A 225,531-nucleotide genomic window follows, 5' to 3' on the forward strand; every position below is an offset into this window, starting at 1 on the left:
GTCGCCGTGACCAGGGTGACCGGTGGCAGCACCAGCTACGTCATCGAGGACGGCGGCGGCGATCGGCGTTGTTTCCAGGTCGCGGCATTCGGTTACAACGGCGAACGCGGCAGCTCCGCCAAGGTGTGTGCCAACAGGAATTAGTGCTGTGGCCACCCAACTTCGCCGCGTCTTTCGGCCGTTCCGAGGGCGCGTTGTTGCGGGCGCACGAACTGGCGTACGGTCCCACGGTGCAAAGCGCTCGTTATGCCGGCCCACCGATGTTCGCTCGTGGAAGTAAGCGCCGCACACTCGTGGCGTGGGCAGCCGTCCCGCTCGTCATCGGTGTCGGGATCGGGATGCTGATCGGCGGCAACCTCCGGCCGCCGGCCGACGACGACACCCGTTTCGGTGCATCCCCCACACCCGTCGAGCCCACTCGGCTCGACTACACGGACATGCCGTGCGACCCGGGTTCGTCCGTCGTCGTCCTGCACTCGCTGGAGGGCGCGATGCCGGCGTCGGACGTCAAAGTGTTGCTGGACTACGAAACGTTGTGGGTGCGGTACCGCGAGGGCGCGAATTCCGCGCTGCGCGGCCAGACCGCGCAGCTGAGCAGGCGGGACGACGTCTGCGACGCCATCGTCCCCAACGACCCGAAGTTCACGCAGTTCGTGTGGCTCGGCCCGTTCCCGTCGGACGTGGCTCCCGCGCTGTGTGAGGCGTTGCTCAAGGTCACCGGCAAGAACTGCATCCCCGCGCAGGTTGTCCGGTAACTCTCGCCGCCGCACGAACCGCGTCCCCGCACAGGCCCGTCCGGCAACCCTCACCGCCGCGGGAACCGCTTCCCGCACGACTCGTACCGGCAACCCTCGCCACCGCACGAACCGCATCCGGAGCGCAGGTCGTCCGGTGATCCTCACCGCCGGAACAACGGCCGCGGGTCGATCGCCCACACCACCTTGCGCCACCAGGAAGCCTTGCGCCGCACCGCTTTCTTCACCTGCCGCGCCAGCCGCCAGCTGTTCTCCTGGACCGCCGGCGTGGGCGCGAACGCGGCCTGGTCCACCATGACCGCCAGCCGTGCGCCCGCCTCTCCCCACTCGCGCCCGATGTCGGGCACGGTCCGGCTCGGCACCGGCCGCACACCCGCTAGCTGCAACGAGTCCAGCACCTCGGTCCACGCGCCTACCGGCCCGGCCGCCCTCAGCCGCACGCGCCGCGAAGTGCGCGCCACGTAGAGGACCACGAGCAACAGCACCGGGCTGAGCACCCAGAACGGGAACCCCGCCGACGCCGGCGGCGCGGCGACCGCGTCCTCCTGCACCGCGGTCGGCTGCACCAACGGCGGCACGGACTGCAACGACGTCGGCGTCGGTTTCGCCGTGGTCGATGCGAGCCGGTTCAGCACCTCGCGCTTCGAGGCCGCGCTCGGCCCGCTTCCGTTGCCGGACACGGGATCGAACGCCACCCAGCCATACCCGCTGAAGTACACCTCCGGCCAGGCCGTGGCGTCCGCGGCCCGGACGATCCGCTCACCGTCGCGCTCCGGCACCGGCTGGAACCCGACCACCACCCGCGTCGGCAACCCCACCGACCGCGCCAGCACCGCGTAGGCCGACGCGAACTGCTCCGCCGTCCCCGCCCCGGCACCGGCCTCGCCCGGTGCCCCGAACAGGAACGTCTCCAGTCGCGCGTAGGACGACCCGACCGGCGCCTCGGCGTCGGGCCGCCGGTTGAGCCGCACGACCTGTTCCAGCGCAACGGCCTTCTCGTACGGCGTGCGCGCGTTCGCCGTCGCCTGCCTCGCGTACTCCGACAACGTGAACGGCAACCGCGGCAACGCCGTGTACCTCGTCGCGTCGGCGGGCACCTGTGCCTCGGCGAGATCGGTGTCGGCAGGCGTCTCCACCACACCGCGAACCGTGTAGCTCAGCCCGGTCTTGAGGCCTTCGGCCACCACCAGCGACCCGGTGTCCGGGTCCACCATCGCGTTGCTCAGCGACACCGACTGCGGCTTCCCGACGCCCGGCAGCCACTCCCCCTGCAACCCGGTGATCCGCAGGTCGGCGCTGGCGTCCTGGAACTTGATGCCCGTGGGCAGATCCGGCGCGTCGACCACACCGAGCGGCCCGTACGTCGACGCCGCCTCCCACGACGCCCCCGAGTACCGGCTGAGCGTCACCAGCCGCACCGGCACCTCGGGCCCGCGCATGCGGAACAGCTCCGCTTCCCCCTGCGCCGCCCAGGCCGCGAGCTGCGGCAGCGGGTTCGAGATGGCGATGGCCGTGATCGGCGGCGTGACGAGCTTGCGCGGCTCGAACCCGTTGGCAGGTAACACGAAAGTCAGCAACGTCAACGCGGCCAACGCCGTGGCGAGCACCGCCGGCGGCAGGACCGGCCCGCGCCGGTCGATGATCAGCCAGCCCAGCGCCAGCAGCACGACCAGCGTGAGCGCGACCAGGCCGTAACGGTCCGCGCGGCCCGTGGTCAGCAACGCGGCCGATACGTACAGAGAGGCCGCGGCGAGCGCGGGCACGAACAGCGCCGTGCCGCGCCTGGTCACCGACAGCACCGTCACCGTGGAGAGACCGATGATCAGCAGCAGCCCCGGCACCAGGAGCTCGGGGGTCGCGGGAGCGGGACGGGCCGCCGTGAGCAGCCTCGGCACGGTGTCGAGCAGCACCCACGTGGGATCGCGGTCGGGCGACGCGCCGCGCGCCGCGAAGAACCCGCCCGCCAGCGCCAGCACCATGACCGCCAGGGCGGCGAGCCCCGCGGGCACGAGCCGTTTCAGCGGCACGGCGAGAAACCCGGCGAACGCGGCGAGTCCGAAGTAGACGGCCGCGCCGTCCCAGGCCTGAGCCAGCTGCAGCGAGCCGACGAGGAGGACGGCGGCCACCCAGCCGTACCTCAGCAGGGTGCCGTTCACCGCACCACCACCGCCTCCCGCGAGCCGGCACTGTCAGCCGCACCACCGCGTCGCACCCGCGCGGCCACGACGACCGGCCCGAGACCGCGCGCGGCAGCACCGTCTTCCGCCGCCCAGGCTGAAGCCACCGGCCCGCGCACCACCCCGGCAACCACACGCCGCGCGCGAACCAGGCCACCGGCACGACGTTCCGCCGGCACCGCAGACCCCAACCCGCACCTCACCGCGCCACCACCGCGTTCCACGAGTCGACCAGGTCCTCGGCCCTGGCACCGCTGATCACCAGCACCGACCCCGCCGCGCCCACCGGCCGCTGCTCGTCCACCACGAGCACGGTGCCGAACGCGGCCCGGCCTGCCTCCAGCACCAGCGCCGGAACGGTCGTGCCGCTGATCACCGCGACCACGTCCAGGTCGCGCACCGGCACGGTCGGGCGGCCGTCGGCGTCGCGCAGCTCGAGGTCGGCCAGGGCCGACAGGATCGGCGCCGGGTCCTGCGTCTCCTCGATGTCGGTGCCGCCGGACGACGTCAGCAGGCGCACCGGGTGGCCCTGTTCCAGCGCCGAGGTGACCAGCGACGCCGCCACCTCGACGGCCTCCTCGAAGCGCTGCTCCTCGGCGTAGGAGGTGACGTTGTCGTCCAGCAGCACGGCCAGGTGCGGCCGGGCCGGGTCGGCGTCCTCGCGGATCATCAGCGTGCCGGTGCGCGCCGAGGTCGCCCAGTGCAGGCGCCTCAGGTCGTCGCCCGGCACGTACTCGCGCAGGCCCACCAGGTCCGTGCCGCCACGTTCGACGCGTTCGTCGGCGCCGACCTGACCCCGGCGCGCGCCGGACGGGAGGCCGCGGACCGGGAGCACGCGCGGGACGACCCGCACCTGCACGACCTCGCCGAGCACGGTCCGTGCCTGGGCCAGGCCGGCCAAGCCCTTGCGCCGCAACGTCAGCGGGCCGACGTCGAACACGCCCCGCCGCTCGGTCGGAATCGCGTAGGCGACGGCCTCGGCCGCGCCGGGCCGCAGCAGCGGCACGTCGACGGCCATCGGAGCACCCGCGACCATGTCGACGGCGTCCAGCGCGACCGGCCACCGGCCGACCGCGGACAGCTCCAGCCGGCCGTTGCAGCGCGCGAGGCGCGGCACGGTGCGCGGGCGGACGGTGCGGGAGACCGTCAACGGCGAGGCGATCAGCACCGACACCACCGACGCGACCACCAGCGCGGTCAGGGCGATGCCGAACGCCGCCATGCCCGCGTACCGCCACCACAGCCCGACACCGAGCATCAGCAGGCCCAGCACCGCGGTTCCGGTGCCGCGCACGGTGAGTCTCATTGCGCCGCGGGCTTGGGCACCGCCACGCGCGAGAGCACGTCGGCCAGCACCTCGGACGTCGTCACGCCCGCCAGCACGCTCTCCCGCGTCAGCACCAGGCGGTGGGCCAGCACCGGGTCCGCGATGTCCTGGACGTCCTGCGGCACCACGAAATGCCGGCCCTTCGACGCCGCGTACACCTGCGCGCACCGGACCAGCGTCCGCAGACCGCGGGTCGAGGTGCCGAGCCGCAGCCGTTCGTCGGTCCTCGTGCCCGTGCCCAGGGCGGAGATGTACTGCAGGATCGGGTCGGCCACGTGCAGCAGCGCCAACCGCCCGCTGAACGCGCTCACCTCGCGCGGCGACGTCACCGTGTGCACGTCGGCGATCCGGCCGGCACCGCTGCCGGGGCGCAGCACGTCCAGCTCGTCCTCCACCGACGGGTAGCCGATCGAGGTGCGCAGCATGAAGCGGTCCAGCTGCGCCTCGGGCAGCCGGTACGTGCCGTCGAGGTCGATCGGGTTCTGCGTCGCCACCACGAGGAACGGGTCCGGCACCGCGTGCCCGACGCCGTCGATCGTGACCGTCCGCTCCTCCATGACCTCGAGCAGCGCCGACTGCGTCTTGGCCGCCGCGCGGTTGATCTCGTCCGCCAGCACGATGTTCGCGAACACCGGACCCGGCCGGAACCGGATCTGCCCCGTCTGCGGGTCGTAGATCGACGTGCCCGTGACGTCGGACGGCAACAGGTCCGGCGTGAACTGCACGCGCCGCGAAATACCGCCCAGGGCACCCGCCACGGCGCGCGCCAGCGTCGTCTTGCCGGTACCGGGCACGTCCTCGAGCAGCACGTGGCCGCCCGCGAACATCGCCACCAGCACCAGGTCGACCACGTCGCGCTTGCCGCGCACCGCGCTCTCGACCGCGTCACCGAGGCGGCCGTGCAGGTCGCGGAAGGCGGAAACCTCACCGGTGTCGATCACTTTTCCTCATCTCTGCGAACACCGATGCGCAGCAGGAACGCGCACGCCAGCAGACCCAGGCCGCCCGCGCCCATCGGCGCGGTCCCCGCTCCGGCCGGCTCCATCCTCGGGATGCAGCCGGGCTTGCCCATGCACTCGTCGTAGGTGAAGAGCACGTTCCTCGACGCCGAGTCGACCTGGCCCGCGCCGGACGCCGCGAAGGCGCGCACGACGATCGCGTTGCTGCCCTCGTCCACGTCGATCGACGCCGTCGTCGCGTTGCACGGGATGCCCACCGAGAACCCGTACGTCTTGTTCACGACCTCGCAGCGCCCGTTGTGGCTCGCCCAGTCGGCGGGTGGTGCCAGGTTCACGCGGCGCGTCGGGTTGGTGCGCGTACCGGTGATCGAGGAGATCACCACGGCACCCGCGGTCGGCAACGACGGCGGCGGTGGAGGAGGAGGCGTCGTGGTCGTCGTGGTCGGCGGAGGCGTGTTCGGGGGCGGGGTGTTCGGCGGGGGCGTGTTGGGCGGCGGGGTGTTCGGGGGCGGCGTGTTCGGCGCCGTCACCGTGAACGCCGCCATGCCCGCGGCACCTGCCTGCGTCGCCGTCGACGCGCGCACCGTCACGTCCAGCCTGCCGCTCGTGCAGAACGTGGAACCCGTGCATGGCACCGACAGATCCGCCGACGTGCCGGCCACCTGGGCGGACACCGAGCCACCGCTGAACGAACCGGAGCCCGCCACGGTGTAGCCGACGATCGGGTCGGCCGACGTGGCCGCGGTCCAGCTCACCGTCACGACGACCGCCGAGGCGGAGCGCGACTTCTCCCGCACCGCCACCCCGGTGGGCGCGGCCGGAGCCGTTCCTCCCGCCGTGGGCGGTGTGGAGGACGGCGTCGTCGGCGGAGGCGACACCTCCGTGGTCGGGCCGTTGTTGCCACCGGTGTTGCGCGGCGGCCTCGTCGGCTCGTCCGGGTTCGGCGGCGGGGGCGGCGGCACGGACGGGGGCGGCGGGCGGTCCGGGTCCTTCACCGGGAGCTCGGGACTGCGGATCGTCAGCGACCGGGTGGCACCGTCCGCGTCGACCAGCACGCCCGTCGACGAGCCGGGCACGTTCACGAACAACCGGCCGTCGTCGAACACGAGCTCGGGATCGGACCCGCCGGACGTGCGCACGTCGTCGCCACCGCGGTGGCCGCCGCGGTCGAGGATGATGACCTTGCCGGAACCCTTGCACGGCACGTAGACCTTGTCGCGGAACACCGCGGGCCGCCCCGGCTTCGGGCAGCCCAGCGCGCCCACGTCGACGCGCCGCACCTGACCGTCGACGACGAGCACGACCGCGGACGAGTCCGGCACGGAGGCGGGCACGAGGTCCGTCGGCGCGCTCTGCGCGGCGATCACCTCGGCGTCGGTGCGGTCGGTCGACCTCGACACGTCCTCGCCCGTGCCGTCGCGGACCACGACACCGCCGTCGAGACCGATCAGCGTGACGCCCTGGTCGTGCGGCACCAGAACGGTGCGCGGACCGGCGCCGCTGATCTCGCGGTGCGAGCGCTCCTGGAACCGCTCCTCGTCGTCGGACCAGTCGAGCGACCGCAACGTGCCGCCGTGGTCGACCAGCCACAGCACACCGCGCTCGTCCACCACGGCGTCGGCCAGCGGCTGTCCCGCCTGCCACGTCTGCCCGACGTCGGCCAGCGTCAGCGGATCGGCGGTGTGCACGGTGCCGGCCGCGCGGTCGACGACGAACACCATCCCGTTCGACACCAGCACCTTGCTCGTCGCACCAGGAGGGGCCTGCCTGCGGCCGGAGGCGAGCAACGTCGCCAGGTCGATGACGGTGATCTCGCCGGTCCGCCGGTTCAGGACGATCAGGCGGCCGTCCTCCTGCGCGATCTCCAGCTGGGAGTCGGGCCCGCTGATCTGCAACCGCGTCTGCGGCTTGCCCGACACCGGGTTGATCTGCACGACCTCACCGCGCTGGTCGTCACCCAGCCAGGTGAGCCCGTCCGACACCGCGACCGACGTGCGGGAGATGCCCTGCCCGAGCGCGGCGCCCGCGAGCACCAGCACGCCCAGCAGCGCCGCGGCGAAACTCGCCGATTCCCGCCCTCCACCGGAGATAATGCGTCTGATCCGGTGCCACCAAGCCATAGCGCCCTCCCTCGCCCGCCGGGGATGCTAACCCCCGGCTCTGACAACTTCGGACGGCGCACGGTTCCCGGTTCGTCCGGTCCACCGACTGGCGGACATCAACGAAGGTAATGACGAGGTCTGACAGTTTTGAAAACCGAATGGCGCTACCCCGATCCGATCAACACATAGGGCAGAGTGGACGCATGGAGATCCCCGGCATGGGACTGGCCAGGCAGGCGCTCACCACCGCGCTCGACACGACGGTGGCCGTCGCGGCCGTGCCCGGCCGCGTGCTGGGCCTGATCAGCGAGGTCGAGCAGCTCGTCCGCAAGGTCAACGGCACGATCGACGCCGTCGACGGCATCGTGCGCAAGGCCGACGAGCTGGTCGACCGCACGGCGAACGTCGTGACCGACGCGGAGAAGACGGTCGACGAGGTCCGCGCGATCATGGCGAGCGCCAATGACGTCGCCGAAAGCGCCGCGCAGGTCGTCACGACCGCCGGCCAGACGGCGCACACGGCGAACGAACTGATCGGCGTCTACGAGCCGATCGCGAAGCAGGCCCACCCGCTCGCGAAGCGGTTCGTCGACGAGCTCTCGCCGCACGAGGTCGAGGCCGCGATCAAGCTGATCGACGAGCTGCCGGTGCTGACGGAGCACCTGATCAGCGACATCCTGCCGATCCTCGCGACCCTCGACCGGGTCGGGCCGGAGGTCCACCAGCTGCTCGAGGTCACGAGCGACATGCGCCAGGCGATCCTCGGCATCCCCGGTTTCGGGTTCATGCGCCGCCGCGGCGAGAAAAAAGAGGAAGAAGAAGGTGTGAAGGAGCTCGAGAACGGGTAATCGGGCCGCCATGACGGCCCACGCGCGCGAAGATCAACTCACCTGGTGGCTGCTCAGCGGCGTTTTCGGACTGCTGTCCGCGACGAACGCCGGTCTGGCGATCACGGAAGGCACCTCCTGGCCCTACCCGCTCGCGGCGGTACTGCTCGCCGCGAGCGCGTGGAGCGCCAGACAGGCGGTCAGACCTTCCCCGTCTTCTGGTGCGTCAGGTTCGACGCCTGCCCGAACCGGAACGGCCGCACCCGATAGGTCGCGGTTTTCTCGTCTGGAAGTGTGATCAGCCCGAACGAGGTGACGTCCGGGTCGAGCTGCGCCGCGACCCGCCAGTCGGCGGCTCCCGCGGGCCTCGTCTCGATCAGGTACCCCTCCTCGTCCGCCGCGTGGTCCTCCCACGTGAACAGGATCCCGTTGGCGTGCTTCACCTCCGCCTTCAGGTTGAGCGGCGTGGCCTCCGGTGACGTCACCGGTTTCGTGCCACCGCCCGTCCCGCGCGGCTCCGCCCACTGGTGCCCGTCGGTCTCCGGCACCTCCTCGCCCGGCGGCAGCGTGATGTCCACAGTGGCCGAAGCGGGCCCGGTGAACGGCCGGACGCGGTAGTAGAACTGGGTTTCCGGGATCAGGTCCGGATGCTGGTACGAGTTCTTGGCCGGTGGGCTGAACTCCAGGATCGTGTACTCGCCGTCAGCCGCGTTCGCGTACTCGACGACCTGCCCGGCCGCCCCCGCCTCCGGACGCCAGTGCAGCGTCACGTCGGTCGGCGTGGTCAGCTCGGACGTCAGCACGGGGTCCCGCTGTTCCTGGCCGCAGGCAGCCAGGAACAGCAGTCCCGCGAGAGTCGCTCGCCTGATCACTTGCGCCAGAAGCGGACGTTGCTCCAGACGACCGTGGCAGGTCCCTGGCCGCTGGCCGTCCGGTACGCGCCGAACTTGTCGTAGAACGCCGACCCATCGCTCGCGTACGTGTGCTTGCGGGAGCCGTTGATGTAGGTGCGGTGCTCGGTCGCCGTGTTGTGCACGGTGTTCACGCGCACGGTCGTGCCGACGGTCGCCCCGGTGGCGACGGTCGCCCCACCGTGGACCGCGTACAGACGGCCGCCGCGTTCCACGGCGAGCATGAAGAACGGGCCCGCGCTGGGCGACTCCCGGAACGTCTGCTTGAGACTGACGCGGCTGCCTCCGAGACTCGTGATCCGGAAGCTGCCCTCGAACTGTCGCGTGCCGCCCGAGTAAGTGGCGTAACGGCGTTCGGCACGCTGGTCACCGCTCGCGGTCGAGCAGGTGAGGCGGAACGTGAGGTTGTCGACGGTGCCGCAGCCGCGTTCCTGAACGGTGAACGACGGTGAGTAGCTGGTCCACGGACCGGTTTCAACCTGGGCCTGAGCGGGCGAGCCCGACACGGCCAGACCGGTTGCCAGGGCGATCCCCGCGGCGATGCGGAGTCGTTTGGACATACCGATACCTCCTCAAGACGTGCTGAGGACAGCACGCATTCCAGGGGGCGGTAGCGAGACTGTAACGGATAATGATCCGATGTTCGACCTCCACCGCCTGCGGCTGCTGCGCGAGCTGTCCCGCCGGGGAACGCTCGCCGCCGTCGCGCAGGCGCTGAACTACAGCCCGTCGTCGGTGTCACAGCAGCTCTCCCTGCTGGAGACGGAGGTCGGCGTGCCGCTGCTGGAACCGGTCGGACGGCGGGTGAAGCTGACCCCGCAGGCCGAGATACTGGTGCGGCACACCGAGGAGGTGCTGACGAGGCTGGACCAGGCCGAGTCGGAGGTCGCCGCGTCGCTGCACGAGATCACCGGGACGCTGCGGGTCGCGACGTTCCAGACCGCCGCGCTGGCGCTGATCCCGGCGACGCTCGCGCGCATGAGGGACGAGCACCCGTCGCTGCGGATCGAGTTCCAGGTGCTCGACCCGGCGGAAGCGCTATCCGCGTTGAACGCCAGGGACTTCGACCTCGTCTTCGTGGAGGAGTGGCCGGACCAGCCGGAGGCGCGGTTCACCGGCCTGGAGTACCGGGAACTGACCCGGGACCCGATCCGGCTCGCCGTCCCGCGTGGACTGCCGGTGGACGAGATCGGCTCCTATCCGTGGATCATGGAGACCGAGGGCTTCCCGCAGCGGATCTTCAACGTGAACTGGTGCCGCCACAACGGCTTCGAGCCGGACGTGCGGTTCTCCTCGACCGACGTGCTGGTCAAGCTGCGGTTCGTCGAGCGGGGCCTCGCGGTCGCGTTGCTGCCAGACCTGGTCTGGTACGACCGCGAGATCACCGTCGACCTGCACGAGCTGCCGGCACCGAAGTCCCGGCTGCTGTTCACTGCGGCACGGGCAGGACGAGGTCAGCATCCCGCTGTGCGGGCGTTTCGCGAGACGCTGGCGTTTTCCGTAGCGCCGCTCCAACCCCGGCCGTGATCACCAGCGCGATGCCGCACAACGAGACCACGCCCAGGTGCTGGCCCAGCAGGAGCGCGCCGGCCAGCGCCGCGGCGGCGGGTTCGAGCGCGAGCACGACCCCGAACGTGCTGGGCTGCAACGTCTTGAGCGCCCTGATTTCCAGGGTGTAGGGAATCGCGGACGCGAGCAGCGCCACCAGCGTGCCGAGCAGGAGCATCTTCGGCTCGAACAACGCGCCGCCGGCCGTCGACAGCCCGTACGGCAACGTGAGCGCCGCCGCGATCAGGCTCGCGCCCGCGAGACCACCGGTGCCGAGCCCGGCGGTCGCGATCTTGCGTCCGGCGAGGATGTAGCAGGCCCAGAACACGGCCGCGATCAACGCGAGCGCGACACCGATCAGGTCGAGCGTCGCACCCGTGTACTCGCGCACGCCCAGGACGACGACGCCCACGAGTGCCAGCCCGACCCACACGAAGTCCCTGGCCCTTCTGCTCAGCACCGCCGCGAGCCCGAGCGGCCCGAGGAACTCGATCGTCACCGCCACGCCGAGCGGGATCCGGTCGAGCGCCAGGTAGAACGTGCCGTTCATGCCGGCCATGGTCATCCCGAGCACGAGCGTCTCCGGCCGGAACTTCGGCCGCACGACGACCGCGAGCATCAGCGCCGCGATCCCGAGCCGCAGCGCCGTCGCACCGGGCGCGCCGATCTGCCCGAACAGCTGGCTGGCGAACGCCGCGCCGAACTGCAGTGAGATGACCGAGCCGAGGACCAGGAAGACCGACATGCGTACAGCCTCGTTGACCAGGTCTATTCGGTACAGCGAATGTTTACGAGCGATATCGTTCGGTTCTGTCGAACGTTTAGACTGACCGTGCGATGAGACGCAAACCCTCCTCCCCCCTCCCCCAGCGCAACGGCCTGGACGCGGCCCGGTTGAAGCTGCCCCCCGAAGGTCCGTGGCTGTCCCTGCGCGAACACCTCGTGGACCGCCTGCCCCGCGTGGCCGCCGAACGCATCGACGAGATGCTGACCGAGGAACGGATCTGGGACGTCTCCGGACCGCTGGGCCTCGACACGCCGTTCGTGCCCGACTCCTACATCTGGTTCCACCGCGACCTGCCCGTCGAGGTACCCGTCCCGTTCGAGGTGGGCGTGGTGTACCAGGACGACGACATCGTGGTCGCCGACAAGCCGCACTTCCTCGCGACGATCCCGCGCGGCCAGCACGTGATGCAGACCGCTTTGGTCAAGCTCCGCGACTCGCTGGGCCTGCCCGATCTCTCCCCCGCGCACCGGCTGGACCGCGTCACGGCCGGGCTCGTGCTGTTCGTGGTGCGCCGCGAGCTGCGCGGCAAGTACCAGACGATGTTCCGCGACCGGGTGGTGTCCAAGGAGTACGAGGCGATCGCCGGCTACGACCCGGCGCTGGAACTGCCGCGGGTCGTGCGGTCGCGGATCATCAAGGAACGCGGGATCATCACCGCGTTCGAGGTCGACGGTGAGCCGAACGCCGAGACGCACGTGTCCCTAGTGGAGCATCGCGGTGCGTTGGGCCGCTACCGCCTGAAGCCGTTGACAGGGCGCACCCACCAGCTCCGGCTGCACATGTCCGGTCTCGGTGTGCCTATCGTGAACGACGACTTCTACCCGGTGTTGCGGGATCGTCCGCTGGACGACTTCTCGTCTCCGTTGCAGTTGCTGGCCCGCACATTGTCCTTTGTGGACCCTGTGTCGGGGGTCGAGCGGTCGTTCAGCTCGGGGCTGGAGCTTTCCGCCTGGTCATGACCGGTGCGTGCGCCGGACCGGGATCTCAGCCGCGCCCCAAAGCTCCGTCATCCGGTCGTGCAACCGCCGCGCCAGCCGGCTCACCCGAGGATGCGTCTCGGTGAACCCCGCCACCACCCGCGTCCGGAACAGCAACCGGCCGCGCGCCGTCACGTTGCCCCAGCTCCAGTCGGCACCCAGAACCGTGGTGAGACGGTCCGTCTCGCCACGCTGCGAACGCTGGACCAGCGCGTCGCCCTGCACGAGCCACCGCACGCAGGCGTCCTCCAGGGGAGCGACGAAGCCGCGTTCCGCGAAGTAGGCCTGCTCAGCGGCCACCCGCAGCTCTTCTGGCGTCTCGGTGACGAGCGCGCAGGTCGGGAACCCGATCCTCAGGTACACGAGCTCGGTCAGCCCGTCGCCGAGCGCCGCGCCCTCCAGGTCGACGAACCGCGCGCCCCGGTCCGAATACATGTCGTTGCCGGGACACGGGTCGCCGTGCAGCAGGTCGAACTTACCCGTGTCCTCGAACGCCAGCTCGTCCTCGGCGTCCCCGATCTCGACGTCCAGCGCCCGCACGAACCTCAGGAACGGCGCCGGGTCCGGGACCTGCTGACGCGGCAGCATCCCCGCGTCGGCAGGTCCCGTCGCGGCGTGCAGCCTGGCGAGCGAGCGGGCGTAGTCGACCACCCAGTCCTCCCGCGGAGGGTCGGACCGGAGCCGTTCGAGCACCACCGTCCGCGTGTCCTCGTCGACGTCGAGGACACGCGGCACCATTCCGGTGTGCTCGGCCAGCCGCAGCGCGGTGACCTCGCGGGCGAAGGCGGCCGCATCGCCGATGACCTGCTTGACGATGCGGTCGCCGTCCGCCCAGACGCGGGACCGGTCACCACTGTCGAGGAGTTCCACTCCTCCAGTATCAGGCGAGCGTCAGCGCGTACAGCTCCACCCGCGGATCATCGGGCAGCGTCACCGACCGGACCGTCTTCGACGCGTCCAGCCGCAGCGACTGGCCGAAGAGCCGGACCGGCGGCGCGTCGACGCCCTGACCAGCCTTGATCCGGTGCGGCATCTCCAGCACCACCGGACCGCCGCCCGCCCAGTCCGGCACCGAGGCCGCGACCTCGGCCGAGGTCCCGTCCGTGTACCAGACGGTGAAGGCGGCCGAGACCGGCCCGTTGTGCGACGAACCCACGACGTGCAGCCACGAGAACTGGCCGGTGGGCAGCAGCAGCCCCTGGCCCCTGGCCTCCACGAAGTTCGGCGTGGTCCCGGAGGGGTCCGGCGCCTGGTAGGTGATGCCGCCCCACGTCACGGGCCCGGCGGGCGGCAGCAGAGCGGCGTCGTAGCTCCAGCCACCGCCGTCGAAGTCGCCGGAAGCGGAGTCCGCGACCGTGGCCGTGCCGTCGTGGTTGCGTTCCGGACCGACGTCCACCGAACACGTGGAGAACGCGCACAACGCGGCCGGTTTCACCTCGATCACGGCCTTCAGCGACACGGACTCGACCTTCACCGCGACCTCATAGGAGCCCACCGGGGTGCCGGCGGGTACCGACACCGTCAGCGGCACGGTCTTCTGGGTCGGCAGGTGCCGCGACACGATGACGAACGGCTTGGCACCGCTCACCTTCCACCCCGCGGGCGCCGTCACCTCCGGCCTCACCGCCACCCCCGACGGCGACTGGGCCAGCACGTCGAGCTGCAGCGTCAGCGCCTGCGCGGAGTCCGAGGTCGGCATGACGATCTCGGAGTTCCGCAGCGACGCGGACAGGTCCCGGCGCGAGTCGGCGTTGCCGTCGCTCAGCGAGGGCGGCGCGTCCGAACGCCCGGTGCCCCACGACGACGGCTTCGTCGACACCTCGTGGGCCAGCTTCCCGCCACGCTGCAACGACGACCAGGACAGCCAGGTCTTGCGGACGTCACGGCCACCGAACGACACGTTCTTGACGTACCGCTTGGCATCGGAGACACCGGGAGCCGTCACGGTCAGCGTGCCGCCCTGCGAGCCGTACCTGCCGATCCGGACGGTCGCCGACTCGAACTGCGGCGACGACAGGGCGAGGAAGTCCGCGCCGTTGAACGTCGGGTACAGGCCGAGCGACGAGAAGATGTACCAGGCCGACATCGTGCCGAGGTCGTCGTTGCCGGTCATGCCGTCCGGGCCGGTCGTGAACAACGTCATCGCCGCCCGCACGACCGTCGCGGTCTTCGACGGTGTGCCCGTCCACAGGTACATGTACGGCGCGTGCAGGTCCGGCTCGTTGTTCGGGTTGTAGGTCGGTTTGCCGTAGTAGTCGTACGGCTCGGTGATCCAGTCGTGCCGTGCGGTACCGGCCGGGTCGACGAGCAGCTTGTCGTAGGCGAAGAACGAGTCCAGCCGTTTCTCGGTGTCACGACGACCGCCCATGAGCGACACCAGACCGGCCGGGTCCTGCGGCACGAGCCACTGGTACTGGTACGCGCCGCCCTCGTGGAACTGGTGCGAGGCGTCGACCGGGTTGTACGGCGTCAGCCAGGTGCCGTCGGTGGTCCGCGGCCGGAACTGGCCGATCGAGGAGTCCCACAGGTTGCGGTACCACTGGCCGCGATCGGCGAACATGCGCGCGTCGGACCGGTGGCCCAGCCCCTTGGCCATCAACGCCAGCGACGCGTCGGCCGCCGAGTACTCCAGGGTGGCCGAGGCCGGGTGCACGCAGTCGTTGTCGCCGCCCTTGTGCGCGCAGTCCGTTCCCAGTTTCAGGCCGGACGGGATGTAGCCACGGTCCGTGTAGTAGGTGACACCGGACCGTCCGTTGTAGGGCGAATCGGCGGGAGGCAACGACGTCGCGTTGGCGCGCAACAGCTTGTACGTCTCCTCCTCGTGCCCGCGCAACAGGCCCTTGGCCCAGGCCTCGACGAGGAACGGGGTGACCGGGTCGCCGGTCATGATGTTGGTCTCGGACGACGCCAGCGCCCAGCGCGGCAGCCATCCGCCCTCCCGGCCGCTGGCCACGACGGACAGGACGACGTCACGGGCGACCTGGGGCTCCAGGATCTGCAACAGCTGGTTCTGTGGTCTGTAGGTGTCCCACAACGAGAAGTTCTGGTACGGCGTGTGGTCCGTCGCCGTGCGCACCTGACCGTCGAAGCCCATGTACCTGCCGTCGACGTCGCCGGCGAGGTTCGGGTGCAGCACCGAGTGGTACAGCGCGGTGTAGAACGCGACCTGCCGGTCACGCGGCCCTCCGGACACCCGCACGGCGTCCAGCTGCTTGCGCCACACGTCCTTGGCGCTCGCCACGACACCGTCGAAGTCGTAGGAAGGAGCCTCCGCCGCGAGGTTCTTCCGCGCGCCCTCGATCCCGGTGTAGGACAGGCCGAGCTTTAGCACGACGTCCCGGTCGCTCGAGGCGTCGAACGTGACCCAGGCGCCGTTCCCGCCGGTGCCGGCGGCCTCGCGCGCACCCGGCGTGGGAACGCTCCCCCGCCACGCGCCGAACGTCGCGAACGGCCGGTCGAACGACGCCGTGAAGTACACGGTGTGCTCGTCCTTGCCCGCGCAGAACCGGCCGTTGCGCACCCGGCCCTCGATGGTCCGGTCACCGACGACGCGGATCTCCGAGTCGAGCACCGTCTGGTTGGAGCGCCCGGTGTTGAACAGGACGTTGGCCGCACCCGTCGACGGGAACGTGTAGCGCTGCCAGCCGGTCCGCTGGGTGGCCGTGAGCTCGGCGTTCACCCCGTAGCGGGACAGCCCGACGCGGTAGTACCCAGGCTGCGCTGCTTCGTCCGAATGGCTGAACTCGGACTTGTAAGCGTTGATGTCAACGTTGTCAACGGACCCGACTGTCGGCATGACCGGCAGCTCGCCCATGACGCCGCAGCCCACGCCCGACAGGTGTGTCTGCGAGAACCCGTAGATGGAGGTGGCCTCGTAGTCGTACCCGCCCTGACCTCCCGTATCAGGGCTGATCTGCACCATTCCGAACGGCATCGAGGCGCCGGGGAAGGTGTTGCCGAAGTTCTGCGTACCCACGAAGGGGTTCACCAGGGACGAGGGGTCCTCGTCCGCCTGAGCCGCTTGCGCAGGGACTGTCAACCCAAGTAACAGCCCGACTACAACCAGTGTCCGCATAGGGGGCAGTATTGCCTGATCGTCGCCGCGCCGACACCCCTGCGTACCAACGGCGCGACGGTGAACACCGGCACCTGGCCGGTGTTCACCGATCCCGGCTAGGGGTCTAGCAGCGCTTGCTGGAGTAGCTGATGTACGTGTCGTACTTGTAGACGTAGACCATCCCGTAGGCGGCAGTGCAGACGTTCAGCGTGTTGGCGGGCTTGCCCCAGAGCTCGACCAGGCCCCACTGCGTCGAGTTGCCGCCCTTGTAGTCGTTCGGCGTCGTGTCGCTCGCGCTGCTGTAGATCGCGATCGCGGTCTGGATGTTCCAGTCCTTGCCCGAGTTGCGGAAGCTCTCCCACACGTACACGTAGGAATAGTTCGAACCGCAGCCGGCGAACTGCTTCACCGACGCGATGTTGTTGCCCTGGAACTTGATGTACCCGGTCGACCCGATCTGCGCGGCACTGGCACAGCCGGGCGGCGTCTCCGCGTTCGCCACCCCCGGAAAGACGAAACCGAGCAGCACGAACACGATGGCGATGATTCCCCTCTTCATGCGGGTGATCATCGCCGTTGGCACTGACAAGTCGCTGACACGCGAGTAGGCAGGACTCATGCCAGTACAGCTCAACCACACCATCGTCCACTCGTCCGACCAGGACCGCTCCGCCCGCTACCTCACCGCGCTGCTCGGCCTGCCCGACCCGGTGCGCTTCGGCCCGTTCCTCGTCGTGGAGGTCGCGAACGGCGTCTCCCTCGACTACATGACCGCGTCCGGCCCGATCGCCGAACAGCACTACGCCTTCCTCGTCACCGAGGACGAGTTCGACGAGATCTTCGGCCGCATCCGGGATCAGCGCATCGAGTACTGGGCCGACCCGTTCCACAGCAGGCCCGGCGAGATCAACCACAACGACGGCGGGCGCGGCGTCTACTGGAGCGATCCCGACGGCCACAACCTCGAGATCATCACCCGGCCGTACGGCTCCGGTGCCTGACGACCGGTTCATGCATCTAAAGGTATAGACCACCTCTTGTGCTCGGAGTCCTTGCCTGCCACCGTGAGAGCGGTAACACACGGTGGGCGCGCAAATTCTCTGAGGAGTTGGTCCCCATGTTCGGAACACGCGCCGCCGCCCTGATCGCCGCGCTGATCGGCGTCTTCACGCTCGTTCAGCCGGCGACGGCGGCGCCGTTCATCGTCACGGAAGCTCAGTTCAACCGGATGTTCCCGTCCCGCAACGGCTTCTACACCTACAGCGGCATGAAGAACGCGATGAACTCGTTCGGTTCCTTCGCGAACCAGGGCAGCGAAACGGTGAAGAAGCAGGAGCTCGCGGCGTTCCTCGCGAACGTCTCCCACGAGACCGGCGGGCTCGTGCACATCCGCGAGATCAACCAGAGCGGCGACTACTGCGACGAGAGCAAACCCTACGGTTGCCCCGCAGGGACGCGGGCCTACTACGGCCGCGGACCGATCCAGCTGTCGTGGAACTACAACTACAAGGCCGCGGGCGACTACCTGCGTCTCAACCTGCTGAACAACCCGGACCAGGTGGCGACGAACGCCACCACGTCGTGGAAAACCGCGATCTGGTACTGGATGACGCAGAACGGCCCTGGCACCACGACCCCGCACAACGCGATGGTCAACTCGCGCGGCTTCGGCCAGACCATCCGCAGCATCAACGGATCTGTGGAGTGCGACGGCCGCAACCCCGGCGCGGTGCAGAGCCGCGTCTCGAAGTACCAGCAGTTCACCGGGATCATCGGTGTCGCACAAGGATCCAGCCTCTACTGCTAACGAGACAAGAATAGGTCTAGACCCTTGACTGGTCTGGACCACTGATGCCACTCTCAGCACTGTTCACATCCTTGATTCCTCGGACGCAAAAGATTCCCAGGAGTGGGTGACCTTGCTGAAAAAACGCATCTTGGCATCGCTCGCGGCGGGTGTGATGGCGGCTGCTCTGGCCGTCATCACACCGACCGCGTCCTCACAGGCGGAAGTGTCCGCGCAGGCCTGCACATTCACTGACTGGGTTCAGGGTCAGTGGTACACCGCCGGCTCGATCGTGAGATTCGAAGGCGCTTACTACATCGCGGAACACGACAACCCGGGCTACAGCCCCACGGTGTCCACCTGGTACTGGGAACCGACGGGCTGTGACGGTGGCGGAGGTGGCGGCGGCGGCACCTGCACGTTCACCGACTGGGTGCAGGGCCAGTGGTACACCGCTGGTTCTGTCGTGAGGTTCGAAGGCAACTACTACATCGCCGAGCACGACAACCCCGGTTACAGCCCAACGGTTTCCACTTGGTACTGGGAGCCGCACAACTGCAACGGCGGTGGTGGCGGTGGTGGCGGCGGCGGCTTCGTCGTCAGCGAAGCCCAGTTCAACCAGATGTTCCCCAACCGCAACAGCTTCTACTCCTACAGCGGGCTCGTGGACGCGATGAACTCGTTCCCCGCGTTCGCCAAGACGGGCAGTGACACCGTCAAGAAGCAGGAAGCCGCGGCGTTCCTCGCGAACGCGTCGCACGAGACCGGTGGCCTGGTCTACATCCGTGAGATCAACCAGGGCAACGACCTCTGCGACGAGACCAAGCCCTACGGCTGCCCGGCCGGTACCTACGCCTACTACGGCCGCGGTCCGCTCCAGCTGTCGTGGAACTTCAACTACAAGGCCGCGGGCGACCACCTGGGCCTCAACCTGTTGAACAACCCGGACCAGGTGGCGACCAACTCCGCGACCGCGTGGAAGACGGCGCTCTGGTACTGGACCACTCAGAACGGCCCCGGCACGATGACCGCGCACAGCGCGATGGTCAACTCGCGGGGCTTCGGCGAAACGATCCGCAGCATCAACGGCAGGTTGGAGTGCAACGGCGCCAACCCCGGCCAGGTACAGAGCCGCGTGTCGAAGTACCAGCAGTTCACGGGAACCCTCGGCGTGACGCCCGGCGGGAACCTCTACTGCTAGTGGTCGGCCTCACTAGGACTCGAGCGGTCCTAGTTCGGTCATAGCTTCACTGCATGACCATGGAGCTCAACGATCTGCTGCACGAGCTGAACGATCAGCGCAGGACCTTCCGCGTCACGATGCGGGGTCTGACCGCCGCCGACGCGGTGAAGCGCACGACCGTCAGCGAGCTCACGCTGGGTGGGTTGCTCAAGCACCTCACCTGGTGTGAGCGCGGCTGGACCCACATCCTCACCGAGCAGCCCCTCCCCCCGCCCGGCATGCTGGACGTCGGCCAGTACACCTGGACGGGGAACGACTTCGAGGAGTTGCTCGCGTCGTACGACGAGGCGGTGCGCGGGACCGACAAGGCCCTGCGCACCGCCTCTCTCGACAGGCTCGTACCGCTGCCGTCCGCGCCGTGGGACCCGGACCCGCAGCCCATGTCGATCCGGCGGATCGTGCTGCACCTCATCCGGGAGACCGCGCAGCACGCCGGCCACGCGGACATCCTCCGGGAGACGCTGGACGGCCAGTCGACGACCGCGTCCCTGTACGAGTTCTAGCCTGGCCCTATGCGGCCAGCTGCGCCTTCACCTGCGCCAGCGACGGGTTCGTGAGCGCCTTGCCGTTCGGGAAGTGGACCGTCGGCACCGTGCGGTTGCCGCCGTTCACGCTCATCACGAAGTCGGCCGCGCCGGGCGTCTCCTCGATGTTGATCTCGACGTACTCGATGCCTTCGCGGTCGAGCGAGCTCTTCAGGATGCGGCAGTAGCCGCACCACGAGGTCGAGTAGACGGTCAGCTGGTCGGGAGCCATCAGGCGCACTCCTCGTCGGGGTTGGACTGTGTCACCGGTGTCAACGCCCGGCGAGGGGTGCTTCTTCCCGGCCCGCCGGCCAGATCGACACACAATCGTCAGGTCAATTCCCCGCACCGTGGGTGAGCATGGTTCCCGCGCGCCCGAGAACTTCGGACGTGCAATTCGTCGTGCATTTTCCTGCGCGTGACCCAACAATGTGGTCACCCATTCGGCGGCCCGTCACCACGCAGGGTTTCCGATATCGTCTGAATTCCGCCGCCGCTACCGCACTCATGGAAAGAAAGGCTGACCATGTTGAAAACGGTGGCGGCTGCTGCCCTCGCGCTGTCCGCGGTCCTGACCGCGCCTACCGCGAACGCAGCTTCCGATGTACCTGATTTCGTGACGATCGACGTCGTCACCGTCAACGGTTCCGGTTGTCCCGCCGGCACCGCGGCGGTCGCGGCCGCGGACGACCGCACGGCGTTCACGGTCACATACAGCCAGTACCTCGCGCAGGCCGGACAGGGCTCCGCGCCCACCGACTTCCGCAAGAACTGCCAGCTCAACATCAAGGTGAGCTATCCGCAGGGCTTCACCTTCGGCATCGCCCAGGCCGACTACCGCGGGTTCGCCCACCTGCAGCAGGGGGCCACGGGGACGGAAAGAGGAAACTACTACTTCCAGGGCATGTCCCAGGGCACGACCCGTACCCACACGTTCAACGGCCCGAAGAGCGACAACTGGCAGGCCACCGACCGTGCGCAGGTGGCGGAAATCATCTACGCGCCCTGCGGAGAAGTCCGGCACCTGAACATCAACACCGAACTGCGCGTGAACGCGGGAACCGCGTCGAAGGCCAACAGCTTCATGACGATGGATTCCACGGACAACAGCGTGAGCACTAAGTACCAGTTCTCCTGGAAGCGCTGCTGACCGAGGCACCGACTGCCGCCGCCGTTCATCTAGTTGAACTTCAGACGGAAAGGTGCCCCATGCTCAACACACTGGCCGCGGCCGCGCTCGCGATGTCGACGATCATCTTCCCGCCCGGAGGCGCCCCCGGCGACACGCCTCCGCCGGACCACATCACCATCGACGTCGTGACGGTCAACGGGTCGGGCTGCCGGGCGGGAACGGCCGCCGTCGCCGTGAGCCCGGACAACAAGGCGTTCACCGTGACCTACAGCGAGTTCATGGCGCAGGTCGGCCCGCAGGCCCTGCCGACCGACTTCCGCAAGAACTGCCAGCTGAACCTGCGCGTCAACGTGCCGTCGGGCTTCACCTACGGCATCGCGTCCACCGACTACCGCGGCTTCGCGCACCTCGAACGCGGCGCCACGGCCCTGGAGAAGGCGAACTACTACTTCCAGGGCATGTCGCAGACGGAGTACAAGCAGCACAACTACCGCGGCCCGTTCAGCGACGACTGGCAGGCGACGGACACGACCGACGTGGCCGCGATCGTCTACCACCCGTGCGGCGAGAAGCGGAACTTCAACATCAACACGGAGCTGCGGGTCATGGCCGGCACGTCCGACAAGACGCTCACCAGCTTCATCTCGATGGACTCGACGGACGGGTCGATCGAGACGACCTACCACTTCGCGTGGAAGCAGTGCCCACCTAAACCGTAGTCACCGACCAGGTGCCGGGCATTCCGCGAACGGGGTGCCCGGCACGCCACTTAGATCAGGAACCGGTACGCCGTCGACCCCGGCTCGACGTGCTGGATCTTGAGCGGGGACTCCTTCATCCGCCCCCACAGCAGGTCGTAGTCCTCGCGCCGGCCCAGCTCGATGCACACCAGCGCGGCACCGGTCTCCCGGTTGTCGCGCTTCATGTACTCGAACTGCACGATGTCGTCGTCCTTGCCCAGCACGTCGTCGAGGAACCGCCGCAGCGCGCCCGGCTCCTGCGGGAACTCCACCAGGAACCAGTGCTTGAGCCCGCGGTGGATCATCGACCGCTCGACGATCTCGGCATAGCGCGAAACGTCGTTGTTGCCGCCGGACAGCAGGCACACGACCGTCGAGTCCGGTGCGACGGAGATCTCCTCCAGCAACGCCGCCGAGGCCAGTGCGCCCGCGGGTTCCGCGATGATGCCGTCGATCTGGTACAGCTCCAGCATCTCCGTGCAGACCGCGCCCTCGGCCACCGTGAGGAGCTCGGCGCCGCTGTCGCGCACCATCGGGAACGTCACGTCACCGGCGCGGCGGACCGCGGCGCCGTCGACGAACGAGTCGACCTCGGGCAGCGTCACGGGGTGGCCCGCCTCGACGGCGGCGATCATGCTGGCCGCGCCCGCCGGCTCGACGCCGATGATGCGGGTGCGCGGGAAGCGTTCCTTGAACCAGGTGCCGACGCCGGAGAGCAGGCCACCGCCACCGATGGGCACGACGACCACGTCGGGCGCGCCGCCGAGCTGCTGCACGATCTCGAGGCCGACGGTGCCCTGGCCGGCGACCGTGCGGGGGTCGTCGAAGGCCGGGACCAGGGTCGCGCCCGTGGTCTGCGCGTACTCCTTGGCCAGTGCCGCCGCGTCGTCGTAGGTGTCGCCGTCCACGATCAGCTGCACCATGCCCTGGCCGAGGGCGGAGATGCGGTCGCGCTTCTGGCGCGGGGTGGTGCGCGGCACGTGCACGCGGCCCTCGATGCCCAGGCGGCGGCACGCGTAGGCCATGCCCTGGCCGTGGTTGCCGGCCGAGGCGCAGACCGCGCCACCGAACGCGAACTCGGTCTGGCACAGCAGGTTGAACGCGCCGCGCAGCTTGTAGGAGCGGCCGACCTGGAGGTCCTCGCGCTTGAACCACACCCGCGCGCCGGTCCTCTCGGACAGCCGCTGGTTCACCTCGAGCGGTGTCGTCCGTGCGACTCCACCGAGCCGGGCTGCGGCGGCGGACACCTCATCAGCGAAGGACATGTCAATACATCTTCCGTGAACGACTTGGGTCTGGCACGCGTAACCCTAGAAGGACAGGGGAGGTGCCCGTGTTTCGCCTTTTGGGCGTGCTATCGCTGCTCATGATGCTCTCCGCGGTTCCCGCGCACGCCCACGGCGCGCCGACCGACCCCGCGAGCAGGGCTTATCTGTGCTCGCCAGGTCTGTCCACAGCATCATCCCCGCCGTGCCGCAGTGCCATTCAGGCGGGGTTGCCGTCCACGGAGTGGGACAACATCCGGCTGGCGAACGTGCGGGGCCTCGACACCCGGCGCGTTCCGGACGGCAAGCTGTGCAGCGCGGGCCTGCCGCGCTACGCCGGGCTCGACCTGCCCAGCGCGCAGTGGCCGGTGACGAAGCTCAGGAGCACCGGCTTCACCTACCGCGCGACGATCCCGCACCAGGGCTCGTTCCGGTTCTACGTGACGCGCGAGGGGTACACGCCGGCCCGGCCGCTGCGGTGGGCCGACCTGGACCAGTTCCTGTCCGTGCCCTCTCCCCCGCTGGTCGGCGGCTCCTACCAGTTCCAGGTGCACCTGCCGAAGGACCGGACCGGGCGCCACCTGATCTACACCGTCTGGCAGAACAGCGACACGCCCGACACCTACTACTCGTGCACCGACGTGGAGATCGCCCGGCCGGCCGCGACAACGACGACCAGGCCGTCCGGCCCGAAGCCCAGCACGCCGCAACCCGTTCCCGTGGCGTCGAGCACTGGGCAACCTCCTTCCAGCGCAACGCGTCTCGGCCTGTCCACCGTGGTCGCCGCACTGGGCGGTCTCGTCGTGATCGGCGGGATCATGGTGTGGCGCAAAAGAATTCTGTGAACGTCCCGGCACCCACCAGGTCCGCGCCCTCGCTACGGTGATCTTCGGGCGCGCAACCGGCAACGAGAAGGTGTGTGCCCGCATGGCTCGAAAACTGTTGGCGTTACTGGCAATGCTCGCCGCGACGCTCGTCCCGGTCGCCGTCCCGGCAACCGGCGCGGCCCCGGCACCGTTCAAGGTGCTGGCCTTCTACAACGGCACCTGGGACGCGGCCCACATCGCGTTCGTCACCGAGGCGAACCCGTGGCTGACCCGCGCCGGTCAGGAGAACGGCTTCACCTACGAGGCGACGAGGGACTGGAACCGCCTCAGCACCCTCACCCCCGCACAGGCACAGGTCGTGGTCTTCCTCGACGACGCGCCCACCGGCGCCGCCGCGCGTGCGGGCTTCCAGCGGTACGTCGAGGCCGGCGGCGGCTTCTTCGGATTCCACGTGAGCGCGTTCACGCAGAACGCGAACGAGTGGTCCTGGTACCACAACACGTTCCTGGGCAAGGGCAACTTCGTCAGCAACACCTGGGGCCCGACCACCGCCGTGCTCAAGGTCGAGACCCGCACCCACCCGTCGACCCTGCGCCTGCCGGAGAGGTTCACCTCCTCGGTCAGCGAGTGGTACAGCTGGTCGCGCGACCTGCGCACGAATCCCGACATCCAGGTCCTGGCGAGCGTCGACCCGTCGAGCTTCCCGCTCGGCACCGACCCGGACCAGCAGTGGCGCAGCGGGTACTACCCGATCATGTGGACGAACAGGAACCACAAGATGATCTACGCCAACTTCGGCCACGACGCGATGGACTACGCGACCAACCGGCCGCTGTCGTCGACCTTCGCGAGCCAGACCCAGAACGCCTTCCTCATCGACAGCCTGCTGTGGCTGGGCGGTGGCGGGACCCCGCCGCGGGACGAGTGGAAGACGCTCGTCAACCGCGGCAACGGCAAGTGCGTCGACGCCCGGTCCGCGGGCCTCGACAACGGCACCGTCATCCAGCAGTACGCCTGCAACGGCACGGCCGCGCAGAACTTCCGCCTCACGGCCACGACGGACGGCTACTCGCGCGTCGACTACCGCAACAACCCGGCCAAGGTGCTGGACGTGAGCGACGTGTCCACCGCGGACAACGCCGGTATCCACCTGTGGGACTACGTCGGCGGCACCAACCAGCAGTGGCGGGTCACGACCGGCGCCGACGGCTACTCGACGCTGACGGCACGCCACTCGGGCAAGTGCCTGTCGGCGCCGGCGAGCGGCGCCGACGGCGGTCAGCTCGTCCAGGCGACCTGCACCGGGTCGGCGGCGCAGAGCTTCAGGATCGGCTAGCCGGATCGTGAGTGGTTCCGGTCGCCGGTGCGGCCGAAACCACTCACGACCACCCGCTCCTCCGGCATCGGGCCGTCCTCGGCCGGCTCCAGGAACCCGTACATGTCGTTGAGCTGGTGTAACGCCTGCATCGCGTCCCGCCACACCGGGCAGGGCCACGCACGGTGCCGCCCGTACCAGGACCGGCACGACCTGCACCGGTTCCGCTCGTTCGGCTCGTGCATCCGCAGCAGCCCGCGCCACCACGGCAGGGCGGCGCGGAGCTGCTCGCGCAGTTCGAAGACGGCGTTCGGCGACTCCGTCTGCGCGAGCTGGTTCATGGTCTTGTAGACGACGTCGATCACGGTTCGGTGAAACGACCCCTGCCGCTCAGCAAGCGCCATGGCCCGGATCCTTCGCGAAGTGGTGAGCGCGTGGACTGACGTGACCGTCCCGGACCGGGCGAGCACCCTCCGCAGTTGAGACAGGCACGGACGAGAGTCTATGTTGACTATCGGAGGCTTTCAACTGGTGAAAATCCGGTAATCCGGAGTGCCGTTTCCGTGGGTGGAGACGCTCACCGCGCGAACGAGGGGGAGCAGGCGATGGCGGGGGACCGGTCCCTGGCTGACAAGCTCAACCACCTCTTCGCCCGGCACACCGCGCGTTCCGGCCAGGAGTACAGCAACGAGCAGGTCGCGGCGGCGATCGCCGACACCGGCGTGACCATCTCCCAGAGCTACATCTGGCAGCTGCGCAAGGGCAAGAAGGACAACCCGACGTTCAAGCACCTACAGGCGCTGGCGGGTTTCTTCGGCGTACCGGTGAGCTACTTCTTCGACGACGAGGTCACCGACCGCGTCGACGAGCAGCTCAAGTCACTTCAGGACGAACAGACGCGCCTCAACGAGATCACCTCGGGCAGCGACGCGCAGCTCATGGCGATGCGAGCGGGTGAGCTGTCGCCGGACCGGCGGCGCCTCGTCATGGAACTGCTCGACGTCGTCTACCGACAGGAACAGGCCGAACGCGGCGAAGGATGAACTCGTGGCCGAACGCGATCTGCGCAAGCGGTGCCGCCGCCTGCTGAACGAGCTGGACATCCAGCCGCCACTCGACGTCGAGGAGCTCTGCCGGCGCGTCGGTGGCCAGCGGGGCAGACCGATCCGGCTGATCGCGCACCCGATTCCGGTGCCCGGCCCGTACGGCGTGTGGATCGCCACCGCCAAGGCCGACTACATCCTGTACCAGCGGGAGACGTCGAAGGCGCACCAGAACCACATCATCCTGCACGAGCTCGGGCACCTGCTCGCCGGTCACACCAGCGACGAACATGACGACGACCTGCTCACGGGCCTCTACCCCGACCTCGAACCGGACGCGGTGCGGCGGGCGTTGCGGCGCACCTCCTACGACAGCGCGCACGAGCGTGAGGCCGAGACGGTCGCGACGATCATCCTGGAGTGGGCGTCGGTGCTGGACAAGGTCGCGCCGCGCGCGTCCGAGGGCCCCGCACGCCGCATGTCGTCCTCGCTCGCCGACCGGCTGGGGTGGCTCTGACGTGGAGTACCTGAAGGAGACCCAGGGCATCGTCGCGTTCTCGGCGCTGGCGGTGGTGCTGTACCTGCTGGTGCGGCGGCCGCACGACCCGCGCCTGCGGTCGGTGACGGGCCTGGTGGCGGGCTGGGCGATCGGGTACCCGTTCGGCCGGGCCGCGGCCAGTGGCAGGTGGTTCCTCGGGCTCGACCCGATGGTCTGCCAGCTGGTCCAGCACGCGATGCTGCAGGTCGGCGTGTACGGCCTGATCTGCTTCTTCATCTTCTCCGCGCTGGACGACTCCCGTGCGAAACGGCAGGCGTTGCTCCAGCTCGTGCCGCTCGCGCTGTGCATCTCGGTCATGACGTGGGCCGTGCTCGCGATCCCGGACGACCTGAGGGTGGCGGCGGCCCGCGTGCCGAACTCGCTCGGCGGCGGGCCCACGGGCGTCCTCGCCATCACGGTGTTCTACGCGCTCGGCAACGGCTACCTGCTCTACGGCTTCGCGGCGATGTTCGTGTGGGCCCGCCGCTACGCCCGCGGCGCCGAACCGAGGCTGCGCCGGGGTCTGCTGATCACCTCGACGGGCCTCGCGCTGCTGGTGCCCGCCGACGCGATCTTCGTGTCCTCGAACGTCTCGCGCTACTTCGGCGAGCCGCTCCCCCGCTGGCTGCTGACCACGGCCGTGTGGTTCCTGCTGCCGGGCGTGCTGCTGTGCGTCGTCGGAGTCGTCTACCCGATCGCGGCGATGCGGTTCGCGGCGATCCGGTTGTGGCTGCGGCACCTGCGCGTCTACCACCGGCTGGCTCCGCTGTGGACGCTGCTGCACCAGTCGTTCCCCGAGGACGCCCTGCACCGCGTGCCGTCGCGGCGCGACGCGCTCTCGTTGCGGGGCGTGCACCGGCGCTACTACCGGCGCGTGATCGAGTGCCGCGACGGGCTGGTGCGGATCAGCCCGTACGTCGCCGAGGCGCCGGATGCGCTGCCGTTGTCCGAACGGCTGCGGGCCGGGCTGGAGGCACGCAGGTCGGGTGCGGTGACGATGCGGCTGCCGATCGCGCTGGCCGTTCCCGAGGACGACGGGATGGACGCGGACGTGCGCGAACTCGAAAAGCTCGCGGTGGCTCTCCGCTGAGCTTATGGTCCCCGTGTGGACCTGCCCGTGATGCCGCCGGTGAAGCCGATGCTCGCGAAGTCCGTGCCCGCGTTGCCGCGTGGGGACGGACTGGCCTACGAGCCGAAGTGGGACGGCTTCCGCTGCATCGTGTTCCGCGACGGCGACGAGGTCGAGCTCGGCTCGCGCAACGACAAGCCGCTCACCCGGTACTTCCCCGAGGTGGTCGAGCTGCTCAAGCAGGCGCTGCCGCCGCGGTGCGTGGTGGACGGCGAGATCGTGCTGGTCACGCCGGACGGGCTGAGCTTCGACACGCTGCAGCTGCGGCTGCACCCGGCGGCGTCGCGCGTGCGCAAGCTCTCCGTCGAGACCCCCGCGAGCTTCGTGGCGTTCGACCTGCTGGCGTGCGGCGACGACGACGTCACCGGGCTGGCGCTGGGCGAGCGCCGGAAAGTGCTGGAGCAGGTCGTCACCGAGGTCCCCGGCTGCTACCTGACACCGTCCACAGCGGACCCCGACGTCGCGCAGGACTGGTTCACCCGGTTCGAGGGCGCGGGCTTCGACGGCGTGATGGTCAAGGCGCTGGACGGTGTCTACGAGCCGGACAAGCGCGTGATGTTCAAGGTGAAGCACGAGCGAACGGCCGACTGCGTCGTCGCGGGCTATCGGCTGCACAAGGACGGCGAGAGCGTCGGATCGCTCGTGCTCGGTCTCTACCAGGACGGCGAGCTGCACAACGTCGGTGTGGCGAGCAGTTTCACCGCGGCGCGGCGGCGGGAGCTGGTCGACGAGCTCAAGCCGCTGCTCAACCCCGCTGAGCACCCGTGGAGCGCGTGGGCGACGTACGAGGGACCCGGCATGAACAGCCGGTGGAACCCCGAGAAGCAGCTTCAGGTCGTGCTGCTCGAACCGACCCGCGTGGCCGAGGTGCGGTACGAGCACGTGCAGGGCGGCCGTTTCCGGCACACGGCACGTCTGGTGCGGTTCCGTCCCGACAAGATGCCTGCGGAGTGCACCTACGAGCAGTTGGAAGAGGTACCGCCCGCCGAGTTGGACGCGCTGTTCGGTGAGGCGGAGCGCAGGCGGACAATCGAGCGGTGAAGGTGATCAGGCGCAACGGCACGCACGAGATCGAGATCCAGCGGTCGCGGTTCCTGTGCCACGTCGCCCGCGTCTCCTCCGACCAGGAAGCCTCCGAGTTCTTCGCGCGCGTGCGCAAGGAGCACTGGCAGGCCTCGCACAACTGCACGGCGTTCCGGACCCGCGACACGCAACGCTCGTCCGACGACGGCGAACCCGCCGGTACCGCCGGTGTGCCCATGCTCGAAGTGCTGACACGACGCGATCTGGTCGACACGGCCGTTGTCGTCACCCGCTACTACGGCGGCATCAAGCTCGGTGCCGGTGGACTGGTCCGGGCGTACGGACGGGCCGTGTCGGAGGCCATCGACGCGCTCGGCACCCTGACCCGTGAACGGCACGACTCCCTTCTCCTGGCGGCGGACCACGACCAGGCGGGAAAGCTGGAGAACGCGCTGCGTGCGGCCGGGTACCACGTCGCCGGCACCGAATACGGTCACGACGTCACCTTCACCGTGCTGACGAAGGACCCGGAGGCGTTCGAGGTGTGGCTCGCCGCTCAGACCGGCGGTTCCGTCACCGCGATCAGGGGCGAGCCCGTGGACCTCGACAGCTAGAACCACCCTGTTCAGGCCACTGAAAGCCCGGCGGCGCGCTTCGGCCGGAACCTGAAGCGCGCCGCGGAACCCGCTATCCGTTACGTGCAGGGTTGTTAGGTGCAGGGCAGGGCGTCCGGATCAGCGCCCGCCTTGGGCACCCACCGGACGTTCGCGAACGACGCCTGGAACGCGCCGTCGGTGTAGACCAGGAACGGCGTGTTGATGTTCTCCAGGTCCAGCCCCTTGTCGGAGAAGCAGGAGACCGGGATCTTGACGGTCGCCTTCTGTCCGACGGGCAGGTCGCGGAACGCCTGCGTGGCATCGATCTCAGCCATGCACGGGTACACGCAGTGCGCGCTGATGACCGTGCGGTTGGCCGGGGCCTGGTGCACGATCACGTCGAACTGGATGGCCGCGTTGGCGTTGCCGTAGCCGCGCAGGTCGCTGACGGCCGGGCTCTGCAGGTACACCTGCGCGGGACCGGTACCCGTCCACGTCGTCTTGAGCGCGTCCTGCTGGACGTTGACGTCGGACTGCACGACGTTGATCTCGGCGTGTGAGGCCTGGCCGTCGGGACCGATCTCGGTGCCGCTCCAGTTCTCCGCGGAGCCGATCATGCTCTTGTACGGCGCGATGTCCGTGCGGTTGAAGACCTCCAGGTCCTCGGTCGCCGTGCCACCGCCACCACCGGTGCACAGCGCGCCGGGGCTGGTCTCGTCGAGCTTGCCGACGTTGCCGGTCTGCCAGTCGCGCAGGCCGTAGCCGAGCTTGAACAGCGGGGTCTTGGCCGGTTCACCGGGCAGCGCCGGGCAGGCCTCGGCCGGCCACGAGTAGGACAGCTTGCCGCTGAACCCGTTGTGGCGTCCCCGGATCAGCAGGTCCGCGATGCCCTGGCCCTCGGTGCCCGGCAGCCAGGCGGCCACGAACGCGTCGGAGCGGTTGATCTCCTTGTTCATGTACAGCGCGCGGCCACCGACGTAGACGGTGACGACGGGCGCGCCCTTGCCGGACACCTTGTCCAGCACGGCGAGATCCTGCGGCTGCAGCCGCGCGGCCTCGAACGAGCGCTTGCCGAGGTCGCCCACGCCCTCCGCGTACGGCGTCTCACCGATGACGGCGATGACGGCGTCGAACTGCGCCGGGTCGACGCCCTCCGCGGTCTCGGCGAACGTGACGTTCGCGGCGCCCAGGGTGTCCTGGATGCCCTTGAGGATGCTGGTGGCGTTGGGGAAGTCGGCGTTGGTGTTGCCGGTGCCCTGCCAGGACAGCGTCCAGCCACCCGTCTGGTTGCTGATGCTGTCCGCGCTCTTGCCGACGACGAGGACCTTGCTGCGCTTGGAGATCGGCAGCACGCGCTTGTCGTTCTTCAGCAGCACGGCGGACTCGCGCACGGCCTCGCGGGCGAGTTCCTTGTGCAACAACGCCTTCTGCTCGCCGGCGTGCTCGCGCTGCGACGGCTTGGGCGCGTCGAACGTGCCGGCGCGCAGCTTGACGCGCAGGATGCGGGTGACGGCGTCGTCGATGCGCGCCATCGAGATCTCACCGGCCTCCACCTGGGCGATCGTGTTGGCGATGAACGCCTTCCAGTCGTGCGGCACCATGATGATGTCCATGCCGGCGTTGATCGCCTGCGCACAGCTGGCGTTCGTGCAGCCCGTGACCTGCCCGATGCCGTTCCAGTCGGAGACGAGCAGGCCGTCGAAGCCCATCTTCTCCTTGAGGATGCCGGTCTGCACGTACTTGCTGCCGTGCACCTTGCCCTCGTTGATGACGTCGTTCGTCCAGCTGTTGAACGAGATCATCACCGTCTGCGCACCCGCGGCCAGAGCACCGTAGTAACCCTGCCCGTGCACGTTGATCATCTTCTGCTCGGTGGACGGGTTGACACCCTGGTCCTTGCCACCGGTCGTGCCGCCGTCACCGAGGAAGTGCTTGGCGGTGGCGATCACGCCATCCTCGCCGATGCGCTTCTTCGCGTTGTCCTGCAAGCCCTTGACGGCCTCGTAGCCGTAGGCGCGGGTGATCCGCGGGTCCTCGGAGAAGCCCTCGTAGGTACGACCCCACCGGTCGTCCTCGACGACGGCGAGCGTGGGCGCGAACGCCCAGTCCTGCCCGGTCGCCCGGATCTGCTCCGCGGTCGCCTCGCTGATGTCGCGGACGAGGCACGGGTCGTGCGCGGCACCGAGGTTGATGTTGTGCGGGAACACCGTCGAGCCGAAGACGTTGTTGTTGCCGTGCACCGCGTCGATGCCCCAGATGACGGGGATCTTGGTACGCGTCTGCTTCGACGCCTCCCAGTAGGCGTCGGCCAGCGCCAGCCAGTCCTGCGGCGTCGCGCGCTTGTTGCCACCGGGGAAGCTGCCGCCACCGTTGAGGACCGAGCCGAACCCGTAGGTCTTGACGTCCTCGGCCGTGATCGCGGCGATCTCCGGCTGCGTCATCTGGCCGACCTTCTCGGCCAGCGTCATGTCCTTGAGGATCGCCCTGATGCGGGCCTCGTCCCTGCGGTCGCCGTCGAGCTGGCTGTCGACCTTGGGCCAGTCCTTGAGCGTGGGCAAGGACTTCTCGATGCGGGCGCACCCGTGCTGAGTCCTGGGCTGCCCGATGACCGTCTGCTTCGGTCCGTGCTGCGCTTCCGGCGCCGCCGCCACCGCCGATGTCGCGCTGGCGGCGAGCGTCAACCCCAGCACTGCGGCGAGAGTGCTTCTCCAATGCATGCCGCAGATCCTCAACGGCGTGTTACGTCCGCGTCAATGGGAACGCTCTCACGACTTTGTTCCGGAAACTTTCAGGAGGAAGTTCCCATACCGGACCTGTGCGTTTGTGTGGGGTTTTGGGGACGGGTGGGCTGGTGGCGTGGGCTGGCTGGGCGCGCCGGTTGGGTGGGCTGGGGTGCTGCGGTTGGTGGTTTGGGTGCGGCGGTTGGGTGGCCGCCCAAGTTGATTGGACTGGTTGCTGTTCCAAGCGGAGAGGGCGCGTGGCGTGCGTGATGTCGCCTTGCGTGCGTGGCTGCGTGTGCCGTGACGAGCCGGGTCGATTCATCGCCGCTTCGCGACGATTGCGATTGGGCTTGACTTCGGGGCCCTTGCGAGATTCTGGTTCGGCCTGAAAAGGCCGGGCATAAGGAGCCCGGCCGATCTCTTCAACGGTAGCATCTCGCACCCGAAGTCAAGCCCAAATCGCGCGGTGGTTGCGTTATCACCGCTGGTCAGCGGGGCTTGCTTGGTTGTCTCGGCTTCGCCGTCATCGTTGTTGAAAGGGCTGCTCGGCTTCGCCATTTCCTATTCCGGGCGGTAGGCGCCTCGGCTTCTCCATTGGCCGATCCGTGCGATAGGGCGCTCGCGTTTGCGCCTTTGTGTGGGATGCACGCGTCGTTCTGGCGTGCGCGGACGGCGGAAAGCGCCCGGTTCCCGTAGGGCCAGAGGCCGCGGGAGGGCCGTCAGCCCTCAATGGCGCTCCCGGCGCAGCACCTCGTCCTTACCCAGGGTCCGGGCCACCGCGTGCGGGTCCGGGCTACTGCGTTTGCGTGGGGTTTGGGGCCGGTTGCTGGTGTCGGCGGGCCAACTCGCGGTGGGGCGGCTCCCGCGGAGGGGTCACCTGCCGTGCGTTCGCGTCACCCTGGGTAGGTGCTTGCATCGCCGGTGCTACAGCATTCGGCTGTCGAATCCCGCGCCGATCAGGCGGTCGTACGCGGCAAGGACGTCGACCGGTACGTCCTGCTCCACCGCGAAGCCCCGCCGCGGGTAGTCGACGACCCGTTGGAGGTCGCCAACGAGCATGTCGATCACGAGCTTTCCGTCACCGATGGACCGGACGTAGTCGTCGAACTTGAGCGGCTCGGAGGCGCAGACGACCTCGACCTCTGGCCACACCTTCCGGCACGTGGCGTATGCGCGGCGTTCCATGTAGGGCTTCGAGATCAACAGTACCGAACGAGGCTCGCGACCAGTCGCCGCCAGAAGCTCACGCGACAGCACGACGTTCTGGCCGGTGTTGCCTGCCTGTGGCTCCACCAGGATGGCGCTGTCCGGCACGCCGAGCGTCAAAGCGTGCTCGCGGTAATGCACCGCCTCACCGCGTGGAAAGCGGGCGGCCGTGGTCAGGCTGTTGCCCCCGCTGAACACGAGCAGCGGGAACAGCCCGGCGTGGTACAGCTCGGCGGCAAACGTCGCCACCCCAAGGTCGTGGCTTCCCAAACCGATGGCCACGTCGACTGGTCGAGGCGCGTGCCCCATCTGGTGGTAGTCCCAGATGCTTTCCGCGTCACGCCACTGGTCGTCGCTGATGCCCTCGATCACAGTGATGCGCTCCTAGTTCAGCCGCTCGAAGGGACTGCGAATGGCCTCGATACTGGAGAGTTGGTGGGACATGCCGAACGTACGCGACGTGCCGGCCGCCTCGTCCAGCAGCCGCAGGCCGCTCTCCGAGGTCACGCGATCAGACAGCAGGATGTGGGCGTGCGCTGTCTGCAGCCTGACACGTTGCATCGGGGAATCCGAGCGGTTCGCCAGCGCCACGTCGATGTAGCGCGAGGCGGCGCCGAGCGCACCTGCGCCACGATGCGCGAGAGCCATCTTCTGGTGAGCGACCGACCAGTCATCGGGCTCGTCGAGCTGCTCGAAACGGCGGATCGCTTCAGCCATGACCGTCACCGTGTGGTCGTTGGACCCCTTCTTGCTGAGCGCTGTTCCCACCCATAGCAGCGCACGCGTGCGATCACGCGGGCTGAGCCGCTGGTCGCCGGCCAGCGCCTCGTACCTACGAGCAGCAAGTTCGAGTCGCCCGCTCATCTCCTCCACGACCGCTAGTGACAACTCGACCTGTGCCGCGCGCCGGGGCACGCCCAGCTCCTGGAAGAGCTGGTGCGCGCAGCGGTAGGTGTGCGGCGCCGCCAGCGCTCCCTGGATGTCGCCCTGGTCTCGTTGAAGGTCACCGAGCAGCACGAGGGATCTGGCGTGCAGGTGCAACCCGTGCCCGTCGAGCTCCTGCGGTGTGAAGCGCCTCAGCCAACGGTCGATGAGGCTGCCCGCGAACTTGAAGTCCTGCTGAGCGAGACATGCCGCCGCGCGGCCCCAGGTCGTCTGTCCACGTCTCGTAGTCCCATTCCCTCGGACCACTTCGGTAATAGTCGCGAACGGGCGCCTCGCCGTCCTGCCGCAGCAGCAGCTCGAACCTCTGTCTGGACTCCACGTCACCAGTGGACAATGCAGTGTCCAGAATGGACTGCATGAACGGCCGCGGGGTGGTCCGGGCGCCAAGCGATTCCCACTTCGTGACGGTTCGGACGCCAACGCCGAGACGTTCCGCGAAGGCGCGCACGCTCAGGCGCAACGCGCGGCGCAGCGCCCGCGCCTCACGACCCGTCCACTGAGCCGGCGACCCCATGTCCGCGACCTCCTCCGCGAGACTCATGCAACCACGGCGGCACCGATACCTGCACCGCAAGTACCACGGAAGTGCCACATCGGTTCCTTCCCCGCGAAACGGGCTGTGACCAGGCTGTTCAGCAGGAGACAACACTTCTCGGAGATCAGGAGATGACAAAATGTCAGCTTTCGCGTGCATTTCGCCGGCCATCTCGACCGAGGTCCGGCACCGACTGCGTCAGCAGATCGCCGCCGAACATTCGATCACGATCATCGAGGCGGATCGGATCATCACCGACACCATCAGCTTTCTCACGGTGTGCGCGACGAACCCGCACAAGCAGTTCCGGCCGAGTAAGCAGGTGGACATCGGCTGGCACCAATTCATCCTCAACACGCACGACTACGCCGACTTCTGTGATCGGACCGCCGGACGGTTCATCCACCACGTGCCGGAAGAGTTCGTGGCGCCGGTGCGCCGCGCGACAGCGGACGTCCTCGCCCCTACCGTGGAGGCGATCAAAGCCGCCGGGCTGCCCTTCCACCCCGGGTTGTGGTCGACCGGCGAAGGACGTTGTTCGCAGTGCCACGCGGGCTGTACCAACTGCGGGCAGGGTGGCGGCGAAGACCCGAACTGAGGAAGACGGATGAACGGTCGCCTGGAGTGGCAGGACCTGCCTGCTGGTGTGCGTGCGGCCGTGCAGGCGCACACCGGTCCGGTCATCAAAGCCGAGAACTCGTCCGCCGGACGCAACTCCGCATTCTCGTCCTCGCTGACCACCGCCGGCGGCCGGGTGTTCTGCAAGGGCGGCAGGACCGAAGGCGCTCAAGCGATCATGCATCGCAACGAAGCGGCTGTGAACCCGTTCCTTCCGGAGAACCTCGCCCCGCGACTGTTGTGGCACGTGGAGCAGGACGGCTGGCTGCTGCTCGGGTTCGAGCACGTTTCCGGGCAGCACGCCGATCTCTCCCCCGGCTCGCCCGATCTGCCGCTTGTGGTGGACGCCGTGCGCACGATCAGCACGATCACGCCTCCGGATACCCCGCGCCGGATGATCGCCGACCACTGGAGAACCGCTCTGGCCGGCGGCACCACGGGTGAATGGGCGGCACGAGCGCCGCTGCACATGCGCGGTGAGACGGTGGTCCATTCCGACCTTAACCCGCTGAACATCCTCGTCGGCGACACGGCACGCGTGGTCGACTGGGCCTGGTGGCGGGTTGGTGCGGCCTGGATCGACCCCGCGTTCGTCGTCGTCCGGCTCGTCGCGGAAGGTCACACTCCCACGCAGGCGGAACAGTGGGCGGCCCAGTGCGACGGCTTCCGGCGAGCGCCTGCCGAGGCGATCACCGCGTTCGCGGCCTCGCTGGTGTGCTTGTGGGGACGGAGGTTCGCGGGCACGGCTGCTACCGAGGCGGCCCAGAAGTGGGCGGAGCACCGGATGGCGGAAGGCCCCCGGTTCCCGTAGGAACCAGGGGCCGCCGGAAGGGCTGTCAGCCCGCGAGGGCGCGCACCCGCCGCAGCACCTCGTCCTTGCCCAGGGTGCGGGCCACCGCGTGCAGGTCCGGGCTGCGGGTGGAGCCGGTCAGCGACACGCGGATCAGCTGCGCCGCCTCCTTGATCGAGCCGGGGTAGGCGTCCGGGTTCTTCTTGAACTCCCTGGGGTTCGGCGCGAAGCCGTGCTTGGTCGCGAGCTCACGGATCTGGCCGAACCACTCCTGGCCGTCCTCGAGGTCGGCGTAGCCGTCGGCGAAGTCGGCGGCGAACGCGGAGATCAGGTCCGGGGACAGGCCGCCGAGGCGCTCGTCGGTGCGGTCGGACACGAGCGGGAACAGCGACGGGAAGAAGAAGCCGTAGGCCGTGCGGAAGTCCGACCACTTGCGGAGGTCCTTGCGCGGGTTCGCGACCTCCGGACCGCGCTCGACCTGCAGGGCCGCGAGGGCGGCGTCGTGCTCCGCGGACAGGACGTCCACCAGTTCCGGGTCGTACTCGGAGGCCCACTCGGACACGCGCGAGATGATCTCCGGTCCCGACAGCGTGGCCACGTAGTCGGCGGCGATGTCCTCGAGCTTCACGAGGTCGACCAGCGGGCCGGCGACGCCGCACTCGGCCAGGTTGATCGGCGCCGCGAGGGCCTCGGACAGCGGGAGGTCGGCCAGGCGGGCGTTCACCAGGCCACGCAGGTAGTACTTCACGGCCTCGGCCGGGAAGCCCGCCTCGATGAAGAACTCGACGGAGGCCTCGGGGTCCTTGCGCTTCGAGAGCTTGCGCCGGGAGCCGCCCTGCTGCTTCATCAGCGGCGCGATGTGGGCGTACTCGACGCGCTCGAAGCCCAGGGCGTCGAACAGCTGCAGGTGGGTCGGGACGGAGGAGATCCACTCCTCGCCGCGGATCACCAGGTTCACGCGCATCAGGTGGTCGTCGACGGCGTGCGCGAAGTGGTACGTGGGCAGGCGCGGCGACTGGTCGGACGCCTTCAGGATGACGACGTCGTTGCGGTTGGCCTCATGCTCCAGCTCGCCGCGGATCGCGTCCACGAACTTCGTCCGCTCCCCCGCCTTGCCCGGCGAGCGGAAGCGCACGACGTACGGGCGGCCCTCGTCCAGAGCGGCCTGAACGTCCTCGGCGGTCTGGTCGCGCCAGATCGCCCAGCGGCCGTAGTAGCCGGTGGGGAGCTTGGTGGCCTGCTGGCGCGCGGTGATGTCCGCGAGCTCTTCCTTGGTCGCGAAGCACAGGTACGCGGCGCCGGAACGCAGCAGCTCGCGCACGTACGTCAGGTAGATCTGCTCGCGCTGCGACTGGTGGTACGGGCCGTACGCGCCGGCCGTGCCGGCCTCGTCGGGCTCGATGCCGAAGTAGGTGAACGCCTTGGTGAACTGCTCGACGGCGCCGGCCACCTCACGGGCCTGGTCGGTGTCCTCGACGCGCACGATGTACGAGCCGCCGGACTGGGACGCGAGGTCGCGGTCGATCATGCCGACGTACAGGCCGCCGATGTGCAGGAACCCGGTCGGCGACGGGCCGAGGCGGGTGACCTTCGCGTCGCCGCCCAGACCGCGAGGCGGGTACTGCTCCTCCCAGTGGGACGGCTCGGGCAGGTCCGAGGGGAACAGGGCGTCGACGACGGCACGGTCGAGCATCGCTGAGGGTCTCCAAAACCGGGGAAAGAAAGTAGTCCCAGGTTATCAATGCCGACGGCCGGGGAAAGCCAGTGGGCATGAAGGCAGTCACTTGGCACGGCAAACGCGATGTCCGGGTCGACAGCGTGCCCGACCCGATCCTCAAGGAGCCCGAGGACGTCATCGTGAAGATCACGTCCAGCGGCCTCTGCGGGTCGGATCTGCATCTCTACGAGGTGCTCGGGCCGTTCCTCACCGAGGGTGACATCCTCGGGCACGAGCCGATGGGCATCGTCGAGGAGGTCGGCGCGCAGGTCACCGACCTCAAACCCGGCGATCGGGTGGTGATCCCGTTCAACGTCTCCTGCAACACGTGCGCGATGTGCACGGACGGTCTGCAGAGCCAGTGTGAAACCACTCAGGTTCGCGAACACGGCTCCGGCGCCGCGCTTTTCGGGTACACCAAGCTCTACGGCCAGGTCCCCGGCGGGCAGGCGGAGTACCTGCGGGTGCCGTTCGGCAACACGCTGCCGATCAAGGTGCCGGAGGGTCCGCCGGACGACAGGTTCGTCTACCTCAGCGACGTGCTGCCCACCGCGTGGCAGGCCGTCGAGTACGCGGGCGTCAAGCCGGGCGGCACAGTCGCCGTCCTCGGCCTCGGCCCGGTCGGCGACATGGCCTGCCGGGTCGCGCGGCACCGCGACGTGCGGGTCATCGGCATCGACCTCGTCCCGGAACGCCTGGCCCGCGCCAAGGCCCGCGGCGTCGAGACCATCGACCTCCGTGGTGCCGGCAAGCGCCTCGCCGAGGTCGTCAGGGACCTCACGAACGGCCGGGGCCCGGACGCGGTGATCGACGCGGTCGGCATGGAGGCCCACGGCGCGCCCGCCGCCAAGATCGCGCAGCAGCTCACCGGGATGTTGCCGGACGTGGTGGCACAGCGGTTCATGAAGGAAGCCGGCATCGACCGCCTGAAGGCCCTCTACAGCGCGATCGACATGGTCCGCCGCGGCGGCACGATCTCGATCGTCGGCGTCTACGGCGGCATGGCGGACCCGATGCCGATGCTGACCATGTTCGACAAGCAGATCCAGCTCAGGATGGGTCAGGCGAACGTCTGGCGCTGGGTTCCGGAGATCCTGCCGCTGCTCACCGACGACGATCCGCTGGGCGTCGACGGCTTCGCGACGCACCGCCTGCCGCTCGACGACGCGCCCAAGGCGTACGAGACGTTCCAGAAGAAGAACGACGGCATGGTCAAAGTGCTGCTCAAACCTTGATCGGCATATCCTGCCCCGCATGGCCAAGTACCTGGACGTCCACCCGGTCAACCCGCAGAAGCGCGCCATCGACCAGGCCGTGCGGATCCTGCAGGAGGACGGCCTGATCGCGTACCCGACGGACTCCTGCTACGCGCTCGGCTGCCGCCTGGGCAACAAGGACGGCATCGACCGCATCCGCGAGATCCGCAAGCTCGACGACAAGCACCACTTCACGCTGATGTGCGAGAACTTCGCGCAGCTCGGCCAGTTCGTGCTGGTCGACAACGCGGTGTTCCGCGCGGTCAAGGCAGCCACGCCGGGCAACTACACGTTCATCCTGCCCGCGACGAAGGAGGTGCCGCGCCGCATGATGCACCCGAAGAAGAAGACGGTGGGCGCGCGCATCCCCGACCACGTCGTGACGCAGGCGCTGCTCGACGCGATGGGCGAGCCGCTGCTCACGTCCACGCTGCTGCTGCCCGACGAGGCCGAGCCGCTGGTGCAGGGCTGGGAGATCAAGGAACGCCTCGACCACGTGGTGGACGCGGTGATCGACTCCGGGGAGTGCGGCACCACGCCCACCACGGTGGTGGACTTCTCGAGCGGCGAGGCCGAGATCATCCGCTACGGCGCGGGCGACCCGGCCCGTTTCGAGTAGGGAACGCGGGGGCCCCGCGTTTCCTCCACGGGAACGCGGGGCCCCCGCGTTTCCTCCAGGGAGGACACGCGGGGTCCTCTCGTGCGCTCGGAAGTGCGCGAAAGCTTTCCGCGTGCGCTTTACGAGACGACGAGGGCGTAGTCGGCGTCGGTGGCGGCGGTTTCGACGTGACCGTCGACGTTGACCGCGGTCGCGATCACCTCGACGGTCCAGGTGCCCGCGGTGGGTGCCTGGACCAGGACGTTCTCCACGGTGTCGACGGTGTTCGCGACGCCGCCCGCCGTGGACCAGTTGCCGGCCAGCAGGCCGTTGTTGCCCCAGTAGACGGTGCCGTTGGGGGCGGTGACCTTCAGCGTCAGGTCGTTGACGGTCGCCTTGGCCGCGGTCGGCGAGCCGGCCGGGTCGGTGTAGGCGAGCGTCGCGCGCAGCGGCGTCTGGCCGTTCGACGTCACCGTGTACTTGCGCGACTGGCCGGTCGTGACCAGGTCGGTCTCGTTCACCAGCACCGGCAGCTTCCAGCCGCCCGCCTTCGCGCGGTCGTACAGGTTGCGGACGGACGCCGTGCCCCAGCCCTGGTGCGTGCGGGTCTGGTCGTGCGTGGTGCCGGAGAACGCGTGCTGGTCGGCGGTGTTGATCAGCAGCGCCTTCGCGGTGGCGGCGTGCGGGCGGGACGCGAAGACGTCGCGCTTCTTGCCGGGCGCGCCGTCGAACACGCCGTCGGCCCACATCTGGAACAGCAGACCGGCGTTGCCGCAGGTGATCGGCGTGGCGCCGGACGTGCCGCCGAACGACGTCGTGTAGGCGGTGTCGTTGGTGGACGTCGTGGTGTCGATGCGGTCGTAGAAGTTCGACAGCTCAGGCTTGATCCGGCCGTCGGCGGCCGGGCCGATCGACGCCCCGCCGTTCCACTTGTCGTCGGTGCGCGAGGCGGTGTTGTAGTGGTAGTGCCCGCCGACCGACAGCACGTTCTTCGCCCACGCCTGCGGACGCGAGCTGCGGGTGCCCGCGTTGCTCTGCGACTGGCAGATCAGGATGTCGTGGTCGAACACGATCCGGTCCATCTCCTGCGAGATCGAGTTGTACGCGGTCGTGAGCGAGCTGCCCCAGCTGTTGCTCTGGAACACGGCCCGGTACTGGCCCGCCGGGTCGACGAGCTGCTTGGTGTGCGCGTACCGGTCACCGGAGTTGTAGACGGCGAAGATGCCCTGCGCCTCGGGCAGCAGGCCGCGGTGCGCGGACGAGACGCCGGACGCGAAGATCTGCCCGTACGTGGACGTGCCGTGCGAGGTGCTCGACGAGTTGCCGGTGTGCATCACCGGCGGGCGGGCGCGGAACTCCTGGTGCGTGGTGCGCAGGCCGCCGTCCATCACCTCGCCCCGTACGCCCTGGCCGCGGTAGCCGCCGGCGCTCTCGACGTGGTTGGCACCGGACGACTCGCGGGAGATCGCCATGTCGGTCTCCGGCGCCGACACCGGGTCGATCGCGATCACCGCGGGCAGCTTCGCGAGCTCCGCCGCCTGGCCCGCGTCCAGCGTGGCCATGATGTGCTCGCGGCTCGCGGAGATGACGTTCACCTTGCCGCCCAAGGACTTCACCTTGTCGGCGACGACCTGCTGGTCGCGCGCGTCCTGCTCGACCAGCGTGACCAGGTAGTCCGACGCCCCGCCCAGCGCCATGATCCGCGGTTCCGCCTGGAACGGGCGCACCTCGCGCACGTAGTCCAGCCGCGAGACGCGCGAGGTGCTCGTCATGCGGGCGAGGTAGGTGCTGTTCTCGACGAACGCTCCGAGCCGCACGCCCATGCCCTCGAGCTGGTCGCGCTGGGCGTCGGACAGGGTGGTGCGGAACTGCAACAGGTAAGCGCTCTCTGCGGGCGCCGCGACGGCGGGAACGCCGCTGATCAGCGCGAACGCTGACACGGCTGACAATATTGTGCGCAGCACGAACAAAACCTCCATCGGCAGGGGTGGCGGCGACCGGAGGGAGTCACTGCCCGTGACCAGCACGTTACCGGTAAAGACCTGGTCAGGACATCAGTCGTTCGGCGGTGATCATCTCAACTGGCGGTGTAGAACAATCGCCTCGATCGCCCATGGTCACGTTCACCCGGATGATGCATCCGGAGTAACGTCCGATCAGGCCGGCCCGACATGCCCGGCAAAGCATTTCCGCGCGCGGAGGACGGATGTCTGTCTCACCTGAGCAGCTCATGGAAGAACTGCGCACGTTGTGCCGGGGCCGCGGTGTGCAGACTCCCGGTATCGACCTGCACGTAGGACCGGCACTGCGCCAGGTGTGCGTCATCGTCGAGACGGACGGCGCGGAAGCCGTGCGGACGAAACTGCGGGACTGGGTGACGAACGCGGCGCGCGCTTTTCCGGCGGAAGTTCGCAACGCCGTTCTGGCACCGCTCGGACTGCACGACGAAGCACAGTTCCGGTTCCTCAACGAACGCATCGAGTGGCTTGCGCGGCAACAGGACCGCGGCGCGCGCACGGTGCGCAGGAGGATGGATGCCGGGCTGCAGCGCCTGGTGGAGGTGGCGCTGCAGCCGGCCCCGTCGACGACGCACGTGGCGCCGTCGGAACTCTGGCACGTCAAGGAGTTCGACGCGCTGCTGAAGCTGGACGGTCCGACGCCCGCGTGCACGGAACGCCGGACCGTCGTGGCCGATACCGACGGTGTCAACGAGATCGCGTGGTCGATCACGATCCCCTCCCCCACGCCCGACGGTGCTCCCGGTGACCTGGACGTGGAGGTGTTGCACGGGGTGGAGCTCATCGGCCACGAGCGTCCGTCCCCGCGGCGCTTCCTGATGAAGCTGCGGTTGCCCCGACCCCTCAACGCAGGGCAAACGCACCAGTTCGCACTCGAGGTGCGGGTGCCGCGGGGTCAGTCGATGCGTCCGACCTATGTGTTCTGGCCGGAGCGGATGTGCGAGTTGTTCCGGTTGCGGGTGCGCTTCGGCCAGGACGAACTGCCGAAGTCGGTGTGGCGCGTCGAAGAGGCTCTGGCACGCGACACCGACGACCTGACGCCGTGGCCGCAGACGCTGCCGTTGGACGAGATCGGTGAGATCGACGTGTCGTTCCCACATCCCCGGCAGGGCCGCGGCTACGGCGTGCAGTGGACGCCACGCGTTTAGGGCCTGTATCGAAGTCCCGTTCGATGAGAGTCGCGCCTGAGGTGGTTTCTGGTGGTGCGGCCGGACGGGCCGCATACCGGTGTTGTATGTGGGTCGTCCGGCCGTGCCGCCAGGGGCCGCCTCAGGCCCGGCTATCGCGAACATGGACTTCGATACAGGCCCTAGCCGGACGCGCTCAGATCATGTCGATGCAGAAGTGCGGTTCCACGGCTGACACCTCCCTTTGATGGCCAGGGAGAACCGCAGTCCGAAATGAAGTCAGATCACCGTCGCAATGAATACGCTACCGGTCATGAAACCCACCAGAAGGCAGATCGCGGCAACTTTCACGACGGTGGCGAGTGAGCAGATCATTCTCATCGAGAAATTCACCTTCTCATTCTGACTGGCTCTCGGGCTGATGTTCTCGCCGATGCACCAAGAGTGGCTTTCTGCCAGTCGGATGAGAATGGGTTTCCTGTTTCATCTGCGATGAGGAAACCCTGGTGGCGTCATTTCTGGGTCGTGCGGCGCAACGCCATCACGAGCAGGGCGTGCGAGCTGCCGGCGTGCGGGAGCATGCCCTGGCGGACGAGGTCGAGCGCGTGGCAGAACGGCATGGTCCGCACGCGCAGGTCGGCCTCACCGGGCTCCAGGGCCGCCTCGCCCTGCGTGAGGTCGGTGGCCAGGAAGATGTGGTCGACGTGGTTGCTCAGGCTGTCGGCGCCGTGGATCTGGCCGAGCCGCTCCCACTGCGCCGCGCGCAGCCCGGTCTCCTCCGCGAGCTCACGACGTGCGGCAGCCAGCGGATCCGCGTCCGTGTCGTCGACCGCGCCACCGGGTAACCGCCACTCGGTGCCGCCGTGCGTGTAGATCCACTGTCTGGTCAGCACGACGTGGTCGTCGTCCTGCATGGCGAGGACCGTCACCGACCCCGGCGCCACCACGTGCGTGTAGGTGCTGTGCCCGCCGTCCGGTCTGACGACGTCGTCGGCACGTACCTCGAACCACGGCGACCGGTGAATCACGTTGGTCGCCAAGCGCTGCCAGACCATCACCACACCAGCCGCCTCGTCGGACCGCGTCATCACCATGACTCACATGGAACCATCGCCAACCGCTTCAGTTAGCCCCAGTTGATCGTCAATCAACGGCCAATAAGTGGACATTCCTCATTCGGGTGGTTGCCGGCGTACACACTTCCCGGGGGAGGGTGGTGAAGCCGTTGTCGCCCACGTTCGCCCAGGAGGTTCGCCGCCTGCGCAACGAGCGCGGACTCTCACTAAGCCAGATGACCGGTCTCGTACCGTACAGCAAGGGACACCTCAGCAAGATCGAGAACGGCCAGGTTCACCCGAACCCCGAAATGGCCAGGCTCTTCGACGACGTCCTTTCCGCTGACGGCCACCTGATCGAACTGGCCGACGCCCCGGCGCGTCCCATTCCCAGCGACCACACCACGCTGCTCACGTTCGACTCGATGTTCGACCACCACCGGGCCCTGGGCCACCGGCTGAGCCCCGAGGTCGTCCTGGCGAGCCTGCGCCCCCAGGTGGACGCCCTCAGCTCCATGGCCCGCTCGGCGGACGACCCCGGCCTCGGCCGGGGCCTGTGGCTGCTGGCCGCGCGCTACGCCGAGTACGCGGGCTGGATGGAACAGGAGCGCGGCGACGACGCCTCCGCCGCCGAGCTCACCAGACGCGCGGTCCTCTACGCCGCCAAGGGTGGCGACCAGGATCTGGAGGCCTACGCCTACGTCCGGGCGGCCGAGTTCGCCCTCTACCGGGGCGACGCCCACGCCACCGTCCGCTTCGCCCGCCGCGCCGGCAAGTCCCGTTCCACCGCCGTCAAAGCCGTTGCCGCCCAACGGGAAGCCCAGGGCTACGCCCTCGCCGGAGTCGCGGACCGCTGCCAGGACGCCCTGGAGCGCGCGGCGGAGCTGCAACGGACCGTGAGCGAAACCCGTTACGGCACAACAAGTCTCGTCGACCAGGTGGCGATGGCCCGAGCCTGGTCCTTCCACGACCTGGGCCGCCACGCGGAAGCCGCCGCCATCCTCGACGCGCAGATGCCCCTCATCGCCCCCACCGCCCTGCGCGCCCGCACCCGCTTCGGCCTGCGCAGAGCCCTGGCGCACGCCGAGGCAGGCGAGCTCGACCACGCCTGCGAACTGGTCGTCGACCTGCTGGACGACATCCGCCAGGTGCAGTCCGCGACCGTCCACATAGATCTGACCGCGTTCAGCAAACTGTTGTCCCGCCTGCGGCCGGCGGCAGGCCGCGAGGTGGCCGGTGAGATCGGCGAGATCCTCTTCGCCTGACCGGCCGAGGCTAGACGGCGGTTCGCCGCCCCTCCCGTTCCAACGCCTCGGCCATCTCCGCCCAGGCCTCGGCACATCCGCGAGCCATCTCCGCCACCAGTTCCCGGCAGTGCGCGGGCACCCCGGCCACCACGGCGCCCCACTCCCCCGAACCCGAATCTGCCGCCGAAGACACCGCGTGCGTCTCCAGCCACCGCAGCACCCACCGCCCGTGTTCGTTGAAGCGCAACGAAGGATCACGCCGCAGGATCGGCAAAGTGGCGTCGGGGTCCCGAATCCCGGTCCGCTCGGCGGGCGGCACCGCCGCGGCCCGCTCGGCGGCCCGGATCCGCTCGGGCACGGGGTCCAGCCCGGCGCTCAACCGCCGCCGGACGTCCCGGACGGTCCCCGGCGACACCCCGGCCAGCCGGGCGATGTCCCGCAACGACGCTTCGGGCCGTTCCGCCACCAACTGTCCGGCCAGCCGGCGCCCGGCGGCGGAGTTCACCGGCCGGGCCTTCCCGTCCCTCCCGACCCGGACCGCGGCCTGCCCGCCCACGGCACGCCGCAACACGCCGACGGACTTGGCGGCCAGACCGGTGGCCGCCGCGATGGCCCGATCCGACCACTGCGGATGCGACCGCAGCAACCGTCGCGCCGCGGCCTCGCGGTCAGCGGTCGACAACGTTGACAAGTTCAGCGACACGGACAGGCCGAAGACGTCCTCGGCGGGTCCGTCGACGTACTCGACCTCGACGGACCGGCAGCCGCGCAGCACCGCGGCCTTCAGGCGATGGGCGCCGTCGACGACCTTCATCGTCGGGCGGTGCACCACGATCGGCGGCAACTGGGCGCCGGACGACGCCAGTGACCGGATGAAGTCCTCGCTGCAGCCGCGCACCCGCGGTGAATCCGCGGGTCGCAGCGCCGTGACGTCTACGAGCATGCCTAACCGAGCCCCCCAGGCTGATTTGTCCCCGGAACCCCCAGGTGCCCGAGGACGACATGCGCAGATTAGCCAGGGCCGGTACCGAAGTCCATGTTCGCGATAGCCGGGCCTCGCGCCGAGCGGGGCGTCGATACCGGCCCTAGTCGTTCAACGGGAGCGCCACTCGATCGCGGGACAGACGTCCATCGCCATGCGCAGCCCCGCCGCGCGTGCGCGTTCGTACGCCTCGTCGTCGACCACGCCGAGCTGGAACCACACCGCCTTCGCACCGATGGCGACGGCCTCGTCCACGAACTGGCCCGCCTCCTCCGAGCGGCGGAACACGTCCACCACGTCGACCGGGAACGGGATGTCAGTCAGAGACGCGTAGCCCTGCTCGCCGTGCACCGGCTCGGCCGACGGGTGCACCGGCACGATCTTCTTGCCGCGTTGCTGCAGGAACCGGGCGACGCCGTGGGCCGCGCGGGACGGGTTGTCCGAGAGCCCCACGACGGCCCAGACCTGGCAGTTCTCGAGGATCCAGTCGACGTCTTCGCGCATGCGCCCAACACTAACCCTGTGACGCCGGTCACAATCTGGTCAAGCCGGTCGAAAGGCGGTGGTCCCCGATCGACGCGTGAGTAGAAACGCACCGGACACACCAGACAGAGGAGATCGAAATGCGGTTCATGGTCATCGTCAAGGCGAACGAGGACACCGAGAACTTCGTCATGCCCACCGCCGAGGAACTGGCCGCGATGGGCAACTACAACGAGGAGCTCGTCAAGGCCGGGGTCATGCTCGCGGGTGACGGTCTCTACCCGAGCGCGAAGGGTGCGCGGGTCGCGTTCGACGGCTCGGGCGCGACGGCGGTGACCGACGGCCCGTTCGCCGAGACCAAGGAGCTGATCGCGGGCTTCTGGATCTGGGAGCTGCCGTCGCTGCAGGACGCCGTGGAGTGGCTGAAGAAGGCGCCGTTCCGCAGCGGTGAGGTCGAGATCCGGCAGATCCACGGCCCCGAGGCGTTCGAGGGCATCGCCACGCCCGAGATCCAGGCGCAGGAGGACCGTCTGCGCGAGCAGATCACCGCGCAGAACTCCCAGTGAGGCCGAGAGGTCCACTTCGGACGGACTGAGTCAGCGCCCGCGGCGGGTTCTCGCGCGCTTGGCCGGTGGCTTCTGCTGCTGCCGGGGCGCGGAACTCCGCCGCTGCGGCTGCTTGCGGGCCGGCTCCTGCTGCGGTCCGCGGGTGCTGTTGACCGTGCGGCCGCGGACGATGCCGATCAGGTGCTCGACCAGCTCCGGGTTCTCGTCGCGGATCGGGAACGACAGCGCCACGCGGGACTGCGGCCCGTCCGCGAGCGGTGTGTACGCCAGGTCCTTGCGGTGGTGCAGCCTCGCCAGCGACTGCGGCACCACCAGCAGTCCCACGCCGGCCGCGACGAGCTCGACGGCGGCCGCGGTGGTCTCCGGCCGCTCGATCGGCGGCCGGCCGGGCAGCGACTCCCACTCGAGCGTGTCGTCGAGCGGCTGCCACACGACGTGCTCACGGAGGTCGTCGAGGAACAGCTCGTCGGCGAACTCCTGGTCCTTCGGGTGCACGACGACCGTGGTCTCGGTGTAGAGCGGGATGGCGTGCAGGTCCTCGCGGTCGCCGGGCAACCGGAGCAGGGCCGCGTCGGCCTCGCCGGACCGCACCTTCGGCCCGGCTTCGGCGGTGGTCACCTGTACGAGGGTCAGCTGGGTCTCCGGCAGGCGGTCCTGCCAGACCCGCGCCCACTTGCCCGGCGTCACGCCTGGGACGTACGCGAGCGTGAACGATCCGGTCACGTGCTGAGGCTACCGGACGAGCCGGTTACTCTTTTCGTCATGAAGTCGCAGCAGACCATGAAGCCCGCCACCGCAGCGAAGAAGCTGGGCGTCTACCTCGAGGCCACCCCCGAGGAGTTCCAGGCGGGCGTCGTGTCGCGCGACGAGCTGCACGAGTTGCAGGCCAACCCGCCGGAGTGGCTGCGCGACCTGCGCCGCAACGGCCCGCACCCCAAGCAGCTGATCGCGCAGAAGCTGGGCATCTCGACGTCGGGTCTCGTGCGCGCCGGCCTCACCGAGGCGCTCACCACCGAGCAGATCAACGCGATCAAGGCCGAGAACCCGGACTGGCTGGTGCGCGAGCGCGCGACCTACCAGGAGTTCAAGGCCGAGGAGGCGCGCCTCGCGGAGAAGGCGCGCCTCGAGGCCGAAGAGGCTTAGGGCCTGTATCGAAGTCCATGTCCGCGATAGCCGGGCGACTCTCATCGAACGGGACTTCGATACAGGCCCTAACCCAGCACGTACGGGATCTCCAGATCCCCCAGCTCGGCGCGCTCCGACTCGCTCGGGGCGCGCCGTCCCGTTCCCACGAGCAGCACGTCCGTGTCGGACCACCCGGTGGGGAACGCTCCGGCGATCTGTTCGAGGATCTCCCGGCACCGCGCCAGCGCCCGCTCGGGCGGTCCCGGCAGGTGGGGCAGGTGCGTGACCAGGTCGAGGTGGTGCACCGTCCACTCCCACACGTACGCGCCCAGGTAGCCGGACGTACACAGCACCATGTCCTGGGTGCTGACCTTGAGCGTCGGGTCGGCGAGCTCCGCCGCGCGCAACGCCGCCCACCCCACGTCGTCCACGTGGTGCTTGAGCATCCACGGCTCGCCGTACGCGGCGGCGAGCCTCACCGTCAGCGCGGCGAGCGGGTCCTCAGAGCGTTCGTGCGCGACCTTCCAGTAGGTGACGGCGTCGTGCGTGACGGGGTTCGCGGTGGGCGTGACCAGCGTGATCAGCACGTCCTGCGCGTCGATCACGAAGTGGCACACCAGGTCTCTCACCAGCCAGCCCTCGCACCCGGACGGCCGGGTGAGGTCGTCGTCGGTGAGCTCGCCGACCGCGTTCAGCAGCGCCCCCAGCGCAAGCGAAAACAAGTCCACAGTCGCAAACTACAAGGATCGACGGCGGACGACCGGTTAGGTTGGTGGGCATGGGCAAGTCCCCGGCTGTGGAGCTCGAGGTGGAGGACCGCGTCGTGCGGATCTCCAACCCCGACCGCGTCTACTTTCCCGCACGCGGCGAGACGAAACTGGACCTCGCGAACTACTACCTGTCCGTCGGCGACGGCATCGTCCGCGCGCTGCGGGAACGACCGTGCATGCTGCACCGCTTCCCCGAAGGCGTCACGGGCGAGAAGGTGCATCAGAAGAGGCTTCCGAACGGCGCCCCGCCGTGGGTGCGGACCGTGCGCGTGCATTTTCCGCGCTACAACCGGCACGCGGACGAACTGTGCGTCACCCACGTCGCGGACGTGATCTGGGCCGTGCAGATGTCCACTGTGGAGTTCCACCCGTGGAACTCGCGGGCGGCCGACACCGAGAAGCCCGACGAGTGGCGCATCGACCTCGACCCCGGCCCGACGTGCTCGTTCGACCGCGTGCGGCGGGTGGCGCTGGTGGTGCAGGAGGTCCTGGCCGAACTGGGCGCGGTCGGGTTCCCGAAGACGTCCGGATCGAAGGGGCTGCACGTCTACGTGCGGATCAAGCCGTCGTTCGGGTTCCAGGACGTGCGGAAGGCGGCGCTGGCGTTCGCGCACGAGGTCGAACGCCGGGCGCCGGACGACGTCGAGACCACGTGGTGGCGCAAGGACCGCGACCCGTCGCTGGTCTTCGTCGACTACAACCAGAACACGCGGGACCGCACGATCGCCTCGGCCTACTCGGTGCGCGGCTACCCGGAGGCGACGGTGTCGACGCCGATCCGGTGGGACGAGATCCCCGACGCCGACCCGCACGACTTCACGATCGCGACAGTGCCGAAGCGCTATGCCGAACTGGGCGACCTGCACGCCGGGATCGACGACGCGGTCTGGTCGATCGAACCGCTGCTGGAGTGGGCCGCCCGCGACGAACTCGAGGTCCCCGATGAGCAGTAGCGAGATCAAGTTCTCCTCGCTCGACCAGCCGTTGTTCGGCGGGGTGGTCAAGGGCGACCTGGTGGAGTACCTGGACTTCGTCGCCGACCGGTTCGTGCCGGTGCTCGCCGGGCGGCCGTTGTCGGTGTGGCGGATCCTGCGCGGGCAGGACCCGTTCATGCAGAAGAACGTCCCCAAGTACACGCCCGCCTACGTCAAGACCGTCGAGGTCTGGGCCGAGGCGTCGCACCGGCAGATCAAGTACGCGTTGTGCGACGACAAGCAGACGTTGATGTGGTTCGCGAACCAGCGGGCCGTCGAGTACCACGTGCCGTTGTTCCTCGGCGACCACCAGACCCACATGGTGCTGGACATCGACCCGCCCGAGGGCGCGGACTTCGCCGTCGTGGTCCAGGCCGCGTTCCTGATCCGCGAGGCGCTGGCGCAGGCCGGTCTGGCCGGCGCGGTGAAGACCAGCGGCGCCAAGGGCGTGCACATCTTCGTGCCGCTGGAGCGACACGATCCCGACGACGTGGCCGCGGCCACGCGCGCGTTGGCGGCACGGGCGGAGAAGCTCGACCCGTCGCTGGCCACCACCGCCTACATCCGGGCCGAACGGGGCGGAAAGGTCTTCCTCGACTCGACGCGTGCCTGGGGAGCCACGGTCGTAGCCGCCTACAGCCCGCGACTGCGGGAAGGGCTACCGATCTCGTTCCCGGTGCCCTGGGAGTCGCTGGCCGATGTTTCTCCTGCCGACTTCACCGTCCGAACACGTTTCGACGGCGACCCGTGGACTTCACTCATGCCCGCCGAACAGCGGCTGCCCGCTGACCTGATCGCCGAAGGGCACGACATCCCGGTCGCGCGGGTGGTCGCGATGCACGAAGGGAAGCGGCGGAAGAATCAGCGGGAACGCGAGAAGTAGGCGACAAGTGCTGCTGCCAGCGGCAAGGTCACGTGCGCGACGCTCGTGAACGCCGGTTCGGCGGCGGACACGTAGTCGTTGGCACGGAACAACAACCCGGCCGCGACGGTGGTGTACGCGGCGAACCTGGCCGTGCCGCTGGTCAGGGTGGCGATCAGCGGGACGACGACCAGGCCCGCCAGGCCCGCGTGGGTGACATACAGCGGGACTTCCTGGGTTACGACCAGAACCGCGTCCAGGAGCAACAACGCCGGTGCGATGGTGCTGAGCCACGCCTGCTCCCGCCAGACGCGGTAGGCCGCGAGGCAGATGAGCGCCACCGCGACGGCGATCACCGTCAGGTCCTCCCCGTCGCCGTTGATCGGCACCAGGTCGTGGGCCGACACCACGACCACGTGGACACCCACCGCGCCGAGCCCGCCACCGGCGACCGCGAGCCACCACGGGCGAGCGGTGCAGGCAACGGCGAGGACGGTGGCCGCCAGGGCGAGCGTCATCCATACGAGAGCCTCACCGCCGCCGAGCAGACCGCTCGTGCCGCCGAGCAGGCCACTCGTGCCGGCCAGCAGGCCGAGGGCGGCGCCTGGCGCCCACGGGTGGTCGCGGCAGGTGACGGTGAACAAGGCCGCGACCAGCGCCCACGGCCACACCACGCCGAACACGTAGGTGGTGGAGCCGGGTTCGCCGAGTTGGTGGACTCCTCCGCCCGGGATGGTCATGTAGGCGAAGACCAGCAGGGTCAGCGCCAGGCCTGCGGCGAGGCGGGGCAGTGCGGTGGCGAGGCCGGGCAGTGCGGTGGCGAGGCCGGGCAGCGCGGTGGCGAGTGGCCCGGACTCCTCGTCCCGAATCGATTCCGCCTGGCCCCCTCCGGGGGAGGCCGAGGCCCCCACTCCCAGCGTCTCACGCGGGGCGGACGGTTCCGGGCCGCGGAGATCGACATCGGCCGGTCTGTCCACAGCCGCCGGTTTGTCCACAGATTTCGTCGCGCTACTTGACGTCGCCGCCATCCGCGAGGTTGGGGCCGATACCTTCGGTTTCGGCGGCGGCTCCCCCAGCGCCTCCCGGGCAGCCGACGCCACCATCCGGCTGTCATCCTCGGACAACCGCCGCAACGCAAGCCGGGCGGCCAGCGCACGTCCCTCATGCGCCACCGACAGCAGCCGCTGCAACTCCGGGACCGCGCCTGCCCGCACGCCCGGCAGCGAGTGGTCGAGGGCGTCCTGCAGTTCGGCCGGCAGGGGCGCCGGCACCGAGACCGGGCGGGCGCGGCGGGCGATGCGCAGGTCGCCGCGTACGTCGAGCATCCACTTGCCCGGGGTCTGGTGCGGGGTCACGCGGCGGACGCGGTCGTAGACGTACTCGTAGAGTTCGTCGAGGCCCACGTGGCCGTCGTTGTCGCGGTCGGCGTCGCCGGATTCCAGGCCTTCGACGAGGGCCGCGGTGAAGACGGACGGTTCGCCCTCCGAGGTGTCGGCGACCGTGGCGCCCTCGAAGGCGTACTCCATCGCGGACGAGGCGGTGATGACGGCGCGGCCCCTGCCGCCGAAGGCCTCCTCCAGGCCCATCGTTCCGCCGGCGCGGGCGACCATGCCGCGGCCGAAGGCGCCGGAGTAGCAGCAGTCCAGCAGCAGCACGATGCGGCGCGAGCGGGAGCGGTTCATGCGGCGGGCCACGAACTCCGCGGCGACGGCGGTGCCGGCCAGGCGGGAGAGCTTGGTGCCGCTGGTGGCGAAGTGCAGCTCGCCCGCCTCGTCCTTCACGCCGTGGCCGGAGAAGTGCAGGACCAGGAGGTCGTCCGGCTGGCGGTCGGCGAAGAAGTCGTCGACGGCCTCGTTCACCTCGGCGGCGGAGGAGTTGATCAGGGTGCGGACGGCGAAGCCGCCGATGCGCGGGTCGGCCAGCACCTCGCCCAGGCGGGCGGCGTCGTGCGCGGGGGCGCGCAGGGCCGCCAGGCCGGGATCGGAGAACTCGTAGCTCGCGATGATCAACGCATAGCGGTGGAGGTGGCGGCCGAGCCACGCGGAGCGCTGTGCCAGCTCCTCCGCGGACGGGTCGCCGGTCAGCTCCAGGGTGTCGCCGTCGGCCTCGACGGTCACCGAACGCTCGCGGCGCTGACCGAGCCACGACGACACGGCGTTGATCAGGGCGGCCAGGACGGTGGACTGCGAGATCGTGGCCAGGACGGTGCCGATCTCGGCCAGGTCGACGGCTTTGGCGCCCTCGGCCGCCTCGCCGGACACCCCGGACACAGCGACCAGTTCCCGCAGCTCCGACCGCAGGAACGCGGTGAGCTGCTCGATCCGCTCGTCGTCGGCCCCGTCCTCGTGGACGCGCAGTGTCACGTCGGTCATAGCGGCCTCCCACGAGATGAGGTCGCTCACCGAACGGCAAGCATTACGACGGGTCGGAACCCCGGAACGCGCCCCACCACAGGCCCAGCACGGCGGCGATCACCGTGGCCGTGATCCAGCCCGTGAACCCGCTGTCGTCGAGGTAGGCCCAGAACATGCCGACGAACGGCGCGGGCACCATGAACACCGCGTCGACCCGCAGCTGGGCGAGCAGGCCGCGGGGCGCCCGCGTCTCGGGATCGGGCTGTGCTGGGTTGTCCAGACGGCGGCCGCGGGGGTGCTTCGTCACGACCTTGCCGGACGGGTAGAGCGTCACTCCGTCCACCACGGCGACGCGCCCGCCGCGCAGCTCGGCCGGCACCGGCGACGGCAGCGTCACGAGCACCGGGTCGTAGTACACGGGCAGCCAGCGCTCGGTGGGACCCTCGATCTCCAGCCACGACCGCACCATCAGCCCGGACTGCAGCCGGATCCGCCGCACCGGCACCGTGACGGCGGAGGACTTCGCCAGACGGACGGCCAGCAGGACCCGCACCGCGCCGGCGAGCACCACCAGCAGGGCCACCGCGGCGGAGAACGTCACGCCGCCCAGCGCCCGGTCGGTCTCCAGGAACAGGTCCGAGCCGGGAATCACGGCACGCGAGGGATCCGCGGGGTCGAACGCCACCTGCGTCTGCCGCCCCACGAGCCGCGCGCCGCCCTCGTACGGAACGCGTGCCGTCCCCGACGGCCACCGCACCTCGACCGCACCGTCGGCGAACGAGGCGACCGAACCGACATCTCGAGACGTCATGGACGACAGCGCGTTCCGGCCGTCCGAATAGGACAGCCAGGAGAACAGCGCGACCACGAAGCAGACGACCAGCACGATCGCCGTGGCGAGAACACCATGACGCAGCGCGCGAACCCGGGAACGCAACACGAGAAGCTCCAAACAGAATGAAACGGCCCGGCGGAAAGACCCGCCGGGCCGTTCGACAGCTAACTACATATCACTCGGTGAAGCCCATGTGGATGTAGTCGTACGGACGGTTCGCGTACGCGACGGCGCCGAAGTTGGCGACGTTGCTCTTCACCGCGACCGCGCCGGGCAGCTGGTAGAGCGGCAGCTGGTGGCCCAGCTCCCAGATCTTCTTGTCGGCCTCGTTGGCGATCTCGAGACGCTTGGCGTCGTCGAGCTCACTGACCGCCTGCTCGAGCAGCTTGTTGACCTCTTCGGAGCCGATCCGGCCGTAGTTCTGGTTGGTGCTGGCCGGGTCCAGGGAGTAGATGCCCTTGCTGTCCGAGATCGGCAGGGCCGAGGCCAGCCAGCGGAAGCCGGTCATGTCGAAGTTGCCGACGTTGACGTACTGCTTGAAGAAGTCCGTCGATGGCACCGCCTGGATGTCGAGCTTGGCGCCGATCTCCTTCAGCTGCGACTGCACGAGCTTCGCGATCTGGTCGGAGATCGGGTTCGGCGTCGGGATGACGTACCGGACGACGAGCTCCTTGCCGTCCTTCTTGCGGGTCTCGCCCTCGAGCTTCCAGCCCAGCTCGTCGAGCTGCTTCTTCGCGGCTTCCTTGTCGAACGCGGCGACGGCCGAGTTGTCCTTGTAGCCCGCGGAACCCAGCAGGAAGAAGTGGTTACCCGTGACCTGCGCGTCACCCTTCAGCATCTGGCCGAGCAGCGCCTTGCTGATGACCTTGGTGTCGATGCCCTTCATCAGCGCGACGCGGAGCTTCGGGTCCTTGAGGATCGAGGATTCCGCACCGTTGAAGGTGATGTGCGAGTAGTCCGGCGTGATCGCCTGGCGGATCGTCACACCCTGCATCGACTGGGCGCGCGTGTAGTTGTCGACGCTCGAGCCGATGTCGAAGAAGTCGATCTGGCCGTTGGCGAGCGCGTCCGCGAGCGCGGGACGGTCGACCTGGCGGAACGTGATCTTCTCCAGCTTCGGCTTCTCACCCCACCAGGCCGGGTCCTGCACGACCGTCACGAGCTTGGCGGTGCGGTCGATCGTGCCGATCTTGAACGGACCGGCGGTGATCTTCGGGGCGTCGGCCCAGCCCTTGTTGAACTCCTCGACCACCGAGGACATCGCCTTCGGGTAGAGGGGCGAGAACATGCCCTTCCACTCGGCGAACTTCTTCTTGAAGGTGATCTTGACGTCCTGGTCGGTCGCGCCCTTCTCGACCTTCTCGATGTCCTCGTAGCCGGTGGTGCTGGCGACCTCGAAGGTCTTGTCGGTGCCGTTGAGGGACTTCCACATCGCCTCGAAGTCCTGCCACGACAGCGCGGTGCCGTCCGACCACTTGGCCTTCGGGTTGATCTTGAACTCGAGGACCTGCGGGTCGGTGGAGGCGATCTTCGCCTCGTCGAGGTAGTCCTTGTTGACCTCGATCGTCGCGTCGGGCTTCTGCCGGTACAGGTTCGGCATCAACGTGTCGATCATGCGCCGGCCGTCGGCGTTGGTGCCGTCGAGCTGGTTGTAGTTCCAGTTGTCCGGCAACTGGTCGACCGGCCAGCGGAACTCGCCGCCGTCCTTGACCTTGGACGCGTCCTGCGGGTTGATGTCCGCCTGGCCGATCGTGTTGTCCGCGCCCTTGAGCCCGGAGTTGGAGTTGCTGTTGCTGGGCCCCCCACACGCGGTAAGCGTGAGGACGACCGCGGCCAGCGCGGACACTCCCACCGTGGTACGTCGACTCACTGTCGTGAACCTCCCTCGTGCCCGGACACCAGTTGCCGGGGACACTGTTCCTTCGTAGGTCTTCTGAGGCGACGGATGCATCAGAGGACCTGACGGATCTGGGCGAAGTGGCAGGCGGCCTCGTGATCGGGTGCCTGGACCTCGCGCGGTGGCTCCACCTCGATGCACGTGCGCTGCTTCTCGGGCGGCAGCGACGCGTGCAGGAAGCACCGGGTGCGGAACCGGCAGCCGGACGGCGGGTTCGCCGGGCTCGGCAGGTCGCCGGTCAGCAGGATCCTCTCCCGCTGGCGCTCCTTGATCGGGTCGGGGATCGGGATCGCCGAGAGCAGCGCCTGCGTGTACGGGTGGCGCGGCGCGTCGAACACCGAGTCCACCTCGCCGATCTCGATGATCTTGCCGAGGTACATCACGGCCACCCGGTCCGCGATGTGGCGCACCACCGACAGGTCGTGTGCCACGAACAGGTACGCCAGGCCCAGCTTGGACTTGAGCTCCTCCAGCAGGTTGATGACACCCGCCTGGATGGAGACGTCGAGCGCCGACACCGGCTCGTCCAGCACGACGAGCTTCGGTTCGAGCGCGAGCGCCCTGGCGATGCCGATGCGCTGGCGCTGACCGCCGGAGAACTCGCCGGGGTAGCGCGAGAGCTGCTCGGGACGCAGGCCCACGAGCCGCATGAGCTCCGGCACGCGGCGGTTGATCTCGTCCTTGGAATACCCGTGCACCTGCATCGGCTCGGCGATGCAGTCGTTGATCGTCAGCCGCGGGTCGAGCGAGGCCATCGGGTCCTGGAAGACCACGGACATGTCGCGGCGGATCGCGAAGCGGCGCTTGCTGTCCACTTCGGACGACTTCGTGCCGAGCACGGAGATCTCGCCACCCATGGGCTTCTGGAGGTTAAGGATCTCCATCAGCGTCGTGGTCTTGCCGCAGCCCGACTCGCCCACCAGGCCGAGGGTCTCGCCCTCGCGGATGTCGAACGAGATGCCCGCCACCGCGTGCACGGTGCCGACGCGGCGCTTGAACACCACGCCCTTGTTGACCGGGTACTCCTTGACGAGGTGGTCGAGCTCCAGCACGATCTCGCGCTGCTCACGCGGGATCTTCGCGACCTCGGGGTCGTCGGCCACCTCGGCACCGAAGATCTCCACCGCGGCCTCGGCGCCCTCGGCGTCGGTCGCGGCGATCTCGTTGGTGCGGATGCACGCGGCGCGGTGCTCGTCCGAGCCGTCCACGTCGAACAGCGGTGGCTCGGCGGTGTGGCAGGCGTCGACGACCATCGGGCAGCGCGGCGCGAACGGGCAGCCGGGAGGCAGGTCCGTGAGCGACGGCGGCTGGCCCTTGATCGGCACCAGCGCCTGCTTCTCGCTGACGTCGAGTCGCGGGATCGAGCCGAGCAGGCCGAGCGTGTACGGCATGCGCGGCTGCTGGTAGATGTCGTCGACCTGACCGGTCTCGACGGCCCGGCCCGCGTACATGACCATCAGCCGGTCGGCGAACCCGGCGACGACGCCGAGGTCGTGGGTGATGATCACGATGCCCGCGCCGGTGACCTCCTGCGCGGTCTCGAGCAGCTGCAGCACCTGCGCCTGCACCGTCACGTCGAGCGCGGTGGTCGGCTCGTCGGCGATGATCAGGTCGGGGTCGTTGGCGATCGCCATCGCGATCACCGCGCGCTGCCGCATGCCGCCGGAGAACTCGTGCGGGAACGCCTTGGCGCGCTCGACGGCGTTCGGGATGCCGACGAGGTCGAGCAGCTCGACCGCGCGCTTCGCGGCCGCCTGCTTGGACACCTTGCGGTGCACCAGGACCGCCTCGGCGATCTGGTCGCCGACGGTGTAGACCGGCGTCAGCGCGGACAGCGGGTCCTGGAACACCATCGAGATGCGCCGGCCGCGGATCTTCGACAGCTCGCTGTCGTTCTGGCCGATGAGCTCACGGCCCTGGAACTTGATGGAACCGGTGATGCGCGCCGAGGACGGCAGCAGGCCCATGACCGCGAGCGACGACACGGACTTGCCGGAGCCCGACTCGCCCACGATGCCGAGGACCTCGCCGGGCGAGACCTGGTAGCTCAGGCCGCGCACGGCCCGCACGCGACCCGCCTCGCTGGGGAAGGACACGTGAAGGTCCTCGACCTGCAGCACCGGTCCCTCGACGACCGGGTCGGCCGGCGAGTCGAACAGGATCTCCGAGGTGGTCATCAGGCGGCCTTCTCCTTGGTGTCCTTCTTCTCCTTGCGGCGCACGCGCGTGGAGGTGGGGTCGAGCGCGTCGCGAAGCCCGTCGCCGACCCAGTTCACCGCCAGCACGAACACGACGAGGAAGCCCGCCGGGAACAGGAACAGCCACGGGAAGGTCGTCGCGGACTCGGCGTTGAGTCCGATCAGGGTGCCGAGCGAGACGTCGGGCGACTGGACGCCGAACCCGAAGTAGCTCAGGCCCGTCTCGGCGAGCACGGCGGAACCGACGTTGATGGTCGCGTCGATGATGAGCAGCGACGCCATGTTCGGCACGATGTGCTTGGCGATGATCTTGCGCGCCGGCTGGCCCATGAACTTGGCCGCCTTCACGAACTCGCGTTCCTTCAGCGTCAGCGTCATGCCGCGCACGATGCGCGCGGTGATCATCCATTGGAACGCCGCGAGCATCAGCACCAGCAGGAACCACGACTTGCCGCGGAACCACGGGCTGAGGATCGCGATGATCAGGAACGACGGCAGCACCAGCAGCAGGTCGACGACCCACATGAGCGCCTTGTCGGCGACACCGAGGAAGTAGCCGGCGGCCGCGCCGACGATCGCGGCCACAGTGGTCGAGATCAGCGCCACGAGCAAGCCGATGATCAACGACTTCTGCAGTCCGCGCATCGTCAGCGCGAACATGTCGGTACCGATCTTGTCGGTGCCGAAGATGTGCTCGGAGTAGGGCGGCTCGAGGAACGCCGAGTAGTCCTGCTCGTCGTAGCTCCACTGCGACAGCAGCGGGCCCACGAACGCCATCAGGTACATCCCGATGATGACCACCAAGCCGACCAGCGCCAGCTTGTTGCGCATGAAGCGGATGAGCACGAGCCTGCCGCGCGTCATCGCCTTGCCCGGTTCGGGCGCCGCGTCGACGGGGCTACCGGAGGCGGCGCCGGTGGTTCCCGCGGAGTCGCCCTCGTTGAGGATCACGGTCACGTCGTCGTCACCTTGCCTAGTTCACGCGGATTCGGGGGTCGAGCGCGGCGTACAGCACGTCGGCGAGCCAGCCGGAGAACAGCACGCACACCGCGACGAAGAGCGTCACCGTGGCGGTGATGTTCGTGTCCTGCGCCGAGATGCCGGTGACGAGCCAGTCACCCATGCCGAACCAGCCGAAGATCCGCTCGGTGAACGTGCCACCGACGACGAGCAGGCCGAAACCGAACGCGAACAGGGTCGCCATCGGGATCAGCGCGGTGCGCAGGCCGTGCTTGAACAGCGCCTTGCGGCGGGTGAGGCCCTTGGCCTGGGCGGTGCGCAGGAAGTCGCTGCCCAGCACGTCGAGCATCGACGAGCGCTGGTAGCGGCTGTAGTAGGCGATCTGGCCCAGCGCGATCGTGAGCGTCGGGACGATCAGGTGCTGCAGCCGGTCGCCGAGGTGCTCGAACCAGTTGCCCTGGAACCCCGGTGTGGTCTCACCGACGAAGATCAGCACGTTCGAGCCGATCGAGTCGTTGATGCCCTGGGCACCCATCTTCAGCAGCGTGCCCAGCACGAACACCGGTGTGGACAGCAGTATGAAGCTGAACAGGGTCGCGAAGTAGTCGCTGAACTTGTACTGCCTGATCGCGCTCACCACGCCGAGCAGCACGCCGAACAGGATGCCGATCGTGATGCCGAGCAGGAACAGCCTCAGACTCACGCCGATGCGCCGGCCGAGCTCGTCGGTGATCGGGCGGTCGGCGATGGTGCGACCGAAGTCGCCCTGCACCACCCCGCCCATCCAGGTGACGAACCGCTGCGGGATCGGCTGGTCGAGGTGGAGGTCTCGTTTCTTCGCCTCGATCGATGCCGCCGGCGGCGGTGGGTTGCGTTGCTGCAACACCCCGATCGGGTCAAAGGTGGCGGAGGCCAACGTGAACGCGAGGAACGTCGCCACTAGGGCGAGCACCACGTAGTTGACCAACCGCCGCAACAGAAATCCGGCCACCCGTGTTCAGTCCTCTCCCCGGTGGTTGCGACGTCGGCGCACTGGATTGCAGTGGACGAGTTGCCAGAGATTAACCGCCGTTCCGGCGGACCGCTGCCCACCCCCACCATTGCGCGGGGCCCACTGACCGGGCCATAGTCGCCCATGCGTGGTGAAAAGGTCGGCGGAACAGCCACATCAACAGTTGACTCCGGCGAATTGTGTGTCCAAGCGTGACCATTGTGCGTCCGGATCGCTGTATTCACCGTGAAGTTCTGTCCCGCCAGGGATCGACATGCCGCATCCGGGTGAATGCAATGACCGGAAGTCGTGGGACAAGCAGCGCAATGTGATCCTAAACCGGGCATCACGCAGAGGAACAGTTCGAATCTGCACGGTTACTGCATCGATGCGGAGCAGGCCGGACGCCCGAGCGGCTCAGCGACGACTGGACCGAACGGCGTGAGCCACGTCACAGCAAACGGGTCCGGTTGGCTTGGGCGGTCCTAACCGAGGCGCCACAACCGGCCGCCCGCGATCACGAAGACCTGATCGCCCGCCTTCTCCACCGCCGTCACCTCGCCGGACGGGCCGTCGGCGGGGCGTTCGTCCTTTCCGGACACCAGCTGCACGCCGCCGTGATCCACCAGCACCGTGGGCGTGCCGTCGATCGGAACCGGTGCGGCCAGGGCCTGGTTGTCGCCGACCGGGACGTCCGGCGTGGCGAGCTTCTTCCAGTCCGGTCCCGACCACCAGGCGAGCTTGCCCCCGGCGCGGCCCACGACGTGGCACGTGCCGTCCCAGCAGCGGGCGGCCAGCGCGGCGTCACCGTCCGGGAGGGTCGCGGTGGTCCAGGTCGAGCCGTCGAACCGCCAGACGGCCGCGCTCACCTCGCCCTTCGCGATCTGCCAGCCGACGACGAGCGCGCCGTCGCCGTCCGGCGTGACGGCGAGCGGAAAGCGCAGCAGCTCCTGCGAGCTCTCGAGGACGGTGCCGGCGGACGGCTGACGGGTCCAGGTGCCGGAGTCGTAGGTCCAGGCGGCGATGTCGAGGCCCGCCTTGGCGCTCTGCCAGGTGCCGATGACCACCGGGCCGCGCGCGGTGCGCACCGGTCCGATCAGCTCGCCCGCGCCGTAGCCGCCGAACGTGCTGAAGGCCTGCGGTTCCTCGGTGACCGCGCGGGCGTCACCGGTCCAGGTGCTCCACCGGACGTTGCCGTGCGCGCCGCCGCGCTCGCCGCCGACACCGGTGATCGTCGTGCCGTCGGAGGTGATGCCGTACCAGTGCGCTTCCTTGCCGTACGGCGTCGCCGGGCTCAGCCTGGCGTTGGTCAGCACGCCGTCCTTGGTGCGCGTGAGGAGCTCCGGGTGGTCGGGCGCGCGGGTGCCGATCACCAGCGTGTCGCCGTGCGCGGCCAACGCTTCCGGGGTGGCCGCGAGGTCCACGGCGGTGAAGCCGACGGCGTTGTCGGCGCCGCCTGAGGAGCAACCGGTGAGGACCAGCAAAACCGCGAGCGTCAGCCTCCGCATGCGGGCCAGTATCGACCACATGCGCCCCGAACCCGGTCAGGTCATGCACTTCTCCGAGGATCCGTCGATCACCCGGTTCGTCCCGCACCTCGCGGCGACGGCGCGGCAGCCCGGTGAGTACGTGTGGGCGGTGGACGCACACCGTTCGCCCGACTACTGGTTCCCCCGGCAGTGCCCGCGGGTGCTGGTGATCTCCGGAACGGCCAGGGTGCACGCGGTCGAGTACGGGTGGCTGGAGCGGATGCGGACCGTCGAGCTGTACGCGTACCGGTTCGACGCGGCGCCGTTCCGGCCGTTCGGCGAGGAGGGCGAAGGCGGCGGCCACTCGCACGTCGCCACCCAACCGGTGACACCGCTGGGGCCCGCCGAACGCGTCGGCGACCTGCTCGCGTCGCACGAACAGGCAGGCATCGAACTGCGTCTGCTGCCCAACCTGTGGCCGTTCTGGGACGAGATCGTGGCCGGTCCGCTCACGTTCAGCGGGATCCGGCTGCGCAACGCCCTGCCGCGGTCGGTGGAATGATCGGCGCCCATGCGGGTGCTGCTGGTGGAGGACGACGAGCCGATCGCGGAATCGCTGACGCGTGGGCTGTCCCGCTACGGGTTCGAGGTCCGGTGGGTGCGCACGGGCGCCGAGGCGCTGACGGCGGGCGACTTCGCCCTGGTGCTCGTCGACCTCGGGCTGCCCGACATGGACGGCCTGGACGTCTGCCGGGAGCTGCGGGCGCGCGGGGACGTGCCGATCATCGTGATCAGCGCGCGGTCCGACGAGGTCGACCGGGTGGTGGGGCTGGAGATCGGCGCCGACGACTACGTCACCAAACCGTTCGGGGTGCGCGAGGTCGTCGCACGGATGCGAGCGGTCCTCAGACGCACACAGCCCGGCCCGCGCGAACCGGAGGCGCAGGGACGGCTGCGCATCGACCGGCGCGGCCGGCGGGTGCGCCTCGACGGTGCCGAGGTGGAGCTGACGCCGAAGGAGTTCGACCTGCTGGCGTTCCTCGCCGAGGAGCCCGGCGCGGTGTTCACCCGCGAGCAGATCATGGAGGCGGTGTGGGACGAGAACTGGTTCGGCCCCACCAAGACGCTGGACGTGCACGTGGGGGTGCTGCGCCGCAAGCTCGGTGACGCGGCCTCGCTGGAGACCGTGCGCGGTGTGGGATTCCGGTTGGTGCTCCTGTGATCCGCCGGCTCGTCTGGAGCTACGTGTTGCTGGTCGCCGTGGCGATCGCGGCGTTCACGGTGCCGGTGGCGTTCACGCTCAACCAACAGCTCTACGGCGACGCGGAGAACACCGCGCGCCGCGAGGCCGAGACCGCGGCGCTGCTGCTCGCGTCGGGCGACTCACGGTCGTTGAGCGCGCTCGTCGACGCCTACGAACGGCAGACGCTGGGCCAGATCGACGTCCTCGGCCCGGAGCCGGAGGGCAAGGTCTGGGACTCCGAGGGCCTGAAGCTCACCGTCGCCGCCAAGCGCCCCGACGGCACCGTGGCCGGTGCGATCCGGCTGTCCTACCCGGACGGTCCCATCACCGAGCGGCTGTGGCAGATCTGGGGTTTCCGGGCCGCGCTCGCCGTCGGGGTGCTCGTCGCGGCGGCGTTGCTGGGGCTGTGGCTGGCGCGGCGGCTCACCCGGCCGTTGCGGGAGCTGAACGCGATGGCGGGACGGCTGCGCGACGGCGACCTGACCGCGCGGGCCGCGGAGACCGGGCCACCCGAGACCCGCACGCTCGCACGGACGTTGAACACGGCCACCGAGACGATCGGCACGCTGGTCGGCTCGCAGCGGGCGTTCATCGGCGACGCCTCGCACCAGCTGCGCACCCCGCTGACCGCGTTGCGGCTGTCGCTCGACAACGTGGCCGACGGCGTCGACGACCCGCTGGTCCGCGAGGACGTCGAGATGGCGGCGGCCGAGGTCGTGCGGATGTCGCGGCTGGTCAACGGGTTGCTGGCGCTGGCCCGCGCCGAGGCCGACGTCGCCCACCCCGAACCCGTGCAGGTGCTCGACGTCGTCGCCGAACGGTTCACCGCGTGGCGGGCCGCCGCCGACGAACGCTCCATCTCGCTCGTCAGCGAGGGGTTCGACATCCGGGTGCTCGCGACGCCGGGACACCTCGAACAGGTGCTGGACAACGTGCTGTCCAACGCGCTGGAGGTGTCCCCCGACGGCGCCACTATCCTCGTCCGCACCACGCGGCCCGGTCTGGTGGAGGTCATCGACTCCGGTCCCGGCCTGCCGGAAGCCGACCGCCTGCGGGCGTTCGACCGGTTCTGGCGCGGTCAGGGCCTGACCGGCAAGGGCGGGTCGGGCCTCGGCCTCGCGATCGTCAAGCAGCTCGTCACCGACGACGGCGGCACGGTGTCGCTGGAGGCCGCATCCACCGGCGGGCTGTGCGTGCGGATCAGGCTTGCTCCGGCATCGCCGACGAGTGGTGGTTCACGATGAGCCACCTCCCGTCGAGCTTCTCGTAGACGAACGTGTAGCGGGCGTCCACGGTCGCCGGCCTGCCGTCCCTGGTGAGCGCGAACCGGTAGGTGCCCGCGTCGATCGCGTCGTCGGCGTCGAGGACGGCGACGTGCGAGTCCAGGATCTCCCCGCTCGGCTTGCCCTGCAGGAAGTGCACGAAGTAGTCGACGATCTCGGCGCGGGTGGACCGCACCTGGTTCGACATCGTGGGCAGCAGGACCGCGTTCGGAGCGTAGTGGTCGGCCACCTTCTGGGCGTCCCCCGTTGCGAGGGAGGCGTTCCAGTCGGCGAACAGCGCCTTGATCTGGTCCGCTGCCGGAGCGACCTCCGAACTCGTGGCCGTTTGCGCTGGGGCACTGGAACAACCAACGAGGAGGGCGGTGACTCCCGCCAGTCCGGCGGCTCCGGTGAGGTACTTGCGCATCGTGTCGTTCTCCCCGATCGAGTGGCTGTTGAGGTCCACTTTCGGGGTAGGCAGGGAAGCGTTCGGACAGGAGAGGCACAACACCGGGACAAGGTCGCGGAAAGCCTGGTAAACGTGGACCCATGGGACTTCTCAGCGGGATGATGGGGAACGCGTCGAAGCTCGACCCGCGGGACGCCGCGAAGGAGTTCGGGCGGCTGCTGTCGCACGGGGAGCAGATCCACGCGGCGTACCAGCTGGTGCGCGACTCGTTCCTGTTCACCGACCGGCGGCTGATCCTGGTCGACAAGCAGGGCATGACGGGCAAGAAGGTCGAGTACCACTCGGTGCCGTACAAGGCGATCACGCAGTTCTCAGTCGAGACGGCCGGCCATTTCGACCTCGACGCCGAGCTGAAGATCTGGGTCTCCAGCAGTGACGTGCCGATCTCCAAGCAGTTCGGCAAGGGTGTCGACGTCTACGAGGTGCAGGCGCTGCTGGCGGCTTACGTCCGGTAGAAGGGCCACGGCGACCTCGGTCAGCGCCAGGACGATCGCGGTGACGACGTGGCTCGTGTCCAGCAGGAGGTCCAGCACCGTCAGGAGAGCGGGCGCGATCCGGCTGCGGACCAGCACTCGCAGGACGGCGGTGGCGCAGCGGGTGGTGGACATTTCCGTTCCCTTCCAAGGATTTCGCTCTCACAGATACGTCGAACCAGCACCGCCGGTTTCGACAGATCACGACGAAAAACCTTGTCGCACAACGAAAAATCCCCCGCGGGCAAGGTGCCTGCGGGGGATTTCGCTTGCGCGGTCTAGCGAGCCTGCAACATCGGGCGGAACTTGTCGCGGTACGCCCACGCGAGGCCGATCTCGGCGGCGACCACGGCGATCGCCATGCCCATGCCGGCCGGCTCCAGGAAGAGGTGGATCAGGAAGATGTTCACGACCATCGGCGCGAGGATCGCCAGCGCCAGCGGCACGAACCGGCCGGCGAGCAGCAGGACACCGGCGACGACCTGGACACCCGAGGCGAGCTGGAGCATGTAGCCGGTGGCGTAGAGCGCGGTGGTGAACGCGACTCCGGCGGGCGCCATCGTGCTCGGATCCGGTGCGGGCATGAAGTTCAGGAACCCGTTCAGGCCGGTCACGGTGAACAGCAGGCCGGTCAGCACGCGGGTCACGAGCGTCGCGTGGCGGGCGGCGGCGGACTTGCGGGCGGTGGCGGCGGGGGTGGCGATCGTGGCGGTCATCTCGGGTTCCTCCTGGGCTGTCGTGTCCTTCCACTGATGCGTCGAACGGGCACCGGTGCGGATCGACACGACGACCCAGAAAATCTTCGAAAACTTTGTTCGCGCAGGTCAGACCCTTGCGGCGCGCACGTGCTCGGCGACCGGGCTGAGCTTCAGCCACTCCGGCAGGCCGCGCACGACCCAGCGCTGGCCGGTCAGCTCGATCGTGCCCGCGCGCACCGCGTCGAGCAGCTCGACCTCGCCCTCCCACATCCGGTAGAGGGTGGCGATGTCGGACGCCAGCACGGCGTCGACCTCCAGGCCGGGGTCGGTGTAGCAGATCGAGGCGTCACCGGGTTCGACGACGAGCCAGAACGTGCGGCGGCGGTCGTTGACCCGGACCTCGATGGTCGCGCGGCGGCTCAGCGAGCCGGTGTCGATGCGGCCGTGCATCCACCACATCAGCACCTCGGGGTCGAGCTCGTCGGCGCGCGGGTCGCCGAACGCGTACCGGGCGCCCCAGTCGGCGAGGCCGAACACCAGTGGCCGCAGGTCGTGCCCCGCCTCGGTCAGCGCGTAGCCGTCACCGGTGCGCCGCACCAGACCGGCGTTCACCAGCTGCCGCAGGCGCCGGGACAGCAGGGCGCGCGAGAGTCCCGGCAGGCCGCGGGAGATCTCGTTGAAGCGCGTGGCACCGATGAGCATGTCCCGCACGATCAGCAACGTCCACCGGTCGCCCAGCACCTCGACGGCGCGGACGATCGGGCAGTACTGCGCGTAGGTCCTCACAGGGGAAGTCTCCGTCGCGGCGGACGTTTCGTTACCACCGTCCGGTTCACTTTCAGAACTACCCGCGGGGCTCGCCCGTTCTTACGTTCGTCGCATGACAACACTTGAGACACCCCGGGTGACCGGCACGTTCCCGACGGTCACCAGAGACGACGACGCCAAGTTCGTGGAGATGGCGGCCCGCATCGGCGCCATCGCGGCGAAACACGCGTCCGAGCATGACCGCGACGCGACGTTCGTGAGCGAGGCGTACGAGGCGATGCGCGAGGAGGGCTACCTGGCGTTGGCCGTACCCGAGGAACTGGGCGGGCTCGGCGCCACGATGCGCCAGGTCTGCTACGCGCAGGCTGAACTCGCGCGGCACGACGGCGCCACCGCGCTGGCCGTCACCATGCACCTGTACCTGACGCTGATGCAGGGCTACCGCAGACGCAAGGGCGCGCCGGACGCGGAGGGCGTGCTGCGGCGGGTGGCCGCGGAAGGCCTGGTCATCGCGACCAGCGGCGGGTCGGACTGGCTGTGGCCCACGACCACGGCGACGCCCGTGGACGGCGGGTTCCTGGTGTCCGGGCGCAAGACGTTCTGCAGTCAGTCGCCGCGCGCGAACGTCGTCGCCACCTCGGCCGTGCTCGGCGAGGAGGTGCTGCACTTCAGCGCGCCGCTGGACGCCGAAGGCGTGCGCATCGAGGAAACCTGGGACACGCTCGGCATGCGTGGCACGGCCAGCCACGACGTGGTGCTGGAGGACGTGTTCGTCGCCGCCGGGAAGATCGCGGCGCGCCGGCCGTACGGGGAGTTCGGCGTGCCACTGTTCGCCGCCGTCGTGCATTTCGGCCCGGTGTGCGGGGCCACGTACTTCGGCATCGCCGCCGGTGCGCGGGACGTGGCCGTGCGGTCGACGTCGAAGAACGCCGTGCGGCAGATCGGGTTGATGGACTACAAGCTGCGCACCGCGTGGTGGTCGCTGATGGGCTCGATCGAGGAGCTCGGCGACGACTACACGGCCGGCGCCGAGTCGCTCACCACGGTGATGCTGGCGAAGCGCCAGGCCGTCGTGGAGGCGGTGGAGGTCGTGAACATCGCGATGGAGGTCCTGGGAGGACGGTCGTTCTTCAAGCGCTCACCGCTGGAGCGCGCCTACCGCGACGTGCGCGCGGGAACGTTCCACCCGCTCACCCCGGAAGCCACACTCCTGTACGCGGGCAAGGTCGCGCAGGGTGACCCCGGAGTCACGGAGTAAGTTCAAGTTGTAGGCCTGGCAAGGGTTTGCGAGGATTCGGGCCCGACTTCTCGCGAAGGAGCGATTCCGGTGGCCACACGCCTCAACCCGTACATCAGCTTCGACGGCCAGGCCCGCCAGGCGATGGAGTTCTACCACTCGATCTTCGGCGGCGAGCTGAAGATGAACACCTTCGGCGAGTACGGCATGCAGGACACGCCGCAGGCCGACCAGATCATGCACGCGCAGCTGGAGACCGAGCTCGGCTACACGATCATGGCCGCCGACACGCCTCCCGGCATGGAGTATCGGCCGGGCTCCAGCATCACGGTGTCGCTGTCCGGCGACGAGGAGGTGCTGCGCGAGTACTTCGGCAAGCTCGCCGAGGGCGGCAAGGTCGGGACGCCGCTGGAGAAGCAGATGTGGGGCGACGAGTACGGCGACCTCGTCGACAGGTTCGGCGTCAACTGGATGGTCAACCTGGGCGGTCTGGGCTGACACGTGCGGCGGGAGTAGCCCTGCCCGCCGCGCTGACGCATCATGTGGACCATGAGCGAGCGTCTGCGGGGTGTGGTCGGGCAACTCGCGGTCCGGCCCGGCGATCGCGTGCTGGAGATCGGCTGCGGCCAGGGCGTGGCCGCCGCCATGGTGTGCCGGCTGCTGTCCACCGGCACGCTCACCGCCATCGACCGCTCCACGAAGATGGTCGAGGCCGCGACCCGCCGCAACGCCGAGTACGTGGCGTCGGGCAAGGCCGAGTTCCTGATCGCGTCGCTGGAGGACATGAACCTCGGCGACCGGCGGTTCGACCTGGTCTTCGCGGTGCGGGTCGGGTTGTTCCACCGCGATCCCGAGCGGGCGCACTCGTTGGTGCGGCCGTGGCTCGCTCCCGGTGCGCGCGTGCTCTCGTTCTTCGACGTGCCGGTCTGAGCACCTCGCCGGCACCGCAGGGCAAGGTGCTCAGACCCGGCCGAACAGGTCGTTGATCAGCTTCTTCGACGGCTCGACGCCCGCGGGCGACACGACCTCGATCTGCGTCTTGCCCTTCCGCGCGGCGATCGTGTGCTGGGCCGTCTCCGCACCGCCTGCCGTGGCCTCGTAGGCCTCGTCGTGGAAGCCCTCGATGGCCTTGGCCTTCTCGGGCCGGCCCTGGGCGAACGTCGCCGCGGTCGCGTTCGTGGTGAACCGCACCTCGACCGGCATGCCCGCGCCCACGTACGTGCAGGTCGTGACAGCCTTCTCGACGCTCTCCCGCTGGCCCTGCAGCCGCAGCCCGAGCGCCTTGCCGACGACGGAGGAGTTGGCGTTGGCGCAGTTCGGGCCGTTGCCGGCGGGCTGCTCGACAGTCGTCGGGGCCTGCGGCACCTGGGACGGGGCCGCCTCCGGCGTCGAGGTGCAGGCGGCGAGCAGGAACGCGGCGGCGGCGAGAACGGTGATGCGCACACCCCTACATCGCGACCCCGGCGCCGCCGCGTTACCCCGCTCAGGCGTCGAGCGTCGCCTTCAGGACCTCGTCGACGCGGGCGTCCCAGTCCGCTTCCGCGACCGTGCCGCCCAGGACCGCGACCGCCGCGAGCGTCACCGTGCCTTCGACGTCCGCTGTCAGCGTCCGGACGCTCGCGGTGGTGGTGAAGGCCGTGCCCTGGGGCGCGGTCCGCTGTTCGGCGCCCGTCCAGCCGCGGACCCCGACGAGCGCGGACGGCAGGTCGGTGGCCCAGCCGGTGAGCTCGGCCCTCGTGCCGGGCGGTGCGCCGATCACGCGGTGGATGCGCAGCTCCTGGTCGTCCCAGACGGCTGTGACGCTCTCGACGCGCAGGCCCGGCACCATCGGCTGGTTCGCGTCGAAGACCGGGCGGTGCCACGACGCGGCCCAGTTGTCCCGCGCGCCCAGCGGGTGGATCCTGCGGCGCACGCTGCGCTCGCCCCTGATCACGAGGCTGATGTGGTTGTCGGGGACGTTGTGCTTCGACGTCGGGCCGCTGGAGGTCGAGTAGGCGAAACGGCTGTAGAGCGGGTCGTCCTCGGTCGCGTACTCGCCCTCGAACGGCCGCACGTGGTCGCTGCCGTGGTTGTGCAGCCTGGTCACGCCGTGGTGCCGCTGGATCAGGAAACCCGGCCCTGGCAACGCGAGCGTCCGGTCGAAGTCGTCGCTCTCCTCCGGCGAAGTCCACAGTGGATGGTCTGGTCCAGCGAGCAGGCAGACGAACGCCTTGGACGCCCAGTAGGGCGAGGCAGGTCCGGAGTAGGGCTGCAGGCTCGCCTCGTGCTGGCCGTGCCAGCCGAGGCTGAGCAGGCCGTCCGTGAGTGCGCCGCGGTCCAGGAAGTACTGGAGCGTGGTGCCGATGAGGTGCCGGGAGTGGCCGGGGCGCAACGGTGTCTCGCCGGTGACCGCGCCGAGGGCGATCGCGGCCGACGCGGCGAACCGGTAGGTCAGCGACCGTCCGAAGTAGACCGGGGCGCCGTCCGCCCCGAACAGCAGGGGGAAGCTCTCCAGGTGCTCCCTGAGGTGCGTGGTGATCGGTTCGCCGTTGAGGTGCGCGTCCAGTGCCGGGTAGAGGTGCAGCGCCCAGCCGTTGTAGTGGTCGAACGCGCGGCCGTCGCCGTCGGAGTACCAGCCGTCGCCGCGGTACCAGCCTCGCAGGAGCTCCATGGCCCGGTGTTTGGCTTGGCGGGTCTCGTCGTCACCGCGCCCGGCCGCCTCCAGGAAGGACGCCACGGTGTACGGAAAGAAGTACCAGTTGTTCGCCGCCGGGACGTGCCTCAGCGCCTCGCGCAACCACGCCTCCGCGCGGTCCTGCTGGGGACCGGAGAGCTTGTCCCACAGCCACGGCTTGGTGAGGCGCAGGCCGAGGGCCACGGAGGCCGACTCGACCATGGGCTGGCCGACGTCGAAGATCGCGGGCCACTGGCCGGCCGTGCCCGCGACGAGCCCGGCGGCGTAGCGCTCCAGCCAGTTGTGCGGGTCGTCGCCGTGCGCGGTGCGGAACGCGGCCGCGAGGAACGTCCGCGCGTAGCCCTCCAGGCCGTCCGACCGCACTCCGCTGCGTGACGGCCTGCCGGGCAGGTCGAGGAACGCCTGGTCCGGCGAGGCGTGGCGCCAGGCTGCGCCGAGCAGCCCGTCCGCCGTCTCCACCCACTGTTCGCGGCTGTGGCTCACGCGATGTGCTCCCTTCGTTCGGCCGGCACCGGCGTCTGGAACGGCTCCCCCGCGGCCCACCTGCGGACCTCCGCGAGGGCGTGGCGGCCCAGGCGGCCCCACTCGTTGCCCTGCGACCCCGCGAGGTGGGGCGTGATGAGGACGTTGTCGTTGCGCCACAGCGGGTGGTCCGGCGGCAGCACCTCGGGGTCGGTCACGTCGAGCACCGCCCGGATGCGGCCCGCCTCGGCGGCGAGCGCGTCCTGGTCGACGACGGCACCGCGCGCGGTGTTGATCAGCACGGCGTCGTCCCTGAGCGACTTCAGCAGCGTGCGGCTCACCAGTCCCCTCGTCTCCGGCAGCAACGGCGTGTGCACGCTGACCACGTCGCTGCGCTCGAACAGCTCGGTGAGGCCCACGGACTCGGCACCGTCCACTTCGGTCACGAACGGGTCGTGCACCAGCACCTGGAAATCGTAGGGCCGCAGCAGCTCGACCACCCGCCGGCCGATCAGCGACGCGGACAGGATCCCGACCGTGGCACCGAAGTTGCCGACGGAGCCGGGGATCCCGTACACCGACATCCGCTTGGTCTCACGGTACTCGCGGGCGCGTTCGAGGACGCGTTTGCCGCTCAGCAGGATCATCGCGACGGTGTACTCGGCGACCGGCAGCGCGTTGGCCTGCGCTGCCGACGACACCGCGATGCCGCGCTCCCAGCAGGCGTCGGTGACGAAGCCCTTGACCGACCCGGCGGTGTGCACGATCGCCCTGAGGCGGGGCAGTCTCGCGAGCACCTCCGCCGTGATCGGCGGGCAGCCCCACCCGGTGACGAGCAGGTCGACGTCCGGCACCTCACCGAGGTCCTGGGTGACCCCGGTGAACTCACAGATCGACCTGAGGTCGTCGAGCACGGGCGTGAGGACGGCGGCGGCGGCTTCCGCCGACATCACGCCCGCGGCCCTCACTTGACGGCTCCCGCGGTCATGCCGGCCTTCCAGAACCGTTGCAGCAACATGAACGCGAGGATCAGCGGCAGCACCGCGAAGAGAGATCCCATGATCACCACCGGGTAGTACTCGGGAGACACCGTGGCCGAGCTGTTCCACTGGTAGAGGCCGAGGCTGACCGGGTACAGCTTCTGGTCGGACAGCATCACCATGGGCAGGAAGAAGTTGTTCCAGATCGTCGTGAGCTGGAACAGGAACAACGTGACCATGCCCGGCCCCAGCATCCGCAACGCGACCTTGAAGTAGGTGGCGAGGTCGCCGGCACCGTCGATGCGGGCGGCCTCCAGCACCTCGTCGGGCACGTAACCCTGGGCGAAGATCCGGCCGAGGTACACGCCGAACGGGTTGAACAGCGCCGGGATGAACACCGCCCAGAACGTGTTCACCAAGCCCGCCTCGGACGCCATCAGGTAGAGCGGCAGCGCCAGGACGGTCTGCGGCACCATGACCGCCGCGAGCACCAGGCCGAAGAGCTTCTCCTTGTGGCGGAACGAGTACTTGGCGAACGCGTAGCCCGCGGCGATCGAGACGAACGCGCTGGTCGCGGCGCCGATCACCGCGTACAGCAGGCTGTTGACGTACCAGCGCCCGTACAGGCCCTTGTCCATCGCGAAGAGGTCCTTGACGTTCTCGACGAACGAGAAGTTGCTCAGCGACAGCAGATCGCTCTCGAACAGCGCGTCGACGTTCTTGGTGGCCGCGAGCAGCAGCCACAGCACCGGCAGCAGGGTGTAGAGGACCGACACGCCGACGACGACGTTGACCGTGGTCCGGCCGAGGAGGGTCATCAGGCGGCCTTCCTGTTCGTCCAGCGGGTGACGCCGTAGGACAGCGCGACCGTGAAGACCAGCAGGATCACGGACGCGGCCGCGGCGAGGCCGTAGTTGTTGCGGGTGAAGGCGGCGTCGTAGATGTACATGCTCGGCGAGAACCGGGCGCTGATCATCGGCGTGGACTGGCTGAGCAGCACGGGTTCGGTGAACAGCTGCAGCGCCCAGATGAGCGTGAAGATGCCGACCGTGACGATCGCGCCACGCACCAGCGGCGCCTTGATCCGCAGGGCCTGCTTGACCGGGCCGGCGCCGTCGACCACCGAGGCCTCCAGGACCTCGCGCGGCACGGCCTGCAGTGCGGCGTAGAAGATCACCATGTTGTAGCCGAGGTTGCTCCACAGGGCGATGTTCACGATCGATGGCAGGACGGTGTGGATGCCGAGGAAGTTGATCTCGATGTCGGCCTTGGCGAACAGGTCGATGATCGGGCTCAGCCCCGGCGTGTAGAGGTAGAGCCAGATCAGCGCTGCGATGATGCCCGGCACGGCGTGCGGCAGGTAGAGGCTCATCTGCGCCCAGCTGCGCAGCTTCGCCACGCCGGAGTCCAGCAGCAACGCCAGCGTCAGCGCGCCGGCGACCATCAGCGGGATGTAGAGCAGGCAGTACAGGACCACCGTGCCGAGGCCGTTGAGGAACGTCGGGTCGCTGAGCACGGCGCCGTAGCTGCGCAGGCCGACGAAGACCGTGCGTTCTGGGCCGAAGCCCAGTCCCGGCTGGTCGGCGGCGAAGAAGCTGAGCCAGACCGCGGTGCCGGTCGGCACCAGGAAGACCGTGACGAGCAGGACGAAGAACGGCGCCATCAGCAGGGCGCAGGCGAGCTTGTTCTTCACCGCGCACCCTCCTCTGTGGACAGACCGAGCGCCTTGAGGTCCGGCATGGTGCCTCTCTGGGCCTCGCGCACCGCGTCGATCAACGTGCCCTCACCGGCACCGGCCCTCGCGAACCCGTCCTGCATGACCTTCTGGGTGGCGGTCATCCGCGGTCCCCACACCCAGCCGTCGCGGATCTTGTCCGCCTCCTGCCGGAAGAGCCCGTAGATGTCCTGGCCGCCGTAGTACTCGCCGGGAAATGCCCTGGCACCGGCGTCGACGAGGCCGGGCGCGACCGGGTACTGGCTGCTGGTGCCGCTCTTGAGGCGGGCGGTCAGCGCGTCCGGGTGCGTGCACTGCCACTCGATGAACTCCATGGCCGCTTCGGGCTGCCGGGTGTCCTTGGTGATCGCGAACGTCGAACCGCCGTGCGTGCCGACCACCTGCTCGTCCCAGATCGGCATGGGGGCGATGCGCCACTTGCCCTTCTGCGCGGGCCTCGCCCGCATCTGCGCGCCCGCGTCCCAGGCGCCGCTCAGCCTGGTGAGGACGCGGTCCTGGCCGACCTGGGCGTCGTGCTGCTTGCTGTCGGACGCGTTGCGGAACACGAGGTCCTCGTCGATCAGCTGCTGCCAGTAGGCGGCGACCTTCCGGGTGGGTTCGTCGGCGAGGGACACGCGCCACTTGCCGCCGCTGGTGTCGAACCACTTGGCGCCCGCCTGCCAGGCATAGCAGGCGAACTGCATGGCGCCGTCGGTCGGGAAGATCGTGAGCTTCTGGTCCGGGAGTCTCGTGTGGACGGTGCGGGCGAGCTCGGCGAACTCGTCCCACGTCGTCGGGATCTCGAAGCCGTTGGCCTGGAACAGGTCGGCCCGGTAGTGCAGGACCATCGGCTCGATGTCGAGGGGGACGCTGAACACCCGGTTGTCGAACGTCGTGAGCTTGAGCGCCTGCGGCAGGAGCTTCTGCTTGACGCGGTCGGTCACGAGGTCGGTGATGTCACGGGCGACGCCGTCGATCGCGTACCCCGGGACCTGCGGGTACTCGATCGTGGCGACATCCGGCGCGTTGCCCGCACGAGCCGCGTTGCTGAGCTTGGCGTACCCGCCCTGCCCACCGGAGGGGATCTGCTGGAAGACCACCCGGATGCGGTTCTGCGAGGAGTTGAACGCGTCGACTACCTGCTGGCTACCGCGCAGGGCCGACCAGAACGTGATCTCTACCGGACCTCCGGCACCGCGGCGTTGCGGAGTGGAGCAGGCCGCCAATGGTGCCGTGAGGCCCGCCGCGAGGAGTGTGCGACGACTCAGGCGCATGGATCGTATCCTGATCGACTGATCGCTTTGTCGTCAAGAAACGGTCAAACGATCAGTCGATGAGCGGATCTTCAACTCGGGCAGCAGCTCGACGCGTTCGGTGATGCCGGCGGTGCGGTTCAGCTGCCGGAGCAGCAGCTCCGCGGCCGCCTTCCCCACCTCGGTCTTCGGCGGCGCGACCGCCGTCAGCGGGATGCTGCCGAGCGCCGCGACAACGTCGTCGTACGCCACCACCGAGCACCTTCCGGGCACCTTGATACCGGCGTCCGTCAACTGCTGGACCAGCATCAGCGCGTCGACGTCGCCGTGCAGGACCGCCGCCGTCGCCCGATGCGCGCGCAGGACGCTGACCAGTCCGGTCTCCGGCGAGCTGCGGACCGTGATGGCGTCCTCGAGGTCGGCGGAGATCTCCTTGAACGCCTTCCTGAGCGCCCGGGCCGTGGGACTGTCGTCGCGCGCGGCCAGAACGATCCTGCGGTGACCGAGATCGGTCAGGTGCCGCACGGCCAGTTGCATCCCGTACCAGTGGTCCGAGCACACCGAGTTCATCGCCCGCAACCGCCCGCCCGGCCGCCGCTCCATGAACACGGTCGGCACCCCGGTGTCGGCCAGCCAGCCGTCCGCGGCTTCCTCCTCCTGCGTGCGCCACCGCGGCGCGATGAGCAACCCCTGGACCGACTCGGCGAGCGCCCGTTCGACGATCGGCCGCTCAGCCCCCTTGACCTGCGGCGCGATGTGCAGCACGACCCGCATGCCCGCCTCTTCGAGGACCTTGCGGGCCCCGTTCATGGTCTCGTACAGGTACGTGTGACGTTCCGGCACGACCAGCGCGACCGCCCCGTTGACCGCCTGCCTCGGCGCCGGCTGCTCGACCGGCGTCAGCGACCGCACCACCCCGTGCCCGCGGCGCAGCTTCCCGAGCCGCCCGAGCTCCTCGACGTCCCGCCGGACGGTCACGATCGACACGTCCAGCTCCTCGGCCAGGTCACTCACCCTCACCATGCCCCGCGACGCGATGACGGCCAGGATCCGCTGGCGCCGCACCTCGCTGGTCTCACGCATGACCGACCGCCTGTTCGTTCTGTTCGTTTGATCGTTTGGTTGGAGCATAACTCGCGGAAGGGTCGCGGCGCCGACCGACGCGGCAGAGGCGCGAGCAGAGGCAGCAGCGGGCAAACAGGCATGGCCGGGCAACGGCACGACCGGACAGCGGCACCGCCGGACAGCGGCACGACCGGACAGCGGCACGACCGGACAGCGGCACGACCGGACAGCGGCACCGCCGGACAGCGGCACCGCCGGACAGCGGCACGACCGGACAGCGGCACCGCCGGACAGCGGCACGACCGGACAGCGTGCTAGCTGAAACCGCTCTCAGCGAACGAGGGCTAGCTTCGGCCACGAGGGGGCGAGATGAAGATCGTGATTCCAGGCGGCACCGGCCAGGTCGGCGGCGTGCTGAGCCGCGCGCTCACGGCGGCGGGCCACGAGGTGGTGGTCGTCAGCCGGAGCGGCGGCGTGCGGTGGGACGGCCGGACGCTCGGCGCGTGGGCCGGGGAGATCGACGGCGCCGACGTGGTCATCAACCTGGCTGGGCGGAGTGTGAGCTGCCGTTACACCGCGGAGAACCTCCAGCAGATGATGCGGTCGCGGGTCGATTCGGCGCGGGTCGTCGGCGAGGCGATCGCCAAGGCCGCGCGGCCGCCTCGGGTGTGGTTGCAGATGAGTACCGCGACGATCTACGCGCATCGGTTCGACGCGGCCAACGACGAGGAGTCCGGGATCATCGGCGGCCGGGAGCCGGACTTGCCGGGGTACTGGGCGTACAGCGTCGAGATCGCCAAGCGGTGGGAGGCGGAGCTGGACGAGGCGGACACTCCGGAGACCCGCAAGGTCGCGCTGCGGGCGGCGATGGTCATGAGCCCGGACCGGGGTGGCGTGTTCGACTACCTGTCGTGGCTCGCGCGGCTCGGGCTGGGCGGGGCAGTGGCGGGCGGGCGGCAGTACGTCTCGTGGATCCACGACGACGACTTCGTGCGGGCGGTCGCGCTGCTGATCAGGGAACCAATTGAGGGCGCGGTGAACCTCGCGTCGCCGAACCCGCTGCCGCAGCGTGACTTCATGCGGGAGCTCCGGAGGGCCTGGCGGGTGCCGGTCGGGCTGCCCGCGACCCGGTGGATGGCCGGGCTCGGCGCGTTCGCGCTCAGGACCGACACCGAGCTGCTGCTCAAGAGCCGGCGGGTCGTGCCGGGCAGGCTCCGCGAGTCCGGATTCGAGTTCCACTTCCCGAACTGGCGGGAGGCAGCGCAGAATCTGGCTGAGCGCAGGAGGTGAGATGCCGAGGATCAACGACGTCGGCGGACTGGACGGGTTCGGGCCGGTCGAGGAAGAGCTGGACGAGCCGCCGTTCCATGCCGACTGGGAGGCGCACGTGCTCGCCATGAACCGGGCGCTGATCGGGCGGGACATTTACAACCTGGACGAGTTCCGGGACGCCGTCGAACGGACGATGTCGCACGAGTCGTCCTACTACGAGAACTGGTTCCGGGCGATCCAGACACTGCTCAAGGAGAAGGGCGTTGTCTGAGCACTACCGGACTGGGCGCTACCAGGCGGGGCGCTACCGGACGGGCGATCGGGTTCGGACGTCCACACTGGACCCCGACCACCACACGAGACTGCCGGGCTACGCGCGCGGACGCGTCGGTACGGTGATCGGCAGCGACGGCGTGCATCCGCTGGCGGACCTCAGCGCGCAGGGAATCCGGCGGCCACAACAGGTGTATCTGGTGCGGTTCGCCGCACGCGAACTGTTCGGGCACGGCGACCACGAAGTGACGCTGTCCCTCTGGGAGGAGTACCTCAGCGATGAGTGACGACCACGACGACTCCCCGATCGCCGCGCGCGTCCGGGAACTGGAGGCGGTCCTCGAGGAGAAGGGGCTGCTGGACGCGCGGGAGCTCGACCAGGTGCTGGAGGCGTTCACGCACCGGGCCTCCCCCGCCAACGGGTTCCGGGTGGTGGCACGGGCCTGGGTCGACGCCGGCTTCAGGGCACGGCTGCTGGACGACGCGAACGCGGCGCTGCCCGAGCTCGGGCTGTCGATGGGCGGCGGGCTGCAGGTGCAACGGCTGCACGTCGTCGAGAACACCGAGGACGTGCACAACGTCATCGTGTGCACGCTCTGCAGCTGCTACCCGCTCTCGCTGCTCGGGCCGTCGCCCACCTGGTACAAGAGCCCGGCCTATCGCTCGAAGGTCGTCAGCCATCCGCGCGAGGTGCTGGAACAGTTCGGGCTCACGCTGCCCGAGGCCACCAAGATCGAGGTGTGGGACGCGAACGCCGAGTCGCGGTACATGGTGCTGCCACGCCGGCCAGAGGGCACCGAGGACCTCACCGAGGCAGAGCTGGCGCAGAGGGTGACGCGCAACGGGTTGATCGGCACCGCGGCCGTGTGACACGACCGCGGTGCCATCGCACTACAGGTTCTTCATGATGGTGTCGATCGCCTTGCCGAGCTGCGCGTACTTCTGCGTGTACAGCACGGGGAACACGCCGGGCGGGTCGGCGGGGCGGTCGGCATCGACGTAGTCGGTGCCCAGATTGCTGAACACGACGACGACGTAGTTGCGGTTGTCCTTGCCGCGCAACGACTTCACGATGCCCGCGTCGGAACCGGTGGTGTCGACCCAGCCGGTCTTGTGCGCGAACGTCACCTCGGCGGCCTTGTTGCACGGACGCACGTCACGGTCGTAGACGGCGTCGCCGACGGTCACCGTGCCGTCCGGCTTGATCCAGCGCGACGGCACCTGCTGCGGGATGCCCTGCACCGGGTAGTCGCGGCCACACCAGTTCGGCGTGGACAGCATCTGGTTGTGGCCCTGATCCGCGAGCGTCGCCCGGAAGAACTTCTGCGACGCGTACGAGAGTTCGCCGCGGGTGACCGGCTTGCCCTTGCCGGTCGTCCACAGCACGCCCGCGCCGCCGTTGACCAGCAGCAGGAGCTTCGCGGTGTCGAGGCCGCTCATGTTCGAGCCGATCCAGCGGGCGCCGTTGCCCGGGTTGGTGCCGGTGACCATCAGCGTGGGCATGCCGAGGTCGGCGAACGTCTGGTTCACCTCGTCCCAGGCGTTCTGGTCGTGGATCAGCTTGATCAGGGCGCAGGTGGACTCGTTCTGCGACTTCGTGATCATCTCGTCGAAGTGCTGACGGATCTTCTTCACCGTCGGCCCGCCGCAGGCCGGGCTGACCGGGTTCGGCGCGTAGTCGTAGTCGGCGTCGAGGTCGATCCTGCCCTGGTCGGCCAGGCGCAGCACACCGAAGCCCACCATCAGCTTCAGCACCGACGCCGGGTACGGCGAGGAGAAGTCGATCGGCGCGTTCTCCCGGCCCGCCAGCACGTCGCGCGTGCCCTTGCCGCCGTTGACGTCCCACTCGGTGTCGTCCCACCAGCGGTAACGCACCTGGTCGGTCGACAGTCCCTGGTGGTCGACCGGCACGACCACGCCGTCGGGGTACTGCGGGCTGAGCAGCACGTTCGCCACGGCCTTCGGCCGGCCGAAGGCGTCGAGCTCGATGATCGCCGCGTCCAGGTTCGGCGTCTGGTGCAACGGCTTGCCCGCCGCCGCCATCCGCACCCGGGCCCGGTTCATCAGCTCGGCCGGTGAGGCGTCGTACTTCTCCCGCTGCCCAGCCGAGAGCGCGCCCGGCTCCGGCGGAGTCAGGTCGATGACGTCCTTGAAGTTCTGCGCGACGATCGCCGCACGCAGACGCTCCGCCAGCGGCTCAGGGGACGAGTCGGCGGAGGCCGCCGGCGTCAGTGCGGCCCCCGTCAGTGTGAGGGTCGTGCACAACACGGTGAACCGCTTGAGCTTCATTCATTTCCTCGGTTGGACTGGATCCGGCAACTCGAAAACCGTATCGGCCACCGATGATCACGGCGACCCAGCTCTCATGATCTTGCACGCGCCCGGAGCCACCTCGGTTGCAAGGATCGGCACGAACGACGGGAGCCGCCCGGCCTGTTCGGCCGAGCGGCTCCCGTTACCGCACCCTCGGGTGCGATGAGGCGATGACCACCGCGGCGGCGACGGTCACCAGGTTCTTCAGGATGTACTGCGCTTCGAACGACGCCTGCAGCGGACCGGACCACATCTCGCCGGGGAACAACACCAGCGGTGTCGACACCAGCACGACGTGGCCGACCAGCAGGACCGCGGTCAACCGCGGTGCGCGGAAGCTCAGCAGAACCAGTGCGATCCCGATTTCGGTGATCGCGGCACTCAGCCGGGCCAAATCCCCGTGGACGATCCCGAACGTCAGCGCGGAGACCGTGCGGTCGACGAGATCCTGGGCAGGGCTGCCACCGGGAAAGAGCTTCAACACGCCGAACCAGAGGTACACGACCCCCAGCCCGATGCGCAGCAGCGGAATTCCGGACTCTCGCGCAAAACGAGTCAGGCGCTCCTGCGTGATTTCACGGCGTGTGGTTCCTGGACGCGACATTGATCTCCCTCTCCTGTCTGACTGCCACCACCCAGCCAGACAGGAGGAGCGAGGAAGATCAGCTGCCGGGCTGCGGGTCGCCCAGCGGGTTCAGCAGGTCGGCCTTGCCCTCGAAGGCGAACAGCAGCAGGTCGACCATGCGGAACGTGCTGGAGTCCGGGCCGAGCGTGGGCCGCCAGTACGGCGAGCGCACGATCGAGATGCGGCTGCCCTCCATCGCGCGGTGGAAGACCTCCGCGGTGATCCGGCCGCCGACCGGGCCCATCAGGCCGCCGCCGACCTCCGCCTCGCGCAGGATGTAGAACCACAACGGGGTCGCCGCGGCGAGCTGCGCCTTCTGTTCCTCGGACAGGCCGTCGACGACCGCGCCGCCGTTGCCCACCAGGATCTGCTCGGCGGTGAGCGGCTCGACGCCGAACAGCTCGGCGATCTGCTGCCCCGTGGCGAGCTCCATCATCGAGGCCCTGGTGAGGTTGCGGAACGCGAGGTTGCGCTCGATCTCCCGGAACTGCGTACCGCGGCCGCCGAACGTGCCGGCCGGCAGCTGCGTCAGCGGGTCGACCAGCAGCGTGTCGATCCGCTTGGTGATGTTGCCGCCACCGAACTCCGCCGGCGGCACCAGGTCCTCGCGCTCCGCCTCGGTGAAGTCGTAGAGCCGCCGGAGGTCCGCGATCCAGTTGCTGGGCAACGTGAAGATCGGGCCCCGGTTGACGTCGTCGAGGTCGGCGGGCGTTGCGGAGCTCGGGTCGAAGTTGCCGCTCACGCCGGTGAAGGTGAACAGCGCGAACAACGTCGCGATCCCACCGGGACCGGTCTGCGGGCCACTGCTGTTGAACACCCGGTTCCACTGGTACGCGCCGCGGATCTGGCTGTGCCCGAAGCGGTACGAGGCGACCGAGAACTCGATCGGCATGGTCGGCGAGTTGTCCCGGCGGTAGTGCCTGCCGGGCACCTCGAAGAACTTCCGGCCGTTGGTGAAGACGTCGTCCACGATCGCCGGGTCGATGATCCGCGGCAGGTGGTCGGTCCTGAGCATCCACTGGTAGTGCCGCACCACGAGCTCCTTGGCGGCGCGGAACAGCCGCTCACCCGTGAGGCCGGTGAGCGCGAGCTCGTCGACCACGCGGTTGTGGAAGCGGATGAACGCGAGGTGCGTCTGCGCCACCACGAGGTTCTCGTCGTTGCGGGCGTCCGGGATCAGCGGGAGCCGCCGATCCGCCGCCGTGCCGGCCGTCCCACCGCGGCGCGGCAGGTCGAAGCCCTCGAACGGGACGTTGGTGCCCTCGTCCGGGAACGGCACCGGCGTCGTGGTGCCCACCTTGAGCTTCACGCCGTCCTCGGCGTAGAAGGCCTGGTCGTCCTTGTCGCGCGGGCCGCGGCCGTAGACCGAGTCGAGGTCCAGCGCCGGCGAGCGGCCCTGCATCAGCTCGTCGAGGTTGACGTCCTGGCCGAGCTGCGACTCGGTGCGGTCCATGGTCAGGTCGTGGTCGACGAACTGGCCGAGGTAGGTGAACCCCGCCGGGACGGCCGGGTCCGCCGAGTCGGGCTGCGGGACGTTCGCGGTGATCGCGGTCGCGAGCGCGACCCTGGTCTCCTCGTCCGTCCGCGGGCCCTTCGGTCCCAGCCGCGAGAACCGGAACCTGCGCAACTCCTCCGCCGTGGAGGGCTGACGCGTGGCGGCCTCGCCTTTGTCGTCGAATTCCAGCACACCTTCGCCCACGACGAAGAAACTGTCGCGCACGTGCCTCTTCATGTAATCCCCCTGTTTCCCCTCTGTCAGGCCACCTGTTCCCCAACAAGCACCTGCCCCTGTCGCCAGTCTCCATACGGTCCAAATTTCCGTCGAAGGTTTTGGCGACAACCAAAATGTCGTCACGCAGCGGATACGCGGCGATCAGGAATATTCCTGGGAATCGGCCGGTTCGGTGATCTTCGCATTCAGATCTTGAATTCACGCGGTGTCGCCGCGCGCCCCGGCCGGGCGACGGCGATGGGGTGGTTTCAGGCGGCGAGGGACCGGGTACGTCTGCGAAATGCTCGAAGTCACGGTGACCGAGTCGTCGCCTGCCTCCACCCTGCTCACCGTCTCCGGTGAACTCGCCGGCTCCGGCTCGGAACGGCTGCTCGCACGGCTCGACCGCCTCCTCGACCAGGGCCACCGCTACGTGGTGCTGGACCTCGCCAGGGTCACCTTCTGCGACTCCAGTGGCGTGAGCGCCCTGGTGCGCGGCCATGCCCGCGCCTCGGCCGCGGCGGGTGGCCTGCGGCTCTGTGCCGCCTCGGACCAGGTGGCGCGGGTGCTCGAACTGTCGGGCCTCGCCAGGATGCTCCGCCTTCAGTCCACAGTGGACATCTGACCCGGGAGCCCGGGAACTCAGGAACAGACTGTCCGCATCGCCTCGGCCAGGGCGTCCTCGTGCAACCGGTCGAGGCGATGCACCAGCACCGCGGACCGTTCCGCGACCGTCGCGTGGACCTCGCACGTCAGCGTCGGGCGGCGGAACCGCTCGGTGTCCTTCAGCTCGGCCAGGATGCCGGTCGTCAGCCGGTCCAGGACCGGCCGGACCTCGGTGCCCAGGTCGGGCCGGTGCTGCGGGACCTCCTCCGGATGCTCGGCCCAGCGCTCGTGCAGGCCGCGCTGCACGAGCTTGTTCGCCTCGATCTGGGCGCGGAAGAACCTCGCGGCGTTCTCGGGGTCGAGGCCGAGCTGCACGGCCTTGGCGCGGACGGTGTCGAGCACCTGCTGTTCCCGCGCGGGATCGTCGATCGGCTGCGTCGTCCCGAACTTGGCCGCCGCCACGAGGTCCGCGACCTGGACGCGCTGCACGGCGAGGCCGGTGAGCTCGCCGAGCGGTCCCACGGGGGTGAGCGACGCGGCCAGGGTGAGAGCCACCGCCAGAATCCTCATGATCTCCGAGAGTGCCATGATGGCGGGGTGGAGTCCACGCGCATCGACCGCTGGCTGTGGGCGGTCCGGCTGACGAAGACCCGCCCGGACGCCGCGCAGGCGTGCCGGGGTGGCCACGTGCGCATCAACGACAGGCCCGCGAAACCGTCCACGGTCGTGGTGCCCGGCGACCAGGTCCGGGCCCGCGTGGGCGACAAGACGCGGATCGTCGAGGTCGTCCGCGTGATCCAGAAACGGGTCGGCGCGGCGGACGCGGCCACCTGCTTCATCGACCGCACTCCCCCGCCACCGACGGAAGTCCCGATCGCACGGCGCGACCGGGGTGCGGGGCGGCCGACGAAGCGGGAACGGCGGGTGCTGGACCAGTTCCGGTCACAGAACTGACGTCGTGGTGTCCACGGTTCGCCGGTGCCGGCGGTCAGGCGACCAGATCGGCCAGCGCCGTGAGCGAGGTGCCGAGCGGCAGGTCGCAGCGCAGCGACGCGTACGGGTCGCCGCGCGTCTCGCCGCGGTTGATGATCACGACGGGGATGCCCGCGGCGGCGGCGCGCCGGACGAACCTCAGCCCGGACATGACCGTCAGCGAGGAGCCCAGGACGAGCAGGGACCGCGCGTTGTCGACGAGCGAGTAGCACTGCTCGACGCGTGGCCGTGGCACGTTCTCGCCGAAGAACACCACGTCCGGCTTGAGGACACCGCCGCACTCCGCACAGGGCACCACCTCGAAGCCCCGCACCTGCTCCTCTGGCAGGAAGACGTCGCCGTCCGGGTTGATCTCATCGGCCGTGGCGGCGAATTCCGGGTTCGCCTCGCGCAGGCGGCGGTCCAGGTCGATACGTGGTGAGAGCAGGCCGCAACCGAGGCAGACCACGCGGTCCAGGCCACCGTGCAGTTCGACGACGTCCGCTGAGCCCGCGGCCTGGTGCAGGCCGTCGACGTTCTGGGTGATGACGCCGCAGAGCTTGCCGGACAGCCTGGTGACGGCGTGGTGGCCCGCGTTGGGGTGCGCGCGGGCGATGGTGCGCCAGCCGACGTGGCTGCGCGCCCAGTAGCGCTGCCGGCCGGCCTCGCTGGTGGTGAACTCCTCGTAGGTCATCGGGGTGTGCTTGCGCAGGGACCCGCCGTCGCCGCGGTAGTCGGGGATGCCGGACTCCGTGGAGAGGCCCGCGCCGCTGAGCACCAGCACCCCGCCCCGTTCGACGACCGGGACGACGTCGGTGAGGGTGGCGGTGCGCGGCAGCGACGGGCCTGGGTTCGACCAGGTCAGGGTGGGCCTTGTTCGCACTTCACCAGCTTACGGAACCGCGGCGGTCACCAGCTCTGGTACCACTGCCGCAGCTCGGCCTCCGCCGCGGCGGTGTCACCGCCGGACTGGGCCGTGACCAGCGCGAACTGCCTTCCCGAGCCGCCGCGGAGCAGCAGTGTGCCGTCCTCGATGGCCGAGGTGGCCGAGCTGATCACCAACGGCGAACGCAGCGACTCCGGCAGGTGCAGCTCGGTCGGCGCGGTGCCGCCGTGGGAGTCCCAGACGAGCACGGCGAACGGCGCCGATCCGACGAGAGCGCGGACGTGGGTGAGCGGGATCTGCTGCCAGGTCTGGTAGGCGCGGTCCTCGTAGGTGAACGCGAGCGTGGTGCCCGCGACGGCCCGCGGGTAGACGCGGTCGACGAGCGCGCGGTCGACGTTGAGCACCGGGTTCCCGGCCGCGTCGAGCCGGACCGCCGAGAAGTGCTCGTCGTTCATGGCGTCGCCGTCGGTCTTGACCTTGTTCGGGTTGTCGTTCATCAGTTCGCGGTGGCGGCCGTAGTTGGTGTCCCAGTGCCACTGGCTGCCCGAGATCACGCTGCCACGCGGCGCGGACCACCAGCGGGAGCCCGGTGCGGTGGAGTCGAGGCCCTGGTAGATCGCCTTGAGCACGGACGGCGTCTTGTCGGAGGTGAACCCCGAGACCGGGTGCCCGAACTCGGAGACGATCGCGGTGGTGCCGAGTGCCCGCGCACGGTCGCGGATCGTCCCGAACGCCTGGGTGTACTGGCCGTCGCCCGCCTTGCCCGGCATCAGCACCCCGGACTGCGCCTTGCCGTCGTAGAAGTGCGCGTTGAACACGAACCGCTCGCCCAGGGCCGGCAGCAGCGTGAGGCCGCCGGGTTCGGCGAAGAACTCCACGTTCTGGTTCCAGAACACCAGCGGTTCCACGAACGCGGGCTTCGCGGACCAGCCCGCCTCGTCCATCTCCGCCCGGAAGCGCTGGTAGAACGGCCACAGCAGATCCCGCTCCCACTGCTGCGAGGTCTGGCCGGCGTCGTACTTGCCGGCGTAGGGCTCGTTGAGCGGGTCGACGCCGACGACGAGCTTGAACTCGTTGGCGGGCAGGGCTTCCTTCACGTGCTTGAGCGCCCCGCCGGCCGCGTTGACGAACGAGTCCTGCACGCCGTCGCGGTTGTGCCAGAAGTCGTAGGTGGCGGCGGTGACGGCGTTGTTGTTCTTCATGTTCTGGCCCCAGTGCACGCAGATTCCGCATGATTCCTTGGGGTAACCGCTCGCCGCCCACGCCGGTGCGCCGTCGCCGGTGTACCAGCTGTCGGGGTTGAAGAGGTGGCGCGAGTACAGGTCCTGGTGGAAGTCGAGGTAGACGCGGATGCCCACGTCGGTGAAGGCACGCAGCTGGTCCGTGACTCCGTCGAGGTAGGTGTGGTCGATGTGGCCGCGCCGCGGTTCGATCCACGCCCAGGTGAGCAGGAACCGCACGGCGTTCGCGCCGGTCAGCTGCTTCATCGCCTGCGCGGACCGGCGGGCGTCGGCGGTGTTCGCGAACGGCAGGCCGCGGTACTCGGCGAGCTTCGCCGTGCCGGAGACGTTGAAGCCGCGCAACACCACCTCGCGGCCGTGCTCGTCGCGGAAGACCCCGCCGGACACCCGCAGCTCGGTGCCGTCGAACTCCGCCCGCGCCGGGGTGACCACCAGGGAGAAGAGGAACAGGACCGTCAGGAGAACCGCTCGCCGCATCGCCGCCGCCCTTGGGAACGTGAACGAGATTCGCATCGCACGGTAGCGGGCGCGGACGCGTCGCGGCTAGTGGTGTGGCTCTCCGACGTTGCCGGGTGAATTCGCGGCCGGACGGGTGCATCGCGGTGTGGCGAGGCGCCCTGCTGAGCGTGAGTCACCCAGCCCACGGTCCGGCTGGGACCACGTGGACCACGGCGGCCGGTCCACGTGGTCCAGCCCGGTCAGCCGAACGCCGCCGCCACGAGCTCGGCCGTCCTGGCCAGCAACGGATCGTCGGCCGGGCCGTCCGGGGTGTCCGCCTTGGTCGACAGCACGGCGATCACGATCGGCGCGCGGCCGGGCGGGAACGCGATGCCGACGTCGTTGGTGGTGCTGTACTTGCCGGTGCCGGTCTTGTCACCCCAGCGCCAGGCCGAGGGCAGTCCGGCGCGCAGCCGGTTGCCGCCGGTCGTGTTGGCGAGCAACCACTTCGTCAGCTGGTCGGCGTCGGCGCGATTGAGGGCGTGGCCGAGCGCCAGCCGCGCGTAGCTCTGGCCGATGGCGCGCGGCGAGGTCGTGTCGGTGATGCGGCCGGGTTCCGCGGAGTTCAGCTCCGGCTCCCAGCGGTCGAGGCGCGTCACCGGGTCGCCGATCGAGCGGCTGAAGCGGCTGATCGCCGTGGGGCCGCCGAGCTCGCGCAGCAGCAGGTTGGCCGCGCAGTTGTCGCTGTAGGTGATGGTCGCCTCGCACAGGGCCGAGACGGTCATGCCGTTCGCGAGGTTCTCGGGCCTGCCGGTGACCGGGCCGTAGCCGGACTTGTCGACGTCGGCCTGCGTGTAGGTGATCACCTTGCGCAGCAGCGTTCCGTCGTGGTCGCGGCGCAGGACCGCCGCGGCCGCGATGGTCTTGAAGATCGAGCACATCGGGAAGAGCTCGTCCGCCCGGTGCAGCACCGTGCGGCCGGTGCCGGTGTCCGTGGCGAACACGCCGAGCCGCGCGTTGTGCCGCCGTTCCAGCTCGCGCAGCCTGCCGGTCACCGGCGATGCCTGCGCCTGGGCGGGCATGGCCACGGCCACCACCGCTCCGGCGCCCAATGCCAGCACCGCACGTCGGTCAACAATCAACGTCCTGCCCCCTTCGTGTGAAACCTCTCCACATCCCAGGACGCGCGGGAGATCAACTGGTTGCCAGGTGATCTCCCGCCGGCACGCGAGGTACCGCTTCGACCAGGCGGCATGCTGTCCGGCATGGAACTTCGCGACAAGTTCGCGGCGCTGGGCGCCGACGATCCCGATGGCTGGGCCGACGCGGAGCTCACCGGGAACGTCCCGCAGCTCGCCCGGTTCCGGTTCCTGCGCGGCATGTGGGCGATCGTCGACGAACACGGCCCGCCGACCGGCCGGACGCACGAAGCCGGCGACGCGGCCCGGAAGCGACTGCTGGCACTGGGCGCCGCACCGGAGGACCTGCGGGCGATCGCGCGTACGGCCGCGTTCGAGGCGCTGTTCGCCGCCCTCCGCTTCCTCGACGACCCCGGCGGCGACCCCGGCGACGGCGAGGTGCCCGACCTGCCCGGCTGGGCACTGATGGAGACGTCCGGCGGTGAGCTGACCGGGCGGCGGGTACAGGGCCTCTACGAGGACCTGGACCCGGAGCGCTGATGTTCGATCCGGTCCAGCACGGCGGTGATCGCGAGGTCCACCGTGTACTCGAACTCGGCGGCACGGTCGAACTCCGCGAGGTGCGGCGCCATCGTCATCACCGCCGGCAGCCCGGAGGACTCCAGCACCTCACGCCGCGCCCCGTCGTCGCCGCCGAAGGCCGGAGCGGCCGACACCTCGCGCAGGAGCGTGCCGACCAGCGTCGCGAGCAGCATCCGCAGCAGGTGCACCGCGTCCTGCGGTGCGGCGCCGGCGTCGAGCAGCACCGCCAGCACCGCGTCCACCGGCGCCAGTCCCCTGAGTGATCCGAGCTGGCGGGTGAGCACGAGCGGCGCGGCCTGCGGGTGCCGCAACGCCTGCTCGCGGAAGGCGTGCGCGATGGCGTGCAGGTCGTGGCGCGGGTCGCCGGTCGGCGCGGGCAGCGCCAGGCCGCCCAACAGCTGTTCGGCGACGGCGTCGAGCAGGCCGTCCTTGCCGTCCACGTGGTTGTAGAGGCTCTTCGCGTCCACCCTGAGTGCTCTCGCCACGGAGCGCATCCCCACGCCCGCCACGCCTTCCGCGCCGATGACCTGCAGCGTCGCCGCGACGATCGACTCGCGGGACAACAACGGCGTGCGCGGACGGCCTCGGCGGGGTTCGGTCATCCGGCCATTGTGCCTTGCGAATGCCCACGCTGTGGGTTTAACCTTCGAATTAACCCACAGTGTGGGTATTGGAGGGGTGATGCGCTTCCCGTGGGGCACGACCGACGCGGCCGACCTGCCGACGATCGGAACCGAGATCGACACGCTGGCCGGCCTGGACGTCGAGGGAGGGCCGGGCGCGCGGCTGCGGGTCGCGCGGGAGCGCGCCGAGGCGTTCCGGCGGGAGTTCGCCACGACCGGGACACCGGGCGGCATCGTCACGCGCGACCTGGTGACGCTGCCGTACCCGACCCGGTTCGGGCTGTTCCGGGCGTCGCGCGCGATCGCGCCGTTCCTGTCGATCACGAACCGGATGCTGGTGATCCGGTGGCGTGAGGACGACCGCGAGCGGGTGCTGCTGTTCGAGCCGAGCGACCACGAGTACGGCCGGTACACACCCTACTTCGAGGATCTGTCGGGACGAACGCCCGACGTCGTCGAACGCCGGATGGTCAAGGTCCACGGCACCGTTCCCGGCCACCTCGAAAGGCTCGGGATCGCGCCGGGGGACGTCGACTACCTGATGTTCGACCACCTGCACACCCAGGACCTGCGGCGCTGGATCGGCACCCCGGGCAACCCGGCGTTGTTCCCCAACGCCAAGGTGATCGTGCAGCGCGACGAGCTGCGGGCCATGGCCGAGCTGCACCCGTTGCAGAAGCCCTGGTACCAGCCGGCGACCTACCGCGACGTGCCGGCGGAGGCGTTCCTGCCGATCGACGGCTCGGTCGTGCTCGGTCCGGGCGTCGCCGTGGTCAAGACGCCGGGACACGTGTTCGGCAACCAGAGCCTCGTGGTCAACACCTCCACCGGCATCTGGGTGAGCAGCGAGAACGTGATCGCCGCCGAGGCACTGACGCCCGAGCACTCGAAGCTGCCGGGTCTCGCGGCGTGGACGCGGCGGTGGGAGCAGGAGGTGGTGCTCAACGCGAACACCGTCGAGACCACCGCCGACCAGTACAACTCGATCATCCTGGAGAAGACGCTCGCCGACCGCAGCCAGGCGGACCCGCGGTTCCTGCAGTTCTTCCCCTCCAGCGAACTCACCGGCGCCTGGACGAACCCCGGCACCAAGCCCACGTTCAGCCACGGCCAGATAGTCCACTGAGGAGCTTTGATGTCATCCCGTTTCGTGCTGCCGTCCGAGGACGTCCTGCGCGCCCGCGAAAAGCTCGTGCTCGACCACTTCCGCGACGAGGTGGCACACGACTGGGACGCCACGCTGTCGACGTTCCCGCACCCGCACTACGAGATCATCGCGCAGATGGTCGTCCACGACGGCGACAGCGCGGTGCGGCAGTACTACACCGACACGCGCGTGGCGTTCCCGGACCAGCACCACGAGCTGATCTCGTTCCGGCACAGCGTGGACGCCGTGATCGTGGAGTTCTGGCTGATCGGCACGCACCTCGGGCCGCTGGGCAAGATCCCGGCCACCGGCGGCAAGCACCGGACCCGGATGAACGCGTACTTCATCTTCGACGAGGACGAGAACCTCGTGACCGAGCGGATCTACTTCGACCAGCTGTCCGTGCTGAAGCAGGTGATCGGCGGGATCGACCGGAAGAAGCCGAGCGGGCTGCGCAAGCTGCTGCAGGTGTTGCGGGGCATGCTCGCGATGTCGGGCAGCCAGCCGGATCCGCGGCTGACGAAGACCACGCCGCCCGCGTTGGACGACTAGTCGGACGAGTAAGTCCTCACTGATCAGTGGTCATCGACCTTGACGTGAAGTGCGGCGAGAAGGGTGTTCAGGCCGGTCGTCACACACTGATCCTGAACACCCTTCGCCCGTCTCCGGACACCGCCCGGACTCAGGACTTACTCGTCTGGACCTCGCCGCGCCACTGCCAACTCTCCCGCCGTGCAACGCCCGGCAGCCCGTTACGCCCGGTGCACCACAACAACGACTCGGCTGGGTCGGCATGTTCCGGCGCATCAGGGAACAGCCGCTCGACCACCGGCGCGCAATGCTCCGGATCCGGCTGCCACGCCACGCCCAGCGCGCGCGTCATGTCGTAGGTGTGCATAGTCAGCTCGGTGACGCCCATCGCGGCGAAGCCCGCCGCGTCGGACGTGCCCCATGGGTGCCACGCCCGCGCGTCCGGTGTGGCGGTGCCGACGGCGCGGGCCAGCAGCGTGGCGGTGGTCGCGACGCCCTCCAGGCAGTGCTCCAGCGGCAGGCCGGGACGCAGCGTGCCGAGCAGGCTGGTCCAGCGGCGCTCGGCGCCGCTGGTGAGCAGAGCCGTGTAGCCGAGCAGGCCCTCGACGACGTGGTCCAGGGTCGTGCGGCAGGACCACCGCAGTCCGTGCGCGCGGCGGGCGAAGTCGTCGTCCGGCACCGTGCCCAGCACGCGCACGCAGTCCCGTGCCGCCGCGTCGAGCAGTGCGGGCCAGGCCGCCTCAGGCCTTCGCACGCAACAGCTCCACGATCCGTGCCCGGCCGTCCGCGCCGTGTCCGGCCTCAACCGCCCGCCGCGCGTAGTCGTGCAGCAACCGCGGGAGCGCCGGGTCGACCTCCCGGACCTCGCTGGCGTGCACGAGGTGGTCCAGGGTCGCGAGGTGCACGTCCAGCGTGGCGTCCGAACCGGGGTAGCTGCCCGCGTCGACCTGCTCGGCGTAGGTGGCGACGAACCCGGCGACCGGGCCGAGCCAGCGGGTGGCCAGCGGCGTGAAGTGCGTGGCGGCCGACCCGTCGGCGGTGACGAGTGCGGTGGCGTGCAGCCAGCCGATGAGCGTGGCCCACATGATGCCCAGCAGCGCGGTGTCGTAGAGCGCGGCACGACCGGGTTCGGCGCCGAGGTTGATCGGCTCGGCGAGCGCGGACAGCAGGTCCGACGCCGCGGCGAACGCGTCCTGGTCGCCGCTGTAGAGGATCATCGAGCGCGGGTCGCCGATGCCGGGTGGTGTCGTCATGATGCCGCCGTCGACGTAACGCACGCCCTCCGAAGCCAGCCGCGTGGCCACTGAGCGGGCCTGCTCGGGTGATCCGGAGGTGAGGTTGACCAGGGTGCGGCCGGACAGCGCGGGGTCGAGGAGCTCGGTCAGCGCCGGGTAGTCGAGCACGCAGGCGACCACCACGGACGCGGAACGCTGGGCTTCCGCGGCGGAAGAGACGGCGACGGCGCCCTGGGCCACCAGCGGCGCGGTCTTGGCGGCCGAGCGGTTCCAGACCGTGACGCGGTGGCCGGCGCGCAGAAACGCCGAGGCGAGCGCCGAGCCCATCTGACCGAGCCCGAGCACGGCAACGTCGGAGTGCATTGTTGTTGTCCCCCAAGGGTTCGTGACTGACAGAACTCACCCTCGCAAGCCACTGGAACAACCGACAGTGGCAGGAATGCCGATATTCGAACGTTTGCTGCCACTAGGGCGTGTCCCGTGAGTCCGTTCGATGAGAGTCACGGTCGAGAGTCCCGGAGGCGGTGCCGCCGCGACGCCCTCATACCGGGCGTATTCGGGCGTTGCGGCGGTGCCGCTCCGGGGCCCTCGGCCGCGACTATCGCGGACGAGACTCACGGGACACGCCCTAGCATCGCGGCATGGGCACGGTGGCGATTCTGGTGACCGACGACGACGCACCCTCCAACTGGGACGTCTACGAGGCCGGCCTGGCCTGCGTGGTGTTCGGCGTCGACCACAGCGACCTCGCCGACCCCTGGTACGAGCTGCGGCTGTGCGGGCTGAACCCCGCCGCGCCGCGGGCTAAGCACGGCTGGACGCTCAACCCTGAACACGGTCTGGAAGGACTGCACGGCGCGGACACGATCCTCGTGCCGTCGGTGCCGCAAGCGGTTCTCGACGGCACGGCATCGCTGGATCCGTTGCTGGTCAAGGAACTTCAGGACGCGTCGGCCAACGGCGTGCGCATCGCCGCGCTGTGCAACGGCGCGTTCGTGCTCGCCGAGGCCGGTCTGCTGGACGGCCGCCGCGCCACCGCGCACTGGTCCTACACCGACCGCCTGGCCCGCCGGTACCCACAGGTCAAGGTCGACGCCGAGGTGCTCTACATCGACGACGGCGACGTCCTCACCAGCGCGGGCGCCGCGGCGGGGCTCGACCTGTGCCTGCACCTGGTGCGCCAGGACTTCGGCGCGCACGTGGCCAACCAGCTCGCCCGCAGGCTGTGCGTGCCCGCACACCGCACCGGCGGTCAGGCCCAGTTCGTCACCCGGCACGTCCCGGACACCGACGACGACAGCGTCGCGCCGGTGCTGGAGTGGGCGGCGCGGCATCTGGACCGCCCGTTGACCGTGGCCGACCTCGCGCGCAGGGCCGGGATGAGCGAGCGCAGCTTCTTCCGCCGCCTGCACGAGGCCACCGGCAGCACGCCGTTGCGGTGGTTGCTCGCCCAGCGCATCGCCCACGCCCAGTCGCTGCTGGAGAAGACCCCGCTGTCGGTGGAACAGGTCGCGCAACGCTGTGGCCTGGGCACCGGCACCAACCTTCGACGCCACTTCACCACGCACGTCGGCGTCACGCCCACCGACTACCGGCGCGCCTATCAGGCTTGAACACCGCGATCACGGGCCGCGCTGACCAACTCGGATCAGCCCGCGCTCCACGGCGGTCGTGGCGGCCGCCGTGCACGGCGATCACCGGCGCTGGTCGGTGGCGCTCCAGCCGGGAGGGATCCGCTCGGTGGCCTCCGGATCGACGCCGTGCCGGGCCACGTGCCGGCCGGGCTCCGGCCGCCTGCCCAGCAGCATCAGCACGACGGCCACGACCAGACCGATGGTGGCAAGGCCGGCGGCGACGGCGCGGGCGGCGGGGTGCTCCAGGATCAGCGTGCTGATCGTCAGGGCGAGGACGAGTGCGGCGATCGGGCCGATGACGGCGATGTCCGTGCGTTCCTCGCGCGGCTCGGCGGTCTCGGCGGGCGGGACCGGCACGACCTGAGCGGCCGGGACCCGCACCTCGATCGTCTCGAAGTTCCCGCGCTCGAAGGGCGGTTGCCGTAAGCCGGGAGGGACCGTCACGCGAGCCATGCTGCCCGAGGAGGGCGCGTCGCCGCAAACATCGCGGTCCGGCCTGCTCCGTGTTCCCATGTAACGCCGGGTGTCGAGGAGGTCCGCCATGTGCCGGTGGCTCGCGTATTCCGGTTCGCCGGTCCGGTTGGAAGAGCTGCTGTACGCGCCGGAGAACTCGCTCGTCATGCAGTCCAAGCACGCCCGGCTGGGCGCTACGGCGGTGAACGGCGACGGGTTCGGCATCGGCTGGTACGGCAGCACGAGCACGCCTGGGCTCTTCCTCAGCACGGAACCGGCGTGGAACGACCGCAACCTGCGGGAACTGTCCGCGCAGATCACGGCCGACCGGGTGTTCGCGCATGTGCGGGCCTCGACGGGCGGGGCGGTGCAGCGGTCGAACTGCCACCCGTTCCGCCACGGCACCTGGCTGTGGATGCACAACGGGCTGATCGCGAAGTTCCCGCTGGTGCGGCGCGAGCTCGTGCTGGCGATCGATCCCGTGCTGTTCCCGCTGGTCGAGGGGTCGACCGACTCCGAGGTCATGTTCTACCTGGCGATCAGCTTCGGGCTGGAGCAGGACCCGCCCGCCGCGGTGGCTCGCATGGTGGGGTTCGTCGAGGACGTCGGCGGGCGCGTGGGCGTCGAGTACCCGGTCCAGATGACCGTCGCCGTCACCGACGGCTCGACGACCTGGGCGTTCCGGTACTCGAGCCGCGGCAGGTCGCGGACGCTGTTCCACAGCACCGACGTGTCGACGTTGCGCCGCCAGTACCCCGACAACCCGGCGCTGCACAACCTCGCCGACGACTCGCGGCTCGTCGTCTCCGAACCGCTGGGCAACCTGGTCGGCGCCTGGCAGGAGGTGCCGGAGTCCACCTGCGTCGTGGTCAGGACCGGGGTCGAGGAGGAACTGCTGCCGTTCAAGCCCTGAGCGGCGGCTGGACGTCACGGTGTCACAAAGCGGCGGCCTGTCCGGTCTGAGCTGACATGAGCCACGAACACACCCACCAACTGGACAACCCCGACCAGAGCGGTCCGCCGCCGAGGATCGAGGTGATCGGCACCGTGCCGGGGGCGCCGCAGATCCCGGACGGCGCCGAGGCCATGACGATCCTCGTGACGCTGCCGCCTGCGAGCCCCGGCGCGCCGCCGCACCGGCATTCCGGTCCCGCGTACGGCTACGTCGTCAGGGGCGCCATCACCTTCGAGCTCGAAGGGGAACCGGAGCGGGTCGTCCGCGCGGGCGAGACGTTCTGGGAGCCGGGTGGCGACGTCATCCACTACCAGGACGGCAACCACCTCGGTGACGAGGAGTCCGCCTTCGTCGTCACGATGTTCTGCGCGCCCGGCCAGCCGATGCTGACCGTCGTGGAGCCGGAGGAGCTGGAGGCACGCCGTCATCTGAGGGCGCCGCGGCCGTGACGGTGTCGTCGAACGCGCTGGTGTGCGAGTACCTGGCGGTGGCGCGCCGGGCCGGCAGCACCGCCACCGTCCATGATGGACAGCTGCCGTGACGGGGCGGGAGCCCGGTGCTCCCGCCCCCGCTCCGGTCACTCGACCAGCTTGCCCGCCGTGTCCACGTCCCTCATGAGCGCCGTGATCTCGTCCGGCACCGCGGGGATCTCCTCGCGGTCGATCCGGCCGGGGCCCGCCCAGACGAGGTTCACCTGCTGGGCGGGGTCCAGGTCCGGGAAGTCCGACCGGTTGTGGCAGCCGCGGGTCTCGCGGCGTTCGAGGGCGCACTCGAGCGTCGCGCGGGCGGAGATCGCCGAGGCCTTGAGGTCGAAGGCGTGCGCGAGGTCCCCGAAGCCGGCGAGGTCCGGGTGCACGCCGACGTCGCGGATGCGCTCCTCCAGCTCGTCCAGTTCCGCGAGTCCCTTGCGCAGGCCCGCCTCGTCGCGGACGACGCCCGCGTGCTCGGTCATCGTGTCGCGCAGCGAACGTTGCAGGGCGCGGACGTTCTCCGGGCCGTCTGCGGTCAGCAGTCCGTCCACTTCGGAGCGTGCCTCGTCCAGCGCGCCCCGCGAACGGCGTTGTGCGCTCAGGGAAGCGGAGTACTCGGCCGCCGCCTCGCCGACGATCCGGCCGTACACCAGCAGCTCGATGAGCGAGTTGCCGCCGAGCCGGTTCGCTCCGTGCAGGCCGCTGGACGCCTCGCCGATCGCGTAGAGGCCGTCGACGCCCGTCGAGTGGTCGGCGGGCGACACCCACACGCCGCCCATCGAGTAGTGCGCGGTGGGCGCGATCTCCACCGCCTCGCGGGTGATGTCCTTCATCTGCAGTTCGAGCAGGGTCTGGTACACCCTGGGCAGCCGCCGCATGATCTGCTCGCGCGGCAGGTGCGACACGTCCAGCCACACACCGCCGTTCGTGGTACCGCGGCCCTCCTTGATCTCGGTGTACGCGGCCAGCGCCACCCTGTCGCGGGTGGACAGTTCCATGCGCTGCGGATCGTAACGGGCCATGAACCGCTCCCCCAGCGCGTTGGTCAGGACGCCGCCCTCGCCGCGCGCCGCCTCCGACACCAGGGTGCCGGCCACGTTCTCCGGTTCGAGCAGGCCCGACGGGTGGAACTGCACCAGCTCGGGGTCACGGATCCGCCCGCCCGCGAGCAACGCGAGGCGGAACGAGTCGCCGGTGTTCTCGTCGCGGCGACTCGACGTCCGGCGCCAGATCCGGGTGTGCCCACCGGCCGCGAGGATCACCACGTCCGCGTGGAACACGTACCGCCTACCGGTGTTGAGATCGAACCCGTACGCGCCGAACACCACGTTGTCCCGCACCAGGATCCGCGTGATGTAGCACGAGTCGTGGATCGGGATGCCGAGCTGAGCGGCCCGGTTCACGAGCGTGCGCTGGATCTCCAGCCCGGTGTAGTCGCCCGCGAACGACGTGCGGCGGAAAGTGTGCGCGCCGAAGAACCGCTGCGAGATGCGGCCGTCGGCCTCCCGCGCGAACGGCATGCCCCAGCGCTCCAGGTCGGCGATGCCGCGCGGCGCCTGCTCCGCCACGACCCGCACGATGTCGGGGTTCGCGAGGAGGTAGCTCTCCTTGATCGTGTCCGCCGCGTGCTGCTGCCACGTGTCGGCGGGGTCCATCGTCGCCAGCGCCGCGTTGATCCCACCGGCGGCGAGGGCGGTGTGCGCGTCGGCCTTCGAGCGCTTGCCGACGACCAGCACGTCGACACCGCGCTCGGCGAGCTCGATGGCGGCGCGCAGGCCCGCGCCACCGCTGCCGATCACCAGTACCGACGTGGCAATTCGATGTTCAGTCATCGCGGCCTCCGTTGCCCGTGTCTCTACTAGTAGGACCAGGCAGCGCCGGGATGTGTGACTGTTAGCTGCGCGACATAGGATCGGCGCTGTGTTCGTGAAGCTCTGCGGTCTGCGCACCGAGTCCGACGTCGCCGTTGCGGTGGAAACCGGGGCGGACGCCGTCGGTTTCGTGCTGACCACCAGCCCCCGCCAGATCGACGCCGGCCTGGCGGGCAGGCTCGTGGCGGAGGTGCCCGCGGATGTCCTCACCGTCGCCGTCGTGCGCGGCATCACGGCCACCGAAGCCGGTGAGTTGGCGCTGAAGACGGGCGTGCGCGCGTTGCAGCTGCACGGCGACTACCCCCGCGAAGCCTTCGACGAGTTGGCCGGCCTGCCGTTCGAGCTGGTCAGGGCCACGGCGCTCGGACCGGGCACCGACGTGCACACCGGAGCCTTCGGCGAGGAACTGCTGCTGATCGACTCCCCCGTCGCCGGGTCCGGCGAGCAGTGGGACATCACCCGGCTCGCCGAGAACCCGCCCACCGGCAAGTGGGTGCTGGCGGGCGGGCTGGCGCCGGAGAACGTGACGGACGCGATCAGCGTCGCGAAGCCGTGGGGCGTCGACGTGTCCAGCGGCATCGAGTCGAGCCGGGGCGTCAAGGACCACGGCCGGATGCGCGAGTTCGTCGCCGCCGCCCGCGGCTAGGTACAGCTGGCGGCGCGCCCCGGAAAGGCTGGGTAGATCACGCTCGGCAGGGCGGCTCGCGGCAACGCTCCGAGCCGCTAGGCCGCCCGGTAGCCGGGGATGTCCTCGACCCGTTCGTAGACCGGCAGTCCGCGCTCGCGGGCGATCCGCACGTCCTCGTCCGCGCCGGTCGACTCCCCCGGCAACCGCAGCACCGCGTCGCAGTGCCGCAGCAGGCGTTCCGCGGTCGGGTACATGATCTGCGACGCGATCGCGTCGGCCGGTGACGTTCCGCCGGCGCCACGCAGCACGGGCAGCGCCACCCATTCGCCGATCATCGGCACGTGGCCGCTGCGGAAGATCGGCCACGCCGCCTCCTCCAGCCGTTCGAGGTTGCGCGCCAGCAGGGCGGGGTCGTCCCCGGTGCCCGAGCGGTAGGGCCCCGCGATCAGAATCAGCATGCGACCGACCATAATGTGCAAGACTCGGCAAAAACAAGGAGAAACGTGCATGCTGGCCGCCCAACGTCGTGACCTGCTGCTCGAACGACTGCGCATCGACGGCCGGATCGTCGCCAAGGACCTCGCCGCCGAGGTCGGCATCTCCGAGGACACGATCCGCCGTGACCTGCGCGATCTCGCGGCGGCGGGCCTCTGCCAACGCGTCTACGGCGGCGCTTTGCCCGTTTCTCCCGCGATCGCCGACTACGCGACGCGTCAGGGCGTGCAAGTCGATGGGAAGCAACGGGTCGCACGGGCGGCGGCCGCGTTGGTCGAGCCGGGCAGCACCGTGATCCTCGACGGCGGTACGACCACCCTCGCCGTGGTGCGCGCGCTACCGCTCGACCTGCACGCCACGGTCGTCACGCACAGTCCGACGATCGCGAGCGCGTTGGAGGAGCACCGGGACGTGGAGGTCTACGTGATCGGCGGGCGGCTGTTCAAGCACTCGATGGTCGCGTGCGGTGCGGCTGCCGCTGAGGCCGCACGGGGCGTGCACGCGGACCTCTTCTTCCTCGGCGTCACGGGCGTGCACCCCGAAGCGGGCCTCACGACCGGTGACGCGGACGAGGCGGCGATGAAACGCGCACTGGCCCACCAGGCCGCGGACACCTACGTGCTGGCCAGCTCCGAGAAGATCGGCACGGCGTCCCGGTTCTCCGTGCTGCCGTTCGCCGAGGTCGCCGGGGTGATCACGGACGCGGACGCTCCGGCCGTCCAGGCGTTGGAGGTGCCGGTCATCCGCGCGTGAGCCGCGGCGTGCGCCTTGACTCGCCTGGGCGCGGTCGGCACGCTGCGAACCGTGACGACTCTGGCTGAGGAGCACGTCAAACCGGCGGTGCGCTGGAGCATCGGCCACGCGCTGCCGCGTGCGGTGCTGCGGCAGGCCGCCCGCCGCGGCGATCTCCAGGGCCGTCTCACCGTCGAGGCCTCCACGGGCGCCGACCTGACCGGTCTGTTCGACGAGATCCGCTCGCGCGGCCCGCTCGCCGCCACGAAGGTCGGCCACACCACCACGCGGCACGAGGTCGTCCGGGCGGTCCTGTCCGACGACGCGTTCGTGACGGCCCGCCCGCGGTTCGGCGCCGGGATCCTCGGCAAGCTCGCCGCGTGGTCCGCCACGGACGTGATGCATCCCGTGCAGCCGCCGTCGCTGCTGGCCGTCGAACCGCCCGCGCACACCCGCTACCGCAAGCTCGTCACGCGCGTGTTCACCGCCCGTGCGGTCGAACAGCTGCGCGCCCGGACCCAGGAGATCGCCGACGAACTGCTCGACGGTCTCGACCCGGCGCATCCGGTGGACCTGATCGAGACCTACTGCGGCCTGCTGCCGGTGACCGTGATCTGCGAGATCCTCGGTGTGCCACCACGGGAACGCGCCACCGTGCTGGCCCTCGGCGCGGCCGCCGCGCCGAGCCTCGACCTGGGTCTGTCGTGGCGCGTGTTCCGCAGTGTCGAGACGACACTCAACTCGTTCGACGCCTGGCTGTCCCGCCACCTCGACGCCCTGCGCGCCGACCCCGGCGACAACCTGCTCAGCCGCCTGATCACCGCCCGCGAGGACGGCGCGGGCCTCTCCGAACGCGAGCTCAAGGCCACCGCGGGCCTGGTGCTGGCCGCCGGGTTCGAGACCACGGTCAACCTGCTGGGCAACGGGATCTCGTTGCTCACCCGGCATCCCGCGCAGCTCGACGCCCTGCGCGCGCGGCCGGAGCTGTGGGGCAACGCCGTCGACGAGGTGCTGCGCTTCGATCCGCCGGTGCTGCTGACCGGACGCCTGTGCGCCCAGGACACGACGGTCGGCGGCATCCAGGTCCGCCGCGGTCAGCTCGTCACGACGGTGCTCGCGGGCGCCAACCGCGACCCGTCGGTCTTCGAGAACCCCGGCGCGTTCGACGTCAGCCGCCCCAACGCCCGTGACCACGTCTCGTTCGGCGCCGGTCGCCACTACTGCCTCGGAGCCCAGCTCGCGCGGATGGAGGGCGAGATCGGCCTGCGCACGATCTTCGACCGCTTCCCCGGCCTGCGCCCGCTGCCCGGCGCGCGCCGGCGGCCGACCCGCGTCCTGCGCGGCTTCGAGAACCTCCCGGCCTCCCTCGGCGGCTGAGCACCGACTCGGCCGGACCCGCGCTGCTCAGCACACCCGGCCACCGATGGCCGGTCCCCTGGCCTGTCCCCCTCCCCCGGCCGGGCGCCATGATCGGCACACTCGATCACCAGAGGGGGACTCCGATGTCGATCCGATTCCACACCGCGCGAAAACGCGGAGCCTGCCTGTTCGCCGTCATCGCCGCGGCGATGGCGCTGTCCAGCCCGGACGCGAAGGCCGCCGACGCCCAGCCGCCGCGGTTCGCTGACGGGTTCGGCCTCACCGTGACCAGCCAGCCGAGGTGGGTCGACGAGAACCGCCGCACGTTCGTCTTCAGCGTCTCCACGAACGAGGTGCCCGCGCCGACCCTGCTGGCAGGCCAGGAACCCGGCCGGCACGCCATCGTCGTCACGCTGCCCGACGACTACGACGAGGCGGCCCGCTATCCGGTGCAGTACTACCTGCACGGCCACCCCGACCGGCCCGACGCCGCGTGGAACCAGCGCGTGGTCGAGAAGGCGACGCAGGGCGTTCCGCTGATCACCGTGCAGCCCAACGGCAGCGGCCGCGGCTGGTACTCGAACTGGGTCAACCCCGGTGCCGCCGGCCCGCAGAACTGGGAGACGTTCCACCTGGAGCAGGTGATCCCGTTCGTGGACGCCAACCTGCGCACGGTCGCGGACAGGTCCGGTCGCGCGATCGCCGGGCACTCGATGGGCGGGTTCGGCGCGCTGCACTACGCCGAGCACCGGCCCGACCTGTTCCGCTACGCCGGCAGCTTCTCCGGTGGGCTCGACCTGCGGAACTCCGAGGTGCGGGCCGCGATCACGGCCACGCTGGTCAACCCGGCGAGCGGCACGCCGACCGTGAACGCCGACGCGGTCTTCGGGCCGCCGGTCTGGCCGTTCGACGGCGTGTGGAACGCGCAGAGCCCGGCGCAGAACGTCGGCACGCTGCGGGGCATGGGCGTCGCGCTGTACACCGGCAACGGCGGCGACCTGACCGTCAACCCGATCCAGGCCGTGCTGGAGCACCGGGCCAGGGAGACGACGCTGGTCACGGCCGCGAACCTCACCGCGGCGGGCATCGGGTTCCACCTCTCCGACTACGGCGACGGCAGCGGGTGGGCGCCGGGCTGCACGGGCAAGCACGCCGAGGAGGCATGCGTGCAGGCCGACATGAACCACTTCGTCGGGTTGCTCATGGGCCACGCCTGACGTGCGACGTTCGTCGTAAGCCGAACGGGGCATTTCCGGATTCCCGCGTCCCGAATGCCCTCCTACCTCCTCTAATTGGCGTGACGGGCCCCTGCACCCGCGTGCCATGCGTGGGCAACGCCCGCTAGGGAGTGTTGGAGGAACAGTGTTCTTGCGTTCACGTTCTCGCCTGCGTACCGCGGCCATCGCCGCGGTCGTGGGCGCCGGTGTCCTGACGGCGGCGACCCCCGCCGCAGCGGCGCCTCTCGCGGGCACCCGCTCGTACCTGGTCATCACGGCGCCGGGAGCCACCGCCGGCGCCGCGTCCGCGATCACGAGCAACAGCGGCACGGTGTGGACCACCTACGACGCGATCGGCGTCATCGTCGCCCACTCGGGCGCGGCCGACTTCGCGACCCGGATGCGCGCCGTCACCGGTGTGCAGAAGGTCGGCGCGACCCGCACGTCGGACGTTCCGGCCGAGGCGGCCAACCCGCCGGTCCCCGCCGCGCCGGGGCAGGCCTCGCCCGCGACCACCGAGCCGCTGCGCACGGACATGACCCAGATCGGCGCCGACAAGGCGTGGGCGGTCAACCAGGGGTCGTCCAGCGTCACGGTCGGTGTGCTCGACACGGGCGTCGACGACCTGCACGACGACCTGAAGTCGAACTTCGACTCCACCAACTCCGCGTCGTGCGCCTACGGCAAGCTCGACACGCGCGCCGGGTCGTGGCGTGACACCGACACCCACGGCACGCACGTCGCCGGCACGATCGCGGCGGCCAAGAACGGGCGTGGCATGGTCGGCGTCGCCCCCGGTGTGAAGATCGCGTCGGTGCGCATCGCCGAGAAGCCGTCCGGGTTGTTCTTCCCGGAGAACACCATCTGCGCCATGGTCTTCTCCGGTGACCGCGGCTTCGAGGTGACCAACAACAGCTACTACACCGACCCGTGGCTGTTCAACTGCCCGGACAACGCCGACCAGGCCGCGATCCTGGAGGGCGTGCAGCGCGCGGTGGCCTACGCCGAGGGCAAGGGCGTGCTGAACGTCGCCGCGGCCGGCAACGAGAACTACAACCTCGCGAACAAGTCCCGTGACGCGACCAGCCCGAACGACTCCACGCCGGTGACGCGCACCATCACCAACTCCTGCCTGAGCGTGCCGGGCGAGGTCTCCGGCGTCGTCAGCGTCTCCTCGATCACCTCGTCGAACGCCAAGTCGTCGTTCTCCAACTACGGCACGGACAAGATCCACATCGCGGCGCCCGGCGACAGCGTCTACTCCACGGTCCCCGGCGGCCGCTACGGCTCCAAGTCGGGCACGTCGATGGCCTCCCCGCACGTCGCGGGCGTGGCGGCGCTGCTCAAGTCGGTCAACCCCACGGCCACCCCGGCCCAGCTCCGCACGCTGCTGGCCACCCAGGCGGACGACCTGAGCTGCACCGACAGCCGGTGCAGCGGCACCACCGCGAAGAACAACTTCTTCGGTGAGGGTCGCGTCGACGCGCAGGCCGCGGTCGGCACCGGCACGCCCGGCGGCGGCTCGTTCGAGAACACGGACGACGTGGCCATCCCGGACGCGGGCGCGGCCGTGACCAGCTCCATCACGGTCTCCGGCGTCACCGGCAACGCACCGGCGACGCTGAAGGTCGACGTCAACATCGTGCACACCTACCGCGGTGACCTGGTCATCGACCTGATCGCCCCGGACGGCACGGCGTACCGGCTCAAGAGCTCCAACAACGACTCCGCCAACGACGTCGTGACGACCTACACGGTCAACGCGTCCGGCGAGGTCGCGAACGGCACGTGGAAACTGCAGGTCCAGGACGTCGCACGGGTGGACACGGGCCACATCAACTCGTGGAAACTGACGTTCTGATCGGCATTCGGCGGAACCTCGGCGACCACGGCTAACTCTGGTCCACACCCGCAGCGATAGCACGGACGTGGAACCGGATCTGTGGTCGATGGCCGCCGAGGCCCTCGCCGAGCACGAGCATGCCCTGGTGATGGCGCGGCTGGCGGGCACCGTCGTGCAGCCGGGCCAGACCGCGCGGCTCGCCAGGGGCGAGCGCGACGTCGTGTTCCTGCTGCCCGACCGGCTCGTGCTCGTGCGGCCCGAGCCGTTCTGGACGGGTTCGTACGAGCGCAAGCAGATCGTGCGCATCATGCTCGCCGCCGGTCACGTGCAGTTCGATGTGACCGGCGGCGACAGCGTCGAGTTCTGGATCGACACCGAGCTCTCCCCCGCGGAGCCGTTCATCGAGCAGGCCGAGACCTGGCTCGCGCCGCGCAGGGGCTCCGCGAGCGGCGCGGTCATCGGGTTCGGTCTCGCGATCGTCATCGCGCTGCTGTTCGTCCTCGGGCCGGTGGACCTGATGCCGGCCGACGACCGGCTCACCGTCCGGTCGAGCTGCAGCGACTTCCTGCGGGCGGGCCTCGACGAGCAGGTCGAGCTGCTCAGGCGGCTGTTCGGGCAGGTGGGCACGCCGGACGAGGCCGAGAAACCGATCACGCTCGACGCGTCCAAGCGCCACTGCGGCGAGCACGGCAACGCGACGCTCGACTCGCTCGTGACCGGGCGTTGAGACATACAGTGCCGGTATGTTCGACACCCGCCAGCTCGAGGTCTTCGCGACGGTCGCCCGCACGGGGTCGTTCAGCGCGGCCGCCCGGCTGCTGCACTGCACCCAGCCGGCCGTCAGCCAGCAGATGCGAGCGCTGGAACGGCAGGTCGGCGGCCCGCTGTTCGTCCGCACCGGCCGCGGGCTGCACCTGACCGAGGCCGGCCGGATCCTGGCGGAGCGCGGCTCGACCCTGCTGGAGCAGCTGGCGACGACCCACCAGCAGGTCAGCGCGATCGCGACGCACGACATCGGCACCATCCGCATCTGCGCGTTCCCCAGCGCCAACGTCTCGCTCGTGCCCGCGGCGGCGGCGATCCTCGCCGAGGAGCGCCCACAGCTGCGGCTCGAACTGGTCGAGGAGGAACCGCCGGACTCGTTCGCCCTGCTCCGGCGCGGTGAGGTCGACCTGGTGCTCAGCTTCAGCTACCTCGACGAACCGCAGGACGAGGCCACCGTCAACGGCATGCTGAGCGTGCCGTTGCTGCGCGAACCGCTCGCGTTGCTCGTGCCCTCGGGTCATCGGCTCGCCGGCCGTGAGCGGGTGTCGTTGTCCGAGGCGGCGGAGGAACGCTGGATCGCCGGTTGTGTGCGGTGCCAGCGCGCGTTGCACCACGCGTGCGCGGCGGCGGGGTTCGTCCCGGACATCACCTGCTCGACCGACGACAACCTGGCCATCCAGAGTCTCGTCACCGCAGGTCTGGGCGTCGCGCTCGTCCCGAGGCTGCTGCTGTCGTTCCTGCAGCACCCCGGACTGACCGCCGTCGGGGTGGAGTCGGCGGCGCAACGGCTCACCTCGCTCTACACCTGGCCCGACCTGATCCGGCTGCCGATCATGCGGGCGACGGTGGACGCGTTGATCTCCGCCACGGCGAAGGCATAAGCGCGCCTTATAGGCCCCCAAGAAATGCCCATCTACTGCGCATAGGCCGCGCTGGCCATCGTTAGCTTCATGGGGACGATCAGGGCCACGCCGCCGCGCACGTCCGACTCGGCGCTGCCGGGACTCGCCGTGGTCGCGGGTGGCGTGACGATCGCGATGGTCGTCTCCTGGCTGCAACCCTCGATCAGCGCACTGACCGTCGCGGTGCTCCTGGGCGCCGTCGTGGCCAACGTCGTGACGCTCCCGCCGTCGGTCGCTCCGGGCATCAAGTTCGCCGGACGCCGCCTGCTGCGTCTCGGCGTCGTGCTGCTCGGGTTGAAGCTGGTCTTCCACGACGTCCTCAAGCTCGGCTACGAGATCCTGGCGCTCGCGGTCGTCGCCGTGGTGGTCACGTTCGTGGTGACGCGCTGGCTCGGCCGGGTGCTCGGGGTGAGCGAGGGGCTGTCGTTGCTGATCGCGACCGGGTTCTCGATCTGCGGTGCCTCGGCGGTGGCCGCGATGAACAGCGTGCGGGAACAGGACGAGCAGGACGTGGCCAGGGCGCTCGGCCTGGTCACGCTCTTCGGCACCGTCGCGATGTTCGCTCTGCCCGCGCTCCACCCGTTCACCGGCCTCACACCCGCGCAGTACGGGGTGTGGGCGGGCGGCAGCGTGCACGAGGTCGCCCAGGTCGTCGCGGCCGCCGGGCCTGTCACCGGCGCTTTGGCCATCGCGGTCGCGGTCAAGCTGACGCGGGTCGTGCTGCTCGCGCCGATGCTCGCCGCCGTGAGCTTCGCCGAACGCCTCAAGTACCCGGCGTCCGGGCAGCGTCCGCCGATCGTGCCGTTGTTCGTGGTCGGCTTCCTCGCCATGGCGGCGGTGCGGGCGACCGGCCTGCTGCCCGACGCCGTGCTGTCGGCGGCCACGTTCGTGGACAACGTGCTGCTGGCGGCGGGCATGTTCGCGCTGGGCACCGCGGTGCGCCTGCGTTCCCTGATCCGCTCCGGCCCGGCCGTGCTGCTGCTGGGCCTGCTCTCCACCGTCCTGATCATCGTTCTCGTGCTGACCGGCACCGTGCTGATCAGCTGATCCCCCAACGTTGCAAGGAGGACCCGCTCATGACGCACAGCCTCCTCTCGCCCACGGCCACAGTCCTCGTGGACGACCTCCGCTCCGCCGTGCTCGCCGGCGGTGACGACGACTCCGTGGCCCAGCGGGTGACCCGCGCGCTCGCCGGTCACCTCACAGACCCGTTCCTGCTCAGCGACGCCCAACGCGAACCGGACCCGAACGCCTACCGCCAGCACGTCCTGCACGTCGAACCGGACGGCAGCTTCTCCGTCGTCGCGCTGGTCTGGTTGCCGGGTCAGGAGACCTGCATCCACGACCACGTCTCGTGGTGCGTCGTCGGCACGTACGTCGGCGTCGAGGAAGAGACCACCTACCGGCTGCGTGGTGATCACCTGGTCCCGTTGCGCGTCAACCGGACCCCGGAGGGCGTGGCGTCCTACCTCGTGCCGCCCGGCGACATCCACAAGGTGCGCAACAACTGCAGCTCGGTGGCGATCTCGATCCACGTGTACGGCGCGGACATCCGTGTGCTGGGCAGCAGCGTCCGGCGGCGTTACGACCTGCCGGTCATGGGGCGATGATGCCGCGTTCGATCGCACCGGCCGCGAACTCGACCAGCTGAGCCGGCTTGACCCGGTTGCTGCGCGCGCCCTGCAGCAGCAGGTCGTCCGCCAGGCCGATCAGCGAGTCCCAGACCCAGTGCGGCAGCGCGGGATCGTCGATCAGCGTCTGACCGGAGGCCGCCGCGGTCTCCCGCAAGGCCTTCGCGAGCGCCTTGAGCGTCTTGCGGTAGTCCTGCGCGGACCCGGCGACCTCCTTGCCCCGCCGGCCACCGGAGAGCACCTTCGCCTCCCACTGCGCGGCGGACCGCCCGAACCGCCGCCACAACTCGGTGACCTGGGGCTCGATCTCCATGAGCACGCCAGCGATCCCGAGGTTCCGGTCGACGGTCGCGAGCGTGCGCTGCAGCTCGTCCAGGCGCCGTTCCAGCAACGCCGCGAAGACGTCCTCCTTGCCGGAGAAGTACTGGTACACGGTGCCGGAACTGACGCCCGCGCCCACCGCGATCGCGCGCATGGTCAGGCCCGCGTAGCCCTGTTCTTCGAGGATCAGCTCGGCGGACGACAGGATGTCTCGCCGCCTGCCCTCCGCGTCGCCCCACGCCGTTTGCTCGGTGCTCACCCATGCAGCCTACTTTGAACAACGTTCAAAAGCATATTGAACGTTGTTCGGAATGCCCGCTACCCTCGGGTGCATGGCGGAGGCGGACGGCGAGTGGGCAGGACGGCCGGCCACGGGCCGGTTGCCGGACAGGGTGCGTCCGGCGATCGGTGGTGTGCCGGCGCCACACTCCTCGCACCGGCCCGATCCGTGGATCTGCCGCCCGGAGCTCGCGGAGGTGCGCGCGTGAACCACCTCGACCAGTTGGAGGCCGACAGCATCGACATCTTCCGGGAGGCCGTCGCGGAGAGCGAGCGCCCGGTCCTGCTGTACTCGATCGGCAAGGACAGCTCGGTGCTGCTCCACCTGGCACGCAAGGCCTTCTACCCGTCGAAGCCGCCGTTCCCGTTGCTGCACGTCGACACCACGTGGAAGTTCCGGGAGATGATCGCGTTCCGGGACGCGACCGCCGCCGGGCTCGGCCTCGAGCTGATCGTGCACCGCAACCCGGACTGCGTGGCCCAGGGCATCAACCCGTTCGACCACGGCTCCGCCCGGCACACCGACCTGTGGAAGACCCAGGGGCTGCGGCAGGCGCTCGACGAGCACCGGTTCGACGTGGCGTTCGGCGGCGCGCGCAGGGACGAGGAAGCCTCGCGCGCCAAGGAAAGGGTGTTCTCGTTCCGCACCGCGCAGCACCGGTGGGATCCGAAGAACCAGCGGCCAGAACTGTGGCGCCTCTACAACACGCGGGTCGCGCCCGGCGAGAGCATCCGGGTGTTCCCGCTGTCGAACTGGACCGAGCTCGACGTGTGGCGCTACGTCGAACGCGAGCGGATTCCCGTGGTGCCGCTGTACTTCGCGGCGCTGCGGCCCGTGGTCGACCGCGACGGCGCGCTGATCATGGTGGACGACGACCGGATGCCGTTGACCGAACAGCCGCGCCACGAGCTGGTCCGGTTCCGGACGCTGGGCTGCTACCCGCTGACCGGCGCGGTGCGCAGCGAGGCGCGCACGGTCGCGGAGATCGTCGAGGAGATGCGGACCGCGACGACGTCCGAGCGGCAGGGCCGGGTGATCGACCACGACCGCGGCGGGTCGATGGAGCGCAAGAAGCAGGAGGGGTACTTCTGATGGAGCTTCTGCGGTTCATCACCTGCGGCAGCGTCGACGACGGCAAGAGCACGCTGATCGGGCGGCTGCTGTACGAGTCGAAGCTGCTGTACGCCGACCATCTCGCGGCGCTGGAAGCCGATTCGAGGAGGATCGGCACGCGTGGTGGCGAGCTGGACTTCGCACTGCTGGTGGACGGGCTGGCAGCCGAGCGCGAGCAGGGCATCACGATCGACGTCGCCTACCGGTTCTTCGCCACCGAGGCGCGGCGGTTCATCGTCGCGGACACGCCGGGACACGAGCAGTACACCCGCAACATGGTCACGGGCGCGTCCACCGCCGACGCCGCCGTGCTCCTGCTCGACGCGCGCAAGGGCGTGCTCAGCCAGACCCGCCGGCACGCGCGCATCGTGTCGTTGCTGGGCATCCGGCACATCGCGCTGGCGGTGAACAAGCTCGATCTCCTGGACTACTCGCGCGAATCGTTCGACGCGGTCGTCTCCTCGTTCGCGGAGTTCGCGGCCGGGCTGGACTTCGACGAGATCACCTGCGTGCCGATGTCGGCGACCGAGGGGGTCAACGTGGTGGGGCGCAGTGAGCTGACGCCCTGGTACGGCGGGCCGACCCTGCTGCAGTGGCTGGAAGCCGTGCGACCTGACCCGAGACGCGACGGTCCCTCTCGTTTCCTCGTGCAGTGGGTCAACCGGCCGGACTCGACGTTCCGGGGGCTGTCCGGGCGCGTGCTGGGCGGGACCTTGCGACGAGACGAGACGGTCCGGCTCGGCAACCGGACCACCACGGTCGCGCGGATCGTCACGATGGACGGCGACCTGGCCGAGGCGCCGACCGGCGCGTCGGTGACCGTGGTGCCGGCCGACGACGTGGACGCGAGCCGTGGCGACGTCCTGGGCGCCGCGGCGGATCCACCGAGCGTCGCCGACTCGTTCCAGGCGAAGCTGGTCTGGCTGCACGAGGACGGCTTGCTGCCCGGCAGGCAGTACCTGGCCAAGATCGGCGCGCGCACGGTCGGGTTCACCGCGACCAAGGCGTTGCGGCTCAACGAGATCGGCGTCGACAACGTCCACTTCGACGCGCCCGTGCCGTTCGAGGGCTATCGCACCAACCGCGATCTCGGCTCGTTCGTGGTGCTCGACCGGCTGTCCAACGCCACCGTCGGTGCCGGGATGATCGACTTCGCGCTGAGCCCGACGCATGTACGGTGGCAGGCGCTCACCGTCGACAAGCAGGCGCGGATCGCCCGCAACGGGCACCGGCCGTGCGTGGTGTGGCTGACCGGGCTGTCCGGCGCGGGCAAGTCCACGATCGCCGACCTGGTCGAGAAGGCGCTGCACGCCGAGGGACGGCACACGTTCCTGCTGGACGGCGACAACGTCCGGCACGGGCTCAACTCCGACCTCGGGTTCACCGACGCCGACCGGGTCGAGAACATCCGGCGCATCGCCGAGGTCGCCGCGCTGATGGTCGACGCGGGCCTGATCGTGCTGGTCTCGTTCATCTCGCCGTTCCGGGCCGAGCGGGCGCTGGCCCGTGACCTCGTCGGCGAGAACGAGTTCTGCGAGGTGTTCGTCGACACGCCACTGGAGGTCGCCGAGCAACGCGACCCGAAAGGCCTCTACCGCAAGGCGAGGCGGGGTGAGCTGGCCAACTTCACCGGCATCGACTCGCCCTACGAACCACCTCGGGAGCCCGAGGTCCGGCTCGACACGACGGCATTGAGCCCCCAGGCGGCGGCCGAGGTCGTGCTGGCCAGGCTGCGCGCGCTCGGCGTCTGTTGAACGTTGTCCAGAATCGTGTAGCTTCAGCTAGAACACGTTCTAGATTTGGGAGGCCTCCCGTGCCGGACCAGGCGTGGTCGCAGTTCTGCCGGGCGTTGGAGAAGGCCGGCGAGGTGGTCCTCTCCGACCCAGCGCCGGACACCCCGCTGGACCGTGCGGAGGGCTACCGGTATCTCGCCCGGCTGACCCGCGAGATGCTCTACTCCTGCCTGGACAACGCCGATCCCGACTTCCCGCGCTTCCACGAGCTCGACCTGGTCAAGATCGGCGCCGACAACCCCGACAACGTCTACCTGTCCGCGACCATCCGCGGCGACAGGACCTACCGGATCACCGGGACCCGCGGCACCATCTCGTACTTCAGCATCGGATCGAAGGCCAACCGGTACGCCAAGGACGGCACGATGGCGTCGACCGGTGAGCTGTCCGACGCCGACCTGACCATCGCGCCGGACGGTACGGTGGAGATCATCGCGAGCGCCGAACCGCAGGGCGGGAACTGGCTTCCGCTCGCTCCCGACTCCACCGGTCTCGTGGTGCGCCAGACCTATCTCGACCGGACGGCCGAGGTGCCCGGCACGTGGCGCGTCGAGCAGGTCGGCGGCCCGGCCGAACCCGCTGCCCTGACACCGGAGTTCCTGGCGAAGGCGCTGCAGCGGGCGGCCTTGTCCGTGCACGGCACGGCGGCCACGTTCGCGCAGTGGACCCGGATGTTCATGCAGCGCCCCAACGAACTGCCCGACTTCGGCCAGGAGATGTTCCAGCGGGCGGGCGGCGATCCGGAGATCTTCTACCTGCACGGCTACTGGACGCTGCGACCCGGTGAGGCGTGGGTGATCGAGACCGACGTGCCGGACTGCCCGTACTGGAACTTCCAGCTGGGCAACTGGTGGATGGAGTCGCTCGACCACCGGCACAGGATCACCGTCAACAAGCACACGGCGTCGTTGACGGACGGCCGGCTGATGATCGTGGTGGCGGCCGAGGATCCCGGTGCGGGCAACTGGATCGACACCTGCGGGCACAGCTCCGGCACGGCGTTGCTGCGCTGGCTCGGCGCCTCCGCCCACCCGATCCCGAAGTGCCGCGTGGTGCCACTGGAGGGGGTTCGATGACGGTCACTACCGCGCTGAACGTGCCGGAACTCCTGGACGCGGCGTGCGCCAAGACCGGGTTGCCGGACTTCGGCGACGACTGGTTCCGCGAGCCGCTGGATGTGCTCGTGCGCAGCCTCAACACCGAGGCCGCGTTGTCACCGCTGGGTTTCGAGCTGACCAGGCACCGGCTGACGGCGTTGCTGGCGGACCGGTTGCGGTTGCGCGCGTTGCAGCGTTCGAACCCGGAGGTGCTCGACGTCGAGGTGCGGGTGGCCGCCGAGATCTGCGGCCTGCCGCGCACCGGTTCGACGTTGCTGCACCGGCTGCTGGCCGCGTCGCCGCAGGTCACGTCCACGCTGTCGTGGGAAGTGGCCTACCCGCTGCCGTTCCCCGGCGAGGGTCCGGAGGCGGAGCTGCGCAAACGCCGCGCCCAGGAACGCATGCGGGTGTTCGCGCAGCTCTCCCCCGACTTCGGCGACCTGCACACCGTGGTGTGGGACGGGCCGGAGGAGGACGTGATCCTGCTCGACCGGACGTTCGTGTCGATGAGCTTCGACTCGTTCTACTGGGTGCCGTCGTACGGCGACTGGCTGCGGTCCGCCGACCAGCGCCCGGCCTACCGTGAGCTGCGCGAGTGGCTGCAGGTGTTGCAGTGGCAGAACCCTGGGCGTGAACTCCCCTGGGTGCTCAAGTCACCACATCACCTCACCGCGGTCGACACGGTGCTGGACGAGTTCTCCTCCTGCAAGATCGTGATGACGCACCGCTCACCGGTCAACGCCGTGCCGTCGTACGCCTCGATGGTACGCGCGATGTCCTCGCAGTACAGCGAGAACGTCGATCCGGTCCGGGTTGGACAGTACTGGTCCGGCCGGTTCGTACGCACGTTGCGGGACTTCGCTTCCTCCCGCGCGCGACGCCCGGACCGGTTCGTGGACGTGCGGTTCGGCGACACCGTCGGCACACCGCTCGACGTCGCCCGCCAGGTCCTCGACGCGCTGGGCCTGCCGCCCGGCCCCGCCGACGACGCGGCCTTCGAGGCCTACCTGGAGCGGAACCGCGCGGAACGGCACGGCTCGCACTCCTACGCGCCACCGGACTTCGGGCTGTCCGAGGACCAGCTGCAGCGCGACTTCGCCTTCTACTCGGAGGTCTACCTGTGATGCTGCAAGACGAGGTCGTGGTGATCACCGGCGTCGGCCCCGGCCTGGGCTCGAAGCTCGCCGTCCGCGCCGCCGCGGAGGGTGCGAGGGTGGTGATGGCCGCCCGTTCCGCCGACGTGATGAAGCAGGTGGAGAAGGACGTTCTCGCCGCGGGTGGCGAGGCCGTCGGCGTGCAGTGCGACGTGCGCCGGCCCGAGGAGGTGGCACGGCTGGTCGCCACCGCCGTCGACCGGTTCGGCACGATCACCGGCCTGGTTAACTCGGCGTTCGGGCACCCCGGCTTCTTCGACCTGCTGGCGACGCCGGAGAAGGCGATGCGCCGGTCGATGGACATCATCCTGTACGGCGCGCTGAACGTGACGCGCGAAGTGGTGCCGCACATGAAGGCCGCCGGGCGCGGGTCGATCGTCAACATCGGCACGATGACGACCCGCAAGCCGATGCGCGGCGAGGCGGGGTACGCGGTGGCGAAGGCCGCGATGGCGACCGCGACCCAGTTCCTCGCGCTGGAGCTCGGCGAGCATGGCATCCGCGCGAACCAGGCCGTCATGGGCTGGCTGGACGGTCCTGGCGTGCGCTTCTACCTCAAGCTCACCGCCGACGCGCGCGGGATCTCCGAGCAGGACGTCTACGACGAGATCGCCGCCCGCAACCCGCTGGGCCGCATCCCGGCCGACGAGGCCTGTGCCGGCGCGGTGCTGTTCCTGTTGTCCCGGCACGCTTCCGAGGTGACCGGCGCGGTCCTGGACGTCAACGGCGGGGAGTACATGCCGGCATGAGCCACGTCATCGAGTCGGTCGCCGTCGAGATCGAGGCGCCCGCCGCGTTCGTGTGGGACGTCCTGCTCGACTACCCGCACTATCCACAGTGGAATCCTTACACGCTCGCGGTGTCCACCACGCTGGCGGTCGGCTCGCCGATCGACCTCACGTTGCCACGCCCGGACGGCGGCGAGGGCACGTTCGTCAGTCGCGAGTTCGTCCGCGTCGTCGAGCCACCCCGGTTGTTGCGCTACGACACCGGAGACACGTTCCCCGGCCTGCTCGGGGTGCGCGACCAGCTGATCACGCCGCTCGGACCGCATCGGTGCGGCTACCGCACGTTCGAGACGTTCACGGGCAAGTACGCGGACGCCGTCTTCGCCGCACAAGGCGCATATGTGAAGCAGGGCTTCGATTCCGTCGCCCACGCGCTGCGCGACCGGGTCGCCTCGCTGCTCAGAGCGTGAGCAACTCGTCGATCGCGGCCGTGCCCGGGCACACCTCCCGGAGCACGACCACGTCCGGGCTCAGGGCCTCCCCGGCACAGAACCCCACCGCGCCGCCGGCCGCGAGATGAGTAGTCATACCGATGCCCACGCCGGCCGCGCCCGGCACCCTCGACGTGTGACCGAAATCGAACGTGGCCGGGCCGCTGCGACAATCGGCTTCGCCGCGACCACCATCCTGCTCGTGCTCACCGTCGTCGCCTTCCGCAACGACGCGCTGGAGTCGTTCGGCTGGCAGGGCGGCGAGTACGCCTACTCGTTCGTCTGGATCGCGCTCGGCTCCGCCGTCGCCGGTGCTGTGGTGAAGATGGCCGCGCCGGCCCCCTGGCGGTCGGCCGGATCGGGACTGCTGCTGGCAGGCGTGATCGGCGTGGGCGTCGTCATCGCGCTGATCGTGGTGTTCGTGTGGGCGCTGTCGAACCTGCAACTCGGCTAGAGCACCTGCGAGAGGCCGCGCAGCGCGGCGGCGATCTGCTCCCGGTGCCCTTCCATGGTCCCCGTGGTGACACCGCCCGCCGCGGCCCTGGCGACGTCGTCGGTGGCCACCTTCAGCACGGCACTCATGGCGGCGGCCTGCACCCGGACGTCGATCCCCTCCGGCGAGCGGCCCAGGCGTTCCGCCAGCACCTCCGCCAGCGCGTCCTCCGCCCGTTCGCGCAGCATCAGGTAGGCGGCGCGCAACGCGCGTTCGCCGTGCGTCAGCCGCACGACGGCGAGGATCGCCTCGATGTCCTCGTCGGTGGCCGACTCGAGCAGCGGGGTGTAGGCCTCGCGCAGGTGGTCGATCAGCTCGAGGTCGGCCGGCCAGGTGTGCAGCACCGTGCAGAAGGCGTCGACCATCATGGTGAGCAGCGGCTCGACGCAACTCTCCTTGTGCGGGAAGTAGCGCCAGAACGTCCGTTCGGAGACACCGGCGGCCTGGGCGATCTGCTCGCCCGACGTGCCGGCCACGCCCTGGTCGGCGAACAGGCGCACCGCGTGCCGCGAGATGTCCAGGCGCTGACGCTGACGTTGTTCGTCGCTCACCGGCGGCCGGCCCCGGCGCGGTTTTTCTGTCGCAACGTCCGTCATCGGCCGATCTAAGCATGTCACTCATCCGATCCACTTAGTGGCAGAGAGTGCCAATAAACGCTACGGTCGAAGTCATGAGCACTGCCACCGAACGCCTTCGACTGCCGTTCGCCAGGCCGAACATCCTCGACCTCGCCCCGCTCTACGAGGTGCTCCGCCGGGAAGCACCGATCGCGCCGGTCACCACACCGGCCGGTGATCCCGCCTGGCTCGTCACCCGGCACGAGGAGGTCCGCCTCCTGCTGGGCGACAAGCGGTTCGGGCGCTCCCACCCGGACCCGGACCGCGCGTCCCGCATCTCGACCGCCGCCGTGCAGGACGGCCCGACCGGCGACTACGCGACCGAGGAGGCCGACCACGCCCGGATGCGCCGCCTGCTGACACCGGCGTTCTCCGCCAAGCGGATGCGGATGCTGGGCGAGAACATGGAGGAGCTGGTCGACGGCTACCTCGACCGGCTGGTCGCCGAGCACGAGAGCACCGGCGAGGTGGACCTGCACCGCGGGCTCGCCTTCCCGTTGCCGGTGGCCATGATCTGCCGCCTGCTCGGCGTGCCGGAGGAGGACAACGAGAAGTTCGCGTCGCTGTCCGAACGCATGGCCGGCACCGAGATCGGCGAGGAGGCGCACAAGGCACGCGAGGAGTTCTTCCGCTACATGGTCGGACTCGTCGAGAACAAGCGCGGCGCGCTCGGCGAGGACGTGATCTCCGACCTCGTCCGCGCGCAGAGCGAGGACCCGTCGTTCGACTACGCGGAGATGGTCCGGCTGTGCGTCGGCCTGCTCTTCGCGGGTCACGAGACCACCGTCAACCGCATCGGCCTGGGCGTGCTCTTCCTGCTCACCGACCGGTCGCGCTGGGACGAGCTCGTCGCCGACCCGGACGGCCGCGTCGACGCCGTGGTCGAGGAAATCATGCGCCTGGGCGCACCCGGCGACCTCGGCCTGCTGCGCTACGCCCGCGAGGACGTCGACATCGCCGGGGTGACGATCCTCGCCGGCGACGCGGTGGTGCTCTCGATCAACGCCGCCAACCGCGACGCGGACGTCTACGGCGACGCCGAGAAGTTCGACCCTGACCGCCCGGAAAGGACACATCTCGGGTTCGGCCACGGCGCGCACTTCTGCATCGGCGCCTCGCTCGCCCGCACCGAGCTGCGCGTGGTGTTCGCCGCGCTGGCGCGCCGCCTGCCGGACATGCGGCTCGCCAAGGAGCTCGACCAGCTGCACGTCCGGGCCACCCTCACCGGTGGCGTGTCGGAGCTGCCCGTCACCTGGAGGTCGGTGTGAAGGTCGTGGTGGACCAGGGGAAGTGCGTCGGTGCCGGCCAGTGCGTGCTGGCCGCCGACGACGTGTTCGACCAGCGCGACGACGACGGCCTGGTGGACCTGCTGAACGCCACCCCGCCCGCCGAGCGCCTGGCCGACGTCCGGCACGCGGCGGCGGTGTGCCCGGCTTCGGCGATCACGGTCGAGGACTGACCCCCGCGGTGCCGGACCGGAACTTCCCGGTCCGGCACCGTCCGGTCAGACGAAGTACGAGTCGTGCTTGTCGCGGAACGCCTCGAGGTCGGCCTTCGCGACCTGGCCCAGCTTCTCGAAGTACTCCTCCCGCGGCGCGCCCGGCGTGAAGAGCAGCAACATCTCGGCCGGTGCGTCGGAGTCGTTGCGGAACGCGTGCAGCCCGCCCTGCGGAACGTGCAGGAAGTCGCCCTGCTCCGCGTCGATCCACTTGTCGCCGTTGTAGAGGCGCACAGTGCCGTTGAGGATGAAGAACGACTCGGAGATCGTCCGGTGGAAGTGCGTGCTGGGTCCGCCCGCCTTGGGCTTCATCATCACCCGGTACAGCCCGAACTCGCCCCGCGTGACGTCGGTGGTCGCGAGGTAGTGGATGCCGTCGCCTTCGCGGCCGGTGTCCGGCGGGGTGCTCGCCGGGCGGAAGCTGGCGTTGACCTCGCCGCCTTCTCCGAAGTAGACCTTCTCGGGGTAGGACATGTGTTCATCATCCTTCACTCGTCGATTCCTCGACGAGTAGACCGGAATGCCCACGCGGATGTGACAGCTTCTCCTTCATCAGCGGCCCGTTCAGATGCGTTGCAACGCCTTCGGGTACAGCCAGCTGCCGGGCGTGTCCTCGGCCGGGTTCGTGTAGTAGTCCCGCACGGCCGCGACGTACTCCTGCACGCTGATGGCGCCGTCGCCGTCGGTGTCGAGGTGCGTGAACGCCGTCCCGCAGTCCTCCTGCGACAGCCCGCGCGCCTTCAGCAGGACCCCGAACTCGGCCGCGTCGACGCGTCCGTCGCCGTTGGTGTCCATGAGGTCCAGCAGCGACTGCACGATCTCGAGGAAGTCCATGTTGATCGGCCCGCCCTCGACGAACGCCTCGATCATGGCGTCACGGTATTCCCTGGGTCCGATCCGGCCGTCACGGTCGCCGTCGCAGTGCTCGACGAGCATCTCCCAGAACCGGTCGTAGGCCTCGACGAGGTCCCGGCCGCGTTCCGAGGAGGCGGGTTCGCCGAACGCCTGCAGCAGCCGGTTGGCCAGCGCGTAGATGTCCGCGAGCTCGATGACGCCGTTGCGGTTGACGTCGTAGTGGGCGAAGGTCGAGTCGATCCTGTGCTGCAGCACCTGCTTCATGACCAGGCACTGTGGTGACGCGGCCTCCCGAGCGCAACGCCCGTCCCCCTCCTGGGTGGTGTTGTTCAGCCGTCTCCGCGAAGGCGGTATAGTTATACCGCCACCCGCTGATGGAGGAACAACGTTGATCGAGCTGAAGTCGCCCGCCGAGATCGCCCGCATGCACGTCACCGGCCAGTTCATCGGAGAGGTGCTCGACGAGCTCTCCTCCAGGGCCGCGGTGGGCGTGAACCTGCTCGACCTGGAACACCACGCGCGCCAGATGCTCAAGGAGCGCGGCGCCGAGTCCTGCTACTGGGACTACTCGCCGTCGTTCGGCCGCGGCCCGTTCCGCAACGTCACCTGCCTGGCGGTCAACGACGCGGTGCTGCACGGCCTGCCGAAGAGCTACGACCTGCAGGACGGCGACGTGCTGACCATGGACATCGCCGTCATCATCGACGGCTGGGCGGCCGACTCGGCGATGACGATCGTCGTCGGCACGCCGCGTGAGGAGGACCTGCACCTCATCCGCACCACCGAGGTGGCGCTGGCGGCCGCGATCGAGGCGGCGCAGGTGGGCAACCGCATCGGCGACATCTCCGCGGCGATCGGCGAGGTCTGCGCCGAGCGCGGTTACACGCCGAACCTGGAGTTCGGCGGCCACGGCATCGGCCGCACCATGCACGAGTCGCCGCACATCTCGAACAACGGCCGCCGCCGGCACGGCATGAAGCTCAAGCCCGGCCTGACCGTCGCGATCGAGCCGTGGCTCGCCGCCACGACCGACAGGATCATCTACGACGAGGACGGCTGGACGCTGCGGTCGGCCGACGGCTCGCGCACGGCCCACTCCGAGCACACCGTCGCGATCACCGAGGACGGGCCGCTGGTGCTCACCCGCCGCAGGAGCGAGAGGCCTCAGGCCGGGCCTGAGACCTCCGAGTCCGCTCAGCCGCGGCTGCCGTAGTCCACGAGCTCCACCAGCAGCCCCGTCGACGGCCCGAGGTGGGCGAACGCCACCCGCAGCCCGGGCCGTCCACCCTGGCAGGGCTCCTCGTCGACGAGGATCGCGCCCCGGTCCTGCAACGCCCGCAGGTCGGCGTCGATGTCGTCGACCTCGAACGCCACGTGGTTCAGCCCGGGACCCAGGCGCTGGAGGTGCCCGTGCACGGCGGCGTCGGGACGCACCGGCGCGACCAGCTCGATCGAGGTCGTGTCGCCGGGGCACTGCCAGAACGAGGTCGCCACGCCGTACACGTCGACGTCGTCGGCGTACGTGCGCTTCAGGTCCAGCAGACCCAGGCCGGCCGCGGCCGCCTCCATGTCGTTCGTGACCACGCCTACGTGGTCGATGCGCAGGATCATCCCGACTTCTCCTGTGCTGTCGACACGGCGGCGACGAGGCCGCCGACGTCCTTGATGGCGAAGTACTCCTGCAGGTCGAGGCGCACCGCGAACTTCTGCTCGATGCCGGTGAGCAGGCGCAGCGCGTCGTAGCTCGTCCAGTTGCCGAGCGTGTCGAACCGCGCGTCGGCCGAGATGTCCTCGGCCGGCAGGTCCGTCACCTGACCCACCAGATCCACGACCTCGACGAAAACCTCAGACATCGGCCGGCTCCCTTTCCACGACGAGGGTGGTCCACTCAGGACCGATCTGCGGCCGCGGCTGCAGCGGCAGGGTGAAGCGGGTTTCGGAGAGCTGCTCGAAGCCTGCGTCCGGGTAGAACGCGGCGGCCGCCTTGTTGCGGTCGGTGGCGGCGAAGTCGGCTTCGAGGCGGAGAGCGCCCGCGGCCGCCGCGCGGTCCGCGATGTGCTGGACGACGGTGTGCTCGACGCCGCGGGTGAAGACGCGGCAGCTCATGACGAAGTTCTCGACGAGCCAGTGGTCGTCGTGCTTCGACACCCAGACGCCGCCGACGATCCCCTCCGCGCCGAACCGGTCCGCCACCTCGAAGACCAGCACGACGTGGTCGCCGGACGCGGCCATCTCCCTGGTGCGTGCCTCGGGGTGGGAGGTGCCGATCATGTTGAACTGGTTGGTGCGCTGACCGAGCTGGACGAGCCGGGGCAGGCTGAACTCGTCGGCTTCGCGCACCGACACGGTGATCTCCAGGCTGCGCAGGTAGTCCTGCACCGAGCTGAACGAGCCGGCGAACTCGGTGCGTTCCGCGCGGGCCTTGTAGAGCTGGGTGCGCTCGCGATCGGTCGCGGTCGTCGTCAGCACGTCGAAGGAGCCGCCGCGCTGCAACGCCGTCACGTGGTCGGCCGGGTCGCCGTCGAGGTGCACGACGGTGACCTCGGGGATCGAGCCGCGGACGAGCTGGGTCTCGAACGTGCTGTCGTCGGCGAAGACGAAGCTGTCCAGGCCGAGGTTGAGCTGCGCCGCGAGCCCGCGGATGTTGTGGTCCTTGGGCTGCCAGTCGACGGCACGGGCGGCGATGTCGGCCGGCCGGATCACCAGGTCCGGGTGGCCGTTCAGGACCTCGTCGACGATCGTGGCCTCGTTCTTGCTGGCCAGCGCCAGTACCACGCCCTGCTTGCGCAGCTGGACCGCGCGGCGCTGCATCTCGCGGAACGCGTTGCCGGGGTACAGCGGGCCGATCTGGATGCCGCTCGGGCCGTCGTCGCCGACCACGCCACCCCACAGCGTGTTGTCCAGGTCCAGCACGAGGACCTTCTTGGCCAGGCCCAGGAACGCGCGGCAGAAGTTCGCGGCCTCGATGGCGTAGACCCGTTCGACCTCGGGCGTCCAGGCCGCGCTGGCGAACCGGTAGAGCCGCTCGTCGCGCAGCCGGGCCGGCGCGTCGACCAGGTAGGCCTCCAGGTCCAGCGCGTGCACGTGATCGCGGCGCAGGGCCATGCCGAGCAGGTCGCTGTTCAGGTCACGCCACGCGCGGCCCAGCGCGGCCCTGCCGTCGAACGCGACGACACCGCGCAGCTCGACCGGCGACAACGGCACGGTGTGCACGAGAACCGCGCTGCCGGACCGTTCGGTGAACCCGCCGACCAGGTTGTCGAACATCGACCAGCGGCCGCGCACGGCGTTGTCGAAGGCCTCCACGTCGTCCCACTCATCCGGGACGAACCAGTCGTCGTGCAGCAGGCAGAGCGTCACCTGCGGCGCGAACTCGGCCAGCGGTGACTCCGGGCTGCTCAGGTCGGCGGCCAGCTGGTCGAAGCCGGACACGTGGATCTGTGGTGCGATCCCCTTGCCCAGCAACGCGACCCGCAGCAGCGGCGCCACGCCGGACGCGGTGAACGTGCCCGTGATCGCGATCTTGAGCGGCTTGAGCTTCCCGAGCAGCTCCGCCGGTACCCTGGCCAGCAGTCGTCCGGCTTCGAGCATCGCCGGGATGTCCTCCAGCTGCCGCAGGTCGTCCAGCAGTGCCGGGTCGGCGGCGGCGCCGGGCTTGGTCAACCGGCGGATCCGCGCCAGAACCTCTTTCGTCTCCACGTTCTCCCCCCTCAGATCGCCAGCAGCGTGCACAGCCAGTGCATGCCGCTGGCCGTGCTGGTCAGTGCCACGACGTCGCCCTCGGCGAGCTCCTCCGTCGTGAGGTAGTGCTCGAGCGACATCAGCTGGTCGGCGCATCCGACGTGGCCGTAGTCCTGGGCCACCTCGGTGTTCGTCCACTCAGGACCGTGGCCGAGGTCCTTGGCGAGCAACGTCATCGCCGGCGTGCTGTCGTGCAGGTGCAGGAGCTTGCGCAGGTCGCCGGGCGTGATGCCGGCGCGCTCGCAGGCGCGGCGCACGACCTCGTGGTTGTTGGTGCGGATGGTCGAGACGAACTCGAACATCTTGCGGATGTCGCCCGCGAAGAACTCCTCCAGCCGCTTCTGCGGGCTCTTCACGCCCACGTCCTGCTGCCCGGTGAACGGGCGGGCGGCGGCGCCGACGTCCATCATCATGAAGTCGGCGTACCGGCCGTCGCTGATGATCTCGGTGTTGAGCCACCTGGCGCGGGGATGGTCGCGCTTGACCACGGCCGCCGCCGCGCCGTCGGAGAAGATGCTGGTGTTGATCTCCATCCGGTTCCAGTACGGTTCGCAGACCCGGTTGGCGCCGATGATCAGCGCCGTCGAGTAGTCCGGGTGCGTGGCGAACTTGCCGGCGACGAGGTCGAACGCCGCCACTCCCCCGCCGCACGCCTGGGTCAGCAGCACGTTCTCCGAGCTGTGCGCGCCGATCTTGGCCTGGGTGGCGCCGGCCGCGTCCCAGTACAGGTGCTCGGACAGGTCGGACATGGCCAGCACGACCAGGTCGACCTCGTGCGGCTGCACGCCCGCGTTGCTCAGCGCCTTGGCCCCGGCCTCGGCGGCGAGGTCGGTCAGGCCGACCCCGTCCTTGGCGCGGTGGAACGTCTTGTAGCCCCAGCCCAGCACGCGGTCGACGTCGCTGGTGTAGCCGGCCGCGGCCGACGCCACGTCCACCGGGTCGCCGAGCACGTGCCCGAGCGACACGATTCCGAAGTGGACGGTCATGGGATCTCCTCGATGGTTACTCCGGCGTCCGCGAGGAAGCCGGCGGTGATCTGGTTGTGCGCGGTGCGGCGGTGCCGGAAGACGACGTCTCCCTGCTCGGCCAGCAGCCGCGCGAGCACGATGTCCTCGACGCCCTTGCCGAGCACGACGCAGGACAGCGAGAACACGTCCACCACCCGCTTGGCGCCTTCGCGCCGGACACCGACCGCTCCGGCGACGCCGTAGGCGCCGAACTTGTCGCGCACCCGGACCGCGAACACCTCACGGTCCTCGGACAGGTCGAGCACCTCGGTGCCCAGGGTGAAGTCCTTGGCCCTGGACACGACCTCGACGACCTTGGCCGCCGTGTCGGGGCCGACCGGTGCGATGTCGACCTCGACGTTGAGCCCGGCCACGAAGTCGGCGAGCGACACCGTCTTCTGTTCGACGCGCTGACCCCGTCGCGGGGCGGCCTCCGGGGGCGGCAGGCGGTCGAGCAGCCCGGACCGGAGGAGCTCGTCCGGCCAGGCACCGGGCTTGGCGCCCAGTCGCAACAACACCGCGGCCTCGGCCGGCACACCCGCCCGTGCCGCCAGCTCGGAGACCTGCTCCTGTCCGTCCCGCAGCACCAGCCGGGCTCCGGACTCGCGCAGGCACCTCAGCGGCTCGCCGAGCTCGGCGGCGGAGGTCCGGTCCACCACGACGACCCTGGGCGTCACGCCGTGCACCGCCCGCAGCACACCGGCCAGCTGAGCGCCCAGCTCGGCGAAGACGGCCTCGGTGTATGGGATCTTGGCGAACGTGAACATGGCGGCGTGGTGGGCCTTGCCCGTGCCGACCGCGCGGATCGCCTGTTCGGCGTCGACCACCCAGGCGTCCGGCCGGACCGCGAGCTCCGCGCGGATCGCCTCCCGCGCCTCGTGGGCTCCGGCGGCCGTCCCCGCGGCCCGTCCGTCGTCGAGATGACCGAACGCGCGTTCCTCCGGTACCGCGGGCAGTACCACGACCAGGAACGACTTCCAGCGCCGTGCCGCCGACATCGCGGCGTCGACCGCCGTCCGCAGCTCGTCACCCAGCTCCTCGAACCGGGGAGCCACCACGAGCACGTCCGGCCTCGCGACCGCCATCGCCGACGTGTCGTCCAGGCACTGCTGGACGATCTGGTTGAACGGCCCGGTGCTGAAGGAGACCGGCAGCCCGGCGTCGTGCAGCGCCACGCCGAGGTACGGCACCACCGGATCGATGGTGTAGCTCGCCAGCAGTCCCACGCGGACCAGCGGGCGCACGTCGGTCTTCCCGATCTCCTGCCAGCGGATGCGCGTGTCCATCAGACCTCGACCCCCTTGGCCCGCAGCACCTGGCGGACGTCCCGGACGGTCCGCGCGCCGGCGATCTCCTCGTAGTCGAACGACAGCCCGTAGGCCTCCTCCAGCGTCACGATCAGCTGGATGTGGCGCATGCTGGTCCAGCTCGACAGCGTGTCCTGGCCGGCCTCGTCGGTGACGTGCGCCGGGTCGACGTCCAGGGCGCCGGCCACCACATCGGTGAAGGTCATGTCCGTCCTCTCAGGCTGAGCGGGCGCATGTCCGTCCACACGCGACCGATGTGTGCGAGGCACTCGTCCTTCGTGCCACTGACGCCCGCGTCGCGCCAGCCTGGCGCGTTGTCCTTGTGCACGGGCCAGAGCGCGTACTGCTCCTCGTCGTTGATGACAACCCGGTGAGTCATGAAGTTCTCCCCCTTCTCAGTCGACCAGCGCCGCGACGGGCTTCTTCGCGGTCTCGGGCTCGGGCTCGTGGTCGGGAACGAGCGTCTCCGCCTCGCGGACGTTGCGGCTCAGCAGTCCCGCGACACCGACGCCCGCTCCCAGCACACCGACGATCACGAACAGCAGGCCGATGCCCGAACCCGGCCCGGTGCCGACCAGCCAGCCGAAGGTGCCGGCCAGCGCCGTGTCGCCGCGCATGGCCGGTTCCAGCACCTTGTCCACCAACGGCCCGGAGGCGGCGAACCCGATCGGGACCGACAGGTTCTCGAAGAAGCCCTTGGCCGAGAACACGCGTCCCTGCACCGCCGGGTCGACCTTCTCCTGCCAGATGGTCTGGGCGAGCCCGTCGATGAACGGGATCGTCAGCTGCACGAAGAACATCGCCGCCGCCCAGGCGATCAGCCCGTCACCGACGCCGTAGAGGATCCGGCCGACGATGCTGAACACCAGGATCGCGCCGAGCACCACCAGCATCTTGCGGCGCGGCGGTTTCATGACGCCGAGCAGGACACCGCCCAGCACACCGCCGACCGCGCCAACGGTCTGCACGACGCCCAGGGTGGTCTCGTCGCCCCCTGTCCTCGCCAGCACCAGCGGCACGAGCAGCGCCCAGGCCAGCGCCGCCAGCAGGCTGATGGCGAACAGCACGACCTGCATCCCGAGCAGCGGAGGACGGTCGAGGATGTAGCGGAAGCCGAACGCGCAGTCCTGCCAGAAGGTGCTCTTCTCCCTGTTCTGACCGGGCACCGGCGGGATGTGCACGGCCAGGACCGCGACGATCGCGACCAGGTAGGTGAGCCCGTCGAGAAACAGGATCAGGTTCAGGCCGGTGAAGCCGAGCAGCGCCGCGGCGAACGCGGGGGCGAAGATCACCGGGAACGTCTTGACGGACCACATCATCGCGTTCGCCCGCAGGAACCTGCCCTTGTCCATCATCACCGAGATGGTCGCCGCGTAGGCGGGACCCTCCATCGCGAGCAGCGCACCGGTCACCGCGTTGACGACGTAGAGGTGCCAGAGCTCGGTCGAGCCGGTGAGGAACAGGCCCAGCAGCGCGAAGGTGGTGACGAACGACCCGGCGTCGCTGACCAGGATCGACAGCTTGCGCGGCCACCTGTCGACGAACCGGCCGGCGAGCGGGCTGAACAGCACCGTCGAGCCGAAGCCGCAGAACATCATCAACGCCATCGACGTGGCCGAACCGGTGTGCTGCCACACCCAGATGCTGAGCGCGAAGTTCGTCATGCGGGTGCCGATCGCGGACAGCAGCTGTCCTACCCACATGATCGTGAACGCGCCGAATCCCGAAGGCTTGGGCATTACCTCATCCTGTTCTGTGCTGAGGGCCGGTCGGCCACGAGCCGCCGGAGCAGCGCTTCGACGTCGCCGAGCATCCGGCGCGCGGTCTCGGGCAGGAACATCTCGCTGCCGTAGTTCATCTCGATGCGGAGCCGGTCGTGCACGAGCGAGCCGACGACGTCGATCCGGCCCGGCCATACCGTTCCCTTGTCCTGCAACACACCGAGCTCCCGCTCGCACAGCTCGAACAACTCGTCGGCGCTGGAGAGGTCGGTGAAGCCGAACGCTCCGGCGTAGTTGACGGTCAGCTGCGGGTTCGCGGTCTCCAGCCGCTGCCGCACCGCGGGATCCGGGTTGTTGTAGCGGAGCAGGCCGTAGCCGATGCCGTTGACGGGCACCTGCCTGAGCTGCTCGGCCAATGAGACGACGGCGTTGGTGTCAGTCGTGTCGGGCAGCGTGAGCCGGATCGGGTACATCACCTGGAACCAGCCGACCGTGCGGGACAGGTCGAGGCCGTCGAACAGCGCCTCCCGACCGTGCCCGGTGGTCGCGATCGTCCACTCGGGACTGCCGGACCGGTCCGCCGCCATCCGCACGGACGCCCAGACCAGCAGGTCGCTGACGCCGACCTGGTGCGCCTTGGCCAGCTCGCGCAGCCGCGCGGTGGTCTCGGCGTCGATCGTCGTGTGGATGTCCCGCATGACGCCGAACGTGTTGCGGCCGGGCAGGTCCGCCGTCAGCTCCTCGCTCCCGGGCGCCTGCCGCTCCCAGTACTCCAGCTCCTCCATCGGCTTCGGGCCGCGGGCGTACTCGTCGATCTTCTTCGCCCAGTCGCGGAACGACGTCGTCTTCGGCCCGAGGTCGACGGTCTCGCCGGCGAGGACCTGGCGCAGCGCGTTCTGGAAGTCCTCCAGGATCAGGCTGCGCGAGACGCCGTCGGTGACCAGGTGGTGGCAGATGATCATCACGCGGTCCGGCTCGTGACCTCCGAGTCCGAAGTGGACTACCTTCGCCAGCGGACCGTGCGCGATGTCGAGCGTCGGGTGCACCTCGTCGAGGTGGTCCTCGATCGCCTGTTCGCGGTCCGCGGCGGCAGAGACGTCGAACGACACGAACGGCATCGCGCCCTCGACCGGGCCGTGCGAGGCGTGCCAGTCGATGCCCTCACGCCGGAACCGCAACCGCATGCCGTCGTGGTGGGCGACCAGCGCGTGGGTGGCCTGTTCCAGCTGCTCCGGCGCGGCCGGCACGCGCAACTGAAGGTAGTACGGGTGGTTGAAGTGGGCGGGCGCGACCATCGACGTCGCCAGCGCCTCGAAGAACCAGCGCTGGGCGCCGGTCGCCAGGAAGTCGCCCTCCACCGGTCCCTGGTCGATCGCCTCCCCCGGCACATCGGCAGCACACAGCTCGGCGATCGTGCGCTTGGCCGTGAGCTGCGCCGGGGTGAACCTGATCCCGGCCTGGTTCGCCAGCCACACCACCTGGATCGCGGTCATCGAGTCGCCGCCGAGTTCGAAGAAGTCGTCGTGCAGGCCGACCTCTGGCACCTTGAGCACCTCGCACCACACGGCCGCAAGCGCTTGCTGCTCCTCGGACATCGGCACTCGCAGCAGTTCCGCGATCGTGCGCTTGGCGGTGAGCTGGGCGGGCGTGAGCTTGATGCCCGCCTGGTTCGCCAGCCACACCACCTGAATGGCGGTCATCGAGTCGCCACCCAGCTCGAAGAAGTCGTCGTGCACGCCGACCCCGGGCAGCTTCAGGACGTCCTGCCAGACGGCCGCGAGCGCACGTTCCTCTTCGGTGCTCGGAGCTTGCGTCGTGCGCTCGTCCTCGGGCAGTTCTCCCCCGTGCGCCAACCGGGCGAGGGCGTTGCCCAGCACGACGTCCTGGTCGCCCTCCGCCGTCAGCAGGTCGACGACGGACACCTCCGGGAAGCGCCGGGCGAGGCGATCGGCCGCGTGACCGAACACGCCGGGCCACGGCTTCTCCTCCCGCTCGGAGGTGGCCAGCACCACCAGGGACGCACCCGTGCGCCCGGTCCAGCGCTCGATCGCGGTGCACAGTCCGGCGAAGGCGTTCTCGAACGAGGCGACACCGCCGTCGAACAGGTCCTCCCAGCGCAGCACCAGCGCGGTGATCTCCCGTTCCACCCCGTCGAGCCCGGCCTCGGGGTCCAGCAACGGGCGCAGGATCTGCCCGGCCGGCGTCGTGCGCACCGTGAGCGGCAGGTCGAGCCGGTCCGCCCAGGACGACAACACCGCCAGCACTCCGTCGAGCGGCCGCGACGACATGATGCTCAGCGGCAGTCCATCCACAGTGGACACGGCGCGCTCGACCACGATCGGCGCGTCCGGCGAGTCGACCAGCTCGGTCAGCTGCGTGACGAACGACCCGAGCAGCTCGTCCGCACCACAGGTGCCGAAGAGGTCGGCGCTGTACTCCAGCGTCGCGGCCAGGTCACCGTTCTCGGTCGTCAGCGTGAGGAACAGGTCGAAGTCGAGACTGGTGACCGGCACCTCCAGCGGCATCAGGTCGAGCCCCGGCCACGACATGGCCTCGTCGGGCAGGTCCGCGTAGTTGAACGCGCACTGGTAGACCGGGTGCCGCCCCTTCTGCCGCGGCAACACGTGGGCGACGCTCGAGAACGGCACGTCGGCGTGCTGGTAGCCGTCCACCATCGCGCGGTGGACCCGCTGCAGAACCTGCCGGAACGAGAGCCGCCCCGCCAGGTCGACGCGGATCGGCAGCAGGTCGGTGAAGCAGCCGATCAGGTGCTCGACCTCCGGACGCGGCCTGCCCTGCTGCGGCACGCTCAGCACGACGTCCGGCTGCGCGCTGCGCCGGTACAGCACGACCGCGTAGGCGGCGAGCAGCGTGGCGAACGGCGTGCTGCCCTCGGCCCGCGCCAGGTCCTTGAGCGCCTCCGTGACCTCGTCCGGCACCACGGACGAGGTGCGCCGGGTCTCGTTGCGCTCCGGGCGGTCGGCGGGCATTTCCAGCTGCGAGGGCGCGTCGGCGAGGTAGGAGCGCCAGTGGGTGCGGTGCGGTTCGAGAGCCTGCTCGGTGAGCAGTTCCTGTTGCCAGGCCGCGTAGTCCGCGTACTGGACCGCCAGCTCGGGCAGGTCGGCCTGGGCGTAGCCGGCGGACAGCTCCGCGAGCAGCACACCCCAGGAGGTGTTGTCGCAGACGATGTGGTGCATGCCGAGCAGCAGGTGGTGCTCCTGCTCGCCGGTCCGCACCAGCCTGGCCCGCAGCAACGGTCCGTGCTCCAGGTCGTACACGTGGTTCGTGTGCTCGAGCAGGAACTCCTCGGGCGAACCGACGGCGTCCGGCAGCCAGCAGTCCATGTCCGGCCGCACGACCATGACCGGCCGGCCGTCCTGCTCGCTGAACGTGGTGCGCAGGATCTCGTGCCTGCGCACGACTTCCGCGAGAGCGCCACGCAACGCCGGCACGTCCAGAGCACCGTGGAGCTTGACCGCGAACGTGGTGTTCATCCGGGTCGTGGCGGGATCGAGCTGGGTGGCCGCCCACATGCGTTGCTGGATCGCCGACAGCTCAAGGGCTTCCGCACGGGAGACCGGCGACAGCGGATGCCCGGTCTCCCGCGGCTCGTCGACGAGCGCGGCCAGTGCCTCGACGGTCGGGTGGGTGAACAGCGCGTGCAGCGACACGTCGACGCCGAACTCCGCGAACACCTTCGAGAGAAGTTGCGTCGCGAGCAGCGAGTGGCCGCCCAGCGCGAAGAAGTCGTGCGTCACGCCGACCTCGTCGAGCTTGAGCACCTCCCGCCACACGGCGGCGAGCCGCTCTTCCGTTCGGTTGCGTGGCGCGACCGGCGGGGTATCGATGGCGACGGCCCTGATGGCGGGTGCGGCGCGGCCGGCCAGCGATGCCGGGTCGCCCAGCGCGGTCTCCAGCAGGTGCAGGCGGTCCGCATCGGGGTGGAGCCTGCGGGTCAGCAGGATCGCCAGCGCGGCGAACATCTCCTGCGTGTAGGGGACGTGACCGAGCTTGTCGGCCTGCGGATCGAACGTGGCGCTGACCGGCAGGGCCTTGGCCCAGTCGGCGAACCACACCGCGTGCACGCCCTCGGTCCGGTCCGCGAGCACCGCCAGGCGGTCGTCGAGATGGCCGAACGACTGCTGGGACGGGCACACGACGAGGAACAGCGGCGCGGTGGACCGTTGCCGGTACGCCGTGACCGCGGCTTCCAGCTCCTCCCAGTTCGCTTCGGTCCCGTCGCCGTGCCGCAGCCAGTCCTCCCAGCGCAGCAGGACGACGTCGGCTCGCCTGCCCCCGTCACCGCCGAGCAGGTGCTGGACGATCTGCTGATACGGCGCCAGTTCGACGTCGACCGGCAGCCGCAGGACGCCGTTGAGGACGTCGAGCGGCTCGCGGACGGGGTCCGCGGTGAAGGTGGCCGCGATGGAGATCCGTTCCCGGTGCCGCAGCGGTTGCCCTGACACCAACCCGGCCAGCACCGTGAGGAACTGCTCGGCCAGCTCGCCGATGGTCTCGTCGAGGTAGAGATCGGCGTTGTAACCGAGCACCCCGCGCAGCTCGCCGTCCACTCTGGACAGCACGACGAAGAGGTCGAAGTCGGTGAGGCCGTTGTCGACCTCGAACGGGCTGAACTCGACGCCGCCCGCCGTCCGTGTCACGGGTGCGTCGGTGAGGCTGAGCATGGCCTGGAACAACGGGTTCTGGCTCGGGTCGCGCGGCGGGTCGACGGCCTCGACGACCCGCGCGTACGGTGCGTCCTGGTGCGCGTAGGCCTCGCTGATCGCGCGGTGTGTGCCGCGAATGACCTCGCTCGCATCGCCGTCCAGGTCGACTCGCAGCACCAGCATGTTCGCCAGCGAGCCGATCATCGTCTCCAGCTCGGCCCGGCCGCGACCGCTGACCGGCAGGCCGAGCAGCACCCGCTCCTGCCCGATCAGCGCCGCGAAACCGCTGAGCACCACGGCGTTCAGCGACACGCCCAGCTCACGGGCCTTCGCCGCCAGCCGGTCGGTCAGGTCCTTCGGGACGACGAAGTGGCGGCGTCCTCCGGTGTGCGTCTGGACGGGCGGCCGGGGCAGGTCGGACGGGACGGTGGAGCGGGCAGGGCCGCCGGCGAGCCTGTCCTTCCAGTACGCCAGGTGCCCGTCCATCACCTCGTCGGTCAGCCTGCGTCGTTCCGCGGCGGCGTGCCGGCCGAACGACATGGTCGGCTCGGGCAACGTCTCGCCGCCGTAGAACGCGGCGAGGTCGGCGGCGAAGACGTCGGCGGACGCGGCGTCGAACACGATGTGGTGCGCGGTGACGAGCAGGAGGTGCTCCTGCTCGCCGAGCACCACGAGCCGGAACGCCACCAGCGGGCCGGCGCTCAGGTCGAACACGTGCCGGGCGTGCTCCAGAGCCACTTCCGGGACCCGCTCGGGGTTCGCGGACAGGTCGGTGACCTCGATGGCGATCGACGCGTTGTCGCGCACTCGTTGCCGGAGCTCGCCGTCACGCTCGAAGAACGTGGTGCGCAGCGCGGAGTGCCGGTCCACGACCCGGCCGACGGCCAGTTCGAGGGCGGTGCGGTCGAGCGGCCCGGTCAGCCTGAGCCCGAACGGGATCGCGTAGGCGGGGTTGCCGGGGTCGAGGCGGTCGAGGAACCAGAGCTGTTCCTGGGTGAACGACACCGGCTGTGAGCGGTCGGCGTTGCGCAGCCGCAGTGCCAGCAGCCGGCGCTGCTCCTCGGTCAGCGAGCTGGTCAGATGGTCTGTCATGGCTGGGAGATCTCCTGGGTGTCCCGCTCACGGTCCAGTTCGGCCCGCAGCTCTTCCGGTGACATGTCGCGGATCTCGGCGAGCAGCCGGGCGAACTCGTCGTCCCCTGCCGGTTCCCGCTCGGCGCGCAGCTGGTCGATCCGGGCGGCCAGCTTCGACGGCGTCGGCGCCTCGAAGATCGCGCCCGCGGGCAGGGCGACACCGAGCTCGGCGGTGATCCGCGCGAGGATCTGGGTCGCCAGCAGCGAATGCCCGCCCAGCTCGAAGTAGTCGTCGTGGGGGCTCACGTGCCCGATGCCGAGCAGCTCCTGCCAGATGCCGGTGACCACGGCCAGATCCCCGCCCGCCTGAGGTTGATGAGGGGAGCTTTCATCAACCTCAGGTTTAGGAAAGCTCGCCTCCTCAACGACGACGGGGGCCGTACCGGGGAGGTCGACCCAGTGCCGCACCCGCTCGAACGGGTACTGCGGCAGCGGGACCCTGCGGCGCCGCTCGTCCGCCGTGAGCGCCCCGAGGTCCACTTCGGCACCGGCGACCCACAACCTGCCCGCCGCGGCCAGCATCGTGTCGAGGTCGTGCTTGTCCTCCCGCGGGTGCCGCAGCGACCCGAACGCCGCCGCGTCGCCCAGGTCGTGCTGCCGGGCCAGCGTGGTCAGGACGTTGCCCGGCCCGACCTCCAGCAGGCTGACCGGTCCGTTCGCGACCACCGCCCGCAGTCCTTCGCTGAACCGCACCGCCGCACGGGCGTGCCGTGCCCAGTAACCGGGGTCGGTCGCCTCCTCCGCTGTGATCCACGTGCCGGACACGTTGGAGACGAACGGGATCCGCGGCGCCCGCAGCTCGACCCGGCTCACCAGCGCGGCGAACTCGGCGAGCATCGGGTCGATCATCGACGAGTGGAACGCGTGCGAGGTGTGCAGGCGGCGGCTCGTGACGCTCAGCTCCGCCGCGAACCTGTCGATCGCCTCGGCCGTGCCCGCGACCGTGCTCAGGTTCGGTGCGTTGCTCGCGGCCAGGCACACGTCGTCCGGCAGCACGAGGTCACCGGCGCCCAGCGGCACCGACAGCATGGCGCCCGCGGGCAGCGCGTCCATCAGCTCACCGCGTGCGGTGACCAGCTTCAGCGCGTCCTGCACCGAGAACACGCCGGCCAGGCAGGCCGCGACGTACTCGCCGACGCTGTGCCCGAGCATCGCGGCGGGCCGGATCCCCCAGTGCTCCCACAGTTTCGCGAGCGCGTACTCGATCGCGAACAGCGCGGGCTGGGTGTACTTGGTGCGCGTCAGGCGGTCCGCGTCGGCGAGCACCTCGCGCAGGTCGAACGGGAGCAGCGCGGCGCACTCGTCCAGCGCGGCCCGGAACACCGGCTCCTCGTCCGCGAGCCGCGCACCCATGCCGGCGTACTGGGAACCCTGGCCGGGGAACAGGAACGCGACGTCCCGCCGGTCCCCCGACCCGGTCCACGCCTCGGCCAGCCGGGCGCTCGCCTCGGACCGATCACCGGCCACCACGGCGAGCCGGTGCCGCAACGCGCGACGCCCGGTCCTCAGGGTGTGCGAGACCTCCGCGAGCGGTGCGCCCTCGTGAACCAGGTGCCCGGCCAGCTGCTCGCGGCTCCTCTCCAACGACTCCGGCGAGGCCGCCGACAGCACCAGCAGCTGCCGTGACCTGCTCGGCGGCATCGGCTCGGGTGACGGTGGTTCCTCCAGCACGGCGTGCGCGTTCGTGCCACCCATGCCGAACCCGCTGACCCCGGCCCGGCGCGGCCCCGATCCCGGCCACGGCACCGCCTCCCGGTTGACGAAGAACGGGCTGCCGGCCAGGCCGGTCTCGGGGTTCGGCGCGGTGAAGTACGGACTCGGCGGCACCACACCGTGCCGGACGGCGAGCGCGGCCTTGACGAACCCCGCGACCCCGGCGGCCGCGTCCAGGTGCCCGATCAACGCCTTGACCGAGCCCAGCGCGCACGCCTCAGGCGGCCGCACGAACGCCCGCGTCAGCGCGGCCACCTCGATCGGGTCGCCGAGCGGCGTGGCAGTGCCGTGCGCCTCGACGTAGCCGATGGTCGAGGAGTCCACTTCGGACAGGTCGTGCGCGGCCCTGATCACCCGCGCCTGGCCGGTCACGCTGGGCGCGGTGAAGCCCACCTTGCCCGCGCCGTCGTTGTTGACCGCGGTGCCCTTGACGACGGCGTAGATCGTGTCGCCGTCGGCCATCGCGTCCTCCAGGCGGCGCAACACCACGGCGGCGACACCGTTGCCCGCGACCACACCGTGCGCATCGACGTCGAACGGCAGGCAACGCCCGTCGGAGGCGAGGATGCCGCCCTCGGTGTGCTGGTAGCCCTCGTGCACCGGCGGCCTGATCGACACACCGCCGGCGAGCGCGATGTCGCAGTCGCGGCCCAGCAACGCCTGGCAGGCCACGTGGATCGTCACCAGCGACGACGAGCACGCCGTCTGCACGGTGATCGCAGGTCCCGTCAGGTCGAGGTGGTAGGCGACGCGGCTGGCGAGCGTGTCCTTGTCGTTGGCCAGCAACAGGTCGAGCGGCTGCAACCCGCCCGGCACGGCCGGGTTGCCCCACAGGTGCCGCAGCAGGTAGGTGTCGACGCTCGCGGACGCGTAGACGCCGACCTCCTGCCCGCTGCCGAGGTGCCCGGCGTGCTCCATCGCGTGCCACGCGCATTCGAGGAACACCCGCTGCTGCGGGTCGAGCACCGCGGCGTCGCGCGGGCTGTAGCCGAACAGCTTGGCGTCGAAGAACTCGATGCCCTCCAGCGCGCCGCCCATGGGTACGAAGCCCGGCTCCGCGCGTCTCTCGGCGGAGACGCCCGCCGCGTCGAGCTCGGCGTCGGTGAAGCGGCGCACGCCGGTCTGACCGGCGAGCACGTTGTCCCAGAACTCCTCCACTGTGGACGCTCCGGGGAAGCGGCCGGCCATGCCGACGACCGCGATCTCCAGCCCGGTGTACTCGGTCACGACTTCCTCCCCCGTGCCAGCAACGCCTGCTTGCGGCGGCCGGCGCCCCGCGTCCCGCCCGGTTCCGCACCGCCGGTCGGCAGCGCCCCGCCCTGCTCCGCCCCACCGATGGGCGGCGCCTGCCGCCCACCCGCGGCCCGCGTCTCGACCTGGCCGCCACCGTCGAAGTGCGCCGCCAGCGCCCGCACCGTCGGGTAGGTGAACAACGTGACCGTCGGCACCTCCCGCTCGAACACCTCGGCCAGCCTGCTCCGCGCCTTCACCAGCAGCAGCGAGTTGCCGCCGAGGTCGAAGAAGTTGTCGTCCGCGCCGACCCGGTCCGTCCGCAGCACCTCGCGCCACACATCGGTGATCGCGCGCTCCGTCCGGTTGCCGGCGGGCACGACGACCCGTTCGGCCCGCACCGACTCCGGCTCCGGCAACGCCCGGCGATCGAGCTTTCCGTTGGGATTGCGCGGAATCGTCGGCACCTCCACGAACGCCGACGGCACCATGTACTCGGGCAGCCCGCGCCGCAGGTGCGCCCGCAGCTCCGAGGCGTCGATCCGGCACCCCGGCGCGGCCACCGCGTAGGCGACCAGCCGCACGTCACCCGGCACGTCCTCGCGGGCGATCACGACCGCGGCCCGCACCGACGGGTGCCGGCTCACCGCGGCCTGGATCTCGCCCAGCTCGATCCGGTACCCGCGCAGCTTGATCTGGTCGTCCATCCGCCGCAGGAACTCGATCTGCCCGTCCGGCAGGAACCGCGCCAGGTCACCGGTCCGGTACAGCCGGCCGTCCCCGAACGGGTTCGGCACGAACCGCTCGGCCGTGAGCTCCGGCCGGTTCAGATAGCCGCGAGCCACCTGCACACCACCGAGGTGCAGCTCGCCGGGCACCCCGACCGGCAACGGCTCCCGGTTCTCGTCCAGCACGTACGCCGTGTTGCCCGCGATCGGCCGGCCGATCGGCAACGGGCTCTCGGTGCCGTCGCACTCGGCGGACGTGATCCAGATGCTCGCCTCGGTGGGCCCGTAGATGTTGAGGAACCGGCGGCCCGGCGCCCACGCGGCGGCGACCTCGTCCGGGCAGGCCTCACCACCGGCCATCAGTGTGCGCAGGCCCGGTACCAGCGCCGGGTCGGTCAGCCGCAGCACCGTCGGCGGCAGGCAGGCCGTGTCCACGCGCTGGGTGTCGATCGTGCGGGCGAGATCGGGGCCCGGCTGCAGGTCGTGCCGCGCGGCGAGGACCACTGTGGCTCCCGACCGCAGCGTCACCATGATGTCGGCGACGGACACGTCGAAGCTGAACGACGCGAACTGGAGCATCCGGTTGCCCGGCCCGATCCCGAGCATCCTGGCCAGCTCGTCCGCGAGGTTCACCACGCCCCGGTGCGCGAGCATGGCGCCCTTGGGCTTGCCCGTCGACCCGGACGTGTAGATGACGTACGCCAGGTCGTCCGGCTCGACCGTCCGCTGTGGACGATCTGCCGAGAAGCCCGAGAAGTCGGTCCGGTCCAGGGACAGCGTCGAGACACCGGGGAACCGCCCGGCGAACGCCGCCGGCGTCACGACGACGCGCAGGCCGGAGTCGGAGACCATGTGCGCCAGCCGATCCGCCGGGTACTCCGGGTCGAGCGGCACGTAGGCGGCACCGGACTTGAGCACACCCTGTTGCGCCACCACGAGGTCCATCGACCGCGGCAGGCTGATGCCGACGAGGTCACCCCGCCCGATCCCGGACGAGCGCAGCAGGTGCGCGAGCCGGTTCGCCCGCTCCTCCAGCTCCCGGTAGGTGAGCTGCTGGTCCTCGAACACCAGCGCCACCGCGTCGGGAGTGCGATCCGCGGAGGCCTCGACGAGTTCGTGCACCAGCACGCCGTCCATCCGCGCGGCGGCCGGCGGGTTCCACTCCTCCAGCAGCTGCACGCGCTCCGCGGGAGTGATCATCGGCAACCGCCCGACCGGGCACGAGGGGTCAGCGAGGCCGGCGCGGAGCAGCGTCTCCAGATGGCCGAGCAGGCGGCGTGCGGTCGCGGGCTCGTACAGCGCGCTGTCGTACTCCAGCAGCCCGGTGATCCCGCCGTCGGTGGACGTGACGCCGAGTTCCAGGTCCCACTTCGCGGTTCCCGAGTGCGACGCGACGCGCCGCACGTCGACGCCCGGCAGCGAGAAGATCTCGTGCTGGCCGTCCTCCATGCCGACGATCGTCTGCACCACCGGCTGGTGCGCGGTGCTGCGCGGCGGTGCGAGCGCCTCGACGACCCGCTCGAACGGCAGGTCCTGGTGCTGCTGAGCGGCCAGCGTCGTGTCCCGCACCTGGTGCAGCAACGACAGGAAGCTCGTGCCGGAGTCCAGACGAGTCCGGAGCGCGACGGTGTTGACGAAGAAGCCGATCGCGTTCTCGGTCTCGGCCCTGCGGTTGCCCACGTTGGTGCCGACCACGATGTCGCCGGCACCGCAGTACCGGTGCAGCAAGACGTTCCACGCGGTCAGCAACACCATGAACGGCGTGACGCGCTCCGCCAGGCAGAACGCGTCGAGCTGCGCCTTCACCGACGCGGGCCAGGCGAACTCGGCCGCACCACCGCGCATCCTCATCACGGACGGGCGCGGGTGGTCCGTCGGCAGCTCCAGCACCGGCGGCACGCCGGCGAGCTGAGAGGTCCAGTAGTCCAGCAGCCGCGTGCCGTCCCGGCCCCGCAACCACTCCGTCTGCCAGCGGCTGAAGTCCAGGTACTGCGTCGGCGCCGGTCCGAGGTCGCGCGCCTCGTAGGCCGCCCGCCACTCGGCGAACAGCAGCTGGGTGCTCCAGCCGTCGCAAACGATGTGGTGCAGCGAGACCAGGAGCAACGCGTCGGTCTCGTCGAACACCACCAGCTCTGCGCGCAACAACGGTCCATCCGCCAGGTCGAACGGTTCCCGGGCGGCGTCAGTGGCACGAGCGACCGCGAAGGCGTCGCGGTCCTCAACGTCGGCGTGCGTCACCACGAGCGAGAACTGCGGCTCCGGCAGGATCACCTGCCGCGGGTCGCCGTCGAGGTCGAGGAACACGGTCCGCAGCACCTCGTGCCGCCGCCCGAGCGCGATCAACGCCTCTCCCAACGCCCCGCTGTCCACGGGTCCGCGCAGCCGGAAGGCGTACGGCACGTTGTAGACGGGACTGCCGGGGTGCAGCTGGTCGAGCAGCCAGAGCCGGCGCTGCCCGGACGACACCGGGTGCACGTTGAAGTCCTCGCCCCGTTCGGCGAGCCGCGCGAACACGGCCGCGCGCTTCTCGGGGTCCAGCGCTCTCAAGCGCCGCAACACGTCCTGCACGACTTGCCCTCCTTCACAGATCGAGCAGGTCGGCGACGGAGAGCGAGGACCTGGCCCCGGCTCGGATCGCGCCGACGGGTACGGGTGTGGCGTCGCGCAGCCGGTCGACCTCGGTCGCGATGCCGGCGACGGTCGGGTGGTCGAACAGCGTCCGCATCGGGAGCCGGACGCCCAGCTCGCCCTCGATGCGCGAGAGAATGCGGGCGGCCTTCAGCGAGTGACCGCCGAGGTCGAAGAAGTTGGCGTCCCGGCCGACCGCCTCCGCGCCGAGCACCTGCCGCCAGAGGGTCGCGACCGCGACCTCGGTGAGCGTCCGCGGCTCCTCGGGCTCCTCCTCGGCGACCTCCGGGTCGGGCAACGCCCGCAGGTCCAGCTTTCCGTTGCGGGTCAGCGGCAACGTCTCCAGCGGCACCAGTGCGGACGGCACCAGGTAGGCGGGCAACACGGCCCGCACGTGCCGCATCAGTTCGCCGAGCTGCTCATCGCCCGCCTGCTCCAGCACGACGTAACCGACCAGGCTCACGTCACCGGCGGCGTCCTCGCGCGGCACGACCACGGCCTGGCGCACCAGTCCCGACGAGTGCAGGGACGCCTCGACCTCGCCCGGCTCGATCCGGAAGCCGCGGATCTTGACCTGCCGGTCGGCACGGCCCAGGTACTCGAACGTGCCGCCGGGCAGCAGCCGGGCCAGGTCACCGGTCCGGTACAGCCGGGCGCCCGGCCTGCCGCCCAGGTGGTCGGGCACGAACTTCTCGGCTGTCAGGGCGGGGTTGCCCACGTAACCGCGGCCGACGCCGTCACCACCGATGCACAGCTCGCCCACGGCCATCGGCGGCACCGGCTCCAGGTACTGGTCCAGCACGTAGAGCTGGGTGTTGCTCAGCCCACGCCCCAACGGGATCCGGCCTTCCGCGCGCTCGCACTCGTGGCTGGACGCGAAGGTCGTGGTCTCGGTCGGGCCGTAGCCGTTCACGACGTGCCTGGGGCCGCCGGGGTGCGCGATCAGCGTGGCGATCGCGTGCTCGTCCGGCTGCTCGCCGCCGAACACGAAGTAGCGCAACCCGGCCAGCGCGGCGGGCAGCTCCCGCGCCACGTGCATGGCGACCGAGGTGGTGAGGAAGAGCGTGTCGATCTCGTTGGCGTGCAACCACTCCCCCAGTGCGGCCGGGTCGAGTGCGACGTCCTTGGGCAGGCCGACCAGCCGTCCGCCGTTGAGCAGCGCGCCCCAGATCTCGAACGTCGCCGCGTCGAACGTGGTCGTGGACGCCTGGGCGACGCGGTCTCCTGGCGCGAAGTCGACGTAGTTCGTGTCGCGGACCAGCCGGACCACGTTGCGGTGGCTCACGCACACGCCCTTCGGCATGCCGGTCGAGCCGGACGTGTACATCACGTACGCTAGGTCATCGGCGACAACGGTCCGTTGTGGACGATCGACCGGGCAGGTGAGGACCATCGCCGACAGGTCGACCAGCTCGACACCGGGCAGTTCCACGGCGCGGTCGGTGACCACGACGGCAGCGGACGCATCGGCGCACAACGCCTGCAGGCGGTCGAGCGGGTAGTCCGGGTCGAGCGGCAGGTACGCGCCACCGGCCTTGAGCACGGCGATCGCGGTGACGATCCAGTCCACGCCGCGGCCCGCCAGGATGCCGACGGGTGTTCCCCTGCTCACCCCGAGCGTCCCGAGGTGCGCGGCGAGGCGGTTGGCCCGCTGGTCCAGTTCGGCGTAGGTGAGTTTCCCGTCGCCGAACTCGACGGCGACGTCGCCGGAGTACCGGTCCACGGTCTGCTCGAACAGCTCGACCAGCGTCGCGTCCGCCGGGTACGCGGTCGCGTTCGCGTTGAGGCCACGGACGATCCGGCCGCGCTCGTCGCTCGTCAGCAGCGAGAGGTTCGACAGCCGCACATCCGGCGCGCTCGTGAGCTGGCCGAGCACGGTGGCGAACCGCTCGGTCAGATCGAGGATGTCGGCCCGCTGGTAGAGCGCCGTGCGGAACTTGACCCAGCCGCGCATCTCGCCGGTGCCGGAGTCGGGGAGCTGCAGTTCGAGGTCGTAGAGTCCCTGGTCGCTGGTGCCCTGGGTGAAGGTGAAGACGCAGCCACCGGCGGCCAGCGGACCGGCGAGCGGTGGCGGTGACGCGAAGACGACCTGGAAGACCGGGTGCCGGTCCACGTCACCGGTCTGCCCGAGCGCCTCGCAGACCTGGTGGAACGGCGCGTCGCGGTGGTCGAGCGCGTCCAGCACGGTGGCGCGGACGACGTCCATCACCTCGCGGTACGTCGGATCCGAGCCGATGCGCACTCGCAGGGCGAGCATGTTGACGAAGTAGCCGACCAGGTCATGGGTGTCCGCGTGCTCACGGCCGGCGGACGGCGAGCCGACGACGACGTCCGGCGAGCCCGTCAACCGGTGCAGCAGCACGGAGAACGCGCTCAGCAGCACCATGAACGATGACGACCGGTGCGCGCTCGCCGCTTTCCGCACGGCGTTCGCCAAGTCCTCCGGCACGACCAGCGGCAGCGCCTCGGCGGTGAAGTCGGGCTGGGCCGGGCGACTGCGGACGGCCGGCAGTTCGAGCGGTTCGGGCAGGTCCGCGAGTTCTTCCTGCCAGTACTCGACGTTGCCCGCGGGTGCGGCGACGTCGCGGTAGGCGACCGAGGGCCGGGGCAATGAGACGTCCGCGCCGTCCACCGCGGCCTGGTACCAGCGCGGCAGCTCGTCCTGGATCACCGCGACCGACGCGCCGTCGATCGCGATGTGGTGCACCAGGAGCACGAGCTGGTGGCGTTGATCCTCCAGGCGCAGCAGGAGAACCCGCAGTGGCAGCCCGCTGGAGATGTCGATGCGGCGCGAGATCTCGCCTGCCACCACCGCCTCGGCGCGCGCCGGCCGTTCGGCGGGAGCAAGGTCGCGCAGGTCCCGTACCGCGATCGGGACGTGCGCCTCCCCCGCGATCTCCGGTACGAGCTCGGTGCCGTCGAGGCGGTAGCTGGTGCGCAGGGGTTCGTGCCGGTGCACCACCGCGGTCAGCGCGGCGGCGAGCGCGTCGGTGTCCAGCTCGCCGGTGATCTCCACGTGCACCGGCACGGTGTTGAACGTGGCGTCCGGCGCGAGCTGGTCGGAGAACCAGATCTGCTGCTGGCCACGGGTGGCCGTCGGCTGCTGGGTCACTGCGCACCTTCCTTGGCGGTCAGCGAACGGACGACGCTCGTCACCGCCGCCGGATCGTCTTTGAGGTAGAAGTGGCCGCCGGGCCGGACCACGAGGTCGAAGCCGGCGACGGTGTGGTGCTGCCAGGCGGCGACGTCGGCCACGGTCGCGAGCGGGTCGTCGGTGCCGGAGAACGCGGTGATGGGCACATCGATCACGTCCTGCCTGCCGTGGAAACCGGCGCACACGGTCAGGTCGGCACGCAGCGTCGGCAGGAGCAGTCCGAGCATCTCCTTGTGCGCCAGCAGATCCGCCGGCACACCGCCCAGCTCCGTCATCCAGCCGAGCAGGCCCTCGTCGTCGAGCAGGTGCGGCTCGCCACCGAACGGCAGGTGCGGCGCCCTGGCCGCGGACACGACCAGGTGCTCGACCCGGTCGCCGAGCCTGCGTGCGACGTCGAACGCGATCAGCCCGCCCATGCTGTGGCCGAACAACACCACCGGTCCCGCGATCTCGTCGCGGATCGCCGCGGCCACCGGCTCCGAGATCCGTGCGGCCTCGGTGACCGCGGGTTCGCCGAACCGCCGTTCCCTGCCCGGCAGCGCCGCGCACCACACCTCGGCGGAGTCACCCAGCAGATCCGGCCAGTCCCAGAAAGCCGACGCACCGCCACCGGCATACGGAACGCACACCACCCGCAGTGCCGCCTCCGGCCGCGGCCGAGGACGGACCAGCCAGCCGCTTCCCCCGTTTTCCTTCACGAGACGAAGCTACGAACCACCTCTTAGCGCACCCTTCGGGAAACGTGATGGTGCGCTTACACCGTGCGCCAACAGGCAGAACACAACGGGGGCCACCTCTGCGAACGCGCGTCCGCGAAGGTGGCCCCCGTGACCGGAAGCGCGGGCTCAGCCCGCCCGAAGGATTCCCGAAGGCCTGCCGCCCACCAGGTCCGGTTCGGTCGGCCGCACGCCGATCTCCTGCATCTGCTCCAGGTAGACCTGGTACCGGCGGCGCGCCTCGCCGTGCCGGCCGGCCGCCCGGAGCGCCTTCACCAGCCGGACGTGCGCGCTCTCGTCGTAGCGGTCGAGCTCGAGCATCCGGACCAGGTACCCGACCTGCTGGTCGGGATCACGCACCAGCCGCACCAACGCCCGCAGCACCGCCGTGTACCTGCCGCGCACCTCCTCGCGCGCCTGGATCGCCCAGAGCTCATAGGGTTCCTCAACCAGGAACTCCCCGAGGTACAGCTCGTCCGCGTCAGTCAGCAACGACAACGCGGCCTGATCGCCACGCCGGTGCGCCACCAGTGCGGTGCTCGCGGCACTGAGGAACCGCGCCACGTCCAGATCCACAATGGACAAATCCAGCGACACCGTGTCCCGGTCGGCGACCAGCGGTTCGGCGTCGGCGGGCAGTCCAGGAACGGACAGCACGGTCCTGAGGGTGGAGAGCAGCACGGAGAGCCGGTTCGCCGTGCGGTCCGAGAGGTCGTCCGGCCACAGCAGCTCCACCAGCTGCGGGCGCGGCACCGGCCGGCCCCTGTTGGCCGCCAGGATCTTCAGCAGGTCACGTGCCTTCTTCGACTGCCACAGCGCGCTCGGCACCGGGGCTCCGTCACGCAGCACCTGGAACCCTCCGAGCGTCCGGACGACGATCCGCGCGCTCCTCGGCGCCGACGTCCCGAGCACGTCGGCCATCCGCACGTCGATGTTCACCCCGTGCGCTTGCAGCGCCTTCTCGCAGCGCGCCACGTCCACGCCGGTGAGCCTCGCGATCGCCAGTTCGGCGCTCGCCGCGCCCACGGGGTCACCCGCTGCCCGCCACACCACGACGGCCTCGGCCAGCAGCGCCTTCCCCTTCCCCGACGTGGCCGCCGCCAGCTGCAGCGCGTCCGCCAGGCCCGGCCGGTCACCACGCCGCCCCGCGAGTGCGCGAGCCGTCGCCGCGTCCGCCCGCGCCGTCTCGCGGTCTCCCGCCAGGACCGCGACCCAGCCGCGGGCGAGCAACGCGGGCACCTCGCGGGTCTTCAGGATCTGGCTGGTGGCAACGGCCTGCTCCGCGAGCTGCCGCGCGGCGGTGAGGTCCTCGCTCGCGATCACCCTGGCGAGCGTGGCCCCGACGAGCGGATCGGTGCCCGGCCCGGCCAGCGCCTCGTCGAGGAACGCCTGCGCCTGACCGGGTTCGCCGCGCCTGCGGTGGACCTCGGCCCTGGTCAGGAGGCTCTGTCCGGCGAGTGCGTCGCCGAACCGGCCGAGCCTGGCGCAGGCCAGCGCCCTGATGTCCAGGCAGTCGGGTTCGTGGCCGGTGAGCCCCGCCTGCCGGCCGAGGCCCAGCACCTCGTCGATCTCGGCCAGCGCCTGCTCCGCCCCGGTCTCGGCGGCCATGAACCACGCCCGCTCGGTCCGGACGCCGAGCTCCAGCACCCGGCAGCCCGCCCGTCTCGCGTGGTCCACCGCCTGCCCGTAGTGCATCTCGAACGCGACCCGGTCGCCGTCGAACCCGGCCAGCAGGCCTCTCGCCCTGCTGCTCCAGGCGAAGGCGGCGTGGTCACCCTGCTTCTTCGCCGCCTGGGCGCATCTTTCGGCTGTCTGAAGGGCCTTCTCGTGCCGCCCGGTCTCCCGGAACCACCGCACGGCCAACGACAGCAACCGCACCTCGTCCAGCGACGTGACGTCGTCGAACACCGTGCGCTCGAAGAGTTCGACGGCCTTCTCGGTCTGCCCGGCCTTCGCGTACAGCTGTCCCATGCGCCACGCCAGCTTCACCGTGTGCTCGCCCACCTGCTCGTAGCAGTGCAGCGCGCCGAGCCAGTCGCCCTTGTGCTGCCTCGCGAAACCGCGCACCAGGTGTAGCCGCGAGTCGTCCAGCCGTTCCACCGCCGCCAGCACCGCGTCCGCGTCGCCGCCCGCCACGATCTGCTCGTCCCTGCGGAGCAACAACTGTGCGACCAGGTCCCACCTTTCCGCCCGCACCAGGTGGCCGAGCGCCTCGGCGTGCGCACCGGTGCGTTCGCAGAACACAGCGGCCTTGACCCGGATCTCCTGATCCTCGGTCTCCCCGCGCAGCACCTCCGCGACCGGTTCGAGGACGCTCCACTCCGGCCCGCGCAACAACCCTCGCCGCGCCAGTCCGGACAGCTTCTCCCGCACGTCGGTGAACCCGAGCGCCACGCACAGCTCCGTGCTCGCCCGGCCCAGCACCGCGATGGCCCGCACCAGCTCCCGGTTCTCCTCGGGTTCCGCGGCGAGCGCGGACGACGCCATCCGGTCCGGCATCGCGCCGTTGCTGACCACGGCCGCCGGCCAGCCACCGGTCCGCGCCAGCACGTCTCCCGCGTCCGCGCCGACGAGCGCGGCGATCTCCTGCTCGGTGAACGCGAGCTGCCGTGCGTCGATCTCCTCCGCCGCACCGGGATCGAACCCCAGGTCGTTGCGGGTCAACAGCACCAGCGTGCAGAGGCGCGGGCTGCGCAGGCACAACGCCTCGATCAGCCGGGCCCCTTCGCCATCGGCGTTCCCCGCGTCGTCGACCACCAGCACGAGGGGCTCGTCGAGGTGCACGTCCAGCAGCCCGCAGATCAATGCGGCGACCGTCTCGACGGACTGCGCCGTCGTCGTGACGAGCTCACCCGGCAGCTGCGGCAACCGCTGCCGCAACGCCCGCAACACTTTGCGCGACAACCGTTCGAGCGAGGCGTCCTGGCTCTCGACCGCGAGCCAGCAGGCCCGCCGGGTCGCCGCCCACGCGGCGACCGAGGTGGTCTTCCCCCAACCGGGACCGGCCTGCACCACGACCACCTCGCGGGTGGAGGCGGCGTCGAGCGCCGCGGTGAGCGCCGGGCGGTCCACGAGCCGTGCGGGTAACGCGGGCTGCTGCATGTCCGAGCACCACTTTCTCGCCGTTCGACCTGTCGAGGACGAGTGCACCAACACCGTGCATCCGTGGCGCATCGGCGACCGATGCACAGATGTCGTCGCTGGTCAGCCGACCGAAACCACCTCACGCAGCATTTTCAGCGCCGGCGGCTCCACCGGCCCGCACACGCACCGCATGCACCGCGCCTCGGCGTCGGCCAGGTGCGCGCGGGGGTTCTCGGCGTCCACCGCTCCCTCCGGGTACAGCTCGACGGCCCGTTCCCAGTGCGTGCGGGCCCAGTCGTCACCGCGGCGGGCGGCGACGTGGGCCAGCCCCTCGTGGGCCCTGGCCCGCACCATCGGCAGCGCGCCCGCCGTTCCCAGTTCCTCTGCCTCCCGGAACATCGCCTCGGCCTCGCGCAGCCGGCCGGCCGCCAGGCAGGTCTCCGCGAGCCCGTTCAGCGCGTCACCCTCCGGCTCGCGCAGGTCCATGCGCCGCGCCGACTCCAGGGCTTCGCGTCCCACCGCCACGGCGTCGGCGATCCGGCCCTGCCGCCGGTAGGTGACTCCCAGCCAGGCCAGGGAGATGCCCTCGCCGCGGCTCATGCCGATCTCGCGGCTCAGCCGCACGGCACGTTCCAGCGCGACCACGGCCTCGGCGTCCCGGCCGCGGAGCTGGGCCAGCCAGCCGATGTTGATGAGCACCACGACCTCGCCACCGACGTAACCGTCCAGCTGGTGCATCGCGAGGGCGTCGCGGAACCTCGCGTCGGCTTCGCGGTAGCGGCCCAGGTTGCAGTCGACGAGGCCCAGGTCGATGGTCGAGTTCACCTCGGCGCGCTGGTCCCCGATTGACCGTGCGAGGGCGACGGCCTCGGCGAAGCTGGTGGCCGCGTCACCGAGCATGCCGGCCTGCACCTGGGACGAACCCAGGTCGCGCAGGCCACCGACGGCGGCGGGCAGGTCGCCCAGGTCACGGCTGATCGCGATGGCGCGGTCGAGGAACTCCAGCACCTCGCCGTGGCGGCCTTCCTCCCGCAGCGCGAACGCGATGGTGGTCAGCGCCATGGACTCGCCGCGGCGGTCGCCCAGGGCCCGCGCGGCCGCCAGGGCGTTGCGGGACAGTTCGAGGACGCCGGAGCGCAGGCCCACCCTGGCGAGGTAGGGCAGGAGCAGGCACGGCAGTTGCCACGCGTGGACGTGCCAGCCGTGCGCGCTCGCGTAGTCGGCCACCGCGACCATGTTCTTGTACTCGGCGCGGAGCTGGCGGATGTCGTCCTCTTCGGACTCCGACACGGGCAGTTCCGGTTCCCACGTCAGGTCGGGGGCGAAGCCGCGGCGGCCCGGCATGCAGCGCCGGCCGCGCACGTCGGCCAGGTGCAGGTAGTAGTCGAACAGGCGGCGCCGGGCAGTGTCCAGTCCGGACGGCGTGCAGGCGGCGTCGGCGAGGTCACGGGCGCAGTCGCGCACCAGGTCGTGCAGGCAGTAGCGGTCTGATCTGCGCTGCATCAGCAGGTTGCACTCGACCAGCTCTTCCAGCACGTCCTGTGCGTCGTGGACCGGCATCCCGGCGAGTGCCGCGCCGGCGTGGGCGTCGAAATCGGCGCCGGGCACCAGGGCCAGCAACCGGAACAGTTCCTGCCGATCCGCCGGGAGGTGGTGGTAGGACAACGCGAGCACGCCGGCCACGCTCAGGTCGTTCGCGGTGAACGCGCGCGCCCGGCGTTGCCGGTCCCGCAACTGGTCGGCGAGGTGGGCGACTGACCACGGTCTCCGGCGGAACCGGGACGCGGCGATCCTGATCGCCAGGGGCAGCCTGCCGCACAACGAGATCACGTCCGCGACGGCCTCCGGTTCGGCGTCCGCGCGAGAAGGGCCGGCGATCCGGCGGAACAACGCCACCGCGTCGTCGGTGGGCAACACGTCGAGCGACACCGGGATCGCGCCCTCGATCGCCATGAGGTGGCAGCGGCTCACGACGAGCACAACCGCGCCGGGTGCGCCGGGCAGCAGCGGCCGGACCTGGTTCGCGTCGGCCGCGTTGTCCAGCACCACCAGCACGCGGCGGTGCGACACCTCGGTGAGCCACAGGTCGCGGCGCTCGTCCGGGTCCACCGGGATCTGGTCCGGTTGCACGCCGATCTGGCGCAGCAGCAGTTCGAGCGCGGCACCCGCGGTCATCGGCGCCGTGCCCGCGGTGAACCCGCGCAGGTCGACGTAGCAACGCCCGTCGGGGAAGCGGTCCTCCAGGCGGTGCGCCACGTGCACCGCGAGCGCGGTCTTGCCGATGCCGCCCATGCCCTCGATGGTCACGATCGCGGGTGCCTGCGCACCGATCGCCAGGATCAGGCTGTCCACTTCGGACTCGCGGCCGGTGAAGTCGGGAATGTCGAACGGAAGGGGCGACCGCCTGGTCACGACCGGCGCCGGTTGCGCGCGCAGCAGCTCGGCGTGCAGCCGCCGCAGCTCCGGGCCGGGATCGGTGCCCAGCTCTTCCGCGAGTGCCCGCCGTCCCTCCTCGAACACCGTCAGCGCGTCGCCCCGCCGGCCCGCCCGGTCCAGTGCGCGCATCAGCGTGAGGCGCAACGACTCCCGCAACGGGTGCTCGGCGACCTGACCCGCCAGCTGCCCGAGCAGCGAGGTGACCTCCCCCAGGTCGAGCCGCAGCTCCGCGAGCCGTTCCACGGCCTGGAGCCGTTGCTCGTCCAGGCCCCGAGCCTCGGCGTCGATCGACGCCGAGGTGAGCCCGGTCAGCACCGGGCCCCGCCACAGGTCGAGCGCGCTTTGCAGCAACGCCACCGCCTGCGCCGGTTTCCCCTCACGCGCAACGGCTTCCGCGTCGCGAACCTGGGAGCGGAACAGGTCCGCGTCGAGGCGGCCGTCCGGCAGGTCGAGGCGATAGCCGTGCGTGCTGGTGGTCAGCCTGCCGCCGCCCTGCGTGACGACGCGGCGCACCGCGGCCGCCGCGTTGCACACCTGCCGGCGCGCGGTCTGCGGCGGGTCGTCCCACAGCTCGTCGATCAGCCGGTCGAAGGTCACGACGGTGCCGGTGCCGAGCACCAGCAGCGCCAGCAGCTTCTGCTGACGCTCGCCGCCGAGCGCGACCGAGCGCCCGGCGGACCGCAGTTCCAGCGGGCCCAAGATCCGATATTCCATTCGGCCGCACGCTTTCCATCTCGGAGTACGACTGGAGCCGGCGGTGGACGCCAGTCGTACCGCGGTGAGACATGAGATATCACCTTTAAGAGGCGGCCCGAAGGAGAGGGATACGTCGGTTTTGCTGTACCGATTCAGGGTGACGTGGAATCACGCACCGAAGCGACTCGCGTACACGGCGTGACCCAGTTGACGAAGCGGACAATCGCTGCCATATTCCCCTCCGCAGCGACGAGGAAGGGAGGTTCCTCGCCGCATCCAGGAGGGGATCAAGAAAATGAGACTGGCCGGTTTTTTTGGCGCGCTGTTGGCCGCCGTGGCACTTGTCGCCGTGACGATTGCGAGCTCCGCATCGAACACGGGACCGACTGAATCGGAAAGCAAGACGGCATTGATCATCGGCCCGTGCACGACGGGCGAGTGCTGACCGACCGGACAACCGGATCGATGTCGACCGAAAGCGACGATCAGGCTCGTGCCGCGAAAGGCATGGCCTTCACCGGTGCCGCACTTGGGATGATATTCCTCGTGACCACCGCCGCCCAGTTGCCCGCCGATGTCGTCGGGCACTCGATAAGTTCCCAGCGGGATGCCTTCCGGTTGATCTGGCCACAGGGAATGCAGCTCTTCACCAATGCGGCGGGGCGTGAGTTCACGGTGGCGTACCACCACGACGAAGCCGGCGGCACGTTCGTCCCGATCACCCGGACCGCAGGTGATCGGGACTACCTGCGAGGGCTGGACCGCGGGTCGTACGCCGACCTGGTCCGGCTGCTGGCCACGGTGGACGAACTGCCGGACGAGCACTGGCGGGACTGCGCGGCGGCAACGGTCCCCGACTGCGCCGCCGTCGTCGCCGGCGCACCGAGAATGGCTCTGACCAGCTATTTCACTGAAGCAACGCCCTGCGGGGACACGGTGTTCGCCGTCGAACGTCCCAGCCGGGACGCCTCGGCCCGGCACGTCGTCCGCATCGCCGTCGTGGACCTCACGTGCGCACCCCGGTAGGCCGCGCGCTGGCGTTCGAACCACGGACGCCGGCGTTCGGCATCGCCCGCTCACTGGTCGCGATCGCCGAACTGACCGTACTCGTGTTCACCTCGGACACCGACCTTTTCCCCGCTGTGCCCAAGGGGCCGGCGGGACCACGATGTGACGGATTACGAGTTCTTTCGCTCTGGTGCGCCGGATCATCTCCGGCCGCCCAGACCGTTTTCCGAGTGGTGACGATCGCCGCACTCGTACTCGCGGCTTCGGGTTACCGGCCGCGCTGGACGTGCATTCCGCACTGGTACGCCACTTTCAGTCTGGCGGCCGCGATGCACGTGCCCAACGGCGGCGAGAACGTGGCCAGGTTCCTAACTCTCCTGCTCATCCCGCTGTGCCTGGCGGACGATCGCGTCTGGCATTGGCGACGTCCTGCGGCACCATTGCCCGCATGGTGGAAGGGCACCACCTACGTCACCCATTTGGCGGTCCGCCTGCAGGTCGTGATCGTCTACGGACAAGCGGTCTGGCTCAAAGTCGTGGAGCCGGAATGGCGTGCCGGCAGCGCGATGCACCATGTGATGCAGGACGCGTATTTCGGAGTCACTTCGGAACTCGCACCCTTGCTGGATTCGGGTGTTCTGTCCCCCGCGATCACGTGGGGAACGATCGTGCTCGAATCGGCGATCGTGGTCTGCGTGCTCGGCAATTCGGCAGTGCGCCGTATCGGGCTCGCACTCGCCGTTGTGCTGCACGGCGGCATCGTCCTCGCCCTCGGTCTGGCGAGTTTCGGGCTGGTGATGATCGGCCTGGTGGCCGCCGCGAGCAGCGGCCGTTCGGAGCACGGTGGCGAGCTCCCGCCCCCTCGGGTGACCATGCGGTGGGCTGAGGAGGACAGGAACGGAGGACCGGCGACACGGGAGTCTGGATGAGCACAGGGGGCCGGACGGAGCTCGGGTGCCGATCACCACCACCCGCCCGCCGACCTTCTCGGCCAGCCGTGCCGCCGCCCCAGGGTCACTCGGATCACTGTCCACAAGCGACACCAACCGCGCGGAGGGCGGATCGGCGAGCAAGGCGGCGGTCACCGTCCGGCACGGCCCGCAGCCGACCGAGAACGGCCGGATCACCAGGCCGAGCTCGGAAAGGTTGGTTTCCCGCAGCTCCCGCACCCGTGCCACCAACCCGCAGGTGAACATCACGTGCAGCGCCACCACAGCTGCGTGCCCGGAACAGCAAGCAGCACAACGGCAACGGCTTCCCCCACGAGGACCGCGGCCGCCCGAGCAGGCAACGGCACGAGCGCGGCGATCGACTCGCGGAACCCGGCGAACCCCTACCGGCTCCGCACCTTGCCGGCGAAGGCCGCGGGGTGCCGGCGGATCAGACCTGCTCCACGCGGGCCGAATGACGCCGGAAGCCGCACGAGCCCGGCTTCCACTTCCTGTCCAATTCCAGCCCGAATGTGCCGCCCCAGGGGCGAACACCACCGGCCGTTGGTCATTTCGGCGCAAGGAGCGACGGGCAACGGCCTACCTGAACCGCTCGTTGTTGCGTCATCATGGGATTGCCTGTTTCGACCGGGCCGCGGCTTGAGGGGGAATCGACACCATGAGCTCATCGGGCTGGGAGCCAGACCTGGAATCCGCACTGCTCGACCTCGAAGGCGTCCCGTTCACGAGGGTGCGCGAACTCGACGGCGACCTCCTGCGCCAGTCGCTTCGGCACGTCGTCGAACGAGCCGGCCTGGTCAGGGCGGGCTACCGAAGCAGCAGCCCCTCGGGCGGTGAACGGATCGACTGATGATGCCGCGTTCCACCGCGTTCCATCGCATGGCGTGGGACGACTTCGACGCGTTCGCACGGCTTCGCGGCGACATCTCCATGGTCGGCCGGTTGCGCGGAGCCGAGCACAGCAGACGCAAACTGTTGCTGCATGCGCTTCTCGAGACGTCCGCGAAAACGCCCGATGCGTTCGGGCCGTTGCCACCGCTCGAAGCCGTGTGGGAGCTGCTCGCCCGCGTCGATGCCGTGTCACCCGAGGTACTCGACAGGGCACTCGCCCACCCGTACACCGGAAGCTGGGCCGGCTACACCACCCGGTTGCTGAACAGCGACATCGACGGCGCAAGTCCACTGTGGCCTCATCTGGGCCACGTGCACGCGCTCGCCGCCGCCGCGGCGATCGTGGCGGGCATCGAGTTCGAGATCTCCGTGCCGCTGTGGGAGGGCAACGCGGTTCTGCCGTCTCTCGGGACAGCTCGGCTCCCCGCACCAGCACAGTTCTCCACCGCCGAGGTACGGGGAAGACGCGGCCGCTACGTGGTCTCCGGCGAGTCGGGCGAGGTGCGGCTGCCGGTCAGGCTCGATTCCGACTCCCCTGGCTGGTGGAGCGTGCGGAGGTGCACGTCGGCCGTGGGGCGGCACCGGTTCTCGGTGAACCTGGACGACCTCGATCCCTATCGCGGTCTCCACGAGCCGCTGGCGCCTGATCGCCTGGGACTCGCCGAGGTCGGCGCGTGGCGGCGTCTGCTGGCCGAGGCGTGGGAGCTGCTGGTCGGTGCCACGCCCGAGCTCGCCGGCGTTCTCACCGCCGGGCTGGACTCGGTGGTGCCCAAGCCGAACGTGCCGTTCCAGAACCCGAGCGCGTCGACCGGCGAGGCCTTCGGCAGCGCCGTGATCGGTCTGCCGGCGGACGCCGCCGACCTCGCAGCCACGCTGGTGCACGAGTTCCAGCACATCGTGCTGGGTGGCATCCTCCACCTGACGCAGCTCTACGAAAGCGATCCCAGGGAACGAATCTACGTGCCGTGGCGCGACGACCCTCGCCCGGTCAGCGGTGCCTACCAGGGAATCTACGCGTTCTTCGGCGTCACCGCGTTCTGGCGCAGGATGGCCCAGGCCGACGGGTCGCGTCGCGCGACGTTCGAGTTCGCCTACTGGCGCGGGCAGACCTGGCGAACGCTCGTGACGCTGCGCCGCGACGCCACGCTGACCGACGCCGGGCGCCGGTTCCTCGCCGGTGTCGCGGAGGTGCTCGGCCCGTGGCAACACGAACCGGTGCCCGAAGACATCGTGGAGCTGACCGAAACGCTCGCCGCCGACCACCGGGCGGGGTGGCGGCTGCGGCACCTGCGACCGGATCCCGCGCTGGTCTCCGCGGCCGCCGGCGCCTGGCTGGCCGGACGGTCGAGACCACCCGTCGTCCCGGCTCCGGCCGATCTGCCACCGACGCCGGTGCCGGACGGGCCGTGGTCGCGCAGCCGCCCCACGCTGGTGCGTCTCGGTGTGGGCAAGGCGGGGCACGCGGACGTGCGCGACGTGTGGCAGACGGTTCCCGGAGCCACCCTCGCGGACTTCTCGTTGGCGACAGGCCGGTTCGCCGACGCTGCCCACGGCTACCGCGCGGAACTGCGCGCGGATCCCGACCGGCCGACGTCACTGGTCGGGTTGGGCCTCGCGCTCGCCGGGACCGGTGCCAACCCGGCCGCACGGGCCCTGCTGCACTGCCCGGAACTGGTACGCGCGGTGCACCGGGAACTCCGCCGCACCGCACGTGACGTGCCGACCCCGGAGAAGCTGGCCTGGTGGCTCGGCCAGCTCGTCTCAGGCTGAGACCACTACCCGGCAAGTCCTTCCCGGACTGGGATCACCTACATCAGCATCGGGTCGATGTCGCAGTCGGCTCGCGCGCCCTTGATCGCGGCGATCGTTCCGGGGTGCGCCTCCCCCAGGAACTTGCGGTACTTGTCCAGGATCGGACCGCGATAGGGCTCGGACTCCTCCAACCGGCCCGCGGCCCGCAGATCGTGGCCGAGGTTGAGCGAACCCGCCAGCACCGTGGGGTGGTTGACACCCAGCACCCGCTCACCACGCTCGACGGCGTCCTGGCCCAGGGCGATCGCTCGCTCGATCTCCCCCAGGGTCGCGAGGTCGCTCGCCAGGTTGATCGTGACGATGATCGCGTAGGGGTGGTTCGGCCCGATGCCGCTGCGGAAGAGCTCCAACGCCCGTTCGTCGAGCACCCGCGCGTCGGCATGCTCGCCCTTGAGCCGCAACGTCACCGCCAGGTCGACGGTGGCCGCGATGGTGTGCGGGTGGTCTTCCCCGAGGCTGTTCCGGTACCGCTCGAACGTGTCCTCGCCCAGCTTCTTCGACGCCCTCAGGTCTCCCGAGTGGCGGAGGTCGATCGAGTGGGCCAGGGCGCACGCCATGGTGGTCGGGTGGTCCGCCCCGTAGACCATGCTGAGCTGTGCGAGCGCCGGAGCGGACAGCTCCTGCGCTCGCACGTGGTCACCGTCCTTGCGCCTGGCCACCGACAACAGGAACGCGAAGGTGGCGTAGTCGGGGTTGTCCTCGCCGAACCGTGCCCGGAAGAGTTCGGTGAACTTCTCCTGCTCGATCCGGGCGCGCATGTACTCGCCCGCCTCGCGCCGGTCGACGATGAGCGAGGCGTTGCTGCCGAGCGTCTTCTGGTGATCTGAACCCAGAATCTCGACCCTGCGGCGAACGGTGTCCTCGTCGAGTTCGGCCGCCGCGAGGTACTCCCCGGAGAGCCGGAGGCTGAGAGCGTGCTGGTAGGCCGCGCTGAGCGCCTCCGGGTCGTCCTCGCCGAACAGCCGCCTGGACTTGTGGTAGATCTCGTCGCTCAGCTTCGTGGCGGCGGCGAAGTCCCCTTGCGCCCGCAGGTCCATCACGATGTTGGTCTGCAGCGCGAGGGCCTCCTCACTGTCCTCTCCGGACACCTGGATCCGGCGCTGGAGGGTCAGCTGGTTGACTCGCGCGGCTTCGGTATACCGTCCCAGGCCCCACAGGTAGAAGCCCAGGCGTGAGGCCACTTCGAGGGTCTGCGGGTGCGTCGGGCCCAGTTTGCGCTCGAAGCTCTCGCTCGCCCGCGAGGCGACGCGCGCGGCCTCTTCGTGGTCACCCCAGGCGAAGTGGAAGCGCATCAGGTTGATGACCAGCTGACGCACCCAGCTGTCGTCGCAGTCGACGATGTCGGACGCGTAGGCGTGCGGCATCAGCTCGCGGTAGCGCGGCCAGTGCCGGCTCGACTCGGGGTCGTTGGGGTCGAGGCTGGCCAGGAGTTGGTGCGCGCCATGGCGCATCTGGGCCTGCACCTGCGGCGCCATGACCCGGTTGCGCAGCACCAGCTGGACCAACCGGTGCAGCTGCAGGGTGTTGTTGCCGTGGTCGATCTTCGCGAGACCGTAGCGGTTGATGTCGCGGATGGCCCGCGCGAGCTTGATCGGGTCGCGCAGTGCCGCGTCCAGCTCGGGAGAGATCGAGACCCTGCTGACACCGGTGAACAGGTCGCGCGAGATCGGCTCCGGCGAGAAGAAGGCGCAGATGTGCAGGATCTGGTGGGCCGCGGGGTTGCGCGTCCTCAGCTCGTCGAACGACACGTTCCAGGCGGCCGCGACCGAGAGCTCGTAGTCTGTCGGGGCGGAGGTGTCGAGGATCTCCGCCACGGACTCGTCGAAGAGCCTCAGGTACTCGCGCACCGGCATACCGGTGACCGCACGCCACGCGGCTGCCTGCTCGAGCGCGAGCGGGAGGTCGCCGAGTTTCTCGGCGAGCAGGCTCGCCTCGGCCTCGTCGATCTCGGGGCCGCGCTTGCCCAGCAGTTCGATGCTCTCCGCGCGGTCGAACACCGCGAGTTCGAGCGGACGGGCCACCCCGGCCCAGTCCGGGTTGCGCGAGGTGATCAGAACGTGGCCGGGACCGTTCGCCGGGAAGTACCGGCGGACTTCCTCGGGACTCTCGGCGGCGTCGAAGACGAGCAGCCAGCGGCGGAACGGCCGGCCCACGCGCAACGCCTCGCGGACGGCCGGGACGGCGGTGTTCGCCTCCGACGCTCCTGGCAGTCCGAGCTGACGCGCCAGCTCGGTGAGCCCGGCGCGGATCTGGGTCGGGCGGGCCGCCTCGATCCACCAGATGAGGTCGTAGTCCTGCAGATGACGGTAGATGTACTCGGTCGCCATCTGCGTCTTGCCGATACCGCCCATGCCGTGCAACGCGGACGGGAGCACGGCGGTGGCGCCGCCCGCGGTCAGGCGTTTGCCGAGCTGCTCGAGCAGTTCGACCCGGCCGGTGAAATTCGGGTTCTTGGGTGGCACATTGCCCCAGATGGGCGGCGGATCATCCGACCTTCGTTCGTGGAACGCCCGCGAACCGGCCGAGGAATGAATCGCCATCCCGCTGACCTCAGGAAGGTCGATGTCATGCGACCGAACCGGAGACGCGCTGTCCGATACGGACTGAGACGGGGTCTCGGTTGCCGTTGGCTTGCTCGGGCGCTCGACCGTATCGGGCATGTTCTCGCTCGCAGTCCTGGTCTTAATTGATTCAGAAGATGGTGGCGTCTCGCGCGGCACCGCGTTTCTCAGCCGGTCCGCACGAGACAGATATGGCCCCGACAGCGCCCTCATGACCGCACGCTCCAGCCCGACTTCCGCAGCGTTCGAACTCGAGAGCACCGGATCCGGCGTGTTGTCCGGATCAGCGATCGCATCCCTGAGACGTCCGAGTACCGGAATGCGATCCCCGAATTCGGACGCGGCCGTTTGCACGACACCGGCGGTCTCCGACCGCCGAGCGCCGTTGAGCAACAGCTCACGAACTTTCTCGGAAATCACAAAGGCACTGGAGTCCCATGTGGACTCACTATCGTTGGGAGCCGAAGAATAGTACAAGAGTCCGCTCAGGAGCAATTCACCGAGATGCTCCGGTCCTGCCTCCGGGACGAACCGCCGACGCACGAGTTTCACGACTTCGAGATGGGCGGGAACCGCCGCCAGCAACGTCGCCAGGCGCAGCGCGGGAGGTGAGGCCAGGCTCCTGAACCGGCCGACGTGCTCGCTGGCCGACACGTCCTCGGCCGGCGCTCTGGCGGCTGCCTCACGGGTGGCCAGCAGGACCGTCCCGGTGGTCGGCCCGCGATGCCCGGCCGTGATCAGCCGCGCCCACCAGCGCAACCACCGCGGTTGCAGTTCGATCACCGGCACCGGCACCGCGCCGGCCCGCACGTGCGCCGACGGATCCTCGTCGAGCCAGGCGTCCGGCAGGTCGAACGTCCAGCGGCTGTTCGGACGCAGCGCCGCCGGAACGCGGAGGTTCGCCCGGTGCAGTCCCACGGCGCCGCGACCCCAAAGCCATTGCGGCAGCAGGTGCACGATGCTCACGGGCATGGATCGCGCCCAACGAGCCACCATCGGGTACAACACGTCCGGCCGCCACAGGTCCCCGACGCCGTCCGTCACGAGCACCGCCACCCGGCGGCCGGAGACGTCCAGCACCTCGGCGGGGTCGCGCGCGGGCGCGCCGGGTGTACCACCGCGCAGCACCGGAACCTCCACGCCGTCCGCGTTCCGCACGACGTCGACCAGGCGGAACTGGATCGTGCGGAATGCACCGAGACGCGCGAGCATCTCCATGAACGCCACGACCCTCGGCCGCCACAACGACATCGATGGACTGTTGTCCATCACCACCGTCAGATCGAGCCAACGCTCCGTTCTCGAACGGGTGATCGGCCACCAGACGCCGGTCCGCGCCGTCTGCTCGGCGGTCGCCACCTCGTCCAGAACCGTTGCGTCGTCCCGGAAAGAGGCGGTCTCGCGCTTAAGCGGCCGCAACGCGCGGAAGCACTCCAGCGACTCGGCCAGCGCGGGGCCGTCGGAGGCGACCAGCGGGAGATCCCCGCGGTCCTCCCCGTCGCGGTTCGACGACCGCGGCACCGGAGGCTCGGCGACAGGTTCGCACTCGGGTTCGTCCGCAGGCGGAACGGAATCAACGCGCGGCTCGTCGTGCCCGGCCTCGGCGGGATCCGGTGTCGCGGAGCCGGCCGGAGCGCGATCTGGTCGCACGGAGCCGTTCGGAGCGGGATCGACGTCGGCACGCTCACGGCCTTCCGGTGCCCCGTCCCGCATCGCGGCGGCGAGCCAGACCACGTCCGCGACTTCGGGCCAGTCGAGCCCTTCGAGGCCGGCCACGTCACTGCCCCGTCGTCAGTCGGCGCCACAGTGCGTCCACCAGCCGCGGCCACGCCGCATCGTCCGGCTGGTACGCACCGGAGGTGGCGAGGTAGACGGCGTCCAGCAGGCGGTCCGCGGGAAGGCCGCCCTCCTCGCGGCTCTTCGCGATGAACTCGCGCACGAGCCGATCCCGGTGTTCCCCTTTGGTGTCAAGGAGATGGTTGGCCACCATGGCCGCCAGCTGCTCGATGCCCGGATCCTTGATCTCGAGTTGCAGCACACGGCGCAGGAACGCGGGCGGGAACTCGCGCTCGCCGTTGCTCGTCATCACCACGACCGGGAAGGCGCGACAGCCGACCCTGCCGTCCACGACCGTCGCGGTGCCGTTGGGGTCGTTGGTGTGAACGGAGACCTCGCGCATCTGGTTGCGAACGCGGGCCAGCTCCGGAATGACGAACTCGCCATCCTCGAAAATGCTCAGGAGGTCGTTCGGGAGATCCGACTCCGACTTGTCCAGCTCGTCCACCAGGACGACACGCGGAAGCCTGCCGGGCAGGAACGCCGTGCCGAGCGGGCCAAGCCGGACGAAGTCGCCGACAGAAGACTCGCCGGCACCGTTGGAGCGCGCCTGCGCGGCCGCCGCCGACTGCACGCGGCCGATGGCGTCGTAGTCGAACAGGCCCGAGTTCAGCGTGGTGCGACTCGTGATCGGCCACCTGAGCACCCGGCCCAGGCGGAGCTCCCTGGCGATGCGATAGGCGAGGCTGGACTTCCCGACGCCCGGTTTCCCGGTCAGCAGCAGCGGTCGCCTCAGGTACAGGGCGGCGTTGACCACGTCGAGCTCGTGAGCGTCGACGTCCGACTCGGCCAGGTGGATTTCCGGGCCGAGCCTGCGATCCGCTTCGCCGTCGTCGTCCGGCGGCACGTCCGATGCCGGTAGCGGGCCGCCCTGGAAGTCCCTCCACGGTGGCGGTGACGGCAGGATCTCGGCGAGGTCGATGTCGTGGATCGGGCGGCCGGTGCCGCGGTAGATCCACCAGTCAGGTGCGTCGGCACGCGCGCGCCGGCCGTCTGTCCCCTGTTCGTGCACGCTCATCCCTGACCTCCGCTCGACATCGGCGCCCCCGGTCCGTCGAGCGCGACTGTCCAGTTCGGATCGTCGAGCAGGACCACGAGGTCCCGCACGAGATCGTCCTCGGTCGCGGCCAGATGAGCGTCCCGGTGACGGCCGGGCAGTCCGAGGATGCCGCCCTCACCGCCGGCCAGCCGGGTGACGAGGGCCCGCAGGTCCTCCGCACACGCCGAGGGGTGCCAGAACACCAACGGCAACCCCGCTCGCAACGCGGCGGTCAGCGCGTCGGGCCCGGCGCTCGGATCTGGACGTGCGGAAGGCGGTTCGTCCAACACCAACCCCACCCATCTGGATTCGCTCAGCACGGCGTCGATCGGATTCTCCTTGGTTTCCGCTAGCCCATACGGGTAGATTCGCCGCAACGATGAGTAATCATCGAGAGCCGCGTCCCATCTCACGCGCCACAGCCGATGCCAGTGCGCGGATCGCATTCGTTCCAGTGACCTCAGCGTGAGCGCGTAATCGTAGATGAGCGGCCTCGGGTCGCCCGAGCGGTACTCCTTGCGCCACGCGAAGATCGGCAACTGAAGCAGTGGCCTGGGTACGACGAACTCCAGCACGACGGAGACCGCCTGGCCGGACCACACGCCCTCGGCTTCGATGATCAGGTCGTCGATTCGCTGTTCCAGCTCGTCCACGGCCAGCTCGCACACGTCACCGCGGACCGGTGGCCACTCCAGTGGATCGTCCTGACGCCAGAACGAAAGCACGCACCGGCTTTCGTCGATCGCGTCCAGCTCGATCACGATCATCAGGTGCAGCCGTGGTTCGGCCGGAAGGGCGGACCTCGCCACCTGACGTTCCAGCTGCGCGGTGGTGCGCCGCAGGGTGTGCACCTTCTGCGTCACCCAGGTTCTCAGCCCGGCGGCATCCTCGTCGCCCAGCTCGGCGGTGAGCAGCTCCAGGAATTCGATCGCGGGCGGAACTCCGTCCGGACCGGCGTTGATATCGGCCAGATAGACGAAGGCGTCCCAGACCGAACCCAAGCGGGGTAACGGAACCACCGAACGGGTGGCTCGGCTCACGAGGACGGGCAGCCGCGAGCTCTCGACATCCGCCAGAAGGCCGCGCAGGACCTTCAGCTCGTCGTCGGTCAGCAGGCCGCGCACCAGCAGGTCCGCGTCCGGTGGTGACGCGACGACTTCGGCGGGGCGCGCCACCACCGGCGACCCGCCTCCACCGTGCAACCGCAGCCACGCGTGCCCCTCGAACGTCTTCACGGAGACGTCGATGCGACGGTAGGACTCCGGCGCGCTGCCCGGATCCTGGAAGATCACCTCGTCGTAGAAGTGCTCGGACGCGATCATCGCGATCACTCCCTCGGAGCTTCGCAACTCCGCCTTCGCCTGCTCGGCGTCGAGCAGGCGGAAGGCCAGGTTCACCGCGGGCCCCACCCAGCCGTGCGCGTTCTTGCGGATGTCGCCGGAGTGCAGGCCCACCCGCAGCTTCAACTGGGCCGCTAGAACCCGCGTCGAGTTGTAGCGGCGAATCTCGGCGACCAGGCGATCGGGCAGCTTGTCGGCGAGCTCGCTCTTCGACACGGTGGGCGGCACCAGGATCAACGCGCCATCACCGCGGTCCTCGATCGCGCAGTTCTCCAACTCGACCCCGGCACCTCCGAAAGCGGCCTTCAGCACCCCGTAGAGACCTTCGTGCACCGCGAAGAGGTGGGGAACATGCCTGTCCGCCCGGGTGAACTCGGCCACGTCGACCACGACGATCGTTTTGTGCTCAGTCGGTGAAAGTGCCACGACCGTCCTTCCCGCGACATCACGCCGGCACCGGCGAGCTGATGCGTCGTTTACCAGGCCGACCGGCCTCGGCACTGCGCCGATCGACACACAACGCCCAGCTTCCCCCCTCGGGATCTCGCCCCGCAGACGTCCGCGCGTAACTACACCAGCAATCCCTTCGCACCAACGAGCGGACGGGCATGCTCGTTCGGAGATTCAACCGATAGGACGAGCCAGGACCACCGACTTGACACGCGGGGATCTTCGAACGACCACATCGCGCTCGTCAGGGCCTGTGTCGAAGTCCCGTTCGATGAGAGTCGCGCCTGAGGTGGTTTCTGGTGGTGCGGCCGGACGGGCCGCATACCGGACAGGCCCTGCACCATCGGTTCGTTTCTCGGTGGGATTAGATCGATCGGGGCAATGACCGCCGTCCTCGCACGTGAATCATGGAGAGCATGAGGATCGACCAGTCCTTCTGGGGGATGCTCGACGACACCGACCGCACCGCCCTGCGGGCCGCGGCGACGCGCGTGGCGTTCGAGCCGGGATCGGTGATCTGCCACCAGGGAGACGAGTCGAAGAACGTCCTGGTCGTGTCCCGCGGCCGGGTGCGGGTGAGCCGGTTCACCCTCAGCGGCGAGGAGACGGTGGTCGCCGTCCGGGGGCCGGGCGAGATCATCGGTGAGCTCTCCGCCATCGACGGCCGCCGGCGCTCGGCGACCCTCACCGCCGTCGATCCGGTGGCGGGTATGGTGATTTCCGCTCGTGCGCTCAAGAGGTTGTGTGAGGAGCACCCCGGGATCACGTGGGCGGTGCTGCGCGTCGTGGTGTCACGTCAGCGGGCCGCGGGCGACCAGCACGACCTCAGGACAGGGCCCTCATTGCACCGCGTGGGCGCGGTGCTGCTCGACCTCGCGCACCGGGACGCCAGCGACATGATCACGACGGTGCCGCTCAGCCAGCGCGAGCTCGCGGGGATCGCGGGAATCTCCCGCGAGACGCTGGCGAGGGCCTTGAAGACGCTGCGGGACGCGGGAATCATCGTGACTCGCCGCACCAGCGTGGAAATTCTGCGCGAGGATGAATTGCGTTCCCTGTGTGGCATCTGACGCACACGCTCCGGCCCGGTGACGATTTCCTTGGTGCACAAGCCACAGCACAACCACCAGGAGTCGTCATGAAGCGCCACGCTCTGCCGGAAAGCCGCTCCCGCAAGCAGATGGCGCGCGTTCGCCGCAAGCACACGGAACGGGTGGTGTTCGCGCTCATGTTCACCGCCGTCGAACTGTGGGCGGTCGTGGCGGCCGTGGTGCTGCTCGATGACGACGGCGTGCTGGCCGTGGCCGCTTCGGTGGTGCTGTCGGCGGCGCTCATCGCCGTGTGGGACACCTGGCAGTCGGTCCTCGCGAGCGGACGGGCCCTGCGCTCGTCGCCGCCGGAGGAACCTCCTGCCCAGGAGGCCGAACCGGACCAGCCCATGAAGCTGGTCCGGCTCTGATCCCGGTGTGGCCGCGACAAAGGGGGGCGCGGCCACACCATCCTTCTCATCGGCCGGCGGCGACCGGCTCCCGCAGCGGTTCCAGCATCGCGCGCACCGCGAACGCGATGAGCTCGGACGGCGATCCGGTGCCGTAGGGCGAAGGGATGGCGCTCAGCGCCGCCCGGTGCCCCCGCACGTCGTCCAGCCACGCCAGCACCGACCTGCCGACGAGCGGACCGGGCGGGACGAGCGTGCCGAACGTGCCCTCGATCTCCGGGCGTTCGGTGCTGCGCCGGACGACGACCACGGGCCGTTTGAGCACGCTCACCTCCTCCTGGATCCCACCCGAGTCGGACACGATCACGGCGGAACCGTGCGCCAGGGCCAGGAAGGTCCGGTACGGCTGCGGCTCGACCACCCGCAGCCCGCGCAGCAGCCCCCCGAGACCGAACGCGTCGACGCGCCCGGCCGTGCGCGGGTGCAGCGGGAGCACGACCGGGAGTGGCAACCGGCCGAGCTCGCGCAGGATCGTCTCGAGGTTGGCGGCGTCGTCCACGTTCTCCGGGCGGTGGATCGTGGCCAGGACGTACCGGTCGCGCTCCAGACCGAGGCCGCCCAGGACCGCGTTCTCCTCGTCGGGGCAGGGCAACGCACCGGCCAGCGCCTCGACGACGGTGTTGCCGGTGACCGCGATGCGGGCGTCGGCGATGCCCTCGGCAAGCAGGTTGTGGCGGTTCAACGCCGTCGGCGCGCAGCACAGGTCGGCGAGGTGGTCGATGAGCACCCGGTTGTGCTCCTCGGGCATCGCGCGGTCGTAGCTGCGCAGGCCCGCCTCCACGTGTACCAGCGGCACGTCGCAGGCGTTCGCCGCCAGCGCGCCGGCGAGGGCGGACGTCGTGTCGCCCTGCACGATCACGGCCGACGGCCGCTCGGTGGCCAGCACCTCGTCGACGGCCGCGACGGCGCGGCCGAGCTGGTCGCCCCGGCGCAGGCCGCCGAGGCGCAGTTCGTGGAAACCGCCGGGTACCGGCACATCACGGCGGATGAGCGAGTACATCGAGCGGTCGTAGTGCTGGCCCGTGTAGACCATGGTGCACCCGCTGCCGAAATGCTCGACGAGCGGCGCGAGTTTGATCAGTTCCGGTCTGGTGCCGCAGACGATCGTCACGGTGTTCGTTTCCCGCACCGCGGCAAGGTACTTCATCGATCTTGACGTTTTCGGACCGAAACCGCACACGTTCACTCGAAAGAGTTGTCTCGGATATCGCTCGAAAGTGTTGCCACACAAGGATGTCGTAGTGTCCGGCCCATGTCCGGTCATCTGGCACTTGCGGTGTCCACTGTGCTCTACGGCCTGGGGATAGTCGCGCAGACCATCGCCGCGCGCAGGGCAGACGAACGTCCCGGCACCGGCGTGGGGCTGCTCGCCCGCCTGGCGACGGACCGGTTGTACCTGCTGGGCTTCACCGGTCAGGTCGGCGGTTTCCTGTTCGCGTTCCTGGCCCGCGAGCACCTGCCGCTCTACCTGGTGCAGGCGGGGTCCTCGTCCGCGGTCGGGCTCGCCACCGTCATCGGGGTGCTGGTGCTGGGCTGGCGGATCCGGCGCCTGGAGATCGCCGTGCTGGTGGTGATGGCGTGCGGCCTGCTGCTGCTCACGGGCGCGGCGGCGCCGTCCACCGCGCGCGAGCTTCCGCTGGTGCCCGCACTGGTCGTGCTGGGGCTGCTGACCCTGGCGGTGCTTCCGCTGGCGCGGACGGTGAAGGCCGCGACGCCGATCCTCGCCGGTGTCGCGTTCGCCGTGGTCGCGGTGGCCGCGCGCAACGTCGCCGGCAAGCCGGTCCTCGAGCTGCTGCTGCACCCGCTGACCTGGGTGATGGTGCTCGCCGCGTTCGCCGGGCAGGCGTGTCTCGCGACGGCGTTGCAACGTGGTTCCGCCACGTCCGCGGTGGCGTCGATGGACGCGACCACCGTGGTGATCAGCTCGGTGGCCGGTCTCGCCCTGATGGGCGACCGGATCGCGGCCGGCCGTGAGTGGTGGGTCGTGCTGGGAGTGCTGCTGGTGGTCTCCGGCGTGCTGGTGCTCGGCTCGGTCGCGAAGCCCGCGCGGGAACTGGTCTCCGCCAGAGGTGAGCGGTGAGGCCCGTCGCCAGCGTGTCGCTGGACCTCGACAACCTCTGGGCGTACCTGCGAACCCACGGCGACCCGAGGTGGGAGAGCCGCCCCAGCTTCCTGCCCTCCGCGGTGCCGCGGCTGCTGGACGTCTTCGGCGAACACCGGTTGACCACCACGGTCTTCGTGGTCGGTGCGGACGCCGAACGCGACGACGGCGCCGAGGCCGTCGCGGCGATCACCGCGGCCGGGCACGAGGTGGCGAACCACTCGTTCTGGCACCGCCCCTGGCTGCACCGGTACTCCGAGGCCGAGCTCGAGGCCGAGGTGACGCGCGCGGAGGAGGCGATCACGGCCGCGGGCGCGCCGCGACCGATCGGGTTCCGCGGTCCCGGGTACAGCGTCACGCCGCAGCTGCTCGACGTGCTGAACCGGCGCGGTTACCGTTACGACGCCAGCGTTCTGCCGACCTGGATCGGCCCCCTGGCCCGCGCGTACCACAACCGGACGGCGGGCTCGACCGACGGCGGCGAGGACCTGTTCGGCGGGTTCGGCAAGGTCCGCGCCCCCAACACCGCCTACCGCTGGCGGGACAGCGGTCTGGTCGAGCTGCCGGTGACGACGATGCCGCTGCTGCGCGTTCCCATCCACGGCGCGTACCTGCTGCAGTTGCACCAGATCTCGCCCCGGCTGGCCCGCGGGTACTTCCGCACGGCGCTGCGCTTGTGCCTGGCCACCAAGGTTTCCCCGTCGTTGCTGCTGCACCCGACGGACGTGCTGGCCGGCGCCGAGGCGCCCGGCATGGAGTTCTTCCCCGGCATGGCCGTGCCCGGCCGGGACAAGGTCGAGCTGCTGGGCTGGGTGTTGTCCCTGCTGCGCCGTCACTTCGACGTGGTCGGCACCGGGGAGCACGTCGGCCGCGTCGCGGGAACCGTGCTGCGCGAACGGGATCCGGTCGCATGTGGCTGACCTCCCTGCTGCGCGTGCTCGCGTGCGCGACGGTGGCGCTGGCGCCGCTGGAGGGGTACCTGCTGCAGGTGCACGGGCAGTCGGCCAAGGTCGTGCCCGCCGCCCTGATCTGTGTGTGGGTCGTCTCCCTCGTGCGACAACGACGATTGCCCGCGCCGCATCCGTTGCACCTGGTGATCGCACTGCTGGCGGTGGTGCTGTTCGCCACCTCCGCGGTGCACGCGGCCGAGCCGTTCACCCTCGAGTACCTGGTGCGCTGGGTGCCGTTCCTGGTGATCACGGTGGTGCTCGCCGACGTGGCCGCGCGGGAGGTGCCGGTCCGCGCGCTGCTCGCCGCCACCGTCGCCGGCGCGGTCGTGGCGGCGGCCGGTGGGGTGCTCAGCGTCCTCGGCGGCTCGTCGCGCGCGACCGGGCCGTTGGAGGACCCCAACGATCTGGCGTTCTTCCTCGTGGCGGCGTTGCCGTTGCTCATCGCGCTACCCGCGAGGGGCCGGTCGCGAATCGTGCCGCTGGTGCTGGGCGCGGTGCTGGTGGCCGGTGCGGCGGCGACGTTCTCCCGTGGCGGCGGGATCGCGCTGGCGTGCGCGCTGGCGTGGCTGATCGCCCGGCGCGGCCTGCCGGTCCGCGCGGTGGCCGTCACGGCAGCGGTGACCGGTGTCGCGGCCCTGGTGTTCGCCTCGGCGGCGCAGGCCGAGCTGTCGCGGGCGTTGCAGGAGAAGAGCCACATCGCGGGCACCAACGCCGACACCAGGATGCTGCGCTGGCAGGCGGCCGCGCGGATGCTGGCCGACGACCCGGTGCTCGGTGTGGGGCCCGGCGGCTTCCGCCAGCAGTATGCGGCGGCCGGGCAGAACGCGGAGATCGACGAGCAGACGCCGGTGGCGCACAACATGTTCCTCGAAGTCGCCGCCGAGCTCGGGGTTCCGGGGATCGCGCTGCTGATCGGACTGGTCGCGGTGGGGTTCGTGGCCAGCGAACGGGCGTTGCGGCTGGTGGCGAACCGGCGTGCGGCGCTGGGCTTGCAGACGGCGGACCGGCGGGCGGCGCTGACCGCACAAGCCACGGACCGACGTGCAGCGCTGGCCGCACTAGCGACCGACCGGCGCGAGGCGCTGGCCGTGCAGGCGGCACTGATCGCCGTGCTGGTCGCCTCGATCTTCCTGTCCGAGCAGTACTACCTGCCGCTGTGGTCCCTCGTCGCCATCGCCGTCGCGATCGAGCACCGGGCCCGGCCGGCTTCCCGGAAGGAGCGCCGATGCGCGTTCTCCACGTGATCAGCGAGATGGGCGCGGGCGGTGCGGAGGCGCTCGTGGCCGGCATGGCTCGCGCGGGCGGTGACGTCGGCTGGGTGTCCGCCGTGGCGAGCGGCGGTGGGTTCCGCGCCGAGGAGGTCCGGGCCGCCGGGCTCGCGGTGTTCGACGTGCCGGTGGCCCGCCGGTCGCCGCTGGGTGTACTGCGCGCGGCGTGGGCCACTCGGGTGGCGGTGCGCCGGTTCCGGCCGGATGTCGTGCTGGCGCACAACGTCTCCGCGTCGCTCGTCGCCCGGATCGCGGCTCCGCGCCGGCCCGTGGTCACGGTGTTCCACGGTGTGGCGGACGCCGACGTCGCCGGTGCCGTCCGCGTTCTCCGCCGCGTCTCCACCGTCGTCGTCACCGTCGCTTCCGCTGCCGCGCAACGGTTGCGCGACGCCGGGCTCGGTTCCGCGGTGGTGATTCCCAACGCCGTCTTCCCGTCGGAACCCACGGCGGACCGGGCCACCGTGCGGGCGAGGCTCGGCACCCCGCCCGAGGTGCCCGTGGCGCTGTGCCCTGCCCGCCTGGAGCCGCAGAAGCGGCACGACGTGCTCCTCGACGCGTGGGCGCTGGTCCCCGGGGAGGCCGAGCTGTGGCTGGCCGGTGACGGCAGCCTGCGCTCCCAACTGGAGGCACGGGCCCCCCAACGCGTCCGGTTCCTCGGCACGCGCACCGACGTGCGCGACCTGCTCGAAGCCGCGGACGTCGCCGTGCTCACCAGTGACTGGGAGGGCATGCCGATCGCTCTGCTCGAGTCGCTGGCGGCGGGTCGCCCGGTCGTCGCGTCCGATGTGGACGGTGTGCGCGAGGTGCTCGCCGGCGGCGGTGGGGTGCTGGTGCCCCGGCGCAGTCCCGAGCAGACCGCCAAGGCGTTGCGCGGCCTCCTCCACTCCCCCTCAGCGCGTTCGATCGCCGCCTCGCACGACGGGTCGGCCGGCGCGCACACCTTGATGAAGTCCTACGACGAACTGCTGCGTACCGTCCTGGAGGGACGATGAAGGCTCCCCGAGCTGTGGTGGAAGGCGTGCTGGCCGCGATCCTGGTCGGCGCGGCCGTGCTGCTGGCGGTCGCGCTGCGCGACGACGTGAACGAGGGCAGGCTCACCCTGCTGGCCACACCGTCCACACCGGACAGTGCCCAGTTCGGTGAGGTCACCTCGCTGGCCGCGCCCGCTGTCGTGCAACTGGTCCGCAGCCCGTCCGTGCTGGACGTGGCGGCCAAGGCGGCGGAGACGACGCCGTCCAGCCTGGCCGATGCCATCGCCGTCGAGCTGGTGCCCGCGTCCGGCGTGGCCCGGATCTCGGTGCGCGCGGACTCGCCGGAACACGCCTCGAAGGCCGTCGCGGCGGTGGCCAAGGCCGTGATCGACGCCGACCTGCTGGCGCCCGCCGCCCGCTTCCGGCTGGTCGACCCGCGTCCGGAGACCGCGTGGATCACCCCCGACTGGCGCCTCGCCACCGGCCTCGCGCTGGTCGCCGCGGTGATCGCCGGGGTGGCCGTGGCGACGCTGCGTCGCCTGCGCGGAAACGACAACGTCCGCACGGCACTCTCGACCGCGGGCATCACGCACCCGGTCGTCGTCGCGGCCGACGACGACCCCGCCCTCACCGAGCGCCTCACGGCTCTCTGCGTGGCAGCGGCACGTCCGGTGCGAGTGCTCCCGGTCAGCCCGTCGCTGGCGGACCGCGCCGAGGAACTGGCGCGGGAGCTGCCGGACAAGGTCTCCGAACCCGCCGACGGCACGGCGGTGATCGCCGTCGCCTCGAACGACAGGGCGCGGCGGGGTGACCTCGCGACGGCCCTCGCGGTGCTGCCCGCCTCCTCGGTGCTGGTGGCGGTGGTGCTGGCGTGATCACCACGACCAACCGCTCCGGCCTCGCCAGGACGATCCTCGTCGCCTTGGTCGCCCTGGCCGGCACGCTCAGCGCGATCCGGGCCCTCTCCCCGTCGTGGGAGGTCCCGCTCCCCACCGAGGCGAACCTCCCCGAAGAGCGCATGCAGGACTTCCGGGACGCGCTCTACTTCCCGATCCGCGAGTTCCTGGGCGGCGGCAACCCGTACGACCCGGCGGTGATGTTCGGCCACTGGCCGGTGCGCCAGAACTTCAACCTCTACCAGCCCTACCACCTCGTCCTGCACCTGCCGTTCGCGCTGCCGGACTACCGGGTCGGCGCGGTGGCGTTCGCGCTGGCGTGCCTGGTGCTGCTGGTCGGCCTGGCCGTGATGGCGGCCGGACGGGCACGCCTGCCGCTCGTCGCGGGCACCGTCGTGATCAGCACGCTGCTGGTGACGAGCCAGGTCGGCAAGGCGCAGATGTACATCGGCCAGGTCAACCCGCTGATCGCCGTCGCCACCGCCGGCACGTTGCTGCTGCGCACGAGGAATCCGGGATGGGCGTCGGCGGCCCTCGCGCTGGCGTGGCTGAAGCCGCAGTTCGGGCTGCCGCTGGCGCTGCTGCTCTTCGTGCGTGGTGACAGGAGGATCGCGCTGCTGGGCACCGCGATCGCCGCGCTGGCCAGCCTGCCGGTGGCGGCGTGGCTCGTGGTCCGCGGCGGCGGCGTCGGGGAGTTCCTCGACGTCATCTCCCGCAACCTGGAGTGGGCGAGCAGCACCGGCTACGGCGCGGTCGACTCGATGGCGGCACAACGCGTCGACCTGCCCGCGGTCTTCTTCCGCGTCACCGGGTGGCTGCCGCCCGCCGCGGAACTGCTGGCTTTGTGCGGGGTTCTCGCGGTGACCGCTCTGCTGGCCCGCAGGCTCGACCGGACCGAGAACGGCTCGGCGGTCGCGGACCTGTTGATCTGCCTCGGCATCGTGGTGGCGCTGGTCCACCAGCCGGGCGACGTGCTGATCGCGGTTCCGGCGATGACGGCGCTGGCCGTCGTCTGCTGGCGGCGCCGCGACGAGACGCACTGGCGGTGGGCCGGGATCGCGACGATGTTGCTCGCGGTTCCGTTCGCACACCTCTACTTCGTGGACACCGCCGTCAAGTCGCTCCTCGGGGCACGCGCGAGCGTCACGCTGGACGGTGTCGCGGTGGTCGCTGCCTGGCTGGTGCTCGTCGTCTTCGCGGTACGGCACACACGGCGGCGAGCCGCATGACCGACGTGGCGGTGCGGGGGTCGCTCTGGCTCTTCGCGGTCAACCTGGTGAGCAAGAGCAGCCAGATCGTGGTGACCCTCGCGCTCGCCCTGTTCCTCACCGAGGCCGACCTGGGCGCGGTGGCGCTGGTCGTGTCGGTCGTCAACATCGGCCAGGTCGTCCAGGCGATGGGCGTCTACGACATCGTCAGCCGCACCACCCGCGACCCGCTCACCACCGCGGGCACCGTGCTCACGATGAGTGTCACGGCCGGAGTGGTGCTGGCCGCGACGCTCATCGCCGCCGCGACCCCGCTCGCCGCCGCGCTCGGCGCGCCCGAGGCCGCCGGAATGCTGCGGCTCGCGGCGCTCACCCTGCCGTTCACCGCCGCGGGCGGCGTGCAGATGGCGTTGATGCACCGCGGTCTCGACTTCCGGCGCCGCATGCTGCCCGACGCCGGCGGCATGCTGCTCGGAGCCGTCGTCACGGTGACGCTGGCCGCGCAGGGGATCGGTCCCACGGCGCTGGTCCTCGGCCTGCTCTGCACAGCGATCGCCCAGCCGCTGCTCGCGGCCGTCGCCGGTGCGCGGATCCGTCCCACCTGGGACCGGGACGCCGCGGAAGAGGCGGCGCGGTGGCTTGCCGTCGTCGGCCCCGGCGCCCTGATCGCCGTCCTGCTGATCAACGTCGACTACCTCGCGATCGGGCACGTGCTCGGCCCCGAGGCCGTCGGCGGCTACTCACTCGCGTTCCGCATCGCCTGGGTGCCGTACATCATGATCGCGGTGGTGCTGGGCGGCGTGCTGTTCCCGGTCTGCGCCGAGCTGGTCCGGAATGGACGGACGAGCGAGCTGCCCGGCACGTTGCGGCGCTTCACCGTGGCGACCCTGGTGATCACCGGTGGGCTGTACGTCACGGTCGCACTCCGGTCGGACGGCATCGTCGTGCTCGGCGAGCAGTGGGCTGACGCGGCGGGAATCCTCGCCCTGCTGTGCGGGTACGGACTCGGGTTGAGCCTGCTGCACGTCTGGTACCAGGTGATCAGGGCCGCCGGACACGCCCGCCAGTACCTCGCGCTCGAAGCCACCCACCTCGTCGCACTGCTGACAGCGCTGGTGTTCACCACCGAACGCGGCCCGGAGGCGGTCGCCGTCACCCAGCTCGCCGTGGTCTGGCTGCTGATACCGGTCGCCTGGCTGGTCCTGGCTCGCAACGGCCTGGCGTTCGGGCTGCCGGTCCGCGCGACGGCCGGAGTGGTGGCCGGTGGCCTCGCCTCCCTCGGCCTGAGCACGGTCCTGCCGGACAGCACCAGCGTCGCGGGCCTCCTCGGCACCGGCCTGGTGCTGCTCGCCACCTACTGCGCGATCGTCCTGCCACTGAACCGCACCGTCCTCATCGGACTGAAGGAGCGCACGTGAGGATCGTCCACGTGACGCAACCGGTCGAGGCCGGCGTCGCCGCCGTGGTCCTGGACCTGGCTCGCGCCCAGCGGGAACGGGGCTGGGACGTCAGCATCGCCTGCCCGCCGGAGGGCCGGTTGACAGAAGGAGCACGCAGGGCCGGGATCCCGCTGCACCCCTGGCACGCGACGCGCCTGCCCGGCCCCGGCACCGCGGCGGAACTCCGCGCGCTCGGGAGGACACTGCGCGAACTACGCCCGGACGTCGTGCACCTGCACAGTTCCAAGGCAGGTCTGGCCAGGCTCGTGCTGCGCGGCCGCGTCCCGACGGTCTTCCAGCCCCACCTGTGGTCGTTCCGGGTCGCCACGGGGTTCCTGAGCCGCGCCTGCCGGCTCTGGGAAGCGATGGCGTCCCGCTGGACGCACCTGCTGTTGTGCGTCAGCGACGACGAGCTGCGCGCCGGCCGCGCGGCGGGGGTGACGGCACGAGCCGAGGTCGTCTGCAACGGCGTCGACACGCGGCGACTGAGCCCGCTGCCCAAGGACAACGACACGCCGACCGCGGTCTGCGTCGGCCGGCTGGCCCGCCAGAAAGGCCAGGACCTGCTCCTGAAAGCGTGGCCCCAGGTGCTCGAGGAGGTCCCGGACGCCGAGCTCCTGATCGTCGGCGACGGCCCGATGGCGGCGGAACTTCAGGCCCGCAGGGCACCGGGAGTCCGCTGGCACGGTCACAGCGACGCGGTGTCCGGCTTCTACACCAGGGCCGACGTGGTGGTGCTGCCCTCGCGTGCCGAAGGAATGGCGCTGGTACCGCTGGAAGCCATGGCGTGCGGACGTTCAGTGGTCGCGTTCGACGTCGAGGGCGTGGAGCAGAGCCTCGGCGACGCCGGTGAAGTCGTCCCCGCGGGCGACACGAATGCCCTGGCGCAAGCGATTGCCCTCCGTCTCGCGGACCCGGAGCTCGCCGCCGCGGAGGGGAAGCGCGGCCGGATGCGGGCCGAGACCCTGTTCGACCGCGACCGCATGACCGACCAGATCGTGACGCTCACCGAGGAGCTCGTCACCGAGGAAGGACCACGATGACACGGATCGCCTACCTGCTCACCCAGGACAGCGGTGGCCCGGTGGACGTGACGGTGCGCCTGGCCGCCGCGCTGACCAAGTCGGGCGACGCCGAGGTGCGTGTGTTCGGCCCCCGGCCCCGGCGCGGCGCCGAGCTGATCGACCCGTACTTCGAGCAGATCCTCGTGGCGCGCAAGGGCGACATGCGCGCGGCACGGCTGGCGCGCGCCGCCCTCAGGGCGTGGCGGCCGGACGTCGTGCACGCCCAGGACCGGCGGGCGGGACTGGTGAGCGCGGGCCTCGCGACCACCGGGACCAAGATCGTGCACACCTACCACGGCGTGCCCGACGACGTGACCGAGCCGTGGTTCCGCAACGTCCGCGGCGCGGCCTCTCCCCCGGCCTACACGCGGGCCGTGCTCGCCGGTGACGCCGCCGTCGCCCGGGTCGTGCACCGGACCGTGGTCCCCGCCAGGGAGATGGGCCGTTTCCTGCGCGAACGCCTGTACGTGCCCCCGCACCGCATGACTCACATCGACAACTGCGTCGACGTCGGCGCCGCGAACCCGCCCACCGGCCCCGTCCGCAACCTGATTTTCGTGGGCCTGCTCGTCGAACGCAAAGGCCTGCTGACCCTGCTGGACGCGCTGGAGACGACGATGCCGCCGGACGCGACACTGACGGTCGTCGGCGACGGTCCGCAGCGGATGCAGGCCGAGGGCAGGGTGACCCGCCGCGGCCTCGGGGACAGGGTTCGGTTCCTCGGCTTCCGCGGTGATGTCCCGGAACTGCTGCTCGACCACGACGCCCTGGTGCTGCCGTCCACGATGGAGCAGCAGCCGCTCGTGGTCGCGGAGGCCATGGCGGCGGGCAAACCGGTGGTGGCGACGGACACCGGTGGCGTCGCGGACATGCTGGGCGTCCCCGGTGACGACTGCCCGAAGCCCGGTGACGTCGCCACTCTCGCCGCCCGGTTGCGCGACCTGTTCGCCGACCCTGAGCCCGCGAGCACGGGCCGGCGGCTGGCAGCGAGAGCACGGGAGCGGTTCACCGCCGAGGTGTGCGCGCGGCGGCACCTCGACCTCTATCGCGGGCTCACCGCTGCTTCGGGCCGTTGACCAGCACGAACGCGTCGGCCGGGGGAAGGTCCAGCTGCGCCGGGACCGCCTCGCCCCTGAGCGTCACGAGACCCGGCGGAGGAGTCACCAGGACGGAGAGCTTCGTCGGGTTCACGGCCACCCAGCCGCCCGAGAAGCGGCGGGTCCACACCCCGCTCGGCAGGCGGTTGGCCGTCTCGACCGCCTCGCCGAGCCGTGCGTCCTGGTACATCGACCAGTACGGGTTCTTGTAGTCGGGATGGGCCCTGGTCCAGCACGTGTGGGGGCCCGCGAGGAGCGCGGCGGAGGCGTACCCGACGCGTTCCTCCTTGTCCGACTTCGTGTGGGTGACGAGCAGCAGCCAGGACTCACCGAGCGCGGCCTGGGCGCGCTGCTCCTTGAACTGGTTGCCCTTGAACGTGATCAGCTCGCCGGTGCCGTCGTCGCCCCGCAGGCCGAAGTTCTCCTCCATCGCGCCCGCGTACCGGGAGTGCGCCGCCCACCGCCCCGGCGTCAGCTGCGACTCCGAGACGTTGGGGACCAGCATCTTCCCGGACTTCTCCAGGGCGTCGCCGGTGAGCGCGAGCATGCCGTCGAGGCCCTCGCGCAGCAACCGGTCCGAGCCCGCGGCGTCGGCGGTGCCCGCGATCACCGCGGACGAGTAGTACTTGAGCGAGCTGAAGTCGTTGTCCGCCAGCACGCCGTCCCAGCCCTCGCGCAGCACCTCGGCGACGACCGCGTCCGCCCACGCCTTCTGGTAGGCCGGATCCCACACCGTCATCTGCCAGTGCTTCGGATAGCCCCTCCACTCGATGCGCTGCTTGAGCGTGTCGATCGCGAACCATTCCGGCTGCGTCCGCTCCGCCGCGAAGTACCCGATCCCGGTGGGCAGGTACTGGGCGTCGCGGTCGCCCTCGACCGCGCCGGGGTAGTTGCGGGTGCTGGAGAAGTCCTTGTACACCAGTACTTTGACCTTGGGGTTCAGCTCGTGGAGCTTGCGCATGGCCGCCGTCTCCCACGCGTTGAGCACGACGACGTCGTAGTGCCTGGCGGCGAGCTTGATCTCCCACGGCGACGGCGTGTCGCCGATGCCGTACCACCACGCGCAGGGCGCGAGGGGTTTCGGTGCCGGCCCGGTGATGATCGGATCCGGTTCCGAGGCGCTGACCGTGCACGCACTCGAAAGAAGCACGAGGGCGACAACGGCGAATCGACGAATCAGCGATTTCTCCGACAACACAACTCACCCGCTGTCATCAGTAGAATCCTCAGGTCCAGCCACAACGACCAATTCGCGATGTAGTAGTTGTCGTATCGAGACCTGTCGGCGATGGAAGTGTCACCTCGCAACCCGTGTACCTGCGCGAGCCCTGTCAGACCGGTGGGAACGCGATGGCGTGCCCAATATAGCTCGTGAATAGCGGAGAACTCGCGAACGAAACCCGGTCGTTCCGGACGCGGGCCGACCACGCACATGTCGCCGCGCAGGACGTTCCACAACTGCGGCAGCTCGTCGAGGGAGGTCCTGCGCAGGAACCGGCCGACCGGGCCGACCCTGGAGTCGCCGACGACCGACCACTTGACCTGCGAGTCGTCCTCGCCGGTCTGCCGGACACTGCGGATCTTGTAGAGCGTGAACGTGCGGTCGTCCATGCCGACGCGGACCTGCCGGAAGAACAGCGGCCGGCCGCTCTCGACCAGCACGGCGAGCGCGCACAGCGCGATCACCGGTGACAGCACGACCAGCGCGAACGCCGCCAGCAGCAGGTCGGCCGCGCGCTTGACCCACCACGTCGGCCTGCTGGTCGGCGCCGTGCCCAGGCGCATCAGCGGGTAGCTGCGCAGCCGTTCGATGCCGGGGCCGTCGGGGTGGAGCTCGTACATCCGGGGCACGACCAGCGTCGAGCAGCCGAGCCGGTGGGCCGTGATCGCCGCCTCGACCAGCGGTGAGTCGCGGGTGTGCGAGAACGCGAGCACGACGGTGCCCGCGCGCAGCCGGACGATCGCGTCCGCGAGGTCGCCGCCGACGACCTCCAGCAGCGGCGGCTGCCGGTCCGGGTCGGGGCCGGAGTCGGCGAACGCGACCGGCCGCAGGCCGAACTCGGGGTGCTCGAGCATCGTCCTGGCGAGGTTCACCCCGACCTCGCCGGCGCCGACGATGATCGTGCGGTCACAACGGTCGAACCGCTTGCGGCACCACCGGCCGAACCAGAACACGCACCACCGGACCGGCTCGATGACCAGCGCGAACGCGATCATCGCCCACTGCGCGGCGGCGAGTTCGGGCGCGGGCGAGCCGACGACCAGGCCGATGCCGGACAGCAGCGCGAACGCCAGCGCCGTGCTCGCCGCGGACCGGGGCAGGTCCTGCAGCCACGACAGCCACAGCCGCCGGCGGTAGAGCCGCCAGGCTCCCCTGATCGTGAGCACCGCCGCCGCGACCACGGCGGCCCAGGCCCAGCCGAGATCGCGCTGCACGGACACCACCGCGAGCGTCACGGCGTCCACGAGGACGAGCAGAACCGCCACCGCGTTCACCCGGCTGAGCAGGTCCCGGCGGCCCGGCGACGGCTTGACGGGGCGGCGCGGAGGGCGTCTGGGACCAGCCTCCCGCGCCGGGACTGGTGCGGCAGAAACAGCAACCGCCGAGAATCGCCTCATTGAAAGATCATCCGATCGAAGGAGTTATGACGGCGGGGGCGCACGAAAGAGTGAATTTGCTGCGAGAAACCATCTCTTCAGGTATCACAATTCCCCCTTTGGTGTCCCGCGCGAACGCAGCTGGTGAGGTTTCCACGTAGTTCCCGCCCTGAACACGGCCAGGGCCGACTCAAAGCTTTAGCATGCCGTGTCAATAATTCACGCCATCAACCGCGAGGCACCGAAGAGGGGGCGCAAGAGTGAGAGTCGACGAACACGGCATCCGGCATTCGGCCGGTGACCCGGTCGCGATCGTGCAGAAGCCGGTCCGCACGTGCGGCGACGTCCACGTCGTCCTTCCCGCCTACAACGAGGCGGTGGCGCTCCCGTCGCTGCTGAGCCGCATCGCCGGCACCGACCTCGCCGACCGGATCACCGTGTGGGTGGTCGACGACGGCTCGTCGGACGGCACCGGCGACTGCGTGGCCGGCGTGCAGGGGCTCGACGTCCGCCTGGTGCGGCACGTGGTGAACCTCGGGCTCGGCCAGGCCGTCCAATCAGGACTGCGGGCGGCGCTCGCGGTGGCGGAGCCGGACCACGTCCTGATCGTCATGGACGCCGACGACACGCACGACCCCGGCGTGTTCCCCGCGCTGCTGGCCGAGATCGAGGCCGGCGCGGACGTCGTCATCTGCTCCCGGTTCGTCGCGGGCGGCGACGACTCGACCGCGCCGCAGTGGCGCAGGCTGCTCTCCCGCGGTGCCCGCGTCGTGTTCGGCCGGGTGCTGCACATCGACGGGATCCGGGACTTCACCAGCGGCTTCCGCGCCTACCGGGTGAGCCTGCTGCGCCGGGCGTCCGCGCACTGGGGCGAACGCCTCGTCGAGGAGCGCGGGTTCGCCTGCATGGTCGAGCTCCTGCTCAAGCTGCGGCACTGCGGCCCGGCCGTCAGCGAGATCCCGTTGCGGCTGCGCTACGACCGCAAGCCGGGGGCCAGCAAGCTCCGGCTCGGCCGCACGCTCGCGCAGTACCTGCTCCTGTTCACGCGTGACCGCCTCGCGCCCGTTCCGTTCCGGAAGCTCTGATGCCCGCGCGTGTCGTCGTGATCGGCGGCGGCATCTGCGGCCTTGCCACGGCGCACCGGCTCGCTCGCGAGGGCCTGGCGGTGACACTGCTCGAAGCCGGCGACCAGCTCGGTGGCCTCGGGACGTTCTTCACCTCGCGGGGCCGGTCGGTGGAACGCTTCTACCACTGCGTGATGCCGACCGACGCGGCCCTGCTGGCGTTGCTGGACGAGGTCGGACTGCGCGAGAGCGTCGGCTGGCGCCCCACCTCGATGGGCATGGTCGTCGAGGGCGCCCACCACCCGTTCAACTCCGCGCTGGACCTGCTGCGGTTCCGGCCGCTGGGTCTCGCCGACCGGATCCGGTTCGGCGTGGTCTCGTTGCTGCTGCGCAGGTTGGGCAAGGGCAAGGACCTCGACGCGATGCGCACCGAGGACTGGTTGCGCGGCCTGTACGGCGACGCCATCTGGGAGCTGGTGCTCGCCCCGATGTTCGGCGCCAAGTTCGGCTCCGCGTTCGGTGACGTGCCCGCGCTGTACCTGTGGCAGCGCCTGGGCCGCGAGAGCAACGAGTCGGTCCGCGGTTACCCCGAGGGCGGCTACAAGAGCGTGATCGACGCGCTGAGGGCGTCCATCGAGGCACACGGCGGCGAGGTCCGCACATCGGCTCCGGTGGCGCGCCTGGAGGCCTCGGCGGACCGCGTGCTCGTGTCGTTGCCCGGCGGCGAGACGATCGAGGCGGGCCACGCGGTCTCCACGGTCCCGCTGCCCGCGTTGCGCGCCATCGCGGACGCCGGCCTCGCGCCGCGGCTGCCCGACGTGCGGCTGCCCTACCAGGGCGTCGTCAACACGTTGTTCTTCCTCCGCAAGCCGTTGTCCGGCCACTACTGGGCGCCGGTGCTGCGGTCGGGAACGGACTTCGACGGCGTGATCGAGATGACCCCGCTCACCGGTTCCGAGCGATACGGCGACCGGCATCTCGTCTACGTCATGCACTACACCGATCGCGAGTCCGCGCTCTACCGCGAGGACTCCGACAGCATCGCCCGCCGCTGGACCGAGCAGCTGCTGAGCCTCCACAAGGGACTGACGGCCGACGACGTCGACGAGGTGCACGTCTTCAAGGCGCCGTTCGTCGAACCGGTGTACCCGTTGGGGTACCTCACGAAGCGGCCGGCCGTCGAGGTCCCCGGCACGCGGCTGCTGCTCGCCACCACGGCACACGTCTACCCGAACGTCACCAGCTGGAACTCGAGCGTGGAGCTCGCCGGCTCGGTGACGGACCTGCTCCTGCGCGACGCCAGGAGACATTCGACTCAGGAGAGCACGGCATGGTCAGCAGAATCGGCGCGGTGATCGCGGCCCTCACGATCACCGCGGTCAACCTCGTTTCCTCGCAACACGTCCAGGCCGACCCGGCGCCACTGTTGCCCGACCTCCGCCAGGCGCCGGTCGGCTGCCCGGGAGGCTTCTCCGGCTCGCCGCTCTCGTGCCGCGCGTGGGACGTGTGCCTGGTGGAGGACGCCTCGGCGCCCAGGGGCTCGTGCAAGCTCCGCGGCGGACACGCCCAGGCGGTCCGCCTGCGGTTCACCACCTCGATCGACAACGTCGGCGACGGCCCGTTGCTGTTGCACGCGCACCGCGACAGCACCGCCACGCCGACGATGAAGGTGCGGCAGGCCGTCCAGTCCGGTGTGGACGGATCGATCGCCGGCTCGTACAACGAGGCGCGGCGCGAGACCACCGCCAGCGCCTACTACGAGCCCGCCCAGAGCCACGAGCACTGGCACCTGCTGAGCTTCGAGTACTTCCAGCTGCGCACCCCCGACGGCGGCGTGGTCGTGACGGATCGCAAGAACGGCTTCTGCATCGGCGACCGCTACGAGGTCGACGACGAGCTGCCGAACCGGCCCGGCGATCCGGCAAGCCCGGCCGGGAAGCTGGCGCAGCGGCTGGACGGTCACATGTGCGAGCACCACAACCCGGCCGCCCTGGACGTGATCTTCGGGATCTCGGTCGGCTCCGGCGACGACTACAAGTACGACGTCGACTTCCAGTGGCTGGACCTCACCCACGTGAAGTCCGGCATCTACGACGTCGTCAACGTCGTGAACGCCGACCGCGCGTTGCTGGAGAAGAACTACGACAACAACGCGTCGTCGATCGCGATCTCCGTGCAGTGGCCGGACGACGCGGTGAACCCGCCCGCCACGATCGACGCCGCACCGACGGTGCGCATGATCCGCAGCTGTCCCGGCAAAGCGCGGTGCGCCAAGTCGCGCGGCTGAACAGTTCCGAAGCAAGCCCCAAACGGGGGTGTCCGTGTTGCGGATGCCCCCGTTTTTCATTTGCACCGGGACAAACGGGCGCAAACAGGCATGCGATACCACGACGGCCAGTTCGCGCACAATCCCTAACTCTGCGAAACCGATACTAGGCGCGCATAGCACACCCGTGCCCTCGGGCACAATTGCTCATATCGGCAGCCGGAACGGAGTAAGTCAATAGTCCGGGCGGCCCAACCCCGGTTACGGTCGAGAGTGGTGCACGCAACCCCCTTGGCTCTTGACCTGGGCATGTGGCGGGTTGAGAGAATTCATTCGCGATTCCACCCCGTCAGGGATTGCGACCGACTGATTCCCGGCCGATCAGGAGTGCCCCATCTTGAGCGCGCCAGCCGTCTCGATACACGATTTCGCCATTGGACAACTACACAACCTACTGCGCGCCGTCGGTTTAGCGGACTCCGCCAATACCGCGACAAAACTGCTGGGTGAGGCATTGGGACCCGGCAGCCGGCTGCCGCTCTCCTCGGTTCCCCATTGGGCGTCTTTCGTGGCCGACGACCACACCCCGGTCGAATTCTCGGTGGCGCTGGCCCACGACGAACCGCCCGTCGTCCGCATGATCGTGGAGTCGCTCGCCGAGCAGCCGGGCAGCCGGGCCAACCTGACCGAGGCGCTCGGGGTGCTCGACCGGCTGGCAGCGCGGCACCAGGTACGGCTCGGGCAACTCGACCTGGTTCGCGACCTGTTCCTGCCCGACGACCCCCAGGGCGCGTTCGCGTTCTGGTACTCGCTGATCGTGCAGGCGTCCGCGGCACCGGCGATCAAGGTCTACCTCAACCCCGAGGTGCGCGGCCGTGAGAGCGCGACCGCCCTTGTCGGCGAAGGACTGTCGAGACTCGGGCTCGGCGGGGCACTCCCGGTCGTCACCGAACACGCGCTGCGCCGCGAGGGGCTGGACCGGTTCTCCTTCTTCGCTCTCGACCTCATGGACGAGGACCGCGCGCGGGTGAAGACCTACGTGTCCCACGCCGACGCCGTGGTCGGGGACGTGGTGCGGGCAGCGGCGGCGGCCCCCGACGTGGATCCGGTGCTGCTGGCGGACGTCTGCGAACTCGCCTGCGGTGGCACGGGACCGTTCACCCGGCGTCCCCTGATGTCGAGCTACACCTTCATGTCCGGCGACACCGACCGGCCCAGCGGCTACTCGCTCTACATCCCGGTGCGGGACTACGTGCCGGACGACCTCGAAGCGTGCGAACGCGTCCTGGCGATCATGGCGAGGTGCGGGCTCGACCCCGCGCCGTTCGTCATGGCGCTGGCGAGCATCGTCCAGCGGCCGCTCGGCCAGGGCGTCGGGCTGATCGCCCACGTGTCGCTGCGGCTGGGCAGGCCACGGCCGGGAGTCTCGGTCTACCTGTCCTCCGAGGCGTACGACGTCACGCCGCCCCGCACCGAAGCGCTGGCCGTGCAGTGCGGCGATCCGGCTCCCAGTGGGCTGCAGGACGCTCAGCGGAGTGCCTAGCGGGTACCGCCTGGTGCCCCCACCCGTCCGGTACGAGCGCACCGCGAGCTACCCGCCCGTCCAGCGCGAAGGCGCAGGGCGGCCGGCGACCCACCGCCCGGTCTCCCCCGCACCCCGATAGACCTCAAGCCGCCGCACCAGAAAGGCACGTCGTGGAGCCGTACCGCATCAAGGTCGTCGAACCGATTCCCATCACCACCCGCGAGTTCCGCGAACGCCGCTACGCCGAGGCCAAGTACAACCAGTTCAACCTTACGGCGGAAGACGTCACGATCGACCTGCTCAGCGATTCCGGCACCAACGCGTTGTCCGCGGAGCAGCAGGCCGCGGGCATGCGCGGTGACGAGACCTACGCCGGCGCGCGGTCCTGGTTCCGGTTCCGCGAGGTCACCGAGGAACTGACCGGCTACCGGCACATCTTCCCCGTGCACCAGGGCCGTGCCGCTGAACGGATCCTGTTCAGCGCGTTGCTGAAACCCGGCCAGATCTCGATCAGCAACACGCACTTCGACACCACGCGTGCCAACGTGGAGCTGGTGGGCGGCGTCGTGCGGGACCTGCCGTCCCCGGCGGCCGCGGACCTCGACAGCGACGCGCCGTTCAAGGGCGACATCGACCTCGTCGCGCTCGAAGCCGCGCTGGCCGGCCCGGACGACGTCGGCCTGGTGCTCATGACGATCACCAACAACGGCGGTGGCGGGCAGCCGGTGTCGATGGCGAACATCGAGGCCGCGAGTGCGTTGTGCCGCAAGCACGGCGTGCCGTTCATCCTCGACGCGGCCCGGTTCGCCGAGAACGCGTGGCTCGTGACGCAGCGGGAGGAGGCCTACCGCGGCCACAGCCCGCGCGAGGTGGCGAAGCTCGCGTTCCGGCTGGCCGACGGGTGTGTGCTGAGCCTGAAGAAGGACGGCATCGTCCACATCGGAGGGATGCTCGCGCTGCAGGACACCGACCTCGCCAAGCAGTGCGAGCTGCTGCTGATCGCCACCGAGGGGTTCAGCACGTACGGCGGGCTCTCCGGCCGCGACCTCGACATGTGCGCGCAGGGCCTGCTCGAGGTCACCGACCCGATGTACCTGCGTGACCGGGCCGACGCCACCGCGTACCTCGCCCAGTGCGCGCGAGAGGCCGGTGTGGACAGTGTGCGGCCGGCCGGCGTGCACGCGGTGTACCTCAACGCGGGCAGGCTGCTGCCGCACATCCCGTCGAGCCGCTTCACCGGGCACGCACTCGCGTCGGAGCTCTACCTCGCGGGCGGAATCCGTTGTGCCGAGGTGGGTTCGCTCTACCTCGGGGAGATCGACCCCTCCGGCGACCTGGTCACGCCCGCGCCGTTCGAACTGGTGCGGCTCGCGATCCCGCGCCGCGTGTACACCCGCAGCCACCTGGAGTACGTGGCGGAGACGCTGGCGGGGATCGCCAAGAACCCCGAACAGGTTCCCGGTTACCGCCTCACCGAGGTGCCGGCGATCCTGCGGCCGTTCCGGTGCCGGCTCGAACAGGTCAGGCCGTAGGACGTGTCCCGTGAGTCCGTTCGATGAGAGTCGCAGTCGAGAGTCCCGGAGGCGCCTTCATACCGGGCGCGGCGCCGCCTCCGTGGCCCTCGGCTGCGACTATCGCGGACGAGACTTACGGGGCACGCCCGAAGACAGCGGAAGCCCTTGGTGTACGACACACCAAGGGCTTCCGCTGTTCTCCTGTCAGGCCATGACGTCGAGCCGGTTCATCGCGTGCTCGATCACCCGGACCAGCACCGACTTGCACGACTCGCGGTCGCGGGCGTCGCACAGCACCAGCGGCACCGATGCCGGGACGTCGAGCGCCACGCGCATCTCCTCCGGCGTGTAGGAGTGGCCGCCCTCGAAGCAGTTCACCGCCACGACGAACGGGATGCCCCGGCGTTCGAAGAAGTCGATCGCGCCGAAACCGGCGTCGAGCCTGCGGGTGTCGACCAGCACGACGGCGCCGATCGAACCGATGGCGAGCTCGTCCCAGAGGAACCAGAAGCGGTCCTGGCCGGGCGTGCCGAACAGGTAGAGCACCAGTTCGGGGTTGATCGTGATGCGGCCGAAGTCCAGCGCGACCGTCGTCGTGGTCTTGCCCTCGACGCCGTAGAGGTCGTCGATCTCCTCGCCGGCCTCGGTCAGCAGCTCCTCGGTCCGCAGTGGGGTGATCTCGCTGACCGCGCCCACCATCGTGGTCTTGCCGACGCCGAAACCGCCGGCGACGACGATCTTGACGGAGGAGGGGACGATGACTTCTTCCCGCCCCTGCTCAGATTGCACGGACACCATCGAGCACCTTCTGCAGTAGGTTCAGGTCCACCGGGGCCACCGTTTTGGACGGGCCGCTGGTGATGACGTCACCGCGCTGGATCAGGTCGCTCAGCAGCACCTTCACCACGACGAGCGGCGCGTGCAGGTAGGCGGCGACCTCCGCGACGGACAGCGGCTTCCGGCACAGCTTGATGATCTCGAGATGCTCGACCGAGAGGGTGCCCTGCTCGGAGTTCGTACGGATCGCCCTGACCTGGGTCGTGAGGGTCAGGTCCTCACCCGCCGGCTTGGGCCTGGTGCGGCCGCTCACCATCGCGTACGGGCGGACCATCGGGCCCGCCGCCTCGTCGTACCACCAGTCGGCGGAGTGCTGGCTCATGACAGGCCAAGGGGGTTCGGCATTCGCGGCGACGCCAGTGTTCGGGGCGCCGACGACAGGTAGGCGCCCACGCGCTTCACGAGCATGTTCATCTCGTAGGCGATCATGCCCATGTCGGCGTCCTCGTCACCGACCACCGCGAGACAGGCGCCCTGTCCCGCCGCGGTGACGAACAGGTGCGCGCGCTCCATCTCCACGATGGTCTGCCGGACCTGCCCACCGCCGAAGTGCCGTCCGGTACCCCTGGCGAGACTCTGGAAGGCCGACGCCATCGCCGAGAGGTGGTCGGAGTCGTCCTTGGACAGCTCGGGCGAGTGGGCGAGCAGCAGGCCGTCCGCGGAGAGCACTACCGCGTGACGGGCGCCGACCACTCTCGCGACGAGGTCTTCCAGCAGCCAGTTGAGCTCGGGGTGCCCGCCGGTCAGGTCGTCCACGGAAATAGCCCTTTCGGTTTCGTGATCACGGTTCCACGACGTCGTCGGCCTGGCGGGCGTTTCGGGTGCCACGCTGGAAGGCCGACATGCCGTCGCGGGTTCGTTCTGCCCGTTCCTCCGCGTTGAACTCGGCGAAGTCGGGCGCTGGGCGGGGATCGTCGTTGGCCAGTTGGGGTACGAGGTGCTGCTGGCGCCTGCGGCGGGGCAGCTCCGGCCGGGGGTCCTGACGCGTGGTGGCCTCACCTTCCGCCGGGTCGTCTGTCGGCCACGCGCCGGCCAGGCGGTCGTCCCGGGACGGCAGCTCGAGGTGACCGCTGTTGCTGTCCAGATCCCTTTCGGGGCCTGGGTCCGCGCCGTTTCCCACTGCCCTCCCGGACCAGAACTCGTCCAGGTGGAAGGTCTCGGTCTGCAGGGAGTCGTGCGCCAGGTCGCCCTGCGGCGGGACCGAGGCCTCGTGCGCGTGCGGGGCGTCGAGCGACCGCGCGTTCTGCTGGAGGGTCTGCTGGCGGAACGTCGGCTTGGGCATCTGCGTGGCGTCCACGGGGTCCGCCGCGCCCGCCTCGCCGACGATCAGCTCGGACGGGATGAGGACCAGTGCGATCGTGCCGCCGGACGGGCAGTCGCGCAGCTCGACGCGGACGTGGCGGCGCGCGGCCAGCCGGGCGACGACGAACAGGCCGAGGCGGGACTCGCCGCGCAGCCTCATCGCCTCGAAGTCGGGCGGTGCGGCGAGCATGTTGTTGTGCTGCTCGCGGTCCTCGTGCTTGATGCCGAGACCGTGGTCCTCGATCTCGATGACGAGACCCTGCGGCACCTCGCTGCTGTGGATCTCGACCTGCGAGCGGGGCGAGGAGAACGAGGTCGCGTTGTCGACGAGCTCGGCGATCAGGTGGATCGTGTCGGCGACGGCGGCGCCGACCAGTGCCACCTCGGGCACCGGGTTCACCTTCACGCGGGCGTACTGCTCGGTCTCCGCGACGGCCGCGCGCACGACGTCGAGCATGCGCACGGGCTTGCGCCACTGCCGTCCCGGCTGCTCGCCGGTCAGGATGATCAGGTTCTCGGCGTTGCGGCGCGCACGGGTCGCGAGGTGGTCGAGCTGGAAGAACGCGTCGAGGTGGTCGGGGTTCTCCTCCTCGCGCTCCAGCTTGTCGAGGATCTTGAGCTGGCGGTGCACCAGACCCTGGTTGCGGCGCGCGATGTCGAGGAAGACCCGGTTCACGCCCTCACGGGTCTGGCTCTCCTTCACCGCCGCGGCGACGGCGGTGTACTGCGCGGCGTTGAACGCGTCGGCCACCTGCCCGATCTCGTCGTTGCCGTAGTCGAGCGCGGGGACCTCGGTGGCGACGTCGACGTGCTTGCCGTCGCGCAGCCGCTCGACGATGTCGGGCAGCCGCTCGTGCGCGAGCTTGAGCGAGTCGCTCTTCAGGCTGGTGAGGCGGACGATCAACGCCTTGTTGACCAGGCGGTTGGAGACGCGCACGGCGACGAAGATGCCGATGATGACCGCGATCAGCGCGATGATACTGCCGATCAGGACCGTGGTGAACTTGGTCTTGCCGTTGGCCATGGCGATGTTCACGGCGCCGGTGCTCTGCTCCTGCACCAGCGTGGTCAGCTCGGCGGACACCGCACGGCTGGCGTTCTCCCAGTCGGCCAGCGTGACCGTTCCCCCGATGTTGCGCTCCGCGTTCTGCAGCAGGCGGTTCTCCAGGGTGGACAACTGCTGCCACGGCGCGCTGCCGGTGAGCCGCTTGTAGTGCTCGCGGACGTTCGGCAGTGCGCTGGACTCGATCGCGTTCAGGTTGAACCGGTACGCGCCCACGAGGTAGCCGAACTCGCGGTGCTCCTCCGGCGTGAACCTGCCGGCCGCCAGGGCTCCGGCGGCGAGCGAACTGGACCGCGACATCGCGTCGGCGGCGAGGAAGTACTGCAGCCCGGCCAGCGCGCCCTGCACGGTCTCGGCGTCGGGCACGATGCGGGCCTGCGTGCCGAACAGACCGGCGGCGGCGTCCAGGACGTTGTTGTAGTAGCGGTAGATCTCGTCCTTGGACGCGTTGCCCGACTCGAGCCGCTCCCGCTGCTCCGGCAGCTGGTCGAGCAGCCCGTTGAGCTTGCCGATCGCGTCGACGACCTCCTGCGGCGCCGCCGAGGCGAGCTCCGCGAACGCCGACTTCATCGTTTCGACGTCCTTGTCGGTGTCCTGCTGCTGCTTGAGCAACGCCGACGTGCTCGAGCCGGCCCGGCTCAGGCTCGTCATGCTGAGCTCGCGTTCCTTCTGCAGCGACGCGAACGACTGGACCGCGGGGATCGACGCGTCCCGCGCACCGGAGGCGACCAGCTGGAGGTAGATCCCTTCGAACACCGTGTAGGAGGAGAACAGCGCCCACATGGCGAGAAGGACGACGCTGGGAACCACCACGACACCAGTGAGCCGAGAACGAATTGTCTTGTAATTCGTCTCAGGCACGTTCTTCAGCTTCACAACGCTCCACGACCACCCGAATTGGCGACGGAAAGATAGCACTGCTTGATCAGCATGATCAACAGCGATGATCTTGAGGGGTGAGTGCAGAGTACTCAGTCAGATGCGCTCCGCAACACCCCCGTTCCCCAGATCGCCCTGACCAGGCGAACTGCCGTTGCACAGGAGGAACACGCTCTCCGTCGGGCGCACCCGCTGACCGAGCGGGCGAAAGGGAGGCCGAGCTGGACTTTCTCCGACTGAACAGTCAAAACGCCGCGGCTATTGACCCCGAACTTGACAAAGGCGCACGTCGTCCCTAGGCGAGACGGAGCGCAACCAATCGTCGCTTTCCGTTACCAGGTCTTATTCGGAAATTCGCACGTCGATCGCCGTGACCAGGCGTGATCAACCCACGGCATTCCTTGATCACGACCAAGGAGCCGGCAGCCGTCCTCCCACGGAAACGCGCCGATCACGCTGGTCACCGCCGCGGCGACACGGAGCCGGTCGTGGCCGCGAGCGCCGCGCGGCCGAGCATCCGGCCGAGCGCCGCCACAGAAGTGGCGCGGGCCACAACCGCCCACCCGCATCGACACGATCCCGGCTGCTTCCACTGCTGCCGACACGGTCATGTTTTCGCCGTTTTTCGCCTGGTTTCCGCCCGCACGCGTCACCCGATCGAGTGCCCGTCTCAATTCGCCGGCGATATAGTTTTGTCGCAATACAATGAGTATATCGGCTGACGACGAATTTGAAAGCTTTTCGGTTTCCACGCCTGGAACGCGCTGAACCGACCTAGCCCGCAGCGCCGCACGCGTGGAGACGACGACACCGGAGCGACCGCGGCCGACACGATCCCGGGCTCGGGTGCCGCCTGGCGTCCCCAGGCGTCAACACCGCAGTGACCGAACAGCTGTCCTGACTCCGCTGTGGGTAACGCTTCCGAGGGAGTCCCCTCCGCACCCGGAATCACTTCCCCGACATGCGAGAACACTCGTCGACCAGGCCGCCGACACTGATTGGTTCCGCAACTACTAGCGGTTTCCCGTCGGTCGAGGCCGGGCCACCTCACCTCTTCCCCTTCGCCGGCCGCGGCCTTGCCTCACCCGGCGCCCGAGCCGAGCGGGCGAGACAAAGACGCAGGTCAAAGGCCTGCGCCCAGAAACTGTTCCCCTTGCGGTGGAATTCGTGGCCATTTTCTGGCCATTCCTTTCCTCGGCGTAACAGCTCGGCCAATGGTCGCGATAGCGGACCAGACGGCTACCCGGGACGGGTAATTGCCGATTCCGCACGTGTGCATAGGGAACGAGGTCGAGTGAGTTCGATGGACGCTGTCGCGAGCAGACTCGACGCCCTGGCGAGTGAGCCCGCATATCAGAACTTCAATGCGGATCTGCGACGACTCGCCCAGGATCTGCGTGCCGCGGACACCGCGGCGTGGCGCCGGGTGGACCTGCTCGCGTATTTCGACCCTGCCTCCGTGAAAGGGCGGGCGCGCGGGCTTCTCGCCGTGCTCTCGCGGCGCGTCGAGATCGTCCGCAACGTCCTGCTCTTCACCCCGCTCCTCTTCACCTGGGTGGGGATCTTCGCGGCGGTGCAGGCCTACCGCGAGCTGCTCGCCGCACCGTGGACGGAGCAGGCGCAGTTCGAGGACGCGTCGTTCCTGCAGCTGTGGACCAGGGGGTTCGGCGACCGTACGTGGTGGACGCTCGACCACGTGGCCATGTGCGACTTCCTCGCGCTCGCCGCCGTGATCGTCGTGTTCCTGGTGGGTTCCTGGATGCAGAACCGCACCGCCGCGGCCGAGGAGCGGGACCGCATGGCGCGGGTGAGCGAGTTGCGGTCCGTGCTCGTCGACGCCGGTCTCGCGGTGCGGGAGGAGGGCACCGAGCTGGTCGACCGCATGAGCGCGAGCCTGCGCACCTTGCTGCCCGAGTACCAGAAGACCGTGCAGCAGCTGGTGACCGCGCAACAGGAGATGAGCAGTCTCGTCACCGATGGCAAGGACAACATCGCGTTGATGGTGCGCGCCACCGGTGAGCTGGCGATCAGCAGCACCACCATCTCGGAGAGCGCGAAAAGCATGGAGAGCCCCACTGGCCGGCTGGCAGGGCACGTGCACGGCATGGAGAACGCGACGCGGGACCTGGCGGCGAACCTCGGCCACGTGGCGACGGGCATCACTGGCGCCAAGGACGGCATGGCCGACGTGGTCAAGGGAGCCGGCGACCTCAACCGCGAGCTGCGGGCCGTGTACGCGGACCGCATCGAGGAGCTGCGCCAGGAGTCCTCGGCACACGCCGCGACGGTCGGCGAGCTGGTCGCCGCCCGCCACGAGATGAACCGCTCGATCGAGTCGGGACGCGCGGGGGTCGAGCAGTGGGCGCGGGGCGCCGAGGCGATCGCCGCCGGCGGCAGCTCCGTTGTGGACAGTGCGAACGAGCTGCGGGACCACGTGGCCGCGCTGCGGACCGCGGCCGAGCGGTTCGACCAGACCGTCGCCTCGATGGTGAGCGGGACGCAGAGCCTCGCGACCCGGCTCCCCTCCGCGCAGCAGGGCGTGCTCGACGTCCTCGACGCCGTGTCGAAGCTCAGCAAGAAGCTCGACGGCGTGCACGAACGCCAGGACCGGTACGTCGCGAACATCTCGGCGCTGGCCGACAACCCGCAGGCCGCCGCGAGCGCGGCCAAGCGCACGGCGGAGACGGCTCGTGACGCGGAAGTGGCGTTGCGGCAGGCCGTCGAGTCGCTGCCGGGACAGATGGACCAGCTGCGCGTCGCCGTGGTCGAGGCGTTCGACCGCGAGCTCGAGCACCGCAGGGCCGCCGCGGACAGCCTCGGCGTGTCGGTCGGCAGGTTCAACGGCGCGGCCGGCGAGACCGCGCAGGCGCTGCGCGACACCGTCGACGAACTGCGTTCGGCACCCGCGCTGCTGCTGCCCGACCTGCGCACGGCGACGCAGGATCTGGTGGTGGCCCTGGAGAAGTGCCAGGGCCTCGTCACGAAGCTGGCGGCCGCCAACGGGAAGACGCCGCGCAGATGGCTGCTCTCGCGCGCCGGCAAGGCTGGTCGGTGATGGCCGGATCGGACAACCGCGGTTCGCAGGTCACGGGACTGGTGGGCTGGATCTTCGCGGACACGCTGCTGGTGCTCGTGGTGATCTTCCTGGCCACTCAGACCGGCGGCGCGGTGCAGAAGCCCATGGATACCAGCACAGCCCCGACGACCACCACGACGAAACCACCGACCCGTGGCGTGGACAGCGGCTTCATCTGCTTCCGGGTCACCACGGACCCGGCGCTGCTCACCGGATCGCCGTCGCCGCAACGCGACGAGCACCTCAAGGCGGTCGAGCAGCAGGTCGCGAACCGGCTGGCACAACCGGACCTCACGGGCAGGCGCGCCGGCGTCGTGCTGTCGTTCGGTGTCGCCGAACAGCCGCTCGTGGGCTCGGCGCGGGCGAACCGGTTCAACGAGGAGATCCTGCCCCGCCTCGGCCAGTTCGCGACCCGGGACGACGGTGGCCCGGTCGCCAACCGCGCCTTCTGGGGCGGAAACCCGAAGGAGGGCAAGCCCGACGGCGCGATCACCGTGAACGTCTACCCGCTGCTCGAAGGCGGCCAGGAACCACTCGCCGGTCCTCCCACCGAGGACTGCTGACCCCAGGAGAGACGACTTGACCTCCACCGAACTACCCGGCGGGCCGCTCTCGCACCGGCCGCTGCGCTTCTACTGGATGCTCGACGTGTCCGGCTCGATGGCGGGCCAGAAGATCGGCCAGCTGAACCACTCGATCCGCGAGGCCCTGCCGCTCATGCGCGACTCGGCCGAGGACAACCCGCACGCGGCCGTCGAGATCCGCACGATGACCTTCGGCACCGGCGCGCGCTGGGTGACGCCGAACCCGGTGCCACTGGCCGACTTCAGCTGGACCGACGTGTCCGTCACCGGCATCACGGACATGGGCGCGGCCATGAAGATGATGGCCCAGGAGCTGTCCGTCGGGAACATGCCCGACCGCGGCCTGCCGCCCGTGATCGTGCTGATCTCGGACGGCCAGCCGACCGACGACTTCGACACCGGCCTGAAGGCGCTGCTGGCCGAACCCTGGGGCAGGCGCGCGGTCCGCATCGCGATCGGCATCGGTGACGACGCCGACAAGGACGTGCTGCGCAGGTTCATCGACCACCCGGAGATCGAGCCGCTCACGGCCAACAACCCCGGCGACCTCACCCAGTTCATCAAGTACGCCTCGACGGTCGTGCTGAAGTCGGCGTCGTCGCCCGCGAGCCAGCCCGCCGACAGCACGCTCACCGGCGCCCCGCCGCCTCCCCCGCCGCCGCCCACCATGGTCGACGACGACCAGGTCTGGTGACACGGTGAAGGAGACGATGGAGAAGGTGAAACGGGCCATCACCGGGCGCAGATCCCACGCCTGGCAGGTCGCGCACCTGTCGGTGCAGGGCGACAAGCACGTCCGGGACGGCTCACCCTGCCAGGACGACAGCGACAGCAAGGTGGTCGAGAAGGGCACCTGGGCCTACGTGGTGGTCGCGGACGGGCACGGCTCCGTCCGCCACTTCCGCAGCGACCGGGGCGCACAGCTCGCCGTGGCCACGATGCGCGACGTCTTCCACTCGTTCCGCCGCAGGGCACGTGCGCTCGGCGAGCCCGGCCTGGACGAGCTGGCCCAGTTGTGGACGCAGGAGACGGACCACGTCGTGAGCAGGTGGCGGGCGAAGGTGCACGCGGACCTCGTCCGCCATCCGGCACAGGTGCCCGGCAGGACCGACGGCGAGCGCGGGCTCGTGAAGTACCTGGACGACTTCGCCAAGCGCAACGGCTACGCGCAGCTGGAGCTGTTGTTCTGGCAGCTGCGCCGGTTCGAGCAGTACGCCCAGGAGGTCATCTCCCAGGAGGCGGAGGAGCTGGGCCCGTTGCCGCACGTCACCGACGCCGCCTGGGATCAGGCGAAGTTCGGCGGCTGGCAGGCCAAGGCCTACGGCAGCACGGTGCTCGGGGTGCTCATCGGGCCGCAGTCGCTGCACTGGGTGCAGCTCGGCGACGGCGCGATGGTGCAGATCGTCGGCGGCGAGGCGTCCTACCTCGTGCCGCCACCGCCGGAGGCGATCGGCAACCTGACGCCGTCGTTGTGTGACGACAACGCGCACGACGAGATCCGCCGCGGCACCGAGCAGATCCGCCAGGGGCACATCCCGTCCGCGATCCTGCTCACCACCGACGGCCTGCCGAACTCGTACCCGAGCGACGACCGCTTCTTCGACTTCTGTGAGGGTTTCGCCCAACGCGCGGAGGCGTCCCGGGACTTCGGCCCGGTCCTGCCGACCTGGCTCGAGAAGATCTCCCGCGAAGGCAGTGGCGACGACGTGAGCGTGGCGCTGGCGTGGCTGACGGAGCTGCCGACACCGGAGAAGCAGACCGCGCGACCGGAGACCTCCCCTGCCGGACCCGAGCAGGCCGGTGACGGGATCGAAGCGGTGATGGAAGCGGCCGCGGAGCCACCCCGTCCCGAGGCGAGCGGCAAGCACACGGTGCGCCCCGCTGAGCCCGCCAACCCGCTCGCGGCCGAGCCTCCCGCACCGTCCACCGAGAAGCCAGAAGCGAAGGGAGATGGTTCCGGTGCTGAAAACCGGTGAACAGCTCAACTGCGAGTCCGGTGCGCAGGTCTCGGTGGGCGACGTGCTCGGTGTCGGCGGCCAGGGCGAGGTGCGCGAGGGCCGGATGAGCGACGGCCGCGCGGTCGCGATCAAGTGGTACTACCCGCAGTTCCAGAACGCGGACCTGCGCGAGAGCATCACGACGATGGTGCGGGAGAAGGCGCCGTCCGCGCACTTCCTGTGGCCGGAGGACATCGTCGTGCGGGGAGACCACTTCGGGTACCTGATGCCGTTGCGGCCGCCGAACCACGCGAGCCTCACCAAGGTGCTGGGCCGCAAGGTGTCGATCCGCTTCCGCGAGCTCGTGCAGGCGGCGGGCAACACGGTGGCGGCGTTCAAGGCGTTGCAGGCCAAGGGGTTGTTCTACTGCGACATCTCCGACGGCAACCTGTTCGTCGACCCGGCCACCGGCGACGTGCTGATCTGCGACAACGACAACGTCGGCTCGAACCGCACCGCGCCGAGGGTGCTGGGCACGCCCCGGTTCATGGCGCCGGAGATCGTGCGCGGGGACGCCAGGCCGTCCGCTCTCACCGACAGCTTCTCCATGTCGGTGCTGCTGTTCCTGCTGCTGATCAACGACCACCCGCTGCAGGGTGCGACGGAGTCGAAGATCCACGTGCTGGACGCACGCGCGATGCGCAAGATCTACGGCACCGACCCGGTGTTCATCTTCGACCCGCACGACGAGAGCAACCGCCCGGTGCCGGGAGTGCACGTGAACGCGCCGGCCTTCTGGCCGCTGTACCCGGAGTCGGTGCGCAGGATCTTCACCCGCGTGTTCACGGCGGGGCTGACCGATCCGGGCAAGCGACCCACGTTCGGTGAGTGGGAAACCACTCTCGCGGCGGCGTCCGACGCGATCTACACGTGCGCTCAGTGCGGCAGGCAGAACTTCTACTGTCCGGAGAGGACGGACGCGGCCTGCTGGGGCTGTCGCAGGGTGCTCGGCAGGCCGTTGCGCCTGCTGATCGACGGCCGCAGCACCGTCGTGATGAACCCCGACAGCCTGCTGTACCCGCGTCACACCAACAAGCGCGGCGACACGACGCCGGGGAACGCGCCGACGGCCGAGGTCTCGAAGCATCCGACGCAGGACGTCCACGGCCTGCGCAACCTCAGCGAGCGGCAGTGGTACGCCACCCCGAACGGTGCGGCGAACGCGCGGACGGTGGCGCCGGGTCAGTCGATCGCGCTGGTGCCGGGCACCCGGATCGACTTCGGCGCGCTGCACGCCGTCGTCGAACGCTAGCTCCACCACCGCGGGACAAAGGTTGATGAGGGGAGGTTTGTGAAGGCTCCCCTCATCAACCTCACTAGCGGTCGCCCTGCGCCGTGACCGACCGGATCTGCCCGCTCGGAGAACCGAATCCCGGGCACGGCGACCACTTGCAGAACCATTGCGGTTCGCCACCGACCCAGCAGCTCAACCGCCCGCACAGGCCGCATTGCACGAATGAGTCGGCGGCGCACCGCGGGCACACCGCGAAACCGGGATCGATCTGGATGGTGCCGTTGATGATGGTGTCCTCGTACTTCTCCCGCCGCGCTGCGGTCTCATTGATCCGAAAAGACCACGTCACGTACCAGGAATCGGGACGCTCCTCCACCCGAAGACCGAACAGACCCGCGTCCTGCCTGCATCTGGCGGCCAGCACCTCAGCTCTCATCAGGCCAGTCTAAGCCATGTTCGGCGATTTCAGGTGCGCTGCCTGCGATGAGCAACTGGGTATTACCTGGATGGAGGATCACTTCGACGAACGGATTTGCAAGAAATGCGTGCACCGCCCGCGGTGCTGGAGCTGTTCCGCCATCACGGGTGGAACAGGAATGCGCGCGGAGACCATTCTCCGCGACGGCAGAAGTCGTTGTGCGCGGTGTACGAGATCGGCGGTGGACCGCCAGCCGGACGTGGGTGCCGTCGTCCGGCTGGTCCGCCCGCTGCTGCACTCCTACGGCCTCCGCCTGCCCAACCGGGTCCGCGTGGAACTGGTGGAACCGGGCGAGATCCGGAAGGGCGCGGGAGCCCTCCTGCACGGTGAGACGGCCGTGGAGAAGGCCTGGCTGGGCGGTGCGGCCACGGTGCGCAGCATCAAGGTGGTCTCCGGCATGCCCGCGACCCAGTTCGGTCACGTGGTGGCGCACGAGATGTGCCACGGCTGGCTGACCCTCTGCCCCGGCCGCCGCCCACCGGCCCTCGAGGAGGGGATCTGCGAACTGGTCGGCAGCTGGTGGTTGCGCCACCGCGGCGGCCGCCTCGCCGCGCACCTCCTCGACCAGATGCTGCAGAACCCCGATCCGCTGTACGGCGACGGTTACCGGTCCGCGTACCGCAGGGCGGGTGATCTGACTCCGGCCGAGGTGGTGCGCCGGGTGGAGGCGACCGGCACGCTCTGACGAGCCCGGTCAGGGGGTGAGGATCGCCCGCCCCCGCACCCGTCCGGCGTCGAGGTCGTCGATCGCGTCCTGGAACCGTTCCAGCGGGTACTTCTGCGTGTGCAGCGTGACCTTGCCCTGCGCCGCCAGCACCATCAGCTCGCACAGGTCGTTGTAGGAGCCGACGAGGTTGCCGATCAGGTTGATCTCGGTGGAGATGATGTCGATCGTCGGCACGTCGATGTTCTCGCCGTAGCCGACGACGTGGTAGTCGCCGGCGCGGCGCAGCATCGCCACGCCGTCGCGCGTCGCGCCGCCCTCGCCGACGAAGTCGATCACCGTTTCGGCACCGTGGCCGCCGGTGAGGTCGAGCACCGCCGGGACGTGCGAGCCGTCGGCGACGACACCGTGGTCGGCGCCGATCGCGGAGGCCAGCTTCACCGCGTCCGGGTTGCGGTCCACGACGACGATCTCGGCCGCTGTCAACGCCTTCAGCACCTGGACGCCGATGTGTCCGAGGCCGCCGGCGCCGATCACCACGCAGCGGTCGCCGGGACGCAGGCGGCGCGCCGCCTTGGCCGCCGCGTGGTAGGCCGTGAGGCCCGCGTCGGCCAGGGCGGCCACGTCGGACGGCTCCAGGGCGTCGTCGATCTTCACCACGCTGCGCGCCGAGGTCTTCAGGTACTCCGCGTAGCCGCCGGCGGTGTCGATGCCGGGGAACTGCGAGGCGATGCAGTGCACGTCGTCACCGCTGCGGCAGGCCCGGCACAGGCCGCAGGTGATCAGCGGGTGCACGATCACCTTGTCGCCCTCGGCCACGTTCGTGACGGCCGAGCCGACGGCGTGCACCCAGCCCGCGTTCTCGTGGCCGATCGTGTACGGCAGCGTCACGCCGGACTTCTCCGCCCACTGCCCTTCGAGGATGTGCAGGTCGGTGCGGCACACGCCCGCGCCACCGATGCGCACCACCACGTCGAACGGGCTGGTGACCTCGGGTTCGCCGACCTCGGTGAGCTCCAACGGCCTGTGGTAGCCGACTACCTGGACGGCCTTCATGACGTTCCCTCCATTGCGTAACGGGTGCGGAGCAGGCCGCGGCAGAAGTGCGCGTTGCCCTCGATGGAGATGCCGACCGACCGGGCGAACCGCAGCCGCAGCGGCAACTCCCCCGTCGGCAACGGCACACCGTTGTCGTCCACCAGCACGAGCGCGTCGGCGGAGCAGTCGAACCCGAGCGCGGACCGCCTGCGTCGCAACGCTTCCGTCGCGCGGCTCGCCGGGAGGTCCTTCAGGGTCAACGACCTCAGCCGCTCCAGCGGCACAGAGCGCACGGCCCGTTCCATCGCCGCCGCGTGGGCCTTGCGCTGGAACGTGAGCCGCAGCTCGGCCAGGTCCCGCGACGCCTCCTCGCCGTACGTGCCGACGAACCCGGCGTCCGCGGCGATCCCGCGGTTGATCACGTCCGAGTCGTGGTGGTCGTCCAGCACCACGATGACGTGCGGTGCCAGGTCGCGCAGCACGTCCTTCGCGTCCGATGCCATGAGGTAGGCGAAGTTCGGTGAGCAGAACGCCGTCGGCAGTCGCAGGTGGACGGTCAGCACGTCGCCGGCCCGCGCGACCGACCGGACGAACCCGAGCGTGGTGATCGGCTCGTCCAGTTCGGGGTCCATCACCTCGTCGAGGGCCTTCCAGACGGCCGCCTCGACCACGGGGGTCTCCGTCATGCGACCGACACCGCCTCCTGCTCGAGCGGCGCGACATCGAGCCCCGCGGGCACCGGGATGTCGTACATGTGGGCGGCGTTCAGACCGAGGATCTTCTTCTTCTGCGCCACGGTGAGCGGCGCGTACTCGGTCATGTCCTCCGGGATCTGGAAGTCGACGAACCGCTCGACCAGCCAGCGCGGCGTCCACAGCGCGTAGTCGCTGGAGAACTGGATCCGGTCCTCGTTGAGCCAGTACAGCAGCTCGCCGATGATCTGCGCGAAGTACCGCGGCCGGGTGTGGATGAACGGCATCGCGACCGCGAGGCCCGCGTGCACGTTCGGTTCCTGGGTGGCGATCCAGCAGAAGTCCTCCAGGCGTGGCAGCCCGCAGTGCTCGATCACGAAGTTGAGCTCGGGGAAGTCCGTCGCCGCGTGGTCGACGTCCGCCACGTCGAACGCGTCGCGGTCGAGCGGCCGGATCGTCGGGCCCTTGTGGATGTGGATGTTGCGGATCCCGAGGTCCTGCGCGGTCTCCAGGTACCGGTAGCTCCACGGGTCGTCCAGCCGCCAGCCGCGCGAGTCGCCGTACCACTCGGCGGTGTAGAGCTTCACGCCCTTGAGCCCGAACCGTTCCGCGTCGCGCTTGAGCTCGTCGAGCCCCTTCTGTTCGCGCCGCGGGTCCCAGCAGTGGTTGTAGGTGAGCTTGTCCGGGTGCTGGGAGGCGAGCGCGAACGCCTCCTCGGTCTGGCCGAAACCGTTGTGGTAGAAGGCACCCAGGTGGGCGGGCTGGAAGATCGCGTGGTCCACGTACCCGTCGGCGAAGAGGTCCTTCATCAGGCGTTCGCCGCCCTGGTACAGGTACTCCTCGTACGGCCACACCTCCTCGGCGGGGGAAAGGTTGCGGTGGTAGTCGTAGAAGCAGTCGATGAACTGCTTGCCGTGGATGTTGCGCTGGTTCTCCGGGCGGGCGTCCCAGAGCGCGACGTGCGCGTCGACGATGAAGTAGTTCTCGCCGTCCTTCGAGTACATGGCTACCTCCAGTGGTTGGGGCAGACCGTAGGAAGATCGGCGCAGCTCAGGCACCCACCGCGTGTCTCACTTTGAGACAGCGCGACCGGCGGGCGACGGGCCGGCGAGTCGTACGCTGGGGTCGAACACTCGACAAGGAGGTCGACGTGGACGACCGGCAGCTGGCCGCGATCCCGCAGCGCCTGCGGGCGTCGTGGCTGCGCAGTGAGCGGTACGGCGTGCCGGAGGACGAGGTGCTGCCCGTCTTCACCGGCACGGTCGACACGACCTCGCTGTTCTACGAATGCGGCCACGAGGTGCTGCGCGGCCTGCACGCCACGTTGTCCAACGAGCCCATCAGCCTGATGATCACCGACAGCGAGGGCCTGGTGCTGTCCAGGCTGTGCACGGACACGGCGATCGTCCGCTCGCTCGACCGCGTCCACCTGGCACCGGGCTTCTACTTCGCCGAGGCCAACGCCGGCACGAACGGTCTCGGCCTCGCGCTCGCCGACCGCACGGCGTCCCTCGTGCGGGCCGAGGAGCACTACTGCACCGGACTGCGCGGGTACACGTGTGCGGCGGTGCCGGTGCTCGACCCGGTCTCCGGCGCGCTGGCCGGCAGCGTGAACCTCACGACCTGGTCGGAGGAGTCCTCGGACCTGCTGCTGGCGCTTGCCCAGGCCGCGGCGGGCACCACGGCGGCGTTGATGCTGGCCCGTGCCTCCGGCCGCAAGGCCCGCCCGACCCCGCGCGGCGAGGTGTTCCGCGTCTACGCCGACCGGATCGAGCCGCCGCGGCTGTCGGCGCCCTGGGCCACCGCCGTGGCGACCGCGGTCGAGGCCCTGCGCCAGGACCGGGTGGTCGCCGTGGTGGGCGAACCGGGAGCGGGCAAGACGGCGCTGGCCACGCACGCGCGCCGCGCCGTCCACCCCCGCGAACGCCTGCTCAACGCCCGCCCACCGGCCCCCGACGACGTCGGCACGTGGCTGCGGCTGTGGACCCCGGAACTCGGCAAGTCCGACACCTGCGTGGTCGTCTCGAACGTGGACGCGCTGCCCGCCTGGGCGGCCTCCGCGCTGGCGCCGTTGCTGACCGGCTTCGTGCTGACCGCGACCGAAGCCCTGCCCGAGGCCCTCGCACCGCTCGTCGACCTCGTGGTGGAGGTTCCCGCGTTGCGCTTCCGCCCGGACGACATCCTGCCGCTGGCCCACTACTTCGCCCACCGCGACCGGGGCCGCGAGGTCACGTTCACCTCGGCGGCCACCCGAGCACTGCGGTCCTACGAGTGGCCGGAGAACACCCGGCAGCTGCGCCAGGTCGTGCGCACGGCCGCCGCCCGCTCGGACGTGATCGACGTGCAGCACCTGCCCGCCGAGGTGTTCACCAGCGTCGGCCACCGCCTGAGCAGGCTGCAGGCCCTCGAACGCGACGAGATCGTGCGGTGCCTGACCGCACCGGGCGCGACGATCGCGCAGGCGTCGGCCGAACTGGGCATCGGGCGGGCGACGATCTACCGCAAGATGGCGCAGTACGGCATCAAGGTCGATCAGCTGCGGGGCTGAGCGGCTTCCCGGCCAGCCTCTCCGGAACCGGCGTGCGGGTCCGGAGGGATTCGGGTCAGCCGAGGGCTTCGCCGGTGATCAGGACTTCCACTCGCCGGTCATCTCGACGTAGTTATCGCCACGGCCCTCACGAATCGAGCGGTCCGGTGCGGCATGGAGCGACATCTTGGCAGCGACTGCCAGCCTGGCATATAGTGCCGAGCATGGACTACAAGAAGCAGACCGTGCTGATCACTGGCGCGAGCGCGGGCATCGGCTCCGAGTTCGCCCAGCAGCTTGCCCGCCGCGGAGCCGACCTGGTGCTGGTCGCCCGCCGCAAAGATCGCCTGGAGGAGCTGGCGGCACAGCTGCGCACCGCGCACGGCGTGCAGGTGCACGTGGTCGCCGCAGACCTCAGCCAGCAAGGGATCGGAACACGGCTCGTCGAGGAAACCGAACACATCGGCGTGACGGTCACCAGCGTCATCAACAACGCGGGTTTCGCCACGTACGGCCCGTTCCACGAGGAGGACCCCGAACGCCTGAAGCAGGAGATCGCGGTCGACGTCACCGCGGTCGTGGACATCAGCCGTGCGTTCATCGGGCAGCTGCGCACCAGAGGCGACGGATTCCTGGTCAACGTCGCGAGCATGGCCGCGTACGCGCCCAGCCCCATGATGTCGGTCTACGGCGCGACCAAGGCGTTCGTGCTGAGCTTCACCGAAGCGCTGTGGGTGGAGTCGCGCGGCACCGGGCTGCGCGTCATGACGTTGTCGCCGGGTGCGACCCGCACCGAGTTCTTCGACGTCGCCGGCAGCGAGAAAGCCGCCGGTGGCACCCGTTTGCGGACCGCGGAGGACGTCGTCACCACCGCCTTGACGGCGCTCGACCGCAAGACCACCCCGGCGAGTGTCATCGTGGGCCGGAGCAACAGGGTGACGGCATTCGCGACTCGCCACTTCATGTCCAGCACCTTCGTCGCGAAGATCATCGCGCGCATGGTCGCTCCCGCCACCTGAGCCGGACCAGCTGAGCGCCACCACACCTCAGCGCGTTCGACTTCGACCGTCGACCAAGACATCATGTACCTGACTCGAGCGACCAGAAAGGCCGCCGCCAACCGCGATTGAGAGCAATGGACACATCGCGCCAGCCGACCACGTTGTGGGACCGGTCGCGTCAGGCTGTCGTCGCGGAGATCGTCGACACCGCACTGGCACTGTTCGCCGAACACGGCTACGAAGCCGTGACCGTCGGTCAGATCGCCAAACAGGCGGGTGTGTCCCAGCGTTCGCTCTTCCGCTACTTCGGCACGAAGGAAGACCTGGTCTGCGGCGACCAGGACGGCCTCGGGCGGCTACTGGTCAGCACCGTCGAGGCCCAGCCCGCCGAAGTGTCGCCGTGGGACGCGCTGCTCGCCGGGTTCGCGGCCATCACGTCGGCGAACCACACGCCGCAACAGGTACTGGAGATCACCACGCTGATCTTCGACAACCCGCCGTTGCGGTCGCGGTACTACGAGAAGCGGCTGAAGTGGCAGGCCGCGCTGGTGCCCGTGATCGAGGCCCGGATGGGCATCGAGTCGGGTTCGGCGCCCGATCCGCGCACGGTGGGCATCATCGCCACGGTGTTCGCGTGCGTCGACGCCGCGTCGGAGCTGTGGGTGCGCCAGGGCGGCCAGGCAGACCCGTTCGCCGTCTACCAGGAGATGCTCGCCGCCGTCCGCGGCTGAACATCGGAAGTCCGAAAAAAGTCCCAGGCACGACGGCTGAAGCAGGACGAGTCCGCGTCGTGTTCTTCCACTGCGCGTCCGAGCACTCTCTCGGTCCAGTCCACTTGCGACAGACATCTGCCTTGACGCTCACGATCAATCTGGCATAGACTGCCAACTAGACGCCTGATGCCAGCCGATCGCCGCTGCGCGCCAACAGGCTCGACGATGCGCCCGCCGTGAGGTCGCCACGGAGGCGGGTTTGCCTATGAATCGGTAATTGACCAAGGCTGAACAGGATGTTCGTATGCCCTTTTCTTTCAAACGCAACAGGTCATCCATTGCTTTGACCGCAACACTGATGGTCACGGCACTCGCAGTTCCGATGACCAGCTCCTCCATCTTCAGCAGTGAGGTGAACGCGGGCACCAGAAAGAAATGTCCCGACCTCGTCGGGGTCAAGATCGCAGCCAATGCCATCGGTTTACCGACCGGCGGTGCCACCGTCTCCTCGGCGGTCTCCGCGAGCGCCGGTGGCACCGGGGACCAGGCCTACGGTGCCCATTGCCTGGTTTCCGGGGACATCAAACCGGTTGATCCGGCCGCACCGAACATCAAGTTCCAGCTGGCGCTTCCAGAGAAGTGGAACGGCAAGGCCGCGATGCTCGGCGGCGCCGGTCTGAACGGGTTCGTCCCGCCACTCACGAACGCGTCGAACCTCTGGGGCTCCCAGAAGCAGCCGCTTCCGCTCAGCCGGGGCTACGCGGTGTTCTCCAGCGACTCCGGGCACCAGAACGCGGCGGGGATACATCCTGCCGCTTTCGGCGCCAACGAGGAGGCCCTCAGGAACTACGCCGGCGATGCCCTGAAGAAGACTCGCGACGTCGCGGTGAAGTTGATCGGCGCCCACTACGGCCACGGACCTCGCAAGTCCTATTTCCTCGGCTACTCGAAGGGCGGGGGCGAGGCACTGGCCGTCGCGCAGCGCTGGCCGGACGACTGGGACGGCGTGGTCGCCGGCGCGGCGGGCTGGAACGTCACCGCGGTGGCGCTCGACCAGCTCAAGGCCGCCCAAGCGGTGGCCGTGCCGGGAGCCTGGCTGAACGAAGCGAAGCGCCACACCCTCTACACCGGCGTGCTGGCGGCGTGTGACGGGCTCGACGGCGCGAAGGACGGCGTGATCAGCAACACCCGCGCCTGCGAGACCGAGTTCGACCCCGCCACGCTGAGGTGCCCACAGGGAGCGGACACGGGCGACACGTGCCTGTCCGACGTCCAGCTCGCCGCCCTGAAGAAGATCAACGATCCCCAGTCCCTGTCCTACGTGATCGGCACGGGCCAGTCGAGCATCCCCGGCCAGCCGGCCTACCTCGCCGACCACGGTGGCGGAGTGCCCGACGCCGTCCACAAGCAGATGCTGATCCAGCTCAGCGCGTACGGCTCGACGCCGCCCGCGTTCCCGCCGACCCAGCAGATGTCCCTGTGGCTGGCCGACGGCGTCATTCGCCACATGATCGCGAAAGATCCGAACTTCAACACCCTGACGATGGACATCGCGACCGGAGGCGGACTGGCTTCGCGCATCGAGGCTCATTCGAGGCTCTTCTCCAACACCACCGATCTGTCGCCCTTCAAGCACAGTGGAGGAAAGCTCCTCCTCTGGACGGGCAGTGCCGAGCCGGCGGCCAGGACGAACGCGCACTACTACTCGCGCGTGCAGGCGACGATGGGGTCCGCGCGAGTGGACTCGTTCGTCCGGTACTACGAGGTCCCCGGCGCCCAGCACGGATTCTCGTCGGCTTTCATGCCGGAATGGGACCAGCTGGCGACGATCGAGAACTGGGTGGAGAAGGGCACCGACCCGGCGAACGACATCGTGGCAACCGATGACGCCGGCGTTCCCGGCCGCACCAGGCCGCTGTGCATGTTCCCCAGTTGGCCGAAGTACAACGGCACCGGCGACGTCGACAACGCCAAGTCCTTCACCTGCGCCGCACGGTGACAATGCGGCAAGCCCTGCCAGACCGACGTGCGGGAAAGACCATCGAACGAAGCTGATTTCGGGCGTACGGAAAAGCCCGCTGACCCGGGCTTTCCCGGACCTGGCGGGCTGACCGCTGCCTGCTGACGAAGGGCGCGGGCGACGCGCCCTTCGTCGCGTCCCGGCTCAGATGGTGACGGAGCCGATGCGGCCACGGGACGAGGCCACCATCGTCTGGAACTCGTCGTTCGTCCGGCCGACGCCGCCGCCCAGTGCCTGCAGCATCGCGTTGTGCGCGGTGGAAACCTGCTTCCACGCGGCGTTCACCTCGCCGAACTGGCCACCCGCGTTGTCGAGCCAGTTCGCCTCCGCGATGCCCGCTTCGCGTTGCCAGGTCTCCATCTCGCCGGCCACCTTCGCGGCCGTGTCGAGGATCTGCTGCGTCACGTCGCCGAGCTGGGTGAAACTTCCCTTGATCACCATGTTGATCTCCTCCTGGTGGTGAACGGTGGTCAGGCGTGCAGGGCACCGCCGAAGGGGCTGTGCCCGGCGACGGAGGTGATCCCGGAGGCGCTCGACTGGTCGGCGCTCTCGTAGGTGGCCACGGCGACGGTGGTGTTCTCACCCAGGCTGGTGAGCGCGTTGACCAGCCTGGTGACTCCCTGCTCCCACTGTTCGTAGACGGGCACGAAGGCCTGGTACGCCATGCCCTCCCACTGGCCGGCCAGCGCCGACACCGGATGTCCGAGCTGCCGCTGGTGGACCTGGATCTGCTGCGCCACGTCGCTCGCCATCTGAGCGGCGCGCTGGACGACTTCCGGATCGAGATGCGCCTGGTCCTGCATCGGAATGGTCCCCTTCCCTTGACGGACAAGGCGAACCTAGGCGCGCGGAACGACTTTCCCACCCCGGCGGCACCTTCCTGCCACCACCGGCACACCGGGCCGTCGCTCGGTCAGGATCGGCCTCGCACGTCGTGAGCGAGGAGGTTGACCTTGGCGACCGTGACGGTGAAGAGGCCGGCGCGCCGGCCACCACCGGAGATGCCGGCGGGTGAGGTGATGCTCGAGGCACCGCCGGAGATTCCGGCGCCCGCCGGGCGTCAGTGGACGCAGCTGGTGAGCATGCTGCCGATGATCGCGGTCATGGCGGCGATGCTCATCCTGTTCTCCGGTGGTGTCGCGGGTGGTCTGCGCATCGCGGTGTTCGGGCTCTTCGCCGTGGCGATGCTCGGCATGGCGGTGATGGCGTTCGTCAACGGTGCCGGGCCGGGCAAGCGGGAGATGGGGCTGGCACGGCGCCAGTACCTGCGCCGGCTCGCACAGCATCGCGTCCGTCTGCTCAGGACGGTGCGCAGGCAGCGGTCCGCCTTGTTCTACCTGCATCCCGACCCGGACGCGCTGCAGTCCGTGGTGGCCAGCTCGCGGTTGTGGGAACGCAGGCCGGAGGACGGCGACTTCGCCGTCACGCGGGTCGGTGTCGGCCCACAGAGCCCGGCCACGACGCTCGTCGCGCCGGACACGCTGCCGCTCGAACAGCTGGAACCGTTGTCCGCGTTGGCCTTGCGGCGGTTCATCACCACCTACAGCGAGATACCCGGGCTGCCGCTCGCCGTCGCCGTCACCGGTTTCAGCCACATCCACGTCCGCGGCGACCGGTCGCGGTCCGCCGCGCTGGTGCGGTCGATGATCGCCCAGCTCGCCGCCCTGCACGCTCCGGACGACCTGCGCGTGGCGCTGTGCGTGGACGCCGAGGCGCGGGCGCGGTGGGAGTGGGTCAAGTGGCTGCCGCACGCGCTGCACCCGCACCGGACCGACGCGCTCGGACCGGTGCGGCTGGTCGCGCCGTCCGTCGCGGGAGTCGAGGCGATGCTGGACGACCTGCTCGCGCAACGCCCCCGGTTCGATCCCACCGCGCCCCGCGGTGCCGGCCCGCACCTGGTCGTGGTCGTCGACGGCGGGCGGATCACGGGTGCGGAGCAGCTTCTGGCCGGTGCGGGGGTCGAGGGCGTGACGATCATCGATCTCACCACCACACCACCGCGTTCGCTCGACCGCACCGCGCTGGTGTTCGACGTCGCCGCCGACGCGAGCCTGACCGCGACGACACTCGACGGCCGGACCGAGCTCGGCCAGGCCGACGGGATCGACCCGGTGATCGCCGAAGGCCTGGCCCGGCAGCTCGCACCGTTGCGCCTCACCGCCGCGACCAGGGGTGAGCAGCCGTTGCACGAGCTCGGGCTCGCCGAACTGCTCGACCTCGGCGACCCCTACACGTTCGACCCGGCGCGGTGGTGGGGTCAGCGCGCCAACCGCGACCGGCTCCGCGTCATGTTCGGCATGCGGCCGGACGGATCACCGATCGAGCTCGACCTCAAGGAGTCCGCGCAGGACGGCATGGGCCCGCACGGCCTGCTGATCGGCGCGACCGGCTCGGGCAAGAGCGAGCTGTTGCGGACGCTGGTGCTCACGCTCGCCCTCACCCATCCGCCGAACTCGCTCAACTTCGTGCTGGTCGACTTCAAGGGCGGCGCCACGTTCAACCGCCTCGACAGGCTGCCGCACACCAGCGCGGTCATCACGAACCTCGCCGACGAGCTGCCGCTGGTCGACCGGATGACCGACGCGATCAGCGGTGAGCTCATCCGGCGGCAGGAACTGCTGCGCGCGAGCGGGAACTTCTCGTCCCTGCACGACTACGAGAAGGCGCGGGCCGCCGGTGCGCCGCTGCCCGAGGTCCCGACGCTGCTCGTCATCTGCGACGAGTTCAGCGAGTTGCTGACCGCGAAGCCGGACTTCATCGACATGTTCGTCCAAATAGGACGGGTGGGCCGTGCGCTCGGCGTGCACCTGTTGCTGGCGAGCCAGCGGCTGGAGGAGGGCAGGCTGCGCGGTCTCGACGTGCACCTGTCGTTCCGGCTCGCGCTGAAGACGTTCTCCGCGATGGAAAGCCGCACCGTGCTCGGTGTCAACGACGCCCACGAACTCCCGCGCGCGCCAGGGCACGGGTTCCTCAAGTTCGGCACCGAACCGCTGACGCGCTTCCGGTCCGCCTACGTCTCGGGGGTCTACCGGCGGGCCACCTCGGCACCCGGGCCGATCCGGCCGCGCACGCCGGACTTCCACGAGTACTCGACCTCCTACGTCGCTCCCCCGGAGCCCGCCGAGCAGGAGGTGCCGGTGGCCGACGAGGACGACGCCGTCGGCGAGAGCCTGCTCGACATCCTCGTCGACCGGCTGGAGGGCAAGGGCACCGCGGCGCACCAGGTGTGGCTGCCGCCGCTGTCCGCACCACCGTCACTCGACGGCCTGCTGGGGCCGCTGCGCGAGGACCCCGTGCGCGGACTGTGCGCGGCATCGGCCGCGCACAACGGAAAGCTGCGCGCGGCGGCGGGCATCGTCGACCGGCCGTTCGACCAGCGGCGCGACCCGCTGGTCTTCGACTTCTCCTCGGCGGCAGGCCACTTCGTCGTGATGGGCGCGCCCCGCAGCGGCAGGAGCACCGCGCTGCGCACCCTGATCACGAGCCTCGCCGTGACCCACACCCCGCGAGAAGTCCAGTTCTACTGCGTCGACTTCGGTGGCGGCTCCCTCTCGGCCCTGCGCGGCCTGCCGCACGTCGGCGGGGTGACCGGACGACAGAACCCGGCGGCCGTGCGGCGCACGGTGGCGGAGGTGACGGCGGTGCTGACCGAGCGGGAACGCAGGTTCGCCGACCACGAGGTCGACGGCATCGCCGCGTACCGCGAAGCCCGTGCGCGCGGGGAGTTCGCCGACGACCCGTTCGGTGACGTGTTCCTCGTGATCGACGGGTGGCCGACGCTGCGCAAGGAGTTCGACGACCTCGAGGACCGGGTGTCCGACATCGCCGCACGCGGGCTCGCCTACGGCGTGCACGTCTTCGTGGCGTGCTCACGCTGGTTCGACCTGCGTCCGGCGATCAGGGACCTGTTCGGCAGCAAGGTGGAGCTGCGCCTCGGCGACCCGATCGACACCACCGTGGACAAGGCGGCCGCGCTCAACGTGCCGCTGGACTCGCCGGGACGTGGTGTCACGACGTCGAAGCACCAGCTGCTCATGGCGTTGCCCCGCGCGGACGGGGTGGAGGCGGACACCGGCCTCTTCCAGGCCTCTGCCACTCTCGTCGACGCCGTCGCGCGGGCGTGGCCGGGAGAGCGGGCTCCGTCCGTGCGCCTGCTGCCGCCGACCGTGCCGTACGCGGACCTGCCCGCGCAGGACGACGACCTCCAGCTCACGATCGGCATCGCGGAGCACGACCTGGAACCCGTCCACGTCGACTTCGCGACCGATCCGCACTTCCTGCTGCTGGGCGACGCCGAGTCCGGGAAGACGGCGTTCCTGCGCATGCTGGCGCGCCGGATCGCCGACAGCCACGCGCCCAGCGAGGCCCGCATCGTCCTGATCGACCACCGGCGTGGCCTGCTCGGCGAGGTCACCTCGGACCACCTCATCGGCTACGGCACGGATCTCGCGAGCACGAAACGCCTGATCGGCGAGACCGCGCGCGGGATGGCGGAACGCCTGCCGGGCCCGGACGTCACGCCCGAGCAGCTGCGCACCCGCAGCTGGTGGCGTGGACCCGAGCTGTTCGTGCTGATCGACGACCACGACATGGTGGCCACCTCGCACGACGACCCGTTCGCCCCGCTGATGGAGTACCTGCCGCAGGGCCGCGACATCGGCCTGCATGTCGTGCTGGCCCGCCGCACCGGTGGCGCCGGTCGCGCCCTGTTCGCCCCGTTCATCTCCCGGCTGCGCGACGTCGGCTCCCCCGGCCTCCTGCTGTCCGGCGACAAGGACGAGGGCCCACTGCTCGGCGGCCTCAAACCCGAACCCCTGCCCGCGGGCCGGGGCCGGCTCGTCACCCGCAAACACGCGCCGCAGCTGGTGCAGCTCGCCTGGCTGCCCCCGGCCGGATGATCGGAGAATCCACAATGGACGGTGCCCATCTCGAACCACGAGCGGCCGACGACTTCGTCGCGCAGCTCACCCCGCCGAAGGCCGACGCCGTCGCGGGCTGGCAGCCGAGGCCGTGTGGCGGCGGCGTGCCGGAGTGCGCGGCGTTCACCAGCACGGAGATCGCCGCACGTGACGCGATGACGAAGTCCCTCGCCGACCTGGCCCAGATCTTCGAGGCGTTCCGGCAGGTCGCCACCGCGTGCCGCAACGACTACCTGAACACCGACGCGACGAGGGCCGACCAGATCGCCCGCGCGAGCGACCACATCTCCGGGAAGGGGTGACCGGCATGGACATCGAGCAGATCATGCGGATGGCCGAGGCCGAGCGGGAACACGTAGACCGGCTCCAGGTGAGCATCGAGACCTGGCAGAAGTACCTGACCGTGCTGGGCGAGGCCGACACCAGCCTGAACAGCGCGGCCGCGCACACCAGCGCGGGATGGACGGACAGCGCGGGGAAGCTGTTCGAGGCCAAGACGCGCGAGTGCTCGGCGGCGATCAAGGCACTCCGGGACGCGGTCGTCGGGTCGAACGTGCAGAACGTGCTCTCCACGCTGATGAGCGTGATCGAGCGGGAGTACAACGCCGTCATGGCCGCCTACGAGGCGTACAAGGCCGCGGAGAAGGCCCTCGACGTCGCCGGCATGGAGAAGGCGTTGCAGGACGCGGTCGCCGCGCTGCGCAGGATGGGTGCGGAGTTCCACAAGGCCGAACACGCCGTGCAGCAGGCGGTTGCGCCGCAGGGCCGGTCAGCGGCGGGCGGGCCGGCGGGTGGAGCGGCTGGTGGGCCGACGGGTGGACCGGCGGCGTCCGGCGCGGCTCCGTCCGGTGCCACCCCGTCGGGTGCGGCTCCGAGTGGGGCGGCACCCGCCGCCGGGGGTGGTGCTCCGGCAGGGGCTTCCCCCGGCGGAGCGGGTGCGGGTGGCGGAGCCGGTGCGGGAGCGGCAGGTCCGGCGCCGTCGCTGGCGGGCGCCGCTCCACCGGCCCCGGCGCCTCCCCTCGCCCCGATCAAGCCGATCTCCCCTCTGCCCCCGCCCACTCCGGTGGCTCCGCTGCCGCCGATCGCGCCGATCTCGTCGTCGGCGCCGAGGCTCGGTGGCGTCTCGCCGGTCGGCATGGGACCGAGCCCGGTCAGGCCGGTGGTACCCGGCCAGGTGGCGATCCCCAAGGCCGCCGGCACCGTGGCCCAGGCGGCGGCTGTTCCACCGGCGGGCACGCCACCGCAACTACCGGCGACCGCGGGCTCGAGGGGTGCCGGCGGTCAGAGCCCGGGCATGGCCGGGGTTCCCCCGATGGGACACGGGATGGCCGGTGGAGCGGGCGGCACCGGTACCGCGCCGAAGCCCGGCGACGCGGAGAAGCCGGTGCGGCGCAACGCGAAGCCACCCCGCACGGTGCCCGGTGTACCGCCGGAACTGCGTGGCCGGGCGGGGAAGCTGGACGGCAGGCAGTCGTTCCTGTTCCCCGCGGCACGTCCCGCCACCCGTGACGCGGAGGGCGAGAGCGTTCAGCTGGTCGACGAGGACCTGTGGCAGGCCGGCGACACCGACCGCGCGACGATCTCCAGGCCGTACAACCACTGAGAACACTTCGGCCCCAGTGCATTTCGCACTGGGGCCGAAGTGTTCGCGTGAGATCACGTGGCATTGCGCAGGGCCTTGATGAATTCGTAGGTGTCGTAACCCGCCTGTGCCGTGTTCTTGCCGGCGCTGGTGAGCCCGGCGTAGAACTTCTCGTCCTCCCGGTCGGCACCGGCCAGTTCCATCGCCGTCGGAGCCTGCAGACTGAGGTCGAAGGCGCTGCTCACGACGTCCATGCCCTTCGGCGCCAGCTGGGCCAGGTCACCGGCGGCGTTGACGACGCCGCTCACCGCCTTCACCCCGGGAACCAGGCCGGCGACGTCGCCGGCCACGCCGACCCAGTCTTCCGCGTAGCTGCCCTTGGCGATCATGTCCGCGGTGTGCGTCGCGAGCGCGACGCCGCCCGCCAGGAGCGCCACCGGAGCCGCGACCGGAGCCAGCACCGGGATCAGCGCCAGCCCGCCCGCGACAGCGGACACCATGCCCGCGATGTCGCCGACCGTGCCCATGGTCGTGCCGGTCTCCGGCGCCTTCGCCGGTGGCGGTGCCTGCAGGCCCTGCGCCTGGCCCGCCACCAACGCCTTCAGGTCCTGGGCGACCTGCTGCGCGAACTCCCGCTGCCGCGCCGCACCGGCCGCGCCGTACATGGGGTTGGCGTACTGCAGGTAGGCGGGCAGGTTCATCTCGATGTTCTGCACGATGGCGGTCTTCACGTTGGTCAGCGCCGTGGCGTACCGGTCGGCCAGCACGGCCTGCTGTTCGCAGTCGCGCTTCTGGCTCTCGAGCGTCACCACGCCGTTGCCCAGCTGCTGCCCCGTCGCCTGGCCGCCCTGGTCGCGCCAGGCCTGTTCGGAAGCCTGGCGGGCGCTGTGGAGCTCCGTGCCCGCGAGATGGGCCGTCTCCCCCGCCTTGCGCCAGTCCTCGGCGAGCGTCTTGACGGCCTCCTCGTCGTCCGGCGGCCAGATGGTGTTGTCGATCGCCTTGACGGCGGCCCACAGTTCGTTGGCCGGCTCAGCGATGGCCATCGGCCTCACCTGCCTGCCGCACCGCGTCACGTGCCCTCGTGTCGGCCGCCTCGTACTCCCGCGCCGAGAGGTGCGCGCCGTCCGCCAGTTCGCCCGCGCCCCGCACGAAATTCGTGGCTTTCTCGTTCAGGCTCTGGACTCCCGGGGTGAAACCGGCGAGGAACGCGGCACCCATCGGCCCCTGCCCCAGGCCCCTGGTGCCGGACGCGGTCGCCGACGTGAATCCACTGTGGAAGGTTTCTGCCGCGGAGCGCACCCCGGCGGCCATTCCGATGACGGCATCGGGCTCCATGTGCGCGCCGTCGCTCGGGTTCGTCATTGCCGGCTCTCCCTCCGGGTCAGCTCCAGCTGCCGCATCGTCAGGTCGAACGCACGGGCGTCGGCGGCGGCGCGTGCCGACCGGTAGGCCCCGGTGATCGCCTCGGTCAACGCCCTCGAGTCCGGGTGGCGGAAGACCCGCGGGTCCACGTCGAGGTCCGTCAGGTCACCCCTTGCGTTCACCGTCGCGACGATCAGGCCGTCGTCGGACTCCGCGGCCTCGACGACCTCGGCGAGTTCGCGCTGGATCGCGCGGATCTCCCCCGCCAGCCGCTCGAACCGCACAGGTTCGTAGGTCAGTTGCACCTGTTGTGTTTCCACGCTGCCTCCCGCGCGCGCCGAGTTCTGCTTCGACCTCAGCTTGCTGGGGTTGCTGAGCGCGGCGGGTGGGATGACCGCTTCCGGCCAGGGGAATGCGGAGACGCGGCGATCAGTCCACAGTGGAAGCCGGGCGGGTGGGGATCGGGCGGGCCTGGGTCAGGCGCGGTGGCCGGCGACGCCCGGCTCGGTCCGCGCTACGGGAACAGAGCCGAGCCTCAGCCGCAGCGGTACCCGACGCCGCGCACCGTCCGCACCACCGGAGGAGGGCCGAGTTTCTGGCGCAGCGCCGTGATCACGACGTCCAGCACGTTCGACGACGGCCTCACCTCGGCGTCCCACGCCGCCGCGATCAGGTCGTCGCGGCGCACCGGGTGCCCGCCCGCGGCCACGAGGCGTTCCAGCACCGTGAACTCCTTGACCGTGAGGCTCAGCGGCCGGCCCCCGCGGGCGGCGGTGCGCCTGCCGAGGTCCAGCTCCAGGTCGGCGTGCCGCAGCACCGGCGGTGGCGCGACCGCGGTCAGGCGGCACAGGCTGCGCACCCGCGCGATCAGCTCCGGCATGGCGAACGGCTTGACCAGGTAGTCGTCGCCGTAGGGCAGGCCCTCGACCGGGTTGTTGATCCCGGTCAGGAACAGCACGGCGGCGGCCCAGCCGTCCTGGCGGCGTTGCTTCACGTAGTACAACGCGTCCCCGGACGGCAGCACCCGGTCGAAGATCACGCAGTCGTAGGTGTTCACGAACAGCGCTTCGTCGGCCGCCGGCAGGTCGGTGGCGACGTCGACGGCGAAACCCGCACTGCGCAGGGAGGTTTCCACGGCGAAGCGGATGTCGTCGTCGTCTTCGGTCACCAGAACGCGCACAGTGACCGACGGTAGCGGATCAGCTCGCGTGGTCGAGCAGCCAGCCGCGGTCGGCGGCCTTGGCGCCTGCCTGGAACCGGCTGCGCGCGCCCAGCCTGTCCATCAGCTGGGACACCGTGCGGCGGACCGTGCGCACCGAGATGTTGAGCCGCGCCGCCGCCGCTTCGTCGGTGCAGCCCGCGAACAGCAGCGTGAGCAGCTCTCGTTCCCGGTCCGTCACCTCGCCGGCGGACGCCACCGGCGCGGTGAACGGCACCGCTGCCTGCCACACGCGCTCGAAGAGCTCGACCGTGGTCGTGACGACGCTGGCCAGCTCGAACGCGGCGACCGAGTCGCGGCGCTCGGCGGGCAGCACGGTCAGCGCTCGGTCGACGATCAGCGCGTCCAGCGGGACCTTCGGCATGGTCCGGATGTCCGCTCCCGCCAGAGCCAGCGCGCCCAGCCGGGCCGAGATGCCGTGCGCGGTGCGAGCGCGGTCGGGCACCAGCACGCGGTAGCGGACGCCGCGGCGCAGGTTGTCGTAGTCGGCCTGGTGGAACAGCACGGGACGGCCGGTCAGCGACCTCGCGATCATCACCTCGCTGGTGGCCGAGGCCAGCTTCGCTTCCACGCCGGCCAGGGCCTGTATCGAAGTCCCGTTCGATGAGAGTCGCGCCTCAGGCCCGGCTGTCGCGGACATGGACTTCGATACAGGCCCTAGGGCCGGCGAGTCCGAGCGCACCAAGGACAGCGTGTTCACAGTGATCCCCCTCCAATGGGCAAGGTGGCGGCGACCGCGCTCGCGTGCCGTCCGTCGAGTCGTTCCAGGCGCACGCCGCGGCGGGCGCCGACGTGCGAGAGTTCGGCTGCCGCGCCGGTGATCGCGGCGTGGGTGGTGGCGGCGATCCGGAGCACGGCACCGCCGCCGGGGCCGGTCGTGACGGCCGCGGTGAGCGCCACGCCCGGTGCCGCGTCGAGCAGTTCGCGCAGCAACGGCCACCTGGCCTCGCCGATCCCGTCGATCCCGGCGAGCCGGAAACCGGACTGCACGACGGATCCGGCGCGCCAGAACGCCCAGCTCTCGTGCAGCAGTCCCCGGCCGGAACCGGTGTGGGTCAGTGCCACCACGGTCGAGCGAATGTCCGCTTCGGACAGAAGTTCCATGCCCTTGAACTTGCGGCGCACGGTGTTCGTCAGCATCGCGAGCAGCACGTCGTCGTCGAACGCCACGCAGTCGCGCTCGGCGCGGATCGCGAGCCAGCCGCGGGGAGCGCGGTCGCGGACCGGTCCGGCGTGCAGCACGAGCCGTCCCGTCATGCCCTCGGCCTCGAACGCCAGCAGGGCCGGGGTCAGCGCGGGACGCACCACCACGACCAGCCCGGACGGCCCGCTGAGCAGACCGGCCGTCCGGTCACCGAGCTCGGCGGTCAGCAGCCGGCCCTCGGGTGCCAGCAGGTCGAACAACGCCTCCGGCTCGTGCTCGGGGCTGCCGACGTCGTGGGTCCGGCCGCGCAGCCGATGCCCCAGCTGGGCGGCCAGCGTCGTGGACAGCCACTCCCCGCGCAGCCGCGCGACGCTGATCGCGAACAACACGACCGCCGCCACACCGAGCCCGGTCGCGACCGGCCACGGCTTTCCCACGGCCAGGGCGCCGGCCACGAGCGCGACCTGACATCCGACGAAACGAAGCTCATTGGTCATCACGCACCCCCTCAAGCGGCCCGGACGACGGCGGGAACCGTGCGGCGGGCCAGTTCGCGCACGAGCGGGTGGCTGCGGTACCGGCCGGATGCCGGGGTGTCCAGCAGGTGGTGGTCGACGAGCTCCTCCAGCACCGCGCGAGCGTCCTGGCGGCCGACGCCGAGGTGGTGCGCCGCCTGGGCGCAGTCGAACTCGGGCGGCAGCACCGCGATCGAGCGGAACGCCCGCTGGGCACCGGCGCCGAGGAGCGTCGCCGACGAGGTCAGCCCGTCCAGCAGCCGTCCCGGGTCGGCGCACCACGACGCCAGTTCGGCGGCGGTCCACGAAGGACGGCTGAGCAACCGGGCCGCAGCGGCCAGCAGTGCACTGGGCAGTCCACCGCAGGCCAGCACGACAGCGGTGGGCTCCGCTCCCGCGCGACGACCGGCCGTCTGCCACAGCAGCGTCGCCGAGTCCTTGCGGCCCAACGGTTCCAACGAGATCCGCGTCTCGCCGGGCAGCCGCCAGCCGCGCCGGCGCGTGGTGATCAGCACCGCGGTCTCCTCGTCACCCGGCAGCAACGGCAGCACCTGCCGCGCCTCACCCGCGTCGTCGAGCACGAGCAGCACCCGCCGCCCGGCCAGCTCCGACCGCCACAGCGCGGCCCGTTCGTCCACGTCCGCCGGCACCTCGGAGATCCCGAGCCCGCGCAACGCCCTGGCCAGCGCGTCAGCGACGGAGACCGCACCCGCGCGCAGGTTCACGAACAGCTGCCCGCCGGGGAAGTCACCGGCGAGCTGGTGCGCGGCGTGCACGGCGAGGGCCGTCTTGCCGACACCGCTCATCCCGTCGATCACCACCGGCGCACCACCCGGAGACCGCCGCACCAGGGCGAGTTCCGCTGCCCTGCCGACGAGGAACGGCACATCACGAGGCATCTCGCGGCGAGGACGCGCCGCGCCACCGGTGAGCGCGGCGGCCAGTTCGGGGCCGGGCTCGACACCGAGCTCGTCGGCGAGCACCGTCGTGGCGGCGCGGTAAGCAGCGACCGCCTCGCCGCGCCTGCCCGCCGCGGTCAACGTCCGCACGAGCAGCGTCCACGCGCCCTCGCGCAACGGGTCGTGCGCCGTCAGTTCGCGCAACGTCGCGATCGCCTCGCTGCGCCTGCCCGTCGCGAGCTGCACCTCGGCGAGAGCTTCCTCGACGTCGTGGCGCAGCTCGTCCAGCCGGCCGGCGGCGGTGAACGCCTCGTCGAACGCCAAGCCCTCGAACGGCCTGCCCCGCCACAACGCCAGCGCGTCCCGCAGCAGTCCGGCGGCCGCCACGTGGTCGCCCGCCTCGATCGCGGCCCGCGCGTCCACCGCCAGATCGGCGGCGCGGTCGGCGTCGAGCTCACCCCGGCCGACGCGGAGCCGGTACGCGCCGGGACGTGCCTCGATGCGGTTCTCCTCGCCGAACGGCGGCAGCGCGCACCTCAGCTGGGACACGTACGTCTTCAGGTTCGCCTTCGCGGCCGCGGGCGCGGCATGTTCCGGCCACGTCGCGCTGACGAGCTCGTCGGTGCGCACCCAGGCGTTAGGGTGCAGCAGAAGCACCCCCAGCACCGTTCCGGCCTTGCGGGTGCCGAGATCGACGACCGCACCGGTGGAGGAGTGCGCCTCGAGTGGGCCGAGCACATGGAAGATCATCGGGTTACGCCCCTTGCTGCTGCCCCCGTGAGGCGTGGCGATCGGTGTCACAGTGCCAACCATCTCCGTGACCACATGAGGATTTGATGACACGACCGGCGGGAGGGCCCATTCCGCGCGTGCTGCTCGTCGAGGACTACGAGGACACGCGCGTCGCGCTCGTGGTCGAGCTGGAGGCCGCCGGGTTCGACGTCGACGACGCGGCGGACATCGCGGCCGCCGACAGGGCGTTGAAGAGCAACGACTACGACTGCGTCGTGTTCGACCGGCTGCTGCCCGACGGCGACTCGATCACGTACGTGCACCGCCGGCGCCGGGAGGGCTGGGCCACCCCCGTGCTCTTCCTGACCCAGCTGGACAGCGTCGGCGACCGGGTGGCCGGGTTCGACCACGGGGGCGACGACTACGTGGTCAAGCCGTGTGACATGGCCGTGGTCACCGCACGGGTCCAGGCGATGTGCCGCCGGACGGGCCGCGCTCGCCCGTCCGTGCTGCGCCACGCGGACCTCGAGGTCGACTGCGCCCGCCGGGAGGCACGCCGGGCCGGGGCGCTGCTCACGCTCAGCCACAAGGAGTTCGCCGTGCTCGAGCACCTGCTCTCGCGCGCGGGCACGACCGTGACGAGGTCGGAACTGATCGAGCACTGCTGGGACACCAGCACGGACCCGATGTCCAACGTGGTCGACAAGGTCGTGAAGCGGCTGCGGCAGAAGCTGCTGGAACCGGAGCTCATCCACACCGTGCGCGGCGTCGGTTTCCGGCTGGAGGCCCAGTGGTGATCACCGGTGCCGCGGCACGGCTGCGCGGGCTGAGGTGGTTGCTCACCGGTCTGTTCACCGCGCTGAACGCGGCAGGGGTCTTGCTGGTCGCGTATCTCATGCTCGACCTGGACTCGCAGAAAGGCGAACAGGCGATCGACGCGGACCTGCGCCGGGTTCCCCCGCTGGTGGTGCGTCAGCTCGAGTTCACCGACGGACGGCTCAACACGAGCGGGCTCTTCGGCGACTCGATCACGGTCGAGTGCCCGCAGTTCGCGGTGCTGCCCGCCGGCAACGGGCAGTTCGACCCCTATGTGAGCGGCGTGTCCTGCGTTGACGTCGATCTGGCCGTGCTGAGCGAACTCGCGGCCGACGCGGTGCGTGCGCGTGTGCCGCAAAGCGCTTATGTGCGCGCGATGGACGGCACCCTCGTGCGCGTCTACGCGCAGCCGTTCACCAGCGCGGGCGGTCCGTACGTCGGTGCGGTCGTCGCACATGCCGACGCGCAGCAGGAAAGAGATCGGCAGGACCAGCGCGTGCTGCTCGTGGCGCTGGGCTGTGTAGTCCTCGTCGGCGCGCTCGGTGGCACCGGCCACTTCCTCTCCGGACTCGCGATCAAACCCGCGGCGATCGCGCTCGACCAGCACGAGGAGATGCTCAACGGCATCGCGCACGATCTGAAGAGGCCGGTGACGGGACTGCGGGCGCTGGCGGACACCGCGATGCGCAACCCGGGCAGCATGGGCAAGGTGCTGCCGCGCATCGTGCGGTTGTCCAAGCGGATGGGAGGAATCGTGGGCACGCAGCTCATGCACGCCAAGTTCGAGGCCGGGGTGCAGCAGCTCGCCATCCAGTCGGTGCAGCTCGACCAGCTCGTCTCCGCCGTCGTCGAGGACATCCCGGCCGAGGGCGCGCGCATCACCTTCACGGCCGTGCCGACGAGGGTGGACGCCGACCCGGACATGATCGGGCGCGCGGTCGAGAACCTGATCGGCAACGCCATCCAGCACGGTCACCTGCCGGACACCGCCCCGGTCGTGCACGTGAGCGTCGGCAACGGCCGCGTCGTGGTCGCCGACGAGGGACCGGGACTCGACCCCGCGACGGCGCAGCGGGCGCTCCAGCGGTTCACCAGCAGCGGCGGATCGACGGGGCTGGGCCTCTACCTGGTGCAACGGATCGTGCACGCGCACGGCGGTACGCTCGGGATCTACCAGTCCCAGACCGGCGGGGCGATCTTCGAGATCGCACTGCCCGCCGGGAGGTCGTGAAATGTACCGATACCGAATGTTTCGTGTACCGACGTCGTTACCCTACGTACCGTGAGTGAGCGCAGACACTCCCGCTGGCCGTTGCTGGGGCTGGTCGTCGCCGTCGTCGCGATCGTGACGCTGGCGCTGACGGGTGCCGCGAAACAGGTGCCCGGTCTCGAGTTCATCCCGTCGGGGCACTGGGTCGCGAACTCCGACCTCGGACTGGTGGTCCGCGTGGACGGTGCGACCAAGAAGCCCGACACGCAGGTGTCGGTTCCCGGCCTCACCCCCGGCAGCCAGGTCGTGCAGGACGAGACCCGCGGCTACGTCGTCGGCTCGGACGACGTGACGATCTTCGGCAAGTCGACGTTGTCCGTGGAGGCGACGGTTCCGGTGCCCGTCAAGGGTGAGCGGTCGGTGCCGATCGAGACGGCGGGCGGGGCCTACTCGGTCTTCCGGCAGAGCGGTCAGATCGTGCGCCTCGGCCTGGAGCCGCAGGTCTTCTCCGCGGGCGGCCCGGTGGGACCGCCCGTGGCGACCAGTGACGGCACGGTGTGGGTGCACCGCACGGACTCCGGGGCGATCTGCAGGGTGGCGCGCGGCGCGACCAGCCTCGACTGCCCCGCCGTCGCACCCGCCGGGCACTCCGGTGGTCTGACCGTCAGCGGCGGCAAGGTCGTGTTCGTGGACACCACCGCCGACACGATGAGCGTCGTCGAGGCGCAGGGGCTCGGTACCGCGGCCAAGCTCGGCGTCGACGCGCCACCGAACGCGCGGATCGCTCCCGTCGACGCCGCCGGCAAGGTGGCGGTGCTCGACCCGTCCGCGAACCGCCTGCACCTCGTGGAAGCGCGGGTCGACGAGAAGGGCGCGCTCGCCGAACAGCGTGCTCCCACGGAGACCGTGCAGCTCCCGGCCGGCGAGTACGACGGTCCCTCGGTCAGCGGCGAGTCCCTCGTCCTGCTCGACCACAAGAGCAACTCGGTGCGCACCTACGACAACCAGGGCCGCCAGAAGCACTCCACGTCGATCCCCCAGGAGAAGGGCAAGCCGGAGCTCGTCCGCGGCGAGGACGCGCGCGTGTACGTCGACGGCGCCGAGGGCAAGCACGTCGTGGTCGTGGACAAGGACGGATCGGTGCAGCCGGTGCCCGTCATCGGCGCGAAGCCGGACGAGCCGAGGCGACCGGTACCGCCGCCGGTGGAGCCGACCACGACCAAGCCCGCCGACAACCCGGTGGCGCCGCCGAACACCGGCAGGCCCGTGCCTCCGCCCACGCGCACCAACCAGGCACAGCCACCACCGCAGACGCGTCCGCAGCCGCCACCTCCGGTGCAGACACCGCCGCCGATTCCGGTGACTCCGCCCGGCATGCCGCAGAACCTCGCCATCGCGATCACGACCCAGCAGGTCGACGCGACCGTGACGTGGGGTGCGGCGCCCGCCAACGGCGCACCGGTGACCGCCTACCACATCTCGTGGCAGAGCGACGGAGGCCGCTCGGGCTCGGCCACGGTCCCGGGTGGGACGCTGTCCTACGTGGTCAGGGGAATCTGGCAGGGCACGGACCACCCGTTCACGGTCACCGTGGTCGCGCAGAACAGCGCGGGCAGGGGAACGCCCGCGACGGCACGCCAGGTTCCGCCCCAGCGCGTCAAGAAGATCACCCTCACCAAGGGCGCGCCCGCACCCGAGTGCGACCAGCCGAACTGCTACTGGATGCACATCGTCATGACCGGTTTCGCGTCGGACACCAGGTACAACGTGGACCCGCACTCGACGGACTCCGGGTACAGCAATCCCGGTCACGGCACGAGAACCGACGACCAGGGCTACGCGGAGTTCAACGCCTTCTACTACCACGGCGCCGGCCACACCGTGTGGGTCACGGCGGACGGCGTGGAATCGAACCGCCTGGAATGGACAGAATGAACCAGATGCGCGCGGCCGCGGTGTTCTCGGCGATCTCCGACAACGTCCAGCTGGTGATCAGGGGCAAGCAGGACGTCGTGCGGCTGGCTGTCGTCGCGCTGCTCGCCGAGGGCCACCTGCTCCTCGAGGACGTGCCGGGCCTCGGCAAGACGACGCTCGCACGGTGCCTCGCGCGCAGCATCGGCGGAAGCTGGAGCCGCATCCAGTTCACCCCCGACCTGCTGCCCGGCGACATCACCGGCGTGACCGTCTACCACCAGAAGGAAGAGCAGTTCACCTTCCACCCCGGCGCGGTCTTCGCGAACGTCGTCGTGGCCGACGAGATCAACCGCGGCACGCCGAAGACCCAGTCGGCGATGCTCGAGGTGATGTCGGAACGCCAGGTCACCGTCGACGGCGTGACGCACGAGGTGCCGTCACCGTTCCTGGTGGTGGCGACGCAGAACCCGATCGAGATGGAGGGCACCTACCGGCTGCCGGAGGCACAGCTCGACCGGTTCCTGCTGAGGCTGTCGGTCGGCTACCCGGACGTCGCCGACGAGGTGTCGATCATCATGAACAACTGCACCGGCATGAACGCCGACCGGTTGCGGCCCGTGGTCGAGATCGCCTCGCTGGTGGAGGCGATCAACGAGGTCCGCGGGTTGTTCGTCGACGGGGCGATCTGCGAGTACGCGGCCCGCATCTGCGCGGCAACGCGGATCCACGCCTCGGTGCGGTTCGGTGCGAGCCCGCGCGGCAGCATCGCCCTGGTGCGCGCGGGGCAGGCGCTGGCGGCCACCGCCGGGCGGTCGTTCGTCACCGCGGACGACATCAAGTACGTGGCGGTGCCGGCGCTCGCACACCGGCTGGTGCTGACCGCGGAGGCCGAGCTCAAGCAGCGGTCCGCCGCGGACGTCGTGGCGGAGGTGCTCGCGACGACGCCGGCACCGGCGATGAGCGCGGCGGGCCGCTAGTGTCCCGCGTCACGACGTTGATGAGGGGAGCTTTCATAAACCTGAGGTTTATGAAAGCTCCCCTCATCAACCTTGTCTCGCGGGGCGTGCGGTCATGCGGCTGACCGTGCGGGGCACCGCTGTGCTGGTGGTGTCGCTGGGGCTGGGCGCGGCCGGGTTCTGGGGGCGCTACCCGTTGTTCCTGCTGCTGGCGCTGGCCGGACTGGTCGCGGTGGTGGCGGCGGTGCTCGTGACGTTCCGGCGGGTTAACGTCGAGGTGACGCGGGACGTGTACCCGGACCGCGTCGAACGAGGGTCGCAGGCGCTGGGAAAGCTGAAGGTGCGCAACCCGTCCGCGAAGTGGCAGCGCGGGTTCCTCGCCGTGGACACCGCCGGCGGGTTCCAGCGCACGGTCCAGGTGCACGGTCTGGCGCCGGGCACGTCGCGGCCGTACGACTACCACCTCCCGACGCCGGTGCGGGGCAGGATGCCGGTCGGCCCGCTGACGTTGTCCCGCACCGACGCGTTCGGCTTGGCGCGCAACAGTTTGACCGTCGGCGACACGGTGACGCTGTGGGTGCACCCGCGCTCGTATCCCGCGCTGGCGCGGACGGGCGGCTTCCCGCGGCACCACCACGAGGGCCGCTCGAACGAGCGCCTGCGCGGGTCGCTCGATCTTCGTGAGCTGCGCGAGTACCTGCCGGGCGACGAGGTGCGCGACATCCACTGGAAGGCGACCGCGCGCACCGGCCGGTTGATGGTCAAGGAGGCCGCGGACCCGGACCAGCCCCGGCTCACCGTCGTGCTCGACACCCGTGCGGCCGTGCTGCCGGAGTACGCGTTCGAGGAGGCGGTGGACGTCGCCGCCTCGCTGCTGCGCTCCGCCGCGCTGGCCGGGCACCACGCGCGGCTGTTGACCTCGTGTGGCACGGACGTCGCCACGGCGGGTGGGCCGCTCGCGGCGCGGCAGCTGCTGGACCAGCTCTGCCTGATGCGGCAGAGCACCGAGGCGGGGACGCTGCTGTCGACGGTCCGGCACCAGGGCGGTTGCCTCGCCGTGGTGACGTCGGGGGCGGCGGACGCCTCGGAGCTGTCCGGGTTGCGCTCCCGGTACTCCTCGATCTTCCTGCTCGCTCTCGCGCCGGACGGGAACGCCGGTCACGTGCCGGGAGCGCGGGTGCTGGCGGCCGGCGACGCCGCCGGAGTGGTCGGGATGTGGAACGAGGTGCGGACGTGAAAGAGCGGTTGCCGGTGGCGCTGGTCGTCCTCGCCGCTGCCGTGGCGGGGCTGTGCTTCGCGCCGGTTTTCGGTGTAGTCGCACTACTTCCTGTCATCGTTGTCGTCGCCGTGGTGACCGGTGGCGCCGCGCTGCTGTCCGAGTCGATCGTCGCCTGGCGCCCTCTCGTCGTCACGCTCGCCGGACTGCTGGCCGTCGTCGAGGTGCTGCTGTTCCCGACGACGCTCGCCGGACTGCCCACCGGAACGACGGTCGCCCTGCTGGCCGAGGGCGTCACCGACTCCTGGCAGCTCACCCTGCAGTCGACCTGGCCCGCCCGGCCCGAGGCTCAGCTCGTGCTGTTCGTGCCGCTGCTCGTGCTGGTGGCGTGCGTGTTCGGCCTGGAGATCCTGCTGCGGCTGCGCAAGCCGGTGCTCGCACTGGCCCCCAGCTTCGTCGTCATCGTGCTGAGCCAGGTGTTCGGCGCCCTCACCGGACTCTCCGCCGTGGTGGCGGCGCTCGCCTACGTCGCCGTCGCCGCGGCTCTGTTCGTGGTGAGCAGGCCGGCGGACGAGCACCAGTCGGCGCAGGCGTTCCTGCCCGCGCCGCTGGTCGTCACCGCGGTCGTGATGGCGATCGGCCTGCTCGTGCCGATGCCCGGTCCCGCCTACTCGCTCAAGCAGGACCAGCTTGTTCCGGTGTCCGCCAGGATGACCAGTCCGCTCGACGACGTCGCCAACCGGCGCGCGCATCCGGACGCCCCAGTGTTCAGCGTGCGGCCGGCGTGCGACGAGTGCGTACCCGACCGGTGGCCGATCGTCGTGCTCGACACCTACGACGGTGTCACCTGGTCAGCCGGCAGCCGGTACCGGAGGCTCGGCACCGAGCTGCCACCACCCGATCTCGACGTCCCGGTGACCCGCCGGGACGCGGTGATCAGCCTGCGCGAACCGGAGACCAGGTGGTTGCCGAGCCAGCCGTGGCCTGCCGCCGTGAGCGGAGCCGAGCCGCTGGTCGAGGAGACCGAGGGCAGCCTGCTCGCGCCGAGTCCACTGGGGACGGACGCCGGCTACGCGTTGAGCTGGTGGGAGCCTCAGGTCGGCGCCTCGCTCGACGGGTTCGCGATCGACCCCGCGCTCGGCGGCCAGGACGGCGTGGGCACGCCACCACCCGGTATCGCCGAACTCGCCAGTGACGCGGTCAAGGGCGTCCGGTCGAGCTTCACGTCGGCGTTGCAGCTCGAACGGTTCCTGCGGGACAACTACCGGCTGGTGGACGGCACGGGCGGGCAGAGCTGGCCGCAGCTGCGCCGGTTCCTGCTGGACACCAAGGAAGGCACCAGCGAGCAGTTCGCCGGCGCCTATGTGGTGCTGGCGCGGATGCTCGGCATCCCGGCCCGTCTCGTCGTCGGCTACGGCACCCCGGAACGGATGTCCGGCGGTGAGTACGTGGTCCACAACGACGACGCGTTGGTGTGGCCGGAGGTGGCGGTCGCCGGCGTCGGCTGGGTGCCGCTGGACCCGGCCGGTGCGGCGACGAGCGGTGCCGGCAAGGACAACGGGCTGACCGCGGCGACGCAGGACGCGCGGGAGAAGCTGCCGGCCGACCCGCTGGACCCGCCGGTGGGACCGGGGCCGGCGCAGCAGGCGGAGCCGGACGAGCAGCGCTCGCCGTTCCCCTACGGCGCGGCGCTGATCCCGGTCGCGGTGCTGCTGCTCGCCTGGCTCGGCGGGGTCCCGGCGGCCAAGTGGGTCAGGGCCCGCCGGCGGCGGCGCAAGCCGGGAAGTGCCGCTGTACACGGCGCTTGGCTGGAGGCACGCGATCGGTTGCGCGAGCACCGGGTGCCGCTCACGGTGGGCATGACCCCGCTGGAAACGGCGATCGCGGCGGCCACCGCGGGCCTGCCGGCCACGGCGGCCGGGATGCGCACGCTCGCGTCCACAGTGGACTTCGCGATGTGGTCGGGCGTCACGCCGGGCGAGCAGGTTCGCGACGACGCCTGGGCCGCGGTGCGCGCGGTGCGGCGGGGCCTGCGGGCCCGTGGCCTGGCGGCGCGACTGCGAGCCGCCGTCGACCCGCGAACGCTGAGGTCGTGAGCGGAGCTCAAGGCAGGTGAAGCCGTGCACGCGGCCCGGCGTGGACTGCGCGCCCACGGTCTGGCGGCACGGCTGCGGTCTCGACCCGCGAACGCTGAGGTCGTGAGCGGAGCTCAGAGCTTGCAGGTGGCGCCACGCAACGCCTTCGGCTTGCTTTCGTAGACGTGGGTGCCGTCGGTGCCCTGCACGAGGAAGCAGTACTTGCGGGTCGGGTCGACCTCGACCTTCAGCGAGCGGTTCCGCTGGGCGCGCACGACCTTGGGCTGTTCGCCCTCGGCCGCGACCACCACGGCGAACTCCAGCTGTTCCTGGCTCTCCCACTGCAGGTCGACGTAGCTGACGTGGTCGACGGGATCGACCAGCTGGAGCAGCACGGCCTTCGCTCGCGTCGGCGGCGCCTCGGTGGCCGTGGGCGCGTCGCCGCGCACCTCCGGATCGCTGCGCATCAGGAACACCCCCAGCGCGACGACGACCAGCAACCCGACCGCGCCGGCGATCACCGGCAGCGCGGGGTGCTTCTTCGCGGTCGTGCCGGGTGCGGACACGAACACGGGGACCCCGCGCGGCACCGGCGGGCGGGGCGGCACGCCGGAGAGGTCCGCGAAGTCGTCGAACTCGGCGGCCGACCGCCCGGGCGCGGACAGCCGGCCGAGCCACGTCGCCACGTCGCGCATGCTGCCGGGGCGGATCGCCGGGTCCTTCGCGAGCAGCGCCCTCACGAGTTCGGCGAACTCGTCGGACAGGTCCGGGCGGTCGGGGCGGGGCACGGTCGAGCCGAGCACGCGGAGCTTGCGGTCGTCCGGGTGCTCGCCGAGCCGCGCGGGATGCGGTGACAGCCCCGACAGCGCCAGGTGCAGCACGGCGCCGAGGCCGTAGAGGTCGGAGCGTTCGTCGGCGGCGCCGTGCTGCAGGGTCTCCGGTGCGAGGAAGTCGACCCCGTCGCCGCCCTCGTGCGGGAACGCCCGGCGCAGCGTGACGCCGAAGTCCGCGAGCACGGGTTCGCCCGAGGGCCGGAACAGCACGTTGCCCGGGGTGACGCCACCGTGGACGATGCCCGCCTCGTGGGCCGCGGCGAGTGCCTCCGCGAGCGTCCGGCCGAGTGTGATGGCCTCGGCGATCGACAGCGGGCCTTCCTGCTCGACCACGTCGGTCAGCGACTGCGTGCACAGCTCCATCCGCAGCGCGGTGCGGTCGCCGAGTTCCTCCAGCCCGTCCGCGACCAGCACGGACGCCTGGGAGCGCAGTGGCGCGAGGCGGGCGAGCTCGCGTTCGACCTCGGTGCGGGTGCGGCGCGGCAGCTTGGCGCGGAACACCTTGAGCGCCACGGCCTCACCGGTGCCGGTGCGGATTCCCGCGTAGAGCGTCGCCCTCGGCCCGGTGCCGCGCGGCACCAGGTCGCCGAACCCGTGATCAGTCCCCATCGCGGGCTCCATCTTAGAGAAGTCCTCCTGGGTGGCCGCTACCTGCCGAACCGGTTCCACGCTGGTCCTCATCCGGCGATCGTAGGTGCGTGGGTGGGCGATCAAGCCCGCACGGCAGGAAGTGGCCTCTCGGAGGTTGAGGAAGCAATGACGACAACGGGGCTGGTCAGAGTGACCATCGCCGCACCGGACCGGCGCATCGACATGGCGTTGCCGGAACGGTCGCCGCTCGCCGAGGTCGTGCCGGGTCTGCTCGCCCACGCGGGCGACGGGCTCGCCGACGCGGGCACCGAGCACGGTGGCTGGATGTTGCGCAGGACGGACGGCGCGCCGTTGGATCCGGCACTTTCCCTTACCGCGCATCGGGTTCGCGACGGTGAGGTGCTGCACCTCGTGCCGCGCAGGCTGGACTGGCCCGAGCTCGAGTACGACGACGTGGTCGACGCGATCTCGGCGGGTGCCTCGCGCACGGGTTCGCTGTGGGGACCCGGTCACACCAGACGTGCCGCGCTCGCCGTGGGCGGTGCGGCCGTGCTGGCCGCGCTGGTGGTGGCGCTGCGGACCGGTCCGTCGTGGTTGCCGCTGGTCATGGCCGCGCTGCTGCTCGCGGCGGGAACGGCGCTCGCCCGTGCGCTGGGTGACGCGGAAGCGGGGTCGGCGATCGCGATACCGGCGTTGCCCTGTGCCGCGGCCGGTGGGTTCGTGCTGTGGAGCGGCACGGGTGCTCCCCAGGTCCTGGCGGGCTGCGCCGCGCTCCTGCTCGCGGCCGTGCTCGCGCAGCTCGGAGTCGTCGACCGGGGAGCGCTGTTCACGGGCGCGGCGGTGGCCGGGCTGCTCGGGCTGGCCGGGGCGTGGCTCACGACGACGGAGGCGCTCGGCGCGACCGGGGTCGCGGCCATCGGCGCCGGCGTGGCGCTCGTGTTCTCGCCGTTGTGCACGGGACTCTCGATCAGGCTGAGCCGAGTACCGATGCCGGTGCTGCCGCGCACTCCGGCCGATCTGGTGCGCGACGATCCGCAGCCGCCGCGTCCCGTCGTGTACGCGGCGGTGTTGCGGGCGGACTCACTGCTGACCGGGTTGCTCTGCGGCATCGCCGCGGTGGTCGTCGCCTGCGAGTCGCTGCTGGCGTTCGGCGGTGATCTCTGGGCACTCGTGCTCCTGGGGGTCGTGAGCCTCGGTTTGTTGTTGCGTGCGCGGTTGTACAAGGCGATCCGGCACCGCGCGCCGTTGCTGGTGGCGGGTGTCGTGGGGGTCGTCTGCCTCGCGTTCCGCGTTCCCCTCGGAGTCTGGATGGTGCCTGTCGTGCTGGTCGTGGGCACGCTCGCCGTGATCGCTGGCCTGGTGCACAGCAGGCGGGCGCCCAGCGCGTTCTTCGGCCGCTACGCCGAGATCCTGGAGATCGTGCTGGTGCTGGCCACGGTGCCGTTGGTGTGCGCAGTTCTCGGTCTGTACGGGTTGCTGCGCGGGTTGGGAGGCTGACGTGGCGTCCAAACGCGACCAGCTGCAGTCGCACCAGTTCCTCCACCAGCGGGTCACCTCGGCGCTGGTGCGCAGGGAGACCGATCCGGAGCACCCGCCGTTCCGCCCGCCCACGACGGCCGCGTTCGCGAGCATCGCGATCGCCGTGCTCGTGCTCGCGGGCTTCTGGGTCTACGGCATGGTCGTGCCCGGCGGCAACAAGGCGTGGCGCGCCGGCGACGCGGTCATCGTCGAGAAGGAGACCGGCACGAGGTACGTCTATCTCGACGGGCGGTTGCACCCGGTGCTGAACTACACCTCCGCCCTGCTCGCGCTCGGCAGGCACGGCGAAACCCGTTCGGTGTCCAGGAATTCACTCGTCGGCGTGCCACGCGGGCCGCGCATCGGCATCCAGGACGCCCCGGACGCGCTACCCGCCGCGAACCGCCTGATGAGCGGCGCGTGGTCGTTGTGCTCCCGCTCCGCGGCCGACTCCACCGGTGCCGCCGTCGACCGGTCGGTGCTGATGGTCGGCGCCGAGCCACCGGACGGTCAGGTGCTGGGCGACGAAGCCCTGCTCGTCGAGACCCCGGACACCGGTGACCACCACCTCATCTGGCACGGCTACCGGCACCGCATCCGCCAGCCGGACACGGTGACGGTCGGCCTGGCGCTGCGCTCCGCACCACGCGCCCGCGTCGGCATGGCGGTGCTGGACGTGCTGCCGGCCGGTGACGCCATCAGCCCCGTCACCGTGCCGCGCCTGGGCGAGCCGTCCACGGCGGTCGCGTCCCGCAAGGACGTCCGCGCGGGCCAGTTGCTCGTCGCCGAGACCGCGGGCCGGGTGCAGCACTACCTCGCCGAGACCGACGCGTTGAGGCCGATCACCGAGCTGCAGTACCACATCCAGCTCGGCTTCAAGCCGACCGCGACCGCGTACGGCGGCGGTGAACCGGTTCCGGTGCGGCTGAGCCTGCTCGACGCGGCCGAGGCACGGCAGCTGCCGGCACCGAGCGCGGATCCCGGTACGGCACCACCGTTCCGCCCGGACGTCGCCGGAGCCGGGCGGGACACGGTGGCGGTCTGCGCCACCTACGAGCCCGGTGCGGCGGTGCCCCGCGTGCGGATCGACCCGCGGATGCCCGCCGAGGACCCGCTTTCGCTGACGACGCAACGGACTTCCCGTGGCACACCGCTCGCGGACCACGTGCGGGTGGAGCCGGGCTGGGGAGCGCTGGTCGAGGTGATGCCCAGTCCCGACGCACCGGCCGGGACGCTGGTGATCGTGACGGACCAGGGGCGGGCCCATCCGCTGGAGAGCAGGGACGTCGCGGACTGGCTCGGGTACGGCGACGTGCGACCGGTACGGGTGCCGGCCGCGCTGGTGGCCCGGTTGCCGCAGGGCAGCGGGCTTAGCCACCGTGCCGCGCTCGGCCGCGGGTGAGCAGCGTTCGTCCAGCACCCGCTCGGGCACGGCGAAGTGCGGCC

The 225,531-nt window shown here is 70.2% G+C and carries 209 protein-coding genes (1 of these 209 only partly in view); 108 read left to right on the plus strand and 101 right to left on the minus strand.

The window, feature by feature from the left end; translation table 11 throughout:
- On the plus strand, positions 1–144 hold the 3' portion of the coding sequence (locus ACRSBM_RS24175) for a serine/threonine-protein kinase (RefSeq protein ID WP_434446266.1). The gene continues 1,464 nt to the left of window position 1, outside the view; the window shows 144 of its 1,608 coding nt (coding positions 1,465–1,608); its start codon lies off the left edge, out of view; its stop codon occupies positions 142–144.
- Between the two features lie 86 nt (positions 145–230).
- Positions 231–755, plus strand: coding sequence for a hypothetical protein (locus tag ACRSBM_RS24180; RefSeq protein ID WP_434446268.1), 525 nt, complete (start codon positions 231–233; stop codon positions 753–755).
- A 143-nt stretch (positions 756–898) separates the two neighbouring features.
- On the opposite strand, the gene ACRSBM_RS24185 is transcribed toward ACRSBM_RS24180, so the two are convergent.
- The 5 genes from ACRSBM_RS24185 to ACRSBM_RS24205 all read right to left on the minus strand — a co-directional run bounded on the left by ACRSBM_RS24185 (position 899) and on the right by ACRSBM_RS24205 (position 7,338).
- Positions 899–2,911, minus strand: a complete 2,013-nt coding sequence (locus tag ACRSBM_RS24185; protein ID WP_434446270.1) for a transglutaminaseTgpA domain-containing protein — start codon at positions 2,909–2,911, stop codon at positions 899–901.
- Complete coding sequence (locus tag ACRSBM_RS24190) at positions 2,908–3,039, minus strand: hypothetical protein (protein WP_434446272.1); 132 nt, start codon at positions 3,037–3,039, stop codon at positions 2,908–2,910. The genes ACRSBM_RS24185 and ACRSBM_RS24190 overlap by 4 nt, the downstream gene beginning before the upstream one ends.
- Positions 3,040–3,131: 92 nt before the next feature.
- A complete protein-coding gene (locus ACRSBM_RS24195) occupies positions 3,132–4,226 on the minus strand; it encodes a DUF58 domain-containing protein (protein ID WP_434446274.1) in 1,095 nt (364 codons plus the stop codon).
- A gap of 8 nt (positions 4,227–4,234) precedes the next feature.
- Positions 4,235–5,200, minus strand: coding sequence for an AAA family ATPase (locus tag ACRSBM_RS24200; protein WP_434446275.1), 966 nt, complete (start codon positions 5,198–5,200; stop codon positions 4,235–4,237).
- Positions 5,197–7,338 (minus strand): hypothetical protein, encoded by a 2,142-nt coding sequence (locus ACRSBM_RS24205; RefSeq protein WP_434446277.1) that lies wholly within the window; start codon positions 7,336–7,338, stop codon positions 5,197–5,199. The genes ACRSBM_RS24200 and ACRSBM_RS24205 overlap by 4 nt, the downstream gene beginning before the upstream one ends.
- A gap of 185 nt (positions 7,339–7,523) precedes the next feature.
- Between ACRSBM_RS24205 and ACRSBM_RS24210 the strand changes: the two genes are divergently transcribed.
- Positions 7,524–8,168: a hypothetical protein gene (locus ACRSBM_RS24210; protein ID WP_434446279.1), complete on the plus strand. Its 645-nt coding sequence runs from the start codon at positions 7,524–7,526 to the stop codon at positions 8,166–8,168.
- Positions 8,169–8,347: 179 nt separating this feature from the next.
- Here the strand turns inward: ACRSBM_RS24210 and ACRSBM_RS24215 are convergent, their stop codons facing one another.
- Together ACRSBM_RS24215 and ACRSBM_RS24220 are read right to left on the minus strand one after the other, a co-directional pair.
- Entirely contained in the window at positions 8,348–9,019 is a 672-nt protein-coding gene (locus tag ACRSBM_RS24215) for a fibronectin type III domain-containing protein (RefSeq protein ID WP_434446281.1), read from the minus strand.
- Positions 9,016–9,618: a hypothetical protein gene (locus ACRSBM_RS24220; protein WP_434446283.1), complete on the minus strand. Its 603-nt coding sequence runs from the start codon at positions 9,616–9,618 to the stop codon at positions 9,016–9,018. Before ACRSBM_RS24220 ends, ACRSBM_RS24215 begins: the two co-directional genes overlap by 4 nt.
- A gap of 79 nt (positions 9,619–9,697) precedes the next feature.
- Here ACRSBM_RS24220 and ACRSBM_RS24225 point away from each other — a divergent pair, with 79 nt between their 5' ends.
- Positions 9,698–10,585, plus strand: a complete 888-nt coding sequence (locus tag ACRSBM_RS24225; RefSeq protein ID WP_434446285.1) for a LysR family transcriptional regulator — start codon at positions 9,698–9,700, stop codon at positions 10,583–10,585.
- Here ACRSBM_RS24225 and ACRSBM_RS24230 read toward each other — a convergent pair.
- On the minus strand, positions 10,488–11,351 hold the full coding sequence (locus ACRSBM_RS24230; protein WP_434446286.1) for an EamA family transporter: 864 nt from the start codon (positions 11,349–11,351) through the stop codon (positions 10,488–10,490). The two genes, ACRSBM_RS24225 and ACRSBM_RS24230, sit on opposite strands and share 98 nt — an antisense overlap.
- A gap of 92 nt (positions 11,352–11,443) precedes the next feature.
- On the opposite strand from ACRSBM_RS24230, the gene ACRSBM_RS24235 reads away from it, so the two are divergent.
- Complete coding sequence (locus ACRSBM_RS24235; protein ID WP_434446288.1) at positions 11,444–12,352, plus strand: RluA family pseudouridine synthase; 909 nt, start codon at positions 11,444–11,446, stop codon at positions 12,350–12,352.
- On the opposite strand, the gene ACRSBM_RS24240 is transcribed toward ACRSBM_RS24235, so the two are convergent.
- The 3 genes from ACRSBM_RS24240 to ACRSBM_RS24250 all read right to left on the minus strand — a co-directional run bounded on the left by ACRSBM_RS24240 (position 12,347) and on the right by ACRSBM_RS24250 (position 16,986).
- Positions 12,347–13,240: a hypothetical protein gene (locus ACRSBM_RS24240; protein ID WP_434446290.1), complete on the minus strand. Its 894-nt coding sequence runs from the start codon at positions 13,238–13,240 to the stop codon at positions 12,347–12,349. The genes ACRSBM_RS24235 and ACRSBM_RS24240 overlap by 6 nt on opposite strands.
- A 10-nt stretch (positions 13,241–13,250) precedes the next feature.
- A complete protein-coding gene (locus tag ACRSBM_RS24245; protein WP_434446292.1) occupies positions 13,251–16,445 on the minus strand; it encodes a GH92 family glycosyl hydrolase in 3,195 nt (1,064 codons plus the stop codon).
- 106 nt (positions 16,446–16,551) lie between these two features.
- Positions 16,552–16,986: a hypothetical protein gene (locus ACRSBM_RS24250; protein ID WP_434446294.1), complete on the minus strand. Its 435-nt coding sequence runs from the start codon at positions 16,984–16,986 to the stop codon at positions 16,552–16,554.
- A 58-nt stretch (positions 16,987–17,044) separates the two neighbouring features.
- Between ACRSBM_RS24250 and ACRSBM_RS24255 the strand changes: the two genes are divergently transcribed.
- From ACRSBM_RS24255 to ACRSBM_RS24270, 4 genes are all read left to right on the plus strand, one after another.
- Complete coding sequence (locus tag ACRSBM_RS24255) at positions 17,045–17,428, plus strand: VOC family protein (protein ID WP_434446296.1); 384 nt, start codon at positions 17,045–17,047, stop codon at positions 17,426–17,428.
- A 116-nt stretch (positions 17,429–17,544) separates the two neighbouring features.
- Positions 17,545–18,234, plus strand: a complete 690-nt coding sequence (locus ACRSBM_RS24260) for a chitinase (protein ID WP_434446298.1) — start codon at positions 17,545–17,547, stop codon at positions 18,232–18,234.
- Positions 18,235–18,388: 154 nt separating this feature from the next.
- Positions 18,389–19,414: a chitinase gene (locus ACRSBM_RS24265; protein WP_434453204.1), complete on the plus strand. Its 1,026-nt coding sequence runs from the start codon at positions 18,389–18,391 to the stop codon at positions 19,412–19,414.
- 53 nt (positions 19,415–19,467) lie between these two features.
- Entirely contained in the window at positions 19,468–19,959 is a 492-nt protein-coding gene (locus ACRSBM_RS24270) for a DinB family protein (protein WP_434446300.1), read from the plus strand.
- 7 nt (positions 19,960–19,966) lie between these two features.
- On the opposite strand, the gene ACRSBM_RS24275 is transcribed toward ACRSBM_RS24270, so the two are convergent.
- Positions 19,967–20,212, minus strand: a complete 246-nt coding sequence (locus tag ACRSBM_RS24275; RefSeq protein ID WP_434446302.1) for a mycoredoxin — start codon at positions 20,210–20,212, stop codon at positions 19,967–19,969.
- 294 nt (positions 20,213–20,506) lie between these two features.
- Between ACRSBM_RS24275 and ACRSBM_RS24280 the strand changes: the two genes are divergently transcribed.
- Together ACRSBM_RS24280 and ACRSBM_RS24285 are read left to right on the plus strand one after the other, a co-directional pair.
- Positions 20,507–21,130: a DUF4360 domain-containing protein gene (locus ACRSBM_RS24280; protein WP_434446304.1), complete on the plus strand. Its 624-nt coding sequence runs from the start codon at positions 20,507–20,509 to the stop codon at positions 21,128–21,130.
- A 59-nt stretch (positions 21,131–21,189) separates the two neighbouring features.
- Positions 21,190–21,831, plus strand: a complete 642-nt coding sequence (locus ACRSBM_RS24285) for a DUF4360 domain-containing protein (protein ID WP_434446305.1) — start codon at positions 21,190–21,192, stop codon at positions 21,829–21,831.
- A gap of 50 nt (positions 21,832–21,881) precedes the next feature.
- On the opposite strand, the gene ilvA is transcribed toward ACRSBM_RS24285, so the two are convergent.
- Positions 21,882–23,117 carry a threonine ammonia-lyase IlvA gene (gene ilvA, locus ACRSBM_RS24290; protein WP_434446307.1) on the minus strand — a complete coding sequence of 412 codons (1,236 nt, stop codon included), beginning with the start codon at positions 23,115–23,117 and terminating at the stop codon, positions 21,882–21,884.
- A gap of 68 nt (positions 23,118–23,185) precedes the next feature.
- Here ilvA and ACRSBM_RS24295 point away from each other — a divergent pair, with 68 nt between their 5' ends.
- Entirely contained in the window at positions 23,186–23,962 is a 777-nt protein-coding gene (locus ACRSBM_RS24295; RefSeq protein ID WP_434446309.1) for a lytic polysaccharide monooxygenase auxiliary activity family 9 protein, read from the plus strand.
- 82 nt (positions 23,963–24,044) lie between these two features.
- A complete protein-coding gene (locus tag ACRSBM_RS24300; protein WP_434446311.1) occupies positions 24,045–25,280 on the plus strand; it encodes a ThuA domain-containing protein in 1,236 nt (411 codons plus the stop codon).
- Here ACRSBM_RS24300 and ACRSBM_RS24305 read toward each other — a convergent pair.
- Positions 25,277–25,663 (minus strand): hypothetical protein, encoded by a 387-nt coding sequence (locus tag ACRSBM_RS24305; protein WP_434446313.1) that lies wholly within the window; start codon positions 25,661–25,663, stop codon positions 25,277–25,279. The two genes, ACRSBM_RS24300 and ACRSBM_RS24305, sit on opposite strands and share 4 nt — an antisense overlap.
- Positions 25,664–25,864: 201 nt before the next feature.
- Here ACRSBM_RS24305 and ACRSBM_RS24310 point away from each other — a divergent pair, with 201 nt between their 5' ends.
- Genes ACRSBM_RS24310 through ACRSBM_RS24330 form a run of 5 tightly spaced genes read left to right on the plus strand, consistent with a single transcriptional unit; the run spans position 25,865 to position 29,606 of the window.
- Complete coding sequence (locus ACRSBM_RS24310; RefSeq protein WP_434446315.1) at positions 25,865–26,302, plus strand: helix-turn-helix domain-containing protein; 438 nt, start codon at positions 25,865–25,867, stop codon at positions 26,300–26,302.
- Positions 26,303–26,306: 4 nt separating this feature from the next.
- Positions 26,307–26,819, plus strand: coding sequence for a hypothetical protein (locus ACRSBM_RS24315; protein ID WP_434446317.1), 513 nt, complete (start codon positions 26,307–26,309; stop codon positions 26,817–26,819).
- A gap of 1 nt (position 26,820) precedes the next feature.
- Positions 26,821–27,930 (plus strand): MAB_1171c family putative transporter, encoded by a 1,110-nt coding sequence (locus ACRSBM_RS24320; protein ID WP_434446319.1) that lies wholly within the window; start codon positions 26,821–26,823, stop codon positions 27,928–27,930.
- A gap of 15 nt (positions 27,931–27,945) precedes the next feature.
- Positions 27,946–29,010: an ATP-dependent DNA ligase gene (locus ACRSBM_RS24325; protein WP_434446320.1), complete on the plus strand. Its 1,065-nt coding sequence runs from the start codon at positions 27,946–27,948 to the stop codon at positions 29,008–29,010.
- Positions 29,007–29,606 (plus strand): YigZ family protein, encoded by a 600-nt coding sequence (locus tag ACRSBM_RS24330; RefSeq protein ID WP_434446322.1) that lies wholly within the window; start codon positions 29,007–29,009, stop codon positions 29,604–29,606. The genes ACRSBM_RS24325 and ACRSBM_RS24330 overlap by 4 nt, the downstream gene beginning before the upstream one ends.
- 95 nt (positions 29,607–29,701) lie before the next feature.
- Here the strand turns inward: ACRSBM_RS24330 and ACRSBM_RS24335 are convergent, their stop codons facing one another.
- From ACRSBM_RS24335 to ACRSBM_RS24350, 4 genes are all read right to left on the minus strand, one after another.
- On the minus strand, positions 29,702–32,305 hold the full coding sequence (locus ACRSBM_RS24335) for a glycoside hydrolase family 3 N-terminal domain-containing protein (protein ID WP_434446324.1): 2,604 nt from the start codon (positions 32,303–32,305) through the stop codon (positions 29,702–29,704).
- 927 nt (positions 32,306–33,232) lie between these two features.
- A complete protein-coding gene (locus ACRSBM_RS24340; protein ID WP_434453206.1) occupies positions 33,233–33,892 on the minus strand; it encodes a YdcF family protein in 660 nt (219 codons plus the stop codon).
- 6 nt (positions 33,893–33,898) lie between these two features.
- Entirely contained in the window at positions 33,899–34,531 is a 633-nt protein-coding gene (locus ACRSBM_RS24345; protein ID WP_434446325.1) for a hypothetical protein, read from the minus strand.
- Positions 34,518–35,165, minus strand: coding sequence for a helix-turn-helix domain-containing protein (locus ACRSBM_RS24350; RefSeq protein WP_434446327.1), 648 nt, complete (start codon positions 35,163–35,165; stop codon positions 34,518–34,520). Before ACRSBM_RS24350 ends, ACRSBM_RS24345 begins: the two co-directional genes overlap by 14 nt.
- On the opposite strand from ACRSBM_RS24350, the gene ACRSBM_RS24355 reads away from it, so the two are divergent.
- Together ACRSBM_RS24355 and ACRSBM_RS24360 are read left to right on the plus strand one after the other, a co-directional pair.
- Positions 35,134–35,592, plus strand: a complete 459-nt coding sequence (locus tag ACRSBM_RS24355; protein WP_434446329.1) for a glycine-rich domain-containing protein — start codon at positions 35,134–35,136, stop codon at positions 35,590–35,592. The two genes, ACRSBM_RS24350 and ACRSBM_RS24355, sit on opposite strands and share 32 nt — an antisense overlap.
- Before the next feature lie 9 nt (positions 35,593–35,601).
- Complete coding sequence (locus ACRSBM_RS24360; protein ID WP_434446331.1) at positions 35,602–36,423, plus strand: phosphotransferase family protein; 822 nt, start codon at positions 35,602–35,604, stop codon at positions 36,421–36,423.
- Between the two features lie 25 nt (positions 36,424–36,448).
- On the opposite strand, the gene ACRSBM_RS24365 is transcribed toward ACRSBM_RS24360, so the two are convergent.
- Positions 36,449–38,095 carry a glutamate--tRNA ligase gene (locus tag ACRSBM_RS24365; protein WP_434446332.1) on the minus strand — a complete coding sequence of 549 codons (1,647 nt, stop codon included), beginning with the start codon at positions 38,093–38,095 and terminating at the stop codon, positions 36,449–36,451.
- Positions 38,096–38,172: 77 nt separating this feature from the next.
- On the opposite strand from ACRSBM_RS24365, the gene ACRSBM_RS24370 reads away from it, so the two are divergent.
- Both ACRSBM_RS24370 and ACRSBM_RS24375 read left to right on the plus strand, forming a co-directional pair.
- Positions 38,173–39,354, plus strand: coding sequence for a zinc-dependent alcohol dehydrogenase (locus ACRSBM_RS24370; RefSeq protein ID WP_434446334.1), 1,182 nt, complete (start codon positions 38,173–38,175; stop codon positions 39,352–39,354).
- A gap of 19 nt (positions 39,355–39,373) precedes the next feature.
- On the plus strand, positions 39,374–39,994 hold the full coding sequence (locus ACRSBM_RS24375) for an L-threonylcarbamoyladenylate synthase (protein ID WP_434446336.1): 621 nt from the start codon (positions 39,374–39,376) through the stop codon (positions 39,992–39,994).
- Positions 39,995–40,113: 119 nt separating this feature from the next.
- Here the strand turns inward: ACRSBM_RS24375 and ACRSBM_RS24380 are convergent, their stop codons facing one another.
- Positions 40,114–41,913: a S8 family serine peptidase gene (locus ACRSBM_RS24380; RefSeq protein WP_434446338.1), complete on the minus strand. Its 1,800-nt coding sequence runs from the start codon at positions 41,911–41,913 to the stop codon at positions 40,114–40,116.
- Positions 41,914–42,179: 266 nt separating this feature from the next.
- Here ACRSBM_RS24380 and ACRSBM_RS24385 point away from each other — a divergent pair, with 266 nt between their 5' ends.
- Positions 42,180–43,139 (plus strand): hypothetical protein, encoded by a 960-nt coding sequence (locus ACRSBM_RS24385; RefSeq protein WP_434446340.1) that lies wholly within the window; start codon positions 42,180–42,182, stop codon positions 43,137–43,139.
- A 491-nt stretch (positions 43,140–43,630) separates the two neighbouring features.
- Here ACRSBM_RS24385 and ACRSBM_RS24390 read toward each other — a convergent pair whose 3' ends face one another.
- Positions 43,631–44,212, minus strand: a complete 582-nt coding sequence (locus tag ACRSBM_RS24390; RefSeq protein WP_434446341.1) for an NUDIX domain-containing protein — start codon at positions 44,210–44,212, stop codon at positions 43,631–43,633.
- Between the two features lie 122 nt (positions 44,213–44,334).
- Between ACRSBM_RS24390 and ACRSBM_RS24395 the strand changes: the two genes are divergently transcribed.
- A complete protein-coding gene (locus tag ACRSBM_RS24395; protein WP_434446342.1) occupies positions 44,335–45,438 on the plus strand; it encodes a helix-turn-helix domain-containing protein in 1,104 nt (367 codons plus the stop codon).
- Between the two features lie 10 nt (positions 45,439–45,448).
- Here the strand turns inward: ACRSBM_RS24395 and ACRSBM_RS24400 are convergent, their stop codons facing one another.
- Together ACRSBM_RS24400 and ACRSBM_RS24405 are read right to left on the minus strand one after the other, a co-directional pair.
- On the minus strand, positions 45,449–46,363 hold the full coding sequence (locus tag ACRSBM_RS24400; protein ID WP_434446344.1) for a ParB/RepB/Spo0J family partition protein: 915 nt from the start codon (positions 46,361–46,363) through the stop codon (positions 45,449–45,451).
- A gap of 150 nt (positions 46,364–46,513) precedes the next feature.
- Positions 46,514–46,906, minus strand: coding sequence for a CoA-binding protein (locus tag ACRSBM_RS24405; RefSeq protein WP_434446346.1), 393 nt, complete (start codon positions 46,904–46,906; stop codon positions 46,514–46,516).
- 119 nt (positions 46,907–47,025) lie between these two features.
- On the opposite strand from ACRSBM_RS24405, the gene ACRSBM_RS24410 reads away from it, so the two are divergent.
- Positions 47,026–47,451 (plus strand): YciI family protein, encoded by a 426-nt coding sequence (locus ACRSBM_RS24410; protein WP_434446348.1) that lies wholly within the window; start codon positions 47,026–47,028, stop codon positions 47,449–47,451.
- A 30-nt stretch (positions 47,452–47,481) separates the two neighbouring features.
- Here ACRSBM_RS24410 and ACRSBM_RS24415 read toward each other — a convergent pair whose 3' ends face one another.
- Positions 47,482–48,174: a LysR family transcriptional regulator substrate-binding protein gene (locus tag ACRSBM_RS24415; protein ID WP_434446350.1), complete on the minus strand. Its 693-nt coding sequence runs from the start codon at positions 48,172–48,174 to the stop codon at positions 47,482–47,484.
- A gap of 57 nt (positions 48,175–48,231) precedes the next feature.
- Here ACRSBM_RS24415 and ACRSBM_RS24420 point away from each other — a divergent pair, with 57 nt between their 5' ends.
- Entirely contained in the window at positions 48,232–48,594 is a 363-nt protein-coding gene (locus ACRSBM_RS24420) for a DUF5997 family protein (RefSeq protein WP_434453208.1), read from the plus strand.
- A 68-nt stretch (positions 48,595–48,662) separates the two neighbouring features.
- Here the strand turns inward: ACRSBM_RS24420 and ACRSBM_RS24425 are convergent, their stop codons facing one another.
- Entirely contained in the window at positions 48,663–49,304 is a 642-nt protein-coding gene (locus tag ACRSBM_RS24425) for a maleylpyruvate isomerase N-terminal domain-containing protein (protein ID WP_434446352.1), read from the minus strand.
- Positions 49,305–49,354: 50 nt separating this feature from the next.
- Between ACRSBM_RS24425 and ligD the strand changes: the two genes are divergently transcribed.
- Both ligD and ACRSBM_RS24435 read left to right on the plus strand, forming a co-directional pair.
- Positions 49,355–50,299, plus strand: coding sequence for a non-homologous end-joining DNA ligase (ligD, locus tag ACRSBM_RS24430; RefSeq protein ID WP_434446354.1), 945 nt, complete (start codon positions 49,355–49,357; stop codon positions 50,297–50,299).
- Positions 50,289–51,203: a DNA polymerase domain-containing protein gene (locus ACRSBM_RS24435; RefSeq protein ID WP_434446356.1), complete on the plus strand. Its 915-nt coding sequence runs from the start codon at positions 50,289–50,291 to the stop codon at positions 51,201–51,203. The genes ligD and ACRSBM_RS24435 overlap by 11 nt, the downstream gene beginning before the upstream one ends.
- Here the strand turns inward: ACRSBM_RS24435 and ACRSBM_RS24440 are convergent.
- The 7 genes from ACRSBM_RS24440 to ACRSBM_RS24470 form a co-directional block, all read right to left on the minus strand.
- Positions 51,182–53,554: a caspase family protein gene (locus tag ACRSBM_RS24440; RefSeq protein WP_434446358.1), complete on the minus strand. Its 2,373-nt coding sequence runs from the start codon at positions 53,552–53,554 to the stop codon at positions 51,182–51,184. The two genes, ACRSBM_RS24435 and ACRSBM_RS24440, sit on opposite strands and share 22 nt — an antisense overlap.
- Before the next feature lie 43 nt (positions 53,555–53,597).
- Positions 53,598–54,476, minus strand: coding sequence for a hypothetical protein (locus ACRSBM_RS24445; RefSeq protein WP_434446360.1), 879 nt, complete (start codon positions 54,474–54,476; stop codon positions 53,598–53,600).
- Between the two features lie 70 nt (positions 54,477–54,546).
- Complete coding sequence (locus ACRSBM_RS24450) at positions 54,547–56,241, minus strand: ABC transporter substrate-binding protein (protein WP_434446362.1); 1,695 nt, start codon at positions 56,239–56,241, stop codon at positions 54,547–54,549.
- Positions 56,242–56,321: 80 nt separating this feature from the next.
- Positions 56,322–58,445, minus strand: coding sequence for an ABC transporter ATP-binding protein (locus ACRSBM_RS24455; protein ID WP_434446364.1), 2,124 nt, complete (start codon positions 58,443–58,445; stop codon positions 56,322–56,324).
- Positions 58,445–59,422 carry an ABC transporter permease gene (locus tag ACRSBM_RS24460; protein WP_434446366.1) on the minus strand — a complete coding sequence of 326 codons (978 nt, stop codon included), beginning with the start codon at positions 59,420–59,422 and terminating at the stop codon, positions 58,445–58,447. Before ACRSBM_RS24460 ends, ACRSBM_RS24455 begins: the two co-directional genes overlap by 1 nt.
- Positions 59,423–59,438: 16 nt before the next feature.
- Positions 59,439–60,416 (minus strand): ABC transporter permease, encoded by a 978-nt coding sequence (locus ACRSBM_RS24465; RefSeq protein WP_434446368.1) that lies wholly within the window; start codon positions 60,414–60,416, stop codon positions 59,439–59,441.
- A 485-nt stretch (positions 60,417–60,901) separates the two neighbouring features.
- On the minus strand, positions 60,902–61,924 hold the full coding sequence (locus tag ACRSBM_RS24470; protein ID WP_434446369.1) for a hypothetical protein: 1,023 nt from the start codon (positions 61,922–61,924) through the stop codon (positions 60,902–60,904).
- 19 nt (positions 61,925–61,943) lie between these two features.
- Between ACRSBM_RS24470 and ACRSBM_RS24475 the strand changes: the two genes are divergently transcribed.
- Genes ACRSBM_RS24475 through ACRSBM_RS24485 form a run of 3 tightly spaced genes read left to right on the plus strand, consistent with a single transcriptional unit; the run spans position 61,944 to position 64,372 of the window.
- On the plus strand, positions 61,944–62,447 hold the full coding sequence (locus tag ACRSBM_RS24475) for a DUF6886 family protein (protein WP_434446371.1): 504 nt from the start codon (positions 61,944–61,946) through the stop codon (positions 62,445–62,447).
- A gap of 9 nt (positions 62,448–62,456) precedes the next feature.
- Positions 62,457–63,107, plus strand: coding sequence for a response regulator transcription factor (locus ACRSBM_RS24480; protein ID WP_434446373.1), 651 nt, complete (start codon positions 62,457–62,459; stop codon positions 63,105–63,107).
- Positions 63,104–64,372 (plus strand): HAMP domain-containing sensor histidine kinase, encoded by a 1,269-nt coding sequence (locus ACRSBM_RS24485; RefSeq protein ID WP_434446374.1) that lies wholly within the window; start codon positions 63,104–63,106, stop codon positions 64,370–64,372. Before ACRSBM_RS24480 ends, ACRSBM_RS24485 begins: the two co-directional genes overlap by 4 nt.
- Here ACRSBM_RS24485 and ACRSBM_RS24490 read toward each other — a convergent pair.
- On the minus strand, positions 64,329–64,856 hold the full coding sequence (locus ACRSBM_RS24490; protein ID WP_434446376.1) for an SgcJ/EcaC family oxidoreductase: 528 nt from the start codon (positions 64,854–64,856) through the stop codon (positions 64,329–64,331). The two genes, ACRSBM_RS24485 and ACRSBM_RS24490, sit on opposite strands and share 44 nt — an antisense overlap.
- 83 nt (positions 64,857–64,939) lie before the next feature.
- Between ACRSBM_RS24490 and ACRSBM_RS24495 the strand changes: the two genes are divergently transcribed.
- Entirely contained in the window at positions 64,940–65,314 is a 375-nt protein-coding gene (locus tag ACRSBM_RS24495) for a PH domain-containing protein (RefSeq protein ID WP_434446378.1), read from the plus strand.
- A gap of 296 nt (positions 65,315–65,610) precedes the next feature.
- Here the strand turns inward: ACRSBM_RS24495 and ACRSBM_RS24500 are convergent, their stop codons facing one another.
- A complete protein-coding gene (locus tag ACRSBM_RS24500) occupies positions 65,611–66,048 on the minus strand; it encodes a hypothetical protein (RefSeq protein ID WP_434446379.1) in 438 nt (145 codons plus the stop codon).
- Between the two features lie 108 nt (positions 66,049–66,156).
- Positions 66,157–66,816 (minus strand): winged helix-turn-helix transcriptional regulator, encoded by a 660-nt coding sequence (locus ACRSBM_RS24505; protein ID WP_434446381.1) that lies wholly within the window; start codon positions 66,814–66,816, stop codon positions 66,157–66,159.
- Between the two features lie 94 nt (positions 66,817–66,910).
- Here ACRSBM_RS24505 and ACRSBM_RS24510 point away from each other — a divergent pair, with 94 nt between their 5' ends.
- The 3 genes from ACRSBM_RS24510 to ACRSBM_RS24520 all read left to right on the plus strand — a co-directional run bounded on the left by ACRSBM_RS24510 (position 66,911) and on the right by ACRSBM_RS24520 (position 68,965).
- A complete protein-coding gene (locus ACRSBM_RS24510) occupies positions 66,911–68,056 on the plus strand; it encodes an acyl-CoA dehydrogenase family protein (protein ID WP_434446383.1) in 1,146 nt (381 codons plus the stop codon).
- A 69-nt stretch (positions 68,057–68,125) separates the two neighbouring features.
- A complete protein-coding gene (locus ACRSBM_RS24515) occupies positions 68,126–68,533 on the plus strand; it encodes a VOC family protein (protein ID WP_434446384.1) in 408 nt (135 codons plus the stop codon).
- Between the two features lie 51 nt (positions 68,534–68,584).
- On the plus strand, positions 68,585–68,965 hold the full coding sequence (locus ACRSBM_RS24520; RefSeq protein ID WP_434446386.1) for a class I SAM-dependent methyltransferase: 381 nt from the start codon (positions 68,585–68,587) through the stop codon (positions 68,963–68,965).
- Positions 68,966–68,995: 30 nt separating this feature from the next.
- Here ACRSBM_RS24520 and ACRSBM_RS24525 read toward each other — a convergent pair whose 3' ends face one another.
- From ACRSBM_RS24525 to ACRSBM_RS24555, 7 genes are read right to left on the minus strand one after another with little or no spacing between them, the layout of a single operon-like run.
- Complete coding sequence (locus tag ACRSBM_RS24525) at positions 68,996–69,478, minus strand: hypothetical protein (protein ID WP_434446388.1); 483 nt, start codon at positions 69,476–69,478, stop codon at positions 68,996–68,998.
- A gap of 40 nt (positions 69,479–69,518) precedes the next feature.
- Entirely contained in the window at positions 69,519–71,192 is a 1,674-nt protein-coding gene (locus ACRSBM_RS24530) for a DUF2264 domain-containing protein (protein ID WP_434446390.1), read from the minus strand.
- Positions 71,189–72,139, minus strand: coding sequence for a hydroxyacid dehydrogenase (locus ACRSBM_RS24535; RefSeq protein WP_434446392.1), 951 nt, complete (start codon positions 72,137–72,139; stop codon positions 71,189–71,191). The genes ACRSBM_RS24530 and ACRSBM_RS24535 overlap by 4 nt, the downstream gene beginning before the upstream one ends.
- Positions 72,136–72,969 (minus strand): carbohydrate ABC transporter permease, encoded by an 834-nt coding sequence (locus ACRSBM_RS24540; RefSeq protein ID WP_434446394.1) that lies wholly within the window; start codon positions 72,967–72,969, stop codon positions 72,136–72,138. The genes ACRSBM_RS24535 and ACRSBM_RS24540 overlap by 4 nt, the downstream gene beginning before the upstream one ends.
- The gene (locus ACRSBM_RS24545) at positions 72,969–73,844 is read right to left on the minus strand and encodes a carbohydrate ABC transporter permease (protein ID WP_434446396.1); all 876 of its coding nucleotides are present in this window, start codon (positions 73,842–73,844) and stop codon (positions 72,969–72,971) included. Before ACRSBM_RS24545 ends, ACRSBM_RS24540 begins: the two co-directional genes overlap by 1 nt.
- Positions 73,841–75,139 (minus strand): ABC transporter substrate-binding protein, encoded by a 1,299-nt coding sequence (locus ACRSBM_RS24550; RefSeq protein ID WP_434446398.1) that lies wholly within the window; start codon positions 75,137–75,139, stop codon positions 73,841–73,843. The genes ACRSBM_RS24545 and ACRSBM_RS24550 overlap by 4 nt, the downstream gene beginning before the upstream one ends.
- Before the next feature lie 33 nt (positions 75,140–75,172).
- Complete coding sequence (locus ACRSBM_RS24555) at positions 75,173–76,201, minus strand: substrate-binding domain-containing protein (RefSeq protein WP_434446400.1); 1,029 nt, start codon at positions 76,199–76,201, stop codon at positions 75,173–75,175.
- Between the two features lie 351 nt (positions 76,202–76,552).
- Between ACRSBM_RS24555 and ACRSBM_RS24560 the strand changes: the two genes are divergently transcribed.
- From ACRSBM_RS24560 to ACRSBM_RS24575, 4 genes are read left to right on the plus strand one after another with little or no spacing between them, the layout of a single operon-like run.
- The gene (locus ACRSBM_RS24560) at positions 76,553–77,473 is read left to right on the plus strand and encodes an epimerase (protein ID WP_434446402.1); all 921 of its coding nucleotides are present in this window, start codon (positions 76,553–76,555) and stop codon (positions 77,471–77,473) included.
- 1 nt (position 77,474) lies between these two features.
- The gene (locus ACRSBM_RS24565; protein WP_434446404.1) at positions 77,475–77,726 is read left to right on the plus strand and encodes a hypothetical protein; all 252 of its coding nucleotides are present in this window, start codon (positions 77,475–77,477) and stop codon (positions 77,724–77,726) included.
- Complete coding sequence (locus ACRSBM_RS24570) at positions 77,719–78,015, plus strand: SH3-like domain-containing protein (RefSeq protein ID WP_434446406.1); 297 nt, start codon at positions 77,719–77,721, stop codon at positions 78,013–78,015. Before ACRSBM_RS24565 ends, ACRSBM_RS24570 begins: the two co-directional genes overlap by 8 nt.
- Positions 78,008–78,598, plus strand: coding sequence for a nitrile hydratase subunit alpha (locus ACRSBM_RS24575; protein WP_434446408.1), 591 nt, complete (start codon positions 78,008–78,010; stop codon positions 78,596–78,598). Before ACRSBM_RS24570 ends, ACRSBM_RS24575 begins: the two co-directional genes overlap by 8 nt.
- 21 nt (positions 78,599–78,619) lie before the next feature.
- On the opposite strand, the gene ACRSBM_RS24580 is transcribed toward ACRSBM_RS24575, so the two are convergent.
- From ACRSBM_RS24580 to ACRSBM_RS24590, 3 genes are all read right to left on the minus strand, one after another.
- Positions 78,620–80,017 (minus strand): serine hydrolase, encoded by a 1,398-nt coding sequence (locus tag ACRSBM_RS24580; protein WP_434446410.1) that lies wholly within the window; start codon positions 80,015–80,017, stop codon positions 78,620–78,622.
- Between the two features lie 166 nt (positions 80,018–80,183).
- Positions 80,184–80,543, minus strand: a complete 360-nt coding sequence (locus ACRSBM_RS24585; RefSeq protein WP_434446412.1) for a hypothetical protein — start codon at positions 80,541–80,543, stop codon at positions 80,184–80,186.
- A gap of 160 nt (positions 80,544–80,703) precedes the next feature.
- Positions 80,704–82,398, minus strand: a complete 1,695-nt coding sequence (locus ACRSBM_RS24590) for a peroxidase family protein (protein ID WP_434446414.1) — start codon at positions 82,396–82,398, stop codon at positions 80,704–80,706.
- 280 nt (positions 82,399–82,678) lie between these two features.
- Here ACRSBM_RS24590 and ACRSBM_RS24595 point away from each other — a divergent pair, with 280 nt between their 5' ends.
- The gene (locus ACRSBM_RS24595; protein WP_434446416.1) at positions 82,679–83,002 is read left to right on the plus strand and encodes an STAS domain-containing protein; all 324 of its coding nucleotides are present in this window, start codon (positions 82,679–82,681) and stop codon (positions 83,000–83,002) included.
- A gap of 17 nt (positions 83,003–83,019) precedes the next feature.
- On the opposite strand, the gene aroQ is transcribed toward ACRSBM_RS24595, so the two are convergent.
- On the minus strand, positions 83,020–83,553 hold the full coding sequence (gene aroQ, locus ACRSBM_RS24600) for a gamma subclass chorismate mutase AroQ (protein ID WP_434446418.1): 534 nt from the start codon (positions 83,551–83,553) through the stop codon (positions 83,020–83,022).
- Between the two features lie 27 nt (positions 83,554–83,580).
- Between aroQ and ACRSBM_RS24605 the strand changes: the two genes are divergently transcribed.
- The gene (locus tag ACRSBM_RS24605) at positions 83,581–83,937 is read left to right on the plus strand and encodes an RNA-binding S4 domain-containing protein (protein WP_434446420.1); all 357 of its coding nucleotides are present in this window, start codon (positions 83,581–83,583) and stop codon (positions 83,935–83,937) included.
- A 34-nt stretch (positions 83,938–83,971) separates the two neighbouring features.
- Here the strand turns inward: ACRSBM_RS24605 and ACRSBM_RS24610 are convergent, their stop codons facing one another.
- From ACRSBM_RS24610 to bla, 3 genes are all read right to left on the minus strand, one after another.
- Complete coding sequence (locus ACRSBM_RS24610) at positions 83,972–84,838, minus strand: NAD-dependent protein deacetylase (protein ID WP_434446422.1); 867 nt, start codon at positions 84,836–84,838, stop codon at positions 83,972–83,974.
- A 26-nt stretch (positions 84,839–84,864) separates the two neighbouring features.
- Complete coding sequence (locus ACRSBM_RS24615) at positions 84,865–86,595, minus strand: cellulase family glycosylhydrolase (protein ID WP_434446424.1); 1,731 nt, start codon at positions 86,593–86,595, stop codon at positions 84,865–84,867.
- A 185-nt stretch (positions 86,596–86,780) separates the two neighbouring features.
- Entirely contained in the window at positions 86,781–87,602 is an 822-nt protein-coding gene (gene bla / locus ACRSBM_RS24620; protein WP_434453210.1) for a class A beta-lactamase, read from the minus strand.
- A 183-nt stretch (positions 87,603–87,785) separates the two neighbouring features.
- Here bla and ACRSBM_RS24625 point away from each other — a divergent pair, with 183 nt between their 5' ends.
- On the plus strand, positions 87,786–88,199 hold the full coding sequence (locus tag ACRSBM_RS24625; RefSeq protein WP_434446425.1) for a hypothetical protein: 414 nt from the start codon (positions 87,786–87,788) through the stop codon (positions 88,197–88,199).
- On the opposite strand, the gene ACRSBM_RS24630 is transcribed toward ACRSBM_RS24625, so the two are convergent.
- Complete coding sequence (locus ACRSBM_RS24630) at positions 88,172–88,843, minus strand: TetR/AcrR family transcriptional regulator (protein ID WP_434446427.1); 672 nt, start codon at positions 88,841–88,843, stop codon at positions 88,172–88,174. The genes ACRSBM_RS24625 and ACRSBM_RS24630 overlap by 28 nt on opposite strands.
- A gap of 79 nt (positions 88,844–88,922) precedes the next feature.
- On the opposite strand from ACRSBM_RS24630, the gene ACRSBM_RS24635 reads away from it, so the two are divergent.
- On the plus strand, positions 88,923–89,990 hold the full coding sequence (locus ACRSBM_RS24635) for a hypothetical protein (RefSeq protein ID WP_434446429.1): 1,068 nt from the start codon (positions 88,923–88,925) through the stop codon (positions 89,988–89,990).
- A 9-nt stretch (positions 89,991–89,999) separates the two neighbouring features.
- Positions 90,000–90,563, plus strand: a complete 564-nt coding sequence (locus tag ACRSBM_RS24640; RefSeq protein WP_434446431.1) for an ester cyclase — start codon at positions 90,000–90,002, stop codon at positions 90,561–90,563.
- 130 nt (positions 90,564–90,693) lie between these two features.
- Here ACRSBM_RS24640 and ACRSBM_RS24645 read toward each other — a convergent pair whose 3' ends face one another.
- Positions 90,694–91,296 (minus strand): maleylpyruvate isomerase N-terminal domain-containing protein, encoded by a 603-nt coding sequence (locus ACRSBM_RS24645; protein ID WP_434446433.1) that lies wholly within the window; start codon positions 91,294–91,296, stop codon positions 90,694–90,696.
- Positions 91,283–92,140, minus strand: a complete 858-nt coding sequence (locus ACRSBM_RS24650; RefSeq protein WP_434446435.1) for an NAD(P)-dependent oxidoreductase — start codon at positions 92,138–92,140, stop codon at positions 91,283–91,285. Before ACRSBM_RS24650 ends, ACRSBM_RS24645 begins: the two co-directional genes overlap by 14 nt.
- A 278-nt stretch (positions 92,141–92,418) precedes the next feature.
- Here ACRSBM_RS24650 and ACRSBM_RS24655 point away from each other — a divergent pair, with 278 nt between their 5' ends.
- The gene (locus tag ACRSBM_RS24655; RefSeq protein WP_434446437.1) at positions 92,419–93,390 is read left to right on the plus strand and encodes a GlxA family transcriptional regulator; all 972 of its coding nucleotides are present in this window, start codon (positions 92,419–92,421) and stop codon (positions 93,388–93,390) included.
- Positions 93,391–93,471: 81 nt separating this feature from the next.
- Here ACRSBM_RS24655 and ACRSBM_RS24660 read toward each other — a convergent pair whose 3' ends face one another.
- Positions 93,472–93,855 (minus strand): hypothetical protein, encoded by a 384-nt coding sequence (locus tag ACRSBM_RS24660; protein WP_434446439.1) that lies wholly within the window; start codon positions 93,853–93,855, stop codon positions 93,472–93,474.
- 97 nt (positions 93,856–93,952) lie between these two features.
- On the opposite strand from ACRSBM_RS24660, the gene ACRSBM_RS24665 reads away from it, so the two are divergent.
- Both ACRSBM_RS24665 and ACRSBM_RS24670 read left to right on the plus strand, forming a co-directional pair.
- Positions 93,953–94,777, plus strand: coding sequence for a class II glutamine amidotransferase (locus ACRSBM_RS24665; protein WP_434446440.1), 825 nt, complete (start codon positions 93,953–93,955; stop codon positions 94,775–94,777).
- 56 nt (positions 94,778–94,833) lie between these two features.
- A complete protein-coding gene (locus ACRSBM_RS24670; RefSeq protein ID WP_434446442.1) occupies positions 94,834–95,268 on the plus strand; it encodes a cupin domain-containing protein in 435 nt (144 codons plus the stop codon).
- A 128-nt stretch (positions 95,269–95,396) separates the two neighbouring features.
- Here the strand turns inward: ACRSBM_RS24670 and ACRSBM_RS24675 are convergent, their stop codons facing one another.
- On the minus strand, positions 95,397–97,121 hold the full coding sequence (locus tag ACRSBM_RS24675; RefSeq protein ID WP_434446444.1) for an L-aspartate oxidase: 1,725 nt from the start codon (positions 97,119–97,121) through the stop codon (positions 95,397–95,399).
- A gap of 88 nt (positions 97,122–97,209) precedes the next feature.
- Between ACRSBM_RS24675 and ACRSBM_RS24680 the strand changes: the two genes are divergently transcribed.
- Complete coding sequence (locus tag ACRSBM_RS24680) at positions 97,210–97,806, plus strand: phosphoribosylanthranilate isomerase (protein ID WP_434446445.1); 597 nt, start codon at positions 97,210–97,212, stop codon at positions 97,804–97,806.
- 77 nt (positions 97,807–97,883) lie between these two features.
- Here the strand turns inward: ACRSBM_RS24680 and ACRSBM_RS24685 are convergent, their stop codons facing one another.
- Positions 97,884–98,246, minus strand: coding sequence for a DUF4406 domain-containing protein (locus tag ACRSBM_RS24685; protein ID WP_434446447.1), 363 nt, complete (start codon positions 98,244–98,246; stop codon positions 97,884–97,886).
- Between the two features lie 49 nt (positions 98,247–98,295).
- Between ACRSBM_RS24685 and ACRSBM_RS24690 the strand changes: the two genes are divergently transcribed.
- The 8 genes from ACRSBM_RS24690 to ACRSBM_RS24725 all read left to right on the plus strand — a co-directional run bounded on the left by ACRSBM_RS24690 (position 98,296) and on the right by ACRSBM_RS24725 (position 106,711).
- A complete protein-coding gene (locus tag ACRSBM_RS24690) occupies positions 98,296–99,036 on the plus strand; it encodes a DeoR/GlpR family DNA-binding transcription regulator (RefSeq protein WP_434446449.1) in 741 nt (246 codons plus the stop codon).
- A 51-nt stretch (positions 99,037–99,087) separates the two neighbouring features.
- Positions 99,088–100,392, plus strand: a complete 1,305-nt coding sequence (locus ACRSBM_RS24695) for a cytochrome P450 (RefSeq protein WP_434446451.1) — start codon at positions 99,088–99,090, stop codon at positions 100,390–100,392.
- A 125-nt stretch (positions 100,393–100,517) separates the two neighbouring features.
- Entirely contained in the window at positions 100,518–101,591 is a 1,074-nt protein-coding gene (locus tag ACRSBM_RS24700; RefSeq protein ID WP_434446453.1) for an alpha/beta hydrolase, read from the plus strand.
- A gap of 145 nt (positions 101,592–101,736) precedes the next feature.
- A complete protein-coding gene (locus ACRSBM_RS24705) occupies positions 101,737–103,452 on the plus strand; it encodes a S8 family peptidase (RefSeq protein ID WP_434446455.1) in 1,716 nt (571 codons plus the stop codon).
- Positions 103,453–103,519: 67 nt separating this feature from the next.
- Positions 103,520–104,161: a hypothetical protein gene (locus ACRSBM_RS24710; protein WP_434446456.1), complete on the plus strand. Its 642-nt coding sequence runs from the start codon at positions 103,520–103,522 to the stop codon at positions 104,159–104,161.
- Between the two features lie 16 nt (positions 104,162–104,177).
- Positions 104,178–105,080, plus strand: a complete 903-nt coding sequence (locus tag ACRSBM_RS24715; RefSeq protein WP_434446457.1) for a LysR family transcriptional regulator — start codon at positions 104,178–104,180, stop codon at positions 105,078–105,080.
- Between the two features lie 69 nt (positions 105,081–105,149).
- Entirely contained in the window at positions 105,150–106,148 is a 999-nt protein-coding gene (locus tag ACRSBM_RS24720) for a YeiH family protein (protein ID WP_434446458.1), read from the plus strand.
- 29 nt (positions 106,149–106,177) lie between these two features.
- Entirely contained in the window at positions 106,178–106,711 is a 534-nt protein-coding gene (locus ACRSBM_RS24725) for a cysteine dioxygenase (RefSeq protein ID WP_434446459.1), read from the plus strand.
- Here the strand turns inward: ACRSBM_RS24725 and ACRSBM_RS24730 are convergent.
- Entirely contained in the window at positions 106,698–107,312 is a 615-nt protein-coding gene (locus ACRSBM_RS24730; protein ID WP_434446460.1) for a TetR/AcrR family transcriptional regulator, read from the minus strand. The genes ACRSBM_RS24725 and ACRSBM_RS24730 overlap by 14 nt on opposite strands.
- 73 nt (positions 107,313–107,385) lie before the next feature.
- Here ACRSBM_RS24730 and ACRSBM_RS24735 point away from each other — a divergent pair, with 73 nt between their 5' ends.
- From ACRSBM_RS24735 to ACRSBM_RS24765, 7 genes are read left to right on the plus strand one after another with little or no spacing between them, the layout of a single operon-like run.
- The gene (locus ACRSBM_RS24735) at positions 107,386–107,541 is read left to right on the plus strand and encodes a hypothetical protein (RefSeq protein WP_434446461.1); all 156 of its coding nucleotides are present in this window, start codon (positions 107,386–107,388) and stop codon (positions 107,539–107,541) included.
- Positions 107,538–108,425, plus strand: a complete 888-nt coding sequence (gene cysD, locus ACRSBM_RS24740; RefSeq protein ID WP_434446462.1) for a sulfate adenylyltransferase subunit CysD — start codon at positions 107,538–107,540, stop codon at positions 108,423–108,425. The genes ACRSBM_RS24735 and cysD overlap by 4 nt, the downstream gene beginning before the upstream one ends.
- Entirely contained in the window at positions 108,425–110,200 is a 1,776-nt protein-coding gene (cysC, locus tag ACRSBM_RS24745; RefSeq protein ID WP_434446463.1) for an adenylyl-sulfate kinase, read from the plus strand. The genes cysD and cysC overlap by 1 nt, the downstream gene beginning before the upstream one ends.
- A gap of 59 nt (positions 110,201–110,259) precedes the next feature.
- Complete coding sequence (locus ACRSBM_RS24750) at positions 110,260–111,315, plus strand: DUF1214 domain-containing protein (protein WP_434446464.1); 1,056 nt, start codon at positions 110,260–110,262, stop codon at positions 111,313–111,315.
- Positions 111,312–112,460, plus strand: coding sequence for a sulfotransferase family protein (locus tag ACRSBM_RS24755; protein ID WP_434446465.1), 1,149 nt, complete (start codon positions 111,312–111,314; stop codon positions 112,458–112,460). The genes ACRSBM_RS24750 and ACRSBM_RS24755 overlap by 4 nt, the downstream gene beginning before the upstream one ends.
- Positions 112,460–113,239, plus strand: coding sequence for an SDR family oxidoreductase (locus ACRSBM_RS24760; protein ID WP_434446467.1), 780 nt, complete (start codon positions 112,460–112,462; stop codon positions 113,237–113,239). The genes ACRSBM_RS24755 and ACRSBM_RS24760 overlap by 1 nt, the downstream gene beginning before the upstream one ends.
- Complete coding sequence (locus ACRSBM_RS24765; RefSeq protein ID WP_434446469.1) at positions 113,236–113,688, plus strand: SRPBCC family protein; 453 nt, start codon at positions 113,236–113,238, stop codon at positions 113,686–113,688. The genes ACRSBM_RS24760 and ACRSBM_RS24765 overlap by 4 nt, the downstream gene beginning before the upstream one ends.
- Here ACRSBM_RS24765 and ACRSBM_RS24770 read toward each other — a convergent pair.
- Positions 113,678–113,806 carry a hypothetical protein gene (locus ACRSBM_RS24770; protein ID WP_434446470.1) on the minus strand — a complete coding sequence of 43 codons (129 nt, stop codon included), beginning with the start codon at positions 113,804–113,806 and terminating at the stop codon, positions 113,678–113,680. The genes ACRSBM_RS24765 and ACRSBM_RS24770 overlap by 11 nt on opposite strands.
- A 39-nt stretch (positions 113,807–113,845) precedes the next feature.
- On the opposite strand from ACRSBM_RS24770, the gene ACRSBM_RS24775 reads away from it, so the two are divergent.
- Complete coding sequence (locus ACRSBM_RS24775) at positions 113,846–114,163, plus strand: hypothetical protein (RefSeq protein WP_434446472.1); 318 nt, start codon at positions 113,846–113,848, stop codon at positions 114,161–114,163.
- On the opposite strand, the gene ACRSBM_RS24780 is transcribed toward ACRSBM_RS24775, so the two are convergent.
- Positions 114,160–114,798, minus strand: a complete 639-nt coding sequence (locus ACRSBM_RS24780) for a TetR family transcriptional regulator (protein ID WP_434446473.1) — start codon at positions 114,796–114,798, stop codon at positions 114,160–114,162. The two genes, ACRSBM_RS24775 and ACRSBM_RS24780, sit on opposite strands and share 4 nt — an antisense overlap.
- Positions 114,799–114,872: 74 nt before the next feature.
- Here ACRSBM_RS24780 and ACRSBM_RS24785 point away from each other — a divergent pair, with 74 nt between their 5' ends.
- Together ACRSBM_RS24785 and ACRSBM_RS24790 are read left to right on the plus strand one after the other, a co-directional pair.
- On the plus strand, positions 114,873–116,087 hold the full coding sequence (locus tag ACRSBM_RS24785; protein WP_434446475.1) for a cytochrome P450: 1,215 nt from the start codon (positions 114,873–114,875) through the stop codon (positions 116,085–116,087).
- Positions 116,084–116,278 (plus strand): ferredoxin, encoded by a 195-nt coding sequence (locus ACRSBM_RS24790; protein ID WP_434446477.1) that lies wholly within the window; start codon positions 116,084–116,086, stop codon positions 116,276–116,278. Before ACRSBM_RS24785 ends, ACRSBM_RS24790 begins: the two co-directional genes overlap by 4 nt.
- Positions 116,279–116,323: 45 nt before the next feature.
- On the opposite strand, the gene ACRSBM_RS24795 is transcribed toward ACRSBM_RS24790, so the two are convergent.
- Positions 116,324–116,791, minus strand: a complete 468-nt coding sequence (locus ACRSBM_RS24795) for a cupin domain-containing protein (protein ID WP_434446479.1) — start codon at positions 116,789–116,791, stop codon at positions 116,324–116,326.
- A 90-nt stretch (positions 116,792–116,881) separates the two neighbouring features.
- Entirely contained in the window at positions 116,882–117,436 is a 555-nt protein-coding gene (locus ACRSBM_RS24800) for an EF-hand domain-containing protein (protein WP_434446481.1), read from the minus strand.
- Positions 117,437–117,560: 124 nt separating this feature from the next.
- On the opposite strand from ACRSBM_RS24800, the gene map reads away from it, so the two are divergent.
- A complete protein-coding gene (gene map / locus ACRSBM_RS24805) occupies positions 117,561–118,385 on the plus strand; it encodes a type I methionyl aminopeptidase (RefSeq protein WP_434446483.1) in 825 nt (274 codons plus the stop codon).
- On the opposite strand, the gene ACRSBM_RS24810 is transcribed toward map, so the two are convergent.
- The 16 genes from ACRSBM_RS24810 to ACRSBM_RS24885 form a co-directional block, all read right to left on the minus strand.
- Positions 118,367–118,783, minus strand: a complete 417-nt coding sequence (locus ACRSBM_RS24810) for a VOC family protein (RefSeq protein WP_434446485.1) — start codon at positions 118,781–118,783, stop codon at positions 118,367–118,369. The genes map and ACRSBM_RS24810 overlap by 19 nt on opposite strands.
- Positions 118,780–119,025, minus strand: a complete 246-nt coding sequence (locus tag ACRSBM_RS24815) for an acyl carrier protein (RefSeq protein WP_434446487.1) — start codon at positions 119,023–119,025, stop codon at positions 118,780–118,782. The genes ACRSBM_RS24810 and ACRSBM_RS24815 overlap by 4 nt, the downstream gene beginning before the upstream one ends.
- Positions 119,018–120,871, minus strand: coding sequence for an HAD-IIIC family phosphatase (locus ACRSBM_RS24820; protein ID WP_434446489.1), 1,854 nt, complete (start codon positions 120,869–120,871; stop codon positions 119,018–119,020). The genes ACRSBM_RS24815 and ACRSBM_RS24820 overlap by 8 nt, the downstream gene beginning before the upstream one ends.
- A gap of 11 nt (positions 120,872–120,882) precedes the next feature.
- Positions 120,883–121,899 (minus strand): 3-oxoacyl-ACP synthase III family protein, encoded by a 1,017-nt coding sequence (locus ACRSBM_RS24825; protein ID WP_434446490.1) that lies wholly within the window; start codon positions 121,897–121,899, stop codon positions 120,883–120,885.
- Positions 121,896–123,206, minus strand: coding sequence for a hypothetical protein (locus ACRSBM_RS24830; protein WP_434446492.1), 1,311 nt, complete (start codon positions 123,204–123,206; stop codon positions 121,896–121,898). Before ACRSBM_RS24830 ends, ACRSBM_RS24825 begins: the two co-directional genes overlap by 4 nt.
- Positions 123,206–123,433, minus strand: a complete 228-nt coding sequence (locus tag ACRSBM_RS24835) for an acyl carrier protein (protein WP_434446494.1) — start codon at positions 123,431–123,433, stop codon at positions 123,206–123,208. The genes ACRSBM_RS24830 and ACRSBM_RS24835 overlap by 1 nt, the downstream gene beginning before the upstream one ends.
- Positions 123,430–123,606, minus strand: coding sequence for an MbtH family protein (locus ACRSBM_RS24840; RefSeq protein ID WP_434446496.1), 177 nt, complete (start codon positions 123,604–123,606; stop codon positions 123,430–123,432). Before ACRSBM_RS24840 ends, ACRSBM_RS24835 begins: the two co-directional genes overlap by 4 nt.
- Before the next feature lie 16 nt (positions 123,607–123,622).
- Positions 123,623–124,966, minus strand: a complete 1,344-nt coding sequence (locus ACRSBM_RS24845) for an MFS transporter (protein WP_434446498.1) — start codon at positions 124,964–124,966, stop codon at positions 123,623–123,625.
- Positions 124,966–130,707, minus strand: coding sequence for a condensation domain-containing protein (locus tag ACRSBM_RS24850; protein ID WP_434446500.1), 5,742 nt, complete (start codon positions 130,705–130,707; stop codon positions 124,966–124,968). Before ACRSBM_RS24850 ends, ACRSBM_RS24845 begins: the two co-directional genes overlap by 1 nt.
- Positions 130,704–133,688, minus strand: a complete 2,985-nt coding sequence (locus ACRSBM_RS24855; RefSeq protein ID WP_434446502.1) for a type I polyketide synthase — start codon at positions 133,686–133,688, stop codon at positions 130,704–130,706. The genes ACRSBM_RS24850 and ACRSBM_RS24855 overlap by 4 nt, the downstream gene beginning before the upstream one ends.
- The gene (locus tag ACRSBM_RS24860) at positions 133,685–136,987 is read right to left on the minus strand and encodes a non-ribosomal peptide synthetase (protein ID WP_434446504.1); all 3,303 of its coding nucleotides are present in this window, start codon (positions 136,985–136,987) and stop codon (positions 133,685–133,687) included. The genes ACRSBM_RS24855 and ACRSBM_RS24860 overlap by 4 nt, the downstream gene beginning before the upstream one ends.
- A 13-nt stretch (positions 136,988–137,000) precedes the next feature.
- A complete protein-coding gene (locus ACRSBM_RS24865; protein ID WP_434446506.1) occupies positions 137,001–140,159 on the minus strand; it encodes a non-ribosomal peptide synthetase in 3,159 nt (1,052 codons plus the stop codon).
- Positions 140,156–140,899: a thioesterase II family protein gene (locus ACRSBM_RS24870; protein ID WP_434446508.1), complete on the minus strand. Its 744-nt coding sequence runs from the start codon at positions 140,897–140,899 to the stop codon at positions 140,156–140,158. The genes ACRSBM_RS24865 and ACRSBM_RS24870 overlap by 4 nt, the downstream gene beginning before the upstream one ends.
- Positions 140,900–141,046: 147 nt before the next feature.
- Positions 141,047–144,019: a BTAD domain-containing putative transcriptional regulator gene (locus ACRSBM_RS24875; RefSeq protein ID WP_434446510.1), complete on the minus strand. Its 2,973-nt coding sequence runs from the start codon at positions 144,017–144,019 to the stop codon at positions 141,047–141,049.
- Positions 144,020–144,121: 102 nt separating this feature from the next.
- Positions 144,122–147,151, minus strand: a complete 3,030-nt coding sequence (locus ACRSBM_RS24880) for a BTAD domain-containing putative transcriptional regulator (RefSeq protein ID WP_434446511.1) — start codon at positions 147,149–147,151, stop codon at positions 144,122–144,124.
- A gap of 150 nt (positions 147,152–147,301) precedes the next feature.
- Complete coding sequence (locus ACRSBM_RS24885; RefSeq protein ID WP_434446513.1) at positions 147,302–147,721, minus strand: hypothetical protein; 420 nt, start codon at positions 147,719–147,721, stop codon at positions 147,302–147,304.
- Between ACRSBM_RS24885 and ACRSBM_RS24890 the strand changes: the two genes are divergently transcribed.
- The 4 genes from ACRSBM_RS24890 to ACRSBM_RS24905 all read left to right on the plus strand — a co-directional run bounded on the left by ACRSBM_RS24890 (position 147,680) and on the right by ACRSBM_RS24905 (position 151,752).
- Positions 147,680–148,159 (plus strand): hypothetical protein, encoded by a 480-nt coding sequence (locus ACRSBM_RS24890; RefSeq protein WP_434446515.1) that lies wholly within the window; start codon positions 147,680–147,682, stop codon positions 148,157–148,159. The genes ACRSBM_RS24885 and ACRSBM_RS24890 overlap by 42 nt on opposite strands.
- Positions 148,144–149,070 (plus strand): sporulation-delaying protein SdpB family protein, encoded by a 927-nt coding sequence (locus ACRSBM_RS24895; RefSeq protein WP_434446517.1) that lies wholly within the window; start codon positions 148,144–148,146, stop codon positions 149,068–149,070. Before ACRSBM_RS24890 ends, ACRSBM_RS24895 begins: the two co-directional genes overlap by 16 nt.
- A 679-nt stretch (positions 149,071–149,749) precedes the next feature.
- Positions 149,750–149,941 (plus strand): hypothetical protein, encoded by a 192-nt coding sequence (locus ACRSBM_RS24900; protein ID WP_434446519.1) that lies wholly within the window; start codon positions 149,750–149,752, stop codon positions 149,939–149,941.
- Complete coding sequence (locus ACRSBM_RS24905; RefSeq protein ID WP_434446520.1) at positions 149,941–151,752, plus strand: aKG-HExxH-type peptide beta-hydroxylase; 1,812 nt, start codon at positions 149,941–149,943, stop codon at positions 151,750–151,752. Before ACRSBM_RS24900 ends, ACRSBM_RS24905 begins: the two co-directional genes overlap by 1 nt.
- Before the next feature lie 38 nt (positions 151,753–151,790).
- On the opposite strand, the gene fxsT is transcribed toward ACRSBM_RS24905, so the two are convergent.
- Genes fxsT through ACRSBM_RS24920 form a run of 3 tightly spaced genes read right to left on the minus strand, consistent with a single transcriptional unit; the run spans position 151,791 to position 158,996 of the window.
- Positions 151,791–156,131, minus strand: coding sequence for an FxSxx-COOH system tetratricopeptide repeat protein (fxsT, locus tag ACRSBM_RS24910; protein WP_434446522.1), 4,341 nt, complete (start codon positions 156,129–156,131; stop codon positions 151,791–151,793).
- Between the two features lies 1 nt (position 156,132).
- Positions 156,133–157,209 carry an AAA family ATPase gene (locus ACRSBM_RS24915; RefSeq protein ID WP_434446524.1) on the minus strand — a complete coding sequence of 359 codons (1,077 nt, stop codon included), beginning with the start codon at positions 157,207–157,209 and terminating at the stop codon, positions 156,133–156,135.
- Positions 157,206–158,996: a hypothetical protein gene (locus ACRSBM_RS24920; protein ID WP_434446526.1), complete on the minus strand. Its 1,791-nt coding sequence runs from the start codon at positions 158,994–158,996 to the stop codon at positions 157,206–157,208. Before ACRSBM_RS24920 ends, ACRSBM_RS24915 begins: the two co-directional genes overlap by 4 nt.
- 440 nt (positions 158,997–159,436) lie before the next feature.
- Between ACRSBM_RS24920 and ACRSBM_RS24925 the strand changes: the two genes are divergently transcribed.
- Both ACRSBM_RS24925 and ACRSBM_RS24930 read left to right on the plus strand, forming a co-directional pair.
- A complete protein-coding gene (locus tag ACRSBM_RS24925) occupies positions 159,437–160,090 on the plus strand; it encodes a Crp/Fnr family transcriptional regulator (RefSeq protein ID WP_434446528.1) in 654 nt (217 codons plus the stop codon).
- 68 nt (positions 160,091–160,158) lie between these two features.
- Positions 160,159–160,479, plus strand: a complete 321-nt coding sequence (locus ACRSBM_RS24930; protein ID WP_434446529.1) for a hypothetical protein — start codon at positions 160,159–160,161, stop codon at positions 160,477–160,479.
- A gap of 46 nt (positions 160,480–160,525) precedes the next feature.
- On the opposite strand, the gene wecB is transcribed toward ACRSBM_RS24930, so the two are convergent.
- Positions 160,526–161,665 (minus strand): non-hydrolyzing UDP-N-acetylglucosamine 2-epimerase, encoded by a 1,140-nt coding sequence (wecB, locus tag ACRSBM_RS24935; protein WP_434446531.1) that lies wholly within the window; start codon positions 161,663–161,665, stop codon positions 160,526–160,528.
- 105 nt (positions 161,666–161,770) lie between these two features.
- Here wecB and ACRSBM_RS24940 point away from each other — a divergent pair, with 105 nt between their 5' ends.
- From ACRSBM_RS24940 to ACRSBM_RS24980, 9 genes are read left to right on the plus strand one after another with little or no spacing between them, the layout of a single operon-like run.
- Positions 161,771–162,598, plus strand: coding sequence for a hypothetical protein (locus tag ACRSBM_RS24940; protein ID WP_434446533.1), 828 nt, complete (start codon positions 161,771–161,773; stop codon positions 162,596–162,598).
- Complete coding sequence (locus ACRSBM_RS24945) at positions 162,595–163,539, plus strand: polysaccharide deacetylase family protein (RefSeq protein ID WP_434446535.1); 945 nt, start codon at positions 162,595–162,597, stop codon at positions 163,537–163,539. Before ACRSBM_RS24940 ends, ACRSBM_RS24945 begins: the two co-directional genes overlap by 4 nt.
- Positions 163,530–164,813: an O-antigen ligase family protein gene (locus ACRSBM_RS24950; RefSeq protein ID WP_434446537.1), complete on the plus strand. Its 1,284-nt coding sequence runs from the start codon at positions 163,530–163,532 to the stop codon at positions 164,811–164,813. The genes ACRSBM_RS24945 and ACRSBM_RS24950 overlap by 10 nt, the downstream gene beginning before the upstream one ends.
- A complete protein-coding gene (locus ACRSBM_RS24955) occupies positions 164,795–165,829 on the plus strand; it encodes a glycosyltransferase (protein ID WP_434446539.1) in 1,035 nt (344 codons plus the stop codon). The genes ACRSBM_RS24950 and ACRSBM_RS24955 overlap by 19 nt, the downstream gene beginning before the upstream one ends.
- On the plus strand, positions 165,826–166,683 hold the full coding sequence (locus tag ACRSBM_RS24960; RefSeq protein WP_434446540.1) for a hypothetical protein: 858 nt from the start codon (positions 165,826–165,828) through the stop codon (positions 166,681–166,683). The genes ACRSBM_RS24955 and ACRSBM_RS24960 overlap by 4 nt, the downstream gene beginning before the upstream one ends.
- Positions 166,680–167,933: a glycosyltransferase family 87 protein gene (locus ACRSBM_RS24965; protein ID WP_434446543.1), complete on the plus strand. Its 1,254-nt coding sequence runs from the start codon at positions 166,680–166,682 to the stop codon at positions 167,931–167,933. Before ACRSBM_RS24960 ends, ACRSBM_RS24965 begins: the two co-directional genes overlap by 4 nt.
- On the plus strand, positions 167,930–169,330 hold the full coding sequence (locus ACRSBM_RS24970; RefSeq protein ID WP_434446545.1) for an oligosaccharide flippase family protein: 1,401 nt from the start codon (positions 167,930–167,932) through the stop codon (positions 169,328–169,330). Before ACRSBM_RS24965 ends, ACRSBM_RS24970 begins: the two co-directional genes overlap by 4 nt.
- The gene (locus ACRSBM_RS24975) at positions 169,327–170,394 is read left to right on the plus strand and encodes a glycosyltransferase (protein WP_434446547.1); all 1,068 of its coding nucleotides are present in this window, start codon (positions 169,327–169,329) and stop codon (positions 170,392–170,394) included. The genes ACRSBM_RS24970 and ACRSBM_RS24975 overlap by 4 nt, the downstream gene beginning before the upstream one ends.
- Positions 170,391–171,491, plus strand: coding sequence for a glycosyltransferase family 4 protein (locus ACRSBM_RS24980; protein WP_434446549.1), 1,101 nt, complete (start codon positions 170,391–170,393; stop codon positions 171,489–171,491). Before ACRSBM_RS24975 ends, ACRSBM_RS24980 begins: the two co-directional genes overlap by 4 nt.
- On the opposite strand, the gene ACRSBM_RS24985 is transcribed toward ACRSBM_RS24980, so the two are convergent.
- Both ACRSBM_RS24985 and ACRSBM_RS24990 read right to left on the minus strand, forming a co-directional pair.
- Positions 171,469–172,662: a putative glycoside hydrolase family 15 protein gene (locus tag ACRSBM_RS24985; protein ID WP_434446551.1), complete on the minus strand. Its 1,194-nt coding sequence runs from the start codon at positions 172,660–172,662 to the stop codon at positions 171,469–171,471. The two genes, ACRSBM_RS24980 and ACRSBM_RS24985, sit on opposite strands and share 23 nt — an antisense overlap.
- 26 nt (positions 172,663–172,688) lie before the next feature.
- Positions 172,689–173,999, minus strand: a complete 1,311-nt coding sequence (locus tag ACRSBM_RS24990; RefSeq protein ID WP_434446553.1) for a sugar transferase — start codon at positions 173,997–173,999, stop codon at positions 172,689–172,691.
- Positions 174,000–174,370: 371 nt separating this feature from the next.
- Here ACRSBM_RS24990 and ACRSBM_RS24995 point away from each other — a divergent pair, with 371 nt between their 5' ends.
- The 5 genes from ACRSBM_RS24995 (at position 174,371) to ACRSBM_RS25015 (ending at position 180,497) form a co-directional block, all read left to right on the plus strand.
- Positions 174,371–175,195: a glycosyltransferase gene (locus ACRSBM_RS24995; RefSeq protein ID WP_434446555.1), complete on the plus strand. Its 825-nt coding sequence runs from the start codon at positions 174,371–174,373 to the stop codon at positions 175,193–175,195.
- The gene (locus tag ACRSBM_RS25000) at positions 175,195–176,529 is read left to right on the plus strand and encodes an NAD(P)/FAD-dependent oxidoreductase (RefSeq protein ID WP_434446557.1); all 1,335 of its coding nucleotides are present in this window, start codon (positions 175,195–175,197) and stop codon (positions 176,527–176,529) included. The genes ACRSBM_RS24995 and ACRSBM_RS25000 overlap by 1 nt, the downstream gene beginning before the upstream one ends.
- On the plus strand, positions 176,505–177,461 hold the full coding sequence (locus ACRSBM_RS25005) for a lysyl oxidase family protein (RefSeq protein ID WP_434446559.1): 957 nt from the start codon (positions 176,505–176,507) through the stop codon (positions 177,459–177,461). Before ACRSBM_RS25000 ends, ACRSBM_RS25005 begins: the two co-directional genes overlap by 25 nt.
- Before the next feature lie 493 nt (positions 177,462–177,954).
- The gene (locus ACRSBM_RS25010) at positions 177,955–178,983 is read left to right on the plus strand and encodes a tryptophan dimethylallyltransferase family protein (RefSeq protein ID WP_434446561.1); all 1,029 of its coding nucleotides are present in this window, start codon (positions 177,955–177,957) and stop codon (positions 178,981–178,983) included.
- 152 nt (positions 178,984–179,135) lie between these two features.
- Entirely contained in the window at positions 179,136–180,497 is a 1,362-nt protein-coding gene (locus ACRSBM_RS25015) for a tryptophanase (protein WP_434446563.1), read from the plus strand.
- 186 nt (positions 180,498–180,683) lie between these two features.
- Here the strand turns inward: ACRSBM_RS25015 and ACRSBM_RS25020 are convergent, their stop codons facing one another.
- The 5 genes from ACRSBM_RS25020 to ACRSBM_RS25040 all read right to left on the minus strand — a co-directional run bounded on the left by ACRSBM_RS25020 (position 180,684) and on the right by ACRSBM_RS25040 (position 185,312).
- Entirely contained in the window at positions 180,684–181,277 is a 594-nt protein-coding gene (locus ACRSBM_RS25020) for a GTP-binding protein (RefSeq protein WP_434446564.1), read from the minus strand.
- Positions 181,258–181,638, minus strand: coding sequence for a DUF742 domain-containing protein (locus ACRSBM_RS25025; protein ID WP_434446566.1), 381 nt, complete (start codon positions 181,636–181,638; stop codon positions 181,258–181,260). Before ACRSBM_RS25025 ends, ACRSBM_RS25020 begins: the two co-directional genes overlap by 20 nt.
- The gene (locus tag ACRSBM_RS25030) at positions 181,635–182,072 is read right to left on the minus strand and encodes a roadblock/LC7 domain-containing protein (protein WP_030475700.1); all 438 of its coding nucleotides are present in this window, start codon (positions 182,070–182,072) and stop codon (positions 181,635–181,637) included. The genes ACRSBM_RS25025 and ACRSBM_RS25030 overlap by 4 nt, the downstream gene beginning before the upstream one ends.
- 25 nt (positions 182,073–182,097) lie before the next feature.
- Complete coding sequence (locus ACRSBM_RS25035; RefSeq protein WP_434446568.1) at positions 182,098–184,494, minus strand: nitrate- and nitrite sensing domain-containing protein; 2,397 nt, start codon at positions 184,492–184,494, stop codon at positions 182,098–182,100.
- A gap of 398 nt (positions 184,495–184,892) precedes the next feature.
- Positions 184,893–185,312, minus strand: a complete 420-nt coding sequence (locus ACRSBM_RS25040; protein WP_434446570.1) for a hypothetical protein — start codon at positions 185,310–185,312, stop codon at positions 184,893–184,895.
- Positions 185,313–185,863: 551 nt separating this feature from the next.
- On the opposite strand from ACRSBM_RS25040, the gene ACRSBM_RS25045 reads away from it, so the two are divergent.
- Genes ACRSBM_RS25045 through ACRSBM_RS25065 form a run of 5 tightly spaced genes read left to right on the plus strand, consistent with a single transcriptional unit; the run spans position 185,864 to position 191,469 of the window.
- The gene (locus ACRSBM_RS25045) at positions 185,864–187,615 is read left to right on the plus strand and encodes a hypothetical protein (RefSeq protein ID WP_434446572.1); all 1,752 of its coding nucleotides are present in this window, start codon (positions 185,864–185,866) and stop codon (positions 187,613–187,615) included.
- Positions 187,579–188,199, plus strand: coding sequence for a hypothetical protein (locus ACRSBM_RS25050; protein ID WP_434446573.1), 621 nt, complete (start codon positions 187,579–187,581; stop codon positions 188,197–188,199). The genes ACRSBM_RS25045 and ACRSBM_RS25050 overlap by 37 nt, the downstream gene beginning before the upstream one ends.
- A 16-nt stretch (positions 188,200–188,215) precedes the next feature.
- Complete coding sequence (locus ACRSBM_RS25055; protein ID WP_434446575.1) at positions 188,216–188,914, plus strand: vWA domain-containing protein; 699 nt, start codon at positions 188,216–188,218, stop codon at positions 188,912–188,914.
- Between the two features lie 16 nt (positions 188,915–188,930).
- Positions 188,931–190,196 (plus strand): protein phosphatase 2C domain-containing protein, encoded by a 1,266-nt coding sequence (locus tag ACRSBM_RS25060; RefSeq protein ID WP_434446577.1) that lies wholly within the window; start codon positions 188,931–188,933, stop codon positions 190,194–190,196.
- Entirely contained in the window at positions 190,180–191,469 is a 1,290-nt protein-coding gene (locus ACRSBM_RS25065; protein WP_434446579.1) for a protein kinase domain-containing protein, read from the plus strand. The genes ACRSBM_RS25060 and ACRSBM_RS25065 overlap by 17 nt, the downstream gene beginning before the upstream one ends.
- Before the next feature lie 64 nt (positions 191,470–191,533).
- Here the strand turns inward: ACRSBM_RS25065 and ACRSBM_RS25070 are convergent, their stop codons facing one another.
- Positions 191,534–191,875, minus strand: a complete 342-nt coding sequence (locus tag ACRSBM_RS25070; protein ID WP_434446581.1) for a hypothetical protein — start codon at positions 191,873–191,875, stop codon at positions 191,534–191,536.
- A gap of 235 nt (positions 191,876–192,110) precedes the next feature.
- Between ACRSBM_RS25070 and ACRSBM_RS25075 the strand changes: the two genes are divergently transcribed.
- Entirely contained in the window at positions 192,111–192,614 is a 504-nt protein-coding gene (locus ACRSBM_RS25075; RefSeq protein ID WP_434446582.1) for a protein DA1, read from the plus strand.
- Between the two features lie 9 nt (positions 192,615–192,623).
- Here the strand turns inward: ACRSBM_RS25075 and ACRSBM_RS25080 are convergent, their stop codons facing one another.
- Genes ACRSBM_RS25080 through ACRSBM_RS25090 form a run of 3 tightly spaced genes read right to left on the minus strand, consistent with a single transcriptional unit; the run spans position 192,624 to position 195,327 of the window.
- Positions 192,624–193,649, minus strand: coding sequence for an NAD(P)-dependent alcohol dehydrogenase (locus tag ACRSBM_RS25080; protein WP_434446584.1), 1,026 nt, complete (start codon positions 193,647–193,649; stop codon positions 192,624–192,626).
- Positions 193,646–194,317 (minus strand): iron-sulfur cluster assembly protein, encoded by a 672-nt coding sequence (locus tag ACRSBM_RS25085; RefSeq protein WP_434446586.1) that lies wholly within the window; start codon positions 194,315–194,317, stop codon positions 193,646–193,648. The genes ACRSBM_RS25080 and ACRSBM_RS25085 overlap by 4 nt, the downstream gene beginning before the upstream one ends.
- The gene (locus ACRSBM_RS25090) at positions 194,314–195,327 is read right to left on the minus strand and encodes an amidohydrolase family protein (RefSeq protein WP_434446588.1); all 1,014 of its coding nucleotides are present in this window, start codon (positions 195,325–195,327) and stop codon (positions 194,314–194,316) included. Before ACRSBM_RS25090 ends, ACRSBM_RS25085 begins: the two co-directional genes overlap by 4 nt.
- Positions 195,328–195,473: 146 nt before the next feature.
- Between ACRSBM_RS25090 and ACRSBM_RS25095 the strand changes: the two genes are divergently transcribed.
- The 4 genes from ACRSBM_RS25095 (at position 195,474) to ACRSBM_RS25110 (ending at position 200,563) form a co-directional block, all read left to right on the plus strand.
- Entirely contained in the window at positions 195,474–196,871 is a 1,398-nt protein-coding gene (locus tag ACRSBM_RS25095; RefSeq protein WP_434446590.1) for a helix-turn-helix domain-containing protein, read from the plus strand.
- 203 nt (positions 196,872–197,074) lie between these two features.
- A complete protein-coding gene (locus ACRSBM_RS25100) occupies positions 197,075–197,869 on the plus strand; it encodes an SDR family NAD(P)-dependent oxidoreductase (protein WP_434446592.1) in 795 nt (264 codons plus the stop codon).
- A gap of 116 nt (positions 197,870–197,985) precedes the next feature.
- Positions 197,986–198,582, plus strand: coding sequence for a TetR/AcrR family transcriptional regulator (locus ACRSBM_RS25105; protein ID WP_434446594.1), 597 nt, complete (start codon positions 197,986–197,988; stop codon positions 198,580–198,582).
- Between the two features lie 364 nt (positions 198,583–198,946).
- Entirely contained in the window at positions 198,947–200,563 is a 1,617-nt protein-coding gene (locus ACRSBM_RS25110) for a tannase/feruloyl esterase family alpha/beta hydrolase (protein ID WP_434446596.1), read from the plus strand.
- Between the two features lie 165 nt (positions 200,564–200,728).
- Here the strand turns inward: ACRSBM_RS25110 and ACRSBM_RS25115 are convergent, their stop codons facing one another.
- Positions 200,729–201,025 (minus strand): hypothetical protein, encoded by a 297-nt coding sequence (locus ACRSBM_RS25115; protein WP_434446598.1) that lies wholly within the window; start codon positions 201,023–201,025, stop codon positions 200,729–200,731.
- Between the two features lie 29 nt (positions 201,026–201,054).
- Positions 201,055–201,387: a WXG100 family type VII secretion target gene (locus ACRSBM_RS25120; protein WP_434446600.1), complete on the minus strand. Its 333-nt coding sequence runs from the start codon at positions 201,385–201,387 to the stop codon at positions 201,055–201,057.
- A 150-nt stretch (positions 201,388–201,537) separates the two neighbouring features.
- Between ACRSBM_RS25120 and eccCa the strand changes: the two genes are divergently transcribed.
- Genes eccCa through ACRSBM_RS25135 form a run of 3 tightly spaced genes read left to right on the plus strand, consistent with a single transcriptional unit; the run spans position 201,538 to position 207,106 of the window.
- A complete protein-coding gene (gene eccCa / locus ACRSBM_RS25125; RefSeq protein ID WP_434446602.1) occupies positions 201,538–205,482 on the plus strand; it encodes a type VII secretion protein EccCa in 3,945 nt (1,314 codons plus the stop codon).
- A 14-nt stretch (positions 205,483–205,496) separates the two neighbouring features.
- Positions 205,497–205,805: a hypothetical protein gene (locus ACRSBM_RS25130; RefSeq protein ID WP_434446604.1), complete on the plus strand. Its 309-nt coding sequence runs from the start codon at positions 205,497–205,499 to the stop codon at positions 205,803–205,805.
- Positions 205,806–205,810: 5 nt separating this feature from the next.
- Entirely contained in the window at positions 205,811–207,106 is a 1,296-nt protein-coding gene (locus tag ACRSBM_RS25135) for a hypothetical protein (RefSeq protein ID WP_434446606.1), read from the plus strand.
- Positions 207,107–207,159: 53 nt separating this feature from the next.
- Here ACRSBM_RS25135 and ACRSBM_RS25140 read toward each other — a convergent pair whose 3' ends face one another.
- The 7 genes from ACRSBM_RS25140 to ACRSBM_RS25170 form a co-directional block, all read right to left on the minus strand.
- Entirely contained in the window at positions 207,160–208,128 is a 969-nt protein-coding gene (locus ACRSBM_RS25140; protein ID WP_434446608.1) for a hypothetical protein, read from the minus strand.
- The gene (locus ACRSBM_RS25145) at positions 208,115–208,447 is read right to left on the minus strand and encodes a type VII secretion target (RefSeq protein ID WP_434446610.1); all 333 of its coding nucleotides are present in this window, start codon (positions 208,445–208,447) and stop codon (positions 208,115–208,117) included. The genes ACRSBM_RS25140 and ACRSBM_RS25145 overlap by 14 nt, the downstream gene beginning before the upstream one ends.
- A complete protein-coding gene (locus ACRSBM_RS25150) occupies positions 208,444–208,767 on the minus strand; it encodes a YbaB/EbfC family nucleoid-associated protein (RefSeq protein ID WP_434446612.1) in 324 nt (107 codons plus the stop codon). The genes ACRSBM_RS25145 and ACRSBM_RS25150 overlap by 4 nt, the downstream gene beginning before the upstream one ends.
- Positions 208,768–208,982: 215 nt before the next feature.
- Positions 208,983–209,627 (minus strand): winged helix-turn-helix domain-containing protein, encoded by a 645-nt coding sequence (locus ACRSBM_RS25155; RefSeq protein WP_434446614.1) that lies wholly within the window; start codon positions 209,625–209,627, stop codon positions 208,983–208,985.
- A gap of 19 nt (positions 209,628–209,646) precedes the next feature.
- A complete protein-coding gene (locus ACRSBM_RS25160; RefSeq protein ID WP_434446615.1) occupies positions 209,647–210,237 on the minus strand; it encodes a helix-turn-helix transcriptional regulator in 591 nt (196 codons plus the stop codon).
- A gap of 125 nt (positions 210,238–210,362) precedes the next feature.
- Positions 210,363–211,307, minus strand: a complete 945-nt coding sequence (locus tag ACRSBM_RS25165) for a hypothetical protein (RefSeq protein ID WP_434446617.1) — start codon at positions 211,305–211,307, stop codon at positions 210,363–210,365.
- An 11-nt stretch (positions 211,308–211,318) separates the two neighbouring features.
- On the minus strand, positions 211,319–212,974 hold the full coding sequence (locus ACRSBM_RS25170; protein ID WP_434446619.1) for a BTAD domain-containing putative transcriptional regulator: 1,656 nt from the start codon (positions 212,972–212,974) through the stop codon (positions 211,319–211,321).
- Between the two features lie 86 nt (positions 212,975–213,060).
- Between ACRSBM_RS25170 and ACRSBM_RS25175 the strand changes: the two genes are divergently transcribed.
- The 6 genes from ACRSBM_RS25175 to ACRSBM_RS25200 all read left to right on the plus strand — a co-directional run bounded on the left by ACRSBM_RS25175 (position 213,061) and on the right by ACRSBM_RS25200 (position 221,164).
- On the plus strand, positions 213,061–213,753 hold the full coding sequence (locus ACRSBM_RS25175) for a response regulator transcription factor (protein ID WP_434446621.1): 693 nt from the start codon (positions 213,061–213,063) through the stop codon (positions 213,751–213,753).
- On the plus strand, positions 213,747–215,003 hold the full coding sequence (locus ACRSBM_RS25180; protein ID WP_434446623.1) for a sensor histidine kinase: 1,257 nt from the start codon (positions 213,747–213,749) through the stop codon (positions 215,001–215,003). Before ACRSBM_RS25175 ends, ACRSBM_RS25180 begins: the two co-directional genes overlap by 7 nt.
- A gap of 51 nt (positions 215,004–215,054) precedes the next feature.
- Complete coding sequence (locus ACRSBM_RS25185; protein ID WP_434446625.1) at positions 215,055–216,917, plus strand: fibronectin type III domain-containing protein; 1,863 nt, start codon at positions 215,055–215,057, stop codon at positions 216,915–216,917.
- On the plus strand, positions 216,914–217,873 hold the full coding sequence (locus tag ACRSBM_RS25190; RefSeq protein WP_434446627.1) for an AAA family ATPase: 960 nt from the start codon (positions 216,914–216,916) through the stop codon (positions 217,871–217,873). Before ACRSBM_RS25185 ends, ACRSBM_RS25190 begins: the two co-directional genes overlap by 4 nt.
- 94 nt (positions 217,874–217,967) lie before the next feature.
- Positions 217,968–219,089 (plus strand): DUF58 domain-containing protein, encoded by a 1,122-nt coding sequence (locus ACRSBM_RS25195; protein ID WP_434446629.1) that lies wholly within the window; start codon positions 217,968–217,970, stop codon positions 219,087–219,089.
- Positions 219,086–221,164 (plus strand): transglutaminase TgpA family protein, encoded by a 2,079-nt coding sequence (locus ACRSBM_RS25200; protein WP_434446631.1) that lies wholly within the window; start codon positions 219,086–219,088, stop codon positions 221,162–221,164. The genes ACRSBM_RS25195 and ACRSBM_RS25200 overlap by 4 nt, the downstream gene beginning before the upstream one ends.
- Positions 221,165–221,277: 113 nt before the next feature.
- Here the strand turns inward: ACRSBM_RS25200 and ACRSBM_RS25205 are convergent, their stop codons facing one another.
- The gene (locus ACRSBM_RS25205; RefSeq protein ID WP_434446633.1) at positions 221,278–222,585 is read right to left on the minus strand and encodes a protein kinase domain-containing protein; all 1,308 of its coding nucleotides are present in this window, start codon (positions 222,583–222,585) and stop codon (positions 221,278–221,280) included.
- Between the two features lie 171 nt (positions 222,586–222,756).
- Here ACRSBM_RS25205 and eccD point away from each other — a divergent pair, with 171 nt between their 5' ends.
- Together eccD and eccB are read left to right on the plus strand one after the other, a co-directional pair.
- Positions 222,757–224,064, plus strand: coding sequence for a type VII secretion integral membrane protein EccD (gene eccD, locus ACRSBM_RS25210; protein ID WP_434446635.1), 1,308 nt, complete (start codon positions 222,757–222,759; stop codon positions 224,062–224,064).
- Between the two features lies 1 nt (position 224,065).
- A complete protein-coding gene (gene eccB, locus ACRSBM_RS25215) occupies positions 224,066–225,487 on the plus strand; it encodes a type VII secretion protein EccB (protein WP_434446637.1) in 1,422 nt (473 codons plus the stop codon).
- Positions 225,488–225,531: the final 44 nt, after the last annotated feature.

This window comes from Lentzea xerophila, from assembly GCF_051094245.1.
GTDB lineage: Bacteria > Actinomycetota > Actinomycetes > Mycobacteriales > Pseudonocardiaceae > Lentzea > Lentzea xerophila.

What these genes read in the sequence shown, in the direction of transcription:
- ACRSBM_RS24205 (WP_434446277.1), bottom strand. Translation starts at nt 7,338, where the DNA reads ATGGCTTGGTGGCACCGGATCAGACGCATTATCTCCGGTGGAGGGCGG.
- ACRSBM_RS24210 (WP_434446279.1), top strand. Translation starts at nt 7,524, where the DNA reads ATGGAGATCCCCGGCATGGGACTGGCCAGGCAGGCGCTCACCACCGCG.
- ACRSBM_RS24220 (WP_434446283.1), bottom strand. Translation starts at nt 9,618, where the DNA reads ATGTCCAAACGACTCCGCATCGCCGCGGGGATCGCCCTGGCAACCGGT.
- ACRSBM_RS24225 (WP_434446285.1), top strand. Translation starts at nt 9,698, where the DNA reads ATGTTCGACCTCCACCGCCTGCGGCTGCTGCGCGAGCTGTCCCGCCGG.
- ACRSBM_RS24230 (WP_434446286.1), bottom strand. Translation starts at nt 11,351, where the DNA reads ATGTCGGTCTTCCTGGTCCTCGGCTCGGTCATCTCACTGCAGTTCGGC.
- ACRSBM_RS24235 (WP_434446288.1), top strand. Translation starts at nt 11,444, where the DNA reads ATGAGACGCAAACCCTCCTCCCCCCTCCCCCAGCGCAACGGCCTGGAC.
- ACRSBM_RS24245 (WP_434446292.1), bottom strand. Translation starts at nt 16,445, where the DNA reads ATGCGGACACTGGTTGTAGTCGGGCTGTTACTTGGGTTGACAGTCCCT.
- ACRSBM_RS24250 (WP_434446294.1), bottom strand. Translation starts at nt 16,986, where the DNA reads ATGAAGAGGGGAATCATCGCCATCGTGTTCGTGCTGCTCGGTTTCGTC.
- ACRSBM_RS24255 (WP_434446296.1), top strand. Translation starts at nt 17,045, where the DNA reads ATGCCAGTACAGCTCAACCACACCATCGTCCACTCGTCCGACCAGGAC.
- ACRSBM_RS24260 (WP_434446298.1), top strand. Translation starts at nt 17,545, where the DNA reads ATGTTCGGAACACGCGCCGCCGCCCTGATCGCCGCGCTGATCGGCGTC.
- ACRSBM_RS24265 (WP_434453204.1), top strand. Translation starts at nt 18,389, where the DNA reads ATGGCGGCTGCTCTGGCCGTCATCACACCGACCGCGTCCTCACAGGCG.
- ACRSBM_RS24270 (WP_434446300.1), top strand. Translation starts at nt 19,468, where the DNA reads ATGACCATGGAGCTCAACGATCTGCTGCACGAGCTGAACGATCAGCGC.
- ACRSBM_RS24275 (WP_434446302.1), bottom strand. Translation starts at nt 20,212, where the DNA reads ATGGCTCCCGACCAGCTGACCGTCTACTCGACCTCGTGGTGCGGCTAC.
- ACRSBM_RS24280 (WP_434446304.1), top strand. Translation starts at nt 20,507, where the DNA reads ATGTTGAAAACGGTGGCGGCTGCTGCCCTCGCGCTGTCCGCGGTCCTG.
- ACRSBM_RS24285 (WP_434446305.1), top strand. Translation starts at nt 21,190, where the DNA reads ATGCTCAACACACTGGCCGCGGCCGCGCTCGCGATGTCGACGATCATC.
- ilvA (WP_434446307.1), bottom strand. Translation starts at nt 23,117, where the DNA reads ATGTCCTTCGCTGATGAGGTGTCCGCCGCCGCAGCCCGGCTCGGTGGA.
- ACRSBM_RS24300 (WP_434446311.1), top strand. Translation starts at nt 24,045, where the DNA reads ATGGCTCGAAAACTGTTGGCGTTACTGGCAATGCTCGCCGCGACGCTC.
- ACRSBM_RS24305 (WP_434446313.1), bottom strand. Translation starts at nt 25,663, where the DNA reads ATGGCGCTTGCTGAGCGGCAGGGGTCGTTTCACCGAACCGTGATCGAC.
- ACRSBM_RS24310 (WP_434446315.1), top strand. Translation starts at nt 25,865, where the DNA reads ATGGCGGGGGACCGGTCCCTGGCTGACAAGCTCAACCACCTCTTCGCC.
- ACRSBM_RS24335 (WP_434446324.1), bottom strand. Translation starts at nt 32,305, where the DNA reads ATGCATTGGAGAAGCACTCTCGCCGCAGTGCTGGGGTTGACGCTCGCC.
- ACRSBM_RS24355 (WP_434446329.1), top strand. Translation starts at nt 35,134, where the DNA reads ATGTCAGCTTTCGCGTGCATTTCGCCGGCCATCTCGACCGAGGTCCGG.
- ACRSBM_RS24350 (WP_434446327.1), bottom strand. Translation starts at nt 35,165, where the DNA reads ATGGCCGGCGAAATGCACGCGAAAGCTGACATTTTGTCATCTCCTGAT.
- ACRSBM_RS24360 (WP_434446331.1), top strand. Translation starts at nt 35,602, where the DNA reads ATGAACGGTCGCCTGGAGTGGCAGGACCTGCCTGCTGGTGTGCGTGCG.
- ACRSBM_RS24365 (WP_434446332.1), bottom strand. Translation starts at nt 38,095, where the DNA reads ATGCTCGACCGTGCCGTCGTCGACGCCCTGTTCCCCTCGGACCTGCCC.
- ACRSBM_RS24370 (WP_434446334.1), top strand. Translation starts at nt 38,173, where the DNA reads ATGAAGGCAGTCACTTGGCACGGCAAACGCGATGTCCGGGTCGACAGC.
- ACRSBM_RS24375 (WP_434446336.1), top strand. Translation starts at nt 39,374, where the DNA reads ATGGCCAAGTACCTGGACGTCCACCCGGTCAACCCGCAGAAGCGCGCC.
- ACRSBM_RS24385 (WP_434446340.1), top strand. Translation starts at nt 42,180, where the DNA reads ATGTCTGTCTCACCTGAGCAGCTCATGGAAGAACTGCGCACGTTGTGC.
- ACRSBM_RS24390 (WP_434446341.1), bottom strand. Translation starts at nt 44,212, where the DNA reads ATGGTGATGACGCGGTCCGACGAGGCGGCTGGTGTGGTGATGGTCTGG.
- ACRSBM_RS24400 (WP_434446344.1), bottom strand. Translation starts at nt 46,363, where the DNA reads ATGCTCGTAGACGTCACGGCGCTGCGACCCGCGGATTCACCGCGGGTG.
- ACRSBM_RS24405 (WP_434446346.1), bottom strand. Translation starts at nt 46,906, where the DNA reads ATGCGCGAAGACGTCGACTGGATCCTCGAGAACTGCCAGGTCTGGGCC.
- ACRSBM_RS24410 (WP_434446348.1), top strand. Translation starts at nt 47,026, where the DNA reads ATGCGGTTCATGGTCATCGTCAAGGCGAACGAGGACACCGAGAACTTC.
- ACRSBM_RS24420 (WP_434453208.1), top strand. Translation starts at nt 48,232, where the DNA reads ATGAAGCCCGCCACCGCAGCGAAGAAGCTGGGCGTCTACCTCGAGGCC.
- ligD (WP_434446354.1), top strand. Translation starts at nt 49,355, where the DNA reads ATGGGCAAGTCCCCGGCTGTGGAGCTCGAGGTGGAGGACCGCGTCGTG.
- ACRSBM_RS24435 (WP_434446356.1), top strand. Translation starts at nt 50,289, where the DNA reads ATGAGCAGTAGCGAGATCAAGTTCTCCTCGCTCGACCAGCCGTTGTTC.
- ACRSBM_RS24440 (WP_434446358.1), bottom strand. Translation starts at nt 53,554, where the DNA reads ATGACCGACGTGACACTGCGCGTCCACGAGGACGGGGCCGACGACGAG.
- ACRSBM_RS24455 (WP_434446364.1), bottom strand. Translation starts at nt 58,445, where the DNA reads ATGACCACCTCGGAGATCCTGTTCGACTCGCCGGCCGACCCGGTCGTC.
- ACRSBM_RS24470 (WP_434446369.1), bottom strand. Translation starts at nt 61,924, where the DNA reads ATGCGGAGGCTGACGCTCGCGGTTTTGCTGGTCCTCACCGGTTGCTCC.
- ACRSBM_RS24475 (WP_434446371.1), top strand. Translation starts at nt 61,944, where the DNA reads ATGCGCCCCGAACCCGGTCAGGTCATGCACTTCTCCGAGGATCCGTCG.
- ACRSBM_RS24480 (WP_434446373.1), top strand. Translation starts at nt 62,457, where the DNA reads ATGCGGGTGCTGCTGGTGGAGGACGACGAGCCGATCGCGGAATCGCTG.
- ACRSBM_RS24495 (WP_434446378.1), top strand. Translation starts at nt 64,940, where the DNA reads ATGGGACTTCTCAGCGGGATGATGGGGAACGCGTCGAAGCTCGACCCG.
- ACRSBM_RS24500 (WP_434446379.1), bottom strand. Translation starts at nt 66,048, where the DNA reads ATGACCGCCACGATCGCCACCCCCGCCGCCACCGCCCGCAAGTCCGCC.
- ACRSBM_RS24510 (WP_434446383.1), top strand. Translation starts at nt 66,911, where the DNA reads ATGACAACACTTGAGACACCCCGGGTGACCGGCACGTTCCCGACGGTC.
- ACRSBM_RS24520 (WP_434446386.1), top strand. Translation starts at nt 68,585, where the DNA reads ATGAGCGAGCGTCTGCGGGGTGTGGTCGGGCAACTCGCGGTCCGGCCC.
- ACRSBM_RS24540 (WP_434446394.1), bottom strand. Translation starts at nt 72,969, where the DNA reads ATGACCCTCCTCGGCCGGACCACGGTCAACGTCGTCGTCGGCGTGTCG.
- ACRSBM_RS24550 (WP_434446398.1), bottom strand. Translation starts at nt 75,139, where the DNA reads ATGCGCCTGAGTCGTCGCACACTCCTCGCGGCGGGCCTCACGGCACCA.
- ACRSBM_RS24555 (WP_434446400.1), bottom strand. Translation starts at nt 76,201, where the DNA reads ATGCGTGAGACCAGCGAGGTGCGGCGCCAGCGGATCCTGGCCGTCATC.
- ACRSBM_RS24560 (WP_434446402.1), top strand. Translation starts at nt 76,553, where the DNA reads ATGAAGATCGTGATTCCAGGCGGCACCGGCCAGGTCGGCGGCGTGCTG.
- ACRSBM_RS24565 (WP_434446404.1), top strand. Translation starts at nt 77,475, where the DNA reads ATGCCGAGGATCAACGACGTCGGCGGACTGGACGGGTTCGGGCCGGTC.
- ACRSBM_RS24575 (WP_434446408.1), top strand. Translation starts at nt 78,008, where the DNA reads ATGAGTGACGACCACGACGACTCCCCGATCGCCGCGCGCGTCCGGGAA.
- ACRSBM_RS24580 (WP_434446410.1), bottom strand. Translation starts at nt 80,017, where the DNA reads ATGAAGCTCAAGCGGTTCACCGTGTTGTGCACGACCCTCACACTGACG.
- ACRSBM_RS24590 (WP_434446414.1), bottom strand. Translation starts at nt 82,398, where the DNA reads ATGAAGAGGCACGTGCGCGACAGTTTCTTCGTCGTGGGCGAAGGTGTG.
- ACRSBM_RS24595 (WP_434446416.1), top strand. Translation starts at nt 82,679, where the DNA reads ATGCTCGAAGTCACGGTGACCGAGTCGTCGCCTGCCTCCACCCTGCTC.
- aroQ (WP_434446418.1), bottom strand. Translation starts at nt 83,553, where the DNA reads ATGAGGATTCTGGCGGTGGCTCTCACCCTGGCCGCGTCGCTCACCCCC.
- ACRSBM_RS24615 (WP_434446424.1), bottom strand. Translation starts at nt 86,595, where the DNA reads ATGCGAATCTCGTTCACGTTCCCAAGGGCGGCGGCGATGCGGCGAGCG.
- bla (WP_434453210.1), bottom strand. Translation starts at nt 87,602, where the DNA reads ATGCCCGCCCAGGCGCAGGCATCGCCGGTGACCGGCAGGCTGCGCGAG.
- ACRSBM_RS24625 (WP_434446425.1), top strand. Translation starts at nt 87,786, where the DNA reads ATGGAACTTCGCGACAAGTTCGCGGCGCTGGGCGCCGACGATCCCGAT.
- ACRSBM_RS24630 (WP_434446427.1), bottom strand. Translation starts at nt 88,843, where the DNA reads ATGACCGAACCCCGCCGAGGCCGTCCGCGCACGCCGTTGTTGTCCCGC.
- ACRSBM_RS24635 (WP_434446429.1), top strand. Translation starts at nt 88,923, where the DNA reads ATGCGCTTCCCGTGGGGCACGACCGACGCGGCCGACCTGCCGACGATC.
- ACRSBM_RS24640 (WP_434446431.1), top strand. Translation starts at nt 90,000, where the DNA reads ATGTCATCCCGTTTCGTGCTGCCGTCCGAGGACGTCCTGCGCGCCCGC.
- ACRSBM_RS24650 (WP_434446435.1), bottom strand. Translation starts at nt 92,140, where the DNA reads ATGCACTCCGACGTTGCCGTGCTCGGGCTCGGTCAGATGGGCTCGGCG.
- ACRSBM_RS24655 (WP_434446437.1), top strand. Translation starts at nt 92,419, where the DNA reads ATGGGCACGGTGGCGATTCTGGTGACCGACGACGACGCACCCTCCAAC.
- ACRSBM_RS24665 (WP_434446440.1), top strand. Translation starts at nt 93,953, where the DNA reads ATGTGCCGGTGGCTCGCGTATTCCGGTTCGCCGGTCCGGTTGGAAGAG.
- ACRSBM_RS24670 (WP_434446442.1), top strand. Translation starts at nt 94,834, where the DNA reads ATGAGCCACGAACACACCCACCAACTGGACAACCCCGACCAGAGCGGT.
- ACRSBM_RS24675 (WP_434446444.1), bottom strand. Translation starts at nt 97,121, where the DNA reads ATGACTGAACATCGAATTGCCACGTCGGTACTGGTGATCGGCAGCGGT.
- ACRSBM_RS24685 (WP_434446447.1), bottom strand. Translation starts at nt 98,246, where the DNA reads ATGCTGATTCTGATCGCGGGGCCCTACCGCTCGGGCACCGGGGACGAC.
- ACRSBM_RS24690 (WP_434446449.1), top strand. Translation starts at nt 98,296, where the DNA reads ATGCTGGCCGCCCAACGTCGTGACCTGCTGCTCGAACGACTGCGCATC.
- ACRSBM_RS24700 (WP_434446453.1), top strand. Translation starts at nt 100,518, where the DNA reads ATGTCGATCCGATTCCACACCGCGCGAAAACGCGGAGCCTGCCTGTTC.
- ACRSBM_RS24715 (WP_434446457.1), top strand. Translation starts at nt 104,178, where the DNA reads ATGTTCGACACCCGCCAGCTCGAGGTCTTCGCGACGGTCGCCCGCACG.
- ACRSBM_RS24720 (WP_434446458.1), top strand. Translation starts at nt 105,150, where the DNA reads ATGGGGACGATCAGGGCCACGCCGCCGCGCACGTCCGACTCGGCGCTG.
- ACRSBM_RS24725 (WP_434446459.1), top strand. Translation starts at nt 106,178, where the DNA reads ATGACGCACAGCCTCCTCTCGCCCACGGCCACAGTCCTCGTGGACGAC.
- ACRSBM_RS24735 (WP_434446461.1), top strand. Translation starts at nt 107,386, where the DNA reads ATGGCGGAGGCGGACGGCGAGTGGGCAGGACGGCCGGCCACGGGCCGG.
- cysC (WP_434446463.1), top strand. Translation starts at nt 108,425, where the DNA reads ATGGAGCTTCTGCGGTTCATCACCTGCGGCAGCGTCGACGACGGCAAG.
- ACRSBM_RS24755 (WP_434446465.1), top strand. Translation starts at nt 111,312, where the DNA reads ATGACGGTCACTACCGCGCTGAACGTGCCGGAACTCCTGGACGCGGCG.
- ACRSBM_RS24760 (WP_434446467.1), top strand. Translation starts at nt 112,460, where the DNA reads ATGCTGCAAGACGAGGTCGTGGTGATCACCGGCGTCGGCCCCGGCCTG.
- ACRSBM_RS24765 (WP_434446469.1), top strand. Translation starts at nt 113,236, where the DNA reads ATGAGCCACGTCATCGAGTCGGTCGCCGTCGAGATCGAGGCGCCCGCC.
- ACRSBM_RS24770 (WP_434446470.1), bottom strand. Translation starts at nt 113,806, where the DNA reads ATGACTACTCATCTCGCGGCCGGCGGCGCGGTGGGGTTCTGTGCCGGG.
- ACRSBM_RS24780 (WP_434446473.1), bottom strand. Translation starts at nt 114,798, where the DNA reads ATGACGGACGTTGCGACAGAAAAACCGCGCCGGGGCCGGCCGCCGGTG.
- ACRSBM_RS24785 (WP_434446475.1), top strand. Translation starts at nt 114,873, where the DNA reads ATGAGCACTGCCACCGAACGCCTTCGACTGCCGTTCGCCAGGCCGAAC.
- ACRSBM_RS24795 (WP_434446479.1), bottom strand. Translation starts at nt 116,791, where the DNA reads ATGTCCTACCCCGAGAAGGTCTACTTCGGAGAAGGCGGCGAGGTCAAC.
- ACRSBM_RS24800 (WP_434446481.1), bottom strand. Translation starts at nt 117,436, where the DNA reads ATGAAGCAGGTGCTGCAGCACAGGATCGACTCGACCTTCGCCCACTAC.
- ACRSBM_RS24810 (WP_434446485.1), bottom strand. Translation starts at nt 118,783, where the DNA reads ATGATCCTGCGCATCGACCACGTAGGCGTGGTCACGAACGACATGGAG.
- ACRSBM_RS24815 (WP_434446487.1), bottom strand. Translation starts at nt 119,025, where the DNA reads ATGTCTGAGGTTTTCGTCGAGGTCGTGGATCTGGTGGGTCAGGTGACG.
- ACRSBM_RS24825 (WP_434446490.1), bottom strand. Translation starts at nt 121,899, where the DNA reads ATGACCGTCCACTTCGGAATCGTGTCGCTCGGGCACGTGCTCGGCGAC.
- ACRSBM_RS24830 (WP_434446492.1), bottom strand. Translation starts at nt 123,206, where the DNA reads ATGGACACGCGCATCCGCTGGCAGGAGATCGGGAAGACCGACGTGCGC.
- ACRSBM_RS24835 (WP_434446494.1), bottom strand. Translation starts at nt 123,433, where the DNA reads ATGACCTTCACCGATGTGGTGGCCGGCGCCCTGGACGTCGACCCGGCG.
- ACRSBM_RS24840 (WP_434446496.1), bottom strand. Translation starts at nt 123,606, where the DNA reads ATGACTCACCGGGTTGTCATCAACGACGAGGAGCAGTACGCGCTCTGG.
- ACRSBM_RS24845 (WP_434446498.1), bottom strand. Translation starts at nt 124,966, where the DNA reads ATGCCCAAGCCTTCGGGATTCGGCGCGTTCACGATCATGTGGGTAGGA.
- ACRSBM_RS24850 (WP_434446500.1), bottom strand. Translation starts at nt 130,707, where the DNA reads ATGACAGACCATCTGACCAGCTCGCTGACCGAGGAGCAGCGCCGGCTG.
- ACRSBM_RS24875 (WP_434446510.1), bottom strand. Translation starts at nt 144,019, where the DNA reads ATGCAGCAGCCCGCGTTACCCGCACGGCTCGTGGACCGCCCGGCGCTC.
- ACRSBM_RS24880 (WP_434446511.1), bottom strand. Translation starts at nt 147,151, where the DNA reads ATGGAATATCGGATCTTGGGCCCGCTGGAACTGCGGTCCGCCGGGCGC.
- ACRSBM_RS24900 (WP_434446519.1), top strand. Translation starts at nt 149,750, where the DNA reads ATGAGCTCATCGGGCTGGGAGCCAGACCTGGAATCCGCACTGCTCGAC.
- ACRSBM_RS24905 (WP_434446520.1), top strand. Translation starts at nt 149,941, where the DNA reads ATGATGCCGCGTTCCACCGCGTTCCATCGCATGGCGTGGGACGACTTC.
- ACRSBM_RS24915 (WP_434446524.1), bottom strand. Translation starts at nt 157,209, where the DNA reads ATGAGCGTGCACGAACAGGGGACAGACGGCCGGCGCGCGCGTGCCGAC.
- ACRSBM_RS24925 (WP_434446528.1), top strand. Translation starts at nt 159,437, where the DNA reads ATGAGGATCGACCAGTCCTTCTGGGGGATGCTCGACGACACCGACCGC.
- ACRSBM_RS24930 (WP_434446529.1), top strand. Translation starts at nt 160,159, where the DNA reads ATGAAGCGCCACGCTCTGCCGGAAAGCCGCTCCCGCAAGCAGATGGCG.
- wecB (WP_434446531.1), bottom strand. Translation starts at nt 161,665, where the DNA reads ATGAAGTACCTTGCCGCGGTGCGGGAAACGAACACCGTGACGATCGTC.
- ACRSBM_RS24940 (WP_434446533.1), top strand. Translation starts at nt 161,771, where the DNA reads ATGTCCGGTCATCTGGCACTTGCGGTGTCCACTGTGCTCTACGGCCTG.
- ACRSBM_RS24950 (WP_434446537.1), top strand. Translation starts at nt 163,530, where the DNA reads ATGTGGCTGACCTCCCTGCTGCGCGTGCTCGCGTGCGCGACGGTGGCG.
- ACRSBM_RS24955 (WP_434446539.1), top strand. Translation starts at nt 164,795, where the DNA reads ATGCGCGTTCTCCACGTGATCAGCGAGATGGGCGCGGGCGGTGCGGAG.
- ACRSBM_RS24960 (WP_434446540.1), top strand. Translation starts at nt 165,826, where the DNA reads ATGAAGGCTCCCCGAGCTGTGGTGGAAGGCGTGCTGGCCGCGATCCTG.
- ACRSBM_RS24970 (WP_434446545.1), top strand. Translation starts at nt 167,930, where the DNA reads ATGACCGACGTGGCGGTGCGGGGGTCGCTCTGGCTCTTCGCGGTCAAC.
- ACRSBM_RS24980 (WP_434446549.1), top strand. Translation starts at nt 170,391, where the DNA reads ATGACACGGATCGCCTACCTGCTCACCCAGGACAGCGGTGGCCCGGTG.
- ACRSBM_RS25000 (WP_434446557.1), top strand. Translation starts at nt 175,195, where the DNA reads ATGCCCGCGCGTGTCGTCGTGATCGGCGGCGGCATCTGCGGCCTTGCC.
- ACRSBM_RS25005 (WP_434446559.1), top strand. Translation starts at nt 176,505, where the DNA reads ATGGTCAGCAGAATCGGCGCGGTGATCGCGGCCCTCACGATCACCGCG.
- ACRSBM_RS25020 (WP_434446564.1), bottom strand. Translation starts at nt 181,277, where the DNA reads ATGGTGTCCGTGCAATCTGAGCAGGGGCGGGAAGAAGTCATCGTCCCC.
- ACRSBM_RS25025 (WP_434446566.1), bottom strand. Translation starts at nt 181,638, where the DNA reads ATGAGCCAGCACTCCGCCGACTGGTGGTACGACGAGGCGGCGGGCCCG.
- ACRSBM_RS25045 (WP_434446572.1), top strand. Translation starts at nt 185,864, where the DNA reads ATGGACGCTGTCGCGAGCAGACTCGACGCCCTGGCGAGTGAGCCCGCA.
- ACRSBM_RS25050 (WP_434446573.1), top strand. Translation starts at nt 187,579, where the DNA reads ATGGCTGCTCTCGCGCGCCGGCAAGGCTGGTCGGTGATGGCCGGATCG.
- ACRSBM_RS25060 (WP_434446577.1), top strand. Translation starts at nt 188,931, where the DNA reads ATGGAGAAGGTGAAACGGGCCATCACCGGGCGCAGATCCCACGCCTGG.
- ACRSBM_RS25080 (WP_434446584.1), bottom strand. Translation starts at nt 193,649, where the DNA reads ATGAAGGCCGTCCAGGTAGTCGGCTACCACAGGCCGTTGGAGCTCACC.
- ACRSBM_RS25085 (WP_434446586.1), bottom strand. Translation starts at nt 194,317, where the DNA reads ATGACGGAGACCCCCGTGGTCGAGGCGGCCGTCTGGAAGGCCCTCGAC.
- ACRSBM_RS25090 (WP_434446588.1), bottom strand. Translation starts at nt 195,327, where the DNA reads ATGTACTCGAAGGACGGCGAGAACTACTTCATCGTCGACGCGCACGTC.
- ACRSBM_RS25100 (WP_434446592.1), top strand. Translation starts at nt 197,075, where the DNA reads ATGGACTACAAGAAGCAGACCGTGCTGATCACTGGCGCGAGCGCGGGC.
- ACRSBM_RS25105 (WP_434446594.1), top strand. Translation starts at nt 197,986, where the DNA reads ATGGACACATCGCGCCAGCCGACCACGTTGTGGGACCGGTCGCGTCAG.
- ACRSBM_RS25110 (WP_434446596.1), top strand. Translation starts at nt 198,947, where the DNA reads ATGACCAGCTCCTCCATCTTCAGCAGTGAGGTGAACGCGGGCACCAGA.
- ACRSBM_RS25115 (WP_434446598.1), bottom strand. Translation starts at nt 201,025, where the DNA reads ATGGTGATCAAGGGAAGTTTCACCCAGCTCGGCGACGTGACGCAGCAG.
- ACRSBM_RS25120 (WP_434446600.1), bottom strand. Translation starts at nt 201,387, where the DNA reads ATGCAGGACCAGGCGCATCTCGATCCGGAAGTCGTCCAGCGCGCCGCT.
- ACRSBM_RS25130 (WP_434446604.1), top strand. Translation starts at nt 205,497, where the DNA reads ATGGACGGTGCCCATCTCGAACCACGAGCGGCCGACGACTTCGTCGCG.
- ACRSBM_RS25135 (WP_434446606.1), top strand. Translation starts at nt 205,811, where the DNA reads ATGGACATCGAGCAGATCATGCGGATGGCCGAGGCCGAGCGGGAACAC.
- ACRSBM_RS25140 (WP_434446608.1), bottom strand. Translation starts at nt 208,128, where the DNA reads ATGGCCATCGCTGAGCCGGCCAACGAACTGTGGGCCGCCGTCAAGGCG.
- ACRSBM_RS25145 (WP_434446610.1), bottom strand. Translation starts at nt 208,447, where the DNA reads ATGACGAACCCGAGCGACGGCGCGCACATGGAGCCCGATGCCGTCATC.
- ACRSBM_RS25165 (WP_434446617.1), bottom strand. Translation starts at nt 211,307, where the DNA reads ATGACCAATGAGCTTCGTTTCGTCGGATGTCAGGTCGCGCTCGTGGCC.
- ACRSBM_RS25170 (WP_434446619.1), bottom strand. Translation starts at nt 212,974, where the DNA reads ATGATCTTCCATGTGCTCGGCCCACTCGAGGCGCACTCCTCCACCGGT.
- ACRSBM_RS25175 (WP_434446621.1), top strand. Translation starts at nt 213,061, where the DNA reads ATGACACGACCGGCGGGAGGGCCCATTCCGCGCGTGCTGCTCGTCGAG.
- ACRSBM_RS25190 (WP_434446627.1), top strand. Translation starts at nt 216,914, where the DNA reads ATGAACCAGATGCGCGCGGCCGCGGTGTTCTCGGCGATCTCCGACAAC.
- ACRSBM_RS25195 (WP_434446629.1), top strand. Translation starts at nt 217,968, where the DNA reads ATGCGGCTGACCGTGCGGGGCACCGCTGTGCTGGTGGTGTCGCTGGGG.
- ACRSBM_RS25205 (WP_434446633.1), bottom strand. Translation starts at nt 222,585, where the DNA reads ATGGGGACTGATCACGGGTTCGGCGACCTGGTGCCGCGCGGCACCGGG.